Below are 230,686 nucleotides of genomic sequence, written 5' to 3' on the forward strand. Positions count from 1 at the left end.
ATGGATGCCACGGATTGGACGGAATTTCCCCAACCACCAATTTCTATAACAGCAGCGATCGGAACAGCAACGAGCGCCAGAAACATCAGAATGCCCTGGATAAAGTCCGTCCAGCTAACGGCCATGAATCCGCCGAGAAACGTATAGGTAATAATAACAGCGCCGCCGATCCAAAGGGCTGCCTGATAGGAAAGCCCGAAGGAACTGACAAACAGGGTGGCTCCCCCGACCAGTCCGGAGGATGTATAAAAGGTAAAGAAAATAAGTATAAATAATGCCGAAACAATACGCAGTGCTTTTGTTTTATCGTGGAAGCGGTTTTCAAGAAAGTCGGGTATCGTAATGGAATCGTTGGCGATAATTGTGTACCTGCGCAGTCTTCTCGCCTGAAACTGCCAGTTCAAATAAGCTCCGATGGTGAGGCCGATAGGCAGCCATATTTCGCTCATTCCGCCCAGGTACATGGCTCCGGGAAGCCCGAGCAGAAGCCAGCTGCTCATGTCAGAGGCGCCGGCACTGAGTGCAGCTACGGGGCCATTTAATTTTCGTCCGCCTAAAACGTAATCTGAGAGGTTATTGGTCAGCTTGTAAAATAAAAAACCAATGCCAAGCATTACAACAAGGTAAACGATAAAAGTTACAATTGTTGGTACGGAAATATCCATTTAAGTGGTCTCCTTTTTTGATCTAACATAACTGATCGCTGCTAAAACTACAGTAATCGGCATAGGTATTAAGATGAGCAGCCATGTGAATAGTGTTATTCCTTCCATTCAGTACACCTCCCCTTGAATGTACTTTTATATGTTGCAAGAATAGTGCCAATATTCTTAACTTCTGCAGAGCTTAACAAAACCGGCGGAGACGTCCATTATAATTGAATACTCTATTGGATAGAAGCGTTATTAGAAAAATTAAGAAGTTAAAGCTGCAAAATTTTGCACTCCTAAGTTTTGGGATTTTGCGTACGTACCCTTCGCACTTCATGATAAAATCAGATCAAGAATAAATTATAAAGAGGGTGGGTCCATGGTATATCAAGGCACGAATTCGTTATCCTATCCTGAGCTGAACGATATTTTTGATCATTTAATGGTAAAAATGGATCAGGGGATCCGTGTCATCGATGCAGATGAAAACCTGATTATTTATAACGACAAAATGCGCGAAATCGAATCTATGACGTATGAGGATTTTAATAATAAAGGCATGATGGACGTTTTTCTTTTCGAGCATGAACGGGACAGCAGACTGCTCCAGGCTATTAAGCAGGGAGTGGAAACGAGAGAAAAAAAGCAGCATTATACAAACAGCCGTGGAAAAAATATCACGACTATTAATGAAATCTTTCCAATTTATTCAGGCGGTCGGATTATCGCAGCTGCCGAAATCGCAAAGGATGTCACCCGCATGGAGAAGCTGGTCCGGGAAAACCAGAAAAAAACCGGCAGTGGGCTTTTTACATTTGACCAGATTATCGGGCATTCAGCTGAAATCACGGGTGTGGTGCAGAACGCGAAGCGGGCAACAAGAACGTCATCATCGGTATTAATTGTAGGAGAGACCGGCACAGGGAAGGAATTGTTTGCCCAGAGCATCCACAGTGAAAGTGAGCGGTCGGGACAGCCGTTTGTGTCACAAAACTGCGCCGCGCTTCCGGAAACGCTTATTGAAGGCATTTTGTTTGGTACCGTAAAGGGGGCATTTACAGGAGCATCTGAACGGGCCGGGCTGTTTGAAAAGGCAGAAGGCGGGACGCTGCTGCTCGATGAAATTAATTCGCTGCCGGTAGCACTGCAGGCAAAGCTTCTGCGCGTCCTGCAGGAGAAAAAAGTAACCCGTTTAGGATCGCATAAAGAGCAGTCCATCAATGTCCGTATTATTGCCACGATGAATAAAGAGCCGGCAGAGGCTATTCAAAACAATGAGCTGCGTGAGGATCTTTTTTACCGTATTGGTGTGGTTACGCTATATGTCCCTTCGCTCCGGGAAAGAAAAACAGATATCGAGCCGCTGGTGGAAACCTTTCTGGAAAAGTACAACCAGGTTTTTCAAATGGACGTAAATCGCGTTTCCCCGGCGGTGAAAACCAGGCTGGAGGCCTATCATTGGCCGGGAAATATCCGGGAGCTTGAACACGTTATCGAAGGAGCGATGAATTTAATGCTCGATGAGAAAGTGATCGAAGAAAGCCACCTGCCGGATCATTTTCGCAAACGCACCGATCTTCTGGAAACAGGAGAGATAGAAAGCAGGGATTCAGCTGGGGGAAGCAGCCACGAAGGAAATTTAAAGGCACGTCTGCTTGAAATGGAATTTGCTCTAATTAAAGAAGCGCTGAACCAAAGCGGCGGCAACGTAATGCAGGCAGCCAAAAAGCTTGGAATCAGCCGGCAGAGTCTGCAGTACCGGATGAGTAAATTTCATTTATAATTTTTTGCATAAAGCGCAAAATTTCTTGCAGTTCTGACGAACAGTCCCTTTCTTTTTACGGAATACCCTGCGCATGACAATACGGCCATGTTGGCACGTATTTTGCATCAGTGTAGGGCAGTACTGAAAAGATCAGGAGGGTGCACCTATGACAATTTCACGTTCGTTTTTTATATTTCTATCCCAAAACAAGACGCTGACAAGGGGTGCCAAAAAGTGGGGCATCCATCTCGGAGCTTCAAAAGTAGTGGCTGGAGAAGATATTGATGAAGCACTAACGACCATTCAGTCGATGAACGATCAGGGCCTGATGGCGACTATTGACCATCTTGGGGAATTTATAACGGAAAAATCAGAGGTGGAAGAAGCCAAGCAGAAAACCATCGAAATTATTGAGAGCGTCTGCGCGAAAAACGTACAGTCAGAGCTGACAGTGAAGCTGACGAAGCTCGGTCTTGATATAGATACGGACTACTGCATCGAAAATATGAAGGAAATCCTGCAGGCGGCCAAGGATAAACAAAATTTTGTAAACATCGACATGGAAGACTATTCCCGTTATGAAAAGACGCTGAGTGTACTGAAAACGCTCCGGAAGGAATATGATAATGTAGGCACTGTTCTGCAGGGGTATTTACGGCGGGGGCTCGATGATCTCGACAGTCTTGCAGGGGTGCCTCTCCGGATTGTAAAGGGAGCTTATCAGGAGAAGGAAGAGGTTGCCTTCACAGACAAGCATGAGATTGACGCTAATTATTTTCTGATGATTCAAAAACATCTGCAGCAGGAAGGCTTTACAGCCATCGGCACACATGATCACCGTATTATTAATGCGGTTAAGCTGTTCGTGAAAGATCAGGGCATAGCTTATGATTCATTTGAATTTCAGATGCTGTATGGCTTTCGGACAGAGCTGCAGCTGCAGCTTGTGCAGGAAGGCTACAATGTCAGAGTCTACGTGCCCTTTGGTAAAGAATGGTATGGTTATTTTATGAGAAGACTGGCAGAACGCCCACAGAACCTCGTATCCGTGGCTAAAGGGATAATTACGAAATAAAAGGTTCATGCAGCGCCGCTCCCGAAAAGGGGGGCGGCGCTTTGATTGCCAGGCAGAAGGCCCTGAAGCTACAGTTTAATCAGGGAGTGCTTTCTGCGTATAATGGATGTGACACGCAGCTGAAACCGGCAACAGAAAGGAAACCGACGATGCAGACAGTACAAAAACAACGAACGGCTGGCTTTTTGCTTGTGATAAGCGGAGCCTCCCTCTGGGGTGTTGGAGGAACAGGAGCACAGTATATTTTTGAAGCGCACTACCTGGCCGTGGAGTGGCTGGTGGCTGTCAGGCTGCTTCTATCCGGAATTCTCCTTTTAACCATTTCTTTAATGCTTGGAAATAAAGAAAAAGTGACCGGAATCTGGAAGCAGAAAAAGAGCGCAGGGGCAGTGGTTATATTCGGGTTATTTGGTATGCTGGGCGTTCAGTATACATATATGGCCTCCATTGAAAGCGGAAACGCGGCAGTGGCCACGCTGCTGCAATACCTGGCTCCTGTATTTATTCTTGTTTACCTGCTTGCGGCCCGGCATACCTATTGGAATAGACGGGACGGAGGTGCCGTATTAATGGGACTTGCCGGCACGTTTCTGCTGCTGACAAACGGGGAGCCGGCCGAATTATCCGTGTCGCCGGAGGCGGTGGTCTGGGGCGTGCTTTCCGGAGTGGCGCTTGCCTTCTATACTCTGTACGCAGGTCCTCTTTTAGCCGCGTGGGGGTCCATGAATGTCATTGGGTGGGCTATGACGGTTGGAGGAGCAGCTGTAAGCTTTTTGCATGCCCCGTGGGACACCGGATGGGAGAGCTGGACATGGAGCTTGGCTGGGAGCGTAATTTTTGTCGTTATTTTCGGCACTATGATTGCTTTTTGGTTTTACCTGGAAAGCCTGAAATATTTAAAGCCTCAGGAAACAAGCATCTTAGGGTGTCTGGAACCATTGGCGGCTATTTTGACTTCGGTATGGTGGCTGCACGTTCCGTTTGGACTTTTCCAGAGCGTGGGCGCCTGTTTGATACTTGGCATGGTCGTTTATTTGTCAATGCCGCAAAAGCAGCGGGCAAAGCCTGCCCCCGCGTAAGAAAAAAGGGAACCAAAAGGGAACCAAAAGGGAAATAAACACAGCCGAACGAGAAAATATACTAAAATAAGTGTAGAAAGTGAAATACAATTCGGAAGGATGAAGGGCTGCATATGTATCAAAACCTCAACGAATGCGTAGAAGATCTGGAAAAGAACGGTCATTTAATACGAATCAAGGAAGAGGTTGATCCCTACCTGGAAATGGCTTCGATTCATTTGAGGGTCTATGAACAGGAAGGGCCGGCCATTTTATTTGAAAACGTAAAAGGAAGCCCATTCCAGGCCGTTTCTAATTTATTTGGCACCGTCGAACGCAGCAGGTTCATTTTTCGGAAAAACTGGAAACAGGTGCAAAATGTTATTGCGATGAGAAATGATCCGGTGCAGGCACTGAAGCATCCGTTACGTAACATGACGAGCGGCCTGACGGCAGTAAAAGCTCTTCCAAAGAAAAAGAAGGGCGGCACGGAAAACTTCCGGGAAGTGAGCATCAGTGACCTGCCGATGATTCAGCACTGGCCCCGGGATGGCGGCGCGTTTCTCACCCTGCCGCAGGTGTATACAGAGGACCCGGAAAAATCGGGGCCGATGAACGCCAACCTCGGCATGTACCGGGTGCAGCTTAGCGGCAATGAATTTGTACAGAATGAAGAAGTGGGGCTGCATTATCAGATTCAACGGGGAATTGGTGTACATCAGGCAAAGGCCGTAGCTAAGGGAGAGCCTTTGAAGGTGAGTATTTTTCTCGGCGGACCTCCGGCGCACACTATTTCAGCAGTAATGCCGCTTCCGGAAGGGCTGAGTGAGATGATGTTTGCCGGTATGCTGTCCGGGCGTCGTTTTCAGTACAGCTATGAAGACGGCTACTGCATTAATCATGACGCCGATTTTGTTATTACGGGTGAAATTTATCCGGAGGACACGAAGCCGGAAGGACCATTTGGCGACCATTTGGGCTATTACAGCCTGACGCATGATTTCCCGGTCATGAAGGTTCATAAGGTGTATGCGAAGGACAAAGCTATTCTGCCGTTTACCGTAGTTGGCCGACCGCCGCAGGAGGATACCTCATTTGGAGCGGTGATCCACGAAATGACAGGGGAAGCAATCAAACAGGAAATTACCGGAGTCAAAGAAGTTCATGCTGTGGACGCTGCAGGGGTGCATCCGCTTCTGCTGGCCATAGGCAGCGAACGGTATACGCCGTTTCAAAGCGTGAAGCAGCCGGCGGAGCTGTTAACAATTGCTAATCGTATTCTCGGAACAGGACAGTTAAGCCTGGCCAAATATTTATTTATTACAGCGGAACAGGAAAGAGAACTCGATACGCATCAGGAGGAGGATTTTTTCACGTACATGCTTGAGCGGATTAATCTGCGCCGCGATCTTCATTTTCAGACCAAAACGACAATCGATACGCTTGATTACAGCGGAGAAGGACTGAATGAGGGCAGCAAGGTAGTTATCGCGGCTTATGGGGATGTGAAGCGGGATCTTTGCCAACGCGTGCCGGAAGGCTTCCCGGCTGACAGTCCGATGCATTCGCCCAAGCTTGTGATGCCGGGCGTAATAGCGGTGGAAGCAGCGGAGTTTACCAGCTACAGGCAGGCGGCTGAAGAAATATCCGCTTTCGCTGAACGTCTCGATGAACAGTGGGACGTCAAAGAAACCCCAATGATTATCATCTGTGATGACAGCAGCTTTGTCAGTGATACGATGCAGAATTTCCAGTGGGCCGTTTTTACACGCAGCAATCCTTCCCACGATATTCACGGGGTGAACAGCTTTTATGAAAACAAGCACTGGGGATGCGACAGTTTGATCATCGATGCCCGCATCAAGCCTCATCATGCACCGCCACTGCTTCCGGATGAAAATGTGGAGCACCGGGTGGATAGTCTTATGGAACGGGTTGGCTTAAGGGAAAAATAGTTGCTGAAAATGTTTAAAATGGAACAAAAGCGTGAACAGAAGGACACCTGTTTGAAAAAGCAGAGTCATTAATCCAGAAAGGACGAATACCTGTTATGGAAAAACGACAGCTTGGCAACAGTGACCTGAATGTCTCCCCTATTGGCTTAGGATGTATGGGAATGTCCGCTTTTTATGGAAAATTAAACGATGAAGAGTCGAAGAAAACGATACACACAGCGCTGGATCATGGGGTTAATTTTCTCGACACGGCTGATATGTACGGCCCGATGACTAATGAGCGACTGGTTGGTGAAGCAATTCAAAACCGTCGGGAGGAAGTAGTGCTTGCTACAAAATTCGGAAACGTGTACAGCAACAAAGGTGAATTAACAGGAGAAGTAAACGGCCGGCCGGAATATGTAAAGCAGGCCTGCGATGCGAGCCTGAAACGGCTTGGCGTGGATACTATTGACTTGTATTACCAGCACCGGGTGGACCCGGACGTGCCTATTGAAGAAACCGTAGGTGCAATGAAGGAGCTCGTAGATGCCGGAAAAGTTAGGTATCTGGGCTTGTCAGAGGCAGCTCCGGAAACGATTCGCAAAGCTCATGAAACGCATCCAATTACAGCTCTGCAGACAGAGTATTCGTTATGGAGCCGGGACGTGGAGGATGAAATTCTGCCGCTTTGCAAAAGTCTGGGAATTTCCTTTGTGGCTTACAGTCCGCTCGGGCGTGGATTTTTAACCGGACAGATCAAGCAGTTTGAGGATCTGGAGGAAGATGATTTCCGCCGCTTTTCTCCAAGGTTTCAGGGAGAAAATTTCAACAAAAATCTTGAACTCGTGGACAAAATAAAGGAATTAGCTGAAGAAAAAGAATGCACAGCCTCCCAGCTGGCTCTGGCCTGGTTGAGAGAGCAGGGTGCGGTACCGATCCCGGGGACGAAACGGCGTAAATACCTGGAAGAAAATATTAACAGTCTGAAGGTTACGCTTACGAACGCTGATATGAAAGCAATTGATGATATTGCCCCTAAAGGTGCTGCCGCAGGCATGCGGTATCCGGAAGAAGGAATGAAAACGGTGAACCGGTAATAAAAACAAACCGGGTCCTCCAGCTATCCCTGGAAGGCCCGGTTTTTCTGTCTCGGCAGAACGCTAACTATTTTTAAAGGAGATATGCTTTAGGCGGCTTTTTGAAATTATGTTATACAGCGGCACCCCAATACGTTCAGCGTACGGGAGATAGAGAAAAAGAGCTGGAAAAAAACTGAGCGGGATAGCAAGCAGCAGCCGGCGGAGGGCATAAAAACCATGCAGCACTACGCCCTGCTCCGTACACATATGCAGCTCGTGTGCAGCGTTTCTTGAGAATAGATACGGATAGTTTTCGAGATCAAGCCGGGCTTCCTGAATGGGAATCCAACAGCAGCAGTGATACAAATCTGAAAGCTGAAACATACGCACGGCTGCACGACAGGGCGGGCAGTGTTTGTCGAAAAATATGTAATGGATAAAGCATCTGTCCTTTAAAAGAATTTCGAATACCTTAATTTGTTAACGTTTAATACGTATATTGTAAGGGTATTTTTCCTGTGACGCCACAAAAACAGAAACGTCCGGGTGTGGCAGGGCGACAACTTCATATGCGGCGGAAATGAATGGATATAAAAGTCAGAGCATAAGCCAGAAAAAGGATGATCGTTCTTTTTCTGGCTTTTTATATTTTTTTAGGTGATAACCAGGGCTAAAAGGCGAAAAACAGAGCAGACAAGGGCTCTTTTGTGAAATCTTAAGCAGAGGGCCGGAACAAGTAATTTAGAAAAGAAAGGAAAGATGAAATTGGCACAAATTAATCGTATACTCGTAGGCGTAGAAGCTCTTGAAGGCGCGTCCCATGACGCCTTTTATAAAGCGAGGGACCTGGCAAAAGAAAACAATGCTACGTTAATCATAGCCTTTGTGATGGACAAAAATGGCTACGCTTCTCTGGAGCGTATGGATCCACATGGTTTTGGGAGATTGAAAAACCAGGCGGAATCACGCTTAAAGGCGTACAGGGAGATGGCAGAAGAGAATGGAGTTGAGGACGTAGAAACTGTTCTCGAGGTGGGAATCCCGAAAAAGGAAATGGAAAACCTTTGTGAGAAGTATAGTGTCGATATGATTGTCATCGGTGAGACAGGCTCATCTAAAGTGGACCGGCTGTTTCTTGGCAATACAGCTAAAGCTATTCAGAAGAAAGCAAAATGCGACGTAGAGGTCGTGTCAACGAAAGAAACAGTAAAATAATAAACGCTAACAGTCAAAGCAGCATATCTGCTTCAGAGCCTTCTGCCCGCTCACGCGGAGGAAGGCTTCATGTATGGGAATAACTCCATAGCGGATGATGCTGCCAGCAGATTAAAGCAATAGAAAAGGTGAACGAATTGAAATATTATTTACAGCAGCTGATGCCTAAAAAATTAAGGCAGATTAAAAGCATGTCCTCGAGACAACGGTGGTACGAACTCCGTTCGAGTCTTTGGGTATTGCCAGCCATTTATATTATCCTGGCCGTGCTTTTAGCATTTGGGGCATACTACGTCGAATTCGGGCTCGAGCCTGCATTTGCCATGGCACCCATTTTATCAACAGGTTATTCTTTAACCCAGACAATGTACAGTACACTGCTCTCAGGTGTACTCACGTTAAACGCTTTTACGTTTAACTCAATTCTCGTCGTTTTGACGAGCTTTTCCGGGCAGTTTACCCCCCGGGTCCTGTTTAATTTTATCTCAGACCGCAGAACCCAGCATTCCATCGGTGTCTTTAACCTGTGTTTCTTTTTCCTGCTGATCGGGTTTTTCTTTTTGAATTCCTCGATGGAGCAGTATACGGTATTTCCCGTACTCGGCGTACTAGCAACAGCCGTTTCAGTGATAAACTTTATTTTGTTTATCAATCATGCAACTAAATGGATGCAGGTGCCAAGTATTACGACGAACATGAAAGAGGAATCACAGCAGCGCATTCTCAACACGCTCCTTTATGATCTCGAAGCACACCGCGCCAAAGATAAAAGTGAGATGCGCGAGCCGGAAACAGAAGGAGAGCCTAATGTTGTCGCAAGTGAAAAGACCGGTTTTATTCAGGTAATTGATTTTGGCAAAATCGTGAAAGAAGCAGCCAAGGACGGTATTGTAGTAAGACTGGATCGCCGAATTGGGGATTTTGTGCTTGAAGGCATTCCTATTTTTTCTTATTGGAAGACAACTGAAGAACCGGATCTGCCGGTGAACGAAAAAAAGTACCGTAACTTTATGTATCTTGGGAAAAGTAAAACGGAAGTGCAGGACATCGAATTTGGGATCCGGAAATTAACCGAAATTGCGATCAAAGCGCTTGGAAACGACGAACCTATGACAGCCCAGGACGCCATCTATCAGTTAACTGACCTTGTGTTTTCCATTTCCAAGGTAACCCGCTTTACTTCGTATTTAACCGATGATAACGACACGCTCCGGCTGATTATGAAGAACGAAGAGTTTTCTTATTACGTTTATTCTGCATTTACCTACATTGCCTCCTATGCAGAGGAAAAGCCCGGCGTAACCTTGACGCTTCTTGAAGCATTGGTTATTTTGTCAAAAGCGCTGGAAACGAAGGATAAAAACTGCTGCTGGCATTATGGTAAAAGCATTGCCCGTAATTATGCCGGAAAGCTTCCGCAGGATTATGACCAGGTCACCTTTATGAACCATTTGGAGCAGCTTTCGGGCTCAGTGAACGATAAAGGGAAATTTTACGAAATGCTTGATGATTTTGTAGAAAAGAATTTATTGGAAAAGAAATTGGTAGATCGCAAAAAACAAAAACAGGGATAAAATGAAACCGATCCATCAGAAAAAATGAATGGGTCGGTTTTTTATGTACTATAAAAGTTCCAAAGAAACATAAAAAACCGGACCGCAAATGCGGCCCGGCGAGGGTTAAAGATTATCTAAAAGATTTTGTGCCTTCAGTAAGGGATTCTGATTTTGGCTCAATAGCGGAAGTGTCCTGGCGGTTGGCCAGAAATTCCGGCCGCGGCTCCTGGCCGCTGAACGGATCCACGAGCTTGTTTTCCACCGAGTTGAACACGAAGAAGACGTTGCTGCGCGGATACGGCGAGATGTTGCCGGCCGAGCCGTGCATCGTGTTGCAGTCAAAGAAGAGCACCGAGCCCGCCGGGCCGGTCGCGCGGTCAATCTGGCCGCCGGCCTGCTCCGTGAGCCATTCCATGCTTTCGTTGTCCGGTACGCCGGTCTCCTGCTTTTTCAGCGACTGCTTGAAGTTGTCCTCCGGCGTGATGCCCGGGCAGGACACGTACCATTTCTGCGAGCCGGGGATCAGCATGAGCGGGCCGTTGAACTCGTAGTTGTCCGTCAGGATGATCGAGCAGCTGAGCGCACGCATGTCCGGCATGCCGTCCTCCATGTGCCAGGTTTCAAAATCCGAATGCCAGTAGAACTCCTTACCTTTAAAGCCTGGCTTAAAGTTTATCCGGGACTGCATCATGTACACCTGGCTGCCGAGGATCTGCTCGGCGGCTTTGACAATGCGTTCGTTTTTGGCGAGCATTTCAAAGAACCCGCTGTCCTTGTGGATTTCAAACACGGAGCGGACTTCGTTGCTGTTCGGCTCCTTGATCACGTCGGGCGCGTCGCGCTGTTCGTTGCGCTCCATCGTTTCGCGTAGTTCCTTTTTCATCATCTCGACTTCCTCATCGGTAAACAGCTTCTGGAGCATGAGGTAGCCGTTCTCGTCGTAAAAGTCCAGCTCTTCTTTCTGCAGCGGCCCGTCAAAATCGGAGCCACCATGAACAACAGGGTCCTTCCGGTCCATGATTTCCTTATGGTCGCCTTGTCTGGATGGATACTTATCAATTGCCATTTTCGAGTCCTCCTAAAAATTTTTTAAAATAAAAGAATGAGTATGGGCTGTAGGAGCCCGCTTTACAGTGGGTGTAGAAAAAGGATTCTTTTTGTGCACCGGCTGCACGCCTGGTTGCATGTAGAACAAAAGGTGAAATAATGCACAGCGAAAACAAAAGAACAATAAGCCCAGGAGAGGAATGAATTGGCTTTTGCACGCAAAAAAGCCAGAAAAGAGACAGGTCTTTTCTGGCTTATGTTTTAGGCGCTATTGTCCAAACATTTCCACCATGCATATATTTTATTCTCCCACAAATAAGTGGGAATACTTAAATAGTTCCCGCTCATTAAAGGAATAAACATAAATTTTCAAAAAAAAGCAGCGGCAAATTTTGCCGGCTGCCCTTTAAGGTTTTTAACTTTTAAGAACGAACCACCATGACACTGCATGGAGCCGTTTTTGCAATATGCTCCGATACACTGCCCATAAATATTTTTTCTACGGCATTTAAGCCGGTCGCACCGGTAATTATTAAATCTACATGGTATTTCGGCACGAGCTCACGGATGATTTTCGTTTTGGGAGACCCATACACAAGTTCTACGGTTACATCTGTAATGCCCGCTTCCTCTGCCTGCTTTTTATACTTTGCCAACAGTTCATTGGCATCTTCCTGTACTTTTTCAATAATAGAAGGAGCGTAGCTGCTCATCGGCTGATAGGCATTTTTATTAATCACCCTAGCAATTACAAGCTGTGCTTCCTGGGCTTTAGCAATAGGCAGAGTGGTCTCAAAAGCATATTCAGCCTGTTCGGACCCGTCGACAGCGACTAATACCACGTTCATTGTGTGCATAGAACATCCTCCTAATATAGCGAATTAGCAGGGAGACCCTGCCTGAAACCTCATGCTGGAGAGAAGACAAAAAGCAAATGCCGCAAACTTCATGTGCCTCTGTGATGATCTATATTTCTACCTTCATTGTATCTCATATTTTTCAGATTTACGACGCCGATAAATGAATAATTAGTGAAATAGTCATGAAAAGATAAAATAAATCATTGAAAAATTCTTCAAATAAGTGAATTTGTGTATTATAGGCAAGATAATTCGGGTAAATCAAAACATAAGTCTTTGTACGTTAGTTCTTTAATCCTAATGCTATTTTAAAGAGTTTTTTGAAACTAACTGTTTTTAAAGGGTCTTATATGTTAAAGTTTCGTTAATTCGTTTCTGCAAGCAAAGAGAGGAGGAAGGCATCATGAGTGAAAAAGAGAAAAAATTTAAATTTCTCAACAGTATCTTTTTCATATCTTTTATCATCATTTTTGCATTTGCATTGTGGGGGGCAATAGCACCACAGGCCCTGCAGGCCCAGGCCGAATTTACATACGGCTTTATCGCTGATACATTCGGTTGGTTCTATTTACTGTTTGTGCTGTTTTTGATCTTATTTAACTTTTATATGGCCTTTAGTAAGTACGGGCGTGTCAGACTGGGCGGCGATGATGCCCGGCCGAAGTATCCTTTTTTCACCTGGATCGCCATGCTGTTCAGCTGTGGATTCGGGGTAAGTATCGTTTTCTGGGGTGTGGCAGAACCAATGACCCACTTTCAGACTCCTCCACCGTGGACAGACGTAGAGCCGGGAACACCTGAAGCGGCAAGGGAAGCCATGTGGAACACGTTTTTTAACAACGGTATTCACCAGTGGGCGTCCTTTACCTTCGTAGGACTTGCGATTTCCTACTTTTTATATCGTCAGGAAGAGCGGAGTCTTATCAGTGACACGATGAACGGTGTTATAGGGGACGGTTCCCGCCCGCTGCGCAAGGGCTTCCGTAACGGCGTGGATATTATCGCTGTTATTGCTACAGTGATGGGGGTTGCTACAACGCTTGGTCTGAGTGTACTGCAGATCAGCGGCGGACTTAACAGCGTGTTTAATATTCCTGCGAGTTCGACAACCCAGTTTACAATTGTCGCAGTTATGTTTGTAGCCTTTATGGCTTCAACGATCTCGGGTCTCGACCGCGGGATTAAATATTTAAGTAACGTGAACCTCGGTCTCGCACTATTTTTAATGATCGCAGTATTGTTTATCGGACCTACCGGTTTTATTCTTGAAACGATCACAATGGGTCTTGGCGATTACGTGCAAAACTTTTTCCAGGCAAGTCTGCGTATGGAAAACTATACAGATGGCACCTGGGTGCAGGATTGGCCGATTTACTACTGGGCCTGGACGATCGCCTGGTCCCCATTTGTGGGCATGTTCGTAGCGCGTATTTCCAAAGGACGTACGCTCCGGGAATTCGTTCTTGGTGTTATGGTTGCTCCGCCGTTTATTGGGATGATCTGGATTGGTATTTTCGGCGGCACCGCGATCAATCTTGATTTATTCCACGGTACAGATATAGCAGGGATAGTTGCGGAGGATACGACACGGGCCATGTTTGCCATGCTGGATAACATACCGCTTGGCACGCTGCTTTCGATACTGTCGATCTGCCTGCTGTTTACATTCCTGGTCACGTCAGCAGACTCTGCAACGTTTGTGCTTGGTATGATGACCTCCAATGGAGACACGAACCCATCAATGCTCTTGAAGGTAATCTGGGGCGCATTGATTGCAGGCTTGGCTACTGTACTGATTATCAGCGCCGGTCTCAACGGGCTGCAGACAGTCTCTCTTATCGGGGCCCTGCCATTCTCTATCGTCCTGTTCATCTCCGCGATTTCCTTACTGAAATCCGTTCGGAAGGATTACAGGGAAACGAGACTTCGGGAGGAAGAAGAGCGTCGGCAGCGGATACGGGAGGATATCGAAAACTCTTAATCAAAATGCAAAAGAAAGCACCCCCGCCAGCTGCGGAGGTGCTTTTTTCGTTTAGGATAAAATCTCCCGGATCTTTTGGTTAATGTCACCATGTACTATGCCGCCGTGATAACAAACAGCGGTAGTCATATCGAATTCGAGCAGCTTTTCAAGAGAATGGTGGGCTTGTTCCATATCAGGCGTGACTTCTGCACGGGGGCCGAAAAGTTCACCGTTTTCAGCAGTCAAAGCATCCCCGGCAATAAGCGTATGGCTGTTTTCGTGATACAGGCTGATATGGCCGGGAGCGTGACCGGGCGTATGCACTGCAGTCAGCCCTTCCACAGGTTCATTTCCTTCTTCCATGGTTTCATTAATAAGCGAGGGTTCAGTTTTATCGAGCATATAGCCAACCCTGTCGCGCTTTTCTTCTGGAAGAGTGTCAATTAGGTTTGCTTTGGCATTGCTGCTTAATTTAATCAATGGTTCTTCGCCATCTACATAAGGTTTGTCAGCAGAATGCACGAGAACACGTAAGTCGGGATAGTCGTGAAGAATTTCCGGGAGGCTCCCGATGTGATCAATGTCCTGGTGAGTTAAGATGATAGTATCAAGATGATCGGGGTTCAAATTTTCTTTTCGTATTAATTCGTAGATGTCTTCTTCGTAACCAGGCATGCCTGTGTCAAAGAGAATCAGGCGTCCCCCGTCATTCATGAGAGTTAAGTGTAATATCGTAGTGTCTGTTCCCCTTGGAACAGAGAGTTCAAGTACGTGCATGGTTTCTGTCAGCTTCATAGCGTCCGAAGCGCTTGGCTCCGGCTCACCTCCTTGTATTAATAATAAACCTAAAAGGAATATTCCTCATTTTCTTTTATCTATAACATGTGCATAATAGAAAAATGTGTGCATATAGAAAAGGACGGAAGTATGGTACCTTATCTATGGCCTTATTTTTAAAACACTGTAGAGAAAGGAGGAGTATCGATGGCTTCGAAGAAAAATAAGCATTCGCCGGAGAGCTATACACTCGGTTTGATAGCTGCTCCGGAGCTGCCAAAGGAAATTTGCGATGAAATGGCAGAAGAGCTGCCTGATTTGCTCAAAAACTATGTAGACGACCGCAGAAGCTGGAAAGTGGAAGTGATTCTTGACCCTTTTGCCGGGGTGATAGAAAAATCAGAACCGGTGATTGAGGAAGCACAGAAGCATAAACAAAAACATGCATGGGATTACGCCCTCTGTTTTACGGATCTTCCAATTGTAGACGGGAAAAAACTAGTGATAGCTGACGCCAGTTCAGATCGGGAAATCGGCCTTATTTCCCTTCCCTCCCTTGGGGCAATGCCAATGAAAAAGCGTGTCCGTGAGGCAATGATGCAGCTTGTAAATGAAATGCATCATGGAAGTTCCGAAGAAGAGCGGGAACGGCAGAATGAACGCATCGCAGAAAACCAGGAGCAGCTTGAAGATCATGAAGACGAACATTCCTACCAGGTCCGGGGAAGAGGATCAAGGGAGCTGATGGGAAGCCGTTTGTATGAGCGCTTTTCCCCTATTAAACGGACAGTGTATTCTAATGAAGAGGAAAGCCAGCATGTCCGCTTCTATGCTAATCTGAATATGCGGGGACGCACGAGACTGCTTTCCGGTATGGTGCTGGCAAATCGGCCCTGGACGATTTTTCCGGAATTTAAGCGTGTAATTGCTTTAGCTTTTGCTACCGGAGCCTATGGACTCATCTTTCCAAGCTTCTGGATGCTCAGCGACACCTATGGCTTCTGGCGCTTTCTTGCTGTTATGTTCACGGCCATGGTGGCTATGACTGTATGGTTTATCGTCGCTCATGGCTTATGGGAAAAAGAATCAAAAGCAGAATCCAAATTTTTGGTCCGCTCCTACAATAAAGCAACGACCGCTACAATCGGAATTGCCATTATTCATTATTATATTATTCTATTTGTAATGTTTTTAATTGTTTCCGTGCTGTTTATTCCAGCCTCGCAGCTGGCATTGAATTTACAGGGGGCCGTCACATTTGCGACGTACCTGAAAATCTCCTGGCTGGCCTGCACAGTCGCTACGCTTGGTGGAGCGCTTGGTGCAGGACTTGAAACTGAAGAAACAGTGCTCAAAGCAACCTACGGCTATCGTCAGCGCATTCGTAATGAACGGGCGAAATCGGAAAATCATCAGGAATCTTCCTCCTAAAGAAGATGGATCATAGCGTGTATGCGCCTATAGTGGAATTACAATGCCTGTTTCTGTGCCTATGAGTTTTCTTCACATGTTACAGCAAAAAACAGCTGAATACGCCGCCAGTGGAAATTATTATTTCTGAAAGCAAAGTGGTAGAATGGTGACAAACTTGTCATTTACCGCCATCATAGGAACAATAATCTTGCCTCACTGATAAAGGGTGATTACAATGTCCAGGCAATATTCTATTTACACTGTAATGGGAGCGATAGCTGTTTTTGCTGCTGTATTAGGCTTTTTAGTCTACAATGTGCACGAGCGAAGCCAGACAGCCGAGCAGGAAGCAGAAGAAAAGCAACTAGCTGCAGAAGAAGAGGCAGAAGAGGAAGCAGAAGCACCTGAGCAGGAATCAGAGGAAGAAAGAGTCGCCTCGAGTGAAGTGCCTGAGGTGGAAAATGAAGAACTGCTTGAACGGGCTGTTCATGCAGAAGCCAAAGATGAATCCTTTGAAGGCATGGTGGCCGTGGCAAGTGTCATTTTGAACCGCATTGAATCTGAAACCTTTCCAGACGATGTCGAAAGTGTTATATACGAAGAAAACCAATTCCAGGTAGTAGCTAACGGAAGTATAGAAGAATCTCCTTCCGATCGTGCAGAAGAAGCAACGGAAGAGGCTCTGAATGGATCGGAGCCGGTAGGGGATTCATTGTTTTTCTGGAGTGAAGAGGTGCCAAAAGACAATTGGCTCTGGGAAACGAAGACAGTTGATTATGAAATCGGCGGACACGTTTTCTCAGAAGGAGTTTAAGAAGGACCAGCGGTGACGAGCCGCTGGTCTTTTGTTTTATATTTGATTAAAATCATGCTTACAGAATAGTTGGGCAAGGAATATATTAGAAGGGCAGCATAATAGTGAAGGGGAGGATGAGATGAAATTTTCGATATGCAGCTGGATCTTTGGAGACCAGCCAATTGAACAGACAATGCGTGACGCAGCTTCCATGGGGTACGATGAAATTGAAATTCATGCAAAAGATTATAACTGGAAGGAATTAGCCGAACTGGCGGAAACCCTTGGACTCCGCATCCGTGGACTGTGCGCGGATGCAGGATGGCCGCGGAAGGAAACAGATTTATCGCAGATTGACCCTTCGATGCGAAAAACAGCTGTAAATTATTTTAAAGAACAGATCAGCCGTGCATACCGGGCCGGGGCAGAATATATGGTACTTTCTCCATGCGCACCGGGCAAAGCAGAGCCGGAAGGAAACGGCAAAGAAGAATGGAAAGCAGCAGTTTTATCACTTCAGGAAATAGCTCCCTACGCAGAAGAAAGAAACGTTGCTCTGGTAATTGAGCCATTAAATCGTTATGAAAGCTGTATAATTAATACCGGATGGCAGGCGCTTGTGCTAGTGGAAGAAGTTGGGCATCCATTTGTGACGACGATGCTCGATACATTTCATATGAACATTGAGGAAAGCAGCATGGAGGCCCCTTTTCATCATCTTGGCCCAGCACTCAGCCATATACACGCAGCAGATACTAACCGGCAGGGCCTGGGATACGGAAGACTGTCCTGGGAGACGATTGCTGAAGCTATTAAAGAAACAGGATACGACAAAACGATTACGGTAGAATGCCTGGCCCCTGCGTTGAATGTATTTCCTTCGGCAAGAGAACAGTTCAGAATAGATTATGTTAATGAGTATGCCGAAAAGTCGCTGGCCAAGCTGCAATATCTTTTCCGGTCATAAATAAACGGCGGGCTCTTTTTAGCATAAATAACAAATAAAAAGCTTAAAATGAGGTGAAGGTATGGACAAGTACCGTTTTCCCATCGGAACATTCGAGTGGCCAAAAACAATAAACGCTGAACAACGAAAGGAATGGACTGCGACATTATCGAATGCCCCGTCGCTTTACAGGGAAGAGGTAGAGCATTTAACAAAGCAGCAGCTCAATACTCCTTACCGGGAAGGCGGATGGAGTATCCGTCAGGTTGTGCACCACGTGCCCGACAGTCATTTGCATGGTTATATACGCTTTAAACAGGCATTAACGGAAGAAGACCCTGAAATTAAACCGTATGATCAGACGGTGTGGGCGGAACTGGCGGACAGCAGTGGGGAAATAGAAGCTTCTCTTAAGCTGCTTGAAAGCCTTCATCAGCGCTGGTCGTTATTACTAAATGGATTACAGGAAGACGACTGGCTCCGCACGTTTCGTCACCCTGAATCAGGCCGTTTCACCCTTGGGGAGGCCGCCAGTCTTTACGCCTGGCACAGCAGGCATCATTTATCTCATATCACGTTTCTGAAAGAGAGAATGGGGTGGAGCTAAAATAAGAAATTTAAAATAGTATAGAGTAATTATTAGTTGAAAATTCCTATCTCTTTTACATAAAAAGGTAGGAATTTTTATTTAACTTAAGTACCTAAAAATGATAACGCTTACCATTTTGAAAAGTTTTTTTACATAGAAAATAAAAAATAGTTTGAAATTTTATTGGACGAAAAGAAATTATATGCTACTGTACTAATTAAGGAACATTTAAAGACAATGTCCTAAAAGGAGTGTATAATGAAATGAGTCTCGAAAATGAAAAAAAATCTTTGTTCATGAAGTTTCTTGATGGAGTGGAGAGGGCAGGGAATAAACTTCCTCATCCATTCATGCTGTTTGTATATTTAGCAGCCGCTGTCATTTTAATTTCTTCGGTGGTCGGATGGGCCGGGGTTTCTTTTGAAGATCCCCAGAATGGGGAGACAGTAGCTGTACAGCCGTTAATTTCTGAAGAGGGTCTGGAGTATATACTATCTTCAATGCTCGATAACTTTACCGGGTTTGCTCCTTTAGGTCTTGTCCTCGTAATGATGCTTGGCATTGGACTGGCTCAAAAGGTCGGGCTGATGGAAACGTTTATGACATCCGTCATATTAAAGGCGCCGAAAAAATTAGTTACATACGCAGTTATTGGCACAGGTATCATTGGAAATCTGGCCTCAGACGCAGCATTTGTTATTATTCCTCCTCTGGCTGCTATGGTTTTTTACGCGTTGGGCCGTCATCCTTTGGCAGGTATTGCAGCTGGTTTCGCTGGTGTAGGGGCAGGCTTTACTGCAAATGTTATTATTACCGGCACTGATGCATTGCTTTCAGGTATTACCACTGAAGCAGCTCAAACCGTAAACGAAAATGTTACCGTCACGCCGGTTGACAACTGGTATTATATGATTGCTTCCGTGCCTATGCTAATGATTGTAGGGGCGTGGCTGACAGAGAAAGTAATAGAACCAAGGCTTGGAACATATGATGGAAGCTACAGTGATGGTACTGTTCTAGGAAATCAAATAGAAGAAATCACCCCTGAAAGATTCCGCGGGATGAGAAACGCAGGTATCGCCGGCGCGGTATATTTAGTTTTGATTGCTATTATGGTAGTACCCGCAAATGGTTTGCTGCGCGGAGAAAATGGAGCGATTGTCGATTCACCTTTTATTTCAAATATTGTTCCATTAATCTTGTTTTTCTTTATCATTGTAGCTATTGCTTATGGGGTGACTACGAAAGTAATTAATTCTACTTCGGATGTTCCGGAATTTATGGCTCAGTCCATGAAAGACATGGCAGGTTACATTACGTTAATTTTTGCCGCTGCTCAATTTATTGCTTATTTTGAGTGGACGAATCTCTCCTCTTACATGGCTGTTAGCGGTGCAGAATTTTTGACAGCAGCTGATTTCAGCGGCTTGCCGGTAGTAGTTGGATTTATTCTTCTTGCGGGTGTGCTAAATATGTTTATTTTCAGCGGCTCCGCTCAATGGGCTTTAATGGCTCCTATATTTATTCCATTATTCATGTATTTGGATTACAACCCGGCTTATATTCAACTGGCTTATCGCCTTGCAGATTCTACAACAAATGTTATTACACCGCTGAATCCCTACGTACCAATGATTTTAGCTTTTATGAAACAATACGATCACCGCGCTGGATTCGGTACCTTATTTTCTATTATGCTGCCGTACACTCTCGTATTTTTAACTCTTTGGATTATAATGTTCATCGTTTGGAACTTATTAGGCCTGCCTATAGGACCGGGAGTTTATATGGATTTGTAATTGTATAAAGGGAGAGAATGCAATGAACATCAAAAGATTAACAGAAGAAGAACTGAATAAAGCATTAGATACAGCTTTAAAATATAGACATTACTTTCACCAGTATCCTGAATTAAGCGGGGAAGAATACCATACCTCAGAAACAATACAAAATTTTCTGTATGGAGAAAAAATTGAATACAGAACTGGTTTTGCCGGGACAGGGATTCTTGCCATCATTAAAGGCGACCTCCCTGGAAAAACGATAGCTCTCCGCGCAGATATTGATGCTCTCCCTATTGAAGAGGAGCCTTCGCCACCATATCGGTCAAAAAAAGAGCATGTTATGCATGCATGCGGCCATGATGCACATACAGCTATACTGATGAGCACTGCAGCCCTGCTTCAAAAAAATAAAAAAGAAGTAGAAGGTACAATATTATGCGTATTCCAGCCTGCAGAAGAACAGGCCCCTACAGGAGGGGCAGCTAAAATGCTTGAAGACGGTTTATTTGAAGTTTATCAACCCGATGCTGTTTTAGCTCAGCATGTATGGCCGGATCTCCCGGTTGGGCAGTTCGGTGTGATGAGTGGTCCTATTATGGGGAACTCTGATCGGTTTGAAATCACAATAAAAGGAGCAGGAGGTCATGCAAGCATGCCGCATCAGACAAAGGATTCGATAGTAGCGGCAGGTCAGTTGATTGGTCAAATCCAATCTATTATCAGCAGGAATGTTAATCCATTGGATGCGGCAGTTGTTACTGTAGGCACGGTTTATGGGGGAGAACGTTATAATGTAATCGCAAGCGAAACCACTCTCGAAGGTACGGTGCGGACATTCAAAAATGAAGTGAAAGAAAAAGTTAAAGCTAAGCTTGGACAACTGCTGGCAGGTATAGAAGTATCTTTTGAAGTGACCTGCCATATAAAATATTTTGATGGCTACCCGGCTACAATAAACACCCCTGTATGGGCAGAGCATGCCAGAGAAACCGCCCGCCTTTTGTATGGTGAAGAGTCGTTGCCACAGGTAGAACCGAGCCTTGGCGGTGAAGACTTTGCCCGTTTCCTGGAGAAATATCCAGGTAATTATCACTGGCTTGGAACCGCTATTCCTGAACGAACGGTACAGAAACCATTGCATGATCCTTCCTTTGACATTGATGAGAGAGCTGTTGGTTATGGTATTGAATTTATGTACCATGAAGCGGTGGAGGGCTTAAAACTTCTGAAAGATAAGGAGTAGATAAACGTGTCTGCAAACAAAATCGATGACTATATCCAAAAGCTTCTCCCTAAACTCAAGGATTGGAGAAGGCACTTTCACAAATATCCAGAGGTAGGTTGGACAGAAATTTATACAACATATGTAATAACGCAAGAGTTGAAGAAACTCGGGGGGACAGTCGTTTATGGTAAAGAACTGATCAAACCGGAGGCCAGGCAGGGAGTGCCGGATGAAAGCACGTTGAAAAGAGCAAAAAAACGGGCTGAGGAGCTTCAAGTTACTGAAGAATTTATTAAACAGACAGAAGGCGGTCATACAGGGGCGTTGATTCAGTTTGAAGGAAAAAAAGACGGGCCGCATGTATGCTACAGGGTGGATATAGATGCACTTCCTATTAAAGAAACCTCTGAAGCTTCTCATTTTCCGAATAAGGAAAATTTTGCTTCAGCATTTCCGGGAGAAATGCATGCCTGTGCTCATGATGGTCATATTACTATTGGTCTCGGATTGGCCTCGTTTCTTTCTGAGTATCCTGAAGAATGGAATGGCACAGTTACGATTATATTTCAACCGGCGGAAGAAGGCAGCAGGGGTGCAAAAGCAGTCGTTGCAAAAGGGTGGCTCGACAATGTCGATTACTTTATGAGCGGCCATATTGGCATTACAGATATGGAGGCAGGTACTATAGCTGCGACCGCTGCTAAATTTTTGGCTACTACTAAATTCGATGTTACTTTCACAGGAACGTCCTCCCATGCTGGAGCAAAGCCGGAAGAAGGAGGAAACGCTTTGTTAGCAGCAGCTACGGCTGCTATTCATACTCAGGGCATTTCCAGAAGTTCTAAAGGAGATACGAGAATTAATATTGGAGAACTGAATGCGGGGTCTGGGCGCAATGTTGTGGCTGATTACGCGAAGCTTATTGGAGAAACACGCGGGAGTTCTACTCAGGTAAATCAATATATGATGAACGAAGCAGAACGCATGATTGAAGCGAGCGCATTGATGCACGGGGTAGAAAGCCAAATAGAGTACACAGGAGAAGGGATGGCCTCCGAGTGTGATTCTGAATGGCAGCAGTGGATAGCATCAGCTTTGGAAAAAAGCAGATTAGTAGAACGCGTAGAACCATCGAGAGAAGTGGGGGCCTCAGAGGACGCTACTGTAATGATTAACCATGTTCAAAAACAAGGGGGAAAAGCTACCTATATGCTTTTTGGCACAAAGCTTGCTGCTGGGCACCACCACCCTTCATTCGATTATGAAGAAGCAGTATTCGGTCCGGCCCTCGCAGCGTTTATTCATCCTCTTGTTAATTCAATATGGTGGGAGGAAGAAAATTGAAGCAATGGCTGGAAAAAAACTTATTGCGATTAAACGTTACTTCTACAATGAACCGGCCGGAAGGGTTCAACCGGCCCGGTTATTCAGATCAGGAAATGAAAGCAGTGCAGGAGTTTATTCATTTGGCAGATAGCCTGGGGATGCAAGTGCAAAGAGATGAAGCGGGAAATGTTCTGGCTGTGTGGAATCCTGAGCAGAGTGAAAAATCAAGTATAGCTTTTATTTCTCATCTGGATACAGTTACCGAGGGAGGCGGATATGACGGCGTTGCCGGAGTATTATGCGGGCTCGGTGTTGTTCAATATTTAAAGGAAAATAATTGGAGACCGTCTCGTCCTGTGACGGTAATATGTGCATCTTCTGAGGAATCCTCCCGTTTTGGCGTATCGACAATTGGAAGTAAGGCAATGGCAGGTTTGTTGACTCCTGTACTACAGAATGAATTAATAAATTTGAAGGATTCTGAGGGCATGACGCTGGAAGACGCGGTACACAGCCAGGGACTTGAGTGGAAAAATATGAACCTAGCTGAACAGCCAGAAGATGCTTTCCACCGAATAGTAGAACTTCATATTGAGCAGGGAACTAAAATTGAAAATGCCCAAAAAGACATTGGTATTGTAGGAGGTATAGCATGTCCGCTTCGTTTGTCTTTTATATTCACGGGAGAGGCTGGTCATACTGGCACAACACCTATGAACAAAAGAAAAGATGCGTTGGCTGCTTCTGCTCCTTTTATTCAGACGGTGGTGGATACCGCCAAGAAAATTGAGGCAGCAAGTAGAGAAGAGATTGTAGCTACGGCGAGCACTATTGAATGTGAACCGAACGAAATGAATGTTATACCTGGAAAAGTGACTATTGGTGTCGATATTCGAAGTGTAAATGATAAACGTAAACAGGAAGCCGGAGACATTCTCCGAAGAAGTGCTATTGAGTTAGCTGATAATCAAAATATCCATGTGGGTATTGAAACGTTGGTCGATAATGCTTCAGTACGTCTTTCTCCAGAAGTATCCGCTGAATTACAGGAAGCTGCCGTAAAAGCTGGGTACCAATATCACAGTATGGACAGCGGTGCAGGGCATGATATCATGAACATAGCTAAAAAATGGCAGGCGGGGCTGCTCTTTATTCCTTGCAGGGAGGGGAAAAGCCATGTGCCTGAAGAACATGCAAGTATTGAAGATCTTTATAAAGGTGTTCAGGTTTTAGCTAATTATGTGATGATGCAGACAGGAGAGTTGAAATCGTGAATATACGTATAGGTGTGGTCGGCCCGGAAGATTCTGTTCAATCTATGTTAAAAGAGTTGGAGCCGTATGAGGATTTTCAAGCTGTACCGCTCACCTACGAACAGACTAGTGAAATTAAAGAAATAGTGCCAGAAAATCAGCACAAAGTTGATTTCTGGTTTTTTTCCGGGCAGTCTCCCTATGATGTCGCAGTCTCCAATCAACTGGTGAGTGAAAAAGATGCAAGCTTTCCGCCTCTATACGGTGCAAGTTTATTGGGAAGACTGCTTGAAGCCCAGTATAAAGAAAATCAATTATTATTACACATTAGTTTAGATACTATTCAGGAAAATGAAATTAAAGAAATACGTGAAGAGTTTTTGGGGGAAGATATTGAAATATTCAACCTTTCTTACAAAGGGTATATTTCTCCGGATAAAATAGTTTCTTTTCATGAAGATTTGTATAACGAAGGGAAAATTGAGGCAGTATTCACGAGTATCCGGGAAGTGTACTTAGCTATGAAAGAAAAGAATATTCCCTGTTACCGGGTGCGCCCTACAAAACTGTCCATACAACTTACGCTTAAATATGTTAAAGAGCGTGCACAATCAATGCTTTATCGAAAATCCCAAATAGCTATAGTTGCGATCGAAGTGGCTAAAGATCAAAAAGCTCTGCAGGAAGAGTCTTATTCTTTTAAGCGCAAGCATAGAGAATTGGATCTTCACCGGTGGCTGCTTTACTACGCAGAAAAGGCCCGGGGCTCCTATGTGCAAATGGGAGACGGCCTCTATTTTATATACACCACCCGAGGAGAAATCGAACTCGAGAGTGAACAACTCTGGTTTCAATTTGTGGAAGATGCCCGGGTTAATACGGCTCTTGAAGTTCGGACCGTCATCGGATACGGGAGGACTACTCTTGAGTCCGAAGAGAACGCCCGGCGAGCTCTACAGGAAGCGAGAGAAGCAAAAACCAATTCTATTATTATTGTAGACGAAGACCTTCGTATTACAGAACACAAATCTGCAATTGGTTCTTTTACTTATGAGCAAAGAAATATGCACAGAGGGGAAGAAAAAGGCACAGAAAGCAGCTTGAGCCCTGCCTTTCTATCTAAACTCCATTCATTATCCCGGTATTATTCCCAGGATATTGTAACTGCTCAGGATATCGCCCGGTGGTTAAACAGTTCCCTGCGAAATGCACGCCGAATATTGTTGAAGCTTGAAGAAAATCAGATAGCGGTGCAAACAGGGGAAGAACAGTCAGGGCATCGGGGTAGGCCAAGAAGGGTGTACCGCTTGCAATTTCGTGAACAGCAGTAAACCAAGGCTGATTTAAAAGAGTAAAACCCTCCTTGCAGAGAGTCTCTTTGAAACTAAAAGAGCGTTTATGAAAATGCATTTAAAGGAAATAGAAGGATAGCCAATTATTAACTGAATAAACAAAGGCAGCAATCGCAGGATCAAGCCTTGCGGTAAGCCAGGAAAAGAGATACGTCTTTCCCTGGCTTTTTGTGTTTTATAAACTATTTTTAAAAAGGAGGGGGCATATGAAGCATGTTAAAGCATTAACAGGAAAAGCCTTAATGACAGCTGTTTTGTTGTTTTTGGTACTAAGCATCGCAAACGGTGTCTCAGTTTGGAGTGTGCTGATTCTCACTATTATCATCGTTGCCGTCAGCTATCCACTCGGTGACCTTGTACTGCTCCCACGGGTGAAAAGCCTGGTTGCAGCAGCGGTGGATGCCGGCCTGGTGTTTGTGATTGTTTTAATCGCAGGCGTCGTGCTTTCCTTTTCAGGCCCGGTACTGCTTGCAGCAGCGGCAGCCGCTGTGCTGATGGGGGCAGGAGAATATATGTTTCATTTTTACCTGGGCACGCACGTGCTTTTTTCAAGCAATCGTGTCAAAACGGATATGTAACTGAGGAGGCCTAGTCATGTCAGAAAAAAACGAAGCGATGCTTCGGAGGAATCAGGCGAATTACGCAGGAAGAAACGTGTTATCCGGCTTCCTTTTCGGCCTCGGCCTCATCGCTTTTATAGATGAGGTAGTATTTCACCAGCTGCTCAATTGGCATCATTTTTATGACCTGTCGACTACGACTGTCGGAATCGTTTCAGATGGTTTTTTTCATGCGTTCAGCTGGTTTGCTACAGTAGCGGCCCTGTTTATGGTTGCTGATCTCCGGCGCCGTCAAAGCTTTTGGCTGCGCCGGTGGATCGGCGGAATGTTGACCGGAGTTGGTTTTTTTCAGCTGTATGACGGAATCGTTCATCATAAGTGGATGGGGATCCACCAAATAAGATACGGGGTGGACATTCTGCCATATGATCTCGTCTGGAATATCAGTGCGTTTATACTGTTTATTGCTGGAATAGTCATATGGAGGCAGACTTCGCAGGTGAAAAAACAGAGAGCGGCGGTATAAGCTGATGACTACTTCACATTATATTGCAGAAGGAGTGCTTGCAGCCCCTTTTATCCTTATCTGTCTCCTGTATCTTGCTGCGGCTTTTCGTGATACCGGGTGGCCGGTATACCGCGTTGGGCTGTTTACTGTCGGTACAGCGGCGGCAGTCGTTTCGGTGCTTGGCCCGCTTCCCCGGATGGCTCATGATTCATTTGTCATTCATATGACCGGGCATTTGCTGCTTGGTATGCTGGCTCCGCTTTGTATGGTGCTTGCTGCTCCGATGACGCTTGCTCTTCGTGCTCTGCCTGTAGCGACAGCAAAACAAGTGGCTAAACTACTGCGGAGTCGTTTCATAGCCATAGTGTCCCATCCGGTGACGGCCGCAGTGTTAAACATTGGCGGCTTATGGCTTTTGTATACGACCGGATTGTACACTTTAATGCATGAGTCAGCGCTCGTTTATACCGCCGTTCATATTCATATTTTCTTAGCAGGATACGTGTTTACAGCTTCTATCATTTATATCGATCCGGCGCCGCACCGGTACTCTTTCCTTTTTCGGTCGGGAGTGCTTGTAACGGCACTTGCAGGGCACGGCATTTTGTCCAAATATTTGTACGCGTCTCCGCCGTCCGGGGTCGGTCAGGAGGCTGCCCGGACAGGCTCCATGCTGATGTATTACGGGGGCGATGCGGTGGATATTGCCATCATAGTGATTGTTTGCTGGCACTGGTATAAAGCGGCCCGTCCAAGACAGGAAAAAACGCCGGTGGCTGAATAACAATAAGGAGGAACTGCAATGACTAACGATAAGCGCGTCCCTTTGTATCCTAATTCTTTATGGCTTAAGGAAAGTAAACCGACACACATGCCCGCACACAGCGGAGAAGATACAACTGAAGTTACTATTACAGGGGCTGGGGCAGCGGGTATTACAGCAGCTTATTATTTAGCGAAGGCTGGAACAAAGGTGGTGCTGCTCGAAGCGGGCACGGTACTGGAAGGCACCACCGGAAATACAACGGCAAAAATATCCTCCCAGCATGGAATGATTTACGATGAGTTGATTCAGAATCACGGCCAGGAGAAAGCAAGCCAGTATTTTGAAGCGAACGAACAGGCGATCAGTGATATGCGCAAGCGGGTTGCTGAGCTCAGTATTGACTGTGAATGGGAAGAGCGGGACGCTTTTATTTACACGAAAAGCGAGCAGCAGAAAAAAGTGATGGAGCAGGAAGCAGAGGCGTACCGGTTATTAAATGTTAATGGCGGGGATGCTTTAAAGGAGCATGATCTTCCATACGCTGTCGAGCGGGCTCTTGTTATCCGTGACCAGGCTCAGTTTCAGCCGGTGCATTATTACCGGGCGCTTCTGGAAGAGGTGGTCCGCCTTGGCGGGCGTGTGTACGAAAATACACGTGCAGCGGATGTGAATAAATCCAAGGGTAAAGTAGTGGTAAACACAAATAATGACAGCACGATTACGAGTGACTATCTTTTGGTAACAACTCATTTCCCTTTTAATGACGGTATGGGAAAGTACTACAGCCGTCTGCATGTGGAGCGCTCCTACATTATTGGCGCTAAGGTTCGGACGATGCCGAAGCATATGTACATTAGTGTGGATTCCCCGTCACGGTCGCTTCGCACAGCAAAGGATGAAAATGGGGAAGACCTGCTTTTAATCGGAGGAGAAGGCCACACGTCAGGAAAAAATGAAATGAATACGTTCGAACGGTACGAAGCATTGCGAGCCTTCGGGGAAGAAAATTTTGGTCTGCAGACGGTGCCTTACCGCTGGTCGGCGCAGGATATGATTACGCTGGATAAAATGCCCTATGTGGGCCCGATGACTTCCGGCGAAGAACAGATTTTTACTGCCACCGGGTTTATGAAATGGGGCATCAGCAACAGTGAAGCGGCGGGGAAAATGCTCGCTGATTATGTACTCGGTAATGAAAATGTGTACAAGGAAGCCTTTGATCCGACGCGGTCCGAGCTGAAAAAGAAAAACATTCAATCCTTTGCGGCCGAAAACATGGACGTAGGAAAAGAAATGGTTAAAGGAAAATCCAACAGAGGCGATAAAGAAAAGAATCTGGAAAATGATGAAGGAGCTTTAATTAATACTGAAGACGGAAAGGCCGGGGCTTACCGGGACGAAACAGGAAGGCTTTATGTTGTCGACACCACCTGTACGCATATGGGCTGCGACCTGTCCTGGAACAATGCAGAACGGAGCTGGGATTGTCCGTGCCATGGTTCAAGATTTTCCTACGGTGGGGAGGTTATTGAAGGGCCGGCAGTAAAGCCGCTGAAGCGTAAAACAGATCTTGAATAACAAAGAAGGCCGGGAGCAAAAACCTCCGGGCCTTCTTTTCGTATCACAGCTTAAATTTAGCCACTTCTGCGTTCAGCTGGCGGGCAAGGTCGTTAAGATTTTCTGAATTAGCGGAAACCTCCTCCATGGAGCTGCTCGTCTGCTGGACAGAAGCGGCAGTCTGCTCGACGCCGGCAGCCGATTCCTCGGAGACGGAAGCTATTTCTTCGATGGAAGCATTGATTTCCTGGCTGCTCGAAGAGATGGCCGCCAGATTTTGAGTAACGGCTTGAAGGTTTCCTGCCATCTCCTGAATAGCGGTATTAATGGTATTAAAGGTTTCTCCGGTAGTTTGAATCTGGGTAGTGCCGGTTTCGACCTCCTTATAGCCTGCCTGCAGGGAGGCGGTGACGGAAGAAGATTCGTTCTGGATCCCTTCAACAATACTGGTGATATCAGTGATCGAAGCAGAAACCTGTTCGGCGAGCTTTCGCACTTCATCAGCAACCACAGCAAAGCCGCGTCCCTGTTCACCGGCCCGGGCGGCCTCAATGGCTGCATTTAAAGCGAGCAGATTGGTTTGATTGGCAATATCATTAATGACAGACACTAATTTTGAAATTTCCTGGGACTGTTTATCAAGTCCCTCGACCTTTACAGCAGCATTTTTTACGATGGCATCGATTTTTTCCATTTGATGGACTGAATTATCCATCAGCTCCCGGCCTTCGTTCGTAATGGACAAGATGTGGGTGGAGGCGCTGCGGACGTCTTCGCCCTTTGTATGAGCAACAGATACGTTTTCTGTAAAATCACTCATTAAAGAGGCAATGCTGCTCGCGCTTGTCGCCTGGGATTCCGCTCCGGAAGCAAGCTCCTCCATCGTAACAGCCACCTGCTGGGACCCTGCTTTCACCTCGTTGGCGGAGTGGGTCAGATGCTGACTCTGATCAGATACGTTTGTGGACATCGTTTTAATTTGTGTAAGCAGCCGGGCCATATTAACATTCATTTGATTGGCAGCTTGTACGAGCTTCCCGGTTTCGTCGCGTGCCGTAGTCTGCATCGGCTCCTGGCTTAAATCCCCTTCTGCGATGGACTGCATCCGCTGCATAACCGCTCTGATCGGGGCAGAAATTGTACGTGCCATAAAAAAGGCGATAGCCACACCGGCAATGATTACTAATATAGAAACAATAGTCCCGGTAGTCATTAGATTTCTTCCGCTTTCAAGCACATTTTCACCTGCTGCGGTAATTTCTCCTTCTCTTTCTGCTGCCGTATCTTCAAACCCGGACATAATTTCCCGTGCTAACGGTTTGGCTTCTGTATTTAAAATCTGTTTAGCTTCTTCTTCATTGCCAGCTTCATAGGCTGGAAAAACTTCTGTTGTAATAATCTGCTCCCATGCAACGCTCTGTTCTATTAATCCGCCTAATTCATCAGAACCAAAATCGGCCAGAGTTTTCTCTTCCAGCGCAGCGCTTTCCTCTGTATATTCCATGAAACTGCTTTTGAATTCCTCATCCCCGAATAAAACATATCCACGGGATAAAGCAACGCGCTGAGCCATATTAAAAGCAAGCTTTTCATCAGCGATCAACAACGGCAGCTGTTCCTCAACGATGTTTTCTGTTTCGGCATTTGCCTTACTGTTAGCATAAAAATTATAGACGCCGAGTGCTGTTACAAGCGCAATAACTGCTAAAAATCCGGTTAAAATCTTTGCGCGCAGACTTTTAAAATTAAACCATTCCTTCATACCATACACTCCTCTAAATAAAGTAGTAATACTTTCCCAAGGGGAAACGAATGCGCCTGTTGCTTTTTTATTTCTGCTTTTGGTGAGGGCCGGGGAATGGAAATAATAAGCAGATCAAAAAGAATTAACTCTACAGACATTTATCGATATAAAATAGGTTGAAAAGTATAGGTCATTGTTACTTTAAAATTGAAGAAATAGTGGTGGGGATTTTTTGCCGGAACAATGGCTTGCGGTGTTTATTCACTTAATGGGCGTAGATTTCTGCGTTTTTGACGTTTGGTTTTATACATTGCCTGATCGGCTTTATGCAGTACGGAAGTAAAGTCCTCCTGCTGGTTTAGGGATTCATATGTTCCAATGCTGACGGAAATCGTAAAAGTGTTTTCTCCATCTGTATAAGGAACTCTGAGCTGCTGGTCTATACGGCTTTGAGTCGTCTGCCTGCTTATTTCGCTTTTTGTTCCGGTTCGTTCCATGATCACAAACTCATCTCCGCCTAAACGATAAAGGTGCTGTTCCGGAGTGCAGGCGCTGCTAATCCTGTCAGCAGTAAATTGAAGCACACGGTCACCGGTGACGTGTCCGTAATTGTCGTTAATGATTTTGAATTGATCCACATCGATAAAATAGAAAAGGTAAGGACGGCCAGTCCCGGTGGTTTCCTGAAAAAACTGCTGCAGGGCAGCCCGGTTGGGCAGCTTCGTTAAATCGTCGCGGCCAACCATTTGTTTGGTTGTTTCGAGGTGGGCGATGGTACGGTTCAAATCGGCATTTAAACGGCCGATCATTCCGGTGCTTTGAAATGAAGCGCGGGCGCTGAGATCTCCGTTACGCACCGACGTTAATACAGCCTGGAAGTGAAGGATGCACCTGCGGACAAAGCTGAAGAAAAGAAAGTAATTCAGGAGGCCGAGCGCGATTCCGGCTGTAATCGAGGCCGTATAAAATACGCGCAAAAATGAAGCAGGTAGGGGGATAACTGCCGGCATGACCACAGCGAAACCGATTCCTATGAAAATACCAAGGAACATATATAAAGCAAACATCACAAACAAATAATTTATTTTCATAAGAAACACCCTTCCCGCGGAAAAGCTGACTGGTTCATAATAGTTTAAATTATGGAGCAGTATTTGTTATATATATCGTCACAATCCTAAAAAATCGTATACCTAAAGCGAAAATCACTCATATAGACATTTTTTCAGAGGGTCAGGCTTTTCATAAAATCTTTCGAAATTTTGTTTATGTTCTTCCCAAAAAAGGGAATTGGGTAAGAAGAATTTCCTAAACTGGTGAGGAGGTATCCCAATGGCTTCAACAAAGGAAATATTAGGTCAGGATGCGGATTACTTATTAAATCATGAAAGCAAAACGGTACCGAAAGAGAATCTCTATGTGCCAGGACCAGATTTTGTCGACCGGGTGTATAAATCGACGGACCGTTCTCCGGTAGTTCTGCGTAATCTGCAGAGCTTGTTTGATCACGGTCAGCTTGGCGGTACGGGCTATTTATCCATTTTGCCGGTGGACCAGGGCATTGAACACTCAGCAGGTGCTTCGTTTGCGCCGAACCCGATGTATTTCGATCCGGAAAATATCGTGAAGCTTGCAATGGAAAGTAACTGTAACGCGGTGGCTTCCACAGTGGGGGCACTCGGCTCAATCGCAAGAGATTATGCGCACAAAATCCCTTTCATTGCTAAAATTAACCACAATGAACTGTTAACGTACCCGGAAACGCACGACCAGATTATGTTCGGTTCTGTTGACCAGGCCTATAATATGGGCGCCGTAGCAGTTGGGGCTACGATTTATTTTGGTTCAGAACAGAGTGACCGGCAGATTCAGGAAGTAACGAAAGCCTTTGAACGGGCTCATCAGCTCGGCCTTGGCACGATTCTCTGGGCCTATCTGCGTAATCCGGGCTTTAAGAAAGACGGCACGGATTATCACACTGCCTCTGACTTAACGAGTCAGGCGATTCATCTATCAGCAAGTCTGCAGGCAGATATTGTGAAACAGAAAATGCCGACCAACAACGGTGGCTATACAGCTGTGGGCTACGGTAAAACGCATGATAAAGTATATTCAGAGCTTACAAGTGACCACCCAATTGACCTGACCCGTTATCAGGTAATGAACTCGTTTATGGGGCGGGCCGGCTTAATCAACTCCGGCGGCGGTTCTGCAGAATCGGATTTAGAGGATGCTGTAAAAACAGCGGTAATTAACAAGCGTGCCGGTGGCATGGGACTGATTATGGGGCGCAAGGCGTTCCAGCGTCCGATGAATGACGGTATAGAGATTATCCGCTCTGTTCAAAGCGTGTACGCGGACGAGTCGATTACTTTGGCATAGTAGGAAATAGAAAAAAGAGGGGGGGATTCCTCCCCTTTTTGTCTAATATATTCAGAAAATTTAAATAATGTCTGCTGTGTCTTTGGCTATGTTTTTAAACAGGAGGATTTTATATGCCGAAAAAACTGTTTGAAGTAGACCTGAACAAAACAATGGACCAACAGACAACGCCGGGGCATAATCGCTGGCATCCGGATATCCCTGCCGCTTTTTCCGTAGAGCCTGGGGAAACGTTCCGAATGGAATGCCTGGATTGGACCGACGGCCAGATCAGCAATAATGACGACCCTTCGGACATAAAGCATGTGAACCTGGACCGTGTGCATGTACTAAGCGGACCGGTACACGTGAACAAAGTGGAGGCGGGAGACCTGCTCGTTGTCGATATTTTGGATATCGGCACGTTTCACTCGCATGAATGGGGGTTTAACGGGATTTTCGCCAAAGAAAACGGCGGGAGCTTTTTAGTGGATCATTATCCGGAAGCGGCCAAGTCCATTTGGGATTTTGAAGGTATTTATGCGACTTCAAGACATGTACCGAACGTGAAGTTTGCAGGCATTATCCATCCGGGGCTGATAGGCGTCGCTCCCTCACAGGATATGCTGAATGAATGGAACCGCAGGGAGAAGGAGCTGGTGGATACGAATCCGGACCGGGTCCCACCGCTTGCAAATCTTCCGACGAAGGATTCGGTCGTGCTTGGAGAACTCAAAGGAGAAGAGTTCGATCGGGTGGCAGCTGAAGGAGCAAGAACGGTCCCACCCCGGGAGAACGGAGGCAACTGCGATATTAAAAACCTTTCGAAAGGATCAAGGGTATACTTTCCGGTGTTTGTAGATGGAGCGAAGCTTTCTGTAGGAGATCTTCATTTCTCGCAGGGGGACGGGGAAATTACGTTCTGCGGCGGGATTGAAATGCCCGGATGGATTGATCTGAAGGTGCACGTGATAAAAAACGGCATGGAAAAACATCGTATTAAACGTAACCCTGTCTTTAAGCCGGGACCGGTCATGCCACATTATAATGAATTTCTTGTTTTTGAAGGCGTGTCGGTGAATGAGTTTTCCGGCGCCCAGACCTATCTGGATGCCAACGTCGCGTACAGGAATGCGTGCCTGAACGCGATTGATTTTCTGAAAACACTCGGTTATACAGGGGAGCAGGCCTATATGCTCCTGGGTACTGCACCGGTGCAGGGCACTGTAGCAGGAGTAGTGGATATCCCGAATGCGTGCTGCACGCTCGCGCTGCCTAAAGATATATTTTACAAAAATATTTTGCCGGAGCTTGATTAGCATGGCTCAGTTTACTTTTAAATGCCGGACATGCGGCACGTTTGAATGCTGGATAGTAACAAAAGGAGCCCGTATCAATGAAGCGCCGTGCCCTTTATGCGGAGAACCAGCCGGGAGAGTCTTTCAGCCGGTGCACCTTTCAAAAATGAACGCGAAAGTAAAATCTAGAATTGAAAACGGCATGCAGCCGCAAACAGTAGAGCGAAAAGATCTGCCCGCACAACAAAGGCAACTGCCGCGGGCCCCCCGCCCGTGGCAGGCAGGACACTAAAGAAGGAGACCCGGTTTATTCGGGTCTCCTTTAACTATTTTTGATCCGTATCTTTGCCTTTTCCAACTACGCCAATAATCGCTATAGCGGACAGCATCACACCATACACAATAGATGAGGAAAGAAGAGGTCTTTTGGTGATGGTTAAAAATAGACGGTGGGACTTGTCAGCCTCGCTCCCGGGGTGTTCGTTCATGCATATCTCAGCCTCCTTCAGGGTATTTGAATAATTTTACCCGTGAAGGCTACGGTTCAATCGCAGCCGGATGAAAGTGGGGAAGAGCTGTTGAAAACGGAGCTTCTTAAACTTCCTTCTTCGTGTAATCGGTACCGTAATGAGAAAAGAACAATTGATTGTCCCTCTGGTACTTTGCCTGAAGTACCTGCTGCAGAGATTCGGGGAGAGAATATTTTTTGTGGTGAAGCATAAAGCTCGTCCGGCTCTGCAGCATTTTCCGGGAGATGGGGCGTCCTCTTTTTGTTGGCACAGGGGCTTCTGGGTTAAAGGGGGTTTTCAGGAAATAGTTCATCTTTCTGGCGGCCTTCACCTGCATCGTGCCATAGCTCCGGTTTACTTTTGTGTTGCTGTAGGAAGGAGCTTCTTTAATGCCCATATACTGGAGCAATGCTGTGATTTCCTCCATTTCATTTTCCCGGAACTGCTCGTACTGCATAAGATAATAGTTGTTTTTGCCAAACAGCTGCGTAATGCGCTCCATGTAGCTGAAATAATAGTACCCATTGAGTACTCCGAGCTGCTCCCACTCTTCAAACACGGCAGCGGCTTTCTTGTACCCGCCCTGGTGAACATACTGCACGTAAAGGGAAGTGAGAAGATCAAGCTGCCGCCGTACTCCAACAATAATATGCACGTCATAGCTTTCCTCGGGGAATATGCGGCGGAGATCCTTTAAAATAGCGTGGTTGTCCTTAACCTTTTTTTTCGTGGACATTGGATTTCCGGAGAGGCCTTCGTATGAAATAAGGAGTGGTTTTCCCGCCTCCATCATCGATTCAAAACCGCTGCGTAAATCAGTAATAGCTTTATCAGATAATTTTTTATGGCGTATTTTATACAGAGACGGCTGAATATGCCCCCGTGAAAGATATGTAATTTGATTTGTTAATTTCGGGTAAATACTTTTTTGCAGAAAAGTGGTGGCGGTTTTATGGTACCCCACATGGATATAAATAGTTTTGCGCATTGCCTGAGCCCCCTATGGAATGAATGCCTCCATCATATCGAAATCCACAGGAGCAATCAAAGTAAAAGCTGATTTTATGAATAACTCTTTTATTTTTGAATTAATGCTCGACCTATGTGAGTATCCACTTCCGTCATATTGAAAGCAACCTTTTATAATTGTTATTAAAAATAAATGACATAGACGACCCCGGCCAATACGATACGGTAGAAAGCAAACGGAATCAGACGGATTTTGTTGATAAGCTTCAGGAAAAAGGTGATCGATACAAGAGCGAACAAAAAGGCACTTACAAAGCCGACAGCAAAAAAGGGAAGCATGCCGGCAGTGAAATACTCCCATTTGCTTAAAAGGGAAACGGCGCTTGCTCCAAGCATAATCGGAACAGCCATAATGAACGTAAAGTCGGCCGCTGCCCGGTGGCTGAGGCCGAGCAGGACGCCGCCGGAAATAGTGGATCCGGAACGGGAGAATCCGGGCCACAGCGACAAGCATTGAATGAAGCCAATCAGAAAAGCCTTTTTATATGTAATAAGGTCCACGCTCTGGATAGCCTGCTTTGGCTGAAACAGATCAGCAGCAATCATCAGCAGGGCGCCGATAACCAGGCCAATCAGAACGGTTTGTGCAGAGAAAAGATGTTCGTCAATAAAGTCTTCTAACAAAAGACCGAGAATGCCAGCCGGCAGCAGACCGGTTATGATATGACTCAAACGGAGTTTACTGCCTGAGGCCTCTGTTTTTTTAGAGAACCCTAGCAGATCCCGGAAACGCTGGCGGAACACAACAATAACGGCAAGAATCGATCCGAGCTGAATAACGACTTTAAAAGTATTGGCCACCTCGGTGCCTAAAAATTCGTGAGAGCGGAGCCAAATATCATCGACAATAATCATATGACCAGTCGAAGACACAGGGGCAAACTCGGTGAGCCCCTCGACAATACCAAGCAGCAGCGCCACAAACAGTTCCCACATACTCATAATCTGATTTACCTTCCACTTTCTTTGCTTCTTTTTCTGCACTTTACAGAAGAAGTTTTCGATTTGTACAGCTATTATCAGATTATCATGTTTTCCGGGAAAAGCGAGTAAAAGTTTAGGTGCTTAAATTACTGATGTATCAGTATTATACAGACAAAAACCCGGAGAACAGCTCCCCGGGTTTAAGTATATTAGTCTTCCTCTTCTTCCTCTTCTTTCACGACGCGTACACGTTTGATCTGATTATTGTCCATGGTCAGTACTTCAAAATGAAGGTTCTCGTACTGGAGAGTTTCTCCTTCTTCAGGGATGTGGTCGAATTCCCGGTAGAGCAGTCCGGCAATGATATCCTCTTCTTCTTCGACCCGGGTATTAAAGATTTCGTTGAAGCGGCTGATGGCAAGCTTTCCATCGCAGATGATAACCTCGTCGGTCAGTTCTTCAATAAGCTGCTCGGAACGGGTATCATGCTCGTCTTCAATCTCCTGGCCTATCATTGCCTCGATGATATCCTCCTGGGTGACCATGCCCATCGTGCCGCCATATTCATCGAGTACGATGGCAAGGTGCTTCTGCTCATTCAGCATCCGTTTAAATACGTTATCGACAGAGTTGGTCTCCACTACATACAAAGGGTTGTTATCAATAAAATCATTAAGGGTTTTGTCGCTTTGTTCAGCCCATATAAGCAGCAGCTTGGCATGAAAAACGCCGACGATATGATCCATATTATCGTTGTACACCGGATACCGGGTATGATTGTGATTAATGGTAATGTCCCGCACTTCCTGAAAGCTGCTTTCGACCGGTATGCCGATAATCTCCATACGCGGGACCTTCAACACGTCACGTATATCCTTGCGGTAAAAATCAATTACCCGCTTAATCCGGTCCTGTTCCTGTTTTTCAAAGGTACCTTCTGAAGAGGCCACGTCGACCATCGTTTTAATCTCTTCGCGCGAATACGTCTGTGATGGTCCTTCGCCCCGGGTGATCAGCTTGATCACTCCGCGTGTGAAAGAATTCAGTAAAAACGTGAGCGGCTTAAAGATGAATACGAGCACTGCAATCACCGGGGCGACTATGTAAGCTACTTTATCCGCAAAGGTAGCAGCAATAGATTTAGGCAGAACCTCCGCGAAAATGATAAGCACAAACGTCAAAATAGCAGTAGCGATGCCGACAGAAAAATCGTAATTCAGGGCGAGTACGGTAACGAGGGTAGGAAGCATAATATTGGAGATGTTGTTTCCGATCAGGATGGCTGTGATTAACTCATCCGGTTTTCTCGTCAGCTTTAATAAATTTTTCGCCCGTTTATCGTTTTCTTCGGCACGGGACTGCATTCGTGCGCGGTTTGCTGCTGTTAAAGCTGTTTCGCTTCCGGATAAAAAGAAGGAAGCTAACAAAAATAAGATGATGACTGCTATCATAAGTACCCTCCACTGGCGTATTCTTTACATTTTATTTTCTGAGTGCGGTAAGTTACACGTTCAAACAACTATCCAACATTAAAAATAACATAAAAGCGCCAGGAAGAATTTAAATATGCAAAAGATTTTATTCCCAATTTGTGTTTGCAGGAAAAGATGAAATATGGAGAACGCTTTGAAGCACACCCGCAGCGCATTAAAATTCTACGTGGGTAAAAAGAAGAAAAAGAGAAAAAATAATAGATCAATGTTGATTTTTATTTTTGTAAGCTTTCATAATAGTAAATACAAATGAAAACCACTTTAACAAACAAAAAGAAACATTATGAAGAAGGGTGATCTAATTTTCCTTCTTTCATTAACAGCAAGAGTTCTTTGAAATAAAACTGTTGAGGAAAGGAGCATGAGTATGAAGCGTCTGGCATTGATTATGTATGTGTACCCGGAAAAAATAGAGGAATATATTGAAAAGCACGAACAGCTATGGCCGGAAATGAAAGAGGCTTTAAAGCAGCACGGAGCAGCCAATTATTCAATTTTTCTGGAGAGAGAAACAAGCAGGCTGTTTGCTTATCTTGAAATAGAAAATGAAGAGCGGTGGCAGCAGATGGCCTCCACTCCTATCAATCAAAAATGGTGGAAGGCCATGGCGCCATTAATGGAAACAAATGAAGATAACAGTCCTGTTACAACCCCGCTCGAAGAAGTATTTCATCTCGAATGAAAATCAGAAATACCTTCACTGAAAACAAATTCATAAGTGGAGCTTTTCTGTTCAAAATCCGTAAAAACGGGAATAGAAAACTATAAGGACAACGAGCGGCAGACATACAAAGGAATATAAGGGGGAATGCGGATGAAAGACCCTATATGTGATTGGCAGATAATAAAATCAATTGGTGAAGGGGACCCTTGTTCAGTCGTGTGATAATAATCAGCTGCGAAAAGGGGGGCGTGCTAATGAACCGCCGGTTGATTGACGACGAGTATGAACGTGAAATAGACCGCATGGTTAATGAAGGCGGCTATATTCCTGTGGAAATGGATTTTATAAAAAAACGGGCTAAAGTTAAAAAGAATAAAGATGGACTCCCTCAGGAGAATCAGGAAAAAGAAGCAGATGACTTTAAAGAAAAAGCCTGAATATAGTAATGAAATTTAACAGCTGCCGCCGGCAGCTGTTTTTTTCTTACAAAAATAAACAAATATTAGTGAAAAGAAACAGCTAAAAGGTGCTATACTTATTAATCTGTGTGTGACCTGCCACATTTGATTAAGCCTGTTGTATCAATGTACGAAATTGGTTTGTAGAATGTAAATCACAATATTGTACAGCAAATGTTCAAAAGACTGCGATGAAAACGTATACATTTAGATTGCAGCGGCTGATAGAATAAAAATTAACCAAAGGGGGGAAGGAGATGCCGCTAAGTGAACGGGATAATGAAATATTAAACGAACTAATCCGCAACCCGTCGGTCACTAGCATGGCGCTTGAAGAAAAGCATCAACTGACACGAAGGCAGCTCGGCTACAGCATTAATAAAGTAAACGACTGGCTTTTAAGCAAAAACCTTCCGGTTATTGAACGAACGCGCCAAGGGCATTTCATTATTGATCAGTCCGTTTACACAAATTTCGGCGTGGATGAAGAACTCATTGCAGCTGAAAAACCAATACTCACCGGAAAACAGCGTACTTATTATCTTATTATGATGCTAGTCGGCAGTGAAGAGCCGCTTTCATTAAATCATTTCACAAGTGAGCTGCAGCTGAGTAAAAACACCGTATTAAATGAGCTGAAGGAAGCGCAGCAGTATTTAGGTGACTACCAGCTTCTTATCAAATATTCCCGTAAAGAGGGGTATCTGGTGGACGGGAAAGAATTTCAGATCCGGAAACTGTTGATGAATGTAACGTATCAGCTGCTCGCTATGCAGGACGGTGCGACAAGAATCAAAATGATAGCCGGAATTGATGAGGAGGAGCTCGACGATTACCGCCAGCGGATTGAAAACATCGAAAACAAGCTCAGTCTGAAATTTACTGATGAAAAGCTTGAAACAATGCCTTATATATTAGCTTTAATTTTAAAAAGAATAAAAAAAGGCTACACGATGGACACATTTTCAATCCAGTATGAAGAGCTTTCAGATACGAAAGAATACCAGGCTACAGAGGAAATATTTAAAAAGAATGAACACATTCCGATGGAAGAGCGTTTGTTTATCACGCTGCATCTTTTGACAGCAAATGTATACAGCACTTCGTTTCCGATGGAAGACGATGTGATTCCGAATTTAGGGGCCGCCACAGATGATATGCTGCGCCAATTTGAGAAAAGCGCCTGTGTTTATTTACATGAACGCGACCAGCTGCTTGATAAGCTGCTTCAGCACATTAAGCCGGCTTATTACCGTATCAAATATCAGCTGTCGGAAACGTCATCTACCCAGGTGCCGCTCAGCAAGGAATTCAAAGCATTGCATCATCTGGTAAAACAATCCACTGCACCACTTGAGAAGTTAATCGGCAGCCGGATCCCAGACAGCGAAAGCAGCTTCATTACAATGCTGATCGGAGGCTGGATGAAACGGCAGGGCGAAAGCATTGAAAAGAAAGTTAAGGCCATTGTGGTCTGCCCTCAGGGTGTGTCTGTCTCAAGACTGATGCTTAATGAGCTGAGTGAGCTTTTTCCGGAATTTGTTTTTCTTGATTCTTTATCGGTACGGGAATTTCTGTACTATCCTCTGGAGTACGACATCGTATTCGCCCCGACGTTTCTCGAGACCGAAAAAAAACTGTTCGTAGTAAAAACGTTTTTAGGCCGGGAAGAACGCCAGCGTCTTCGCAAGCAGGTAATGCTTGAGCTTTACGGATATTTGCCGAACCATCTGGATATTGATGAAATCATTCAGATTATTGGGCGCCATGCTCATATCCATAATGAAAGTGCACTTATAGAAGATATCCAAAATTATATTAATCAGGATAATGAAAGCTCAGTGAATTACAGCATGGGTAAAGCTGAATACAATTTGGATGAATTAATCACTCCGGCTTCCATTACCCTGAGGGATAAAGTGAGCGATTGGGAAGAGGCGGTAAAGGCAGGAGCGAAGCCGTTACTCGAAAATAAAAGTATTACGGGCGACTATGTGAACAGTATGCTGCGCTATACCGAAGAAGATCCTTATATTGTCATAGGGCCGAATATTGCGATTCCCCACGCTTCACCGGAAGACGGAGTGAACGAAGTAGGAATGAGTTTGTTGAGACTGAAGGAAGGAGTTCTTTTCTCCGAAGAATACCGGATCAATCTGGTGATCGTCATTGCTGCAGTAGATAAACAAAAGCATATTCACGCGCTGATGCAGTTAATGAAGCTTGCGGGCTCACAAACAGCACGAGATCAAATAACAGCTGCAGATTCTGCTAAAGATATATACAAACTTATTCAGTCGTATTCCAAAGATTAACTGCGACAAATTTAATTCCACCAAGGAGGGGCCTGATGAGCGATTTGTATTTTGATACTCCTGTGATTCTTTTAGATATGGACGGGGGAGCCAAAGAAGAAGTATTGCGGACTATGGCACAAAATTTAGTGAACAACGGACTGGTAAAACAAAGCTTCGTAGAAGCGGTAATCCAAAGAGAAAATGAGTACGCTACCGGCCTGCCGACAGGCGACATTGCGGTTGCTATTCCTCACACAGATGTAGAGCATGTACAGCAAAAAGCAATCAGTGTGGGAATACTGAAGGAGCCCGTCGACTTTGTCATCATGGGTGACGACACAGAAACGGTTCCGGTCAAAATCGTATTTATGCTTGCCATGGACGAGGCACACTCCCAGCTGAAGCTTTTGCAGCAGCTTATGCAGGTGTTTCAGGACCAGAGTGTTTTAAACGAACTCATCAGTACATCTGATGAAAAACAGATCAAACATATAATGGAAGAGAAATTGGATGCGTTATCACTTGAAGGAGGTGAAAAATAATGGCAAAAAAACAAGTATTAGTAGCATGTGGAGCAGGCGTGGCAACTTCCACAGTTGTTAACGGTGCTATTGAAGATATGGCTAAGGAGCATAAATTATCGGTAGATCTTAAACAGATTAAAATAGCGGAAGTAGAAAGCTATGTTGATACTGCTGACTTACTGGTAACGACAGCTACCATCAAAAAGGAATACCCGTTTCCGGTAATCAATGCACGTTCATTCCTCACAGGAATTGGAATGGAAGATACCAAGCAGGAAATTCTGGATGAATTGAAAAAATAACAGCAGTCCCGGTTTCCTGTTTCATCAGGGAAGCCGGGCTCATTACTACAGGTATGAGGGGGAAGTGGCATGCAGGGATTTGTAGATCTTGTACAGGGGTTTTTGGCTCTGGGAGCAACAGTAATTTTACCAGTTGTTATCTTTTTGCTCGGTTTATTATTCGGGCAGAAGCCGGGGAAGGCATTCCGTTCCGGTTTAACAATTGGGGTAGCATTTGTAGGGATATTTCTTGTTGTTGACTTACTGGTTAATAACTTAGGGCCGGCAGCGCAGGGAATGGTTGATCGATTAGGAGTTAACCTGGATGTAATTGACGTCGGCTGGCCGGCGACATCATCTATTGCCTGGGCTTCTACGGCAGTAGCAGCATTTATTATTCCATTGGGACTGCTTGTAAACGTTGTCATGCTTTTGACAAAAACGACGAAAACAATGAACGTGGATATTTGGAACTTTTGGCACTATACCTTTATGGCTGCGGTAGTATACACCGTATCTGACAGTATTATTCAAGGACTTATTGCTGCAGTTATCTTTCAAATCGTGACCTTGAAAATTGCTGACTGGACCGCACCGATGGTGGAAGACTTTTACGAGCTTCCAGGGGTATCAATCGCAACAGGAAGTACCGTATCGTACGCCCCGGGTATTTTTCTCGTAAAAGGTCTGCAGAAAATCCCCGGCGTCAACCGGTGGAGCGCAGATCCTGACAGTATTCAAAGACGGTTTGGCGTGTTCGGCGAATCCATCTTTATCGGCTTGTTCCTCGGTGTAGCAATCGGTGCCCTGGCTGGCTACAGTGTAGGGGAAGTAATTGAAATCGGGATGGCTATGGCCGCCGTTATGGTACTGATGCCACGGATGGTTAAGATTTTGATGGAGGGCTTAATGCCTGTATCAGAGTCAGCCAGAAACTGGTTGAACAAACACTTCAGCAACAAGGAAATTTATATCGGCCTGGACGCAGCGGTTCTTTTGGGCCACCCATCCGTTATTGCAACTGCACTAATTCTTGTCCCAATCACAGTTGTGCTGGCAGTATTTCTGCCTGGTAACGCTCTGCTTCCTTTCGGGGACCTTGCGACAATTCCATTTGTTGTTGCGTTTATCGTCGGGGCAGCGAGAGGTAACATTATACACTCTGTGCTGGTAGGTACCGTGATGATCGCTCTTTCGCTTTATATGGCGACAGATATTGCGAACGTATTTACAACGATGGCTGAAAACGCTGATTTCGACATGCCTGAAGATTCCGCACGGATTTCAAGCATTGACCAGGGCGGAAACCTGATTAACTGGCTCATCTGGAGATTCTTCGAACTGTTTAATTAAACCTCTCTCAAGCAGAACATACATGAAAATTAACACACCGGGAGGATGAAAGCATGAAAGCATTGGTGAAAACCGATTTAGAGCATGGAAGCATCGAAGTACAGGAAAAGCAGGAGCCGACGCCCGGGAAAGACCAGGTAAAGATCAAAGTAAAGTATGCAGGTGTCTGCGGCACAGATATCCACGCCTATGAGGGTCATTACAAAGTTAGTGCGCCGGTGACGCTTGGACATGAATTTGCTGGTGAAGTCGTAGAAGTCGGAGAGGGAGTCAGCGACTTTAAGCCCGGAGACCGGGTCACCTCAGAAACGACGTTCTATATTTGCGGTGAGTGCCGGTACTGCCGGGCTGGCGACTACAACCTATGCAGCTGGCGCAAAGGGCTTGGCAATCAGTATGACGGAGCGTTTGCGAAGTACTTAATTGCCAGGAAAGCAAGCCTTCATCATCTTCCGGAAAACGTTGACTATCAGTCTGCTGCGATGACAGAGCCGCTTGCATGCACGCATCACGCGGTAGCTAAAACAGAAATCACGGACGGTGATATTGCAGTAGTTATCGGACCGGGACCAATCGGCCTGTTTACTGCTCAGGTGGCTCAGAGCCGGGGAGCTAAAGTTATTATAACTGGCCTGACAAATGATAAAGTGCGTCTGGAAAAGGCGAAGGAGCTTGGAATTGATTACGTTGTTAACTCACAGGAAGAGGATCTTCATGAATTCGTCAACAGCGTAACCGATGGGTACGGGGCAGATATCGTTTTCGAATGCTCGGGAGCTGTGCCGGCGGCCAAGCAGGCAATCGGGCTGTTACGGAAAAAAGGACAGTACGCCCAGGTAGGGATTTTTACGACACCGGATATTCAATTTGATTTTGACAAAGTGATTCAGAAAGAAATTCGTGTAGTCGGCAGCCGGAGCCAGAAGCCTGCAGACTGGGAGCCTTCGCTTGAACTGATGAACAGCGGACTTGTGAATGCAAGGGCAATGGTCACTCACGAATATGACATTACGGAGTGGGATAAAGCCTACCAAAAAATTAAAGACGGTGAAGCTATTAAAGTACTGCTTACCCCTGTGGATTAATATCAGCTGGAAGTAAACATTGACCATGGGGATTAAAAAGACAGGGAGCTATAAACAAGAAAGGCTCCCTGCCCGCTGTCAGCGGAAAAATATAGTGAAAAGGTAAGGAGGGACACCATGACAGAATTAATGCTTGATTTTATGCTGGGTCCAATGCGTGTAATCGGGGATTTCTATTTTGACCACCAGATGATTTTTAATCCACTGATTGTCGGAGCGGCGTTAATAAAAATATTGTTTGGAAAGAAAAAGGCAAAAAATGAACCAGCCAATTCAGAATCGTAATATCGTTACTTTGAAGGGAGAAAAACATGAAAAGTCTTAAACTATACGGACAGCAGGACCTCCGATTCGAAGAAGCTTCAAAGCCGGTAATTGAAAACGCTGATGATGTTATTATCAAGGTGAAAGCTGCAGGACTTTGCGGTTCCGACATTTCCCGCTACAAAAAGCTGGGCCCGTACGTGGAAGGCATGATTTTCGGTCATGAATTCGCAGGGGAGGTCGCAGAAACTGGACACGGAGTATCACATGTACAAAAAGGCGACCGCGTGGCTGGGTGCCCAACATTTCGGTGCGGGAAGTGTCTGAGCTGTCAAAAAGGAGAGCCGTCACGCTGTGAAAACCTGACTGTAATTGGCGCCCGCCACCCGGGGTCCTATGCAGAATACGTTAAGCTGCCGGCTGAAAATGTTCTGCCGCTGCCTGAACAGGTGGACTATAATACCGCTGCCCTTGTAGAACCCGCCGCTGTGGTAGCCCATGGGTTTTACCGCACAAGCATCCAGCCCGGGGCGGAAGTGGCCGTAATGGGATGCGGAAGTATCGGCCTTCTGGCTGTGCAGTGGGCAAAAATATTTGGTGCGAAAAAAGTGTATGCGATTGATATCGATGATGTAAAGCTGCAAACCGCGAGGGAAGTTGGCGCGGATGTATTGATCAATTCGAGTCAGCGTCCAGCCCATGAACAAATAGAGGAGCATACAGGCGGATACGGAGTGGATCTTGCAGTGGAATCTGCAGGAGCGCCTGCGACATCTGCCCAGGTGCTCGCTCTTCCAAAAAAGGGAGGAGAAGTTGTGTTTATGGGGATTCCGTACGCGGATATCACGATTGAACGTTTTTATTTTGAACGCATTGTTCGTAATGAACTGAGGATACTGGGCTCCTGGAACGCTGTATCGTCGCCGTTTCCCGGAAAAGAATGGACGTCCGCGCTGCACTATATGAGCACCGGCCAGATTAATGTTGAGCCGATGATCTCCCATACCCCTGGTCTTTCGGACGGACCGGAAACCTTCAATAATTTAATCGAAGGAAGAGGAAATTATGTGAAGGTCGTTTTTCACCCGGAAAAATAATTAATTAGATAAAAGCCAGGCTGGCCCCGGGAGAGGGAGCGCAGCCTGGCTTTTATCTTTTATTGTTCCTGTTCCGGGAGACGGGCCAGCAAAACGTCACAATCGGCCCGGTGTACAATACCTTCTGAAACGCTGCCAAGGAAAAACCGCTCTGTCGTATTCAGGCCGGAGGCGCCAACAATAATGAGGTCGGCTTTATACTTTTTAGCCAAATCCTCCGCGATAACGACCTTGGGAGCACCGTGGTGAAGCTCTGCTTCTACATGCTCCAAGCCGGCATTCAGCGCTTTTTCCCGGTATTCTTCAAGCATCTTTTCAGAATAGCTTTCCATTTCGATAAACAGCCCGGTGTCATGCTGTTCCATGGAGGTGAGAACGACTGAGTCGATAACGTGTGCGATCAGAACAGCTGCATTTTCTTCCATTGCCAGGGCGATTCCTTTGTCAAACGCATGAGTTGCTTCCTTAGAGCCGTCAATAGCAATAATGATTCTCTTATAATCGCTCCCGGCATCCTTGTTTCGGACGACGAGAACATCGCATCTGGCGTTGCGTACGATTCCGGTGGAAACACTTCCCATAATAAATCGTCCGACTGTTCCAGCCCCGGAGGCGCCGGTAATAATCAGGTCTGTCCCATACTCCGGAGCGAGCTCTTTGGTAATAATGGCTTTTGGCGCCCCGGTTTCCATTACTGTCTGGACATCCACCCCGGATCCTTCAGCCTCTGCTTTGTATAAGTTTAACAACACCTTGCCCTGTTCTCCCGCCGTTTCCATAATAGTTGGTATATACTGAACCAGGCGGTTTAGCGTTCTGTACTCTACAACATGGGCCACTGTCAGCTGGCTTTGATGCTTTCTGGCCAGTGAGAGACCGCGGCGGAATGCCTGCATGGATTCATCCGAACTGTCAACAGCTGTGAGAATATTCTGGTAATGTTTGATCATGGTAACGCCCCGCTTTCTTTACAAAAGTAGATTTTCGAGCACGAAATGATCGGAAACAAAAACGAAATATCTTTCTATCTATTTCTATTATGGAACATATAAGCAAAGAACTCCACTGTATAATTTGGCAAAAAAAGTACAATAGTAAAACTGAAGATAGTGCTATAATAGAGATAGAACTAAGACAGCCGGGCTTTCGGAAGCGAAATTATTTCCGGCAGCATCCGGTGTTGACGATGATGGATAGGGGGCAGGCAAAATGGAAAAAAGATACAATCGTATTTTAGTGGCAACAGATGGATCCGTGGAAGCTGAATTCGCATTGAAAAAAGGGATTGCGCTCGCCAAAGCGTATGATTGTTCATTAGGGATCTGCTACATTATCGACTACAACCATTACAGCCAGGCCCGGCTTCATACTACGGATTTATTACAGGCATCAAAGGAAAAAGGGGAAGAAATTATTGCTGCCTGCAAAGAAAAAGCCGAAAATGCAGGACTCACGGATATAACCGTGTTTTTGGAAAATGGCTCTCCGAGAACTACTATTCCGAAGGACATTGCAAAAAGGTTTAAAGCGGACTTGATTCTTTGCGGAGCTTCAGGTATAGGTACATTTGAAAGATTCATTGTTGGAAGCGTTTCCGCAGGTATTGTACGAAATGCAGAATGTGATGCCTGGGTGGTTAGGAATAAACGCGATATTGAAAAATACAACAGTATTCTGATCGCAGTAGATGACTCAGAAATGTCTGCCAACGCCTTTCGTGCCGGCCTGGCTATGGCAGAGGAGGAAGAAGCGAAGGCCGTGGTTACCCATGTTATTCATACACCGCTCGTTTCATCGGTAGAAAAAACAAGGGGCAATGTCATTGAAATATTTAAGAAAAACGGCAGGAATCTGCTTGAAATATATCGGGAGCTTGCGTTAAAAAGCAACGTTCCCCACGTTTCGTTTGCTTTGGAGTACGGTTCACCCAAAATGGTAATTCCAAAGGATGCTGCGGAAAAATATGAGGCAGACTTAATTGTCTCCGGGGCTTCCGGAGTCAGCAGTGCCGAACGGCTTCTTCTCGGAAGCGTCGGGGAAAGCATCGTCCGCAGAGCGGAATGCGACGTTCTCGTTGTCAGAAATGAACACATTTAAAATGCTTTCCAAAGTTTAGTTTATCAGTGAAGCTGGCCTATAACGGAGGAAACCCGGCTGGACGGCAGCCGGGGACTTATTCAATTGATTACATCAATCACAAAAGCCGGGTATCCATTATGGGTACCCGGCAAATGCTTTTCTATTCTCTTACGTTGTGAATCCATGCTTTGTCCTGATCCATCATTTTCTTCGCTGCTGCAATCGTAAGGAACTGTATAATAATTATTGGCAGCCCCATGAGGCCTGAAAGAACTTCAAGCGGAGGAAGGCCTCCAATTCTCATTAAGATTAAAGCAAGTGTGGTAATGATGGCAGCGACCACAATACGAAGGAATTTAGAAGGCTCATTTTTACTCATGTCTTCCGTGCTTGCATACGCTGAGATAGTATACGTCGTAGAATCAAGAGTCGTAGTTAAGAAAATCAATGCGACAACCATAAAGATGACAAGCGCAAGACCAGAGAGCGGCAGCGTAGTTAAAATTTGCGGTATAGCTGCTATACTGCCCTGATTTTCCACGATGTTAAGCACGTTGAGGTTGCCATTTAAAAACCTGTCTACACCGAGGCCGCCGAGAACTCCCGTAGCTACCCAGGAGATAATCGTTGGTGCAGCGAGATACGTCATGATCATTTCTTTAACGGTACGCCCCTGAGAGATCTTTGCGGCAAATACGCTGTGCAGCATTGCCCAGGTGGCGTTGTAAGCAAACCAGAATACGGTGTTACTCTTTATATAGCTGGCCTCTCCGGAGGAAAGAGCTTCAGTGTAAAAGGAAATGTTAATATAGTTAGTCATAAGAAATCCGAGGCTGCCGGTGAAATAATTCAAAATAAATATTCCCGGGCCTGCCAGCATAATAAACAGAGCAAATATCCCCGCCAGGTACATGTTAAACGTACTAAGGCGTTTGATCCCCTTTTCGATCCCGAGATAGGCGCTTAGAGAAAACATGAACACCCAGACGAGTGTTACGATCAGTGTAAGGCCAAAGCTTATTTCGATTCCAAGCAGCTCTGCGAGGTTGTTGGTAATGATCGGGGAACCGAGCCCGAGCGTTACGGCAGCACCTGCAAGAATGCTGATCAGGAAAATAACATCTAAAAATTTACCGCCAAGGCCATCGGTAAACCGATCACCAAACAGGACGCGGCATGCTTCAGAAATACGCATTAACGGACGTTTGCGCACATGAAGAATGTAGGCCATCGCTGGCGCCGCCATAACGAAAATAGCAAATGTTTGAAAGCTCCAGAGAAACATACTGTAGGAGTTCCCCCACATCAGTGCCTGTGTGGAACCGGCTTCGACGCCAGTTGGCGGGTCGCTTGCTACGGAGGTCCACTGCACCATTCCGGTACGCATAATAGTGGAGCCGAGCCCCATAGCAATTAAAATCGACGCGTATTCAAATAGTGAAAAACGCGGTTTTTCCAACGGATCCCCCAATACAACTTTTCCGTATTTGGAAAAAGAGAAATAAAGTCCGGCAGCAAGAAGTATTAAACCATACCAAAGGTAGCCCCATGTAAATACTTCCACAATGGTATCAAAAATTCCATTTAAAACCTCCATGCTTCGTGTCTCGTACAAAGCAAGCGGTATACAGATTGCAATAATGATTAAAAGTGCCGGTACAAAAATCCGATAATCAATCAGCTTTAATTTTGACTGCTGATTGTTATTCTGTTCACTCATTGATATCCCCCTTTTTATTTTGTCTTTTCATGATGGCTGTGAAAATTAAGAAATGCAGGAAGCAAATAAATCACAATAAATCCATATGAAAAATATCAATAATCCTCTCCTTCCTCAAAAAACAGTCAAGTAAACTAAAACATGAATTTTATTTACCCATTTAATTTTAAAAATGACGATTAAGAAAAAAGCAGCGCCAACATAGCCCTGCTGAAGTAATCATAGTATGTAATTTTTTATAAAGGCAAAATCGCCTGATTAGTTAATAAAGAAAAACTAATCCCGGAGGCTTGCTTCAAAGATTCTTATCAAGGGAACACAAATAAAAAGAATTAATATAAAAGGAGCGGATACCAATGGCGGCAATTAAACCTTTTCTTATGTTTCAGGGGAATGCAGAGGAAGCACTCAATTATTATGAGAGCCTGTTTGATGAAGCAAAAATTGTGAGTTTAAGCAGATACGGTCCGCATGAATCCGGCAAAGAAGGAAATGTTATGCAGGCCGTACTTTCGCTGCAGGGGCAGGAATTCATATGCATGGACAGTAACGTGAAGCACGATTTTACATTCACACCCTCTTTTTCGCTTTTTGTTAACTGCGAATCCGACCAGGAGATTGAGTACCTGTATAACCATCTCTCCGAAGGCGGCAAAAAGCTGATGGCTTTAAAAGATTATGGGTTCAGTAAACGCTTCGCCTGGATCCAGGATAAATTTAATATTTCATGGCAGCTGAACCTTCCTTCTGATTAACAGGGAGCTGTTCTGGTTGAAGGGTATACTTTGAAAGGGCCTGTCTGTTTTTCATTTATTGATTGTAGGTGAATACAGCAGCCCTTATAATTAAATTATCGGTACAGACAAGATTTTTGGCAATTTTTGAAAACGTATACATTTAATGTTTATTGTAATACCGTTTATGTCATCAGCAGAAAGCAGGAGATCCGGAAAATGAAAGAAAAAATTAGGAACGAATTGCGGGCGGTACTGGATGGGCTGCCGGAAATGAAATTTTCCACCCGGGAGGAAATCAGAAACAGCCGTGTATTAACAAAGCAGGCATTTGAGGGGGAAACTCCTATCAGCCGCAGCAAAGTAAGGGTTACGGATAAACATATCCCCGGTCATGAAAAGGGACAGAATATACGGGTTCGCATATATGAGCCGGTCATGCCGGTGAAAACAATCTCCCCAGGCTTATACTGGATTCATGGAGGCGGATATTTGAGCGGTACGCCGGAAATGAATGATGAGCTGTGCGAGAGGTTTGTGCTTGAAGCAGGGTGTGTGGTTATCTCTGTAGCCTACCGGCTCGCCCCGGAGCACCCTTATCCGGCGGGGGTGGAGGACTGCTATGCTGGCCTTAAGTGGGTGGCCGGGCACGCCGCGGAGCTCGGCATAGATGAAGAGCGTATCGGAGTAGCCGGGCATAGTGCCGGCGGTGGATTGACAGCGGCTGTATCCCTGATGGCAAGAGACAGGGGCGGCCCGGAAATAGCTTTTCAAATGCCTCTCTGTCCGATGCTGGACTATAGAAATACTACTGTTTCAAGCCGGGAAATTACGGACACGAGAGTATGGAATTACTACTCCAATGAGGCAGCATGGAAAGCCTATCTCGGTGATCAGACTGAAGATGTTCCTGCCTATGCTTCTCCAGTTCAAGCAGAGGATTTTTCCGGTCTCCCGCCCACTTACACTATGGTGGGCAGTGCGGACCCTTTTCGGGATGAAACGATAGAATATATTTCACGATTAAGCCAGGCCGGAGTGCAGGCAGAGTTCCATCTGTATCCGGGATGCTTCCACGGCTTTGAAGGTATTGCGCCGCAGGCAGAGGTCAGCCAGCGGGCAATCAGAGGATATGTAAATGCTTTAAAGAGAAGCCTGTAGCCGTTGTATTATAATTAACGACAGTACGCTCATAACGTTCGGAGGGTGATCGAAGAAAATAATCCCCCTCTAACAGCCCAAAGCCTTCTGACATGTTCAGGGGGCTTTGTTGTGTAAACAGGAGCAGGCACTTGCCTGCCTGCTAAATGCTGAAGCGTAAAATTAGTTCCTTAGTAGAAGGTTGAAAGCGTTCTGGAAAGGTAATGATATAACTAAGGCAAAAACTACAATCAAAAGGGAAAATCCGTCACGGTGAAAACGCACTCATCTATAAGGAGATGTTAATCGTGTTAGTTCTTCCTGGACGAATAGTGAATATCCGTATTCCAATAGAGGACCGGGCTTCGGGGGAGAAAAAAGACGGAAAATACACCTTCGGGTTTCGATTTCCACAATGGCAGGGTAAAGGACGGTATGCTAACGGCGTGAAGAAACGGGCACGCATGATTTTTTATGTAAAAGATGAAAATGACCAGTTGATATTTCAATATCCGATTACAGAAATCCAGCGGCAGGATCACTGCGTGATTTCCACAAGATATGAAAAGCGTATCCCCGAAGAATTTCAAAAAGAGATACGGCAGATTATTATCCATTTTGTCTGAATAAATACAATAATATATTCTCAAGCGAGAAAAGTGAAAAGAGGGATTACATTGGCTAAAAAAGAACAATCATCAGAAGAGCAGGCGAACGTCGTCATCACGAATGAGAACGGAGAAGATGAAGAAGTAGATCTTTATATGATGAGTGTCAAAGATATAAAGGCTCTTGCTGAAGAAAGCGGCCTCGAATTATCTTCCACGAAAAAACAGGATATGATTAACGAAATCATGAACGAAGTGGAAGGCGGAGACAGTGGAGAAGACCAGGGTTCGGAAGACGAAGAAAACCAGGGAAACGAAGAAACTCAGGAGCCTCAGGAAGAAAGCGATGAAGAGCTCCCTGAAGAAGAGGAACAGGAAGAGCCGAGCAGTGAAAATGATGAGGAGTCCTCCTCATCTGATGAAGAGGATCAGGATCAGGCAAACGTTGTAATTACGAATGAAGACGGTGAAGACGAAGAAATTGATTTATACATGCAGAGTATAGAAGATATTCAGGCTCTTGCTGAAGAGAGTGGTCTTGAGCTGTCCTCTACAGATAAAAAAGGAATGATTGACGAAATCATGGCCGAGGTTAACAGCGGCGAAAGCGAGGAGCAGCCCGAAGAAAATACAGACGAGGCTTCTGAAGGAGAAGAGCAGGAACCTGCAGGCAGTGAGGAAGATGTGGATGAAGATTCTTCAGAAGCGGACAGCAGTGAAGAAGAAACGTCAGGCGAAGGCGAGCAGGACAAACCTGCTGCAGAAGACGACAGCGCGGAAGAAAACGAAGACGCAGACTCTGCGCAGGAGCAGGACGGTTCCTCAGAGGATAGCGGAGAAAAAGCAGAAGAAACGTCAGGTGAAGACGAGCAGGAGGAGCCGGCTGCAGAAGACGACGTGGAAGAAAACGAAGACACAGACTCTGTGCAGGAGCAGGCCAGTTCCTCAGAAAATAACGCAAAAGAAGGTTCGTCATTTATTTCTGAAGAAGCAACCAACCAGCTTCTGGAAGATGTAAAACATTCGCTGATTGACGAATTGAAAGATGATTTGTATGAAGATGTGAAGCAGGAATTGGTGCAGCAGCTGCATGATGAGCTGATTGGTGATTCCAAAGGTGATCTGCTGAATGAAATTAAGTCTGAAGTCATGGAAAGTGTCAAAAAAGACTTGAACAGCGCACTGTCAAAAGATGAATCCGCATAAAAAGGCCCGCACACGGGTCTTTTTTTACGCTCGCCTCCGAGGCAGAGTCTGCTTTTATGTTTAACATACTGGATTAAAAGGAAAAACTTAATTTGTAGTTAAAACAGATGTTCATCAATCACACTAGACATCTTCGTTTAGCTTAAAACAACAAGGAGGCTTCACTGATGAGCAGATTTACGATTCCAAGAGACATCTATTTTGAAGATAACGCGCTTGAAGTACTGCGCACGTTTGAAGGAAAAAAAGCCACGCTCGTTATTGGCGGCGGCTCTGTGAAAAAGAATGGTAATTTAACCCGCATTCAGGAGCATCTTGCTGCAGCAGATATTGAAACTGAAGTTCTTGAAGGATACAATACAGAGCCAACCGCAAAAATGGTCAAAGAAGGAGCAGAGGAGATGCGTTCCTTTGCACCTGACTGGATTATAGGTATCGGAGGTGGCTCTGCGATGGACGCCGCTAAGGCGATGTGGCTCTTTTACGAGCATCCGGAACTTTCCTTTGAGGATGCGACGAAGCCTTTTGAACTGCCGCGTCTTCGTCAAAAGGCGAAATTTGCCGGTATTCCTACGACAAGCGGAAGCGGTTCTGAAGTTTCCAACCTTTCAGTAGTAGCAGACGAAAAAACAAACGTTAAATATCCGCTTGCAGACTTTGGCCTGACGCCGGACATTGCTATTATTGACCCGGTGATGGTAGAAGACCTGCCGAAGCATATTGCCGCATACACCGGTATGGACGCCTTTACCCATACTATCGAATCCTACGTAGCCAAGCCACGGACATTATATACTAATATTCTTGCTCTTGGCGGCGCCGAAGTGATTAAAGATAATTTGAAAGCATCGTATAATGGCGATCATGAAGCCGGAAAGCAGATGCACAGCATTCAGGCGATGGCAGGGATGGCTTTTGCGAATGCGGTGCTTGGCAATGTGCACAGCCTTGCTCATAAAAGTGGTCCTACATTCGATATTCCGCACGGTTATGCGAATGCGATTTATCTCCCGTATGTCATTGAGTTCAACCGTGCAGTGGTAGAGGACCGGTATGCAGAAATTGCACGTCGCCTGCATTTGAATGGAGAGACAGACGAGGAATTGACAGATTCGCTTGTAGAGTATATCTTTGAACTCAATAAAGATTTAGGATTGGCTGTTACGCTTGAAGAATTCGGTGTACCAGAAAAAGATTTTGAAGAGCATCTGGATACAATGGCTCAAAATGCACTAAGCGACCCATGTACCGGCACCAACCCGCGTGAAACATCCTTCGAACAGATGAAGAACTTGTTCAAGGCTTCGTATTACGGAAAAGAAGCTCTGGTAAAAGGCTGAGTATAAAAGGAAAAAGATAAACCGGAAACCCCGATTGCTTCGGGGTTTTTTCCTTTGGTACTGCTCCTTTGGCAGAGATCAGGAGAAGGAGAGATGTGTTATGCCGAAGGAACAAAAGCTCGGGGCCGCCGACCGGCAGTATAAAGAACCACCCGAGGTGGTACAGGCATTTGGGGAAAATGGACGTAACCACTTAAGCAAGGAATTCAGAGCGCAGTTTCTGCTGGCGATCCTGGCAGGGTCATTTATGACCTTCGGGGCGGTTTTTTCGATTCTTCTTGCAACGGGCGTAGAAGCGAAAGGGCTGTATTACCTGCTCTCAGGGCTTGGTTTTACTGCGGCTTATGTCATGGTGTTTTTATCCGGCGCTGTGTTATTTACGGAAATCAATATTCTGCTGCCGAGTTATTTATTTCGAAAGCCGAGTGTCTATTTTATGCCGATTGCAAGGTTCTGGCTTGCTACTTACATCGGCAATATCGTCGGTGCGTTATTCGTTGCAGCAGTCATTCAGCTTTCCGGATCCTTGACGCCGGAATTTTACGGAGAGCTGCAGGTGTATTTATCGGACAAAATGAAATTTAAAGAATCGGGCGGAATCGGTTGGTTCCAGGTTGTTTTATCCGGTATTCTGGCTAACTGGTTAATTGGCATGGCATCGTTTCTTACAACGGCTGCGAGAGATGTTACAGGAAAAGTAGTGGCAACTGCGCTTCCAGTTATTTTATTTGTGGCTGGTAATTTCCAGCACAGTGCTGCGAACATGGGCTATTTCAGCATGGGAGTATTTGCAGAGACTGAGCATGCCTGGTATGAATACCTGTTATTTAATTTGATTCCCGCAAGTATTGGGAATTTGATTGGCGGCGCCCTCCTTGTTTCTCTGCTGTTCTTATTTGCCTATCGGGAAGAGCTTCGCGATGGTGAAGGCATTGAATAGAAAAAACTGCTCCTGAAAAAGGGGCAGTTTTTTTATGGAATATTACTTTTCGTTAAAGGAAGTTTTTTGCGGGGAGTGGGAAGGCATCAGCCTGTCGAGAAGATACCCGGTGACTGCCCCGATAAGCGCAGGCACGACCCAGCCAAGTCCCTGCTCAAAAAACGGCGAGGTCTGAAGAATGCTTGTGATAGCCGGGACAGAGACACCTATGCTTGAGAATCCTTCGTAAAGCGCAAAGATCCCAGTAAATATAATCGAGAGCTGATACATTAGAGAGCCTTCACCAATAACAGGACCGAGTAGCGAAAGTATGATGAGCACAATAGCAAGCGGGTAAATAAATACGAGTAAAGGAACTGCGATGCTTAAAATTAAAGACAAGCCCAAATTAGTGACCAGCATCCCGATGACTGTAAAAAATACGACAAATGATTTATAGGGAAGGCGGGGCATTATGCTGTGAAAAAATTCAGAGCATGCCGTTATCAGTCCGACGCTGGTAGTCAAGCACGCAAGCAGAACAATCAAGCCAAAAAAGAAGCTGCCGGATGATCCAAAGAGAATGGCTGCAGCTGGTTCAAGGATGCCGGCCCCGTCAGTAATCCCTTCCTGCTGCGACATCCGGGCACCGATCCACCCGAGCGAAACATAGACTATAGAAAGACCAATACCAGCTACTACAGTAGCCGCAGCGGCGCCGGACATCAGTTCACGTTTAGAAGAAGCCCCGTGGGCACGCAGACTGTTAACAATAACCATTCCGAAGGCAAGGGCGCCGAGAGCATCCATTGTCAGATACCCTTCAAGAAATCCTCCAATAAAAGGAGAACTATTATAAGTAGACGCTGCCGGGGAAGGGTCTGTATCGAAAACAAAAAATGCCCGTATAAATAAAGCGGCTAAAGTAACGAATAGAATAGGCGTCAGCCATTGACCCAGGCGGTCGACTATTTTTTCGGGATTTAAACTCAGCCAAAGAGTAACTGCGAAAAAGATTAAGGAAAAAAGTAAAAGCGTCCACCAGGTTCCTATACCTGCTGCTGGCACAAAACCGATCTCATAGGCGACGTTAGCAGCCCTTGGAATACCATATAAAGCTCCGATGGATAAATAAATCAGCACAGCAAACAACAGGCCGAAGATGGGATGGACTCTGCTCCCCATACTGATAAGTCCGTGTCGTACCTGTACCACAGCCATAATGGCAAGAATGGGTAGAAGCACTCCTGTAAAGAGAAAACCAAGAATTGCAGAAGTGAAATGGTCCCCAGCAGAATAACCAAGAAATGGCGGAAAAATTAAATTACCCGCTCCAAAAAATAACGAAAAAAGCATAAAGCCGATAAAAAGAATACGAGACTTTTTCATACCAGCGCCTCCTGAACATAAGTAATATCGCCACACAACGCAAAAAACCCGTTTCCAATAAGGAAACGAGTCAAATTCTAAAAGAGTCCTAAAATAGCATACTGCACTGGATCATCTTGTGAGAAAATGACTATATAAGGAAAAGCATTATGTAAGGTTAATAATCATTCTATAATGTAACGCGGATCTGGCTGAAAGTAAACCGTCAGCATGCACCAGGACAGATAAAAAAGTATAGGCGGATAAACAGCTTACTGGAAAAAAAGATAAGGAAAAAATCATTTTTTTAATAATTTTAAGTGTATATCAAATATTATAGGGTATATATGCATAGGTCCAATATCACTTGGAGGTAAAAACTATGGGGAGAAATATGAACTGGGTTAAAAATCATCATTTTTGTTCCACAGTGGAAGAGCATAATGACATCATTATTTTGGAAGTGCCTTATACAGCAAGCAATGAACAGTGGGAAGAAATACAGGAAATTATTAATATTCTTCATGATCACGGGTATGTGGAGGGGCAGACAAAGCGTATTGATCAGCTGCAAATTGAGCTTGTGGGTTTTAAAATCCCTTGGAGCCAGCAAAGAATGAATTCGGGATAAAATAAAATAACAAAAATAACCATTTGATGAATAAAAGATTAAAGAAATTACGTTTACGTTACAAGTGTATGATAAAACACAAAAATCATATTTGGGTTGATATGATAGTGCTTAATTAATTATTTCGGAGAAAAGAGGTCTGCAATTTGCGCAACCCAATTGTATTAATGATGGTAATGGGGCTTTCCATGTTTTATGTTATTGTGCCGTTTATGAGTATTGAGCAAATGCCGACCGTGCTGACAGGCGTGCAGCAGATTATGAAGTCTATTACCTCCATAAGTTTTTTATAATATACTTGCCATACGGGTCTCTCTGCTTATCTGCAGGAGGCTTTTATTATTTTTACCAGAGAAAGAAGCAGTAAGTTGAGCTGAATGCCGAAAAACACGAGGAGAGGAAGGTCTGTGACTACATTTATTTTTGGACATAAAAGTCCGGATACCGATGCCATAGCTTCAGCTATTGCCTATGCGTATTTAAAAAAGAGGTTGGGAGAAGACATTGAGGCGGGAAGACTGGGGGAAATAAATAGCGAAACTGCTTATGCGCTGGACTATTTCAAAAAGAAAAAGCCGCAATTAATTCACGATCTTCAAAAAGACACGCCGGTAATACTGATGGATCACAACGAACGACAGCAAAGTATTGATGGCCTGGAGAATTTTCGTATTAAAGAAATAATCGACCACCATAAAATTGCGAATGTTGAAACGAAAGAGCCAATATACTTTCGGACAGAGCCAGTAGGATGTACAGCGACAATCGTGTACCAATTGTATAAAGAAAACGGTATTGAGGTACCGGAACAGGAAGCAGGGATGATGCTTTCAGCTATTATTTCCGATACCTTGTTATTTCAATCCCCGACTACTGTTGAAAAAGACAGAAAGGCTGCGAAAGAACTGGCAGCAGCTGCCGGGGTAGAGATAAAAACATATGGAATCAGCCTTTTAAAGGCAGGTACAGATTGGAGTGCAACGAAAGATGACGATCTGGTACGGACCGATATGAAAGATTTTGACATGAAGGGCTGGAAGGTGCGTATCGCACAAGTGAATACGGCAGGAGTGGCATCCGTATTAAACCGTCGTGAAGCGCTGTTCGCCAAAATGGAAGAGGCAGTGCAGAGAGAAGCAGTAGATCTTTATGTATTAATGATCACTGATGTATTACAGGCGGACTCCATCCTTCTTGCAGCCGGGGCAGGGAAAGCCAAAGCTGGAGAGGCATTCGGGAAAAAACTGCAGGACGGGGCTGTGGAGCTTCCAGGAGTGATATCCCGGAAAAAACAAGTGGTCCCGGCTCTGCAGCAGATCATATAGTTAAAGCTTCTATTCAAACGAAAAGCAGCCCCCTCCCGGGAGCTGCTTTTTAGGCAGACTGGCGCACGCTGAACGCAGTAATAGAAACCAGAATAATAACGATGCCCAGGGCCTGAATAATTGCCAGGCTGTCTCCAAGCAGAACCACTCCAAACAAAGAAGCGGTGACCGGCTCTGCCATGGCAACCATTGAAGCAGTAACCGGGGTAGTCAGTTTTATGCCGATGACATAAAGTACAAAGGAAATCCCTGCACCAACGAGGCCGAGCAGCAGAAACCACCCAATGTCACTGGAGGTCAAAACAGATACTGCTTCCTGTTGGTCGACAAACAGCAGAAGAATCAAACAAAAAACAAAAAAGGCGATCGTTAAAGAGGTTTCGGGTCTGCCTACTGCAGAGGCATATTTAAATCCGAAAATAAACAACGCGTACGAAAGGCCGGCACCGAGACCGGCAGCAGCGCCTGCAAGTGTAACGGAAGACCCTCCCGCATCATAAGCTCCTGTCAGGAGAAAGATTCCTACAAGCACTACTGCGATACATCCCCATTTGAAAAAAGTAGAGGATTCCTGCTTTAGAAAAAAAGAAATCAGAAATACAAATATAGGTGCGGTATACATTAGCGTAGCAGCAATGGCTACGCTCGAGGCTTCAATACTGAGGAAGTAAAAGGTGAAATTGCCGGCGACGCCCGCCCCGGCGAGAGCAGCCCATATAAATAAGCGGGCGGAGGGCGAGCCAGTCTTTTGAATCCGTAAAAGGAACCATATAAAAATACAGACAAAACCTACGGCTCCCCGGTAAAAGGAAATGACTAACGGGTCCCAGCCCTTATGTAAAAGTATATCTGCCAATCCACCTGAAATACCCCACAGTATCGCGGCCAGTACTACTAAAATCGTGCCTGAAAATTTCATGGTCAGCCTCCGCGGTAGTGTGAATATAAATGTTTACCCTGAAAGGACCCGTTTCAAACGGAGGCTTTAGGGCCGGTCGTGTTAAAGCATAGCTTCGATAAGAACGTAGCCAAAAAAAGATAATAAAAGCGAGCCGCAAACTGCTACGAGAAGCATCTTTAAACTAATCGTTTTAAAAGAGGCAGCCGGCATCTGCATGCCAAAGCCGGCCATAGCCATGCCCAGAAAACCATAGGAAGCTGAGACCATAAATGCAGCTGTGGACTCACTGAGCAGATTAAAGGTATTGGCCAGGCTCATTGCTAAAAAGCCGAAAATAAACCAGGGAACTGGAATCGCATGAGAATTCTGCTTTTCTTTTCGCCCCTGAAGCATGGCAATCACAAGTGCAACTGGGATGAGAAGAGCAACTCTTGTTAATTTAGTTACCAGAGCGTTGTCCTCCGAAACTGTACCCCCGGCTTCGGAGGCTGCTACTGCATGGGCCACTTCATGGAGAGTTCCTCCGGATAAAACGCCGTATTCATATGCATTCATCTCCAGATATGGAAATAGAAAGGTATAGGAAACGGAAAAAACAGTACCAACAACTGCTATAATCGCAATGCTTGCAGTCGTTGTTTTTTGTTCTGCTTTTACAATCGGGGCTATGGCTGCGATAGCTGAAGCTCCGCAGACAGCTGTACCACAGGCCGTTAACAGGCTGAGGGTTTTATCTATCTTTAAAGCTCTGGCAGCAAAGTAAATGAAGAGAAGCACAATTAATAATCCGGAAGCAGCAATAAAAAAAGCGTTAAATCCGGCTTCGTAAATATCTTCTAAATGCAGGCGCGCGCCAAGTAAAACAATGCCGAGCCGAAGCAGATGCCTGCTTGAAAAAGTGATTCCCGGCAGTGCCTGCTCGGGCACACCGGCGGTAAACCGCCAAAAGACACCCAAAAGAATCGCAGTAACTAACGCCCCCATCGCTGAGAATGGGGCGACCTCTGCGAGTGCGCTGCTTAGTACAGCAGCAATAAATGTAAAGACGAGTCCGTACCATAGTGGGGGAATGGAAGAAATAAATCGTTTCATCAGTCTTCAACTCCTAATCGTTACTACTATTGTACTCCTGGTCTTTTTATTATAAAAACAAATATATATAATAGAATTAATTAATATTTTTAATAAATAGGAGGGCCTATGCATATTGATGAATTAAAAACCTTTTTGACCGTAGTGGAGGAAAAAAATTTCACAAAAGCCTCGGAGGTGCTCTCCCTCTCCCAGCCCACGGTAAGCGTGCATATAAAAAACCTTGAAAAGGAATTTCTGGCCCCGCTGTTTCAGCGGACGACAAAGTCATTGATGCTTACCAAGGAAGGCGAGGTATTTTTGGATCATGCCCGCCAGTTGATGGGCACCTACGTTCATATGAAGGAATCCATATATATGATGCATGAGGAAGTGAGCGGCACCATTCATATCGGAGCCAGCTTTACGATTGGGGAATACGTGCTTCCCAAAGTAATGGCCAGAATGCAAAAGGAATATGAGGGAATTCATTTTGAGGTAACAATTGCCAATACAGAGGAGATTATTCATCTGGTCCGGACACTGAAGGTCGATATCGGCCTGGTGGAAGGGCAGAGCGGAGCTGCTGATATTACGCTGACTCCTTTTCAGACGGACCGTCTGGCAGTAGTGAAGAGTGCCTCTGCCTCCTATTCACCTGTGAGCCGTGAGGAGCTGCAGGATCAGAAATGGGTGGTGCGTGAAAAAGGATCAGGGACTCGTGAGTCGTTTGATTATGTCATGAATACAAATGGAATCCGCCTGCGTTCACTTCTGGTGATCAGCAGCACACAGGGGATTAAAGAAGCTGTTAAAAACGGCCTTGGATTATCTTTGTTATCAGAAGCGGCAATTGGAGAGGAACAAAAACACAACATGCTCGAGCTTTTATCCATCGAAGGCATCGATGCGAAAAGATTTTTTTCATATGTACTTCCAAAAAGAGCAGAACGGACAAAAAATATACAGTTTATGATCCGGTGCCTCACAGAGAATCGTTAACGTCCGGCTATCTTTTTTTAGAGTTTTCTGCAAAAACTAATTTGTTGTATACTAATACCGCAATCTTAAGGGAATCGCCAATGATGAGTTAATATTTACTGCTGTATAAAGCATTCTGTTCAACGACAGGAACAGAAGCTTACTATACTGAAATGAGGAATGGGTAAATGATTCAAATTGAACCATTTTTGCGCAATGACCAGTTTAATTTTATTAAAGAGCATGTATGGAAATTTGCTCACGCGCACGCTACCGTAAAAGATGCCGACGTAATCCGTGCATTAAAGCACAGTGTCTTTGATCAAATTATCAACAGCTTCCATACGATGAACGATGAGCAGGAAAAGCTGCTGGAAAAAATCCTGTATGTAGAGGACAGCACTCAGGCAGAGCAGATTCTCGGTGAACTGAAAATGTATGTTATTTCGTTCCCGGCTGTCACCGCAGATCGGATTAAAAAGCTGTTTCCAAAGGCAAAAAAGCTGACCATGCCGTCATTGGAGGAAGTGGACCTGAAAAATATATCTTATCTGGGCTGGAATGACATCCGCTCAGAACGAAAATATATTATTACTACAGACCAAAGGAGATTGACGGGCGTGTTTGGAACATTTCGGAATACACCCGGAAAAGGGATCTGTACGATCTGCAGCAAACAGGAGGAGACGGGACTTTTTATGGCAGTAGTAAAGGCAGGAAAAGAAACGTATACGAGCCGCGGCAACTATATCTGCCAGGACAGTGGCAGGTGCAACGAAAATATTACGGATCTCCGGCAGCTTGAAACCTTTATGTATCATCTGAAAAAGTAACCGCACTAAAAGCCGGGGGAAAGAAACGTGGCCCCGGCTTTTATATATTATTGAAGTGTATGCAGATGGATGGTTCCGTCTGTTTTATAATCGTCGATCTCCTTGCGGATGTGGTCTGCGAGACCGATTTGTTTCATTGTATCAAATATGGAGCATGCCTGACGCCAATCCTGAAGCGCAGATTCATCAAAACCCAGCACCAGCAGGTTTTGTCCTTTTTGGTAAAGCAGTTCTCCTAAAACGTAGCTGTTCTGCAGATCAATGCAGCGGTCGATGCCCTTTGAACACCAGTCGATGGATTGCTGGTAAGCCCCCTGATAGGTCAGCGCTTTGGTTAAGGTATACGTCAGCTTTAATTCAATGTATTTATTCTCCGGATGTACGAGGCTCTGATGGTCCTGCAGAGCTTTCCGGCATATCTCCGCGGCTTTCCTGTACTCATGTTCAAGGTTATAAATAATTGCCATGGCGTTTGTAATTTCACCTTTACGTTCCGTATATATTCCTTTGTGGTACGCATCGAGGGCCAAGGAAGCCAGTTCGAGCGCCCGCTCCGGTTCGTTGTCCAGTTCATAGGCGCAAATAGCTTTATGCCAGAGCATGTACTGCTCGTAATAGCCGATTTTGAAAATGGGATTGTCTTCCTCTCTGGATAGAAGTTCCCGCATCGAAACGTAATCATGCTCGAACCGGCACGTTTCAAGCATGCTGAATACAGAGCGTACGTAGTCACTCCGGTCTGTTAATGCTTCTTCAAAAAAGTAATACATGCTGGCCCCGAGCCGTTCGGCAATATAAAACATAGTGCTGGAATACGGAACGATAGTCCCCTTTTCAATTTTACTGATCTGGGCCTGGGTACAAATATCTTTAGCCAGTTCCTTCTGTGTGTAGCCCCGGTATTTTCGCAATTCCTGTATTTTATTTCCCACCCGTGAAAAATCCATCAATATAGTTCTCTCCCTATCTCTCAAATATTCCTATAATTATTTTACGGGAAGAAATCCGGAGAAAAAAGAGGAAAGTCTTAGGAAAATGATCGATTTTGGAGCCAGAAGCGGAAAACAATCTTTTTATAGTTCGAATATACTAAAACGAACATATAATAAAGAGGTGAAGGCATGAAAAAGGCGGGCTTATGGTATGCTGCATTCATTGTGATAATGATGGCAACAGCTGCACCGGTTCAGCAGACAGAACTGGCGGCAGGTGAAATGATAACAAGAGACATCCCACATCAATATTAATAAACAAGCCGCGGACATCATTGATGTCTGCGGCTTGTTTCTTTATACTCTCTGGCTTTCTCAACGTATTCGAGGCGGATACGCTCCATGTCTTCCTTGTCCTCTTCAGTGAGGTCACGAACGACTTTGGCAGGACGTCCAAAGGCAAGTACGCCGGCAGGGATCGTTTTGCCGGGCGGGACCAGGCTGCCGGCACCGATGAACGCCCCTTCTCCGATCTCTGCGCCGTCAAGCACTGTAGATCCCATACCGATAAGCGATTTTTTTCTTACAATAGCGGAATGAAGCATCACCTGATGACCGACAGTCACATCATCTTCAATAATCAGAGGACGCTTCGGGCTCTGGTGCAGCAGGCATTGATCCTGAACATTGACCCTGCTGCCAATGAGCGTAGGCGCTACGTCCCCACGAATAACGGTGTGAAACCAAATGCTCGATTCTTCGCCGATCGTAACGTCGCCTGTGATGACCGTGAAATCTGCTAAAAAAACGGTGGAAGCGATGGAGGGATACTGGTTATTGTAAGGATAAATCATAAAAAACCACACTTTCCGAAATTTATTCTGCATTTCTAATGCAAGTGTAGCAAAAATAATAGTAAAATAAAGAAAGAGATATTTCCCAGTGTGCTGGATCAATGGAAAAAGGGGGCGATGGTATTGGAAAAAAGGTTAGTAGACCGCCCGCGTGGAGTTGTTGTACTGGTTCATGGATCAGGAGAACACTACCGGAGATATGAATGGCTGATCCATGTATTGAAACGCCAGCATCTGCATGTGATTACCGGTGATCTCCCGGGACACGGGGAGAATGACGGTCGAAGAGGACATATAGACAGCTTCCGTGAATACACAGATACTGTATATGAATGGTACAGAGAAGCAGCTTCCTTTAAGCTGCCTATTTTTATGCTTGGGCACAGCATGGGGGGATTAATTGTTATACGGGCGGTGTCCGAGCGGTATATGCCGGTGAAGGGTATTATTCTATCTTCTCCGGCACTTGGGCTATACGAGTATCCTAACAGAATACGGGAGCTCTCCGGCAGGCTGGCTCACCGGCTTATGCCGGGCAAGGCGCTCCGGACCGGGATCCAGGTCCAGTATTTAACAAGAAATCCGGAAACAAGAGCGGAGTACCAGAAGGATGAATTGGTGAATGATACGGTAACAGTCCGCTGGTACCAGGAAATGATCCGGGCAATGCGGATCAGTCTGGCGCAGCCGGAAAGCTTCCCGGATACTCCGCTTCTGGTCATGCAGGCCGGAGAGGATTATATCGTTGATAAAGAGGCCACTGTTCGCTGGTTCAACCGGCTGCATACGTCTGAAAGAACGATTAAAATATGGAATAATCTTTATCATGAAATACTAAACGAGCCGGAGCAGGAACGTGTAGTAAGGTATATCATTCATTTTATGAACCAGCATTCCTAATATGAACCAGCCAACCAAGGAGGCCTTTTGAAATGTCAGCACCAACGTCTATACCAGCTATTATGTATTACGGGGTAAAGCAGACTCTGCCGGCTGCCCGCCAGTACTTAAGCGAATGGAAACAGAAAGCAGAGCAGATCCCGGATGATTTGTACCGCCAGGCAGCGCTTGAAGCAATCGATGAAAAAACGTTCCACTATGAAGGCGGATCGCTTTACGCATTGATTGCTCCCGAACATATCCGAAGCGAGCTGCTGCGTTTTATTGTTGCCTATCAAAATATCAGCGATTATTTGGACAGTATCTGTGATATGAGCCAGGAGGAGGGCGTGACCTTTTATCGTGATATTCATGAAGCGATGAAGCACGCCCTGGATCCCGCAGCCAGTCAGCAGGATTACCTTAAAAGAAAAAAAGGGGAAGGGGATGGCGGATTTTTAGCGGCTCTCGTGGAAACGTGTCAGTCTGCCCTGCAGAGCTTTCCGGGTTTTCCGGGTGCCCAGCCGTTTATGGAAGAGCTGTCCATGTATTACAGAGAGATGCAGATATACAAACACATTGATGTCAACGAGCGTGAAACCAAGCTGATTGAGCTTTACGAGCATTTTAAGGACCGGATTCCGCCGATGACCTGGTATGAATTTTGTGCTGCTTCCGGATCAACGCTTGGTATTTATGCGCTGGCCGGATACGCTGCCCGTTCTCCGCTTGCCGAGCTTCAGGCGAAATCGATTAAAGAAGCTCATTTTCCGTATGTACAGGGAATGCATATTCTGCTTGATTATTTTATTGATCAGGAAGAGGATGTGGAGCAGGGCTCGCTGAATTTCACCGAAAAATATGCGTCTGTCGGCCATATGATGTCACGTCTGGAATTTTTCAAATCCGAGGCTGATAAAAAAGTAGCTAAGCTGCCGGAAGCCGGTTTTCATAAACAATTAAACAAAGGTCTGCTCTCCATCTATTTGTCTGACGAAAAAGTACAGGCAAATGAAAAAATGAAGCAGCAGGCAAAGCATCTGCTTCGTTTTGGCGGCATTACATCGCTTATTTACTACTGGAATTCATGGATGTACCGAAAAAAAATATAAACAAAGAACCGCCTTTTCCAAAAAAAGAAAAGGCGGTTCTTTTTTACATATCAGCCATGTCAAGCGATGTCAGCTCCCCGGTCTCCGGGGAAATAACGAGCCCGTGTACGGGTGTCCCGGGCGGTAGGAGAGGATGGTTTCTCATGACCTGAACCGATTGATGCACGTTGTCCTCTACATCCGAAAAACCGCGCAGCCATTCGTGTACGGAGACGCCCTCAGCATGCATCACTGCCTCTGCATCGGATGAAACTCCGCGGTCATACGCTTTTTCAAGCACCTGGCCGGCCTGAAGGCCGGTCATGCCGCATCCGTAATGGCCGACAATCAGCACTTCTTCTGCTTTTAACTCGTATAAAGCAACCAGAATACTGCGGGTAATACTATCATATGGATCTGTAATCATTGCCCCGGCGTTACGGATCAGCTTTGCATCTCCATTCTGGATGCCCATTGCTTTAGGAAGCAGTTCAATGAGCCGGGTGTCCATGCATGTTAAAACGACAATGCGTTTATTTGGAAATTTATCGGTTTGAAAGGTTTCATACTCTTTGTTTTGAACAAACTGCTGATTGTGCTCCAAAATAGATTTCACCACTTCTGACATGATTCATCATCCCTTCGTAGATATATGTGAATAGGCTTGAACTAATTTAGATAAACCGGGAGTGTCTTCTCCTGTTTTTTCAAAGGTTAACACATAAGGAGGCGCCTTTTCCTGAAACTCCAGGCTGTAACGAAGCACCCGTACCTCCTGTTCCGAAAGTTCAGCAGCAAGGCTCTCAACAGCTGTACGTTCTGCATATCCTCCCGGGTGGCCATGGTAAATAACCACGATGACCGGAGCGCCGGGCGGAAACGTATGAAGATAGGAAAGAACCGCTGCAGTTGTAGAAGAAGCAGACGTCACAATTTGCTTATCGCTTCCCGGCAGATAGCCGAGGTTAAAAACAGCCGCCCGGACGTTGGTTCTTTCCGCTTCAGTGAGTACAGACACTGCATACTCATGACTGCAGTGGTGGAGCGTGATGTATTGCTCCAGGCTTTTCTTTTGTAATCGATCGTATGTAGCCTGAATGGCTTCCTGTTGAATGTCAAAGGCATGCACATGCCCGGAAGGAGACACCGCCTCTGCCAGAAAGACGGTATCCCCGCCATTTCCGCAGGTGGCATCAATCACGGTGTCGCCGGGGCGAACGTTCTGTGCAATCATCCAATGGACAAAAGCCACGGCTTTCGGCAGAGTCATAAAGCTGCCGGGGCAGGCTGATAATATTTTCCCTGCCAGCTGTGTCTGCGAACCTGTTCTTTATGAATTTCATTTAGTACTTCGAACTTGTTCACGCTCCACATCGGCCCGATAAGAAGTTCAGTCGGCCCGTCTCCGGTAATACGGTGGATGAGCATGTCCGGCGGCAGAATTTCGAGCTGGTCCACCACAAGACTGACATACTCATCACGTCCGAGGAATTCCACCATTCCTTTTTCATACTGCTTTACCATTGGTGTCTTTTTCAACAGGTGAAGCAGATGAATTTTAATACCTTGGACGTCAAGGTCAGCCACCGCCTGGGCCGTTTCCATCATCATTTGATGGTCCTCCTGTGGAAGGCCGTTAATAATATGGGAGCACACACGTATGTTATGCTTGCGGAGCTTGTCCACGCCTTCTTTATAGCACTCAAAGTCGTGGGCCCGGTTGATCGTTTCAGCAGTCGTCTCATGCACTGTCTGCAGCCCGAGCTCCACCCACAGGTAGGTGCGTTCATTCAACTCGGCCAGGTATTCGACTACATCGTCCGGCAGGCAGTCCGGGCGGGTGGCGATGGAAAGGCCGACGACGTTATCCTGAGCGAGTACTGCTTCGTACATTTCCCGCAGTTCTTCCACGGGTGCGTAAGTATTGCTGAAGGCCTGAAAATAACCAATGTATTTTCCATTTTTCCATTTTTTGTGCATGCGGTCTTTAATTTCATGGAACTGGGTAACCACATCGTCAGCCCGGTTGCCGGCAAAATCTCCGGAACCTGCTGCAGAGCAGAACGTGCAGCCGCCGTGGGCGACATTTCCGTCACGATTTGGGCAATCAAACCCGCCGTCAAGCGGCACTTTAAAGATTTTATGACCGAATGATTCCTTTAAGTGATGATTCCATGTATGATACCGCTTCTCTCCCCAGACAAGCGGTTCTTCGTTAGATAATTCTGAGCTCATGAAGAGCCTCTCCTTCCATCGTGCGTAAAATATTCCTTCTCATTTTAGCATGTTTTGTCTGTATTCCCAAAGCACAAAGGAAAAGAACCACGCAGAAAGGCTTGACAGCAGGGGGATAAATTCATAAAATATCAAGTATTGAATATCGGCGTACTTTGTTTATCGTTATGCACCCAGCAGACGCTTGACGAAAACGGGTGAGCGAAGCGTCAGAGTCGGAAACGCACTTGAGTGGCGTGTGCGCGTCCCGCCGTTTGTTTCGTGAAAGTTAAGCCTCTCGTCCCTGCTTTCCAGCTGGGAGAGAGGCTTTTTTTACAGATAAAATCAGCACAGATGCTCCAACTATTTAAAGGAGGAACGACAATCATGGCATATCCCCACCAACAGATAGAACCCAAATGGCAGTCATACTGGGAGAGAAATGAAATATTTGCCGTATCCAATGAAAATACCGGCGCCCCGAAATATTATGCACTGGATATGTTTCCGTACCCTTCCGGAGCCGGCCTGCACGTCGGCCATCCTGAAGGCTACACAGCAACAGACATCACCTCAAGAATGAAACGCATGCAGGGCTACGATGTACTGCATCCGATGGGATGGGATGCTTTTGGCCTTCCGGCGGAGCAGTTCGCGCTCGATACCGGAAAAAATCCGCGGGAGTTCACCCAGGCAAACATTGCCAATTTCAAACGCCAGATTAAAGAGCTGGGCTTCTCCTATGACTGGGCCAGAGAAATTAACACGACAGACCCTCATTACTACAAATGGACCCAGTGGATTTTTACGAAGCTGTACGAGCACGGTCTTGCTTATATTGATGAAGTGCCGGTCAACTGGTGCCCGGCGCTGGGCACGGTCCTTGCCAATGAAGAAGTGATTGACGGAAAAAGCGAGCGCGGAGGCCATCCGGTGGAACGCCGGCCGATGAAGCAGTGGATGCTCAAGATTACAGCCTATGCAGATCGTCTGCTTGAAGACCTGGACGGCCTGGACTGGCCGGACAGCATTAAAGAAATGCAGCGCAACTGGATTGGCCGCTCGGAAGGAGCGGAGCTGACCTTTCATGTCGAAGGGAAGGATCTTTCGTTTGACGTATTTACGACCCGTCCGGATACTTTGTTCGGAGCGACCTACTGCGTATTTGCCCCGGAGCATGACTATGTAGAGGAAATTACTACGCCGGAGCAGAAGGAAGCTGTCGAGAAGTACCAGCACGATGCAGCCATGAAAAGTGATCTTGAACGAACAGAGCTGCAGAAGGAAAAATCCGGCGTATTTACAGGCTCGTACGCCATCAATCCAGTGAATGGGGAAAAAATGCCGATCTGGATTGCTGATTACGTTCTCGCTACATACGGAAGCGGAGCGATTATGGCTGTACCGGCGCACGATGAGCGGGACTACGAATTTGCGAAAGCATTTGATCTTCCGATTGTGGAGGTTGTTGAGGGCGGAGACACATCCAAAGAAGCGTATACGGAGGACGGCCCGCATGTAAGATCAGAGTTTTTGAATGGTTTATATAAAGACGAAGCTATTGAAAAAATGCTCGAATGGCTTGAAGAAAAAGATATCGGCCGCAAAAAAACAACCTACCGTCTGCGTGACTGGCTCTTCAGCCGCCAGCGGTACTGGGGGGAGCCAATTCCAGTTATTCACTGGGAAGACGGCTCGATGACCACGCTTCCGAAAGAAGAGCTGCCGCTCGAGCTTCCGGAAATGGACGAGTTCCGCCCTTCAGGCACAGGTGAATCGCCGCTTGCTACCAATACGGAATGGCTTGAGGTCACTGATCCAAAAACGGGCATGAAGGGCCGCCGGGAAACAAACACTATGCCGCAGTGGGCCGGCAGCTGCTGGTACTTCCTGCGTTTTACTGACCCGGATAACAGCGAAGAGCTTGCATCCAAAGAAGCGCTCGAAAAATGGCTGCCGGTTGATTTATATATCGGCGGGGCAGAGCACGCAGTGCTTCACCTGCTGTATGCGCGGTTTTGGCATAAGTTTTTATATGACATTGGAGTAGTGCCTACAAAAGAGCCGTTCCAGCGGCTGTACAACCAGGGAATGATCCTCGGGGAAAATAATGAAAAAATGAGTAAATCCAAAGGGAACGTCGTAAATCCGGACGAAATTATCCGGACTCACGGTGCCGATACGCTGCGGTTGTATGAAATGTTCATGGGGCCGCTCGACGCTTCAATTGCATGGTCCAACAGCGGTCTCGACGGCGCCAGGCGTTTTCTTGACCGGGTATGGCGCTTGTTTGTGACTGACGAAGGCGCTGTCCGGGAGACCATCCGTGATGAGAAAGCACCGGAGTCGTTCGCACGAACGTATCATCAGACGGTGAAAAAGGTAACCGAAGAGTTCACGGAACTGCGGTTTAACACCGGTATCAGTCAGCTGATGGTTTTCGTCAATGAAGCCAACAAGCAGGAAACGCTTCCGAAGCAGGAATTAAAAGGATTTCTGCAGCTGTTGAGTGCTATTGCTCCGCATTTGGCAGAAGAGCTTTGGAGCCGTCTCGGTGAAGATCGTTCGATTTCAAGAAGCAGCTGGCCGGTCCACGATGAACAGATGCTCATTGAAGATGAAATTGAAATCATTATTCAGGTCAACGGTAAGCTCCGGGCAAAAGCAGTGGTGCCAAGAGATGCTGATGAAAAAGATCTCGAATCGACGGCAATGGAACAGGAAAAAATTGTGCAGGAGCTCGAAGGAAAGACAGTGCGAAAAGTCATTGCCATTCCAGGAAAACTTGTAAATATTGTAGCTAATTAAAAAAAGCTGGCCGCATAGCGGTCAGCTTTTTGAGTAGGAGGGGTATTCGGAGTTTGCAGCCGGCAGTTCAGAGGCCGCTTTTCCTGCGGTGTAGCCGGTGGAAAAGGCACAGGTGATATTAAAGCCGCCGGTGTAGCCGTGGATGTCTAAAATTTCCCCGCAGAAGAATAATCCGCTTTTCAGCCTGGATTCAAGCCGTTTTGGAAACACTTCTTTGATGGACACCCCGCCGCCGGTCACAAACGCTTCTTCAATGGAAAGCGTGCCATCTGCCGGGAAACGGAAGTCGGTAAACAAAAGAGCAAGGGTGCGCAGTTTTTTATTCGATGCCTCGCCGATGGTCATTGTGCTGGAAATGCCTGCCTCCTGCAGTAAAAACAGCAGCAGTCGTTCCATCGTAAGGCCCTTTAGGGCATTTTTAACTGTTTTTGCTTCGTGCGTTTTTTTCAGCGCGACGAGCCGCTGGAACATGGATTCATGGTTCTCCTCGGGGTAAAGGGAAAGGCCGAGCTCTATCTGTTCGTCTTTGTATTTTTTTAAAGCCTTCACCACATACTGGCTGCACCTCAGGCCGATCGGTCCGGAGACCCCGAAATGGGTAAAAATCATGTCGCCAGTGTGGGTTTTAATAGCTTTTCCGCCCGGCCGGTAAACAGTCAGGGCGACGCCGGAAAGCGAAATACCCTGAAGTGTGCGGTCCTGGATATAAGTGGCCGGGGAAGTAATAGGAACCTCTGTAGGGTAAAGCTCCGTAATGGTATGGCCGGCCGCCTCCGCCCAGGGATAGCCGTCCCCGGTCGAACCTGTTTTTGGTACGGATTTACCTCCGGAAGCAATAATAATTCGGTCAGCCTGAAGATAGGTGCCGTCTTCTAAATAAAGCCCCTCGACCTGGTTATTACCGTAATCGATGGAAGCAACTTTAGTGTTGATGCGTGTCCGGACCCCGAGCCGTTCCATTTCATCAAGCAGCGTGTTTACGACAGTAATGGCTTTATTGTTAATAGGGAACATTCGGCCCATGTCTTCTTCCTTCAGGTCTATACCAAGGTTTTCGAAAAAACGGATAATATTTTCATTATCAAAGATGGAAAATGGACTGTGCATAAATTTGCCGTTGCCGGGAATGTGTTCGATCAGTGCTTTTCTTTCCATGCGGTTAGTGACGTTGCAGCGGCCGCCTCCGGAAATGGCAAGCTTTCTTCCGAGCTTGGAGCCCTTATCTATTAATGTAACATCGGCGCCATGCTCTGCAGCAGCAACCGAGGCCATCAGCCCAGCAGGACCACCGCCGATAACAATGACATTCGTCATTTTATTTATTCTCTCCTTACAATTGCGAAGCATTGCTCCTGAAGATTAAAATGCTTCGTAATCGGTTATAATAGCTGTATTGTATCATAAGAGAAAATATATTTTTACACAAGGATAAAGGAGGCGGCTGTAATGCTGCGTAAGCTTGAGCTATCTACAAATGAACATGCAGAAATGATAGATGTTACCGAAAAGGTCCGTACGTATGTAAAGGAGGAGGGTCTTGATCACGGAGCGGTGGTCGTGTATTCCCCACATACGACGGCTGGAATTACTGTAAATGAGAACGCTGATCCAAATGTTCAGCATGATATGCTCATGCGTCTCGATGAAGTATATCCATGGGAGCACGAAAAGTACCGGCATGCCGAAGGAAACTCTGCTTCGCATTTAAAAGCAAGTACAATGGGGACACAGCAGACAATTATTGTGGAGCAGGGGGAGCTCGTGCTCGGTACATGGCAGGGCATCTATTTTTGTGAATTTGACGGACCGAGAAAGCGTACGTTTTATATTAAAGGATTAAGTGACGTATAATAAAAGGCACGCCCGTTTTTCCATAACGGGTGCTTTCTTTTGCCTTCAATATTAATTTTCAGGCAAAGGACGCCAGAATGGAAAATAGTATGGTAAAATTCGCATAGAGGGCACAAGACGATTACACGATGGAGCTGAACATAAGAATGTCTGATTCAAAATTTTTGCGGGGAACGCTTCTGTTAAGTATAGCGACGTTTATTTCAAAATTTTTAGGGATGATTTACATATTTCCTTTTGCAGCCATGGTCGGCCAGCAGGGAATCGCACTTTACCAATACGGTTATCAGCCGTACACATTAATGCTTAGCGTAGCCACACTTGGGATACCGATGGCTATGTCAAAGTTTGTATCCAAATATAACGCAATGGGAGATTTTGAAACAGGCCGAAGGTTGTTTAAGTCGGGTCTTTTTTTTATGACTCTTACCGGTATTGCGGCATTTCTTATTTTATTTTTTGGCGCTCCCCTTATCGTGAATCTAATATCATTTGATTCGAGTGAAGCTTTCACGTCAGATGATATTGTATTTACGATCCGAATGGTCAGCTTTGCATTAATGATAATTCCAACGATGGCAATCATGAGAGGTTTTTTCCAGGGGCATCAGTCAATGGGACCGACAGCGGTTTCCCAGGTTATTGAACAGATTGTACGGATTGTCTTTATTTTGGTGATGGCCTTGTTTATTCTATACGCCGTTGACGGAAATCTTGGAACAGCTATTGGCTTTGCCACCTTTGGAGCGTTTTTCGGCGGGCTGGCAAGCATGGCTGTGCTGATTTTTTACTGGAAAAAAAGACAGCGTTTTTTGCAGCAGGAGCAGGCAGAAAGCACCGTATCGAGTGAGCTGCCGTTAACAAGCATGTACAGTGAACTCATCCGGTACGCACTGCCGCTCTCCTTTGTCGGCCTGGCGATTCCGTTGTTTCAAATGGTGGACATGTTTACCTTCACCCGGGCACTGGAGCAGACCGAGGAATGGACATCCGGGCAGATTCAGACCGCCTACGGCGCGTTTGCAGGGTCTTCGCACAAGCTGATTCTTATACCGGTGGCAATAGCTACGGCAATGTCAATCACTCTTATCCCAACCATCACAAAATCCTTTACAGGCAATGACCAGGATCTGCTGCAGCGCCAGATTACACAGACCTACCAGGTGATTTTGTTTTTATCGGTACCTTCCGCTGTCGGGCTGTCGCTGCTTGCCAGACCAACATTTGGTGTGCTGTTTGGGACAGAGTCACTGGAAATAGGCAGCTACGTGCTTCAGCATTACGCGTATGCGGCGATCGTTTTTTCCCTTTTCTCAGTGAGTGCGGCGGTACTGCAGGGTATTAACCGCCAGAAGTATGCCATTGCCTCGCTGCTCCTCGGTTTACTGGTGAAAATTATCAGTGCTTACGTCCTTCTTTTGCTTCTTGGACCGGTCGGTGGAATTTACAGCACGATTATTGGATTCGCGTGTGGAGTAGTATTTAACGCCTGGGCAATTGCGAAGTTTACCGGTTTTCAATTCGGAGGAGTCTCGCGCCGTGCGGGCACAGTAGTTCTTTTATCTGCGGTGATGGGCATTGGTGTCTTAATTACAAGAAACGGCATGGAGCTCTTATTTACTGGAACCGGCTGGGTAGATCTATTTATGGTGGAAATTATCAGTGTCGGCGTCGGCGGCGTGCTGTTTATGGCTCTTGCCATGAAGAGCGGGCTAGCGGAAAAAGTGCTTGGAAAACGCTTTGCGGCGTAGAGAAAACTCCTGCTTTCTAATCTTTTGTTCAGGCAGGGTTGGTGATATAATTAATACACTTTATGGAAACGAGACAAACGCATCAAGCCGCCCAAAAACAGCGCGGCATTAGAGGTGAAACATGAAAACGTGGAGATATAAAGATTATGACTGGCTCTTGATCGGTGCGGTCGCGCTCTTAACATTATTTGGCATCATTATGGTGTACAGCGCAAGCTTCCCGCTCGGAATGAGGGCTTATGATGATGCAGCCTTTTTTCTTAAGCGGCAGATAATGTTTTTTATTATTGGAATAGGCGTGTTTGCTTTCATGATGCATGTGCCTTATGAAAAATGGAAAAAAACAACGCCGTTATTGATAGGATTGTCCATTTTTTTACTTATGCTCGTACTTATAATAGGCAATGAAGTAAACGGGGCGAAAAGCTGGATCGGCTTTGGTCCGGTAAACATTCAGCCCGCAGAATTTGTAAAATTGAGTTTGATTATTTATCTGGCCCAGGTTTATTCCCAGAAACAAAAGTATATTGACTCGTTTATGAAGGGGGTCATGCCCCCGTTGGTCGTTGTCGCCGTGCTGCTTGGATTTATTGTGATGCAGCCTGACGTCGGGACAGCGGCAGCTCTGATGATGACAACAATCGTAATTGTCTTTTTGTCAGGAGCAAAGTTCCGGCATATGTTTATGCTCGGAGGAGTGGCTGCGGCGTTGTTTGCATACATAGCGCTGACAGAGCCCTATCGTCTGGCCCGGCTTGTATCATTTATGGACCCGTTTGCCAGTGAAGAAGCGGTCGGAGGAGGAAGCTTCCAGCTGATTCAGGGCTATATTGCGATTGCTCACGGCGGGCTGTTTGGCGTGGGCCTCGGGGAGAGCGTGCAGAAAATGAATTACCTCCCTGAGGCGCACACAGACTTTATTATTCCCATTATCGCCGAAGAGCTTGGAATTTTTGGCATTCTGCTTGTTGTGGGTCTGCTGGGTGTTATCGCCTGGCGTGGCATAAAAATCGGGCTTAGTGCTAAAGGACAATTTGGCACCCTTCTTGCCTTTGGTATTGTTTTCCAGGTCCTCAGCCAGGCCGTCATTAATGCCGGGGCTGTAGCTGGCATGATGCCGATTACCGGCCTGCCATTTCCACTTCTGAGCTACGGGGGCTCTTCTTTATTAATAACGCTGGCGATGCTTGGGCTTTTGGCAAACATCTCCAGAAATAACAACCGGCTTGCCCGGGTACAGAATCAGGGGATCAATAAACCAACTTCCGCATAGTGTATGTAAAGAGACGTTGTTAACAGCAACGTCTCTTTTTCAGACTGGCAGATGGATATCTGCTTTGAACTGTTAAAACGATAATCATAGAAATGTATTGGAGGAACAAAAATGTTAGTAGTGGGAGCCGGGAGGCTGGCGAAGCTTGTAGCAGTGAAAAGTGAGCCCTCCTCCGTCTCTATGATGTACCGGGGCGGAGAAAAGTCGTGGATGACAGAAACAAAAAAGCAGATTTCACGGGTGGATGAGCTGGAGCTCCCCCGTTATCCCTATATATTCTTAGCGATGCCCCCGGCCGGGATTAAAGATTTTATTTACTGGCACGGGCCGTATCTGGCTGAAGGAACTGTTATATACATTCCGGCAACGTTGCTTTATATAGAGGATGTGGAGATGCCTGCCCATGTACGTAAGGCTGCAGCCAAATTTGCGGGCCATGCCGAAGGAGCCGCAGCCTGTGGGAAAGAAAATATCTTTGTTGTCAGCAGCGTGAGAAGCAGTGATCGTAAATATCTCCAAAGCTGGCTGGGAAGTGCCTTTACAGTCATAGAGGGTGACGAGCAGGAAGTAGAAACAGCAAATAAGGCAGCGGTGGAAGAAACGCTGCGGATGATAGTAAATCTCGAACAACGCCTACAGGAGCAGAACGTGTCAAAAACAGTCCAAAAGGCTGTTCTCCGTCAGATTCCGGCAGGGGTTATTGAAGCGCATATGAACGGCTCACACGGGGAATTTGCTGCGGCGATTCTCGAACAGATAAAAAGAGGTGATCAGCATGAGAACGGATAAATTACTGGCGGAATTAGGATATGGGACTCGCAAGGAAGTAAAAAAAATGCTGAAAAAGGGAGGCGTTTTTGTTGACGGGGAACCGGTGAACAACGGGGCAGTCCAGGTGGATCCTGAAGAGCAGCGGATCAGCGTATTCGGAGAGGACATTCACTATACGGAATTTGTTTATTTTCTGATGCATAAGCCATCAGGGGTCATCAGCGCCACAGAAGACAGTGTTCATGATACGGTGCTGGATATTTTAGAACAGGAGGATGCAATAAGAGAACCTTTTCCAGTGGGCCGGCTTGATATTGACACGGAAGGATTGCTTCTGTTGACTAACGACGGCAAGCTTAACCATTTTCTTACGTCACCGAAGCATGGGGTTGTAAAAATATACCGGGCGGTACTCGAACACCCTATAGAAGAAAAGAATATTGAACATTTCAAAAAAGGTGTAAAGCTTGATGACGGCTATGTTTGTAAGCCTGCAGTTCTGAGGAGAGTGCCTGATACACACCGGGAAGTATATGTGGAAGTAACTGAAGGAAAATTTCATCAGGTGAAACGGATGTTTGAGGCGGTAGGCAATGAAGTCGTTTATTTAAAAAGAGAATCATTCGGCCAACTGTCGCTCGACGAGGATTTACTGCCGGGGGAGTACCGGGAGTTAAATGAGGATGAAATTCAGCTGCTCCGGGATAGCGTCGGGGAAAAATCAGAAGGAGCAGGCAGCGATGAGCTGTAGACTGCTGAGTGCAGATCTGGGAACGACGTCTTTAAAAGTAATGATACTGAACGGCGGAGGTCAGGTGGAGGGCAGTGTATCAGAGCCTGTCCATACATATACCGACGGAGAGAATCACGAACAGAAGCCCACAGAATGGTGGCAGAGCTTTGGAAAAGCGTGCAGGACTCTGGAGAGCAGGGGAATCGGCCTGGACGTTGATGGAGTCGTATGCACTGGGCAGATGGAGGATTTTATCCCTTTGAAAAACGGAATAGCAGAAACGGCGGTTCTTTATTCTGATATCAGAGGAAGCAAAGGATTAACAAAAAGGCATTTGTCTTCGGATGCTGTAGCGGCCTTTACGGGAAACGACTGGAGAGCGACGACCCCTTTAATGAAATGGCTGGCGGACGAATTTCCAGAGCAGTGGGACCATGTACTCTTTGGTTCTAAAGATTATTTAATTTACCGTTTAACCGGCGCCTCAGTTTGTGATCCGGTAAATGGCACTGTGACAGGGATGATGAATATACATACAAGAGCCTGGGAAGAACAGCTTTGGCAGGGAAGCGGGATCACACGGAATCAGCTCCCCCGTCTTCTGGAGCCTGAAGAAGTAGCGGGCTATGTATTAAAGGAGGCTGCCAGTAAAACAGGAATACCTGCTGGAACACCTGTATACTGCGGCCTTGGAGACGGGGGCGCGGTGACTCTTGGTGCCAGTGTTCATGGGGATAACGACGAAGGATACGCGTACACAGGAACAACAGGGTGGACGGCAGTGCCCGCCGATACGCTGACCCTGTCAGAAGAAGGAAGTGTGTTTCATCTGGCTGCGCCTCAGCAAGGACGGTTTATTAAAATTATGCCCCTGATCAACATGGGAAATGTTCATCAATGGGCGGTGCATACATGGTGCGGAGGCGATTTCGAAGCTTTTGAAAAGCTGACGGCCGAACCGGATTCCATGCCCGGATCGCTCTTGTTTATCCCGTATTTAAATGGTGAAAGAAACCCGGTGATTGATGAGAAAGCCAGGGGCTCGTTCATCGGAATCGACGGCCAGGTGACGCACGGGCATATGGCGAGGGCGGTGCTTGAAGGTCTGGCTTTTTCTTTAAAGCAGACCTTTGTTCAGATTGGCACTACCTCCTCCACGCTCTTTCTTGTTGGCGGCGGCACAAAAAGCAGAGCCTTCAGGCAGACAGTGGCGGATGTGTTTCAGCGCAGTGTGCAGGTGAGTGCTGAGCAGGAGCTTCTGGCTTCATTCGGGGCAGCTGCATGCGGCTTCAGAGCTATTCATAAATGCTCCTGGAAGGACGCAGCACGGGCAATGCAGAGCGTGGGCGAAGAAGATATTATTGTCACTCCTGATGTATCAAAAAAAGAAGAATTAGAGCGAAAGGAACGTCTTTTCATCGGTGCAGCCGGAAGAATGCGGGGGCTTTTTGAGACGTGAAAAAGCGCCGGGATTTTAATTCCGGCGCGGCGCAAAGGTATAATCATTTCAGGAAGCTTTTACTTTTCGGGCAGTCGTCGTCCAGGCCCCTCTCGAAGGGCTGCTGACCAGTTCATTGTATTCGAGCACATTCAGGTCACGCTGAATCGTGCGCTGTGTAATTCCGAATTCGTCAACCAATTCCCCGGTGGTCACCGTTCCTCTCTTTTTAATATAGAGATAGATAGACTTAATACGGGTTATCATTCGGTCGGTGGACGTTCTCAAAAAACCACTCCTTAGCCAATGAATTTATGGCACTTGAAGACATGCCCGGGACTGCGCACGTAAGTAGGAATTATATTTGATGGCTTCGACTGTTTCTGCGTCAGCTGCTCTATAGGAATTCTTAAAAAATTCAGCAGCATGTAGGATGAGAGTATTCAAAATATTTTGTAAGCGTCCCTGTAATTTATAGTTTATACTATTTATTTATATATCGCAAAATTTTTATCGGAAAAACACCCGGTTCATCCGTGAATAAAAATAAAAACCGAATGAAATTTATGAAAAAATTAACATTGTACGTATTTATGCTAAAAAAAGAAGAACGATTGATGAGAATGCCTGCTTTATTTCACAGAAAAGCAAATGTAAAAATTATGTAAAAAAAGACGCCTATTTGTGTAAAGGCGCCTTGAGAAAAGATTTTTTATTCGTCAAACCGGAAAAGATCCGTGGATAAATACCGTTCGCCCGTATCACAGGCAATGGCAATGACAACCTGATCCGGAGACATCTGTTTGGCTGTTTCCATCGCAGCAAAGCAGGCAGCACCGGAAGACGGGCCGACTAAAATGCCTTCCTGACCGGCAAGGGCTCTTGTAGTTTTATAGGCATCTTCATCGGTAATTTTGTAAATATGGTCGTATATATCCTGATTCAAAATTGGTGGAATAAACCCGGGGCTTGTGCCGACCAGCTTATGGGGACCAGGTTTTCCGCCGGAAAGAACCGGGGAACCAAACGGTTCCACGACGTGAATTTGAATGTTGGGGTAGAGCTCTTTTAATTTTTCCCCGGTTCCTGTGACAGTGCCTCCAGTACCTGATGCGGCAACAAAGCCAGCCAGTGGTTTGCCGATTTCTTTCATCGCTTCTTCAATTTCAAGTGCCGTGCTTTCCCGGTGGGCATCCGAATTGGCTTCGTTTTCAAACTGCATAGGCATGAAGCTGTCGGCTATTGTCTCTACAAGCTCATGGGCCCGGGAGATAGCCCCAGGCATCTTTTTATCACCAGGCGTAAGTTCTACTTCTGCTCCGTATGCCTTCAGCAGGTTGATCCTTTCCTGGGACATTGTGTCTGGCATAACCAGTATTGCCCGGTAGCCCCGGGCAGCGGCGTTCATAGCAAGGCCGATGCCGGTGTTTCCTGAAGTCGGTTCTATAATAGTAGTATTTTCGTTGATTTTCCCTTCTGCTTCGGCCTGCTTCAGCATATTTTTTGCGGCCCGGTCCTTCACGCTGCCACTGGGATTTTGAAATTCAAGCTTCAAGTATACATCCGCTCCTCCGGCGTCCGGAAGGCGGTTTAGTTTAACCAAAGGCGTATCGCCGACTAGTTCTGACATATTATTTGCTACACGCATGACTGTTACACATCCTTTTTCTATGATTCATTCGTATATTCTAACATATTTACAGCGCTTATTCGTTTATAACAGCTTTGAGGCAGGGAAGGGAGAGAAATCAATGGATAATCATTATTTTCTTGGTCTGCCGGTTCCAAGGGAGGCGAGATCCGTCTGGGCGGATTGGATTTCACAGGTGAAAAACGAGCTTCCCTTTAAGCAGTGGGTACACCCGCAGGATTTTCATATTACGCTCCACTTTTTTGGCCAGCTTTCTCCGGAACAGGTGGAGGCTATCGAAAAAAAGATGAATGAAGTGAAATTAACGCACCAGCCAAAACTTCGTCTCGACGGTGTTGACTCCTTCGGTCCAAAAGGGCGGGAGAGCGTTCTGTATACAAGGGTGCATGCAGAAGAGGGCCTGTTTTCGTTATATGAAGAATGGAAAGCTCAATTGAATGAGATGGGAATGAAGACCGAGCAGCGCCCGTACCGCCCTCATATGACTCTGGCAAAAAAGCGGGTAAAGGAGCGCTCGCTTGCATGGCCTTTTGTGCCACTTCCAGAAGCAATATTTTTTCAGGCGGCTCACCTGCATCTTTATCGCATTCATCCAGGACGGAGTGTAAAATATGAAACGGTGCATTGGTCGGAATTGACTTAGTAAAAGAGGGGAAATATGCGTTTAATTAGAATTGTGATCCACATAGCAGTTTTGTATGTATTTTACTGGGTGGGCACCTGGATCCAGGATGTGCTGCAGCTTCCGGTCCCGGGAAGTATTATCGGCATGCTGCTTTTGCTTGCAGTTTTTGTTTTTACAGCGGCAACACCAAAATGGCTTCAGGATGGATCCGGGCTGCTTCTTGGAAATATGCCGCTGCTGTTTTTGCCGGTTACTGCCGGGCTGATAGTACACGGAGAACTATTTTCACTGCTTGGAGCCGGGCTGATAACCGCTGTGTTTATCAGTACGCTGCTTGTGATGGGAACGGGCTCATGGGTAACTCAGCATTTATTGAAAAGAGGAGAGAGGTATCGTGAGTGAATGGGCAATAGCAGCAGCGGCCATTGCTGGGACGATAGCAGTATACGCTGCTTCTAAAAGGGCGTACCGGCGGCTTCCCGTTCCGCTGATGCTTCCAATCGTTACCGGCACCATTGTTATCATATTATTTTTATTGGTTTCCGGCATTCCATACAGTGTCTACATGAACGGCGGCCAGTGGATAGAATCGCTGCTCGGACCGGCAGTGGTGGCACTGGCCTGTCCGCTTTATGAACAAAGACACCTGTTAAAACGGTATCTGCTTCCAATCCTCAGTGGAATTGGGACAGGGGCAGTTATAGGTGTTGTTTCCGGGCTGGTGTTTACAGCAGCTGCTGGTGCGTCTAAAGAATGGACAGCAGCGGTGCTGCCTAAATCGGTAACGACCCCGGTAGCAATGGACATCACAACGACGCTCGGTGGCGATGCACCTTTAGCGGCAATGTTTGTTATGGTAGCGGGTATTGGCGGGGTAGTTGTTCATGCCAGGGTGATGAATGTGGCTGGCGTGACTGATCCGGTCGCAAAGGGAATAGGTATGGGCAGTGCAGCTCATGCAATAGGAACGGCCAAGTCGCTTGAAAACAGTGAAACGGAAGGGGCTGTCAGCTCGGTAGCTATGACAGTCAGTGCTGTCATTGTTGCCTTTTTGGCTCCATTGGCAGGGAATTTATTCCTTTAACGTGAATAATGCGCAGACAATGACGATATTATAATAAAAGCGGAATTTCGCAGCTTTTTGCGCAGACACTGTGAAAATGCTGCGTTGGGGGAGAAGGGAGAGTTGAATGGCTCAATTAATAAAAGTGAAAGATTACGCTTCGCGTTATGAACATCATTTTCTTCATCAGAACGCGGAATTTTTATCTGCGAAGCAGGCCTACTGGCAGCGGATGAAAACAGATTGGATGATCGCAAACAAATCGGGCTCGAAGGCACCGGAGGATGAACCGCTGGAGAAAAACAGCCGGATGGGAAAAGCAGTGAACCGGTTAAAATGGTGGAAGCATGAAGAGGAAGAAGAGGTGGAAATAACCGAGAGTGATGCCTATTTATTTTTTAAAGGGAAAACGCTCGAAGAACTAAAGGATATTTTTTACGATAACTGGTTTTTAACCCAATTGGAATGGGCGTCCTCCACCGTTTCTGAAATTTCGATGATGGATCCGAAATTAAAATATGACTATCGTCTTCGCACCCTGCTCCGGGAGCTCCCCGATACGTATTTTGTTATGTATTATCCGGTATTTCACACAAAGCAGACAACAATGGAGGGCGCCATTACCATCGTCGGCCCTGTTGGAATAGACGTTATCCACATTTTAGAAGGCACGATGTACAGCGTATTCGAGCCAGCGGACAGCAGATTCTGGAAGGAATATGTGAACCAGAAGCAGCATACTTTTGTCAGCCCGGTGCTGGCATTAAAAAGAACAATGAATGTAGTAGAAGCTGTATTAAAAAAAGCGGGGACAACCTTCCCCGCTCAGGCGACGGTTGTTTCTCCCGCTTCGATCATTGATAACCGTGAAATTTTATATGCCCATACAGCAGACAAACGCGAATACAAAAGGTGGATGGAAAAACGCATCACCAATCCATCCCCGGTGAAAAACCGGCAGCTGTTTTCTGCTGAAGCGCTTATGGAGCAGACGGCGACGGTTTCTGTACTCCGCAGCGAAATCTACTCTCCGGACGGGTACGGCGAATAAAGGGTACTATAGAAAAACAATCGTTTTATTGTCATCGACAATAACACGGTCTTCTGCATGCCAGGTAACGGCCCTTGCCAGCGCAATTTTTTCAGCGTTACGCCCGGTAACTTTTAAATCATTGGCATTGTACTGGTGATTAACCCGAAGCACGTCCTGCTCAATAATCGGTCCTTCATCCAGGTCATTGGTCACGTAATGGGCTGTAGCACCGATTAGCTTCACCCCGCGCTCGAAAGCCTGCCTGTAAGGATTAGCTCCGATAAAGGCCGGGAGAAATGAGTGGTGAATATTAATGATTTTTGCGGGGTAGTGAGCAACAAAATCCGGCGACAATATTTGCATATACCGGGCCAGGACAAGAAAGTCAATCGGGTACTGCTCCAGTGTACGCAGTATTTTATTTTCTGCTTCCGGCTTGGCGTTTTTTTCTATCGGTATATGATAAAAAGGAATTTCATAGCTTTCCACTACATTTTTCAGCGTCGTATGGTTACTGATAACGCAGCTGATATGAATAGGCAGTTCCCCCGAACGCCATCTCCATAATAATTCTGTTAAACAATGATCTTCCTTTGAGATGAAAATCGCAACACTTTTTTTGCGGTCTTCGCGCTCTAACGACCATTCCATGCCGAAATGCTCAGCAATAGGAAGAAACTCTTCCTTTACCTGATAAAATTTGTCCGGGAACGAAGAGATGGAAAAGACAATTCTCATAAAAAAACGTCCGCCTTCCGGATCGTTTGTATGCTGTGCAGAATGAATAATATTGGCACCATGCTGGTGCAGAAAATCAGATATAGCGGCTACGATTCCCGGCTGGTCCGGGCATGTAATCAGCAGCCGGCCATTACCGGACGAGCGGTCTGGCATAGTAATGTCCTCCTTCAGATAAGCAGTTGCCCTGTAATAATGAACGGAATTACTATACCACTCTGAATGATGGAAAAAAAGGGGAAGCTACGAAGATGGCTGAAATGGAAGATACTCGGAAAAATAGGAGCTGAGAGCTCGGTCACAAGCATTTTGGTCGATTGACTTATAAATTCAATGTTTGCTATTATTAAGAACGATTCGCTGTAAAATTAAAAACGTAAACAGAAACACTTTTACCCGCACGAGAAGTAGAGGAGATCATTTCATAGAGGGTATTTTATACATACAATTAAATAAAACAAGACAAGCATGGGAATAAAATATTGTTAAAAAGGATCGGCTATGAAATATTCAGACCACTATGACAGATCGAAGGTGAAAGTATTGGAACTGCTGATGGGAGACGGATGGACGATTGAACCAGCCGGTGGCTCTTCAGGAGAAGCGTACCTCGCGCGTGCCGGGGAACAAGTGTTATTTCTGAAAAGAAATTCTTCTCCATTTCTTGCTGTGCTTTCGGCAGAAGGAATAGTGCCTAAGCTGCTTTGGACAAAGCGCCAGGCTAACGGTGACGTAATTACCGCTCAGCGCTGGGTTGACGGCCGTGAATTAACAGGCGGTGATATGGATAATACACGGGTGGCCCAGCTGTTATCAAAAATTCATTCGTCGAGCGAACTGCTGGACATGTTTATGAGAATAGGAAACCATGCCCGCACGCCGGAAGCAACAATCGCTGTATTAAAAGAGCAGCAGGAGCAGCTTCCCTATATTACGACTTCAATGGCAGGTGCTCTTGAAGAGCTTGCAGGGACCTCCGGTGAAGTCCAGCCTCCCCGTCTCGTTGTCTGTCACGGTGATATGAACCATAATAATTGGATGTTTGATGCCAACGGGGATTTGTACTTAGTGGACTGGGACAATGCCACAGTCAGCGACCCAGCTCTTGATTTGGCTCTGATTTTGTATGAATATATTCCAAGAGAAGAATGGGACGGCTGGCTGCAGGGATACGGTCTTTCCTTAACTTCCCACTTACTAAGGCGGATGCGCTGGCAGATTATCAGCCACCTGCTTGATCACGCCCAGCAGGCAATGCTTACGAACCGGATAAAAGAAGCAGAGTTTTATAAAAAACAGCTTGAAGCAGTGCTGGACCGGGACTCATTGCAAATATAAAAATCCGCTGGAACGTCACTGCGTTTTCAGCGGATTTTGTATGTTAAATATTTAGTTATTATATGAAGAAAGAGGGAAAAGTACGATGAGACTCCGTCATAAGCCTTGGGCTCACGAGTTTTTACAGGAACACCCGGAGCTGGTGGTCACAAAAGCGGAACAGGTGAATAAAAACTGGAAAAAAAGGTTTGGAAATGGCCAGCCTGTCCATTTGGAAGTAGGTACAGGCAAAGGTAAATACTTAAGTGATAATAGTATCAAGCATCCGGACATTAATTTTATCGGAATGGAAATGTATGAAAGTGTTCTTGCGACAGGGGTCCAGCGTGCTTTATTCAAGCAGCCGGAAAATCTTGCTTTCATACACGGGGATGTGCGCCATTTAATGGAATATTTTGAGCCTTCTTCCGTGGAAACTCTTTATATTAACTTTACCGACCCCTGGCCGAAAAAGCGCCATGAAAAGCGCCGGCTGACGCATCCTGATTTTCTGGAGCTATATAAACAGATTCTGGTGCCCGGGGGCACGGTGCAGATGAAAACTGACAATCAGGGGCTGTTTGAATATTCCCTTTCCTCTCTTTCCACCTTCGGTTTTGCTCTAAGAAAAGTGCGTCTTCACCTCCATGAAAGTGAAGAAGCAAAGGGAAATGTGATGACAGAATATGAAGAGAAATTTTATGCGAAGGGAGAGCCTATTTACTTTACAGAAGCGGTAAGGCCGTAATGCGGGTGATAGGCGCTTTCTTTTAGGAAAAGGAGGCACTGCTGTCATGAATCAGTTAACCATTGGTAATTATACAATTACATGGCTTGAAGGCGGAGTGACCAACATGGATGGGGGCGCTGTGTTCGGTGTGGTCCCAAAACCCCTCTGGTCCAAAAAATATCCGGTGAATGATAACAATCAGGTGCCGATGCCGACCGATCCGCTGCTTATTCAGGGCGAGGGCAGAAACATACTGGTTGATGCTGGCCTCGGAAATGGCCGGCTCAGCAAAAAGCAGCAGCGGAACTACGGCGTAACGGAAGAATCCAATGTTGAGCAGAGCTTGAGGGATATGAACCTTTACGCCTCGGATATTGATGCTGTATTGATGACGCACATGCACTTTGATCATGCTTCGGGGCTTGCCCGTGAGGAACAGGGACAGAGTGTTCCGGTGTTTCGAAATGCTGTCATTCATGTATCGGAAACGGAGTGGGAGGAAATGAAAAATCCAAACATCCGTTCAGGAAATACGTACTGGGAAAAGAACTGGAAGCCGGTAGCCCACCAGGTGGAGACGTTTGAGTCAGAGCTTCAGCTTACCGAAAATATACGGATGGTTCATACGGGCGGCCACAGCGCCGGAATGAGCATTATCCTGATTGAAGATGAAAGCAGCACGCTGATTCATATGGCTGATAATATGCCGACGCATGCCCATCAGAATGTTCTCTGGGTGACGGCTTATGATGACTACCCGATGGATTCGGTGTATATGAAAGAACACTACATGAACTGGGGCTGCCAGCGTCATGCATGGTTTACGTTCTACCACGATGAACTGTATCGTGCTTTGAAGTTTAACCCCTCGGGAGAAGTGGTTGAAGCAGTAACCCGGGAAAAGCTGAATAACAGCTGATAACATTTATATACCTTCGCGCACGTCTCTGAAAAAAGGGACGTGCTTTTTTGTGCTGAAATACAGGACAACACCAAAAGCATAAAATGTCATTTTCAATCAAAAAACAAAAATAATTGATTGTTTTTGAATAAAATTGATTGATTATGATTAAGTAAGCGTGTACAATGAAGTTAATCAAACAAACAGACGCAGAAAACGATCAAAGCTTTCGCATATGTCTGTTGCTTTTACGGCGGAGCCGGAGAGGGGAGAGAATAGAATGCTTCACACGGAGCGCAGGGAAACAATCATCGAGATTTTAAAAACTAAAGATACTGCCTCCATTCATGAACTGGTGGAATTAACCGGTGCTTCAGAAGCAACAGTTCGAAGAGACTTATCCAAACTGGAATCTGATGAGCAGATTAAACGGATACACGGAGGAGCTTCTCTCTCCAGGCGCCGCCGAAATGAGCCGACTATCGCAGAAAAGAGCAGCGTAAACCAGTGGGAAAAGAAAAAGATTGCAGAGGCTGCAGCATCCCTGCTTGAACCTGGCGAGTGCCTTTTTTTAGACGCCGGGACGACGACCCTGGAGATGATTCCTTATTTGGCGGACCGGGATCTTGTCGTAGTTACCAATGGTATTCCGCATGTGCCGCTTTTGCTTGAAAGAGGCATTGAAACGTACGTTATCGGAGGCAAAGGCAAGCAGGGAACAGGGGCACTGGTAGGAATTAAAGCTATAGAAGCACTGAAGGAATTTTGTTTTGACGCCTGCTTTCTAGGCATTAATGGCGTACATCCCGTTCACGGGTATACAACCCCGGATCCGGATGAAGCAGTGGTTAAACGGACAGCGCTCGACCTTGCGGAAAGGAGCTATGTGCTGGCAGATCATTCGAAGGTTGGTTCCATTACGTTTGCAAACATTGGTGAACTTGCTTTAGCGGAAGTGATTACGTCGGACAGACTGCGGGACGATGAACGGACAAACTTGAAGAAATACACAGATGTGAAGGTCGTGAGTACATGATATACACAGTAACGCTGAACCCGGCGATTGATTACGTGATAGAGCTGGAAGAGTTTATTCCGGGCAGTATCCACCGCTCGAAAAATGATTTGAAATATCCGGGGGGCAAAGGTATTAACGTTTCGAGAGTGCTGCAAAGACTCGGACAACAGTCTACTGCATTGGGTTTTGTAGGCGGCTTTACCGGCCGTTATATTGAAGAAAGCCTGGAAAACGAAAATATCCAAACAGATTTTGTGCAGGTTGAAGAGGACACAAGAATTAATGTTAAAATTCGCGGCGGTCAGGAATCAGAAATTAACGGGGCTTCCCCGGGCGTCTCGCGCGAAGATGTGGAAGCGCTGTATCAGAAGCTGGATGTGCTTACGCAGGAAGATGAATTAATACTCGCGGGCAGCGTGCCTTCTTCTCTTTCTCACAGCATTTATCTGGAGATGATGGAGCGGGTGAAAAATAAAGGAGTCCGGGTATATTTGGACACGAGCGGAGAAGCGCTCGGCGAGGCATTGAAAGGCCGTCCTTATTTCGTTAAGCCGAACCATCTTGAACTGGCAGAATTGTACGAAGTGGAAGTAAACAGCGTAGAAGACGCTGCGGTATATGGCCGAAAGCTTCTGGAGGATTTTGATATTGAACACGTGGTTATATCGATGGCAGGAGAAGGAGCGGTATATATTAATAAATCGCAAACCCTCCATGCTTCCGTACCAAAACAAAAAGCCGTGAATTCCGTTGGAGCAGGGGACTCCCTGGTTGCTGGATTTGCTGCCGGAATTACGGAACGTCTGGCTCCGGATCAGGTGCTGAACAAAGCAGTAGCTTCCGGAAGCGCTACCGCGTTTTCGGAAACATTCTGTACGAAAGAAGAAGTAGAAGAGCTAAGTCAGAAAATAACTATTCGTTCGCTGGAGAGCGAAGAAACCAATCAAGCTTAAAGGGGTGAGCAGAATGAAAATTACAGATCTATTAAAAAGAGATACCGTGCTGCTTTCGCTGTCTTCGACAGACAAAGCCGGAGTGATTGATGAACTGGTAAACAAGCTTGACACTGCCGGCCGCTTAAATGACCGACAGGCTTTTAAGGAAGCGATTGAAAAAAGAGAATCAGAGAGCTCAACCGGTATCGGCGAAGGCATCGCCATTCCTCACGCAAAGACAGGCGCTGTAGATACACCGGCCATTGCATTCGGCCGTTCGCAGGAAGGCGCAGATTATGAATCACTGGACGGCCAGCCGGCACATCTGTTTTTCATGATTGCAGCGACAGAAGGAGCGAACGAAGCACATTTAACTACATTGTCCCGTTTATCTACGCTGCTGATGGATGAAAACTTCCGCCAGGATCTCTTGAATGCAGAATCCGAAGACGAGATCATGGCGGCTGTGGACGCAAAAGAACGAGACAAGCTTGGAAGCGATGAGGAAGAAGAGACAGAAGCTTCTTCAGCCCAGGCTGCCGGAGACAGCAGCACACCAAGAATTCTTGCAGTGACCGGCTGCCCGACGGGTATCGCACACACGTATATGGCAGCAGATGCGCTTAAGGATAAGGCAAAGGAGCTTGGTGTTTCCATTAAAGTGGAAACGAACGGCTCCGGTGGGGTTAAAAACCGCCTAACCTCTGAGGAAATTGCAAACGCGGAAGCAATTATCGTAGCCTCTGATACAAAAATTGAAATGGAACGCTTTGACGGCAAACCGCTTTTATCCACGAAGGTAACGGATGGAATCCGTAAACCGGAGCAGCTGATCAATCAGGCTGTGAACGGTGAATTTTCGAGATACCGGGGCTCTGGAAGAAGCTCTTCGTCGGATGACGAACCGGCTTCCACCGGCGGTGGAGGCGGAGCAAAAGCCGTTGGTAATGCTATTTACCGCCACCTGATGAACGGGGTTTCGAACATGCTGCCATTTGTTATCGGCGGCGGAATTCTTATCGCACTTTCTTTCTTCTGGGGGATTAACTCAGCAGATCCGGAAAATGAGCAGTTTAATGGATTTGCCCAGGCCCTGAATGCGATTGGCGGCCAATATGCGTTTGGATTATTTGTAGCAGTGCTTGCCGGCTTTATCGGTATGAGCATCGCAGACCGGCCTGGTTTTATGCCGGCAATGGTTGGCGGCTTCATGTCAACTCAGGGCATTCCGGGGGCTGAGAACGCCACAGCCGGTTTCCTTGGCGGTATTATTGCCGGTTTCCTCGGCGGGTATGTTGCTCTTGGTGTGAAGAAGGCTATGTCTGGACTTCCACAGGTACTTGATGGAATTAAAACGATTCTATTTTATCCAGTAATAAACATTTTGATCACCGGTCTTCTGATGTATTATGTGTTTATTACACCAGTTGCTTTCCTGAATACAGCTCTTCAGGACTGGATCACAGGCCTTGGTACAAGCAACCTGGTACTGCTTGGAATCCTGCTTGGCGGCATGATGGCAATCGATATGGGCGGACCGTTCAATAAAGCGGCCTTCACTGTCGGTGTAGCCTTAATCGGACAGGGTATTTATGCCCCGCACGCAGCTGTAATGGCTGGTGGAATGGTGCCTCCGCTTGGTATTGCGCTTGCGGTCACGTTCTTTAAGAACCGTTTTCCGAAAGAGCAGCGTTCGGCTGGGTATACAAACTATGCACTCGGGTCATTTTTCATTACAGAGGGTGCTATTCCATTTGCGGCATCGGATCCTCTCCGGGTGATTCCTTCCATCGTTACTGGCTCTGCAGTAGCAGGCGGTCTGGCCATGTTCTTTAACGTGGAACTGCTTGCCCCGCACGGAGGATTTCTCGTATTCTTCCTGAATGCTGTCCAGGGCGGAGGGGTTTTCCTATACTTCCTCGCGATTCTTATTGGATCACTCGTGACCATGGTTATGCTGGCGATTTTGAAGAAACCGCTGGAGCAGTCGAAAAACGAAGTACAGGATTACAAGGACTCCAAAGAGAAAAAAGAAGCATCGTAATTAATACAAAAGAGAGGCTGCTACCTACGCAGCCTCTCTTTTTGTTTCGATGGAAATAAAAAGCGGTTCTATGTCTAATGTTGGGGTGACCCCCTCCATTATCCGGCGAGCGACCATTTATATTGATGATGCAATAACACTTTGGCCCGCAGGCGGTCGTACCGCTGGAACCCGAAGGCGTTCCGTTTGATCACCTTGGTCTGGTTGTTCAGTCCTTCCACGGTGCCATTGTGATAATCGAACGTAAAACTGTTCAGGATTTCGGTCTGCCAGCGCCGGACGGTGGCGGCAGCCTGGGCCATGTCCGGGCACCCGCTCGCTTCCACCTGCCGGTAGAAGGCGTACAGATCATCCCGGATCGCGCCGGCCTGGCCGGTTGTCATCCGGCGCTTGCTCCGCTCAAACCAGGCCCGAAAGGCTTCTTTGAGTTCATATGCCGTCCGGAGCTCTTCCGACTCGGCCAGGTAATAGTCCCGGATCTTCACCTGTTGGGCGGTGAGGTCTTCGGCTTTTTTGGTAAACACGTGCTTCAGCCGTTTGCACCGCTTGCGGTGGTAGGACGACAGGGTGTGCTGCACGCGGCGCCGGACCCGTTCGAGAGCCCAGTACACGTGCCGGTGCACGTGAAACCGGTCCGCCACGATGATCGGACGGTTCAGGGCCCGCCGGGCCGCCTGGTGAAAGGGCGCACTCATATCCATCACGACCACCTCCACCTGGCCGCCTTTCTGCTGCAGGTACTGCTTCAGTGTCTCTTTCTTCCGGTCCGGCAAAATGTCGACCGGACGTCCGGTAGCCCCGTCCGCCACCAACAGCTGATACTTGCCGGCGCTCGTGTCGCCTTTGTACTCGTCGACGGCAATCACCCGTGGCAGCTGCTCCACGTGCGGGAGCGTCCGGGAAGCCAACTCGTCAAACCGGCGCAGCGCCGTCGTGACTGACGTGGAAAACTGGCGGGCTGTATCGGTGAAATTCTTGCCGGTGACCAGCCGGAGGCCGAGGGCCTGATTCCATTCCCGGCTGTGCCGCTGATACCGATCGACCAGTGGATTAGCTTCAGCAAATCGCTTCCCGCAGGGGCAGGCGTACCGCCGCCGACGATAATGAAGCACGGTTGGCCGTTCAAACCAGGCCGTATGCTGCACCCGCTGCCACCGGTAATCGTGGACCCGCCGGGTCCACGTGCCACAGGCTGGGCACCGGGACCGTTTCCGGGGCACCGCCACCTGAAGGTGCACCATTCCTTCCCGTTCGTCGGTGTGGAGGACCCTTACCCCTTGGAGGCCGGGGATCGTTATGTTACTATACATATGCACGCAACTCCTATCCTGCTTGGTTTTCGTCGACGCAAGTATAACGGATATCGGAGTCTGCGTGTTTTTTTGTGTCTGTACCCCAACAAATATTATAGAGCCTAAAAAGCCCCGGCCCTTTTTGAAGGGCCCGGGGCTATGTTGAATTAAGAGCTCAATTCTAAAATAGTACCAGTTTCAGCATCAACAATAAAGTCTAATTGACGGGTCTCTCCCTGATTGGTGCTTGAAAGGCCGCCGCGGTAAACTTTGTACTCCAGATCGTCTTTTTTATACGTTTCCGGCGTCATATGGATCCAGGAGCCGTTGACTGGAAGGTGATCCTGTACGTTTTCCTTTACTGTCTTCAGCGCCTTTTCCGGGGAAATTTCATCTTTCTTAGTGAACTGCTTAACCAAAATCCCCAAAGCAACACCAAGACCTACTCCAATAAGAATATTCTTTGTATTCATTATTATGTCCCTGCCTTTCCATTTCTTATTTACTCAGTATACCGCAAATAATGCGTATATCCAAATACATACCCGTTTTCAATAGTGGTAAAAACGTGACTCGTCCGATAAAATGAAAATTAGGCAGAGCCTGATAATTGAAAGGGGTATTTTATGAAGCAGCAAACACTCGATATGTTTAAGTATCTAACAGAGACACCGGCGGTGCCGGGATTTGAACATCAGATCCGTACATATATGAAAAAAGAGCTTGAACCGGTAAGTGATGAGATCGTGCAGGACCGGCTCGGTAGTTTGTTTGGAGTGAAGCGCAGTGGGCAGGAAGGGCCGAAGGTTATGGTAGCCGGCCATATGGATGAAGTTGGTTTTATGGTCAAATCCATTGATGAAAACGGAATGATCCGGTTCCAAACGCTTGGCGGCTGGTGGAGCCAGGTTCTGCTTGCGCAGCGTGTCCAGGTTTATACAGAGGAAGGAAGTGTGCCGGGGGTGATTGGATCCACACCACCGCACCTGCTTGAACCGGCGCAGCGTGAAAAGCCTATGCCGTTAAATCAAATGTTTATCGATATTGGAGCCGACAGTCGTGAGCATGCAGAGCAACTCGGCGTCCGTCCGGGAATGCCGGTGTCTCCGGTGTGCCCATTCACCCCGATGGCGGATGAGAAAAAAATTATGGCGAAGGCCTGGGATAATCGGTACGGAGTCGGGCTCGCACTCGAACTGATGAAGGAAGTTTATGATGAAAACCTTCCGAACACGCTCTATGCAGGTGCTACAGTGCAGGAGGAAGTAGGACTTCGCGGAGGACAGACAGCTGCCCAAATGATTCAGCCGGATATTTTTTATGCGTTGGACGCAAGTCCGGCGAACGATTCCACAGGAGGTAAGGATGCCTTCGGCCAGCTGGGCAAGGGAGCACTGCTGCGCATATTTGATCAGACGATGATTACTCACCGCGGTATGAGGGACTTTGTTCTCGATACAGCAGAAAGTAACAGCATTCCTTACCAGTACTTTATTTCCCAGGGAGGCACGGATGCCGGGCGGGTGCATATGGCCAATGAAGGTATTCCGTCTGCCGTTATCGGTGTCTGCTCCCGCTATATTCACACCTCTGCTTCACTGCTGCACGTGGATGATTACGCTGCAGCAAAAGAGCTGCTGACGAAGCTCGTGCGGACTACAGACCAGCAGGCCCTTGATATGATTCATAAAGGAGTCTGAAGTTGAAAAGGGCTATGGTGGGATCAGAAAATGCTGTAAAGGTGGCGGCTGTCCGCCAGGTGTTGAGCCCGGACTTTTCTGTGGCGGGCGTTTCCGCTGTTTCAGGAGTAAGTGACCAGCCATTTTCTGATCAGGAAACAAGAGAAGGTGCTGTGAACCGGGCAAGGTATGCACAAAAAAACGCTGATCTGGGCATAGGACTTGAAGGCGGCGTGCGGCCCGAAGGAAAGGATGTATATTTGTGCAGCTGGGGGGCACTTACGGATGGAAGTGGTGTATGGACAGCAGGCGGGGCCCGTATACTGCTTCCGGAACGTATTGCTGCTATGCTTCATGATGGAGTGGAATTGAAAACGGCAGTGGACTACTATACGCAGCTGGAAAATGTTCATCAAAATGACGGAGCTATCGGTATTTTAACGGCCGGGCAGGTAGACCGGACTGCCCTATTTCATCACATCGTCTCTCTGCTTTACGGACAGTGGATATATCAAACTGGGCGCCGGCTTTAGACGGCGCCTTTTCATTAAATTAAAATATGGTTACAATGGGAAAAAAGAAAAGGAGAGAGTGGATGCGTTCATTTTTTTTGAAAAAGGGTGTAAACTTAAGTGTAAAGACATATGGAATTACAGCGTTGAGTTATATGGCGCTTGGTTTGTTTGCGTCGTTAATTATCGGTTTAATCATTCAGACAATAGGCCAACAGCTCGGTCTTGCTTTTTTTGACAACATGGGTACGCTTGCGATTTCATTAATGGGGCCGGCGATTGGTGTAGCAGTGGCATATGGACTGCAGGCGCCGCCGCTGGTTGTTTTTTCTGCCGTAGCTACGGGGGCTGCCGGCGCGGAGCTCGGGGGCCCGGCAGGTGCTTTCATCGCAGCTCTCGTTTCAGTGGAGCTGGGTAAGCTGATATCTAAAGAGACACGTCTTGATATTATTGTAACGCCGCTTGTGACGATTATTGCCGGCTATGGAATAGCACAGCTTCTCGGCCCGGGCATTCAGGCATTTATGACAGGTTTTGGAGATTTAATTGTATGGGCCACAGAACGGCAGCCGCTTATTATGGGCATTTTAGTTGCCGGACTTATGGGGCTTGCCCTGACAGCTCCGATCTCAAGTGCCGCTATTGCCATCATCCTTGATCTGAACGGTATTGCCGCCGGGGCAGCGACTGTTGGATGTGCAGCACAGATGGTTGGTTTTGCAGCCAGCAGCTTTCGGGAAAATAAATTTTCGGGCCTGGCCGCTCTGGGTATTGGTACATCTATGCTTCAGGTTCCAAACGTTGTGAGGCGGCCGCTCATTCTGATTCCTCCGACGGTTGCCGGTATGGCCGTTGCCCCTTTTTCCACAATGGTCTTTATGATGGAAAATAATGCGGCAGGCGCCGGTATGGGAACGAGCGGCCTGGTTGGCCAGATTATGACCTTCCAGACGATGGGTTTTTCCTTTGAGGTACTTGGTGCAGTACTGCTTCTTCATGTCGTTGCTCCCGCATTGATCAGTCTCGGTTTGTCAGAGTGGATGCGCAAACGAAATTGGATTAGAATGGGGGATATGAAGATACGGGAGGAGTAACCTTTTCTGTATGGATTAATTTAAGGGAGGCAAAACAATGGAAAATTTAACTACACAGGAATCCTTCAATAAAGCTATTGATAACGGGAATACAGTGATTATGTTCTCAGCCGGATGGTGCCCGGACTGCACGTATATTGATCCGGCGATGCCGGAAATCGAACAGCAGTATGATCAGTTTAGCTTCTACAAAGCGGACCGTGACGAGCTTATGGATGTATGCATTGATTACGGAGTGATGGGCATACCTAGTTTTCTTGCTTTTCATAACGGAGAAGAGGTGCACCGTTTCGTAAGTAAGCAGCGGAAGACGCCGGAAGAAGTCCAGCATTTCCTGAATGAATCACTGGAAAAAGTCAACGCCGGTTCATAAAGATGAAAAAGACTGTCCCTAAAAATGGGACAGTCTTTTTTTGCCAGTAAGCACGAGTGTGGGAGTACACCTCTGCTCATGTTACGATAGAATTAAGAATGTTCAAGAGGAGCGATAAGAATGGAAGTACGAAAGCTACAGCGCATACTGCGGGAACGACTGAAAGACGACAATTCCCGTACGTTTAAATATGATGATGAACAAAGCTCACTGAGGGTCGAGCACAAGCAGCTGAAAACCGGAGTTGATCTGGATTTAAGCAAATGGGCAGCAAAATATGAACGTGAAGGAGAAAAGGCTGTGGAAGAGGTCGTGCATTATATAGATACCTCGTTTCGAGCCATGGAACGTGATGTTTCACTTTCCGGACAGGAGCAATATATTTATCCGGTAATACGTTCGACTTCTTTTCCAACCGAAACGAAGGACGGGAAGGAGCTCGTATGGGACGACCATACAGCGGAAACAAGAATTTTTTACGCCCTTGATATGGGAGAAGCATATTCCTTGATTGAACAGGAGACGCTCGAAGCCGAAAAGGTAGAAACGGAAAGCATCCGCCGGGCTGCCCGCAATAATGTGAAAAAGCTGGAAGTGCCGATGAAAAAGGATACGGTGGCCGGAAACACGTTTTATTTTATTAATACCAATGACGGCTATGACGCAAGCCGCATATTAAACGAAGCTTTACTGCAGAGTATAGCTGAAGATGTGCAGGGTGATATGGCAGTAGCAGTGCCTCATAACGACGTCTTTATTATTGCAGATATCACAAACGATAACGGATACGATGTGCTTGGACAGATGGCTTTCCGCTTTTTTAACGACGGCCGGGTGCCGATTACGGCTCTTCCGTTTATGTATGAAAACGGAGAATTCGAACCGATCTTTATTTTGGCTAGAAAACGCCCTAAAACCTGATTCGCGGGAGCGTTCAAGCTGTGATACAATAAAAGTTAAGTTAGCGAAAAGGAGCCTCAACGAATGAATATTTTTTATAATCCAAAAGGAATTGGGGATGTACTTCTCATCTCTTTAAAACCAATAAACTCAAAACAGCGTGAAACGGTAAGACATGGAGATGTGGCCGTGCTTACGCATTCTACAACCAAAGAAACAGCAGGCTACCATATTTTTAATGCCTCCTCCTACGGAGAAATTACAGGAACGGGCAGAATAGCAGCGGACTCAGGTCATATCCAGCTCGTTAATAACGCCCTGAAAGAAAACAATATAGACAGTTCGCTTGAAGTACCGACCCAGTCCGAATTTGTGGTGGGTTATGTAACGGAGAAAAAACAGCATCCGGATGCAGATAAATTGAGTGTCTGTCAGGTGGACACAGGAGCAGATACGCTTCAAATTGTCTGCGGGGCACCGAACGTGGATAAAGGACAAAAGGTAGCTGTAGCAGTACCAGGGGCAGTTATGCCCTCAGGGATGAAAATTAAAAAATCGAAGCTCCGTGGTGTGACTTCTACCGGCATGATCTGCTCTGTATCTGAGCTTGCCCTGCCGGAAAAGCAGACAGAAAAAGGTATCCTCGTTCTCGGTGATGCGTATGAGACAGGAGAGGACTTTTATAAGCAGTATCACGAACGCCCGGTTTCGGCCTCCGTGTAGTAAGTGAATGAAAAACCGCTAGTCGTGCTAGGGGTTTTTCTTGTGCAGGTACAAAAAGTAAACTTAAAAAGGTCCGGTAAGAAAAGGAGGGGTTGAAAATGCCGTCATCCTTTCAACAATGGATGAAAAGAATGCAGCATTTTCTTTTTAACGATGAAGAACAGCCAGAAGACAACAACCGTGAAAGTCGTGTAAAGCGCTCCGGAGAGGATCCGCCTCCATACATAGCGAGAATGACGTATCAGGAATCTGAGCCGGTGAAGATGTTTAATGTTTATCCCAAAAGCTATGAGGAAGCACAAAAACAAAAGGGCAGCGCGCGGGCTCCTGAGCGGCCGAGCGCAGCAAAGCTTTCGGGCACTCCTGCCGAACCGCACACCTCCTCCAGTTACAGCCATGGCGAAGCAGAACAGGAACGCAGTGGGAAAAGCTCTAAACGATCTGTTTCCAGAGAGGAAAAAAAGGCTGAACCAGAGAATTCCGGCTATTTCCGGGGGAAAAACTTTGAAGCAGGCAGTATCCCTTCCCCTATCTTTGGGTATCAGCAGGCCGAGCTGCATCCGGGTAATTTAAGAGATCCGGAGGCGGAAGAAAGAAAGGAAACATCCGTGCAGGAACAGATTCGGGAGGATATCGCTTTCCTGAATTCAATCCGTACGGGAGCGAGAAGACCTTCATCCGTAACGAAGCAGGTTGAGGAGAAAGAGGCCAGTCGAAAACGCCGGGCTCCTTCTATTCTGCAGGAAGACACCGACCGCTTTATGGAAATCAGCAGGGCGCAAAGAAGCGGGAAATGGGACACTGCAGAGAAAGACCAGCAAGCAGAGAACAGTACGCCGGAGGATGAACCTGAGTCAGAAGAAAAAAAGGATCCTGAACTGTTTCCTTCAGGTACTGCGTTTGAAATAGAACCGGAGGAAGCAGCTGATAAAGAGCCCGTCGAAGCAGAGGTTCCGGAAAAAGATCAGGAGTCTCAGGCGGTCTCTATTCCATGGGAAGAAGAAAAAACTCCAGATGCCATTGTAGAGGATGTGCAGGAAATAAGGCCGGCAGCAGTAGAAAATAGTCCGGGGCCAGCTCCGGAAAAAAACGAACTGCCCGCGGGCAGAAGCGAAACGAAAACAGAAGAACCAACAGCTGCTTCACCTTCGTCAGTGAAAGAAAGGCCGGCAGCAGCACCGGTGAAAAAACAAACCGGCAGCAAGCGGGCCTCTACGTCCACCCCGTTTAATGTCATGATGTATCCTAAGGACAAGCGTTCAGCCGGACAGCAGTCAAAGCAAAAGGGATACCGGCTTCCATCGCTTCAGCTGCTCAATATTCCTCCTAAAAAAGAGGACGAAGACCAGAGCGAACTTGAAGAACAGAGAGAACAGCTTGAAACCACACTGAAAAACTTCCATGTGGATGCAAAGGTTTCCCAGATTACAAAAGGGCCATCGGTTACAAGGTTTGAAGTTCAGCCTGCGCCGGGAGTAAAAGTAACAAAAGTGACTAATCTGACAGATGACATTAAAATGGCGCTCGCTGCGAAGGATTTAAGAATGGAAGCGCCTATCCCGGGAAAGAATGCTATTGGCATTGAAGTGCCCAATCCGACGTCCGCGCCGGTATTTTTACGGGAAATCCTCCGCCGGGACGTATTTAAAAATCATCAATCGCCGCTCTCAGTAGCCATGGGTCTCGACATTGGCGGCAATCCGGTCATCGCCGATCTGCAAAACATGCCGCACGGATTGATCGCAGGCGCTACCGGTTCAGGAAAGAGTGTGTGTATCAACTCTATTCTGCTGAGCCTGCTGTATAAATCTTCCCCGGAAGAATGTAAGTGGATGCTGATCGATCCTAAAATGGTGGAGCTTGCTTCGTACCGTGATGTTCCTCACCTTATTACACCGGTGATCAATGACGCCAAGGAAGCCACGGGAGCGTTGAAATGGGCGGTCCAGGAAATGGAAGACCGCTACGAACGCCTGGCCCGGGAGGGCGTGCGCGATATGAAAAAATACAATGAGCGCATGGAAAAACAGGGGCGGCCGGCTGATAAAATGCCTTACCTTGTCATTGTAATTGATGAATTGGCAGACCTGATGATGGTGTCGCCGCAGGATGTGGAGGATGCGATCTGCCGTATTGCCCAGAAAGCAAGGGCCTGCGGTATGCATCTGCTTGTGGCAACGCAGCGTCCATCAGTGGATGTCATCACAGGCCTTATTAAAGCAAACATTCCAACCAGAATAGCATTTTCTGTGTCCTCACAGGTCGACTCACGGACTATTCTGGACGGGGGAGGTGCTGAGCGTTTAATTGGCAAGGGTGACATGCTTTTCTATCCGAATGGGGCCTCCAAGCCAACACGTGTGCAGGGCACATTTGTGACAGATGAAGAAATAGACGCCGTGACAGATTATGTAAAAGAACAGAAAAAACCCGTTTATCAGTTCCAAAAAGAGGAGCTCCAAAAGCATCTGGAAAAAGAAGAACACCAGGATCCCCTCTATGATAACGCGTGTGAATTCGTCATTGATCAGAAGCAGGCTTCCGCCTCCCAGCTGCAGCGCCGGTTTTCTTTAGGATATAATCGCGCGGCCAAGCTGATTGATACGATGGAAAACCGTGGGATTGTATCAGAGGCGAGAGGAAGCAAGCCGCGTAATGTATTAGTCACCCGGCAGGAATGGGAAGAATCAGTATAGGCTTGCTTTCGTGTGGAAGGTTATATATGATAAATAGAATAAAAAGAAGCAGCCCGTGGAAAATCACGGGCTCTTATTCTGATACATAGGTTAAGGAGCAGCTGTTATGAAAGAAATTGAACTCAAACTGCAAGGAAAACAAAAACGATTAACAAACGAAACATTTAAATTTGATGAACGGGTAAAGGAAGGCTGGTTTTCCGCAGTATACTTCTTGAAGACCAAAAAAATTGCGGAGAAATATAAGCCGGAAGAACGTGTGCTGATGCAGTTTTTTCAAAAGGATCACGCCGTTTTGTGCGGAGCGGATGAAGCGGTGGCTTTAGTTAAAACCTTCTCTTCCAACCCGGAAGAACTTGTCATTTATGCCCTTGAAGACGGCAACAAAATTGAACCGTATGAAACAGTGATGACAGTGGAAGGAAAATACCAGGATTTCGGCTTTCTCGAAGGCCTGATCGACGGTATACTTGCGAGGCGTACGTCTGTGGCTACGAATGTGTTTAACGTTGTGAATGCAGCAAAAACCTCAGGAAGAAAAAAGCCTGTAATTTTTATGGGTGATCGGGATGATCACTTCACGCAGCAGGCAGGAGACGGTTACAGCGCTTTTATTGGCGGTTCCAAGGCCCAGGCAACTCATGCGATGAGCGAATGGTGGGGCAAAAAGGGAATGGGCACAATGCCACACGCCCTTCTCCAGCTTTTCGAGGGGGATATTATCCAGGCAACCCGCGCCTACAAAGAAACATTCCCTGAAGATGAACTCGTAGCACTGGTGGATTATAATAATGATGTTATTACCGATTCCCTGAAAGTGGCGAGAGAGTTCGGCAGCGAGCTTCAGACAGTGCGTCTCGATACATCGGGCAGTATGGTGGATCAATATTTCTGCCGGCATCCGGAAGTGCTTGGCTCCTTCAATCCCACCGGTGCCAACCCCGAATTGATTTTTGCCTTACGAAGAGTGTTGGACCAAGAAGGTTTTCAGCATGTTAAAATAATGGTAAGTGGTGGTTTCAACGCTGCCCGCATTGAGGAATATGAAGCTAAAGACGTTCCTGTTGATATTTATGGTATTGGCAGCAGCCTGTTAAAAATCCATATCGGTTTTACAGGTGATAATGTGTTGTTAAATGGACAACATGAAGCTAAAGCTGGGCGGAAATACCGTCCGAATAATCGAATGGAGCTCGTTGAATATTAATTTCCCTGGAAAGGAGTTCTTGGCCGTGCGTTCGGATATACAAAGGTATCGACAGCGCCGGCAGGCAGAAGCGGACCGGCGCCTCGAAGGCCTGCTCGCAGCATTTAAAGCCTGGAAAGATGAAAATACGAATCTGCGCGAAAAGGTGCGTGCCAAGCATCTTTTTGCGGAACAGACAGGACTTGCGGTGGAGCAGGTGGAAAAGAAACCGTGGGATATGCTGTTTGAGGAATGGTTTTCGTATGACTATGTAACTATTATCGGAACGCATTTATTTGATATGTTTTTAAAGCAGACGCTGTCTGCAAGAACCCGAATGGACCTCCAGCTCGGCGGTCTGCTTTTAACGGCCTCCTGGCTGCCAGTGGAATTGAATGAAAAAAACTACTGGGTTAGAGCAGTTGGGAAGCAGGAATTTTCAAACCGGCTGCAGCAGGACGCTGCTTTGGAGCCGGCGGCATCTGCTACCTGGCTTGTCCGGACAGCACGTGTAGGTTTTGAGGACACCCGCCTGGGACAGGCAGTACCGCTCCGTCCCGCTGGCGAAGGTTTTCAGGCACTGATGCTTGAGGCGGAAAAAGCTTACCAGAAGGAAGAGTACATTCGATGGCATAAAGAAAAAGGGGCTTCCTGGCTGCAGTTTGCGCTCCCGTCTGTTAGTTTTTAATCGTAAACGAAGACGGGAGTCAGCCTTTTCTGCCCAATTCAGGTCGTTCCATTGGAGGAACTAGAGGTTTTTGCTATAATAGGATAAGTATGTTTACATATGATACACACCATGAAAAACGATCTCTTTCACCTGTGCGTTTCGGCGGCAAGGTTTTTTGAAAGAACGGAGGAAGACAATATGTCTAATTATCATTTTATTGGAATTAAAGGATCCGGCATGAGTGCTCTTGCTCAGATTCTGCACGATATGAACCACACTGTACAGGGCTCGGATGTTGAAAAAACATTTTTTACCCAGCAGCCTCTTGAAAAGAAAAATATCTCTATTCTTCCTTTTCAGGCTGATAATATCCAGGAAGGGCAGACAGTAGTGGCTTCAGCAGCTTATGGTGATACCCACGAAGAAGTGAAAAAGGCAAAGCAGTCAGGGCTGGAGGTTCATTCATACCCTCAGTTTTTAGGAGAATTTCTTCAGAATTTTACGTCGATAGCAGTGGCAGGCTCTCACGGCAAAACGACGACCACCGGTCTGTTAGCCCATGTGCTCGAGGCGTACAAGCCAACCTCATACTTAATTGGTGATGGCACAGGAAAGGGTATGGAAAACAGCCGCTTTTTTACGTTTGAGGCCTGTGAATACCGCCGTCATTTTTTGAATTATGTTCCTGATTACGCCATCATGACAAATATCGATTTTGATCATCCAGACTATTTTTCTGATGTAGACGATGTCGTGCAGGCGTTTAATGAAATGGCTCAAAAAGTAAAAAAAGGTATCGTAGCCTGTGGGGATGACGAACATCTTCAAAAGCTGCACGCCTCCGTACCAATTGTTTACTATGGCATTGAAGGAAAACATGATTTTAACGCAGAAAACATATCAGTAGACGAAAACGGCACCAGCTTCGATGTTCAAATACGCGGAGACCGTTTTGGCCGTTTTACGATTCCAGGCTATGGCAATCATCATATTTTAAACGCGCTCGCCGTTATTGCTATCTGTCACTATGAAGAGGTACCGGCTTCTATCATCCGTGAACAGCTGGCCTCTTTTAGCGGAGTAAAACGCCGGTTTACAGAAAAAATTTCCGGTTCGCAGGTATTGATTGATGATTATGCCCATCATCCTACGGAGATCCGGGCTACCATTGAGTCAGCGAAACAAAAGTATCCGAGCCGGCCGGTAGCAGCTGTTTTTCAGCCGCATACGTTTTCAAGAACAAAGGCGTTTCTTGATGATTTTGCAGACAGCCTGCAGATGGCCGATTATGTTTACCTTTGCGATATTTTCGGATCAGCCAGGGAACAGGATGGAAGCCTGAGTATCGATGATTTAAAACAACGTATTCCTGGAGCAAAAATAATCCAGGAAGATGGTGTCCAGGTGCTTGAAACGCACAATGATGCTGTACTTTTATTTATGGGAGCCGGAGACATTCAAAAGTTTCAGAGAGCCTATGAAGCTCACCTTGAATCCTCCAAACAATAAAATTAAAAGAACGGGAAGCGAAAGCTTTCCGTTCTTTTGATGTTAATATCAAAGAAGATTTGAACAGTCATCAAATTGATTGTTTTTTCATCCAGAATGCATACTTTTTATGGGAAAAGGGAACAGAGGAACAGAAAGGTCCTCTATGAAGAATGGAGTTTCAAACCAAACAAATAGTGGTAAAATGGCGACAGGAGGTGTATGGTAATATGGCTATTTTAGGGTACATAAGCGCGCTAATCGCAGCGATCGCTTTTGCCGTTCTAATTATTTTCCTCGTGAAAACGCTGAAAACAGCGACTACGATGATGGAGCGCGTAGGTAATACCATGGAACAAGTAGAGCAGCAGGTACAGGGCATTACCAGAGAATCAGAGGCTATGCTTAATCGTTCTAATACTATTATGGAAGATGTGCAGACCAAAACAGAGAGTATTAATGGTTTTGTAGGATCGCTGCAAAATGTTGGGGAATCGGTGGATAACGTTAACCACTCATTCCGTCGTGTAGCAGATTCCGTTTCCAATTATTCTTCAAAACAATCAGAGCAGGTCACCCAGGTAATTCAGTGGGGGAATGCCTTTATTGATTTGTATGCCCGCTGGAAAAAACGGACAAAATAAAAGGGGACGATAAAGAATGGCTTCGTACAACACAAAAGACTTTATTATTGGCACGATTATAGGAAGTATTGTAGGAGCGTCTACAGCACTGCTCCTCACTCCAAAGTCCGGACAGGAATGGCGCCAGGATCTTTCTGAAGGCACCCAGTCAGTAAAGCAGAAATCAAGCGGTCTAACCTCTGAAGCTTACGAAAAAGGCAGTGAATGGGCAAATCGCGCTAAAGATAAGTCCAGCGAATTGGCTAAAAATGTTTCTGCACAGTCTTCTCATTTATATGAGCGGGTGAAAGGAAGCCCGGGCGAAGACGAAGAAAAGTCTGCGGAAGAGCTGGCAAAAGAACTTAATGAACGTATTGATGAAAGTGAAGAAGAAGCAGCAGAAGATGTAAAAAAAGAAGTACGCGATCTGCATAAAGATTCGACGGAAAACAACAGCAATAATACGTAAAATTTAAGGCCGCTGTGTCAGACGCAGCGGTTTTTAATATGTTTTTCCGGTGGAATATAGATGGAAAGCTTATTTTAAAGGCAAAAATACTTTAACACTTAAAAGCGTTTAAGAAATAAAGAAAAAAGGGCTGACAGAACAGAATTCTTCGTTTATAATGGGGCGTAATCGAAAAGATAAGTAATTGACTGAAGGAGTGGAGAGCATGAGTAACGAACAGTTAGATGCCTTGAGAGAACAATTGGATGACGTGAACGTACAGCTGCTGGAACTGATCAATGAACGTGGGCGGCTTGTCCGGGAAATCGGGGACGTAAAAAGCAAGTCCGGACAGAAACGATTCGACCCGGTACGTGAGCGTCATATGCTTGACCATATCGCAGAACATAATGAAGGGCCTTTCTACACTTCTACGGTTCAGCATATTTTCAAACAAATCTTCCAGGCCGGTCTTGAGCTTCAGGAAGACGATAATCGAAAAGAATTGCTCGTCTCCCGGAAGAAAAAGCCTGAAGATACAATTGTTGACCTGAAAGGTGAAAAAATTGGAGACGGTTCTCAGCGTCTTGTTGCAGGACCTTGTTCCGTTGAAAGCTACGAACAGGTGTATGAAGTGGCTAAATTCATGAAAAGCCAGGGCATTCGCCTTCTGCGTGGCGGTGCATTCAAGCCGAGAACTTCCCCGTATGATTTCCAGGGACTTGGCAAAGAGGGCCTCGAAATTCTTCGCCGTGTAGCTGATGAGCTGGACATGGTTGTAATCAGCGAAATTGTAAGCCCGCAGGATGTAGAAATGTCACTGGACTACCTCGACGTTATTCAGGTCGGTGCAAGAAACTCGCAAAACTTCGAACTATTAAAAGAAGTAGGTGGCGTAGACAAGCCTGTATTAATGAAACGCGGCATGTCCTCGACGATCGATGAATTGATTAAGGGTGCCGAATACATCCTGGCTAAAGGCAATGAAAATATTATTCTCTGTGAACGCGGCATCCGTACGTACGAAAAAGCAACGAGAAACACTCTCGATATTTCTGCAGTGCCAATTCTGAAAAAAGAAACACACCTTCCGGTAATGGTGGATGTGACACACTCTACGGGCAGAAGAGATCTGCTTGAGCCAACAGCGCGTGCAGCATTTGCTATTGGTGCAGATGCAGTTATGGCTGAAGTACACCCTGATCCTGCTGTCGCTCTTTCTGATTCCGCCCAGCAAATGGATCTTGCTCAATTTGAATCCTTCCTGGATTCTTTACGGGCTTCCGGATTATACAAATCATAATGCAGCACAGGAAAGCACAGGGCGTCGTCCTGTGCTTTTTCTATGGTGAGCCTTAATAATTAATTTAAATTAATTGACAGCGTTTTCTTGAAAATAAGTATGAAAACATAGTAAAATGAAAACAATTGAAAACAAGTCAAATCAAGAATGAAGACGTTTTGGATTTAATATGGTATGATTGGAAAATCTGTGATTGTGAAGAAAAGAACAAACATGTATAAATTATGCGGAATAGAAAGTTATGAAAAGTTTTCATAAATGAATTGCAGAGGCGATAACCATTATTATATGATAGCATCATCTGTTGAGAAGTGGATGAAAGGGACTTGAAGGAGGATTACTAGTGAATACAACAATTTATGATGTAGCAAGAGAGGCCGGCGTTTCAATGGCGACCGTCTCGCGTGTGGTGAATGGCAATCCCAACGTGAAGCCGGCCACAAGAAAAAAAGTGCTGGACGCTATTGAAGGGCTCGGTTATCGTCCGAACGCCGTAGCTCGCGGTCTTGCAAGTAAAAAAACAACGACCGTTGGTGTGATTATTCCCGATATATCGAGTATTTTCTTTGCTGAGCTGGCCCGGGGGATCGAAGATATCGCGATGATGTATAAATACAATATCATCCTGAGTAACTCCGACCAGAATAAGGACCGGGAAATTAATTTAATTAACACTCTGCTTGAAAAACAGGTGGACGGCATTGTATTTATGGGCGGTGAAATTACCGAGGAGCACGTAGAACAATTTAAGCACTCCCCGGTCCCAATTGTACTGGCTGCGACAGTTGATGAAAATAAGGAAGTTCCTTCAGTGAATATTGATTATGCAGATGCTGCTTTTGACGCAGTGGAAGAACTAATCGAGGGTGGCCACCAAAGAATTGGTATGGTTTCGGGCTCTCTTGAAGACCCGGTAAACGGGTATAAAAAATTCAGCGGCTATAAAGAGGCCCTGAATAAAAACAATATTACTTTTGAAGAAGAACTGGTAACAGTAGGAGATTATTCATATGATTCCGGGCTGAGGGCTGCTCAGTCCCTGATGAAGCTCGAAAATCCTCCAACTGCGATTTTTGCTTCCACAGACGAAATGGCTCTCGGTGTTATTCACGGTCTGCAGGATGACGGTTTCGTCGTACCGGATCAGGTGAACGTCATCGGCTTTGACAATACACGCCTTGCGACGATGGTAAGGCCGACATTAACGACTGTAGTACAGCCAATGTATGATATTGGGGCAGTTTCCATGCGCCTCCTGACGAAGTTTATGAACAAAGAGGAAGTAGATGAAAGTACTGTAGTTCTTCCGCACCGCCTGGAATACAGACAATCAACGACTATCCCGGAAAAGTAAGGGAAGCAGCTTTTAGCTGCTTCCCTTACTTATTATTCTCATGGCCGTTTTTCATTTCTAATATGAAAAAGGGCTTTTTCTAATGAACGGATATTTTTTTCTTCAATTTCCGGCCGTCTTGGAATCGGAGCATACATGTGCTCCGGGTCCTGCCATTTGGTGGGAAGCTCGATAGGCGCACTTGCTCCCCAACGGCTCCGCCATTCTTCTGGACAGTTTTGTTCGTATAATTGAGTCTGCTCACTCATTTCAAGCCATACGGCCGCCCAGGCTCTTGGTACGACTCTCCACATGTCATAGCCACCGCCGCCGACAGCAATCCATCTGCCTTCGCAGTATTCATGGGCTACTTGGTGAGCGATAGCAGGAATGGCTTTGTACGATTCAATGCTTAAAGAGAGGTGCGTGAGTGGATCGAAATAGTGGGCGTCTGCCCCGTTAAGTGTAAAAATGACGTCGGGTTTGAAAAACTCGGCTGCTTCCCGCAATGCTGTTTCATAGCAATGCAGAAAAGAGTCGTCCTCTGTAAAGGCGTCAACTGGTATATTGATGGAAGTGCCGTAGCCTTGGCCGGCACCTTTCTCACCAACGCTGCCGGTTCCAGGAAACAGGTATCTTCCTGTTTCATGAATCGACAGTGTGCAAACATCCGGTTCCTCATAAAAAGAAAACTGGACGCCATCCCCGTGATGGGCATCAGTATCAACATATAAAACGCGTGCTCCGAAGTGTTTACGTGCGTATTCAATAGCGATGGCACTGTCGTTATATACACAAAAACCGGAAGCCTTTCCCTGGAAGCCATGGTGCAGGCCTCCGCCAAGATGAAAAGCATGGGATGCTTTTCCTGAGAGTACTGTTTCAACAGCCTGAAGAGTGCCGCCGACAAGCGTGGCAGAAGCTTCGTGCATATGGTCAAAAATAGGCGTGTCTTCGGTGCCGAGCCCGTAGTTATTTGCAACGCCGATACTCAGTTCACCTTTTCCGGCTGCTTTGACGGCCTCCACATAATGCTGGTCGTGTACAAGCATTATTTCTTCATCTGTTGCCATCCGTGATGGGATAAGCTGACTATCACTTATTGCCCCCATTTCAAGCAGCAGGTCAAAGGTGATTTGCTGACGGAGTGGACTGAAAGGGTGATCGTCATTAAATTTGTACTGCGGCATATCCGGGGAATAAACGAGAGCGTGATTCATTGTCATGACCCCGGCTCCGGCATTTTTGGCCATTGTACTGTGTATCCCTTTTCTTCAATGGCTGCAATCAGCCTGCGGGGGTCCATTGTCTGCACCCGGAAGCTGAGCACCTGCTTGTCCATTTCCTTGTGTGGAAAAAGCAGGACACTGATAACGTTTGTGCCTTTTTCTTTAAAAATCAATGATAACTCTGCCAGCTGCCCGGATAAATTAGGGACAACAACATCTATCTGGGAGGATGGCTGATTGGCCCCTGTCATTTTTACCAACGTATGCAGAACGTTGGTTTCAGTTAATATACCGACCAGTTTATCATCTGAGGAAACGACAGGGAGCGCACTGATATCGTTCTCGTATAACACTACTGCAGCATCAGCCATTAGATCATATGACATAATTGTGACGACAGGAGTAGTCATAATTGTAGAAACGGGCTGGTCCAATTCTTTTTTATCATCCCCGGACTGAAAAATGGAAGGACTGGCATCACGGATATCCCGGTCAGCTACAATACCGATGACATAACGGCTTTCGTCGATTACAGGTATATGCCGGATGCGGTGTTTTTCCAAAAGCTCTAAAGCCGTGCGTATGAGCGTGGTTCGTTCAATTGTTATGACGTCTTTAACCATAATTTCTTCCACGAACAAGCAAACATTCCTCCTCTGTGCAGGCGGTTAAAACATAAATTTATTAGTAAAACGTACATTATCAAATTGTTGAATATCGTTATCTGGTACACGGGAGCCGATCCTTACCATTAAACAATTGGCGGGGTGAGAGCAAATTTCAGGATCATCCGTAGCCATCCATTCGAGCCCGCCGGCATTCATCATTTTTTCCATGAGTTTTCTATATTCCCAAACGGTTAAGCCGCTTGATTTAAGATCCCAGTGCCAGTAGTATTCTGTGGTGATAATAATATAGTCTTCCATGGCGTCATCGAGCACAGAAAACTCTAACAGGCGTTTGCCAATTTTAGCTCCCCTGTACTCTTTGGCTATTTCGATGGCCCCAAGCTCCAAAAGACTGTCCAGACGGGCTTCTGACCAGCGTTCCAAAGGGTCCGGATAGACAAATGTGACATATCCGACGATTGTTTTACCATCAGCTACAATATTAATTCGCCCTTCAGGAAGATCAGCAATGCCAATCAATGCTTTTTTTTGTTCTTCATGGGAACGAAACGCTGTAAGGCCTGGATGAAAGTCATAATCGTGAAGTGTTTTACCGGAAACAGGGCCTTCCATGAGCAAGGTGTGGTTGTTCCATGCGATTTCCCTGGAATAATAGGTCTTTTTGTGAATCATGTACACCATCCTTCATCCACCTATGGTACTGCTTACAATATTATCATATCAGAAAATTACTTCAGATTGGTGGAAGAAATGAGAATATTAAGAAATGAAAGAATTGAACAATATATGAACTTATATTATAATGAATCTGTGCAAATTAAGATCGACAGAAGGGAATGTTTCAGATGAAAGTGCAAACGCTTCCACCAATTGACGGAAATTACAACCTACAAGACTACGAAGAAGCAAAACAAAATTTTGACTGGTCGGAAATTGAAAAACAATTCTCTTGGCACGAAACAGGAAAGGTAAACATGGCATATGAAGCGATTGACCGCCATGCGGAGAATCCTGATAAGCAAAACCAGGTAGCACTGCATTATTTAGATGGAAGCCGCAAAGAGGAGTATACATTTGCGGATATGAAAAAATACACGAACAAAGCAGCAAATGTAATGAAGGAAGCAGGTATTGAGAAAGGGGACCGCGTCTTCATTTTTATGTCCCGCTCTCCGGAGCTTTACTTTGCTCTTCTCGGCGCGATTAAAGTGGGCGCTATTGTTGGTCCATTATTTGAAGCATTTATGGAAGGGGCTGTCCGGGACCGTCTTGAAGACAGTGAAGCAAAAGCGCTCGTAACAACTCCTCAGTTAGTAGAACGGGTGCCGTTTGATGACCTTCCAAATCTGGAAACGGTATTCATTCACGGAGGCGTGGATGACGAAAAAGGCGGATTCTTGGATTTTGATGCAAGGCTGCAGCAGGCAGGCAGCGATTTTGAACCGGAGTGGGTGGACCGTGAAGACGGACTGATCCTGCACTATACTTCAGGTTCCACTGGAAAGCCAAAGGGCGTTTATCATGTACACAACGCCATGATTCAGCACTATCAGACAGCAAAATGGGTACTGGATTTGAAGGACGGAGATGTATACTGGTGTACAGCTGACCCCGGCTGGGTAACTGGCACATCCTACGGCATATTCGGCCCATGGCTTGCCGGCGTGACAAACGTAGTGCGTGGCGGACGGTTCAGTGCACAGGACTGGTATGATACTTTGGACCGGTACAATGTATCCGTATGGTACAGTGCACCGACGGCTTTCCGTATGCTTATGAGCGCTGGAGACGAGCTTGTGAAAGAATATGATCTTTCTTCGCTGCGACACATTTTGAGTGTCGGGGAGCCGCTGAATCCGGAAGTTGTACGCTGGGGTGAAAAAGCATTTAACCTCCGCATTCATGACACATGGTGGATGACAGAGACAGGTGCAATGATGATATGCAACTATCCGGCAATGACCATTAAAGCCGGTTCTATGGGCAAACCAATTCCAGGAGTTTACGGAGCAATTGTCGATGATCAGGGAAATGAGCTTCCGCCTAATAGAATGGGTAACCTGGCTATCAAGCCAACCTGGCCGGCAATGATGAGGGCTATTTGGAACAGAAAAGAGAAGTTTGACAGCTACTTTGAATTGAATGGCTGGTATGTATCCGGGGACTCTGCCTATATGGATGAAGATGGCTACTTCTGGTTCCAGGGGCGCGTAGATGATGTTATTATGACGGCTGGTGAAAGAGTGGGTCCATTTGAAGTAGAAAGCAAATTGGTTGAACACCCGGCAGTAGGTGAGGCAGGGGTTATCGGCAAGCCCGACCCGGTACGTGGGGAAATCATCAAAGCATTTGTAGCCCTGCGGGAAGGATATGAAGCTTCAGACGAGCTGAAAGAAGAGATTCAAAACTTCGTGAAAAAAGAGCTTGCTGGTCACGTCGCGCCAAAAGAAATTGAATTCCGTAAATCACTTCCGAAAACAAGAAGTGGTAAGATTATGCGCCGCGTCCTGAAAGCCTGGGAGCTTGATCTGCCTACTGGTGATCTTTCTACTATGGAAGACTAGATTGTAAAATGTAAGAAAGCCTCCGTACTTATTATTATGTACGGAGGCTTCTTTATTTCTGATGGCCCTTCAGGTATGATATACAGAAAGAATAGAAGGGGAGGCGAGACGATCTTGGTTGCTTTAATTATCGGTATTATTATTTTATTGGAAAGTTTCTTTTTAATATTTAAAGGAAGTAAAGAGAAGCGCCGTTTCCTGCGGACGGCAGGAATGGTTTCGGTGCCTGTTGCAATATTGCTGGTCTGGATTGGACTGGCCCAGATGGCTTAATTCTTAATTTCGATACATAATGTTGTTATTCCTTACTCTTCTTGTTCGGAAGAGCTTCCTTCATCTAGTTCATTTTCAGCATCACTTGAAGCCTCTGGCGTGGAATTCTCGCCAGTGGCTTCTTCATTTGTGGACGAGCCGTCAGAATCTTCGGGGGCCTCCGTGGCGTTATCGTCAGCAGGGGCAGAAGAGGAGTCCTCAGTGGATTCCTCCTCGTCAGTGGATGCGCCGGAATCCCCGGTGTCCTCAGTGCCGCTGTCCCCGGAAGGAGCAGAAGAGGAATCCTCAGTGGATTCCTCCTCATCAGTGGATGCGCCGGAGTCCCCGGTGTCCTCAGTGCCGCTGTCCCCGGAAGGAGCAGAAGAGGAATCCTCAGCGGATTCCTCTTCGTCAGTGGATGCGCCGGAGTCCCCGGTGTCCTCAGTGCCGCTGTCCCCGGAAGGAGCAGAAGAGGAGTCCTCAGCGGATTCCTCCTCATCAGTGGATGCGCCGGAGTCCCCGGTGTCCTCAGTGCCGCTGTCCCCGGAAGGAGCAGAAGAGGAGTCCTCAGTGGATTCCTCTTCGTCAGTGGATGCGCCGGGATCCTCGGAGTCCTCAGTGCCGCTGTCCCCGGAAGGAGCAGAAGAGGAGTCCTCAGCGGATTCCTCTTCGTCAGTGGATGCGCCGGAATCCCCGGAGTCCTCAGTGCCGCTGTCCCCGGAAGGAGCAGAAGAGGAGTCCTCAGCGGATTCCTCTTCGTCAGTGGATGCGCCGGAATCCCCGGAGTCCTCAGTGCCACTGTCCCCGGAAGGAGCAGAAGAGGAGTCCTCAGCGGATTCCTCTTCGTCAGTGGATGCGCCGGAATCCCCGGAGTCCTCAGTGCCACTGTCCCCGGAAGGAGTAGAAGAGGAGTCCTCAGTGGATTGCTCCTCGTCAGTGGATGCGCCGGAGTCCTCGGTGTCCTCAGTGCCACTGTCCCCGGAAGGAGTAGAAGAGTCTTCATTGCTGCTGTCTTCAGTGGATTCTTCTTCGTTTGTTGAACCTCCGTCATTTTCTGCTTCATCCGTAGTATTCGATTCATCTGTGTTTTCATCGGAGCTGTCATTGTTTTCATCGCCTGATGACTCCGAGGAGTTATCTTCAGGTTCTTCCGCACTGTCGTCGGAAGAATCTGAAGTAGAGGAATTATCCCCGCCTTCGGTTTCGTTGTTTTCATCCGTACTGTTTTCTTCATTATCATTACTGGAGTCGTCACTGCTGCCCGAGTCCCCAGAATTTTGATTTTCATTATCGTTGTTTGAAGACTCATTACTGTCTGTATTTTCTTCGGCATCATCGTTGTTCGAATTACTATTGTTGTTTCCTGAGTCTCCGCTGCCGGAGTCTTCGTTGTTTCCAGAATTGTTATCGCCGGAATCGCTATTCTCATCCGAACTGCCGATGTCAACTCCGCTGGAATCATTGGATGCCCTGCCGTGAGTATCTACAGCACGGACAGTATACTCACCGTTTCCATCAGTATCAAATTCTGTGGTCTCCCGATCGATGACATTGTCGACTTCGTCGCCGTCATTAAAGATACGATAGCCGATCACATCGTTATCATCGGAGGCTGACCAGGTGAGAGTGCCATCATCATTGGATACTCCGGTGACCCGGGAAGGATCTCTGTTATTTTCAGGAGCATCTTCATCTGGAACAAGATTGTCCCAATCGTCCGGCAGATATTCCTGAATTTCTTCTTCATCGCCGTCCAATAGGTATTCGTCATTTAAAGAAATACCATCCTGCATAAATTCAGAAGGAGTATCATTGTATCCAGGATAACGGTCTCCGTCGATAGTTACATACTCAATTTCTTCGATACTGTCATCCTCTTCAGTAGGAGCGAATTTCTCATTGAGAATATCTTCATTTACCAGATCCGCTTCTTCGCATAAATCAGTAGGCTGTTTACCAGAGAGTCCACATATTTCTTCTGTAGAAATCCCCTCCGGCTCAGAGAAGGTGTCCCCAGCCCCGATTAAATTATCTTCAGTGTTAGAAGCGGCATTCATGATATCTGCCCAGATCTGCTGAGTTCTCTGCGAATAAGAGAGGCCCTGTGCATCTTCAATGCCAATCTGTTCATTATACCCAAGCCATAGACCGAAGGTTACGTTGGGATTATAGCCAACGAACCAGGAGTCGATCTGGTTATTTGTTGTACCTGTCTTTCCGGCCCAGTCGCCGTCAATATTCAGGCGATCGGGAAGAGAACTTGCAGTACCGTCTGATCCTAATACATCACGAAGAATATCTGTAATGAGAAAACTCGTTTGTTCAGAAAAAGGGTTGGTGGATTCCTCTTCATGCTCGAACACCGTTTCGTCTGTACTGTCGGTAATAGAAGCTACCATGTAAGGTTCATGATGTTCTCCTCCGGCAGGAAAAGTTGTAAACGCACTTGTGTTTTGTTCTACACTTACGCCCCGGCTGAGTCCGCCGATAGCAGTGGAAGTAGAAATGCCGTTTTCGACTACATTGCCCATACCCAGATCAGTAAGAGCTTCTTCTCTTGTGGATTCGTCAAGCATATCAAATACCCGCACTGCCGGTATGTTACGTGATTCGGCTAAAGCACTTCTGGCATCGATAAAGCCTTCATACTCTCCGTCAAAGTTGTTGAGCTCGTCATCTTCTCCTCCGTATTCGGTAGGAATATCAAGCAGCGTCTGTCCGGGATGCAGAAGGCCTTCTTCAATCGCCGGACCGTAATCAAGCAGTGGTTTCATGGTTGAGCCATTCTGCCTGCGCGTCTGGGTGGCATAGTTTAACGAACTTGTTTCAAAATCGCGGCCGCCGACGAAGCTTAAAATAGCACCGCTGTTGTTTTCAATCATCATGCCGCCAACCTGCTCTGCTTCGCCTTCTTTTTCCGGTCCGAAGTAGTCGTTGCCATCTACTGCTTCCTGCATAGCGTCATAGGTGTCTTTATGAACCGTCAGTTCAATATCATACCCGCCTTCAGCAACTTCGCGGCTTGCTTCCTGATTATATTGCTGAATAGTTTCCTGCCGTTCTTCGTCTGATAAATTTTCCAGCTGCACATCGTCCTCGGCGAGCATTTCCTCACGCATAATCCGTGTAGCCCGGCGCTGAGTTTCATTAATCAGGTAAGGATACTCCTGAGCTACTTCTTCTTTCGGTTCAGCAAGATTGCTTCGGATATCATAATTCATTGCTTCATCGTATTCTTCCTGAGAAATGGAGCCGACCTCGAGCATATTACGTAAAACTTCATTTTTACGGTTCAAACCTGCAGAAAGGTCCTCTTTCACATCACCATTACTCTCAAATGGAGTGTACGTATAAGGATTTTGAGGAAGTCCGGCAATATAGGCGGACTGGGCCACATTTAGTTCTGAAGCATCAATGCCGAAGATACCCTGGGCTGCTGCCTGGGCTCCTGCGATATTTTCTCCGTTGGCATTCCGGCCAAACGGGACAATGTTCATATAGGCTTGAAACAGTTCATCTTTAGTAAAATAAGTCTCCATTCTCAACGCCAAAGCAACTTCTTTGGCTTTTCTCTCGAAGGATACTTCTCTGGTCAGCAGCTGGTTTTTAACAATCTGCTGGGTTAATGTCGAACCGCCCGTTTGAGTAGAGGAGTTCGTTAACTCCTGGTATGTAGCACGCATTAATGATTGAGGATTGATCCCGCTGTGCTCATAAAAAGCCCTGTCCTCTGTGGACAAAAAGGCATCCTGAAGATTGGGGGAAACATTATCGAGTTCTACACGCTGCCTTTCCAATTCTGAAGGAAGCTCCCCTAATTCTTCTCCGCTGGCAAAATGGACGGTGCTGTTTTCGGCGTAGCTATATATTGATTCCTGCATTTCTTCTTCCGTGTAAGCTTCCTGTCCCTTAACCAAGGAGGCGAAAAAGCCTGCACCGATTGACCCGATAAATATAACAGCTAAAATAAAAACGATAAAAAGGGTGAGAAATGAAAGACCAACAATGCGCGGGGTGTTTCTTGAGCTCGTTTGGTCGTGGCGCCCCATAATTATTACGATCTCCCTTCTGTAGGTGGCTTTGTCTATGAATTCATACATTGACAGTGTTGAAAGTATTGTGCTAAAAATAAAAAGAGCGCAAACTTGAAAACAAACTATAACATACAGCTATGAAGGATGAAAGTAACTATAGGACCTACAGTCACAGAGAGTCGGCGTCTGCTGAAAGTCGAACTGCAGCCTTTGGCGAATTACACATCCAGAGCTTCTTTCAGACCTTTGATTAAAAAGTCCTGAAACGGTGTAATGCATCGTTATCAACATGAAGCCGGGAAGCTCATGCTTCCAACAAGGGTGGTACCGCGGTCATCATCGTCCCTTTTCGTTTTTCGAAGCGAAGAGGGACTTTTTTATGTACCTGTATCTATATATCCAAGTTTAGAGTGTTTTTAAACCAGAAAGGGGAAAGTTATGGGCATTTGGGAGGAATTAGAGGAAAGAGGACTTGTGAATCAGGTGACAGAAAGAGAGGGACTTAAGGATCATTTAAATAACGGTCAGCTCCGTTTTTACTGTGGATTTGACCCTACAGGAGACAGCCTCCATATTGGTCACCTGCTGACTATTATTTTAATGCGCCGGATGCAGCTGCACGGCCATCAGCCAATTGCTCTTGTAGGCGGGGGTACTGGAATGATTGGGGACCCGAGTGGGAGAAACGCGGAACGCTCTCTGAACGAACCAGACATTGTGGAAGGTTTTTCACAAAAAATTCGTACTCAGCTCGAAAAATACCTGGATTTTGACGGGGCGTATGGTGCAGAAATTGTAAACAACCATGACTGGCTTGGAAGCATGACCCTCATCAGCTTCCTGAGAGACTTTGGAAAGCATTTCAGCGTCAATTATATGCTCGCCAAAGAATCAGTGGAATCCCGGATTCAGGAAGGCATTTCTTTTACTGAATTCAGCTATCAGATAATGCAGTCAATCGATTTTTACTACCTGTACAAAAATCATCAGTGTACGCTTCAAATCGGTGGCAGCGACCAATGGGGCAATATTACCGCTGGTTTAGAGCTGATTCGCCGTCTGGAATATGAAGATGAGGAAAAATCTCCTGCTTACGGCATGACAATCCCATTAGTGACTAAAGCCGACGGCACGAAATTTGGAAAAACAGCCGGGTACGCAATATGGCTCGATCCTGAAAAAACATCTCCATACGAAATGTACCAATTTCTGCTTAATACAGACGATCGTGATGTATTAAAGTTCATACGCTACTTTACGTTTATTGATCAGGAAGAAATGAAAGAGCTTGAAGAAAAGATGCAGGCAGAGCCTGAAAAAAGGGAACCTCACCGGAGGCTCGCCCAGGAAATCACCTCATTTGTTCACGGCCGGGCAGCGCTGAATCAAGCTGAAAACATTACGAAGGCTCTGTTTGGCGGAGGCGAGCTCACAGCACTGACAGCAGATGAAATAGCGCAGGGCTTTAAGGATGTACCATCGTACACGATGGAAACAGAGGAACAAAACCTGGTGGAGCTCTTGGTTCAAGCGGGCATAGCAGGTTCAAAACGACAGGCCAGGGAAGATGTGCAGAATGGGGCCGTATATATTAATGGAGAGAGAGAACAGAGTACAGACAAAACGGTAGGGAAAAATGATTTAATTGACGATCAATTTATCATTATGCGCAGAGGTAAAAAGAAATATTTTCTGATTCTAAAAAACAATGGGTAAAAGCCGGCCGAAAAAAGCTGGGGAAATATAAAAAATGGTTCTATGTCTAATGTTGGGGTGACCCCCTCCATTATCCGGCGAGCGACCATTTATATTGATGATGCAATAACACTTTGGCCCGCAGGCGGTCGTACCGCTGGAACCCGAAGGCGTTCCGTTTGATCACCTTGGTCTGGTTGTTCAGTCCTTCCACGGTGCCATTGTGATAATCGAACGTAAAACTGTTCAGGATTTCGGTCTGCCAGCGCCGGACGGTGGCGGCAGCCTGGGCCATGTCCGGGCACCCGCTCGCTTCCACCTGCCGGTAGAAGGCGTACAGATCATCCCGGATCGCGCCGGCCTGGCCGGTTGTCATCCGGCGCTTGCTCCGCTCAAACCAGGCCCGAAAGGCTTCTTTGAGTTCATATGCCGTCCGGAGCTCTTCCGACTCGGCCAGGTAATAGTCCCGGATCTTCACCTGTTGGGCGGTGAGGTCTTCGGCTTTTTTGGTAAACACGTGCTTCAGCCGTTTGCACCGCTTGCGGTGGTAGGACGACAGGGTGTGCTGCACGCGGCGCCGGACCCGTTCGAGAGCCCAGTACACGTGCCGGTGCACGTGAAACCGGTCCGCCACGATGATCGGACGGTTCAGGGCCCGCCGGGCCGCCTGGTGAAAGGGCGCACTCATATCCATCACGACCACCTCCACCTGGCCGCCTTTCTGCTGCAGGTACTGCTTCAGTGTCTCTTTCTTCCGGTCCGGCAAAATGTCGACCGGACGTCCGGTAGCCCCGTCCGCCACCAACAGCTGATACTTGCCGGCGCTCGTGTCGCCTTTGTACTCGTCGACAGCAATCACCCGTGGCAGCTGCTCCACGTGCGGGAGCGTCCGGGAAGCCAACTCGTCAAACCGGCGCAGCGCCGTCGTGACTGACGTGGAAAACTGGCGGGCTGTATCGGTGAAATTCTTGCCGGTGACCAGCCGGAGGCCGAGGGCCTGATTCCATTCCCGGCTGTGCCGCTGATACCGATCGACCAGTGGATTAGCTTCAGCAAATCGCTTCCCGCAGGGGCAGGCGTACCGCCGCCGACGATAATGAAGCACGGTTGGCCGTTCAAACCAGGCCGTATGCTGCACCCGCTGCCACCGGTAATCGTGGACCCGCCGGGTCCACGTGCCACAGGCTGGGCACCGGGACCGTTTCCGGGGCACCGCCACCTGAAGGTGCACCATTCCTTCCCGTTCGTCGGTGTGGAGGACCCTTACCCCTTGGAGGCCGGGGATCGTTATGTTACTATACATATGCACGCAACTCCTATCCTGCTTGGTTTTCGTCGACGCAAGTATAACGGATATCGGAGTCTGCGTGTTTTTTTGTGTCTGTACCCCAACAAATATTATAGAGCCTAAAAAATCCCGTGCAGATATTGATCTGCACGGGATTTTTACTATTAACGGGAGTAGTACTCAACGATCAGTGCTTCGGAAATTTCCGCAGGAAGCTCAGAGCGTTCAGGGTAACGACTGTAGGTGCCCTGAAGGTTGTCAGCATCAAATGTGAGATATTCCGGAACGAAAGAATTAGCTTCAAGTGCGTCCTGGATAGCGCTCATGTTGCGGGACTTTTCACGAACACTGATGGTTTTTCCTGGCTCTACGCGGTAAGACGGGATATCTACACGATTTCCGTCTACAGTGATGTGGCCATGGTTAACCAGCTGGCGTGCGCCGCGGCGTGTGCGGGAAAGGCCGAGACGATAAACAAGGTTATCGAGACGGGATTCAAGCAGAATCAGGAAGTTTTCGCCGTGTACACCAGGCAGTTTGCCAGCGATGTTAAATGTGCGCAGGAATTGGCGCTCATTTAAGTTGTACATGAAACGAAGCTTCTGTTTTTCCTGCAGTTGAACACCGTATTCGGATAATTTTCTGCGCTGCGTTGGACCATGCTCTCCCGGCGGATAAGGACGTTTTTCGAGTTCTTTTCCTGTACCACTGAGAGAGATGCCGAAGCGGCGGGACTTTTTCCAGGTTGGACCTGTATAGCGTGCCATAATGGCATCCTCCTCTATTAAAACAAATTTTGGTATAAAAACACTGTTGGCGAATCTCCCGTCATGCTCATTTTGCCCTCGTATGTCTTCGCCCCGACAGCTAGGGGTTACGCAACACACCTTGCTGACCGCAAGGAGCAAAATGGAAAGCACATGCAAGGCTTGCCCAGGCTGTCTTTTACACAACCGTCATTATAACTTCTGGCTGATGGCAAGTCAATATGTTTTAACCTGAAAGAAGTGAACGTAAGTAAAAAAACTCTGTAGCGAATAAAAAAGCCGGGAAGCTTAAATTAAGCTTTCCCGACGGGGAGGTGAACTCTGGAAGGCTAACTTTTAATTGAAAACAGCCCGTGTTCAATTTCGTCAGCAAACTGACGCAGAAAAGACTCTTCCTGCTCCGAAAAACGGTTCAGTACAGGACTGTCAATGTCGAGCACGCCGTATACTTCCCCTTCAGGAGTGAACAACGGCACAACTATTTCTGACTGGCTGGCGGCGTCACATGCGATATGACCCGGAAAGGCGTGCACATCTTCCACGCGGACTGTCTGTTTTTTCTGGTGAGCGGTGCCGCAGACTCCTTTGCCCGGAGTGATGCGATTGCAGGCAGGCAGTCCCTGGAATGGTCCGAGAACGAGTTCATTTTCTGTTTCCTTCCAAATATAGAAGCCGACCCAGTTTACATTGGATAAAAATTGATTGAGCAGGGCGGAAGCGTTAGCTAAATTGGCGGTTTGATCATTCTCATCTGAAAATAATGCTTTCGCCTGCTGACATAGTGTTTGGTAGCTTTTCTCTAAAGATGAATCATAAGAAACCGGTTGAAAAGACATGAATATCCCTCTTTCATTGTCGTAGTTGCTTTCCTGTAAGAGCTGAAATGTCATTACTGCCTGCCAGCAGTCCCGAAGAAGCGTGGGCATCGGAACCGTATACAAGTGGTATACCCATCTGTACTGCCGATTGTATTACCGATGGATGCGGGTACGGCTCAAGGCATTTTTCTTTTGTTGTCCCGGCACCGTTTGCATCAAGCTCTAGCCCTCTGGATTGAACCTCCATCAAAATAGCTTGAATAGCATTTTGATCAAGAAAATCGTATTCATAATTTCTGTGAAACTTCCGAATAAGCGTCATATGCCCGATCCTTTTTGGGGCGTATGTTCCAAGTGGCGCCCGAGTAGAGCGGAGAACGGTGCGATAGTACAATTCCGATGCTTTTTGCGGGCTCCCACTCAGACGGACAAAGCGGTCAAAGTGCTCCGGGGAAAAATCAATACATATATATTCACTGTTTATTTTAATGAAGTGGGAGGAAAGAATGCAATCTTCAAGCTCAGGACCATATGTGTTCATAAATTGCTCTGTATTTTTCTCAAAGCCTTCAATAAAATCCACTTCAAGGCCTTTTATAATCGAAATATCATTATTGTATTCTGACTGAAGGTCATTTAACTCGCGAAGATACCGGTCGAGCTGTGCAAGCGGCATGGCACTGTCTTTATCCGGGACTGGGTCCGTAAAACCTTCAGGCAGAGGAGCGTGCTCGGTAAAAGTGATCGTTTTTATTCCGTTTTTAATGCAGGATTCAATGTAGTTATGAAACGAATCACTGCTTCCGTGCGGGCAGAAGGGAGAGTGAATATGGCCGTCACGATTAATTGTCATAGGTATAAACACCTCTTTTAATGGGAAATATTATGTAAATATAGCTGGGTTAATTAAGGAAATAGGGAAAATGGATTTTCTAGAAATTTTCTTTATCGTCATATAACAATCACTGCGTTTACATGTTATCATAAGTTAAAGCAAACATAGTTGAAAAAATATTTTGAGTACGTTCGTGCACATAAAGTATCAGATAAGTATAAGTAACCCATAACGTGTAAATTATTGAAAAAACAAAGATGCACAGCGGGGAAAACTGGAGTGAAAAATTTGGTGACAACAATTGTAATTATAGTTCTGGTTATCATTATCGCCGCGTTTGTCATATACGGAGCATGGGGACGCAGACGCATTTACCGGGAGGTAGACCGCCTGGAGGATGCGAGGGCGAATTTGGCGGACCAGCCTGTGGCCGAAGAAATTGCGCGGGTCAAGGGCATGACAATGTCGGGAGAAACAGAAGAAAAGTTTGAATCATGGCGCAAGGACTGGGATGAAATTGTGGGAAAGCATCTGCCGGATATTGAAAAGGCTCTTTATGATGCGGAAGAAAAAGCAGACAAGTACAAGTTCAGTCAGGCTTCAGAAATCACTGCTGCTGTAGACACGCAGCTCACCAGTATTGAAGAGGAAATCAATAATATCTTTCTGGAAATAGAAGAGCTCGTACATAATGAATCTGATAACCGCCGCGGTATTGAAGAGTCGGAACAGAAATATGAAGAAATAAAACGTTTTGTTTCCCAGAACTGGCACACGCTTGGCAGGACAGCCCCGCTGTTTGATCAGCATATGCGAGATCTCCAGGTTTCTTTTGAAGCTTTTTACGAAGCGGTGGAGCAGGGGAACCAATTTGAAGCTAAACAGCTCAGGCAGAAACTCGATGAAGATTTAGAACGTGAAGAAGCATCGCTTTATGCTGTCCCTGATATGCTTGCAAAGGTACGCCGGCGCCTGCCGGAAGAATGGAAAGCCCTGCGCGCCGGGCTGTATGAAATGGAAGAGCAGGGTTACCCTATGGACGCTTTTGCATTTGAACAACGACTGAATGAAAACGAAGCAGAAGCTGAGCAACTGCAGACGCGGATTGAGAGCCTGGATCTTGACGGGGTTGCGGAACGTCTTGCCGAGATGGATGCCTACAATGAAGAAGTGTACCGCATTCTTGAAGAAGAAGTGGAAGCCCGTGCCGAGGTCGAACGTCTGCTGCCGGAGGCGAATAAAGGCAGAGAGCAATTATCTACGCGGATGCAGACACTGTTAGTGGAAAAAGAATTTATCGAAGCCAACTACCGGATTCCATCGGAAACAGAGCATCTGATTGCCTCATCGAAACGACAGGTTGATGGAATTAGAAAGAGCGTATTACAATTGCAGGAGCAAAAAGAAAACAAAGAACACTCATTTACTCATATTGAGATGGAACTAAAGCAAATTCTTGAAAAGCAGGAAGAAGTTGAATCGGGCATTCTGGAGGCAGAGAATCAGCTCGGCGTACTCCGAAAAGATGAAACACAGGCAATGGAAACGCTCGAGGAGCTGAAGCGCCAGAACCGCATCGAAGAAATGAGAATGCAGCGCACAAGACTGCCTAAGCTTCCGCCAATACTTTTAAATGAAAAAGAATCAGCAGATGATAAAATTGCCCATGCTGCTGCGGCTCTTTCTGAGACTCCGCTTGAAATGTCGCAGGTTCGTGAAACGGTAGCTCAGGCAGAAGAAAGTGTCCGCACTGTCTCTACAATGCTTCGACGTATGGAAGAGCAGGCGTTGATGACTGAGCGTATCATCCAGCGTGGAAATTTATACCGCAGCAAGGAAGCTGAGCTTGACCAGAGTCTGCAGGAAGCAGAAAGTGCTTTCCGCAAAGGTCAGTATGAGCACGCGCTGCAGGTTGCTTCAGCGGCTGTTCGGAAAATGGATGACCGATTTGTAACAGAAGTGCTGCAGGAATCTGACATGCAGCTGACAGAAGCATAATCGACAAGCAAATAGTTGAGAAGCCTGAACTCAGGCTTCTTTTTTATGATATTAGCGAATGCTGGGAGGAATTTGAAATGTATTTTGATAACAGCGCCACCACCCAGCCATACCAGGAAGTGCTGAGTGCTTACCGGAAAGCGTCCGAAAGCTATTTTGCCAATCCTTCTTCTTTTCACCATAAGGGCGGCGAAGCTGAACGCCTGCTTGAATCTGCGAGAAGCCAGATCGCCCGGGAATTAAACGTGAAACCGGAGCACTGCTTTTTTACAAGCGGTGGTACAGAAGGAAACAATATGGTATTAAAAGGAGCCGCAGAGGCGCGGAAAAATTTTGGCCATCATATTATAACGACGGCTGTTGAACACCCTTCAGTGATGGAAACCTGTGTCCATTTAGAGCAAAAAGGGTATCGAATAACATACCTTCCGGTTGGCAGTGACGGCCGTATAAATACAAAAGATTTGCATAAAGCGTTAGAGCGGGATACTATCCTTGTTACAATTGGTCACACAAACAGTGAACTCGGTGCAGTACAGCCGATCGAGGCTATTGGAGAAATACTTTCTTCTTACCCTGATATTTATTTTCATACGGATTACGTGCAGGGGGCTGCCAAAATTCCATTAAATATTGAGAAAGCTGGTCTCGATTTTGTTACGGTCTCAGCACATAAATTTCATGGATTAAAGGGGACAGGAGTGTTATATAAGCACCCAAGAACAATGCTTGAGCCATTAGTCCACGGAGGCGGTCAGGAAAGCGGTGTACGTTCGGGGACGGAAAATACAGCAGGGGCTGCAGCTATGGCCAAAGCACTCCGCCTGGCAAAAGAGCGCTATGCTGCAAACAGCAGCAGAATTGAAGAAATTAAAAAACAGACAGCTGTGCGCCTGCAGGAAAGCGGCGGAGTGATCAACTCTCCTTTTTCCGGAGGGTCTCCCTTCATATTGAATGTCTCCTTCCCAGGTATAAAACCAGAAGTGCTTGTTGAAGCGCTCGCGGAAAGAGGAGCTTCCATTTCCACCAAAACAGCATGTGCTTCGAAAAACTCGGAGCCATCGGCCGTCATTCTGGCTGCTACGGGAGAGCGGAAGCTTGCGGAAAGCGCCGTACGGATAAGTTTCTCTTCGGATACCAGAAAAGAGGAAGCCGTTCATTTATGCAGCATGTGTGAAGAAGTGCTGCCGCAGTTAAAAAAGGTTATGGAGGAACAGCAATGAGAGAAGAATATTTATTAATTCGCTTCGGCGAACTTGCTTTAAAAGGAAAGAACCGAAAAGAATTTGAGCGGCAGTTAAGAGAAAATATTGATCATGCAGTGAAAGATTTCCCCCACTGTGAAGTGCGGCGGACCTACGGACGAATTGCGATCAATCTGCTGGGGGAACCTGCTGAAGAGGTTATTGAGGCAGTGAAGCCGGTGTTTGGAATATCTTCCATCAGCTATGCGAGAAAAGCAGACTTATCAGAAGAAGAGATACAGCAGACGGCCTATCAAATGTTTTCGGAATATAAGGATAGAAAAGCAACGTTTAAGGTGGAAGCAAGAAGGTCCAATAAAGACTTTCCTGTTCATTCCACGAAGCTTGCTCCAAGCGTTGGCAGTTATATTCTCCACCATACCGAAGGCGTCACAGTAGACGTGAAAAATCCGGAAGTGACCGTGGAAATTGATGTCCGAGAGCAGGGGGCCTATGTAAGCTGCGGACGTATTAACGGAGCAGGGGGTCTGCCGACAGGCACAGGCGGCAAAGTAGTCAGTATGCTTTCCGGGGGCATAGACAGTCCGGCTGCTGCATATTTAGCCATGAAGCGTGGAGTAACGATCGAGGCAGTACACTTTCACAGTCCGCCGTACACAAACGAACGGGCAAAGCAAAAAGTGGAGGATATCGCCCGGGTCCTCAGCCGGTTTGGAGGGAGTATCAATCTTCACGTGGTGCCATTTACCCGGATTCAGGAAGCTATCCGAAGCCAGGTGCCGGACGACCATACGATGACGATTACAAGAAGAGCGATGCTTGAGATCGTAACAAAAATAGCGGAGAAGGAAGACGCCAAGGCAGTAGTGAACGGTGAAAGCCTCGGGCAGGTGGCTTCCCAGACGCTTGAAAGTATGAATGTCATCAATGAAGTAACGAGTGTACCGGTGCTTCGGCCGCTGATTGCTATGGACAAAGAAGAAATTATCAGCATTGCTAAGCGTATAGGCACCTATGATATTTCTGTGCGTCCGTATGAAGACTGCTGTACCGTGTTTCAGCCGGACAGTCCCGCGACCAAACCGAAAATTGGTTTAGTTTACAAATATGAAAAACGCTTGAATAAAGAGGAACTGTTTGAAGAAGCGGTAGCTGAAACGAAGGTGATTTCTATATCTGGCGCAAAGAGTGAAAAGGAAGAGTTTGAAGACCTTCTCTGAAAAGCTTTTTTCATTCATGAATATGGTATAAAATGGAATTTAAAAAGAGTTGAAACAAAACGGGAAGTTGCCCGTAAAAAGGAGAGGCGGTTAATGCTGTGAAAACACTTTGGTATAACGGAAACATTTATACGATGAAAAAAGAAGGGGAACAGGTGGAGGCAGTCCTGACCGCGTACGGGACAATCGTAAAAGCAGGCATGCTCAGAGAAATAGAAAAAGAATTGCAAAATGCTGCTGTCCGCCGGATAAATTTAAACGGTAACGCAATGTATCCGGGTTTTACAGACAGTCATTTACATATGATCGGGCTGGGGGAAACGATGATCCAGCTGGATCTGTCAGAGTGCACCTCGGCAGAAGAAATGGCTGCGCTGATTAAGGAGAAAACAAAAGAAATTCCTGCCGGAGAATGGGTCATAGGGGAAGGATGGAATGAGAACAATTTCCCTGACCGGAAAATTTTCCACCGGGAGGAGCTTGATGATTTAGTGCCCGCTCATCCATTGCTTTTGACCCGGATATGCCGCCACGCGGCACTGGTTAACACACGCGCCCTTGATGCTGCAGGTATTGATAAAGATACTCCGGATCCGGAGGGAGGCATCATTGTTAAATCAAGACACGGAGAGCCAACAGGTTATTTGCTCGACCAGGCCGCCGATTTAGTGAAAAATGAAATCCCAGAGGTGTCTGAGGAATATTTACATGAAGCACTTGGAAAAGCTGTGCGCTACATGCATCAGTGTGGACTGACCGGTGGGCATACAGAAGATCTTAATTACTACGGCGGGTTTAAGCGGACATTGGACACGTTCAGGGATATTTTGGCGGCCACTTCATTTCGGGCCCACCTTCTTGTGCATCATGAAGTGTTTCCGGATTTTATACAGCACGGCCATACCTATGGGCTTCTTGAGGAAGGCCTGGAGCTTGGCGCCATGAAAATATTTGCGGATGGAGCGCTCGGCGGACGTACCGCCCTTCTCAGCCGTCCCTACAATGATGCTCCTGAAACCGCAGGCGTTGCTATTCATTCGAGAGAAGAGCTAAAACAGCTCGTGGCAGAAGCGAGGAAAGAAAAAATGCCAGTGGCTGTTCACGCTATAGGTGATTTAGCTCTGGAATATGTAATAGATGCTTTAGAAGCCTGGCCGGTGCCGGAAGGAGTGCGGGACCGGATTATTCACGTCCAAATCGCCAGGGAAGATTTGGTGGAACGGCTGAAGGCTCTGCCGGTGGCACTCGATCTGCAGCCGCGGTTTGTGCTTTCGGACTTTCCGTGGGTCGAAGAACGTCTTGGCAAAGAACGCCTTCGTTATTCCTTCGCCTGGAAAACACTCCTTGATCAGGAGATAATCTGCGCGGGAAGCTCAGACGCTCCGATCGAATCTGTAGACCCGAGAACCGGAATTTACGCGGCTGTCGCGCGGAAAAACCCGGGAGAGCCGCACAACGGTTATATGCCGGAAGAAAAGCTGACTCCCTTTGAAGCCGTGGAGCTGTATACCGGCGGCAGTGCCAGGGCGATCAGCCGGGAGCACGATCTTGGCAGGATCGCTCCTGGTTACAAGGCAGACTTTACGATACTCCGGAAGGATCTTTTCCGAATTGAGCCGGAAGAGATTTTAACAGCCGAAGTGGAAGCGACTGTTGTAGGGGATACGGTCGTGTTTCTGCCGGAGGAGAGCAGAATCGATATTAATAATGAAACGGAGGAACAATCATGAATGCAAAAAGGTGGTTTGCTTTATTAGCGGCAGCGGTGCTTCTCATCGTTTCCCTTGGCGCCCAGACAGCTTTTTCCCTGTGGAATACAGTCTCGAACCAGGCGCAAAATCAGCAGAATCAGGAAGATATAGTAAAAGAGGGCTCTTCAGACAGCCGAATTGCTATGCTTGATGTCGAGGGGACCATTCAATCCTCGGGCGGATCCGGAGCTTTTTCCGGTGAAGGCTACAACCATGATGAATTTCTGAATAATCTGGAGGAAGCCGGATCAAGTGCAGATGTGGATGGTATTATTATTAATGTAAACAGCCCGGGCGGCGGTGTCGTTGAAAGCGATGAAATCCACGACGCTGTAGTCGAGGTACAGGAGGAAGAAAATAAGCCTGTGTATGTTTCAATGGGGAATACGGCTGCCTCCGGGGGCTACTATCTCGCAGCCCCGGCGGATAAAATTGTAGCTCATTCAGCGACTATTACCGGTTCGATAGGTGTAATTATGTCCTCCCTGAACTACTCCGAGCTGGCTGAAAACCTTGGTATTGAAGGTGTGAATATAACGAGCGGAGAGTTTAAAGATATGGGGTCACCCACAGAGGAAGTAACTGAGGAAGACCGGGAAATTATGCAGGGCATCGTCGACGACATGTATGAAGATTTTCTGCAGGTCGTCATTGACGGAAGAGGATTTAGTGAAGAAAAGGCACGGGATTTGGCTGATGGCCGTATTTATACGGGTGAGCAGGCGGAAGAAAATGGATTGATCGATGAGCTTGGGACTTCAGAGGACACTATCGCAATGATGGAGGAAGATCTTGAACTCGGAGACGCTACTGTAGAACGCTACACTTCGGATGGATTCAGCTGGCAGTCGCTGCTGCAAAATTCCGTTCAGGGAATGTTCATTTCTGATGAGAAGCTGCTTGGACTCCAGGAGCTGTTGAAATCAGTCGGAAGCGACAGTCCGCGGCCAATGTATTTGTATGAAGGATAGGAGGGATGAAGATGACTACAGACGGCCGCTATCCGGAGGATGCACAGGGAACTGAACGAACAGCGCCGGAAGAAAGCAATAAGAATGCCGATTCTCTGTCCGGGGCAGCAGATAAGCAGAGGTCCGCCGCAAAAAATGAAACGAAGGAAGAGCTGTTTGCAGGATTTTGGATGCGCTTTTGGGCATACCTTACTGATTTGATTATACTTTTTTCCTTGAATGGGCTCCTTTTATCTCCATTCTATTTTACGGGAGAAGGAGAAATCTGGGGATTCATCACATTGTATGCTGTATTTAACGCAGTGATCACCTACGGATATTTTGTGCTGATGACAAAACTTTATGGGCAGACGCTCGGTAAAATGATTTTCGGCTTGAGGGTTGTCCGGGTGAACCGGGAAAAACTAAAATGGTCTGATATCATTTTTAGGGAAATCGTTCTCCGGTTTGCCTACCGCAGCCTAGTTATTACCAATCTGGCTTATATTGTAGTAGCCTTCACACCACAAAAGGCTGGTATTCATGATATGATTGCCGATACGAGGGTCATTCATACAAGAAAATGATGCCCGTGAACAAAAAGTGAAGGAGGAGTAAAATGACAGCAGTAACGTTTAAAGAAAAACCGGTGACACTTGTGGGAGACAAAGTAGAAGTCGGAGAATACGCTCCCGATTTCACTGTACTCGCTAACGATATGACTCCGGTATCACTAAGTGATGCCGCAGGCAAAGTAAGGTTAATCAGCGTAGTACCATCTATTGATACAGGGGTCTGCTCGCAGCAGACACGGAAGTTCAACGAAGAAGCTGCTTCGCTTGAAAATGTGGAAGTATGGACTATCAGCTGTGATCTTCCTTATGCCCAGCGGCGTTGGTGTGCAGCAGAAGGAATCGAAAACGTCCGTGTACTGTCCGACCATAAAGACCTGGACTTTGGCGAACAGTTTGGCCTTGTAATGGATGAAATGAGACTGCTTGCCCGTTCGGTGATCGTAGTGGATAGCGAAGGCAAGGTTTCCTATAAGGAAGTTGTTTCAGAAGGAACGAATCATCCTGATTATTCATCGGTGTTTCAACACCTTCGGAGTATACGCAAGTAATTATAAACCTTGTAAATAAAAGGTTTATAACAAAGCAATGTTGTATGCTAGAGCTAACCCTAACAGTCGATTAATATGCGAAATAGGCATCTTGTTAATGATCAACAAGATGCCTATTTTTTCTTACCTAATAATAAGGTAATGCAAAATTCTAATAAAAAACGTTAAAAGTGTTAAAATTAAGCATAAACATGTAATTAATTAGCTAGTTGTGTTTCCTCTCTAATATTGATTTAACAAAAGGAGTGAATATTATAAAGAATATAGAGGAAGAGTCATAATTATAAATGGAGCTAAGATGATAGCTATTAGCAATTTGGAAAAAACTGAATCTTTACAAGCGGGAGATGAAGTAATAATACGTGCTAAACCAAAAGATAAATTTCAATCACTCATAGATGAAGCTTTTAAAGAATACGATGAGACATTTAGGAATTTAGTTGATAGATAATTAAATTAACCCATATTTTGAGCAAATTATTATATGGAATATTCTGTGATTTTAATAAGTTGCTTTTTTAAAACGTTAAGCATATTTTATTATTTATTTCTAAAAGGAATGGTAGGCAATGTGGGAGTTTCTAAATAATATAGTAAACGCTTCTCTGCTCGTAGGAATTCTTGCATACGTTGGAAAACAAGCTTTTGAACATTCATTGAATGAAGAATTACAAAAATCTGAACAAAAACATACTCAACGTTTAACAGAACAACAAATAGAAGCAAGAGAACTAGAGCAAAAGCGTGAGCATAATTTCAATAAGAAATTAGCTAAAGACAAATATGAATTTGAAACTCAACAAAAAATTGATGCATATGTTAAAACTGAACTTCTTCCGGAAATTTCTTCACTCGCAATCGATGCGGAAGGTTTTATAGATAATGACATAATGGGGGAGGAAGATGAGGAAACCTTTCGACAAAAAAAGGTACAGAAGCATTATGAATTTCATAATAAACTTGTATATTCGAGGGTTTATTTAGAACATGAAAAGTATGAAAGAGTTCTTAATCTTGCGTTTAAATTGGCTTTTATGTTGAGTAAATATATCCGTAATAGAAATAGAATGCTTTTCTTGTCGCCTAATGAATTAAAAAATATAACTGAAGAACAATTAAGTAATGACATTGAAAAATCTAAAAATGAAAATTTTAAAAAACTAGATGAATTGATTCAAGAAATTACTAGCGCAATGTACTATAACGATGACGAAGAAAATGAAAGTGAAGAAGAGAAAGGTGAAACAAACGAAAATACTAAATTTGAACAAGAAGAATTGAAATATAAAAACGATGAAATTGTCGCTCCAACAGTTAAAATTTTAAGAAAAAGAAGAGAAAACCAATGAAAATAATGAGGTGCTAGCTTATTGATGGATAATGAAAAATTGTCATTTTATAAGGTGACAGAGATAATAGACGAAGAAACGTTAGAACTTATAGAAGATACGAAAGAAGTGTTCGAAAAACATATTCCTTATTATAAATATATAATTTTAATTTCAAATTTTTTAGGAAGAAAAAGAATGGAAAAGACTTTATTGGGAGCGGGAGATTTTCTCAGTAATGGAAAGGGTTATACTGAAAAGGAAAAAACAAAATTAAAAAATCATTTAGAAAAAAGAGAATTGTTAAGAGAAGTTACTTCACTTTTTTTAGATAAAGCTCAACAAGTTTATTCTGAAAAAGTAGCTCGTATTTTGGGAGTTTACCTTGGAATGGTGGTAGCAGAGAATTTGGAAAGTGAACATCAAACTGCAATATTTCTACAAGCATTATCTTCATTAAATGACTATGACATAGAATATTTTATAAAGGCTTACGATTTTATGATGCATCCTGAAACGAAAAGAGCTGTTTCTGCAGCAGAAATTATCTTTAGAAAAATTGAAGACCCTGACTATCCTTTTCCAAATAAAGATATTTCATCTATTCATAGTTGTGAAGCTTCTTTAAATAAATTGCATTCAGTACAATTATTAAAAACAGAAATTTTAATGAGAGATGATGTGGTATCTTTCAAAACAAATGCATACTCTAAGAGCTTTTATAAGCTATTAAAAAAATACGAGGAGTTGACGTGAATTAATTTTTTCTAATTGTTACATCTGTCAGCTTTTAGAAAGGTGATTAAGCAAATCAATAAATATAGAAAAAATTTACCAACTAAAAAGATAAAATCTGTAGCTGTATATTTACGGAAAAGCTGTCAAGACAGTACACATGACTTTAAACAACATTATCTTGTTTTAATCGAAGAAATAGAAACTAACTTTGAAGAAGGACGTGCTAATTTAATAGAAACTAAGCCTCTTCTTTTAGAAGTTGAAAAAAGAAAATTAGATAAAGAAAAAGAAATTTTAAAATTAGAAAATGAACTTAAGTTAATACGAAAAGAAAATCTTTTTAGTAAAATTCAAACATGCGAAAATTATTTTCATTTGATAGATAAAGAAACAGAGAATAAAAAAATCAATAAAATTTATAAAACTTTTATTAAAGAGATTGTTTTCACAAAAAATAAAAACGAAATTGATATAAAAATTAATTTCTTTAACGATTAGTTAGTCCTTTTAAAGCTTCATCGTAGTCGTTAATTAACTGATTATAAATTATATCGTACTCACTTTCTTTCGAGTTATAATAGGATCTATAAACTTTCATTTTATTACCAGTAGCTGATTTTGATTTTAAACCCGAAAACATCTTTTAATTTCTTTAATGCAAATTTTCGCATAATTCGTTCCTTTCTCATTATTGTCATATTGTTTTGACAAAAAAATTCGTTGCAAAAATAAAAGTTGACCTTACCATTAAAAAGGAGCGATTTAGTTGTATATTCAAAAGTTAAAGATCGAAAATTATAGAAATTTAGATGGTTTAGAAATTAAATTTCACGAAGAAATTACATTCATAGTAGGAGAAAACAACTTAGGGAAATCTAATGTACTTTCATTAATCAATACTATTTTTAATTATCCTTCATTTAAATTTGAAGATTTTTCGAATAAAGAAAAAGAAATAAATATTTATCTGTCATTAATGTTAAATGACGAAGAAAAAGGTATGTTCGATGATTTTTTTGATCCTGAAAATAACAATAGATTGAATTTAATTGTTTCACAAGAATCTCCGGACGAAAATATTGAATTTAAGCATGAAGAATCTGAGACAAGATTATCAAATAATGTTTTGAAAAAAGTTTTACATATTAATTATAACTCTTCTGTTAGAAGTCCTACTAATGAATTGAATTTTGAAAAAGGTAGAGGTACAGGGAAATTTCTAAAATTCATAATAAAAAAATATAAAGAAGATATTAATGCTGATGAATTAGATTATGTAAATCAAGAAAAATTGAATGACCTTACGAAGTATACTAACGACATAATAAAGAAATTAAATAGCTTTAATGGTTTTGATATTAAGGCAAGTATACATAATGAAGCTGAAGATTTGTTATCAAGAATCTTGGTACTAACGGATTCAGAAGAACTTGATGTGCAGTCAAGTGGTCATGGAGTACAATATTCTTTAATCATAGGGTTGGCTATACTTGAGCGATTAAGTAGTTTAAATTCAAAAAAATTGAATGAAATGCTATATAAGAATGTTATTGATGATAACGCATTGTCTACAATATTTACGTTGGATGAGCCAGAAATACATCTGCATCCATATATGCAACGTTCATTGATTAAAAATGTATTCAATATTGTTCATAATAGGGATTCTAATTTCAAAAGCTTACTTAAAAGTCTTTTTAATATTGAAGAGCTTAATGGACAAGTAATAGTTGTTACTCATTCGCCTAATATTTTGTTAAATAATTATAATCAAATAATTAGATTTCACAGAAAGAATGATAAGCTTCAAGTTTTTAATGGTGCAGATTTGAATTTAAGTGAAAAAAATGAGAAGCATTTAATGATGAATATGCAATATATAAAAGAAATATTCTTTGCAAAATATGTGGTTATAGTAGAAGGTGACAGCGAATATGGAGCTATGGAAATTTTTGCAGATCGTTTAGGTATCGATTTAGATAGCCAAGGAATAAGTATACTCAAAGCTGACGGCGCAGAATCAATAACGCCTTTGATTGTATTACTAAAACATTTTGGTATAAACAGTGTGGGTGTGATGGATAAAGATAAGTATGGTGATGGCAAAAAGTATAGCGAATTTAAAAATTTGTTTTCCACTAAAACTAAAGATTTCGAAGAAGAGATATTCAGCATTTGCGAAGAAAAAGATAATTTAGAAATTATCTTTGATATAGTTAAAAACAATGATGATAAGGGTTTAAGGTATTCAGTCCAGAAAAGCAAATTAGTGAAAACCGCTAAGTCGTACGGTATTGATATAAGTAATATTGAAATTAAAGACTATCGATTTAATGAAATAGGTAATAACAGGGTATTACTGAAGTTAATGTTTTTCGCATGGGGTGATTCCAACAAATCAGTAGTTTTAGGAAAAGGAATTGCTGATAATTTGAACTCAGAATTAATTCCAACCGTTTACAAGGAAGCATTAGAATCAGCAAAAGGAGGGTTTTCTTGGGAATAATAGACACAAAAAATACAATTAATGAGATGCATTCCGGCGATAAAGAACAATTAGAAGCCATATATTCCGTTTCCAATCGCTTATTAATAGAGGCGCCGGCTGGGTATGGGAAAACAAGAACAATAATAAGTAAAGTTGCTTATGCACTAACAAAAAAAGAAAATGAGAATCACAAAAAATTTTTAATTCTATCTTTTAGCGTGAACTCTGCGTCTAAAATAAGAGAAGATGTGAAAGAACAAATTCCAAAATTATTAACCAAAGAAAAAAAAAAATTAATTATATCGAATTATCATGGTATATGTCGGAGTATATTGAAAAAATACGGATACTTGCTTAATAATAATTTTAATTCTATTCAAGATATGATAAGCATAGAAGAAAACCAAACAGAATTAACAGAATTAGTTGAAAATGCGAATAATGGTGTTAAATTAACAAATTATGAAAAAGAATTATTAATTAGCTTTAATGAATGTTTGAAAAAATCCTCAAACATAAATGGAAAATTTATAAAAAAGAACTATAAGGAATATATAGAAATTGTCTTAAATAAGCTAATTCCTAATTTCTACATACCTTATAATTCCTTTTTAATACTAACCATTTATCTTTTTAGGGAATATAAAGAGATAAAAAAGTTCTATAAAAATTATTTCCAAATGATTATTGTTGATGAATTTCAAGACACTAATTTTTTAAGTTTCTTTTTTTTAAGTCAACTAGTTAGTAATGACAATCAGTTGATGCTTGTAGGCGATCCCTTACAAAGAATTTATGGTTTTATAGGAGCTATGCCAAATTTAATGCAAATATGCAAAAGAAAATATGATATGAAGGAGATAACTCTTCTAAATAATTATAGATTTCAAAGCAATTCACAAATGTCTCAATTAGAAAAAATTATTAGACATAATGCAGAAGAATTTTTGCAGCCAGATGAAGTTAGAGAAACTAGCATTCCTTTATTATTAGCTAGAGATCAAAATTCAGAAGTAGATGAAATAATAAATAAAATAATAAGCTTAAAAGAGCATGAAAGTGAAACACGGCTTGTAGTATTAGCTCGGCAAAAGTTCAATAATAGAAATCTTGATATACTAATTGAAGAATTGAAAAATAGAGAAGTACCTTTCTTTTACGCATTGTATTCTGAACAAGACGATGAATACATTAATTTTCATAAAGAATGCAAAAATTTATTAACTTTTTTTCTCAGTGATAGTCCTAGTATTACTAAGAGATTTACTGATAATTTTTTATCTGAAATAAAAAAACTTTATTCGCTGAACGAAAGCAATACTATAAATTCACTTATTGTACTTTTAGGAATTTTTCTAAAAAGATTAAAGAGTGACTACAGGCATATGAATAATGAGCAAAAAATCGAATTACTAATCGAAACTTTTTCAAATTATACATTAAAAAACCATTTGGAATATGTAGAGGAGAAATTAGTTATCTCTACTATACATGCATCTAAAGGGTTAGAATGGGATTATGTTTTCCTTCCAGATATGGAGCAGTTTGTTTTTCCCTCTGCTCAAGGATTTTGTGCAGAGTGCGCCATACATTCTAAGCTAAACATTACGAGTGGTTTGAATTGTGTTCCTGATGTAGAAAGATTCAATGAAGACCATAAGAAAGTATATTTAGAAGAATTGAGTGTATTTTATGTAGCGGTTACTAGAGCAAAAAAGAAAGTGTTTTTTAGTGCTAGTCGAAAAAGAATAAATGGTGAAGGCAAAATCAAATTTGCAAAGTTGAGTTGCTTTCTAAACTTAAGCGGTATTTCCCATGAAAGTTTTTGAATAGGGTTTATAAACTTTTGATAATCTAACACACCGTAAATCCAATCCGGATTACGAAGCGGCAATAAACGCAGCCAACAACACAAACTAATGAAGAAAATGGCGCCTGCAAGGGCGTCATTTATTCTGTTTTCATTACTTCTCTTTAAAGACCACATCTGCTATACTGGCGTATTGTAAAGTGAGAGCGGAGAAGCATTTACGCTGCAGAAGGAGGGCTTGTCATGGATGAAACGACACCGGTGGAACAATTATTTGAATTGGTGGATGACCTTACAAAAACGATACAGCAGGAACTGAGTATAACGTATTTAGAAGCGATAGCCGAAGCTGGAGAGGATATCTTTCAGGGCACAGTAGTGCAGCGTATATCTGCCGAGGAAAAAGATCGTCTGGAGCAGAGTCTGGAAGAAAAGATGCCTGAAGCGATGGAGCAGGAGGATATTCGTAAAGCGTTTCAGCTCGCTTTGATTAAAGGAATGAAGCAGTCCGTACAGCAGCATCATGCTATTACACCGGACGCTGTTGCTATTTTCATGGGTTATTTAGTAGACAAGCTGATGAACGGACGTAAAGAATTTGTGGTCGCGGACCCGGCTGTAGGTACAGGCAATCTGCTGTCAGCCGTATTAAACCAGCTGTCGGAAAAAAATATTGAGGCCTACGGTTCCGAAGTTGATGAAACGTTAATTAAAATTGCCTATACGCTCGCGAACCTGCAGGAGCATGCTGTTCAGCTGTTTCATCAGGACAGTATCGAACAATTCGGTGCGCCTGCTCCGGATGTGGTCATGAGTGATCTTCCGGTCGGCTACTATCCGAAAAATCAAATAGCCGAACTGTATCAGCTGGGCGGCACAGACGGAAAATCCTACGTGCATCACCTGCTTGTGGAGGGCATGATGAACCGGTTGAAGCCGGGTGGTTTTATGGTGCTTCTTATTCCAAACAACCTGTTTGAAGATGAAAAAGCAGCGGAGCTTCAGGCTTATGTAAAAAGACATGCGCATACGCTCGGTCTTCTTCAGCTGCCGGAAACGATGTTTCAGGCCAAAGAAGCCTCAAAAAGTATATGGATGCTTCAAAAGAAAAGTCCTGATGTAAAACAGCCGGGGCAGGCACTGTTGGCAGAGCTGCCATCATTCAGCCGTCAGGAAGCTCTGCAGGATATGATGAAGCGGATCAATGACTGGTTTGTACAAGAAGGGTTTATCGATAAATAAAGAGAGTAATTATTAGGAGTGGAGAAAGAATGTCTACCATTATTGCTATTAATGCGGGGAGCTCCTCGCTGAAATTTCAACTGCTGCAGATGCCTGAAGAGACCATTATCACTAAAGGGGTCGTGGAACGGATCGGCCTGGAATCCCCTTTTATTACCGTGGAGGTGCAGGGGGGAAAGAAAACCGAATATCCTTCCCTGCAAAATCATGAGGAGGCTGTAAAAGCCCTGTTGGACTCGTTAACAAAATACAATGTTATCACCGATGTTAATGACATTGAAGGGGTGGGCCACCGGGTAGTTCACGGAGGCGAAGCATTTTCGGATTCTGTATTAATTACAGAGCAGGTACTCAGCGAGCTGGAAAACGTAAGCGAGCTTGCCCCGCTTCACAACCCGGCTAACATTGTCGGGATTAAAGCGTTTCGTGATATTCTCCCGGATGTACCATCTGTAGCTGTATTTGACACAGCGTTTCATCAGTCGATCCCGAAAGAAAAATATTTATATGGTGTTCCTTATGAATACTACGAAAAGTATGGTGTTCGTAAATATGGCTTTCACGGAACCTCCCATAAATATGTCAGTCAGCGGATGACAGAGTTAATGGATCGTCCTGAAAATGACCTGAAAATCATTTCGTGTCATATTGGCAACGGTGCCAGCATTACGGCGGTGGACCAGGGAGCTTCTGTCGATACGTCGATGGGCTTCACTCCGCTTGCCGGCGTAATGATGGGCACCCGCTCCGGCAACATTGACCCGGCCCTGATTCCATATTTAATGGAAAAAACCGGCCAGACAGCTGCGGAAGTTATTGATACACTGAATAAAAAAAGCGGGCTGCTTGGTGTAAGCGGAGCGTCCAGTGATTTCCGCGATGTTGTTCAACAGGCGGAGCAGGGCGTTGAAAGAGCTCAGACAGCGCTCGATATATATTTAACCCGGATGCATAAATATATTGGCACCTATGCAGCCAGTATGAACGGTGTCGATGCGGTTATATTCACCGCCGGTGTAGGCGAAAACAGTGCGCTGGTGCGTGAAAAAGTAATGGAGGGCCTTGAATTTATGGGCATTCAAATTGATAAAGAGAAAAACAGCCAGGCTTCGGGAGAGGCGTTTATTCAGACAGATGACTCCCGGGTGGCCGTTGCAGTGGTTCCTACCGACGAAGAAGTAATGATTGCACGGGACACAGTCCGGCTTGGCCAGATTCAATAAGTAAGGCTCAACTCCTGTTTCGGTGAAGCAGGAGTTTTTTACAAAATATATGATATTTCTGCATATATTCTCTGGATAATGGGAAAGAAGGAGTAACAGTACTTTGAAGGGAGACAGATTTATGCAAACAGCTGAAATGCGCTGCAAACTTCCTGTCTCAGCATTAGCGGAGCGCTGCGATCCGCGCATGTTTTCCTTTCACACAACGAAAGAATTAACAGATAGAACTCAGGGAATGATTGGACAAGAGCGTGCAGTGAAAGCTATGGAGATGGGTTTGGATATTCAGGATGAAAATTATCATATGTTTTTAACCGGAGCAAGCGGGCTTGGGAAAACGACCTATGCCCGGAGAAAAGCAAAGGAAGCAGCAGAAAAACGACAGGTGCCGGCTGACTGGATTTATACATATTCTTTTGAAGATCCCAGGCGGCCGAGAGTGATGAGCATCCCCGCCGGAATGGCTGAGCCTTTTGCTAAAGATATTAAAGAATTGATTGAGGATCTGCAGGAAGAGATTGCGTCGACACTTCGCAGTAAGTCCTTTGAACGGAAAAAAGTAGCTATGGCGGAAAAGCATGAAAAAGCGATTAACGAGCATTGGGAAAAGCTTGAAGAGGAGGCCACGTCGAAGGGGTTTGCTCTTGAAAAAACAGAAGAAGACATCGTGGCGGTGCCGCTTAAAGATGACGGCGAACCCCACAGTGACGAAAGCTACAACGAACTTTCAAAAAGCCGGCAGGATTATATTATGGAAGAATCTCAGACGATCACCAGACAGGTGAACGACTTTTTGAGACAGCAGCAGGTGGCAAAGCGTATTTTAAGACGCCAACTCAGGGAAGCCGACGAACAGATGGTTCAGGCATCCATCCAGGGTTTTATTTCGACTTTAAAAGATGAATATATCAACGAAGGCTTACATACATTCTTGTCGGACATGGAAAAGGACGTTATTCAGCATTGGCAGGAATTCCTGCCAGCAAAAGAAACACAGGAGGAGCGCCCGGCTGTATCGGGCTTTTCGTTTCGCCGGTATGAAATTAATATTTTGGTAAATAACGGCGGTAATTCGGGGGCTCCTGTCGTTTATGAGTCTCACCCGACATATGTCAACCTGTTCGGGAAGGTTGAAATTGGCCGTAACGGAGGCTCCCCTACGGATTTTTCCCACATCAGAGGAGGGGCTCTGCACCGGGCAAATGGAGGGTTTTTAATCCTTCATGCCGCAGAGCTGATGTCTCATCCATTTGCATGGAAAGCATTAAAAAGAGCCATGCGACTGGGTTATATCCGGCTTGAGACTCCTTATGAGGATTCTGATATATTTGCCAGCACCTATCTCGAGCCGGAGCCTGTGCCTTTTCAGGCGAAGGTGCTTCTTGTCGGAACGAATGCTTTATACCAGAAGCTCCAGAAGGAAGATGAAACCTTCCGTAAGCTTTTCAAAGTGAAGGTGGATTTTACTACCACAATGGAGCGGACAAAAGAAAATATATGGCAGTATGCAACTTTTCTGGCCTGTTTTTGCGATAATAAACGACTCCGTCCTCTGACATCAGAAGCAGTCGCAAGGCTTATTGATTACAGCACCAGAGAAGCAGGCCACCAGCGCAAGCTTTCCGTTAAATTTCACGAAGTAACATCTTTATTAATTGAAGCGGATTATTGGGCGGCGCAGGAACAATCAGCCATCGTTGAACAAGATCACGTGCACGCTGCCTTAAAAGAAACAAATTACCGCTCAGCTCAGCCGGAAGCAGCCATTCATGAAGCAATTGAAGATGGAACAATCAATATCGCAACGAGCGGAGAAAAAATTGGCCAGATCAATGCACTGGTGGTAGCCCATACAGGGGATTATTCATTCGGTTATCCGACCCGGGTCACGGCGCGTACATATGCCGGGAGCGGCGGGATCGTTAATATCGACAGGGAATCCCAGCTTACCGGAGCCTTTCATACGAAGGGCCTTCATACACTGACGAGCTATCTGCAGGCAGAATTTGCAAGTGACCGGCCCCTGCCGCTCGCGGCAAGCATCACCTTTGAACAATCCTATCATTTAGTGGATGGTGACAGTGCTTCAAGCACGGAGCTTTATGCTCTCCTGTCTTCTTTGGCAGAAGTGCCGCTCCGCCAGGATATTGCCGTGACCGGAGCTGTCAATCAGTTTGGTGATGTGCAGGCAATTGGAGAAGTAAACGAAAAAATTGAAGGCTTTTATTATGTATGCAAAAAGCAGGGACTCACAAAAACCCAGGGCGTAATTATACCGACGCAGAACGCGAAGCATTTAATGCTTCGAAATGAAATCAGGCGGGCCGTGGAGGCCGGTGAATTTCACATTTGGGCGGTGAACACTGTGAAAGAAGGCATGGAAATACTTATGAGTGAACATGCCGGTGAGGTAGGAGAAAATGGATTCTACGCTTCCAATACTGTTTACGGTAACGTGCAGCAGCGCTTAATGGAGATGGCAGAAAAGCATCAGGAATAAATAAGTAGAGAGGCCCGTACAGGCGTCTCTGCTTATTTGTATGTTCATCCCGCTGTTTAGCAGGAGCATTTCAAAAGTGTTTTATAATTCATGCATGCACATACACCAGATTGCATGATAAAGGGCAGATAACGCATAAAATATCAAAAAAATAAATTTTTATACTAAAAAATTGTATTTTCCGGTTGCAAATTCTTTGCGGGCTTGTTAAAGTAATGAAAGAAGTTGAATACAGTAATCATAAACAAAGGCGCTGGTCCTTTTAATTTTTTCAAAATGATGTATAAAAATAATTAATCAAGCATGAATATTCAATTATAATCTGGAGGGAAATAAGAATGGCAGACAAAAAAGTAGTTCTCGCTTATTCAGGCGGTTTAGACACCTCGGTAGCAATTAAGTGGTTGAGCAGTCAGGGGTACGAAGTGGTAGCAGTAGGTCTTGACGTGGGTGAAGGAAAGGATTTGGAATTTGTAAAAAATAAAGCACTGGAAGTAGGAGCGGTACAGTCATATACGGTAGATGCCAAAAAAGAATTCGCCGAGGAATTCGTGCTTCCGGCCCTGCAGGCACATACGCTGTATGAACAAAAATATCCGCTCGTATCCGCATTGTCGCGGCCGTTGATTTCAAAGAAGCTTGTGGAAATCGCAGAGCAGACAAATGCCGATGCCGTAGCACACGGCTGTACAGGTAAAGGAAACGACCAAGTAAGATTTGAAGTCAGCATACAGGCTCTCAATCCTGATCTCGAAGTACTCGCACCTGTCCGGGAGTGGGGATGGTCGAGAGATGAAGAAATCGCCTATGCGAAGGAAAATGACGTTCCTGTTCCAGTGAATCTCGATAATCCATATTCTGTGGACCAGAATCTCTGGGGAAGAAGCAATGAGTGCGGCGTTCTTGAAGACCCATGGGCCACACCACCGGAAGGTGCTTACGATTTGACGAACCCGCTCGAAAAAACACCGGACGAAGCAGATATCGTCGAAATTGAATTCAAGCAGGGCAAGCCGGTATCACTTAACGGCCAGGCCTATGAACTGCAGGATTTGATTTTGGAATTAAACGACGTTGCCGGTAAGCACGGCGTAGGCAGAATTGATCACGTGGAAAATAGAATGGTGGGAATTAAATCAAGAGAAATTTATGAGTGCCCGGCAGCTATGACGCTGATTCAGGCGCATAAAGAGCTTGAAGACCTGACGCTCTCCAAAGAAGTAGCGCACTTTAAGCCGGTTATTGAGAAAAAATTGAGTGAAGTAATCTATGAAGGACTGTGGTTCTCCCAAGTGCGGCCGGCGCTTGAAGCGTTTTTGAAAGAAACGCAGACCAACGTGACAGGCATTGTACGGGTGAAATTATTTAAAGGCCATGCTATCATTGAAGGAAGAAAATCAGACTACTCCTTGTACAATGAAAACCTGGCTACCTACTCGACACACGACGAATTTGATCATAATGCAGCTGTCGGATTTATTCAGCTGTGGGGTCTGCCAACCAAAGTACAAAGTGCAGTTAACAAGAAAGGTGTTAATGTATGACCAAACTGTGGGGCGGGCGCTTTACAAAACAAGCGGAAGAATGGGTGGATGCCTTCGGGGCATCCATTCCTTTTGACCAAAAACTGGTGGAAGAAGACATCCAGGGAAGTATTGCGCACGTACATATGCTGAAAAATCAGGAAATCATCACCGAAGAAGAAGCTTCTGACATTCATCGCGGCCTGAAAGCAGTGCTTGCCAAAGCAAAAAACGGAGAATTGGAATACTCGGTCCAAAATGAAGATATTCATTTGAACATCGAGAAATTTTTAATTGATGAAATAGGCCCGGTCGGGGGCAAGCTCCATACAGGGCGGAGCCGGAACGACCAGGTGGCCACAGATGTTCATCTGTATGTGCGAAATCATACACATACCGTTATGAACTCCATCCGGGCCCTGCAGCAGGCGCTGCTTCTGCAGGCAGAGGAGCACGTGGAAACCATTATTCCCGGCTATACTCATTTGCAGCGGGCACAGCCTATATCCTTTGGTCATCACATGATGGCTTATTTCTGGATGCTTGAGCGCGACTACGGGCGCTTTGAGGACAGCTTAAAACGCACGAACATTTCTCCTCTTGGGGCAGGGGCCCTCGCCGGTACAACATTCCCTATCGACCGCCGGCAGACTGCAGAAGAGCTCGGCTTTGACGATATTTACCAAAACAGCCTGGACGCAGTAAGCGACAGAGATTTTGCTCTGGAATTTATGAGCGCGGCCTCCACGGTCATGATGCATTTATCGAGATTGGCCGAAGAAATGATCTTCTGGTCAAGCCAGGAATTCCAGTTTATTGAGCTCGATGATTCCTTTGCGACAGGAAGCAGCATTATGCCGCAGAAGAAAAACCCGGATATGGCAGAGCTTATTCGCGGGAAAACCGGGAGGGTATACGGAAACCTAATGGGACTGTATACGCTTTTGAAGGGACTTCCGCTTGCGTATAACAAAGATATGCAGGAGGATAAAGAAGGACTGTTTGATACTGTGCGGACACTTGAAGGGTCTCTGGATATTTTTGCAGGAATGGTGGAAACGATGGAAGTTCGTACGGAGAAAATGGCGGAAACTACGAGCAAAGACTTTTCCAATGCGACAGAACTGGCGGATTATCTAGCCGTTAAAGGAGTGCCGTTCCGGGAGGCTCATGAGATTGTCGGCAAGCTGGTGCTTGACTGCATTCAGAACAACAAGTATCTTGTGGACCTTTCCATCCAGGAATTTAAAGAGGCAAATGAAGCATTTGAAGAAGACATCTATGAGGTCTTAAAGCCTGAAACAGTTGTCAGCCGCAGAAATAGTGAAGGCGGCACCGGCTTCAAGCAGGTTCGTGCTGCCATCGAGCAGGGAAAAAAGGTAATAAACCAAGCGTAATAAGCATTGCTTCTGCCCCGCCCGGAGTAACCCTCCGGCCGGGGCTTTTTTGATGCAGAAGGGCCCTGCGCCTGGTTAAACAATAGAAAATCCCCGAATCCTTATGGATGCGGGGAACTGTTCCAGTTTTTATTTACGTACAATCAGAACATCACATTTTGCATGGCGGGCAATGGCTTCAGAAACGCTTCCGATAAACACACGTTCAACAGCATTCAAGCCGGTAGCACCGGTGATGATTAAATCTGCTTCATAGTTTTTGGCAAGCTCACGCGGGATCTTTGTTTTTGGAGAACCGAACTCCAACGAGGAGACGACGTCAGGGACCCCTGCATTTTTTGCTTCTGCCGTGTAGTTCTCGAGCAGTTCGTTGCCATATTCTTCTGCTCGTGCAATAATAGTACGGTCATACCGTTCCATTGTAGCGAATGTTCTTGTATCAATAACATGAGAGATGATTAATTTTGCCTGCTGCTCCTGTGCTATCTCAACAGATTTTTTGAAAGCTGTTCTGGATTCGTCTGAGCCGTCGACGGCAACAATAATAACTTCGTATCTACTCAATGCCATCCTCCCCTTTTGTCGTAGGATTTCTCTTTCCTATAGATAATTTTCCCTATTTTTTTAATTTAAAACGATGGAGTGTAGGTAAAAGGATGTGCCGGAAAAAGAAGTAGAAAATGTTCAAAAAATTTTCATTATTATATGACTAATGGATGATATAAAGGCGGGTGAATAACGATGAGGCATGCGTTAATTACAGCAGGCACCAAAGGCCTTGGCCGAAAAGTTTCTGAAGCTTTAAAAGAAAAAGGATATACATTAACGATTACTTACCGAAAAAAAGACGAAGCATACTATAGGATGAAAAAGCAGTGGGAAGAGGAAAGCAGCCGTGTTCAGTTTGTTCAGGGGGATATGGTGTCAAAGCAGGACGTTGAGCGGATGGTGGAGGAAGCTTACACAGCTTTTGGCCGTCTGGATGTTGTCGTGAATAACGCCGGCCCTTACATATTCGAGAAAAAACAGCTGGCAGATTACTCTGATGAAGAATGGCACCGGATGATCGACGGCAATTTAAGCGCTGCCTTCCACCTGGCTCGAAAGGCAATACCGATTATGCGCCGGCAGCAGTTTGGCCGTTTCGTCACATATGGATTCCAAAATGCCCCAACAGCACCGGGATGGCTTTATCGTTCAGCCTACGCTGCCGCAAAAAGCGGTCTGGTCTCGCTGACGAAATCAATATCGATTGAAGAAGCGCCTCATGGTATTACTGCAAATATGGTATGCCCGGGCGTAGTGACCGGAGATTTTAAGGAAGCGGATATTCATGAAGGCAGAGAGGTAACCGACCATTCCATCCCGGTGGGAAGACCGGCCACAGGCGGGGATATTGCGAGAACTATTTTGTTTTTAACGGATGACGATGCAGATATGATCACTGGTTCTGTGATTGAAGTGACCGGTGGAGTGGATGTGCTTCATAAGCACAGGTAAAAGGAAGGCAGTTTAAGTTTGGCCAGTAAAAGGTATAGTTCCCCGGAAACAGTTTTTGATTGCGGAGGAGGATATACATGAAAGTATCTTATCATGGTCACTCAGTAGTAAAGATTGAAACGAACGGCAAAACGATTTTGATTGATCCATTTATTACGGATAATCCGTTAACTGATTTAAACGCGGAAGAAGTAAAAGCAGACGCCATCCTGCTGACTCACGGACACTTTGATCACGTTGGTGACACAGTGGATATTGCTAAACGCAACAATGCGCTTGTTGTAGCACCGTTTGAGCTGGCACAGTATCTTGGCTGGCAGGGTGTAGAAACGCACCCGATGCATATTGGTGGCGGGTACACGTTTGATTTCGGTCACGTGCAGCTGACGCAGGCATTTCACGGATCCGGCTATTTCCTCGAAGAAGAACAAAAGATTATATACACCGGCATGCCAAGCGGCATCATTTTTGAATCAGAAGGCAAAAAAGTGTATCACATGGGTGATACCGGCTTGTTCTCAGATATCAAGCTTATTGCTGAAAGAAATAAGATCGATCTTTTATTCGTTCCGATCGGTGATAACTTCACGATGGGGCCAAAGGATGCCAAAACGGCAGCGGAATGGGTAAACGCGGATTATACAGTCCCAATCCATTACAACACTATGCCGCCCATTAAGCAGGACCCGCAGCAGTTTGTGGACTCGCTTTCACCGCTCAAAGGAAAAGCGCTGGAAGCAGGCGGATCCATCGAACTGTAACACTTTTAAAAAACCGCTCAGTCTTTAAAACAGACTGAGCGGTTTTTTTTAATGCAATTGCCGGCAGGCAGTTGAAGGGAGGGTTCTTGAACCGTATAATGTAATAGTACAGATAATAAAACAGAAGTAATACAGTTAGAAATTTACGCAGACAGAGCGTTCCCGGTAAATGCGTGAATAAAAAGGAAGGTACTGTGCCTATGGCGACCAAACATGAACAAATATTAAACTACATACTTGCCCTGGATGTAGGAGAAAAAATCTCAGTCCGAGGAATTGCAAAAAATTTAGAGGTAAGTGAAGGTACAGCGTACCGGGCGATCAAGGAAGCGGAAAACCAGGGAATTGTCAGTACAATCGAACGAGTGGGCACGATACGTATTGAAAAAAAGCAAAAAGAAAATTTTGAACGCTTAACGTATGCTGAAGTCGTCAATATTATCGATGGCCAGGTACTCGGGGGCAGAAACGGCCTGCACAAAACCCTGAACCGCTTCGTGATCGGGGCGATGAAACTCGAAGCGATGATGCGCTATGTGGAACCCGGAAATCTTCTTATTGTCGGCAACCGCTACCAGGTGCATAAGCTTGCACTTGAAGCGGGAGCTGCTGTTTTAATCACCGGCGGATTTGACACGAATGAACATGTCATTTCATTGGCGGACGAACTGGGACTTCCGGTCATTACAACGACATACGACACGTTTACGGTAGCCTCAATGATTAACCGGGCGATCTATGACCAGCTGATTAAAAAGGAAATTGTAGTAGTAAACGACATTTTAATTCCACTTCAGGACACCTATTTTATGACAGTGGATAACACTGTGGAAAAATGGCATGAAATGAACCAGAAAACCGGCCACAGCAGATATCCGGTGATCAGTGAGGACATGAAAATCCAGGGAATGGTGGCAGCAAAGGATGTTCTGGGTGCTTCAGTGCAGACGCCGATTGAAAAGGTGATGACAAAATCTCCGATTACGGTGAGTGAACGAACGTCTGTAGCTTCGGTAGCCCACACGATGGTGTGGGAAGGAATAGAGCTGCTCCCGGTGATGGATGATGCGAAAAAGCTGCTTGGTGTCATCAGCCGGCAGGATGTATTAAAAGCGCTGCAGATGGTGCAGCGCCAGCCTCACGTCGGGGAAACCATCGAAGATACAGTGACAAGCCGATTCCGGGAGGCTTCTCCAGGATCAGGCTTTATGTTTGAGTGCGATATTACTCCGCAGATGACTAATGCGCTGGGGACGGTAGCGAACGGGGTCATCATGTCGCTTGTCACAGAAACAGGCCGGCGTCTTTTAAGAGAATACAAAAAAGGTGACATGGTTGTAGAAAACGTAACGCTTTACTTTATCCGCCCAGTACAGATTGAAAGTAAAATTGAGTTGAACGGAAAAATCCTGGAAGTGGGAAGAAAACACGGAAAAGTGGATGTGGAACTGTACTACGAAGGTGCAATCGTCGGTAAGGCGATGATGATGGTACAGCTGCTCGACCGCTGATCAATGGAGGAAAAATAATGCAGATGTTTCAGGCAATCATACAAACGATAGAGCAATACAGTAAAATCATGATTTTCCGGCATGAACGCCCGGACCCGGACGCTCTCGGCTCCCAGGCGGGACTGGCGGCATGGATTAGAAAGCAGTTTCCCTGCAAAGAGGTGGGCACTACAGGTGAAAATGAGCCTTCTCTTTCGTTTTTAACAACCATGGATGAACAGCCGTTTGAAGTGGATGCCGAAACACTGGTTATCGTGTGCGACACTGCCAATATGGCAAGAATTGACGGCGGGGGATGGGACCAGGGAGCGGCGATCATAAAAATCGACCACCATCCGAACGAAGATCCATACGGCGAGCCGATGTGGGTGGATACGAAAAAAAGCTCCACCTGCGAAATGATTACCGAGCTGGTGCTGTATGCCCAGCAGTCTTACGGATGGGCGATCCCGAATGAAACCGCCCGTCTCTGCTATGCTGGTCTTATTGGGGACACCGGGCGTTTCCAGTTCAGTAATACCACGCCGAATACGATGCGTATGGCAGCTGAACTGCTTGCGTTTGATTTTGATCCAGGAGCCATCTATGCCGAAATGTATAAAAATCCTGAGAGTCTGGTGCGTCTGCGCGGGGAAGTGCTTAAAAACTTCACGCTGACCGAAGACGGAGCAGCCTACATGTACTTAACGCAGGACATGCTTAATAAGTACAATGTAACTATCAACGAATCTTCAGCGGTAATTAACTCCTTTGCTGATACAGAAGGTGTCATTGCGTGGGTGTTTTTTGTAGAAGAAGAGCAGGGGACATACCGTGTGCGCTTTCGTTCACGCGGGCCGGTAATCAATCAGCTGGCTGTTAAATACCACGGGGGCGGACATACAATGGCCGCTGGAGCGAAAGCAGAGAACATGAAAGAAGCGGAGGACATCATCCAGGAGCTTGAGACTATCTGCCGAAGCTGGAAGCAGCGGTAAAGAGCTTCGTAATAGGCCAGGCTGAAGGGAGGGAAAGGCGCATGTCACTGCACGCATACTCGGAATACAGCATTTTGCAAAGCACGATCCGGCTCGAAAATCTTGTGCGCAAAGCAAAGGAATACAACTGGCCGGCTGCAGCGGTTACTGATCGGGATACGATGCACGGCGCAGTTGCTTTTTACCGCCTCTGCCGGCAGTATCAGGTGAAAGGTCTCCCGGGGATTGAATTGTGGGTCCAGGGAGACATGAATGAGGACGAAGAATTTCCGGTGGTGGCGCTCCCGCAGAACAATCAGGGATACGCGCAGCTCATGCGGTGGGCCGGGGATAAACAACAGGACAAGCAGGTAACATGGGAACAACTGGCAGGCTCTGCCGGTTGTCTTTTTATCCTCCCGCTTGAAAACAGTGAGCCGGGCACCTTTAAGAACAGCCAGGACGCGTTACATGCATTTTTTGAAAAGTGGAGCAGGCGGTTCAAGCCTGACGCACTATGGCTTGAAGCACCAAAGGCTGGAGAGGAAATAGAATGGAGAAGGACTGCAGAGCAGTTCGGACTATCGATGGCAGCATCTCCATTAATCAATATGCAAACAACCGAAGAGGAGCGGGCCTATAAGCTGCTGCATGCAGTAAAGAAAGGCAGCGTCTGGAAGGATACGGTAATAGAGCAGAGGCCTTTCTCACTCGAAATGTGGCAGCAGGCAGCATTTGATTTGTATGAAGCTGAGCATATTGAAAACTGGAAACGGGCAGCTGATAAATGCGACGTAGACATTTCACTCGGGGAAACGCATCTGCCTGTATTTCCAGCTCCGCATGAGCAGTCTGCGGGCCTGTATTTAAAAAAGCTCGCGGAAAAAGGGATGCAAAAGCGTTATAATGCTTTCTCAGAACAAATGAGAGAGCGATTGGAGCATGAACTGAACGTTATTACCGAAGCCGGCTTTGCTGATTATTTTTTAATTGTGCAGGATTTTGTGGCGTTTGCTAAAAAACAGGGCATGTATGTAGGGCCGGGCAGAGGATCGGCAGCTGGATCGCTTGTTTCCTATCTTATCGGTATTACAGATGTGGATCCCCTGCAGTACGGCCTTCTTTTTGAGCGTTTTTTAAATCCGGAACGTACGGCGCTTCCGGACATAGATATTGACTTCCCGGATCACCGAAGGGAAGAAGTGCTGCACTATTTACGGAATAAATACGGGGAAAACCATGTGGCTCAGATTGTTACATTCAATACATTCGGGGCACGGGCGGCAATAAGGGATGCGGGAAGGGTACTCGAAATTCCCCATGGACTCATTAACCGTACGGCCGGTATGTTTTCAGGCTCTGATTCCATTGCCGGAAAAACTGCCGGTGACAAACAGCTGCAGCAGTGGCAGCAGAATGAACCAAAAGTTGATTCCCTTCTCCGGGCAGCTTCTTTTTTGGAGGGGCTGCCGCGCCAGACATCTATTCACGCCGCCGGTATCGTGCTAAGCAGCGAACGGCTGGAATCCTATACTCCCTTAATGGAGAGAAACGGCTCGCTGCTGTTAACACAGTATCCAATGGAAGATCTTGAAGCTCTCGGACTTGTGAAAATCGACCTGCTGGGGCTTCGGAATTTAACACTGCTCGAATATATGACTGAGGCGGTTCAAAAAGTAGAGAAGGATTTTCAGTTAAGGTACATTCCGATGGATGATGAAAAAACGTATCAGCTGCTGAGCGAGGGGAAAACGAACGGGATATTTCAGCTTGAGTCGGCAGGGATGAAATCTGCTCTGCAGCAGATCCGGCCCGACCGTTTTGAAGATATTGCCGCGGTGAGTGCCCTTTACCGTCCGGGCCCGATGGCTCAGATTCCGCTGTATGCAGAGCGCAAGCACGGAATAAAAGAAATGCCCGAACTTCCTGAACATATTGAAGACATCGCGGGATCTACGTACGGCATTATCGTATACCAGGAGCAGATTATGCAGATTGCGGTGAAAGTGGCAGGATATTCGATGGGAGAAGCAGATTCCTTCCGGAGGGCTATCAGCAAAAAAGATTCTGGTGAAATGAAAAAAGAAGAAAAACGGTTTCTTGAAAAAGCCGCAGCTTCGGGCGTGCCGAAAACGGAAGCAGAAACAATATTCAGCTGGATCGGGCAATTTGCCAATTATGGCTTTAATAAAAGCCACGCAGTAGCCTACAGCGTTATTTCCTATCAGCTGGCCTATATTAAAGCCCACTATCCGGCCGTTTTTTTCTCCTCCTTAATGACCACTCACGTACGAAGCGAAGAAAAGTTTCTGGAGTACCAGCGGGAAGCGAAGGAGCTTGGCATTAGACTGCTTCCGCCTTCCATAAATCAAAGCGGCTATGGGTTTCGTATCGAGGAAGGAAATCTCCGTTTTGGCTTGAATATCATTAAACAGGCAGGCAAAAATAATATCCAGATGATTTTAAAAGAAAGACACAGCGGAGGGCGGTTTGAATACTGGCTTGATTTTCTTCACCGCGTGGACACAAGAGCTATTGGCCGGCAGGGATTTGTGTACCTTATTCAGGCTGGCGTGTTTGATGAATTTGGCGTCGAGCGGTCAACGCTGCTCGCTTCGCTTGATCGTTCCCTGCGGATGATCGAAGGAGAGCAGGAATTCCAGGAGTTTGGTACAGAGCTGGCACCGAGAATGCGCTGGATTGAAGCTGAACCCCTTACCCGGGAAGAAAAGCTTGAGATGGAAAAAGAAGCCTCCGGATATTACTTGAGCGGCCACCCGCTGGATGCCTACAATGAACTTTTTGCTTCCTTCCGGTTATGGGACCTTGGACGTTCTCTTCCAACGGATAATCAACTGCGCTGGGCCGGCGGGTTCGTGAGGACGGTGAAAACCGTGAGAACAAAAAATGGACAGTCCATGTGCTTTCTGACGATGGATGATGGCTCCGGGGAGCTTGAAGTGGTCGTATTTCCGAATGTCTACCGGAGTGTGAAACCACTGCTTACAGAAAAATCGATTCTTCTGGTCCAGGGGCGCACCGATAAACAGGCCCGCAGCAGCAAGATGATTGCAGAAGCGTGTCTATCTCTGCAGGAGCTTGAAAAGCAGTCAGAGAGTACGCTGTTTGTTAAACTGCCGGGAGAAGGCGGAGAGCAGGCGCTGAGCCGGATTAAGCGGGTGCTTCGGCAGTCACCCGGGGCTATGCCTGTCATCGTCTATGACGAACAGCAAAAGCGTACCATTCAGCTCGAACCCAGTCTGAAAACGAATGCCGGAAATGCATGCATACGCGAACTTGAAAAGGTTGTATCAAAAGAATCTATTATTATAAAACCAAAGAAAGATGCCGCTGACTGATTATTCTGTTATAATAGGTAACGTTTATAATTAAAATGAATGAAACACTTGATGTGCTTCTAAAAGCACAGGGTTATGATTAAAATATAAAACATGCTGAAGGAGAGTGGCACTATGCCGACAACCCGCGAAGAAGCACTACATATTCATAAACAGAATCAGGGAAAACTGGAAACGGTCTCGAAAGTACCGGTGAGGAATGGAAGAGATTTAAGTCTGGCATATTCTCCAGGAGTGGCCGAGCCGTGCAAAGAAATTTTTGATGATAAGCAAAAGGTATTTGAGTATACAATGAAAGGTAATATGGTAGCGGTCGTCTCCGATGGCTCTGCCGTGCTTGGACTGGGCAATATCGGCCCGGAAGCATCCCTTCCGGTTATGGAAGGGAAAGCGGTTCTCTTTAAATCATTCGCGGGTGTAGATGCTTTTCCGATCTGCCTTGAAACAAATGATGTGGATAAAATCGTCGAGACGGTAAAATTAATGCAGCCGACGTTTGGCGGCGTGAATCTGGAAGATATTGCCGCTCCTAACTGCTTTGCCATTGAAGAACGACTGAAAAAAGAAACAAATATTCCTGTTTTTCATGATGATCAGCACGGAACGGCAATTGTTACCGTAGCCGGATTAATCAATGCCCTGAAGCTCAATAAAAAGCATATGTCTGAAATCCGCGTAGTTATTAACGGGGCAGGCTCAGCCGGAATTGCTATTATTAAGCTTCTGCGCCGCTTTGGGGTGAAGGATGTCATTTTATGCGACTCCAAGGGAGCTATTTACGAAGGGCGTCCGGAAGGCATGAACGATATGAAAGCAGAAGTCGCAAAGGTAACGAACAATGAAAATGTTTCTGGAGGCTTAAAGGAAGTAGTACAGAATACGGATGTATTTATTGGTGTTTCTGTGGCAGGAGTATTGTCGAAGGAAATGGTAGAGTCCATGAATGATGACCCTATTATTTTTGCAATGGCCAACCCGGATCCTGAAATCACTCCGGACGATGCCAAGGAAGCCGGGGCGAAGGTAATTGGCACGGGCCGTTCCGATTTTCCAAACCAGGTAAACAACGTGCTCGCGTTTCCGGGCATTTTTCGGGGAGCGCTCGATGTAAACGCCACTCACATTAATGAGGACATGAAAAAAGCAGCTGTATATGCTATTGCAGAGCTGATCACAGAAGATGAGCTGAACGAAGACTATGTTATTCCAAATCCATTTGATCCGAGAGTTGCCCCGGAAGTGGCTGCAGCAGTAGCGAAAACAGCGATGGAAACAGGTGTGGCGCGAAAAAATGCTGACCCGGAAAAAATCAAAGAAAAAACAAGAGCTCTTTCTGATATCGAAGAATAGTAAAGACCTATATTTCTAACCATTGAAGATGTCTGGCTTTTCCTATATATTAGAACTTGTATGTGATAAACTATGTGGAAGACTAATACCAGGAGCGATCGCTGATAAAACGGTCGCTCCTGATGTACGTCTGCAAATAAGACAACAGCGCTGCGTTATGTACACCCGCTGAACGGTGAATTACATTCCGGGACGCTGCAGTCTGCTTGCGTTTTTATTATTTGCGGAGCAGCCAAGCATTAAATATGAAGAAGGTGTCTTTATGATGATCAAAGATTTATTCAGCAAAAGGCGGAAATACGCTTCAATGCCGGCTGAACGGGAACAGCCGAAAACAATGAATGAGGGCGTTATGACAAAATGCCCCAAATGCAAAACAATTGTATATACAAAAGAGTTAATGAAACATGCCAATGTCTGCATGCACTGTGGTCATCATATGCCGATGACTCCTTCCGAACGGATTGATTTGATCCTCGATACGGACTCTTTCCGTGAATTGAACCCCCATATGGTCTCGGCAGATCCTCTGGAGTTTCCGGAATACAAAGAAAAACTCGAAAAAGATCAGAAAAAGACTGGTCATAAAGAAGCGGTCGTCACAGGTGAAGGGATGATCGGAGGCACCCCGGTGGTTCTTGGTGTTATGGACCCGGCGTTTCGGATGGGAAGTATGGGCTCAGTAGTCGGGGAAAAAATCACCCGCGCAATCGAACGGGCACTTGATCTCCATGCGCCCTTCATTCTGTTTTCTGCTTCAGGCGGAGCCCGGATGCAGGAGGGAATTTTAAGCCTCATGCAAATGGCCAAAACGAGTGCAGCGCTGAAAAAAATGGATGAAGCAGGGCTTTTGTTTGTATCAGTTATGACTCACCCTACTACCGGCGGCGTTTCTGCAAGCTTTGCCTCTCTCGGGGATTACAATTTTGCCGAACCGGAAGCACTGATCGGCTTTGCCGGACGAAGAATAATTGAACAGACGATACGCCAGGAGCTTCCCGAAGACTTTCAGACAGCGGAATTTTTGCTTAAACACGGCCAGCTCGACAAGGTACTGCATAGGAAGGACATGAAAAATGTTTTGTCCGCGATCGTGCAGATGCATACGTGAAGGGAGTAAGTGACAATGGAAAATCATCTTCCTTTTGAAAAACCAATCATGGAGCTCCGAAACAAAATCGATGAGTTAAAAAGCTTCACAGATGAAAAGGACATTGATTTAAGCGGAGAAATAGAAAAACTGGAACAGCGGCTCGAGCAGCTCGAAGCAGAAGTTTATAATAATTTAAAGCCGTGGCAGCGCGTCCAGATCGCGAGGCACCCGGAGCGTCCAACTACGCTGGATTATATTGACAGTTTGTTTGAGCAGTTCATCGAGCTGCACGGTGACCGGCTGTTTGGCGATGACGAAGCAATTGTCGGAGGAATTGCCTTTTTTGAAGGAAGCCCGGTAACTGTTATCGGACATCAGCGCGGACGGGACACAAAGGAAAATGTACGCCGGAATTTCGGCATGCCGCATCCGGAAGGGTACCGCAAGGCACTTCGTCTTATGAAGCAGGCGGAAAAGTTCAACCGTCCGGTCATCTGCTTTGTTGATACGAAGGGTGCTTATCCCGGAAAAGCAGCGGAAGAGCGCGGCCAGAGTGAAGCTATCGCCCGTAACCTGATGGAAATGGCCGGACTGAAAGTGCCGGTGATTAGTGTTGTTATCGGAGAAGGCGGCAGCGGAGGCGGCCTTGCGCTTGGAGTAGCGAATCATGTACATATGTTCGAAAATTCATGGTATTCGACGATTTCTCCAGAGGGGGCTTCCTCTATCCTCTGGAAGGATGCTTCGTATGCAAGGGAAGCTGCCGAGGCTATGCGAATCACAGCCGGAGATCTGAAGGAATTCGGAGTGATTGATGAGATTGTGAGAGAACCCCGGGGAGGGGCCCATCATGATCCGAAAGAACAGATGGCTATTCTGAGAAAGACGCTTCAGCAGTCTTTGAAGGATCTGCTTGTATTAACGCCGAATGAATTAATAGAATCAAGATATGAAAAATTTAAGCAGATGGGCACGTTTGAAGAAAGTGATTTTTAGGAAAGCGCCGGATGGCGCTTTTTTTATGAAATTGAGCAGAGTCCTGCTTGGCATGTGATATTGGAAAAGACGTGCTGGAAGCTGTCATAGAGGCTTCGTATGGTGTGGATTTTTGTTTAAAGCGGCTTTTAAAAACACAATTACTTTTGTGTCATCGGGCCCATAACGGGTATAATGATAAACAGGAATGCAAAGGGAAGGGGTTATGGAATGAAACGGATTGGAGTATTAACAAGTGGAGGAGATTCTCCGGGAATGAATGCGGCCATACGTGCTGTCGTTCGGAAGGCGATTTATCACGATCTTGAAGTTTATGGGATTCAGTACGGTTACGCCGGGCTGATCGAAGGCGATATTGAAAAAATGGAGCTTGGCGACGTGGGCGATATTATCCACCGAGGCGGAACGAAGCTGTATACTGCCCGCTGCGAAGAATTCCGTACACCCGAAGGACGCCAAAAGGCAGTGGATCAGCTGAACGCAAGAGGTATTGAAGCATTGGTCGTTATAGGAGGCGACGGCTCTTTCCGCGGCGCTGAAAAATTGACAGAGCTGGGCTATCCGACAATTGGTGTGCCGGGTACAATTGACAATGACATCCCAGGGACGGATTACACAATCGGCTTTGATACAGCACTGAACACAGTCATCGACGCTATTGATAAAATCCGTGATACCGCGACTTCACATGAGCGTACATACGTGATTGAAGTAATGGGAAGGAATGCCGGTGATCTTGCTCTCTGGTCCGGGCTCGCCGACGGCGCAGAAACGATTCTTATTCCGGAGGAAGAGTATGACATGGACCAGGTAGTAAGCCGTCTCCGCCGCGGTCATGCGAGAGGTAAAAAACACAGTATCATTATTATTGCTGAGGGCGTGGGAAGCGGAACAGAATTCGGCCAAAAAATTCAGGAGACAACGAACCTTGAAACAAGGGTGACTGTGCTTGGCCATATTCAGCGCGGAGGCTCACCGACCGGCTTTGACCGTGTGCTCGCAAGCCGTCTCGGAGCAAGAGCCGTGGAGCTTCTTCTAAACGGCAAAGAAGGACGGATGGTCGGCATTGAAAAAAATGAAATTGTTGATAAATCCATTCCCGAAGTGCTTAAGCAAAAGCATCAGGTAGACTCCGGCATGTATAAATTGTCTCAGGAACTGTCAATTTAATTCCGGGTTCAAGGCAGTGTCACGAATGAAAAGTTTCTGTGGTACAATAAACTAGGATTTTAGAGAGAGAATAGGAGGAAGATCATGCGAAAAACAAAAATTGTATGTACGATAGGACCGGCAAGCGAAGCGCCGGAAACGCTGGAAAAATTAATTGAAAATGGCATGAACGTAGCGAGACTCAACTTTTCCCACGGGGACTTTGATGAACATCAGGCCCGGATTGACAGCATACGCGAAGTTTCTGCCCGCCTGAAAAAAAATGTCGCTATTCTGCTGGATACAAAGGGGCCGGAAGTACGGACTCATACGATGGAAGGCGGCGCCATTCAGCTTGAAAAAGGGCAGTCACTTATCATCAGTACAGAAGAAGTTGTAGGGACGACGGAAAAAATCTCTGTCACCCACGGCGGCCTGACGGATGATATGGAAGTCGGCAAAAAAATCCTTCTTGATGACGGGCTGATTGAGCTTGAAGTAACCGGTATCGAGGAGAAGGAAGTTCATACGAAAGTGCTCAATAGCGGCGAACTGAAAAACAAAAAGGGCGTTAACCTTCCGAACGTGAAGGTCAATCTGCCGGGTATAACAGAAAAAGATGCAGATGACATTGAATTTGGAATCAGAAACAACGTCGATTTTATTGCTGCTTCATTTGTACGCCGGGCCTCCGATGTTTTGGAAATCCGCGAGCTTCTGGAAAAGCACGGAGCAGAAGACACATTCATCGTGCCGAAAATTGAAAACCAGGAAGGCATCGACAATGTCGAGGAAATTCTTGAAGTGTCCGACGGACTGATGGTGGCGCGCGGAGATATGGGCGTTGAAATCCCGCCAGAAGAAGTGCCGCTCGTGCAAAAGCGCCTGATTAAACGCTGCAATTTCCTGGCCAAGCCGGTCATTACAGCTACGCAGATGCTCGATTCCATGCAGCACAATCCACGTCCAACCCGTGCTGAAGCAAGTGACGTGGCGAATGCCATTTTTGATGGTACAGATGCCATCATGCTTTCCGGGGAAACAGCAGCCGGGGATTATCCGGTGGAATCCGTGGAAACAATGAGCAACATCGCGCTGAGAGCAGAGTCATCCCTGCAGTACCGCAATACGCTTGATGAAAAAACAAAAGAAAGCAAGCCTTCAATTACCAACTCCATTGGGCAGTCCGTTGCCTATACGGCCCATTCATTGAATGCTTCGGCGATTTTGACTGCCACTGAAAGCGGGTATACTGCACGCATTGTTTCAAAATACCGTCCTGAGTCACCGATCATTGCGGTTACAAGTAATGAACGTGTCTATCGTCGTCTCGCTTTGATCTGGGGCGTTGAGGGACTGCTTGGAACAAAATCCAGCACTACCGATGAAATGCTTGATGTCACCGTAAGCAAAGCTCTGTCAGAAGAGCTCGTCAGCCGCGGGGATCTTGTGGTTATCTCTGCCGGAGTCCCTGTAGGTGAAACAGGAACGACTAACCTGATGAAGGTCCATGTGATCGGTGAAACGGTTGCCAAAGGACAGGGCATTGGCCGTTATACCGCAGCAGGAAGAGTAGTCGTTGCCGGCAGCGCAGAAGAAGCAAATGCCAAAATGACCGAGGGGGCAGTGCTTGTCACCCAGGCGACGGATAAAGATATGATGCCGGCTGTGGAAAAAGCGCTGGCTGTGGTCACAGAAGAAGGCGGCTTAACCTCCCATGCGGCTGTTGTAGGACTGAACCTGGGTATCCCTGTAGTAGTAGGTGTGGAAGAAGCCAGGAGCTTGTTTGAAGACGGAGAGGAAATCACAGTCGACGCTTCAAGAGGTGACATTTACCGCGGGCATGCAAGTGTACTGTAAGGAATTTATAACCTGCAGTACTGAAACGGTTCAGAGATCTGGATAAAATTTTAAATGAAAGGGGGCGGGCAGATGGCTAAATGGTTTTTATTACTGCTGATTATTGTACCGGCCGCAGAAGTAGGTGTATTAATATTATCCGGCAACACGATTGGCATATGGCCGACAATTGCACTCATTATTGCAACAGGCCTGCTTGGGGCCTGGCTGGCGAAGCGGGAAGGCCTGCAGGTGTTCCGTACGCTTCAGCTGCAGACACAGCGGGGAGAAATGCCTGGAGATATTGTGCTCGATGGTGTATGTATTCTCGTCGGTGGTACGCTGCTGCTCACCCCGGGCTTTATCACAGACGCTCTCGGTTTCAGCCTGTTAATCCCGTGGTCGAGAAAAGGAATGAAAGCAGTATTGAAGAAATGGTTTAAAAAAATGGTGGATAACGGGAATATAAGAGTGATGGGGCGCAGGTGGTAACCCTGCCACCCCCTCTGCCCGATTGAAACTTCTGAAAACTTTCCGGGCGCACATGACATGAAATTGTCAAATGTGGTAGGATTATTAGGAGCGTTTAATTTGGAAGGATGACCATGCATTGTTATCGCAAGCCTCAGTTTTTTTACTTATACTGCTTGCGGTGGGGATTTTCGCAAAAAACCAGTCATTAATCATAGCTGTCGCTGCTTTAATCGTTATTAAATGGACAGGGCTGGGCGATAAAATATTTCCGTTTATGCAGGCAAAAGGCATTGAAATTGCTGTTACTATTTTGACATTTGCGGTTCTGGTCCCTATTGCTACCGGGGATATTGGCTTTCGCCAGCTGGGCGAAGCAGTGCGTTCTTATTATGCATGGATTGCGCTTGCCTCAGGTATACTGGTAGCACTTATTGCCAAGGGCGGTGTGGAGCTGCTTCAAACAGATCCGCATATTACTACCGCGCTTGTGCTTGGAACCATTTTAGCAGTAGCTCTGTTTAACGGCATAGCCGTCGGGCCTCTTATTGGGGCCGGCATCGCTTATATTGCGATGAGAGCCGTAGAGTGGTTTTCCTCTCTCGGCGGATAGTCGGCTGGATAACAGCCGGAGGTATCTCCGGCTGCTTAAACAGGGAACAAGTCATTATTGTGTAAACAATTGAATGCGCTATACCTCCAAAAAGTGGCATTACAATGGGTTTTTATGTCAAAAACAGACTAACCGTTCTGTTTTCGAAGCGTATATTTTATTAAAAGGAAATTGTAAGCATTTTCTTCAATATGTACGCTATACTTTTTGAATTAAAGGAGAGATTGTGTAATGAGTTCAACTCGTGGTTTAGAAGGCGTTGTAGCTACTACTTCCAGTGTCAGCTCCATTGTTGATGATGTGTTAAAGTACCAGGGATATCATATTGATGACCTGACAGAACATGCATCGTTTGAAGAAGTTATTTATCTGCTTTGGTACGGGGAACTTCCAACTAAAGAAGAATATAACAACTTCCGTCAGTCGCTCATGGATAATATGAGCGTACCGGACGAGGTCTTTGATTATATGAAAAACTATCCTGTCGATAAAGTACGGCCTATGGCGGCTCTTCGGACTGCAATTTCCCAGTTGAGCCTATACGACAGTGAAGCTGATGACATGAGCGAAGAAGCAAACCAGCATAAAGCTGTGCGTCTGCAGGCACAAATTTTATCTCTCGTCACAGGTTTTGCAAGAATTCGAAAAGGAAAAGATCCGATCAAGCCTGATCCTGCACTAAGCTTTTCTGCAAACTTTTTGTACATGCTAAACGGAGAAGAGCCGGATGAAACGTCCATCAAAGCATTCAATAAAGCAATGATCCTGCACGCCGATCATGAGCTTAATGCCTCTACGTTTACTGCACGTGTCTGTGTAGCCACTCTTTCAGATATGTACTCCGGAGTAACAGCTGCCATCGGAGCACTAAAAGGGCCTCTGCACGGCGGTGCCAACGAGCGCGTGATGCAAATGCTTATGGATATCGGCACCCCGGAAAATGTAGACAGTCATGTGCAGAAGCTTCTTGACGATAAAGAAAAGATTATGGGATTCGGCCACCGGGTATATAAAACCGGAGATCCGCGTGCCAAGCACCTGCGCGAAATGTCCCGCCAGCTGACAGAGGTGACCGGGGAATCAAAATGGTATGACATGTCAATGAAAGTCGAAGAAAAAATTGAAAACGAAAAAGGGCTCCTGCCGAACGTTGACTTCTTCTCAGCGTCTGTATACCACAGTCTCGGCATCGACCACGATTTGTTTACACCAATTTTTGCCGTCAGCCGCACATCCGGATGGATCGCCCATATTCTTGAACAATATGAAAACAATCGTTTAATCCGTCCGCGTGCAGAATACGTCGGTCCGGAAAATAAAACGTACGTTTCTCTTGAAGAACGGTAGGCTGGAATGTAAATAGCGGAAAGCGGTCCCTCGTTTTCCGGTCCCTGCTTAGCCAGCGTCCCGGGCATGATTTTATGCCCGGGTAAAAAAAGAAAGCTTGACCACATTAAAGGAGGATTTATTCATGTCTAATGGAGAAAAAATTCAAACTAATAATGGTAACTTAACGGTGCCAAACGAACCAATTATTCCTTATATCGAAGGGGACGGCATCGGCCCGGACATCTGGGCTGCAGCAGAGAAAGTACTGGATGCAGCTGTAGAAAAAGCTTATAACGGTGAAAAGAAAATTCACTGGAAGGAAATTCTTGTAGGTCAGAAAGCTTATGACAAAACAGGCGAGTGGCTCCCGGAAGAATCCCTGGATGCTATCCGTGAATACTTAATCGCTATTAAAGGCCCGCTCACGACTCCTATCGGCGGAGGCATTCGTTCCCTGAACGTAGCATTGCGCCAGAAGCTTGATCTGTTTACGTGCCTGCGCCCGGTACAGCACTTTACAGGCGTACCTTCCCCGGTAAAGCGTCCGGAGGATGTTAACATGGTGATTTTCCGTGAGAACACTGAGGATATTTATGCCGGTATTGAATTCCAGGAAGGCACAGATGAAGTGAAAAAAGTAATCGACTTCCTGCAAAATGAAATGGGCTCCGAAAACATCCGTTTCCCTGAAACATCCGGAATCGGCGTGAAGCCTGTTTCCAGAGAGGGAACTGAGCGTCTCGTACGTGCATCTATTCAATACGCACTCGATGAAGGCCGTGAAAGTGTAACTCTCGTGCACAAGGGCAATATTATGAAGTTCACTGAAGGCTCCTTCAAAAACTGGGGTTACGACCTTGCAGAACGCGAATTTGGTGATAAAGTCTTCACATGGCGCGAATACGATGAAATCGTAGAAAAAGAAGGCAAGGAAGCAGGAAACGCTGCTCAGGATAAAGCGGTAAGCGAAGGCAAAATCATCGTAAAAGATGCTATTGCTGACATCTTCCTGCAGCAGATCCTGACTCGTCCGAAGGAATTCGATGTGGTTGCCACTATGAACTTGAACGGAGACTATGTATCCGACGCACTGGCTGCCCAGGTTGGAGGCATTGGTATCGCGCCGGGTGCCAATATCAACTACGAGACCGGACACGCCATCTTTGAAGCGACTCACGGCACTGCACCAAAATATGCCGGTCTGGACAAAGTGAATCCTTCTTCTGTCATTCTTTCCGGAGAACTGCTGCTTCGTCACCTTGGATGGAATGAAGCTGCTGAGCTTGTGCTTCAATCCATGGACAAAACCATCGGAAGCAAAGTCGTTACCTATGACTTCGCCCGTCTGATGGATGGAGCAAAAGAAGTGAAGTGCTCTGAGTTCGGTGACGCTCTAATCAGCAATATGTAATCCAATCAATTGATAGGAGATGAGCATGCATGGCTATTACGCGCAGAAAAGTATCAGTTATAGGAGGCGGCTTTACAGGTGCTACTACGGCTCTTATGGTTGCCCAGAAGGAGCTCGGGGATGTAGTCCTTGTGGACGTCCCGGACAATGAAGGGCCAACAAAAGGGAAAGCACTCGATATGCTCGAGTCGACTCCGGTAAACGGATCGGATGTTAATGTGACCGGCACCTCGGATTACGCCGATACAGCCGGATCGGACATTGTCGTAATTACAGCAGGTATTGCAAGAAAGCCGGGAATGAGCCGGGACGATCTTATTAATACAAACGCAAAAATCATGAAATCTGTCACGAAAGAAATTGTGAAACATTCTCCGGAATGCATTATTGTCGTGCTCACGAATCCGGCAGATGCAATGACATATGCGGTGTATAAAGAATCCGGCTTCCCTAAAAACCGTGTTATCGGACAGTCCGGGGTGCTCGATACGGCACGTTTCCGCACATTTGTCGCCCAGGAAACCGGCATTTCCGTGGAAGATATCCAGGGATTCGTTCTTGGAGGCCACGGAGATGACATGGTACCGCTGATCCGTTATTCGAACGCTGGCGGAGTGCCGCTGACTAAGCTCATATCCCAGGAACGTATTGACGCCATTATTGAACGCACACGCAAGGGCGGAGGAGAAATTGTGCAGCTTCTTGGTAATGGAAGTGCCTACTATGCACCAGCCGCCGCTCTTACGGAAATGGTCGAAGCGATTCTTAAGGATAAAAAGCGCGTGCTCCCATCTATTGCTTATCTTGAAGGCGAATATGGATATAATGATCTTTACCTCGGAGTACCGACCATTCTTGGCGGTAACGGGCTGGAAAAAATTATCGAGCTCGAGCTGACAGATGAAGAACAAAATCAATTGAATACTTCTGCTGATTCTGTTCGTGATGTCATGAAGGCCTTACCGAACGATTAAAGAAATACTGTGGGCTGCCTGTATGTTACAGGCAGCTTTTTTTATACTGGCAGGAGAGAAGCGATAAACATTGAGCTGCCCTGCCCGCTTATAGTATGATGAACGTGACAGATGCAGCAGCTCGGGAAAATAATCAGGGCCAAGGGGGGCGCTGAGAGGCGGAGGGTTCATATGGCAACACGGTTATTGGTAGTAGACGATGAAGAATCCATTGTAACGCTGTTAAAATATAATCTCGAGCAGTCGGGATACACGGTGGATACAGCTTATGACGGTGTGGAAGCACTCCGGAAGGCACAGGAGGTAACGTACGATTTAATTGTGCTTGATCTGATGATTCCAGAGATCGACGGTCTCGAAGTGTGCCGGAAAATCCGGACAGAAAAGATTCAGGTTCCAATTTTGATGCTGACTGCGAAAGACGAAGAATTTGATAAAGTGCTCGGTCTTGAACTTGGGGCCGATGATTATATGACAAAGCCGTTCAGCCCGCGCGAGCTGGTTGCCCGTGTTAAGGCAATTATGCGCAGAGTGGATTATTCCGGGCAGGAAACGGAAATGGAAAAAATAGAAAGAAAAAGCATTGGTCACTTAACAGTGTATCCGGAAAATTATGAAGCATACGTGAAAGAAGAAGCGCTTGAGCTGACCCCGAAGGAATTTGAACTGCTCGTGTACTTAATTAATCACAAGGGGCGGGTGCTTACGCGTGATCAGCTGTTGAATGCAGTATGGAATTACGAATTTGTTGGAGATACGAGAATAGTTGATGTACATATCAGTCATCTGCGTGAAAAAATTGAACCGAATACGAAAAAGCCGGTATATATCAAAACGGTACGTGGGCTGGGCTATAAATTTGAGGAGCCCGCACCTGCATGAAGCGGTTCCGCACCCGCCTGATAGTAGCTCTAATGGCGATTATATTAATCGTTTTGACCGTCGTGGGGCTTGTTATCGGGCAGATTGTCCGTTCTCTTTACCTGGACGAGCTCGAGAACAGTCTGGAAAGGGAAGCCAACCTTTCTGCCTCGATTGCTGAAGAACGAGATGAAGAAAGCTGGGAAGCGCTGGCACAGAACATCAGCAGCCAGCTGAATGTCCGCGTGACGATTTTGAATGAAACCGGCGAAGTGATTGGAGAAACGGAAGCTGAATCAGAGGAACTGGACAACCATTTTGGACGTCCGGAAATAGAAGATGCCCGTGAAAGCGGAGAAGGAAGTAACATCCGCTACAGTAATACGCTGGAAGCGGAGCTTCTGTATTACGCAGTACCGTTTTCCTATGACAGTAACACGTATTATATGAGACTTGCGATTCCAGTGGAACGAATCAATGCGACCAACTGGCTGATCTGGGGAACATTAATTGGCAGCTTTGCTGTCGCGCTTTTGATCATTTTATACATTACAACAAAAGTGACAAATCAATTAACCAAACCGATCACTCAGGCTACAAAAACAGCCAATGAACTGGCTAAAGGAAATTTCAGTGCCCGGGCTTATGGGAGTTCGCAGGACGAACTCGGTCAGCTGACCCGTTCGATTAACGTGCTTGCATTTAATCTTGAAAGTGTGACAAAGGAAAACCAGGAACAGCAGGAGCGGCTTGAAACGCTGATCAATACGATGGAGAGCGGCCTGGTGTTTATAAACAGCCGCGGCGAAATTACTTTGATGAATGCCTACTGCTCCCGCGTTTTTAAAGAAGATACAAGTCAGTGGCTCGATTTGCTGTACTATGAAGCGATGGATGAGAAAGAAATCATTAAGCTTATCCAGAAGATATTCTTAACGGAGAGCCGGTCAAGCGCCACTGTTCAGATGCTCCACGAACTTGAAGTTCGTTTTTTCCACGTTTACGGTGCTCCAGTACTCGGGGAAAACGATGAGCTGCGCGGTATTGTGCTTGTCCTGCATGACATTACGGAGCTGAAAAAGCTCGAGGAAGTGCGGAAAGATTTTGTTGCGAATGTGTCGCACGAATTAAAAACGCCGGTTACTTCATTAAAAGGCTTTACTGAAACGCTCCTGGACGGGGCGATGCATGATGAAGCGCTGAGCAGGCAGTTTCTGGACATTATTTGGAAAGAAAGCGACCGGCTGCAGGATTTAATCAGTGATCTGCTGGAGCTTTCAAGAATTGAACAGGACTATTTTGAATTGAACCGGGCACGGTTTGATGTGAGCAGAACGACAGCAGAAGCTGTTCGCCTGCTTGAGACTAAAGCGATTGATAAGCATTTGCTGCTTACTTCGCGTGTAGACACAGAGATTTATATGGACGGGGACGAAGCCCGGTTAAAACAGATTATTATCAACCTGGTCAATAACGCCATTATTTACACAAAAGAAGGCGGGGAAGTGCAGGTCCGGCTGTTTAAGGAAGCAGAAGAAGTAGTGCTTGAAGTGGAAGACAACGGCATCGGCATCAGCCCTGAGCAGCTGCCGCGTATTTTTGAGCGGTTCTATCGCGTTGATAAAGCGAGAAGCCGTGGCTCGGGCGGAACGGGGCTCGGACTGGCTATTGTTAAGCATCTGACAGATGCCCTTGGCGGCCGTATCGAAGTGAACAGCACGAGAGGTGAAGGAACGGTATTCACACTGCGTTTTCCTGGGGAAACGGAGCATGAAGAGGAAGAATTTACAAATTCTTAATCTCCGGTAAACGACTTGTTTACATTTATGCTATAACATAGTGTTCGAACGGGTTTTCATCCGCTGTTTGTTTTTACAGCGGGCTGCATCCCTTTTGGAACGAAAGCACCCCTTGGCTTTCGTTCTTTTTTTATGCTTTTTTTCAGGTAGACATTCTGACGCTGTCCCCGGTGTATGATAAAATATAACGATGAACGTGAAGGCCCGCCAGATGATGTACATAAGAAGCCGGTTCGGCTTTTTGTAATAAGGAGGACAATGATTTGAGTAAACTAGTGTTATTGGATGGAAACAGTATTGCTTACCGGGCGTTTTTTGCCCTGCCTCTTTTAAATAACGATAAAGGCGTTTACACCAACGCCATTTACGGTTTTACAACCATGCTTTTAAAAATTCTGGAGGACGAGGAGCCAAGCCACGTGCTCGTGGCCTTTGATGCCGGAAAAACAACCTTTCGCCACGATACTTACAGCGAATATAAATCCGGACGGGAAAAAACTCCCTCTGAGTTATCCGAACAGCTGCCGGTCATTCGTGAAGTGCTGGACGTTTTTAAAGTTCCTTACATCGAAAAAGAAAATTATGAAGCTGATGATATTATCGGTACGCTCTCAAAGCAGGCCGAGGATGAAAACTGGGATGTACGCATCTATACCGGTGACCGGGACCTGCTGCAGCTGGTCAGTCCTCATGTGCATGTTTCCTTTATTAAAAAAGGAATAACGAATACCGAGCTGTACGACCCGGATGCCATTCAGGAACGATATGGTCTTACTCCTATTCAGATAACCGATATGAAGGGGCTTATGGGAGACAGCTCGGATAATATTCCAGGCGTGCCCGGGATCGGGGAAAAGACTGCATTGAAGCTGCTGCAGGAGTATGGATCTGTTGATAAAGTACTGGAGTCCATTGATAAAATTTCCGGAAAAAAAATGAAGGAACGGCTCGAAGAAAACAAGGAACAGGCGAGAATGAGTAAAGAACTCGCTATCATTTACCGCGACACGCCGCTTGATTTGGAGCTTCGGCAGTTAAAGCATGAGGAGTATGACGTAAAAGAGGTAACAGATCTTTTCCGGGAGCTGGAGTTTCAAACGCTGTTGAACAAGTTTGATGACGTAGATGAAGCGCAGCAGACCTTCGATGAACTGGCATACAAGCATGTGAAAGATGTGCAGGAGAATATGCTCGTTTCTCCGTCTGCCCTGGTGGTGGAAGTGCCGGAGGAAAATTATCACCACGGAAGTATCTGGGGCATAGCGGTTATTAACGAAACCGGCCGTTATTTTATCTCCACAGAAGATGCACTGCAGAGTGAAGCGTTTCAGGCCTGGGCTAAGGATGAATCCAAAGAAAAATATACGTTTGATACAAAGCGTGCTGTCGTTGCTCTCGGCTGGAAAGGTCTAGAACTACGGGGCATCACCCACGATACGCTGATCGCTTCCTATTTAATCGATCCGTCCGTATCCTCGCATCACGTTTCTGATATAGCGAAACGGCGGAATCTGCAGGTTGTGGATACTGACGAAGCTGTTTACGGCAAAGGCGCCAAACGCACGAAGCCGGAGGAAGATGCACTGGCAGAGCATCTGATCCGCAAGGGTGAAGCCGTCTACCGGCTGCAGGGAAAAATTGAAGAGGACTTAAAGCAGAACGAGCAGCTCGAACTGTTTAAAGAGCTGGAAATGCCGCTGTCGCTAGTCCTGGGACAAATGGAAACCCAGGGTATTTGCGTGGATCGTTCGCAGCTTGAGACGATCGGTGATGAACTAGACGGCCGTCTCACAGAGCTTGAAAAAGAAATATACAAACAGGCCGGGCGTGAGTTTAATATTAATTCGCCGAAGCAGCTTGGGCCGATTCTATTTGAGGAGCTCGGCCTGCCTGCCGTTAAGAAAACGAAGACCGGCTATTCCACGTCAGCGGATGTGCTCGAAAAGCTCAGGGACCAGCATGAAATTATTCCGAGTCTGCTGTTGTACCGCCAGATTTCAAAGCTGCGCTCCACGTATATTGAAGGCCTATTAAAAGTTATCCATCCCACTACAGGTAAAATTCATACGATGTTTAACCAGGCGATTACGCAGACGGGGCGACTGAGTTCGACGGAGCCGAATCTGCAGAACATTCCAATCCGACTTGAGGAAGGCCGGCGCATTCGGAAAGCGTTCATTCCTTCTGAATCCGGGTGGTCCATTTTATCGGCAGACTATTCGCAGATTGAACTTCGGGTACTCGCTCATATCGCAGACGATGAGGGGCTCAAGGAAGCTTTCCAGAACAACATGGACATTCATACAAAAACTGCGATGGACGTGTTTGGCGTCGGGCACGACGAAGTGACGTCCAACATGCGCAGAAGTGCTAAAGCCGTAAACTTCGGGATTGTTTACGGAATCTCGGACTACGGGCTTTCACAGAGTCTTGGCATCACGCGGAACGAAGCGAAAGAATTTATTGAAAGCTATTTAAAAAGCTACCCCAATGTGCAGAATTATATGAATGAAATTAAAGATGAAGCCAGGCGCGACGGATTTGTGACCACACTTCTGCACCGCCGCAGGTATCTGCCTGACATGAACAGCCGCAACTTTAACCAGCGCAGCTTTGCAGAAAGAACCGCCATGAACACCCCTATTCAGGGTACTGCAGCTGATATTATTAAAAAAGCGATGGTGGATGTAAGCAAAGCCCTTGAAGAAAAAAGTCTGAGCAGCCGGCTGCTCCTGCAGGTACACGACGAATTAATTTTCGAAGTGCCGGAAAACGAAGTTGAAACCATGCAGGAGCTTGTTCCGGAGCTGATGGAGAAGACAATCGAACTGTCGGTGCCTTTAAAAGCAGATGTGTCCCAGGGCCCGACATGGTATGATGCGAAATAAGGAGAGAGAACGATGCCTGAATTACCGGAAGTTGAAACGGTCCGACGGAATTTAGAACAGTCGGCCGTTGGAAAAACGGTGGAGAACGTGAAAGTATACTGGCCTAACATTATTAAGCGTCCCGATGACCATGAAGCCTTTTCCATGATGCTGGGAGGAAAAACGATCGAGCGTGTGCACCGTAAAGGGAAATTTTTAGTGATTTATCTTGAAGACCTGGCTGTTGTTTCTCACTTGCGTATGGAAGGGCGTTACGAATGGAGTGATGGCGGGGAACCGGATAAACACACGCATGTGCGCTTTCATTTCACCGACGGTACGGAGCTTCGCTATCGTGACGTGCGGAAATTCGGTACGATGCACGTGTTCAGCCGCGGCGAGGAATGGAACGAAAAGCCGCTGAACCAGCTTGGGGCGGAGCCTTATCGTGACGCTTCGTTTACCGCTGATTATCTGCACGCCCGGTTTCAAAAAACGTCACGCAGTATTAAAGCGGTGCTGCTCGACCAGTCAATTATTGCAGGGCTCGGAAACATTTATGTGGATGAAGCGCTGTTTCGGGCGGGTGTTTTGCCGGACGCTCCAGCCGCAGGACTCGGAAAGCCTGTGGTGGAAATCCTTCAAAAGCAGATAACAGAAGTGATTGAAGAAGCAGTAAAACAGGGAGGAAGCACGGTGCGTTCCTATGTGAATGGAGACGGGCAGACTGGTGCTTTCCAATTAAACCTGTTTGTATATGGAAGAAAAGGAGAGCCGTGCAAGGTATGCAGCCATGAAATAGAGAGGGCTGTAGTGGCGGGCCGTGGTACGCACTACTGTCCAGTCTGCCAGACGAAGGAGGGGACAAAATGGTTATCGGTCTTACAGGCGGAATAGCAAGCGGCAAGTCACTGGTCGCAGATACCCTGCGGGAGCAGGGACTGCCCGTGATTGATGCGGATGTAATTTCACGGGAGGTGGTGGAGCCGGGAGAGCCTGCCCTGGAGCAGATCATTGAGCATTTCGGTCCGGAAATCCTTCAGTTTGATGGCGCACTCGACAGAAAGAAGTTAGGCTCCGTCATTTTTAATGATGCTGAAAAACGTCAGGTGCTTAACCAGATTATTCATCCGGCTGTCAGGCAGCGTATGATGACCAAACGGGACGATCTTGTACGTGAAGGAAATGAGCATGTTGTTCTTGATATTCCCCTTTTGCTTGAAAATAATTTAAACTTTCTAGTTGACCGCGTTATCGTTGTTTATGTAAATGAAGCGACCCAAAAGCAGCGGCTCGTGGAGCGTGACGGTCGGGGAGAAGAGGATGCGGCTGCGAGAATCAGGTCGCAGATGCCCCTGGAAGAAAAAAAGGACCTGGCGGATGCAGTAATAGATAATTCGGGCACAGAAAAGGAAACAAAAATCCAGGTGGACGAGCTGCTTCACCAGTGGAAAATAAAATAGAAACTTGTGAATAACCACTTTTGGTAAAAGAAAGTGGTTATTTTTTTAAAATTACTTGCAAGAATACGCTGTCAATGTGTTATACTATTTTTAGATTTTACTTATAAAAGTATAACATATTTCCAGAGGAGGATATTAAATGAAAACAAGCATAGCGATCAACGGTTTCGGACGAATTGGGCGTATGGTTTTTCGAAAGGCAATGATGGACCCAGAAGTTGAAGTGAAAGCCATCAATGCCATGTATCCTCCTGAAACACTGGCTCATCTGGTGAAATATGATAGTGTACATGGTCCGTTTCCGCTTGAGGTAAAATCTGAAGGAGACGAAATGGTGGTGGACGGCAGACGGATCCGGCTGCTCCAAAACCGAAATCCACTTGAACTCCCGTGGGAAGAGCTTGGCGTAGATATTGTGGTTGAAGCGACGGGCAAATTCAACCGCGGGCCGGATGCTGAAATGCATATAGAAGCCGGGGCGAAAAAGGTAGTATTGACTGCTCCGGGAAAAGAAGTCGATACCACCATCGTGATGGGCGTAAACGAAGAAGACTACGATCCGGAAAACCACCACATAATCTCGAATGCTTCCTGCACAACAAACTGCCTTGCGCCGGTCGTCAAGGTGCTCGAGGATAAAATCGGTATTGAAAGCGGTTTAATAACGACCGTGCACGCATACACTAATGACCAAAATAACATGGATAATCCCCATAAAGACCTGCGACGGGCAAGAGCCTGCGGACAGTCGATCATCCCGACGTCCACCGGAGCAGCTAAGGCGCTCTCCGAGGTGATCCCATCCATGGAAGGGAAAATGAACGGCATGGCGCTCCGGGTGCCGACACCAAACGTATCGCTTGTGGATATGGTAATTGATATGAAGCGCCCGGTAACGGAAGAAGAAATCAACCAAACATTAAAGGCGGCGTCAGAGCAGGAGCTCAAAGGGATCATTTCCTACTGCGAGGATCCGCTCGTTTCAACGGATTTTAACGGAAATGAACATTCCTCGATTATCGATGCGCTCTCGACCATGGTGATCAACGACCGCCAGGTTAAGGTGCTTGCCTGGTACGATAACGAGTGGGGCTACTCCTGCCGGGTGGTGGATCTGGTAAAAATGGTCAGTGAGCCAGCTGTCGGGTACTCCTCCGTTGCTTCGTTTTAAAAATCGTTAATGTGGGAAAGCGTCCCTTGAGCGGGGCGCTTTTTATTTATCCCCGGTATGAACATCAAATATAGAAGGTATAGAGCTTATACAGGTAAGAAATCCGTAAATTCAGGGTTTAAGACGCTGCGTGAGAAAACTGGTTGCAAATTGCAAATAAACATCGTATACTGAATTTCGTGCCTTTGCGTCTTTGAATTTAACGGCAGAAATGCACAGTTTCCAGGCGTATACAGGTATACCAACGGTTACTGCAAGGGTTAGTGCCAAATTGGACTAACTTTCCCCCAGAGTAGCCTTTAAAACGTGACGGGCCGATAAAAACACAGCGACCTAATGATGTAATAAAAAGAAACAAAGGGGGAAACGTACCATGGAAACAATGGGACGCCATGTCATTTCCGAGCTTTGGGGTTGTGACGAAGAAACTTTAAACAATGTAAATGCAATCGAACGTATCTTTGTAAACGCCGCTTTAAAAGCAGGCGCTGAGATAAGAGAAGTGATTTTTCATAAATTTGCTCCGCAGGGTGTAAGCGGAGTCGTCATTATTTCAGAATCTCATTTAACGATTCACAGTTTTCCGGAACACGGCTATGCCAGCATCGATGTTTATACGTGCGGGGACCATATTGACCCGAACACGGCGGCTAAATATATTGCCGGTTCACTCGGTGCCGAAGCGGAAGAAACGATAGAAATTCCCCGCGGAACAGGCCCTATCCGTGTAGAGCGTCCGGAAGCAAACGCCCTATAATGCGCATACGAACACCGTTCAAGCAGCTGCCTGTGCTTGAACGGTTTTTTATTTCCGGCAGCGGAATAGATTCAAAGAAATACACAAATTGTCATCCTCCCGCAAGGAACGAATGTGATATGATAGAACCAATAAAAATAGAGACCGCCCATCAAATTGGAGATGATAATAATGAAATGCCCTGTATGCTACTCCAATGGCACACGTGTATTGGACTCGAGGCCGAGCAATGAAGGCCGTTCCATCCGGCGCCGGCGTCAGTGTGATACGTGCCACCACCGCTTTACCACTTTTGAAATTGTGGAAGAACTCCCGCTTGTCGTAGTGAAAAAAAATGGGAACCGGGAGGAATTCAGCCGGGAAAAAATGCTGAGAGGCTTGATCAGGGCCTGTGAAAAGCGGCCGATTCCAATGGAAACGCTCGAGGGCATTGTCTCGAGGGTGGAAAATAAACTTCGGGAAGAGGGACGGACAGAAGTGAAAAGTGAAGAAGCCGGAGAGCTTGTCATGGAAGAGCTCGCGGATATTGATGAAATCGCCTACGTCCGTTTTGCTTCTGTTTACCGGCAGTTTCGTGATATAAATGTATTCATCAACGAATTAAAAGAGCTGATTGATAAAGAAAACAAAGAGGATTCATCAAAATCATAAAAAGGAGGGCGGCGCTTTGAGTCTGCATTGGATGGAAGTCAAACCGGTGGACGGGTACTACGTTCGCACAAGTAAAGAATTCAGCGAGAGCACGGATAAAACGATGTCTATGCTCTACCAGCCGTTAGTCGGAAGCAAAGCGATCGCTCTCTACCAGACTCTGCAGAATAAATTGGAAAAGGACTGCTATGAAAGCTCCGAAGCCACCCATCATGAGCTGATGGCTTTTTTGCAGATGCCTTTAAATGAAATTTACGCTGCCCGCCGCCTGCTTGAGGGCATCGGGCTTCTAAGGGTTTACGAATTAGAAACCCAGTCCCAGGATAAAACATTTGTATACGATATCCAGCCGCCCATGTCGCCGCGGGCTTTTTTTCAGGATGATGTTTTAAGCGTATTTTTATATAACCGGCTTGGAAAGAGTAAATATATTCAGCTTCGCCAGCGCTTTGGCATTTCAGCTGTGCCCGAAGCAGCTGAAGAAATTACGGCTTCGTTCAATGAAGTATTTGCTTCTCTGCATGCGTCGGAGATGGCCTCCGAACCGCCTCCGGCAGATGAAGACACAGAGTTTATCGGCGGCAGTGAACCATCGCGTCTGCAGCTTGAAGAGGACGGGTTCGATATGGAGCTGCTGAAAGCTTCGCTCCCATCCTTTCTCGACGCTGCCCGGCTGTTAACGCCATCGCTGCAGCAGACCGTCCGCCGGCTTGCTTTTGTGTATCAGCTTTCGCCAATTGATATGGGAAAAGTAATTCAGGAGTCCTTATCAGCGGACGACGAAGTGAATATAGAAGATCTGCGTAAAAAAGCAAAAAACCATTACCGCATGGAGCACGGAGCAGCTCCGCCTGCACTCGGAAACCGTACAGAACGGGAGGAACCAGCGCCGGCAAAGGACCGCCCTGTGTCCGAACAGGAGCAGATGAAGCAGTTTTATGAACAGACCTCCCCGGTGACGTTTCTTCGTTCGGTTGCTGGAGGAGCGACTGTGCCGGAGTCCGATATTCATCTCGTGGAGGAGCTTTTATTCAGCTACCGTTTATCACCGGGCGTGGTGAACGTGCTGACGGATTATGTGATGCAGAAAAATAATATGAAATTAAGCAAGGCGCTTGTATATAAAATCGCCGGTCAGTGGACAAGGAAAAAAGTACATACCGTAGAGGATGCCATGAAGCTTGCGAAGGAAGAACACAAGCAGGCCCAGGAACGCACGGCGCCTAAAAACAATTATGCAAATAAACGGCAGCAGGGCTATGTCCGAAACGACAGGCTGCCTAAATGGATGGAAAAGGAAGAGCAGGTGAAGAATTCACCGGCTGAAGCTGAAAAAACCACCCAGGATGAGCAGCTGTCGAAGGAAAGAGAGCGCTTTGAAGAAATGCTGAAGGAACGACGGGAAAGAGCAAACCGTTAAAAGAAAGGGGGCCGCTGGATGGATTCGATCGGATCCTCGTTGAACAGATGGATGGATAAGGATTGGAAGGAGCGGATGGCAAGGCTGGAAAAAGAAGTATTTGCCTATCCGGGAGTTATCGATTTCAAGCGCCGCCATCCGCATATACCGGCAGAAGAATACGAAAAAAACAAAGCAGCTTTATTTGAATATAAGCGGGAGCGCAGCAACTGCGATGCCTGTCCGGGACTTGAAAACTGCCCAAACCTGATGCAGGGGTACCAGCCCGAATTGATGGAAGACAAAGGAAAAGTGACGGTTGCCTATCACCGTTGTTCATTAAAGGTACACGATGATGAAAAGAAAAAAAGACAGGCACTTATTAAAAGCTATTATATTCCAAAGGAGATACTGCACGCCTCCTTTGATCAGGTGGATATGGACCATGAATCAAGAGCGAAGGCCGGAACTGCGGCACTTCACTTTGCATCGGCCACCGTGCCCGGGGAGGACGGACAAGGACTTTACCTGTACGGAAAGTTCGGAGTTGGTAAAACGTATATTGCGGGAGCTATTATGAATGAACTGGCGGAGCGAAACATCGGCTCGATGATTGTACATGTGCCGGACTTTTTCCGGGAAATCAAAGAATCGTTATCGGATAATACGGTGCGGGAAAAGGTCGACAGTGTTAAAGGTGTACCGGTACTCATACTCGATGACCTTGGAGCCGAATCAATGAGCGCCTGGACAAGGGACGATATTTTGGGCGTTATTCTGCAGTACCGGATGATGGAAAAGCTTCCTACTGTCTATACGTCCAACTATGATTACAGTGAACTTGAAGAGCATTTGACCTATTCCCAGAAAGGCGGTAACGAGCGTTTGAAAGCAAAGCGTATCATGGAGCGCATCCGCCCGTTCACAGAGGAAGTATTTATGGACGGACAGAACCGTCGGGGATAATTGGAAATACAGAGGCCATTCTAAGTGTATAATACAAATAAATATGCTACCATGATAATAGCGCCCAGCATGCAGAAAATGGGTTGGATTCGCGATATTTTCATGCGAGCGCCATAAAGGAATTTTCTGGAGGGTATACAATGAGCATTGATGGAATACTGGAACGGGCATTAAACGGAGAACGACTGACAATGGACGACGCTGTGCGCTTATATGAAAGTGATGAAATAGAGAAAATGGGAGCTGCCGCGGATGAAATAAAAAAACGCTGGCACCCGGAGCCTGTTGCCACCTTTAACATAGGACGTAATGTCAATTACACAAACGTCTGCGATACTTTCTGCCGTTTCTGTGCATTTTACCGCCGGCCGGGATCGGAAGAGGGCTACCTTCTTTCGGACGACCAGATTCTGCAGAAAATTAAAGAGCTTCAGGATGTTGGAGGAGACGAGATTCTAATGCAGGGTGGGACCAACCCGAATCTCCCATTTGAATACTATACAAACCTGCTTAAAAAAATTAAAAGCCATTTCCCAGACGTGACGATGCACTCGTTTACGCCGGCAGAAGTGTACAAAATGATGGAGGTTTCCGGTCTGTCATTAAAAGAGGTATTAACGGCTCTTCACGAAGCTGGTCTGGATTCGCTTCCAGGCGGAGGTGCCGAGATTCTCACAGAGAAGACGAGAAAACGGATCAGCCGCTTGAAATGCACGGCCGATCAGTGGATCGACTGCATGAAAATGGCTAAAGAGGTTGGTATGCACGGCACGGCAACGATGGTTATCGGCTTTGGCGAATCAAACGAAGAGCGGGCAGAACACCTGTGGCGCATTCGTGAGGCCCAGGACGAATCCAACTGCTTTTTGGCCTTCATATCCTGGACCTTCCAGCAGGATTACACAAGCATGAAAGGCGAGCGTATTACACCGGAAGGCTACCTCCGGAATGTAGCCATTTCACGCTTATTCCTGGACAACATCCCGAACTTCCAGTCCTCCTGGGTAACAGCAGGACCAGAGACAGGCAAACGCTCTCTTTCCTACGGCTGTAATGACTTTGGCAGCACCATGATGGAAGAGAATGTTGTTTCTTCAGCGGGTACCACACACAAAGTGAACATCAACCGGATTCTTCGTTTGATACGGGAAGCAGGCTACACGCCGGCGCAGCGGAATACGAAGTACCATACACTCCGTGTGTTTGAAGGAGAAGAAAACAGCGAAAAAGACTTTGTAATGCAAAACTAACTACAGGTTGCATGATAAGAAGCTTTTCGCTATGCTGAAATAGCGAAAAGGAAAATGCAAGGATGAGGACATGAAAATAAAACAGGCGTCCCAGAGAAGAGAACCAGGGCTGGAAGTTCTCTACGAACCGTTTTATTTTTACCCCCTCGGAGCTCCGGCAGGGAACAGCAGTATCTGCCGGCGGGCCCCCGGCCGTTACCCGGATAGAGTCGTCTCTGCGCTTGGGACGGAAACTAGGGTGGAACCGCGGCTGAGCCCGCCCCTTTCGAGGGGCGGGCTTTTTTATGTGTTTTTTGGTTTATTACAGTTATAAAAGGAGGACAAAACCACAATGGCAGAACAAACAATCACGCTCATATTTCCAGATGGGAACGAAAAATCATATGACATCGGCACAACGACAGAAGAAGTAGCCGGAGGTATCAGCTCAGGCCTGAAAAAGAGCGCACTGGCAGGAAAAATCAACGGAAGAATGGTGGATCTCCGCACTCCGCTAAGGGAGAATGGCCAGATTGAAATCATTACGTACCAGTCTCCGGAAGGCCTTGAAGTGCTCCGGCACAGCACCGCGCACGCAATGGCCCAGGCGGTGAAGCGCCTGTTTGATGACGTGCAGCTTGGTGTCGGCCCGGTGATTGAAAACGGGTTTTATTATGACATTGATACGTCGCACCAACTGACGCCGGAAGACCTTCCTAAAATCGAAAAAGAGATGAATAAAATCATTGATGAGAATCTGGAAATTATTCGCGAGGAAGTGTCCAGGGAAGAAGCAGTCCGCTTTTTTAAAGAGCTTGGCGACGAGCTGAAGCTGGAATTAATTGAAGATATCCCTGAAGGAGAACAGATCGCGCTTTACCGGCAGGGAGAATTTGTCGATTTATGCCGCGGCGTTCATGTACCGCAGACATCCAAACTGAAAAAGTTTAAGCTGATGAACATCTCCGGGGCTTACTGGCGCGGAGACAGCAATAACAAAATGCTGCAGCGTATTTACGGCACCGCCTTTGAAAAGCAGTCCCAGCTTGATGATCATTTGAAAATGCTCGAAGAAGCCAAAGAACGCGATCACCGTAAAATCGGCAGAGAGCTCGACATATTTACGACAAGTCAGACAGTCGGACAGGGGCTTCCGCTCTGGCTTCCAAACGGTGCCACAATCCGTCGGATTATTGAGCGCTACATTGTAGATAAAGAAGTACGCCTCGGCTATGATCACGTGTATACGCCAGTGCTTGGTTCCTCCGAGCTGTATAAAACGTCGGGCCACTGGGACCACTATCAGGATGATATGTTTCCACCGATTGAAATGGACAATGAAACCCTCGTGCTTAGGCCGATGAACTGTCCGCACCATATGATGGTCTATAAAAATAAAAAGCACAGCTATCGCGATCTACCGGTCCGCATCGCAGAACTCGGAACGATGCACCGTTATGAAAAATCCGGGTCGCTTGCCGGCCTGCAGCGCGTGCGGGCGATGACATTAAACGATGGTCACATTTTTGCCCGCCCGGATCAGCTGAAGGATGAATTCATCCGTGCAGTGCGGCTTGTCCGTGAAGTCTACCATGATTTTGGCATTAAGGATTACACCTTCCGGCTTTCGTACCGGGATCCGGAGGATAAAGAAAAATACGTGGATGACGACCAGATGTGGGAAAATTCCGAGCGTATTCTGAAGGAAGCGATGGATGCGATTGACGCTGAATATGTGGAAGCAGAAGGGGAAGCAGCATTTTACGGCCCGAAGCTCGATGTCCAGGTAAAAACAGCGATGGGCAAGGAAGAGACGCTCTCCACCGTCCAGATCGACACCCACCTTCCTGAACGTTTTGATCTCACGTATGTTGGAAGTGACGGAGGCGAGCATCGTCCGGTAGTAGTCCATCGGGGTATTGTGTCCACGATGGAGCGCTTTATCGCCTTTCTGCTTGAAGAATACAAAGGCGCTCTGCCGACGTGGCTTTCTCCTGTTCAGGTGAAAATTATACCGGTTTCGCCTGACGTTCATCTCGACTACGCGAAAGAAGTGGAAATGGCGCTGCAGGCATCAGATGTCCGGGTGGAAGTGGATACGAGGGATGAAAAGCTCGGCTACAAAATCCGGGAAGCCCAGACGCAGAAAATCCCTTATATGCTTGTGCTTGGCGACAAAGAGCAGGAAGCAAATGCCGTAAATGTACGCAGATACGGTCAGCAGGATTCACAATCACAGCCGCTGAATGATTTTGTGGAAAATGTAACAGCGGCTATTAATGAATATCGTTAAAGTGGTTGACGTCCTAATAGGCACGTGCTAAGATATCCTAGTGTGAAAATAATTAATCCCTAAAGAAGAAGCGCCCGCTTCTCACCTGACCGACAAACGTTGGCTGGTTATTATCAATATATTGAATGTGTAGATCATATATTCTATATACGTGTGGGCGCTTCTCTGTTTCAGAGGGTGTCTGCACGTTTTTTCGTTGTGCCAATGGTATGTATTTGCGTGGAAGCCCCGCGCACTAAATTTCTGGAGGTGGCTTATTATTCGTAAGGACCAAAAGGTAAACGAGGGCATCCGTGCCCGTGAAGTTCGACTCATCGACGCTAACGGAGAGCAGCTTGGAGTAAAATCAAGAAACGAAGCTTTAGAGCTGGCCGGGAAAGAAAACCTTGACCTTGTTCTTGTTGCTCCAAACGCGAAACCGCCTGTCTGCCGTATTATGGATTACGGTAAATATCGTTTTGAACAACAGAAAAAAGATAAAGAAGCCCGGAAAAAGCAAAAAACGATCAACGTGAAAGAAGTTCGTTTGAGCCCGAGCATTGAAGAACACGACTTTAATACAAAGCTGCGTAACGCACGCAAGTTTTTGTCCAAAGGCGATAAAGTGAAAGCAGCTATCCGCTTCCGTGGTCGTATGATCACACACTCTGATATCGGTAAGGAAGTACTTGACCGGTTTGCCAAAGAATGTGAAGACGTGAGTACGATCGAAACGAAGCCGAAAATGGATGGCCGCAGCATGTTCCTCATGCTCGCTCCAAAAGCGGAGCAGGAACGGGAACAAAAAGAAGAATCCAGCAAAGAAGAATAGACAGCGGTTTTTTCCGTTATATTAAAAAAGGAGGATGTCACTTATGCCAAAAATGAAATCTCACCGCGGAGCAGCAAAACGTTTTCGCAAAACAGGAAGCGGCCGTGTAAAACGCGCACGCGCATTCACGAGCCATATGTTTTCGCATAAATCCCAAAAGCAAAAGCGTAACCTTCGTAAGCCGGAGCTTGTTTCCAAGTCCGACTACAAGCGTATCAAGACACTACTGCCGAAAACGAAAAAATAAGCACGGTCAAATAATTGAGATAATCTAAGGAGGGGTTGACGATGCCAAGAGTAAAAGGCGGATATGTGGCACGTCGCAGACGTAAACGAGTATTAAAACTCGCGAAAGGGTATAGAGGTTCTAAGCACAGACTGTTTAAAACAGCACAGGAACAGGTAATGAAGTCCCTGCAGTATGCTTACCGGGACCGTCGCCAGCGCAAGCGCGAATTCCGTAAGCTGTGGATTGCACGCATTAACGCAGCAGCGCGGTTGAACGGCTTATCCTACAGCCGCATGATGCATGGCCTGAAGCAGGGCGGTATCCAAATGAACCGTAAAATGCTCGCAGATCTTGCAGTAAATGATGAAAAAGCATTTGCAGAGCTTGCTGAAAAAGCGAAATCAAACTTATAATTAAACAAAAAGCGGAACGCCTCATTACGGGCGCTCCGCTTTTTAATGTTTTTCCGGCTGTGTTGCTTCAAGCTTTTGCATGAACTCTTTCACCGGACTGTTCCACTCGATGGCAGCTTCCGGGTAAAGTGAAAGAATTTCCCGTTCGAGAAAGGTGAAATCCTCGCGCTGAAAGCCACGCAAATGCTCGCTTTCAATCACCCAGAGCGAAATAGTAACCACTTCAAATGCTTTTTCGGTTGTACCTACGTATTTTTCGCCTTCAAACATGACGCCTTTGTGGGTAGCCAGTAGATTTTTCCGTACATTTTGCTGGTCATCAAGCAGATAGAATTGTTTTTTATGGTGGGCTGCTTCCAGTTTTCTTCTTGAATTATTCCAGTATCTCCAAAACGAGTATATGATAATAACAAGCGCGATCAACAGCAGCACCCGCAAAAGAATACCCAATCTTTACACCCTCCTCTGCATCTATCGGATTAAGCGCACATAAGCCTTGTCATTTCTAATATATACGAACAGTATATTAAAAAGTTTCACAGGTTCCCGGGTATGATAGATTATGTTTGAGCCCTGCGGCAAAGTTCTTTATACTGAATATGGAAGAACCCGCACCACAACGCTTGTACTGATGAAAATATTAATGCGGCTCATTAATAATATTTTCCCTTTGCATGTGTGTGTAAAACAACCGTACATAAAGGAGGCAGCATGAAATGGCAGAATTAGATTCAACATTGCAGATGCTAAAGGACCTCACGGACGCAAACGGCGTTCCGGGGAACGAACAGGAACCAAGAAAAGTGATGACCCAGTATATTTCTCCTTACGCCGATGAAATGAGCACTGATCGGCTGGGGAGTCTGATTGCTAAAAAAACCGGCCAGGCCGGGGGCCCGAAATTAATGATTACCGGGCATTTGGACGAAATTGGTTTTATGATATCGGGAATCGATGAGAATGGCTTTTTGAAATTCCAGACCCTCGGGGGATGGTGGAGCCAGGTGATGCTCGCCCAGCGGGTGAAGGTAATGACGAGAAAAGGAAACATTACCGGCGTCATCGGCTCGAAGCCGCCACATATTCTGCCGGCGGAGCAGCGTAAGAAGGCGATGGAAATTAAAGATATGTTCATCGATATCGGTGCTTCAAGTAAGGAAGAAGCAGAGTCATTCGGCGTGCGTCCTGGGGACTCAGTCGTGCCGGTATGTGATTTTGAAGTGATGAACAATGAAAAATTACTGATGGCGAAAGCCTGGGACAACCGTATTGGCTGTGCTATCGCGATTGAGGTACTGAAGCGACTCGAAAACGAATCCCATCCGAATGAAATTTACGGTGTCGGGGCTGTGCAGGAGGAAGTCGGACTGCGCGGAGCGAAAACAGCAACCAACCTGATTCAGCCGGATATCGGATTTGCGGTCGATGTAGGCATTGCCGGGGATACGCCGGGTGTCACAAGTAATGACGCCAGAGCGAAAATCGGTAAAGGACCACAGCTTCTTATGATGGATGCCTCCGTTATCGCACACAAAGGGCTGCGTGATTTCGTTGTCGGTGTGGCTGAAGAAAAGGAAATTCCTTTTCAGTTTGACATGATGGCAAACGGCGGCACAGATGCAGGATCTATTCACCTGTCCGGTGAAGGAGTACCGGCTATGGCCATTACGATTCCGACCCGCTATATTCATACGCATGCAGCTATTCTTCACAGGGATGACTTTGAGCATGCCGTGCAGTTAATCGTAGAAATTGCAAAGCGTTTAGACCGCGACACAGTAGAGTCATTAACGTACGAAGGATAAAAACGCAGCCTTTCTGTCCACAATGGATGGAAGGGCTGTTTATTTTCTTTCTGTGCCGGGCCAAAATGTGCTACGATGAGAGAAAATACTGAGGGAGACAGTGAAGTGAAGCGGATAGAATCGACAAAAAACCCGAAAGTAAAAGAGATAAAGAAACTTCATAAACGTAAGGAACGGGAAAGAGCAGGGCTTTTTTTAATTGAGGGAGACCATGCGCTGACAGAAGCTGTGCGTTCGCAGGCCTGGATTGAAGAAATTTTTATCGAAGAGCATAAAGAATGGCCGCAGGTTTTTAATGAAATACCAACACCGGCGACAGAAGTCACAGAAAGCGTGATGAAAGAAATCAGTTCGACGGAAACACCGAAAAATATCGTAGCCGTATGCAGAATTCCTGAATTTTCTAATGTGAGAAGCGGTGGATATTCTTTTTTTGTGCTTGTCGACAGCATACAGGACCCGGGTAACCTGGGAACGATTATCCGGACGGTGGATGCGCTTGGAAAGGGCGTGGTCGTTCTCGGCACAGGCACAGTGGATGCATACAACGAAAAGGTTGTAAGGGCGACGCAGGGCTCGTTGTTTCATGTACCGGTTCTGCAGGAGGATCTGGGCGAGTGGCTGGAATGGCTGCAGGAAACGGACATTCCGTGCTTTGGGACCTCACTGGAAGAAGGAACGTCGTATTCGGCGCTTGAGCCGCAGCCTTACTTCGCGTTGATTATTGGCAATGAAGGAGCCGGTGTACAAAAGAAATGGCTCGAGCGGACCGACCAAAACCTGTACATTCCGATTCCGGGACAGGCAGAATCACTAAATGCGGCTGTCTCTGCCGGTATCCTCCTGTATCATTTGAAGCAGACAGATTGGTGATGGTTGCAATCGGGCCGGGCTTTTTCTATAATAATGCATGTTGAAACATATAAACACAAATGCGCAGATGAAGAGTAGTAGCATTGCTTCCTGCTGGACAGGGAAAAGGTATCGCTGACTGAAAATACCTTACAGTAAGGATTTGTGAATTCGCTTCGGAGCAGCCGCTGGAGTATTCCCTGTGGAAGAAAAGCGTGCCGGAACCTGTCGTTACAGGAAAGTGAGCTGTGCACTGCAGCTAACAAGGGTGGTACCGCGAGCCTTCGTCCCTTTCAGGGAGAGGGCTCTTTTTATTTGGCATAAAAATGGAGGGAATCAGGATATGATAGAACGCTTGGAGGAGCTGCAGCAGGAAGCGCTGCAGCAGATTGAAGAAGCTGGCGATACAAAAGAATTGGAGCAGGTGAGAGTAAAATACTTAGGGAAGAAAGGCCCGATTACGGAAGTGCTCCGGGGGATGGGGCAGCTGTCCAAGGAGGAGCGCCCCGTTGTTGGCCAAAAAGGAAACGAAGTACGTGAAGCCATTCAGGAGCGTCTGGAGAAAAAGACGAAAATGCTTGCCGATGAAGCATTAAAGGAAAAGCTTAATAAAGAGACGCTGGATGTAACACTTCCGGGACGTAAAGTTCAGCGCGGGGCGAAGCACCCGCTGACGAGCGTGGTGGAGGAGATTGAAGATATCTTTATCGGCATGGGATTCGAAGTGACTGAAGGACCGGAGGTCGAAACCGATTATTATAACTTTGAGGCGATGAATCTGCCAAAGGACCATCCGGCCCGGGATATGCAGGATTCTTTTTATGTCAGCAGTGATCTGCTGCTGCGTACGCAGACGTCGCCGGTGCAGGCCCGCTCGATGGAACGCCACCACGGCGAAGGACCGGTAAAAATTATCTGCCCGGGCAAGGTCTACCGCCGGGATGACGATGATGCTACTCACTCCCATCAGTTTATGCAAATCGAAGGGCTGATGGTTGATGAAAATATCCGGATGAGTGATTTAAAAGGGGTACTCGAAACATTTGTGAAAAAATACTTCGGAGAGGAAAGAGAAATCCGCCTCCGCCCGAGCTACTTTCCGTTTACCGAGCCGTCTGCAGAGCTTGATGTTTCGTGCGGCATCTGCGCCGGGGAAGGCTGCCGCATCTGCAAGCATACCGGGTGGATTGAAGTACTCGGGTGCGGAATGGTGCATCCACGCGTGCTGGAAATGAGCGGCTTTGATCCGGATGTCTACAGCGGCTTTGCCTTTGGAATGGGAGTGGAGCGCTTCTCCCTCCTGAAATACGGCATTGACGATATCCGGCATTTTTACACGAACGATATGCGCTTTTTAAAACAATTCACTCGAGTATAGAAGGAGAATGCAGACATGTTGATCTCATATAAGTGGCTGAAAGATTATGTAGATATTGAAGATATTACTCCCGAAGAAATCGCTGACCGTCTGACTACGGGAGGCGTGGAGGTAGACGCCCTGTACCGGCGTGCCGAGCCGATTGAGGGTTGTGTCGTCGGATACGTTACCGGAGCCGAAAAGCATCCGGATGCGGATAATTTAAACATCTGCCAGGTGGATCAGGGAGCAGAAACTGTGCAGATTATCTGCGGAGCTGACAACGTGGCAGCCGGACAGAAGGTCGTAGTGGCAAAGCCGGGCACCGTGCTGCCCGGGGGCATGGAAATTAAAGCAACGGAAATACGCGGCGAGGAATCCAACGGTATGATTTGCTCTCTCCAGGAGCTCGGTGTGGAAGCTAAACTGGTTCCTAAACACGTGGCTGAAGGTATTTTCGTCTTTGATGAGGAGCCGGAAACGGGATCGGATGCGGTAAAAGCTCTTGGCTGGGACGACACGGTAATGGATCTCGACATTACGCCAAACCGTGCCGACTGTCTCAACATCCTCGGCGTCGCCTATGAAGTAGCGGCCCAGCTGGACCGGACCGTTCAGCTCCCCGTAACTTCGGTACAGGAAAGCGAAAAGCCTGCCTCGGCAGCGGTCAATGTGAAAATCGAAAACGGGGAGGATACTCCTTATTACGGAGCAAGAGTCGCTGAAAATATTCAGGTGAAGCCGTCTCCGTATTGGATGCAGAACCGTTTGATGGCTGCAGGCATCCGGCCAATCAGCAACGTCGTAGACATTACCAACTATGTGCTGCTTGAATACGGGCAGCCGCTGCATGCGTTTGATTTTGACGCCTTCGGCTCTGACCAGGTGCTTGTGCGAAGAGCGTTTGAAGACGAAGAAATACAGACGCTCGACGGCAATAAGCACCACCTTTCGACAGAGCATCTGGTTGTAACCAACGGCACAAAGCCGACAGCTCTCGCAGGAGTGATGGGCGGAGAGCACTCGGAGGTCAACGATCAGACAACAAATATTCTGCTTGAAGCAGCTCTGTTTCATCCGTCCCTGATCCGCCAGGCGTCCAAGGATACGCGGATACGAAGCGACGCAAGCGTCCGGTACGAGCGGGGGCTCGACACAGAAAGAGTGGAGCAGGCAGCGGACCGGGCGGCCCACTTGTTCGCCAAATATGCGGGTGCCTCTGTGCTTCAGGGCATCGAGCAGGAGGACCACCGGGAGCCAGGCGGCAGATGGGTGCGGGTAAGCGACCGCCGTATCAACCAGCTGCTTGGAATGGAGCTCAGCGGTTCAGAGATGGTGCGTATTCTCGAACGTCTCGGCTTTCAGACTGCTGACAAGGAAACGAGCAGTATCGAAGTGTACATTCCAAGCCGCCGTCCGGATATTCATATTGAAGAGGATGTGGCAGAAGAAATCGCGCGGATGCATGGCTATCAGGATATTCCGAGTACGCTGCCTAAAGGGGCTACGACCGCCGGAAGCCTGACCGCCGAGCAGAAAAGAAAGCGGACAGTACGCCGCTTTTTAGAAAGTGCCGGGCTGAGTGAAGCTGTCACCTATTCCCTGACGACCGTCAGCTCAGCGTCACGTTTCACGCTTTACCCGGAAAAGTATACGATGGAAGTATCCATGCCGATGAGCGAGGACCGCAGAGTACTGCGACAGAGCCTGATTCCGCAGCTTCTTGAAGGAGTCAGCTATAACCGCAACCGTCAGACGAAGGATATCGCCCTGTTTGAAATGGGCTCGGTGTTTCTTTCCGAAGAAGCGAATGCTGCTGTGCAGCCGGAAGAACGCATTATGCTTGCTGCAGTAGTAAGCGGCAGATGGGAAAGCCATCTGTGGCAGGGGGAAACGAAAAATGCAGACTTTTATGTGATGAAAGGAATTGCTGAAGGCATTCTTGAGGAGCTGCACGTAGAAAGCCGTGCTTCGTTTGCTTTGGCAGAGCGCAGTGATATGCACCCTGGCCGTACCGCAGATATACTGCTCGACGGAGAGACAGTGGGATATGTCGGCCAGATTCATCCAACGACGGCGGGTGACTGGGATATAGCTGAAACGTATGCCCTGCAGGTTGATTTAACCTCCCTGCTTCAGGCGGTGGAAACGCCGGTTCGTTACCACACACTGCCGCGGTTCCCTTCCACTACCCGTGATATCGCGATCGTAGTGGACGAAAATGTGCCTGCAGCTGAAGTGAAAGAGGTTATTGAGTCCGCGGGTGGAAGCACGCTGTACAGCACCTCCCTGTTTGACGTTTATCAGGGCGAGAATCTGACGCCCGGCAAAAAATCCCTGGCGTTCACCCTGGTGTATCTGGATCCGGAAAGAACATTAACGGATGAAGAGGTCAGCTCCGCACACGACCAGGTGCTTCGCATGCTTGAAGAAAAAACTGGGGCAGAGCTCAGGCAGTAAAACAGCTGCCGGGCATCTTCCGGTTTAATAAAGGGCCTGTACAGGGAAAGATATTCAGAGCCTTTTTATTCTGTTACTATTAAGGTAAAGGCACATTCAAGAACAGGGGGCGGAAGACGTGGCTGATGATCAAAGTAAAAAACGCACTACGGTTACAATATACGGCCAGCAGTACACGATTGTCGGTGATGAACAACCCTCGCATATTAATCAGGTCGCCAATTATTTAGATAAAAGAATGAAAGAGTATAAAGCATACAATCCTTATTTGGATACGACCCGCCTGGCGGTATTGACAGCTTTAAACGTAGTGGATGATTATATCAAACTCAAAGAAGAAGTAAACAAGGACAGAGATTCTGAAGGATAATGGCTATGGAAATAGTAATAAACGTTCTGCTTGTTGTGATTTTAATCGGAAGCTTTTTTACAGGGCTTCAAAGAGGCTTTGTTCATCAATTGCTTCGCCTGGTCAGTCTGGTGGCAGCGTTTATTGTTGCGTTTTTATTCTATGAAGAAGTGGCACAGTTTTTAGAACAATGGATCCCCTACCCATTCGGCCAGCAGACAGAAGGGACCTTTCTTGCTGCTTTTGATACCCGCAGCTTGTTTTATTATTCGATTGCCTTTCTTCTTTTATTTATCGCCGCCCGCATCATCGCCGGCTTTTTAACCGGAGCAGCAGGCGGCATCGCCAGGCTGCCGGTGCTTAGAACGATCAATTACTGGCTTGGCGGTGTGCTTGGGGTGCTGGAGGCGTACGTGATTTTATTCGTTGTGCTGGCTGCAGCTATGCTGATGCCGTTTCCGGCTCTTGAGCCGGTAGTAAACAATTCGGCAGTCGCCAGTTTTATATTACATGAAACCCCATGGCTTTCCGGCTGGTACGAGCAAATCATGCCGGCAGACCCCGGGAGCATGGACGGCCCAATAGAGAATGAAGGCTGACTTCCCTGCGTTTCACAGGGGAGTCTGTTTTTATGTCTTCACTCCGGCGGCGTGGGCTTAGACAGAATTATTAACTCCCGTTATACTCAAAAAAGAATGCCTAACATGATTAAAGCTGACATGTGGAGGAGAGTAGCATGAATAAAAAAGATCTTATTGGCCATTTGGAAACAATCGCTGTATATATGGAAATTAAGGGTGAGAACCCATTTAAAATTTCTGCCTACCGTAAAGCGGCTCAGGCGCTTGAATATGATGAGCGTTCATTGAGTGAAATTGATGATGCAGGCAGCTTAAAGGGCATCGGAAAAGGAACAGCGGCTTTGATAAAGGAATGGCGGGACAATAACGGGGAAACAGAACTGATGCAGACGCTGACAGAAGAAGTGCCGGAGGGATTGATCCCGCTGCTGAAGCTTCCCGGACTCGGCGGAAAAAAAGTGTCGAAGCTCTATCAGGAGCTGGACATAACGGACCGGGACTCGCTTGAACAGGCCTGTTTAACCCATGAGGTACAAAATCTCGAAGGCTTTGGGGCTAAAACCGAGCAGAAAATACTCGAAGCACTCGCGGAAGAAGGCAAGCGTCCGGAACGGCTGCCAATTGCCTATATGCTGGAAATGGCCGAAAAGCTGGAAGCGTCCCTGGAAGCTGTGAAAGGGGTGCGTCGGTATGCACGGGCGGGCAGCCTGCGCCGGGTGGAAGAGTCGGTGAAGGACCTGGATTATATTATGAGTGTGGAAGATGCCGAAAATGTCCGTAAGCAGCTGGTGGAAATGCCCGAAGTAACGAAGGTTATTAACGATGGTACTAGCAAGGTCAGCGTTGAAATTAAAGGGGAATATAACGTTCAAGTAGATATTCGCCTAGTGGAGGAAGAAGATTTTGCGAGCACCCTGCACCATTTCACCGGCTCGAAAGACCATAATGTACAAATGCGCCAGCTGGCAAAGGAACGAAATGAAAAATTAAGTGAATACGGCATTGAAGACCAGCATGGACACAAAACAACGTTTCAGAATGAAGCCGAATTTTACGACCACTTTAACCTGCACTTTATTCCTCCCGAAGCACGCCTGGGCAGAGATGAAACGGATAAATTCCGTCAGTCGTATCCATATATCGAAAAGAAACACATCCGCGGCGACCTTCACATGCACACGACGTGGAGCGATGGCTCTCTTTCCATCCGCGAGATGGTGGAGGAAGTGAAGAAGCACGGCTATGAATGGCTGGCTCTTACGGATCATTCCAAATACCTCCGCATTGCCCATGGACTGGATGAAGAAAGAATCCGCAGGCAGATAGAAGAGATACAAAAAATCAGAGAAGAAGAAAAAGATATTAAACTATTTGCCGGTATTGAAATGGATATCCGGCCGGACGGAATGCTTGATATTGAGGATGAAGTTCTTGAAGAGCTCGATGTCGTCATTGCTTCCATCCATTCCTCCTTCTCCCAGACGGAAAAAGAAATTATGAACCGGATGGAGCAGGCTCTGGAGCATCCGGAAGTGAACGTTATCGCCCATCCAACGGGAAGACTTTTAGGACGTCGGGGCGGATACAAAGTAGATGTAGACCGGCTGATGAAGCGGGCGGGCGAAACGAACACGGCTCTGGAGCTGAATGCCAATCCCAATCGCCTTGATCTTTCGGCCGACTGGCTGAGAAAAGCTGCTGAGCATAATGTCTGTATTGCAATCAACACGGACGCCCATAATCCCGGCATGCTTAATCACATGGATGTGGGCATATCCATTGCCAAAAAAGCACTTCTGCAGCCGGAACAGGTCATAAACACGATGACAGCGGAGCAGCTGAAAGAATGGCTGAAGCGTAAGAAACAATAGAACAATCAAAGAGGTGAGCATTGTTGAATGATAGAACACTCCGTGTGCTGGAATACGAAAAAATGAAAGAGCAGCTGCAGGCTCATGCCGGCTCCACTCTTGCCAAAGAACGGATTGAACAGCTGCAGCCATACCGGGAGCTCGCAGAAGCGAAGGAAGCACAAAACTTTACCGCAGAAGCGGCTAAAGTCATTCGGCTTCGGGGCCAGGCGCCACTCGGCGGCATCCGTCAGATCCATGCCCACGTGCGCCGCGCACAAATCGGCGGCATGCTGAACGCCGGCGAGCTTACAGAGGTTTCGGACACATTATACGCGGGCCGCCGGATACGGTCATTTATTCTGGACATGACAGAGGAAACGGTCGATCTTCCGCTGCTTGAGGGGCTGGTACGGCAGATAGTTGCGCTTCCGGAGATTGAAAAGCAAATCCGTGATTGTATAGATGAAAACGGGGCGGTTCTCGACAGCGCAAGCTCCGCCCTGCGCGGACTCCGGCAGCAGATGAGAAGCCTCGAATCGTCGGTGCGTTCAAAGCTTGAACAGTATACCAGGTCGCCGGACCAGCAAAAACGCCTGTCCGATTCCATCGTAACGATACGTAATGACCGGTATGTGCTGCCAGTGAAGCAGGAATACCGTTCGTCCTTTGGCGGCATTGTCCACGACCAGTCTTCAACAGGGGCTACTCTGTTCATTGAGCCGCAGGCGGTGGTTTCGATGAACAACGAACTGAGGGAGGCAAGGCTGAAAGAACAGCGGGAAATTGAGCGTATTCTACAGGAGCTGTCTTCGTACATTGCTGAAGACGGGGAAGAGATTCTGGTAAATATGAATACGCTGACCGAGCTTGATTTCACGTTTGCCAAGGCCTACTATGCAAGAGACCAGAAAGCGGTGCAGCCCGAGCTGAATAATGAAGGGAGATTCCGGTTCATGGAGGCGCGGCATCCGCTCATTGACCCGGAAGAAATGGTGCCGCTTGACCTGGAGCTTGGAGAAGAATTTGGTACGCTTGTCATTACCGGGCCCAACACTGGCGGTAAAACCGTGACTCTTAAAACAGCCGGTCTGCTGACGCTCATGGCCCAGTCAGGGCTGTTTGTTCTCGCAGAAGAAGAAGCAGAGGCCGCTGTGTTTTCGAAGGTGTTTGCCGATATCGGGGATGAACAGTCGATTGAGCAGAGCTTAAGTACGTTTTCTTCCCACATGACGAATATTGTAGATATTGTCAAGCAGGTGGACAATGAGTCATTCGTGCTTTTCGATGAAATTGGTGCCGGGACTGACCCGGAAGAGGGCTCAGCTCTTGCGGTCAGTATTCTGGACTATGTTCAGGACGCCGGGGGCAGGTTAATCGCGACGACCCACTACAGTGAACTAAAGGGATATGCGTATAACCGCGAAGGCGTCATGAATGCAAGCGTCGAGTTTGATGTGGAAACATTGAGGCCAACCTACCGGCTGCTCGTAGGCGTGCCGGGCCGAAGCAACGCGTTTGCTATTTCAAGACAGATTGGCCTGCCGGATTCTATTATCTCCAATGCGGAAAAAGAAATGAGCACAGATACAAAGCAGGTCGAAACGATGATTGCTTCTCTGGATGAACAAAGAAAAGAAACAGAATCGGCATGGCAGGAGGCAGATGAACTGCGGCAGGAAGCATCCAGACTCTGGCAGGAATTGAACACTGCCTGGAATGAAGTGCTGCAAAAACGGGATCAGATTATTGCAAACGCGGAAGGGAAAGCAAAAAGCGAAGTCGATAAGGCTAAAGCCCAGGCCGAAGAAATTATTGCCGAACTAAAGGAGATGCAGAAGGAAGGCGCGGAAATTAAAGAACACCGCCTGATCGAAGCCCGCAGACAGATGGAACAGGCAGCGCCAGCGATGACTAAAAAGCAGAAACAGGTGAAACAAAAAGCCCAGAAGGAACGTACCTTTGAAGTGGGAGATGAAGTGAAGGTGCTTCGCTTCGGGCAGCGGGGACACATTGTTGAAAAGGTAAATGACAAGGAATTTCAGGTGCAGCTCGGTATCATGAAAATGACAGCGAAGCCTGAAGAAATGGAAAAGCTTAAATCAGAGCCCGCCAAAGAACCGAAGCGTCAGACAGCTACGACTTCTACAGCGGCACCGGCGAAGCCTGAACTGGACCTGCGCGGTGAAAGGTACGAAGATGCCGTACAGCGTCTTGAAAAATACCTCGATGAAGTGGTGCTCGCCGGTTACCGGGAAGTCCATATCATCCATGGAAAAGGCACCGGGGCTCTTCGCAAGGGTGTGAAAGAATATTTAAAAAATCATCCCAGCGTAAAATCCACCAGGGATGGCGGAATGAATGAAGGCGGCATCGGTAACACGGTGGCAGAACTTAAGTAAGCGGAGGGGTGCACGTGGATGTGTGGATGAATAATGCTTTTATAAATACAGCCGGCAACTTCAGCGTTGCTGTACTCTCCCTGGTAATTTTTCTATGGATATTTGAAATTATTACTCCTTACCGCAACTGGGAGGAAATCAAGAAAGGAAATATCGCTGTCGCTCTGGCGACCGGGGGGAAACTGTTTGGGGTTTCCAACATTCTTCATTATTCCATCATGCATAACGACGGCATTCTGTTTATGCTTTTATGGGGTTTTTATGGCTTTGTATTATTGATTTTAAGCTATTTAATTTTTGAATTTCTTACTCCTATGTTTAAGGTGGATGAAGAAATCAGCAGGGATAACCGTGCAGTGGGAATCATTTCTTTTATTATCTCGGTGGGTGTTTCTTTTGTGATAGGTGCCGGAATTATCAATTAAATAGAAAAAAATGTAATATGAATTCCACAAATAGTTAATTAATTAGGACTATGTATGTGTATTATAGTTGACATCCCTTTACAGATTATGTACATTTATAACTAACTAAAATACTGTGCCAGTATTACCCAAACGAAATGAAGCGCCTTACTCTGTTACGAGAGTGAGGCGCTTTTAAAGGCATTATTCAGGCGGGGTGAAACAGAAACCGGCATAATAGTTGGTTTTGTTTGAAAGGGTGGCAGATACGTATGGGGAAAAATCAAAACAGGAAGCATGCACAGATTATCGAGGCGGGGATTAAGGTAATTGCTGAACATGGTTATCATCAGGCGAAGGTGTCGGATATTGCCAAAGAGGCAAAGGTAGCAGACGGAACGATTTATTTGTATTTTAATAATAAAGAGCATATATTAATCTCCATTTTTGAGGAAAAAATGCAGGAGTTCATGCAGAAGCTGGAAATAATAATGCAAAAGGATATTTCTGTGAAAAAGCAGCTGTTTGAAATGGTCCAGCTGCAGCTTGAATTTATGGAAGGCCGGCCAGAGCTTGCTACACTTGCCCACTTTGAGCTTTTGCAGACGAAGGGCGAGATTCATGACAATATGCAGCGCATACTGGCTCCGTTTTTTCAGGCGGTGATCAATATTGTGAACAGGGGAAAAGACGAACAGGTCTTTCCCTCATCACTTTCTACAGAAATCGGCAGAATCTGCTTTGTCGGCATACTCAATGAAGCGATCACCACGTGGGTGATGGAAAATGGAAGCTATTCATTGGCAGCACAGGGACCGGTGCTTGCAGAAATAGTTTATCAGGCGCTGCAGACGGAAATATAAATCAGGCGGGGCCTTTGAAAAAGTTTAAGCTAAACGTTAGCCAGTAAGGCGCGGGAATGCTATAATAACGAAGAATAAATGCAAAGATAGAGATATAAAGGAGGAACCATTCATGGCTATTGTCAATGTATCGGACCAAAACTTTGCAGGTGAAACGTCCGACGGAGTAGTGCTTGCGGACTTTTGGGCACCATGGTGCGGACCTTGTAAAATGATCGCTCCAGTACTCGAAGAAATCGATACAGAAATGGGCGAACAGATTAAAATTGCTAAATTAGATGTTGATGAAAATCAGGAAACAGCCGGAAAATACGGTGTAATGAGTATTCCAACACTAATGATCTTTAAAGACGGCGAAGTTGTCGAGCAGGTAGTCGGCTTTCAGCCTAAAGAACAACTGGTGGAGCTTTTGAACAAACATTTGTAAAAACACGAAACTGCTGGTCCCTGGGCCGGCAGTTTTTTGTTTCTTCTTCATAAAAAAAGGAAGGAAACACCATAGATATTACACGCCAAGAGGGGTTGGGCACATGACTCAATTAAAAGAAAAGCTGGCGATTCTTCCGGATCAGCCTGGCTGCTATTTAATGAAAAACAAACACGGCACCGTTATATATGTAGGCAAGGCAAAGGTGTTGAAAAATCGGGTGAGATCCTATTTCACGGGGTCGCACGACGGAAAAACCCAGCGGCTCGTAATGGAAATTACCGATTTTGAATATATTATGACCTCTTCCAATCTGGAAGCATTAATCCTTGAAATGAATTTGATTAAAAAGTATGAGCCAAAATATAACGTGCTTCTTAAAGATGACAAGTCCTACCCGTATATTAAAATTACTAACGAAGAGCATCCCCGTCTGATTATTACGAGAAAGATAAAAAAGGACGGCGGTAAATACTTTGGCCCGTATCCGAACGCTGGTGCAGCAAACGAAACAAAAAAGCTGCTCGATCAATTGTATCCGCTGCGTAAATGCCGCACGATGCCCGACCGGGTTTGTTTATACTACCATATTGGCCAGTGTCTGGCCCCCTGCGAATTTACGGTGACGAGAGACCAGTACGACGACATGATTCAGCAGATTGCACGGTTTTTAAACAACGGGCACCACGAAATACGGGCGGAGCTTCAGACCAAAATGGAAACAGCTTCGGAACAGCTTGAATTTGAACGAGCCAAAGAGCTGAGGGATCAAATACAGCATATTGATTCCGTCATGGAAAAGCAGAAAATGTCTGTGAAGGATCAGGCGAACCGCGATGTGTTTGCGTACAGCTATGACAAAGGCTGGATGTGCGTGCAGGTATTTTTTGTAAGACAAGGAAAATTGATTGAAAGGGACGTTTCTCTTTTTCCAATGTATCAGGAGCCTGAGGAGGACTTTTTTACCTTCCTGGGCCAGTTCTATATGCAGGAACAGCACATGAAGCCGTCAGAAATATTTATTCCGGACTCGGTGGATGCCTCCATGGCGGAACAGTTTGTAAACGTGCGGGTTCAGCAGCCAAAGCGCGGCCAGAAAAGAGAACTGCTTGATTTGGCGGAGAAAAACGCCCGGCAGGCGCTCAGCGATCGCTTTGCATTGATTGAACGGGATGAAGAACGGACGGTAAAAGCGGTGGAGCAGCTTGGTGAAGCGATGGGTATTGATACACCATACCGCATGGAGGCTTTTGACAACTCGAATATCCAGGGGACGGACCCTGTTGCGGCAATGGTTACATTTGTAGATGGCAAGCCGTGGAAAAAAGGGTATAGAAAATATAAGGTCAGAGACGTACAGGGGCCGGACGACTATGCGTCTATGCGGGAGGTTGTGCGAAGAAGATATATCCGCCTGTTAAAGGACGAAGCGGCGCTGCCGGATCTGATTCTTATTGATGGCGGAAAGGGCCAGTTAAGTGCGGCCGTCAGCGTTATTGAGGATGAGCTTGGTTTAAATATTCCGGTAGCGGGACTTGCTAAAGACGATAAGCACCGCACCTCGGAGCTCCTTATGGGAGAAGAGGCCGTCAGAGTACCTCTCGAACGGCACAGCTCTGCTTTTTACCTTCTGCAGCGTGTTCAGGATGAGGTGCACCGTTTTGCAATTACTTTTCACCGTCAGACACGCGGAAAAACAATGTTTTCTTCTCTCCTGGACGATATTAACGGGATTGGACAGAAGCGCAAGCAGATGCTTCTAAAGCATTTTGGATCTGTGAAAAAAATGAAGGAGGCCTCCTTTGAGGATTTTAAACAGCTTTCTCTCCCGGATGATGTTATTACGGAGCTGATGAAAAAGCTGGAGGAGGATTCCACACTTTCGAAATAATAAACGTTCGCTGATGCATATCAGCGAACGTTTTGCTATATGGTGTGATGTGGGTTACTCCCATTTAATATGCATAGTCGTGGATTTTTTCTTTTCTTCTATGTAGGTTTCCGCGTACGTATCCTTCATCTGTGACCACTGCTCTGCCAGAAAGCCGCCTTCTAAAGCTTTTGTGAACGAATTTTCCCTTTCATAAACGGACAGCTCAGCAATGACGTCTTTTTTTCTTTCTTTTTTCCAGAGGAGCTCTCCCCAGCCGGCATCATGGAAAAAATCAGCCACCTCACCAGGAGAGCTGCATGGATAGCGGCGGGCAAGCTGTTTTCCGACCCAGTATAATATCGCATGCTCGTCAGAGCCTAAAATATCAGGAAGAACATTTTTCCTCAGTAATTCATACCCGAAGGCAGCTGGTTTATTTGTTTCTTCTTCCATTTCCATCACCACTTTCTACATCTGATATTATACATGCTGGAGTTGGAAATCTCTATAGATTCCCAAAATCATACATGATATACTAATGCACGATTATGACGGAGGGACCGATATGAAAAATATTTTTGCAGAAAAAATGACACCATTTCGCATGATCATCGGTGCCTACGTTTTTTCAATGCTGTTGTTCAGTTTACTGCTCTGGCTGCCAATTTCACATCAGCCGGGGCATGAATTAACATATATCGAAGCTTTGTTTACCTCAGTATCCGCCGTCAGCGTAACAGGACTGACAGTGATTCAGGTGTCTGACACTCTGAGCTCTGTCGGGATTGCGTTTTTAGCACTGGCGATGCAGGTGGGCGGCATTGGAATTATGTCTCTGGGCACGTTTGTGTGGATGGTTTTTGGAAGAAAAATTAATTTATCCCAGCGGTTACTGATTATGGTGGACCAGAATCAGTATAAGTTTTCGGGAATGGTCAAGCTGATGAGAAACATCCTGCTGCTTGCTTTAGGTATTGAAGCCATGGGGATGCTGATACTTGGTACATACTTTCTTCGTTATTTTGATTCGACGTGGGAAGCTTATTATCAGGGCGGCTTTGCCGCGCTTAGTGCTTTTACCAATGCCGGCTTTGACGTCACAGGGCAATCGCTCATCCCTTTTGCTGAAGACTACTATGTCCTGTTTGTCGTCATCACTCTGATCTTTGCCGGGGCGATTGGCTTTCCGGTTCTGATGGAGGTCCGGGAATATCTGACAAACCGTGAGCGGTTTAATTTCAGCCTGTTTACGAAAGTGACGACTACGACGTACTTTCTCGTATTTGTGCTCGGGGCGGTCAGCATATGGGCACTAGAATTCGGCTTTTATTATGATGGTATGGCCTGGCATCAGCAGTTTTTCTTTTCGATGTTTAACTCAGCGACCACAAGAAGTGCCGGGTTGTCGGTAATGGATGTTTCGGCGTTTTCTATGCCGACGCTTCTTCTGATGTCGGGATTGATGGTTATCGGGGCGAGTCCATCGAGTGTCGGGGGAGGTATCCGGACGACCACCCTTGCTGTAATGTTTTTGACGATTCGGAGCTTTGCGCTTGGACGCTCGGATGTCAAAGTATTTAACCGCCAGATTGACCCGGAGGATAAACAGCGGACGTTTATTGTCATTTCCTTTTTTATTGTAGGTTTATTGGCTGCGATTACTCTAATCAGCGCCTTCGAACGCGGCAATGCAGAAGTGGAATTGATTGATATTATTTTTGAAACAAGCTCGGCCTTCGGAACCTGTGGGCTTTCGACCGGGCTGACAGATGATTTTTCCACCCCGAGTCACGTGCTGCTCATGTGCCTGATGTTCATCGGACGGGTGGGAATCCTGGTGTTTTTATTCTCAGTGAAAAAGAAAGAAACAAAATCGCATTATAGATATCCAACGGAACGCATAATTATTGGATAGCCGGAGAGGGAATTCTCCGGCTTTCTTTATTGCATGGGAAGTGAATCGTATAAAAGATGAATAATATACATTTAAGATGCTGTATACGTTTTCTTGACGGGTAATTTTAGGGGGAGTACAATTAACGTAACGTTTCGTACAATTCCCTGAATATTTCTTTTCGATTTTGTGACTAATTGGTTGTATCGTGCATGCATATGCATTTTGCAAAAGGGAAAAGAGGCAGGAGACACAGCCGGCACACGAGTACATAGAAAACAGGAGACTGTAATTCTGTTTATTGTGCGGGCAGTGGAAAGTTCAGCAAGGGGGTAATGGAGCCGGAAAAGAAAGCAAGGCAGAAAAACAGGATGGAGAGAATTTTTATGCTAATGGAGGAGGATGAATATGGCTTTAAATAAGGAATTTGCCGCCCGGAGGCTGCACTCGCTTCTTGGTATTATTCCAATTGGACTATTTTTAATGCAGCACTTCGTAGTAAACCATTTCGCGACCAGGAGTGCTGAAGCTTTCAACGGAGCGGCTCACTTTATGGAAAATTTACCGTTTCGTATCTTTTTAGAGATGTTTCTCATTTATATTCCTATACTGTTTCACGGGATTTACGGACTTTTTATTGTATTTCAGGGCAAGGCGAATGCGAAGCGCTTTGGCTACTTTCGTAACTGGATGTACATTTTCCAGCGTATCACCGGGGTATTTCTGCTGGTGTTTATTACCTGGCACGTCTGGGATACATGGGTGCAGGCCCAGTTCTTCGGTGCTGAAGTAAACTATCAGATGATGGCTGATATCGTAGCGAATCCTTGGATGCTCGCATTTTACATCGTAGGTATCCTGTCTGCCACATTCCACTTTTCAAACGGTTTATGGTCATTTTTGGTTACATGGGGTATTACGGTTACGCCAAAAGCCCAATTGGCTGCAACATATTTCACTTTGTTCGTTTTCGTAGCGATGTCTGTGATTGGCCTTCGTGCTATTTTCGCATTCGTATAAGATCGGTTTTTTAATAAACTAAAGGAGTGAAACATCCGCATGAGTAATGGAAAAGTTATTGTCGTAGGCGGAGGACTGGCAGGACTGATGGCAACAATCAAGGCCGCTGAAGCAGGTTCTCAGGTGGACTTGTTTTCAATTGTACCGGTAAAACGTTCTCACTCTGTCTGTGCTCAGGGCGGCATGAACGGGGCCGTCAATACAAAAGGTGAAGGTGACTCTCCGTGGGAGCACTTTGATGATACTGTATACGGGGGCGACTTCCTGGCAAACCAGCCTCCGGTAAAAGCTATGACAGAAGCGGCTCCGGGGATCATTCACCTGATGGACCGCATGGGCGTTATGTTCAACCGGACTCCGGAAGGACTGCTCGACTTCCGCCGTTTTGGCGGCACCCAGTTCCACCGTACGGCTTACGCCGGAGCAACGACTGGCCAGCAGCTGCTGTACGCGCTGGACGAGCAGGTTCGCCGTTATGAAGTAGAAGGGCTTGTCAATAAATACGAGGGATGGGAATTTCTTTCGGCTATTCTGGATGAGGAGCAGGCCTGTAAAGGCATTGCCGCTCAAAACCTGCGCTCGATGGAAATTGAAACGTTCCGGGCTGATGCAATCATTATGGCTACGGGCGGCCCTGGCATCATTTTCGGTAAATCCACGAACTCCATGATCAACACCGGCTTTGCCGCCTCATCGCTTTACCTGCAGGGCGTCAATTATGCCAACGGTGAATTTATCCAGATTCACCCGACTGCAATCCCCGGCGATGATAAGCTCCGGCTGATGAGTGAATCTGCGCGTGGGGAAGGCGGACGCATCTGGACATACAAAGACGGCAAACCATGGTACTTCCTTGAGGAAAAATACCCGGCGTACGGTAACCTCGTTCCGCGGGACATTGCCACGCGTGAAATCTTTGATGTCTGTGTTAACCAGAAGCTGGGTATTAATGGGGAAAACATGGTCTATCTGGATCTTTCCCATAAAGATCCGCATGAACTCGATGTAAAGCTTGGCGGGATTATGGAAATCTATGAAAAGTTCATGGGTGATGATCCGCGGAAGGTGCCAATGAAAATCTTCCCAGCTGTCCACTATTCGATGGGCGGCATGTGGGTTGACTATAACCAAATGACAAACATTCCGGGTATTTTCGCTGCCGGGGAGTGTGACTATACTCAGCACGGCGGTAACCGACTCGGAGCAAACTCCCTGCTTTCCTCTATATACGGCGGGATGGTTGCCGGGCCGAACGCGGTGGAGTATGCCAACAGTCTGGAAAAATCAGCGGAAGATCTTTCTTCTTCGCTTTTTGAAACAAAGAAACAGGAAGAGCAGCAGGAGTTCGACAGGATTATGAACATGAACGGCACCGAAAATGCCTACGCGCTTCATAACGAACTCGGGGAATGGATGACAAACAATATGACTGTGGTCCGGGAAAATGATAAACTGCTCGAAACAGATGATAAACTCCAGGAGCTTCTTGAGCGTTGGGAGAACATTAACATGCACGACAGCTCCAAATGGAATAACCATGCTGCAATGTTTACCCGCCAGCTTAAAGGAATGATCCACCTGGCCCGCGTGATGACGCTCGGAGCTTATCACCGTAATGAAAGCCGCGGTGCCCACTATAAACCGGAGTTTCCGGAACGTAATGATGAAGACTTCCTGAAAACCACGAAGGCTAAATACAATCCGCAAACCAATCATCCGGAATTTGAGTACGAAGAGGTTGACACGTCGCTGATTAAGCCGAGAAAACGGGATTATTCCCAAGGAAAAGCATCTTCAGAGAAGGGAGCAAGTAACTAATGAGTGATGCACAAGCGCAAGAAACGCGTAACGCAGAAGAAACCGACACAAAAAAAGTGAAGTTTATTATCACCCGTCAGGATGACCCGGAGAGTCCTTCCTATGATCAGGAGTTTGAAGTTCCCTACAGAGAAAACATGAACGTTATCTCCGCCCTGATGGAGATCCGCAGAAATCCGGTCGACAGCCAGGGCAACCAGGCGAATCCGGTTGTCTGGGATATGAACTGTCTCGAGGAAGTATGCGGCGCCTGTTCGATGATTGTTAACGGTACAGCCCGCCAGTCCTGTACGGCCCTGATTGATCAGCTTGAACAGCCGATCCGTCTGGAGCCGATGAAAACATTCCCGGTAATGAGAGACCTTCAGGTGGACAGAAGCCGGATGTTTGATTCCCTGAAAAAGGTTAAAGCATGGATTCCGATCGACGGTACGTACGATCTTGGTCCAGGGCCGAGAATGGCAGAAAATAAGCGCCAGTGGTCGTATGAGCTTTCCAAGTGCATGACGTGCGGCGTGTGCCTCGAGGCCTGCCCGAACGTAAACGATGACTCTTCATTTATCGGTCCTGCAGCTATTTCCCAGGTTCGCCTGTTCAACTCCCATCCAACAGGGGAAATGAACAAATCCGAGCGTCTGGAAGCCTTGATGGGTGAAGGCGGGATCAGTGGATGCAGTAATGCCCAAAACTGTGTGGAAGTATGTCCGAAGGGGATCCCTTTAACAACCTCCATTGCTGCCATGAACCGTGAAACAAATATCCAGTCGTTTAAAAACTTTTTTGGCGGCGGAAATTAATTGATAAAAGGGCAGCCTCCGGGCTGTCTTTTTATTTCATGTTTTATGTGAATTATAGGTTCGCCGTACCCGGCAAAAAGGCTAGGAAAGCCTGATGGGGTCCTGCAGGAGAAACCGCTGCGTCTATTCTTGTTTCCCGTAAATCAGAGTGGTACAATATAAAAGTATTTTACATACTGAAACCGCTTATAATAGCAGTGCACTACGCTCCAGGGTTATAGGAGCAGTTCGCAGTTGCGACTTTATTAAGGGTGAAGTACAATATAAAAAGCCTGCTTTCTAGAAAAGCGCACATGTTGAGCGCTTTTTAGTGAAAGCGATCTATATTGAAAAGGGGTATAAATCATGCAGGAAAAAACATTTACTATTACAAACGAAACAGGAATCCACGCGCGTCCGGCGACGCAGCTCGTAAACAAAGCCGGCCAGTTTTCTTCAGATATTTCTTTAGAATACAACGGCAAATCCGTAAACCTGAAATCGATCATGGGCGTTATGTCTCTCGGCGTTGGAAAAGGATCCGAAGTAACGGTTAAAATTGAAGGTAATGACGAAGAAGATGCCATGGAAGCAGTGGATCAAGTGATTAAAGAAGGGCTTGGGGAATAATGAGTGCCAGCCTGACCGGAATTGCTGCCTCAAAAGGAATAGCAATTGCAAAAGCTTTCCTTTTGGAACAACCGGAATTGGATGTAAGTAAAAAACCGGTGGATAACGCCCAGGACGAAATCACAAGATTTAAAGAAGCAGTCCAGGAGTCCAAGCAGGAGCTTCAGGTTATTAAAGAAAAAACACTTCAGGACATGGGAGAAGACCAGGCTGAGATTTTTTCTGCACATATGCTCGTACTGGAAGACCCTGAGATTATGGACGGTGTCTCCAGTAAAATTACGGAGGAGAGTGCCAATGCAGAATATGCTCTCAGTGAAGTAGCGAACATGTATGTAGATATGTTTGAGAACATGGATAATGAATACATGAAAGAACGTGCTGCGGACATCCGGGACGTATCCAAGCGTGTACTCATGCATTTGTTTGGACTCGAAAATACCAGTCTGGCAACGATTGATCAGGAAGTTATCGTTATTGCTGATGATCTGACCCCTTCTGATACTGCTCAACTCAATGAATATGTGAAGGGCTTTGCTACAGACATCGGCGGTCGTACTTCCCATTCTGCGATTATGGCCAGATCGATGGAAATTCCAGCTGTAGTGGGAACGAAAGAAGCAACAGACACGATTAATCAGGACGATCTTTTAATTGTTGACGGCCTTGAGGGCCGGGTGGTCATCAACCCAAGTGATGATGAAGTGCAGGAGTATAAAGAGAAGCTGGAGCAGTTTAACCGCCAGAAAGAAGAATGGGCAAAGCTGGTCAATGAACCAACAAAAACAGAAGATGGTCATACGGTGGAATTAGCGGCTAACATTGGCACCCCGAATGACCTCGACGGTGTTTTATCCAACGGTGCTGAAGGCATCGGTTTGTACCGGACAGAGTTTTTGTATATGGGCAGAAACGAGCTTCCTTCCGAAGAAGAGCAGTTTGAAGCTTATAAAGAAGTGCTTGAGCGTATGGAAGGAAAGCCAGTCGTTATACGTACGCTTGATATCGGCGGTGACAAGGAGCTTCCTTATCTGGACCTGCCAAAGGAAATGAACCCGTTTCTCGGCTTTCGTGCGATCCGGCTCTGCCTCGAAGAGAAGGATATGTTCCGCACGCAGCTCCGTGCCCTGCTGAGGGCCAGCTCTTTTGGGAAATTAAAAATTATGTTCCCGATGGTGGCAACAGTAGAAGAAGTGCGTGAAGCAAAATCGATGCTTGCAGAAGCTAAGAAAGAACTGCAGGATGAAAACATCGAGGTTTCCGGGGATATTGAAGTGGGGATTATGGTAGAGATCCCTTCCACAGCAGCAGCAGCAGAGATTTTTGCTAAAGAAGTGGATTTCTTCAGTATTGGGACAAACGACTTGATCCAATACACTCTGGCTGCAGACCGGATGAGCGAAAAAGTAGCTCATTTGTATCAGCCTTATCACCCGGCGATTCTTCGTTTAGTTAAAAATGTGATCGATGCCGCTCATAAAGAAGGCAAATGGGCAGGCATGTGCGGCGAAATGGCCGGCGAGCCTGTAGCGGTCCCTCTTCTTCTGGGACTCGGATTGGATGAATTCAGCATGAGTGCCACCTCGGTACTTCCAGCAAGAACCCAGCTCCGCTCGTTGAAAAAAACGGACGCAGAGGGTCTTGTAGAGGAAGCAATGAAATGTTCTACAGCAGATGAAATTGCTGAACTTGTTGAAAACAGAGGCTTTGTCATTCAATAAACTGAAAGCAGGAAAACAAAAAGCCTGGAACCGTTGGTAGGTTCCAGGCTTTTTTGTGGGTGATGAAACGTATATTTTCTTGTATACTGAAAAAGTTAATGTTCTTCAGCTGAAAAAGCTTTGAACGGAATTTATAAAATTGTCAGCAGCTCCGGAACTGCACAGAAGATATCAGATAGTCTGTTTGGTTCCAACCCGGATAACAAGTTCTGAAAATGGAGAGAAGCAAACATGAAACAACCTATTGGCGTTATCGATTCAGGTCTTGGAGGCCTTACTGTGGCCCGCGAAATTTTAAGGCAGCTGCCGAAAGAAGAAATGATATACATAGGGGATACTGCAAGGTGTCCATACGGGCCCCGTCCGATTGAGGAAGTAAGGGAGTTTACCTGGCAGATGATTGCAAGGCTGCAGTCTGAAAATATCAAAATGCTTGTGATTGCGTGCAACACAGCAACAGCTGTAGTGCTTGAAGAAGTAAAGCAAATTTTGGATATTCCAGTCGTAGGGGTGATTACACCCGGGGCTATATCAGCGTTGAAGGTCACCAAAACAGATCAGGTGGCCGTGATTGGAACCAGCGGCACTGTAAAAAGCGGTGCCTATGAGCGGGCGTTAAAATCTATTAATGAAGATGTGGAAGTTACGTCACTTGCCTGTGTACCGTTCGTTCCGCTCGTGGAGCAGGGACAGTGCGGGGGCAGAGCTGTTCTTGATATTGTAAAGCAGACGCTGCGGCCGCTAAAGTACGCTTCGTATGATACGCTGATTTTAGGGTGTACTCATTATCCGCTGCTCGAAGGTGTGATTCAGGAGGCAGTGGGTCCGGACATTCAGTTAATCTCCTCTGGTGATGAAACAGCCAGGGAAGTAAGCACACTGCTTAATTATCATGAAACGTTAAATACGGGAGAAATCCCTCCGTTTCACAGGTTTTACACTACCGGGCCCGAAAAAGAATTTCGGAGCATAGCAAACCAATGGATGGATCAGCAGATAGAACATGTAGTATCTATTCGACTTGATAGTGACGACCGGTTTGCCGGGAGTGAAAAGAAAGGAAGATTACATGAATCGATTGGACGGAAGGGAATGGAATGAGCTTCGTTCTATTCAAATTGAAACAGATTATTTAAAGCATCCGGAGGGTTCGGTACTGATATCCTTTGGTGACACAAAAGTAATTTGTACAGCGAGTATTGAAGAGCGTGTCCCACCTTTTATGCGTGGGGAAAAGAGGGGTTGGATCGCAGCCGAATACTCGATGCTCCCAAGAGCAACAGAAACCCGTAATATCCGGGAAGCGGCCCGGGGCAAGCTTACCGGAAGAACGATGGAAATCCAGCGCTTAATCGGACGGGCTCTTCGGGCGGTAGTGGATCTGAAGCTCCTGGGAGAGCGGACTATCTGGATTGACTGCGACGTGATTCAGGCAGACGGGGGAACGCGTACAGCTTCAGTAACAGGGGCTTTTATTGCTCTTGCTATGGCTGTGCAGTCCTACCATGAGAAGGGAAAATTTAAAGGCTTCCCTATTACGGATTACTTAGCAGCTGTTTCCGTAGGCCTTAACGCTGACCAGGAAACCATCCTCGACCTTGCCTATGCAGAAGATTCTCAGGCAAATGTGGATATGAATGTAGTAATGACGGGAAAAGGCGAGTATGTAGAAGTACAGGGCACAGGCGAAGAAGCTTCGTACACAAGAGAACAGCTCAATAACATGCTCGACTCCGCAGAGGCGGGAATGCATGAAATCATTCAGCTTCAAAAGCAGGTTATCGGGCCCGCGGCAGCTTCTATTCAGGAGAACTTTGCAGATGATGGAAGCGGAAGGGAGTTATAATGAATACTGTAGTAATAGCTACAAAGAATCCAGGAAAAGTAAAAGAGTTTGAACACATGTTTGGCAGCGGGTATAAAGTGGAATCGTTACTGGAGAAAAATATTGATGATATTCCAGAAACCGGCGCCACCTTTGAAGAAAATGCGATTATTAAAGCAGAGGCTGTAAGAGATCATCTCAACTGCACGGTGGTTGCAGACGATTCCGGTCTGGAGATTGACGCCTTAGACGGGCGTCCGGGTGTTTACTCCGCACGTTATGCGGGAGAAGAAAAAGATGATGAAGCGAATATAGAGAAAGTGTTACATGAAATGAAGCAGGTGCCCCGCGGCGGGCGCAGTGCCCGTTTTGTGTGTGTACTGGCTGTGGCATTTCCGGATGGCAGCGTTCATACATTTACGGGAACATGTGAAGGGGAAATAGCAGAAGCGAAAGCTGGAGATAACGGATTCGGCTACGATCCCGTCTTTTATCTGCCAGATTACGGAAAAACGATGGCGGAGCTGACCGTAGAAGAAAAGCACCGCATCAGCCATCGGGGCAAGGCGCTTGAAAGATTGCGCGTCCAGGGACAAAATCTTCTGCAGGACGACTGAAAATAATTTTTGCGAATCATAGAGAGTTGGAGGCAGAATGAATGGACATTTTAGTAGTAAGCGACAATCATGGAAGTGAAGAAGTATTAAAGCAGGTGCTCGACCGTCATCAGGGCGGGGTGAGTGCTGTACTGCATTGCGGAGATTCGGAAGCCTCACCGGAAAATAATCTCCTGAACGATGTGCATATCGTTCAGGGAAATGTGGACAGTCCGGGAAACTTTCCTGATGAATTAACAGTAAATGTAGGCCATATAAAAACGTATCTTACTCACGGACATTTATATCAGGTGAAAACGTCTTATGCTTCACTCTTTTCCAAGGCTGAAGAGATTAATGCAGACCTGGTTTGTTCCGGGCATACTCACGTAGCGGGAGCGTTTGAAGAGGACGGAACGATTTTTGTGAATCCAGGAAGCCTGCTGCTGCCGCAGGAGCGTCCTGAGCAGACCTATGCTATCGTAAATGTCTCTAACCAGGGCCAGTCGATCAACGTCCATTTTTATGAAAGAGAGTCAGGCAGCGAGCTTCTTGAACTTTCGCAAAGCTTTCCGTTTCCAGAGGGAGAATAAAATCCCTCTGGAAACCTTTATTGACTTTTAGGAGAAAATATTTTAACATAATAAATGTCGCAAAAATACAGATGTCCCAGTAGCTCAGCTGGATAGAGCAACAGCCTTCTAAGCTGTAGGCCGCAGGTTCGAGTCCTGCCTGGGACACCATTTCCTAATTAATAATATGCCAAGAGACAGAAGAGGACTTCCTCTCCTGTCTCTTTTTATTTATTTCACCCAGGCTGGAAGGGAAGGCGGAGCGAACCCAGAAAATGCTTCAGGGAGGCCTTTGCTCCTGCTTTAAAAGAAATAGTGTCAGGTTATATTGCAAGATCGTGGACAATAAATCTTATATCTGATGCAGAAGTACAAATTATCTAAAAAGTTTCTGCAAAATGGTTGACCATAAACTGTATTCGGCGTAATATATACGTCAAACGTTAAAAATGTATTCAGAGAAAGAACATTTGCCTTTTGAGGGTGTACACGTTACCGTGTTCATTAACAGGGCAGACGATAGATTGAAGGGACGCAGAGGTGATATCAGTGGCGGAACAATGGATATTTATGGACGGAGAGTTCGTCAAAAAGGAAGATGCCAAAATCTCCGTATATGATCATGGTTTTTTATACGGTGACGGTGTTTTTGAAGGCATTCGCGTATATAACGGAAATATTTACAAACTGGATGAACACCTCTTGCGTTTATATCACTCTGCAAAATCGATTATGCTTGATATCCCTCAATCGAAGGAAGATATGACGGAAATTATCAGGCAGACACTGCAGAAAAATAAACTCGAAGATGCTTATATCCGGCTTGTTGTTTCAAGGGGTGTAGGGAATCTTGGCCTGGATCCGGCATCGTGTGCAAACCCTTCTATTATAGTTATAGCAGAGGAGCTGGCAATCTATCCAAAGGAATTTTACGAGCATGGCCTCGAAATTGTGACAGTTGCTACCCGGCGGAACCGGCCGGATGTATTAAGCCCAAAAGTGAAATCATTAAATTATTTGAATAATATACTGGTGAAGATGGAAGCAAGCCTTGCAGGGGTCAGCGAAGCGTTAATGCTTAACGATCAGGGCTATGTGGCCGAAGGCTCCGCAGACAATATCTTTATTATTAGAAACGGTGTGCTGATGACACCGCCGGGTTACATTGGGGCTTTAGAGGGCATCACCCGGCAGGCGATTCTGGAAATGGCTGAGGATATGGGGTATGACGTGCGCGAAGAAGCGTTTACGAGACATGATGTCTATACTGCAGAAGAAGTGTTTCTGACCGGAACAGCTGCAGAAGTCATTGCTGTGGTAAAGGTAGATGGAAGAGTGATCGGCGATGGCCAGCCGGGAGAAGAGACAAACCGGCTTTTGCGCGCTTTCAGACAAAAGGTTGTGGAAGACGGAGTAAAAGTTTATTCAGACAATTCACGCATAGAGATTGGCTAATTGCCTGATTACATGTACAATATAATTAAATAGTATTGATAAATCGACGACAGGGACCAGTAAATAACAGATTTTCCTTCACAGAGAGCTGCCGCAGCTGAAAGAGCAGCAGGAAATCGTATTGAACTCCCCCTTGAGAGCCTCCCTGAACCCAAGTAAGGAAGGCCGGATGCCTACACGGCCTCCGTTATGGCAAACCGAACCGCAAAAACGGTTCTTAAGGCAATAAGTGCGAGCTTATTGTAAAAAAGGGTGGTACCGTGAAAAGCAGACGTCTTTTCGCCCCTTTAGAGCAGCAGCAGCTGTCTATTGGAGGTGAAAGGGCGTTTTTTATTATCCGGAGAAGTCCTTTTTAAAGGTGGCGGCATGGCATTGACGCAGGCATGGAGAAAAAAGTGATTTGAGTATAAAAGGAGGAGCGAGTATGAACACAAGAGTGAGAGAAGTAAAAGGGCGTGAATTGAAAGACGAAAACCAGGAAATGAGTGGCTCAAGCATGCTGATCCAGGCTTTGGCCCGGGAAAATGTAGATACCATTTTCGGCTATCCCGGCGGAGCTATTCTTCCAACGTATGATGAAATCTACCGTACCGGTATCCGCCATATCCTCTCCCGGCATGAGCAGGGCGCTATTCATGCAGCAGAGGGGTACGCAAGAGTTTCAGGGAAGCCCGGTGTGTGTGTAGTAACATCAGGCCCTGGAGCTACAAATGTGGTAACCGGCATTGCCGACGCCATGATTGACTCTCTTCCTCTTGTGGTTGTGACTGGCCAGGTAGCAACATCGGTAATCGGTACGGATGCTTTCCAGGAAGCGGATATTCTGGGTATCACGATGCCGATCACAAAGCACAATTTTCAGGCGCGGTCGGTGGAAGACCTTCCGCGAATCATCCGGGAAGCATTCCATATTGCCACTACCGGACGTCCGGGACCGGTCGTAATTGACCTTCCTAAAGACGTATCCATTGCCTCCGGAATGTTTCATTACGATGATGAGCCGAACCTTCCCGGATATCAGCCGACATATACGCCAAACAAGCTTCAGATCCGCAAGCTTGCTGAAGCGGTAACGAAAGCGAAGCGCCCGGTTATTCTGTCAGGAGCAGGCATTCTGCATGCCGGCGCTTCTCCGGAACTGCTTGAATTTGTCGAACAGCAGCAGATCCCGGTTGCCTCTACACTTCTTGGGCTTGGCGGGTTTCCCGGCACTCATGAACTGGCACTCGGCATGGCGGGTATGCATGGGACGTACGCAGCCAATATGGCCCTCCATGAAGCCGACCTGCTTATCAATATAGGCGCCCGCTTCGACGACCGTGTCACCGGTAATTTGGAACACTTTGCCCCGCAGGCAACAGTTGCCCATATTGACGTTGATCCGGCAGAAATAGGTAAAATCATTGAAACGCATATTCCGGTTGTGGGAGACGCCAAAGAAGCATTGCGCCTGTTAAACGAAGTGAATCCGAAGCCGGGCGAAAGCGTGCGCTGGAGAATGAAAGTGGACGAATGGCAGCAGGAGTTTCCGCTCTGGTACAAGGAAGGCTCTGAGTATATTAAACCGCAGAAGCTTACAGAGCTTGTTTACGAAAAAACCAACGGTGAAGCAATTATCACGACAGATGTCGGTCAGCACCAAATGTGGGCTGCCCAGTACTACAAATTCGATCATCCGAACGCCTGGGTGACAAGCGGCGGTCTCGGAACGATGGGCTTTGGTTTTCCGGCTGCTATCGGTGCCCAGTTTGCCGAACCGGATCGTCAGGTAGTGGCTATTCTTGGAGATGCCGGCTTCCAGATGACAATGCAGGAGCTTTCCATTCTGCAGGAGCTGAATCTTCCGGTAAAGGTGCTTCTGGTCAACAACGCATCGCTCGGTATGGTCCGCCAGTGGCAGCAGCTTTTCTATGAAGAGCGGTATTCCAACTCCCTGTTTCCAATCCAGCCGGATTTCGTGAAGATGGCGGAAGCGTATGATATTAAAGGATATAAAATTACCGACGAAAATGAAGTGGCAGGAGTGCTTGAAGAAGCATTCAACTACAACGGCCCGGTGCTTATTGACTGCAGAGTACACGAAGAAGAAAACGTGTATCCGATGATCGCTCCCGGACAGGGGCACCATCAAATGGAAGGAGTGAAACCATGAGGCGGACCATTACAGCGACAGTAAACAACACAACAGGAGTGATGAACCGCATTACCGGTCTCTTTGCCCGCCGTCATTTCAATATCGAAAGCATCACAGTCGGAATGACGGAAAACCCGGAAGTGTCTAGAATGACATTTGTGGTCAATGTGAGCGACCAGCGGGGGCTCGACCAGGTCATCAAGCAGCTGAATAAGCAGGTGGATGTATTAAAAGTCCGTGATATTACCGATGAAGCGATTGTAGCCAGAGAGCTTGCGATGATTAAAGTCATGACAGGCTCCGGCCAGCGTGGAGAAATATCGGATTTAATTGCACCGTTCCGGGCTACAGTTATCGATGTGGGCAGAGAGAGTGTCACGATTCAAGTGACCGGAGACACACCAAAGGTGGAAGCACTCATCGATCTGTTAAGGCCTTACGGCATTAAAGAAATGGCCCGCACGGGTGTAACAGCCTTTCAACGGGCAACGAAAAAAAGCAGTGATCAAACCAGGTATTCCATTATTAATTAATGAGTATTCATAAAAGGAGAGGTTCCAGCAATGGCAAAGGTATTTTATAACAACGATGTAAATGAGGCAGCACTACAGGAGAAAACAGTAGCAATCGTAGGGTATGGCTCACAGGGCCACGCCCACGCACAAAACCTGAGGGAAAGCGGCGTTCACGTTATCATTGGGCTCCGTAAAGGAAAGTCTTGGGACAAGGCCTCGGAGGATGGATTTGAAGTATATTCTGTAAAAGAAGCGTCGGCGAAAGCAGACGTTATCATGATCCTGCTTCCGGATGAGTATCAGCCGGCGATTTACACAGAAGAAATCAAGCCGGAGCTTAAAGCTGGAAAAGCGATTGCATTTGCGCATGGCTTTAATATTCATTTCAGCCAGATTGTGCCGCCGGAAGACGTGGACGTATTCATGGTAGCACCGAAAGGGCCGGGACATATTGTGCGTCGGACATTTGAACAGGGCGCCGGAGTACCTGCTCTGTATGCTGTGTATCAGGATGCAAGTGGAAACGCCACAAACTCTGCGCTTGCTTATGCAAAACAAATCGGTGCGGGACGTGCCGGAATTCTGGAAACATCGTTCCAGGAAGAGACCGAAACGGACCTTTTCGGAGAGCAGGCTGTTCTTTGCGGCGGAACGTCCGCACTTGTTAAAGCCGGATTTGAAACGCTTGTTGAAGCCGGGTATCAGCCGGAGATTGCATATTTTGAGTGCCTGCACGAACTGAAACTGATCGTCGATCTGATGTATGAAGGCGGCCTTGAAGGCATGCGCTATTCCATTTCAGACACGGCTCAGTGGGGAGATTTTCAGGCTGGACCGCGCATCGTAACGGAAGATACCAAACAGGCGATGAAAGGTATTCTGACCGATATTCAAACCGGCCGTTTTGCTAAAGGATGGATTGCAGAAAACCAGGCGAACCGTCCAGAGTTCAACGCTACCAATGCCCGTGAGAGAAATCACCTCGTTGAGCAGGTGGGCCGCGAACTCCGCGAAATGATGCCGTTTGTTAACCCAAATTCCAAGGGAGTGTAATGCTGTGAAAAACATTAACGTTTTCGATACGACGCTTCGAGATGGAGAGCAGACGCCGGGCGTCAACCTGAACTTTGAAGAAAAGCTTCAAATTGCGAAACAGCTCGAACGTCTGGGTGTTGATATTATTGAAGCGGGGTTTCCAGCCGCTTCTAAAGGCGATCTTCGTTCTGTGAAGGAAATTGCGGATACTGTCAAAAACAGTTCAGTAACCGGGCTGTCCCGCGCCCTGACTTCTGATATCGATGCCTGCTGGGAAGCGTTAAAGGGAGGGGCAGAGCCAAGAATCCACGTATTTTTGGCCACGTCCCCGATCCATCGTGAGCATAAGCTCCACATGACTCAGGAACAGGTGATTGAGACAGCAGTTAAAGCGGTACGCTATGCAAAAGAGCGTTTTTCCAAGGTCCAGTTTTCAGCAGAGGACGCCTGCCGGACAGAGCTTCCATTTCTGGCGGAAGTGGTCGAAGCAGTCATTGACGCCGGAGCAGATGTAGTAAACCTGCCGGACACGGTCGGATTTATCATGCCGGAGGAGATCCGCAGCATGTTCCGCTATATTAAAAACGAAGTGCCAAACGCAGATAAAGCTGTACTGTCGGCTCACTGTCATGACGATCTCGGCATGGCGACTGCCAATTCTCTGGCCGCTGTCGAAGGTGGCGCGGAGCAGGTGGAATGTACAATTAACGCTGTCGGGGAACGTGCCGGTAATGCTTCTTTGGAAGAAATTGCTGTAGCTCTTCATATCCGGAATGATTTTTACGGTAAATCCACTAACATTACGCTGAACGAAATTAAACGGACAAGCAGTCTTGTCAGTTCACTCATGGGTATGCAGGTGCCAAACAATAAAGCCGTGGTCGGCGACAACGCATTTGCCCATGAATCCGGTATTCATCAGGATGGCGTACTGAAAGAAACATCCACGTATGAAATTATTACGCCGGAGCTCGTCGGTGTAGAAGCGAACCGGATGGTACTTGGTAAGCTTTCCGGACGTCATGCCTTTAAAGAAAAGATTATTTCTCTCGGCTATAACGCGACCGAAGAAGAGATCAATAAAGTGTTCAAATCCTTTAAAGAACTCGCAGATAAGAAAAAAGAAATTACAAATGAAGATATTTTTGCATTAATGGCCGATGAAAAAGCCGGTGATGCAATGAAGTATTATTCTCTTGAAACACTGCAGGTGACGTACGGGACGTCAAATATTCCGACGGCTACGGTTACAGTGCTGGACCAGGCAGGAGAGCGTATTGAAAACGCGGGTACTGGTTCTGGAAGCGTGGAGGCCCTTTACAACACGCTTGAAAAAATTGTAGGGGAAGGCTTCACGCTCCAGGATTACCGTATCCAGTCCACTACCGGCGGCCGTGATGCGCTGGCAGAAGTATTCGTGCGGCTGGCATTTGAGGAAACGGAATCCAGTGGACGCGGAACGGATAACGACGTACTTGAAGCTTCCGCAAAAGCTTATATTAACGCCGTGAACCGTGTGTTAAACCAGCGTCGTGCAGAAAACCAGCCTAAAGTAGCAAATATATCCACGCCATAAAATAATTACTGAAGCAGCGGACAAGGGAGAGATCGAAATGGAAAAAAAGATTGCGATCCTGCCCGGTGACGGTATCGGACGGGAAGTAGTAGAGGCAGCAGTACAGGTGCTCAAGCAGATTGAAACATCGTTTAACCATTCATTTACATTTGAATATGCAGATATTGGCGGAGGAGCAGTGGATGATTACGGTGATCCGCTCCCTGCTCATACGCTCGATATTTGTAAAAAAAGCGACGCCATTCTGCTTGGTGCAGTCGGAGGCCCGGCGTGGGACCACCTTCCGGGAGAAAAGCGCCCGGAAAAAGGACTGCTGCGCATTCGCAAAGAGTTAGGACTGTTTGCCAATCTGCGCCCGGTCCGCAGTTTCAAAAGCTTGCTGCACAGTTCACCCCTGCGTGAAGAAGTGATTGACGGAGTCGATGTAATGATTGTCCGGGAATTAACCGGAGGGCTTTATTTCGGGGAGCCAAGAGAACGACGGATAATCGACGGCGAAGAAGCAGCGGTGGACACCTTGGTTTATAAAAAATCAGAAATCCGGAGAATTGTTCAGCAGGCCTTTGAAATTGCCCGTTTACGCACGCGAAAAGTAATATCAGTCGATAAAGCGAATGTTCTTGAATCCAGCCGCCTGTGGCGGGAAACAGCTGAAGAAGCAGCCAAAGACTACCCGGATGTGGAGCTTGAGCATATGCTCGTGGATAACGCGGCCATGCAGATTATGTATGATCCGAAAAAGCTCGACGTCATCGTTACGGAAAATATGTTCGGGGATATTTTAAGCGATGAAGCATCGATGCTGACAGGATCGCTCGGTATGCTGCCATCTGCAAGTATGGGCAGTGAAAAGCCTGCTTTGTATGAGCCGGTCCACGGATCGGCCCCTGACATCGCCGGACAGGGGACAGCGAATCCTCTGGCCACGATCGCTTCGAGTGCAATGATGCTGAAATATTCCTTTGAGCTCCAGCGGGAATCAGATGCAGTGGAGGAAGCGATTGAGCAGGTCCTCTTAGAGGGACTGCTTCCGGCAGACTTAAGCAGGGATAAAACATCTGCGGCCTCAACAGAAGAAGTTACAAAAGCCGTATGCAGTCACATTGCACGACTGGCAGGAAAATATTAAAAGGAGGAAGTTCCATGAAGCCGAGAACAATCATTGATAAGATTTGGAATGAACACGCTGTTCGTGCCGAAACAGGCAAACCGAATTTAATGTATGTTGATCTTCATATGGTCCACGAAGTCACGTCCCCGCAGGCATTTGAAGGCCTTCGGCTGAGCGGGCGTCCAGTGAGGCGCCCGGACCTGACCTTTGCGACAATGGACCATAACGTACCAACGCTGAACCGGGAGTCTATTACCGATGCCATATCGAAAAAACAGATTGATACGCTGTTTGACAACTGCAAGGAATTTGGAGTGGAGCTTGCTGACATTCACAGTCCGAACAATGGTATTGTCCACATTATCGGCCCGGAGCTCGGGCTGACCCAGCCGGGGAAAACGATCGTGTGCGGCGACAGCCATACGTCCACCCACGGAGCTTTTGGTGCCCTTGCCTTTGGTATCGGTACAAGTGAAGTGGAACACGTTCTTGCCACCCAGACGCTTTGGCAGTCTCCTCCAAAAACGATGGAGGTGCATGTGGATGGAAGACTGGGCACCGGAGTTACAGCCAAGGACATTATTTTGTCGATCATCGCTAAATTCGGCGTTGATTTTGGCAGCGGCTATGTACTGGAATATACCGGTGAGGCAATTCGCGGTCTGACGATGGAAGAGCGGATGACAATTTGTAACATGTCTATCGAAGCCGGAGCACGTGCCGGCCTGATCAGTCCGGATCAGGTGACGTTCGATTACTTGAAAGACCGCCGGTTTGTACCGGAGGGTGCAGAATTTGATGAAAAAGTCGAACAGTGGCGTCAGCTTGCTACAGATGATGGGGCCGAATATGACGAACACGTAGTGATCCCCGCAGACGAAATCGAACCGATGGTAACGTGGGGAACCAACCCGTCCCAGGGTGTAGGTATTCACGGTACAGTTCCTTATCCGGAAGACGGGAAAAGTGCTACGGAGAAAAAAGTGATCAAAACATCGCTTGATTACATGGCTCTGGAGCCGGGCACGAAAATCACAGATATTCATGTGCAGCATGTGTTTCTTGGCTCCTGTACCAACGCGCGTATCGGGGACCTTCGTGAAGCTGCTAAAATTATCCGCGGCAACAAAGTAGCGGAAGGGATCCGCGCGATGGTCGTGCCGGGCTCCCAGCAGGTAAAAATGCAGGCAGAGGAAGAAGGACTCGACCAGGTATTTAAGGAAGCTGGATTTGAGTGGAGGGACTCCGGGTGCAGCATGTGCCTCGGCATGAATCCTGATTTTGTACCTGAGGGAGAGCGCTGTGCCTCCACGTCCAACAGAAACTTTGAAGGCCGGCAGGGAAAAGGTGCAAGAACGCACCTGGTCAGTCCGGCTATGGCAGCAGGGGCTGCTATTTACGGACACTTTGTAGATGTACGAAAATTGGATCAGACAGTTTCTTCATAAGGAGGTGGCAGCATGGAAGCACTCACAGTGCACGAAGGAAATACGGCAGTACTTGAACGGGCAAACGTGGACACAGACCAAATTATCCCGAAACAGTTTTTAAAACGCGTTGAACGTACCGGGTTCGGCCAGTTTTTATTTTTTGACTGGCGCTTCAAGTCGAATGGGGAAGAAGATCCTTCCTTTGAGCTGAATTATCCATCAGCAGCCAATGCTTCAATTTTGATTGCCGACCATAATTTTGGTTCAGGCTCTTCAAGGGAACACGCCCCATGGGCATTGCAGGACTACGGGTTTCGCGTTATTATTGCTCCCAGTTATTCGGATATTTTTTACAATAACTGCGTCAAAAACGGGATACTGCCGGTACGGCTGCCCGAAGATCAGGTTTATGAACTGATGAAGAATGGGAATGTTAAAGAATACCACTTGACAGTAGATTTACAAAATCAGCAAATCTCTGATAAAGATGCGGATTTCGAGGCAACATTTGAGATAGATCCCTATTGGAAGGAAATGCTGTTAAACGGATGGGATGAAATTAGTATTACGCTTCAATATGAAAAAGATATCGAAGCGTATGAAAAACGGGTCAAAGTTTAACGGGGAAGGCGGCCCAAAGCGGCCGTCTTCATTTTTACATTAAGCTGTACTGAACGCAGTTATTCATACATACATATACTATTTGATCTGCCCATACAAAAAATTTACGATCTACTGGCATAGCGGATTTTTACAGAAGGAGGCACCAGATGGATAAAAGGCCGAATCAGAAGGTTGTTTCTTTCCCTGGAGCAGCCGGAAAATTGGTGAAGCAGGGGCTCGAACAGCTGAAGGCTGGTGAAAAGGAGCAGGCCGTAGACGTGTTTCGCCAGGCGCTGATGCATGAGAGCCGAAATCCTGACGCTTCCTATGGTCTTCTTTTAGCTTACGCGGAAGCAGGATATCTGCAGGAAGCGGCCGGATGGGCAGAAGAACTGCTTAAAGACAATACCAGTGACTTTCTCGAGATTCTCCATGTATACGTACCGGTATTAGCTCAGCTGGGCAGGTATGACCAGGTAATTGAAACGCTGGATGAAGTGCAGAACACAAAGGAAGTGCCTGGTCATTTGAGAGAGCAGTTTCAGGAATTGTATGCTCTTGCTGATGGCATGACGCATATGCAAGTGGAAACGGAAGAATACAATACAATGCCTGAAGAACGCTCTTCGCTGCCGGTGGAATGGGAAATGGTGCTTCAAATGGGAACTGAGGACCAGAAGCTGCATGTGTTAAATGTGCTTCGAAAAGAAGGACCGGAAAAATGGATGCCTGCAATAAGGGAGCTGCTGGCCCGGCAGGAAACATCGCCACTAATGAAAAGCTTCCTTCTTCTGCTTCTGAAGGACTGGCAGATCGAAGACGCTGTCTGGGTGCAGAAGCTGGGCAGGAAAGGGGAGTTCGCCCCGTCCACGCTTCCGGCTTTGGAAGAGAGCAGCTCGTATACAGAGTCCTCGTTTCTGCTCGACCGTTCGCTCGGGGATAAAGATCCAGTGCTGCTTCAGCATGCGAAAGAGCTGCTGCAGCAGCTGCTGTTGTATTACTATCCTTTTCCTCCTTCGGTACAGATTGAAGTGCTGGCAGCTGTGCTGCACTTTGAGACGTTCCGGCAGTTTGAGCCGCTCCCGGACGAACAGGATATCAGGGAGTGTTACGGAGTAGCTGAAGCAGGCTTTAGATCGATGCAGGAGGAATACGAAAGAATCCAGGGGTTCATTCAGGAAATCTGAAAAGCCCCTATTTGAAAGTAATGTTTAATCCCTTGTGGGAGTAAGTTTAGCGGAAAATGAATCATTCATTGAAATGGTTTAGTGTTATGTTATAATAGGGTAGTTGTTTACACGGTAGAACCTAGTTATTTGGAGGGAATTTGAATGAATGCCAGTTGGGAAAAGAAAGAAGGAAACCAGGGAGTCTTAACCGTAGACGTAGAATCGGAACGGTTTGACAAAGCTCTGGATCAAGCATTTAATAAAGTGAAAAATGATGTATCTATTCCAGGATTTCGTAAAGGAAAAGTGCCACGGAAGCTTTTCGAAAGCCGTTTTGGAGTAGAGTCTTTATACCAGGATGCCCTGGATATCCTGCTTCCGGATGTTTATGCCGAAGCAGTGGACGAAGCGGGTATTGAACCAGTGGACCGTCCGGAAATCGATGTAGAAGAAGTGGAAAAAGGCAAAGACCTGAAATTCACTGCTACAGTCACCGTGAAGCCGGAAGTAGAGCTCGGCGAGATCAAAGGACTCGAAGTAGAGGAGTTTGACACTTCTGTATCAGAAGAAGAAGTAAACCAGGAGCTTGAAAATCTTCAGGGCAAATACGCAGATCTTGCCGTAGTGGAAGAGGGCGAAGTCCAGGACGGAGATACCGCTGTACTCGATTTCGAAGGTTTCGTAGATGGAGAAGCTTTTGAAGGCGGCAGTGCGGAAAATCACTCGCTTGAGATCGGCTCCAATTCCTTTATTCCAGGATTTGAAGAGCAGGTTGTAGGCATGCAGCCGGGTACAGAAAAAGATATTACGGTTACTTTCCCGGAAGAGTACCATGCTGAAAACCTTGCCGGCGAAGAAGCTGTCTTTCATGTCAAGCTTCACGAAATCAAGCGTAAAGAGCTTCCAGAGCTCGACGATGAGTTCGCGAAGGACGTAGAAGAGCACGAAGCAGAAACACTCGACGAGCTTAAAGCGGCAGTTCGCCATCAGCTTGAACACGACCGTGAGCATGAAAAAGAACATCACGAGCGGGACACTGTAGTTGAAGAGGCAGCGGAGAAAGCTTCTGCAGAAATTCCGCAGGCGATGATCAACACAGAATCCGACCGTATGCTTCAGGAATTCAGCCAGCGCCTTCAGTCCCAGGGTATGACTCTGGAAATGTACCAGCAGGTTACCGGTACGGACGAAGAAGGCATGAAAGAGCAGTTCCAGCCGGAAGCTGAAAAACGTGTCCGCATGAATCTGACTCTTGAAGCCGTAGCTGAGCAGGAAAACCTTGAAGCAAGTGAAGAAGACGTGGAAAATGAACTTCAAAAAATGGCTGACATGTACCAGCGCGATAAAGAAGAAATCCGCAGCCTTATCGAAATGCAGGGCGGCGTGGATATGCTGAAGCAGGATCTTCGTCTGCAGCGCGCTATCGACTATCTTGTTGAGCACAGCAAAACTGTACCGAAAAAAGAAAAACCAGAAGATGAAGAAGCAGAAAACGAATAAGGCTTAAATGCTTAAAAAATCCTGAGGGTGAAGTATGCCTTCAGGATTTTTCCGCCTGAAACGGGCAAAAATCAGCATACCCCGGCTGCCCATACTAAAGGGTATTGTTTCGATTTCCATAGGAAAGTATGATACAATTCAACTCAAGCGCAATAATTGTGTTATTTAAAAACTTCCTATATAGTAAACGAAGAATTAATATTTGTGTTTAGGCAGAGCAGAGAATATGCCGCTTTGAGAAAAGTCATCGAAGGGCTTAATCAGACGGATTGATTGTATACATTACGCTGCTTTAAATGTTTCATATTTAGGTGAGGGGTGAACCAGTTGATTAAATTCAATGAAGAAAAAGGACAATTGAAATGTTCCTTCTGTGGAAAAACTCAGGATCAGGTTCGTAAGCTGGTCGCCGGGCCCGGCGTATACATTTGTGATGAATGTATCGAACTGTGCACGGAGATCGTGGAGGAAGAATTAGGTTCGGAAGAAGAAGTGGAATTCGAAGAAATTCCGAAGCCATACGAAATCAATGAAACACTAGATGATTATGTTATCGGCCAGGAGAGAGCGAAAAAATCGCTTTCTGTAGCTGTCTATAACCACTATAAGCGTGTGAATTCCACAAAGAAAACCGACGACGTGGAACTGGCTAAAAGTAATATAGCGCTCTTAGGTCCGACCGGTAGCGGGAAAACACTATTAGCCCAGACGCTGGCCCGTATTTTGAACGTGCCGTTTGCGATCGCAGATGCAACTTCTTTGACGGAAGCAGGCTACGTGGGTGAAGACGTGGAAAACATTTTGCTGAAGCTTATCCAGGCAGCTGATTATGATACAGAGAAAGCAGAAAAGGGTATTATTTACATCGATGAAATTGATAAAGTAGCCCGTAAATCAGAAAACCCTTCCATCACCCGTGACGTATCCGGGGAAGGGGTTCAGCAGGCGCTTCTGAAAATTCTGGAAGGCACAACCGCCAGTGTTCCTCCGCAGGGAGGCAGAAAGCATCCTCATCAGGAATTTATCCAGATTGATACGAGCAATGTGCTGTTCATCTGCGGCGGTGCATTTGATGGCATCGAACAAATTGTAAAAGAACGCCTTGGCCGTAAAATCATCGGCTTTGGGGCAGAGTCTGAAAACGCTGAAATGGGCCACGATGAATACATGAGCCGGATTCTTCCGGAAGACCTGCTGCGCTATGGCCTGATTCCTGAATTTATCGGCCGGATCCCTGTCATTTCCAGCCTGTCGCAGTTAGACGAGGAAGCGTTGATTGAGATCCTGACCCAGCCGAAAAACGCGCTTGTCAAGCAGTATCAAAAGCTGCTCGAAATGGATGAAGTGGAGCTCGAATTCACCGAAGACGCGCTGCGTGCGATTTCGCGTAAAGCAATTGAACGCAAGACCGGAGCACGTGGACTTCGTTCCATCATCGAGGGCATCATGCTTGATGTCATGTATGATCTGCCTTCCAAAGAAGAAATTGTTTCCTGCACTATTACAGCAGAAAGCGTAGATAGTGACGGATCACCTCTTCTGAAAACAAAAGATGGCAAAGAAGTAACGTTAAAACAGTACAAACCAAAAGAAAGTGCATAAACGGTTTTTCGCCTGAATGAAAAGGGACCTTATACAGAAACCCCCGCATCCGTATGGTGCGGGGGTTCTGATTATTTATACATAGCATTTATAGACAACTTCCTGTCAATGAGTAATGTTTCATAGACAGTAATTTTATAAATAGGATAAAATAAATAGTATACCTTTAGTACGTAACAACCGCATCACTGCATAACAGCAAACGAATATAATTTGACAATAGAGGTGTTAGCGAATGCCAAATACAACGACGATTTCCATACCGATGCTGCCGCTTCGCGGACTGCTTGTGTTTCCGTCGATGGTGCTTCATTTGGATGTGGGAAGAGATAAATCCGTAGAGGCCCTGGAACAGGCAAATGCTAAGGACAGCCGGATTCTGCTCGTCACGCAGAAAGATTTATCAGTAGATAATCCGGGCGAAGCTGATGTGTACCATGTTGGTACAGTGGCAAAAATTAAGCAGATGCTGAAGCTTCCGAACGGCACCATCCGTGTATTGGTGGAAGGTCTGGAGCGCGCAGAAATAAAAGAATTTATCGATAAGGATGCTTTTTTCGAGGTGGAAATGGAAGTGCTGCCTACGGAAGAGCACGCGGATTCGGCTGAGGAACAGGCACTAATGAGAAAAGCACTCGAGGCTTTTGAACAATACGCCACTGCCTCCAAGCGAATTTCCAGTGAAACAATCCAGTCGGTACAGGACATTGCAGGGGCGGACCGGCTCGCCGATATGATCAGCTCTCACCTGCCGTTAAAAGTGGCAGAGAAGCAGGAGCTGCTCGAACAGTTCACCGCTTCAGAGCGTCTGCGTAAAATTATCGATATTTTGCAGAAGGAACAGGAAGTATTAGGTCTTGAAAACCAGATTGGACAGCGCGTAAAAAAATCAATGGAAAAAACGCAGCGGGAATACTATCTGCGTGAACAAATGAGGGCGATCCAAAAGGAGCTCGGAGAAGCTGACGGAAAAGAAAGCGAAGTAGATGAACTCAGGGAAAAAATTCAGCAGGCAAAAATGCCGGAACAGGTCCAGGAAAAAGCCGAGCGGGAGCTCAGGCGCTACGAAAAAATGCCAGGGGCTTCTGCAGAGACTTCCGTTATCAGGACATATATCGAATGGCTGGTGGATATACCGTGGTACGAGGAAACAGAAGATCAGCTTGACATTAAGCGTGCCCAGCGCGTACTTGATGAAGATCATTACGGCCTTGAAAAAGTTAAAGACCGGGTGCTTGAACACTTAGCCGTGCAGCAGCTGACAGAATCAGTGAAGGGGCCGATTTTGTGCCTGACCGGACCGCCGGGTGTGGGGAAAACGTCCTTAGCTCGTTCCATTGCCCGCTCTCTCGACCGTAACTTCACGAGAATGAGCCTTGGGGGCATCCGGGATGAAGCGGAAATCCGCGGCCACCGAAAAACCTATGTCGGTGCTATGCCCGGCCGTATTATTCAGGGAATGAAAAAGGCAGGGACCGTCAATCCGGTATTTCTGCTTGATGAAATCGACAAAATGGCCAGTGATTTCCGCGGGGACCCTTCTTCAGCCATGCTTGAAGTGCTTGACCCGGAACAGAATAATACGTTTGAAGATCATTATGTGGAAGAGCCTTACGATCTTTCCAAAACGATGTTTATTACTACGGCGAACAATATGAACACCATCCCTGAGCCGCTGCTCGACCGGATGGAGGTTATTCGCATTGCCGGATACACGGAAATTGAAAAAGAAGGTATTGCCAAAAACCACCTTGTGGAAAAGCAGATTAAGGAAAACGGCTTAACCAAAGGAAGCATCCAGTTCCGGCAGGGAGCCCTTTTGAAGCTGATCCGTGAGTATACGAGAGAAGCAGGAGTCCGTGGCCTTGAGAGAGAAATTGCAGCAGTGTGCCGGAAAGCAGCAAAGCTGATCGTCATGGGTGAAAACAAAAAAGTAGTAGTCACGCCGGCGAAAATCGAAGAACTGCTTGGACGTCCGCGGTACCGTTACGGACGTGCGGAGGAGGAAGACCAGGTGGGCGCAGCTACCGGCCTTGCCTATACAGCTGCCGGGGGGACAACTTTATCTATTGAAGTATCTCTCGCAAAAGGAAACGGCCAGCTGCAGTTAACCGGGAAGCTCGGTGACGTCATGAAGGAATCCGCGCAGGCGGCATTCAGCTATATTCGCTCAAAAGCGGATGAGTGGGGCGTTGACCCTGATTTTCAGGAAAAATGGGATATTCATATTCACGTTCCGGAAGGGGCCACTCCGAAGGACGGGCCTTCAGCAGGCATCACAATTGCAACAGCCCTGGTGTCTGCACTGTCCGGGCGGAAGGTGAAAAAGGAAGTAGGAATGACCGGTGAAATTACGCTGCGGGGCAGAGTCCTCCCAATCGGCGGACTCAAGGAAAAATCAATGAGCGCCCACCGGGCCGGACTGACGACGATCCTGATACCAGCCGATAATGAAAAGGATCTGGAAGATATACCGGAGAGCATCAAAAAAGATATTACGTTTATCACGGTGAAGCATCTTGATGAAGTGTTAAAAGAAGCATTGGAGGAGAAAAATGAAAGTTCATAAATCGGAGCTTGTGATAAGCGCGGTCAGCCCTAAGCAGTATCCTGAGGGAGGACTTCCGGAAATAGCTCTGGCCGGAAGATCCAACGTCGGGAAATCTTCGTTCATTAATTCCCTGTTAGCAAGAAAAAACCTGGCCCGTACCTCTTCAAAGCCCGGCAAAACACGTACACTCAACTTTTATAATATCGAAGACCGTTTTTTGTTTGTAGACGTTCCCGGCTACGGCTATGCGAAGGTATCGAAAAGCGAACGGGCAGCCTGGGGCGAAATGATGGAGGAGTATCTTAAAAGCAGAGACGTACTGAAAGCCGCTTTTATGATTATTGATTTTCGCCACGAACCGACCAAAGATGATATTGCGATGTACGATTATTTGAAATTTCATGAGCTGCCGGTAGTTATTATTGCAACAAAAGCTGATAAAATTACGAAAAATAAACGCCCCCGTCATTTAAAACGTGTTAAAGAAACACTTAAGCTGAAGCCGGAGGACCAGACGGTTGTGTTTTCCGCAGAAACGGCACAGGGTAAAGATGAAGCCTGGCGGGCTATTGAGCAGTTTATTTGAAAATAATATGTGGAAGTTATACATTGGAACGGTGAGTAAAAGAAAGATATAGTATAAAAACTGTCAGCCCTTGTTCACAAATTGACGTCAAAAGATAAATAGTTGTGTGATACAATGGGTTGTGTGAAGAGTGGAACGTATAAAAAAAGCTGAACATTTGGTGGTTGCATTAAACATGGTATTGATGACGCAGGGGGTGAAGATACGAACATGCATATTATTGTCGCTGGATTAGACTATAAAACAACTCCAGTTGAAACGAGGGAACGATTGGCCTTTCAGGATGATACACTTCCTCAGGCACTGCAGGAGCTTCGTGACATGAAAAGTATCCTGGAATGCGTCATCGTATCTACTTGTAACCGGACAGAGGTGTATGCAGTCGTTGACCAGCTGCATACAGGAAGGCACTTTGTGAAAAAATTTCTGGGCCGCTGGTTCGAAATGCCACAGGAAGATTTTGGCCCATTTTTAAATATACGCGAAAATGATGCAGCAGTGCAGCATTTGTTTCAGGTCGCAAGCGGTCTTGATTCCATGGTTATTGGTGAAACACAAATACTGGGTCAGGTGAAACATGCCCTTGCTACAGCCCACGAAAATGAAACGACCGGCACGATATTTAATGAACTGTTTAAACGTGCAGTCACGTATGCCAAACGGGCCCATCACGAAACAGAAATTAATGATAATCCTGTATCAGTCAGCTATGCTGCTGTGGAACTTGGTAAAAAAGTAGTCGGTTCGTTTAAAAACAAGCGGGTGCTTGTTTTGGGTGCGGGAAAAATGAGCGAATTGACAGCTAAACATCTGCACTCCGGCGGTGCTGCTGAAGTGACGGTATTTAACCGGACGTATGAAAAAGCAGAACAGATTGCTGCGCAGTTTAACGGAAAAGCTAAACCAATGGAGGAGCTGACTGACGCGCTTGCACAGGCGGATGTTTTAATTTCCTCCACCGGCTCGGATTCCTATGTGCTGAATAAAGAGCAGGTGGCTTCTGCCAGCAAAAAGCGAAAAGGTAAACCGCTGTTTATGGTTGATATTGCGGTTCCAAGAGATTTGGATCCGGCCTTGGATCAGCTCGATAATGTTTTTTTGTATGACATTGATGACCTGCAGGACATTGTGAATTCCAACATGGAAGAACGCAAAAAAGCTGCAGCACTGATGGAGAGAATGATCCATGCTGAAGTGTCAGATTTTAAGGACTGGGTGCATACCCTCGGAGTGGTACCGGTAATTTCCGCTCTCCGGACAAAAGCTCTGGCTATCCAGGCAGATACGATGGACAGCGTGGAACGGAAGCTTCCGGAGCTTACCGAGCGGGAAAAGAAAGTGCTGCGTAAGCACACGAAAAGCATCATCAATCAAATGATCAAAGATCCGATAACGAAGGCTAAAGAAATGGCTGATAACAATGATGCAGAAGAAATGCTGCAGCTGTTTACCGAAATCTTTGCTCTTGAAGAGGAAGTAGAAGAAGCCAGGGCAGCAGAGGAGCGCCAGATACGCAAGGAAGAAGCGGAGGAGGAATGGAATGCCTCCAGAGAATCGCGTGGGTTCCGCCTTCCATATGCTTACGCGACAGATGTCGCTGTTCGTTCCTAAGAGAGGGGCGTCAGGATGGTTGCAGCCGAAGGAATTATTTATATTGTAACGATTGTACTATACGGCCTGAGCGTCCTTTGCTACTTCGTTGATTTTTCTCAAACCAACCGGAAGGTGAACCGACTCGCCTTCTGGTTGCTTTCTATTGTCTGGGCTTCGCAGACGGCCTTTTTAGTACTTAGAATATTTATGTATGATCGCGCCCCGGTAATCACGCCTTTTGAAGGCATGTATTTCTATGCGTGGTCTCTTGTAACCATTTCACTTATTGTGAACTGGTTTTTTCGAATGGATGTACTGGTTTTCTTTTTAAATGTGATCGGGTTTCTGCTGATGACGTTCAGCTCTTTTTCGTTTAACGGCGATATTCCAAACGAGCTTGAAACGCTTCTTTTGTCTGAGACACTCGTAGTGCATATTATTTTTATTCTGCTCTCCTATGCTTCGTTTACACTGGCATTTGTATTTTCTGCGATGTATGTGCTGCAGCATCAGCTTTTAAAAAGAAAGCAATGGGGGAAACGGTTAATCAGAATGGAGAACCTGCCAAAAATGGAGAAGCTGGCAGGCACGACCACCGTGATCGGAGTCCCTCTTTTATTTGCGGGACTGGTGTTTGGTTTTCTCTGGGCAGGCAAATGGTATGACTCCCTTCCATGGCAGGATGCAAAAGTCATCGGTTCGATCATTCTCCTTGGCTTTTACAGTACGTATATATATTTACTGGCTGTTCATCACTGGCGCGGCTACCGTATGGCGCTTTTAAACGTTGCCTGCTTTGTCGTTTTACTCATTAATTATTTTATTTCCAGTGATTTGAGCCAGTTTCATATATGGTACTTATAACAAATATGGATGCTTAGAAAGGAATGGCTAGATGTATGCGCACAATTACCCTGGGCACTAGAAAAAGTAATCTGGCATTAAAACAAACAGAATGGGTGCAGCAGGAGCTTGAAAAACTGGACCTGCCCTATCGTTTTGAAGTGAAAAAAATCTCTACAAAGGGCGACCGTGTTCTGGACCGGACGTTATCTAAAGTTGGCGGAAAGGGCCTGTTTGTAAAGGAAATTGAGCAGGCGCTTACAGATGGTGAAATTGATATAGCTGTACACAGCATGAAGGATCTTCCGGGAGAAATGGCGGAAGGCTTTGAGGTCGGCGCTGTCACAAACCGGGTGGACCCAAGAGACGCTTATATTGCAAACAATCATGTAAAGTTTCATAATCTGCCGCTTGGGGCAGTAGTTGGCACGAGCAGTCTGCGGCGCACGTCCCAGATTAAAGCAGAGCGGCCGGATTTAAACGTTCAGTGGATCCGGGGTAATATCGAAACCCGGCTTCGGAAGCTGCGGGAGGAAAGCTTTGACGCCATTATCTTAGCGGCTGCCGGGCTGGAACGGATGGGCTGGAGCGATGAGATTGTCACGGAATTTCTTGAACCCAGCATGTGTGTCCCGGCTGTAGGTCAGGGCGCACTCGGTATTGAGTGCCGCAGCGGGGATGAAGATATATTAAAGATCATTCAACGTCTTCATGATGAGCCGGTTGCGGAATGTGTAGCTGCAGAGCGGGCCTTCCTGAAAGCTGTTGAGGGAGGATGTGCGGTGCCAATCGGCGGGTATGCGACTCTAAACAAAAAGGGTAATGTGCAATTAACCGCGATGATTGGTTCTACGGATGGACGCAAAATACTAAAAGAAAAGCTTACGGGCGATAATCCGGAAGAAATGGGCAGACAGGCTGCTGATGCCCTGCTTGGCCGGGGCGGCAAAGAAATTCTGGAACAGGCCCGGGAAGAGATGGGTGAAGAGTAGTGACAGCAACAGTACTGGTGACAAGAGGAGCCGGCCAGAACGCAAGTCTGGTGCAGGGTCTTCAGTCTGCAGGCTGTTGTGTCAAAGCGGTGCCGGTTATTACCACCGTACCGGTACGGAGCAGGGAAAAGGCAATGGCAGAGCGGTGGCGGAGCGGTAATATAGACTGGATGCTGGTAACAAGCGTGAATACCGTCTATTACCTGGCAGAATGGCAAAAGCGGCACGGTCTTGGTATTCCCGCCAACTTAAAAACAGCTGCTGTCGGGCCGAAAACCAAGCAGGCACTGGAACAGGAAGGCTTTCAGGTAGAGCTGATGCCGGAAAAATATAAAGCCGTTTCGTTAGCTGAAGCAGCCGGGCAGGTAATTGGCCGCCGGGAAAACGTGCTTCTTCCTCAAAGCGCCAAGGCGGCGGACACCCTGTACCGGTCGCTTGCAGCCCAGGGCTTAAGCTTATGGGTATGGCATTTATATACAACGGTGCCGGAAGAAAAAAATGAGCCCTTTCTGCAGACGATTTTAAAGAACCGGGGAGTTGACGTACTGACGGCCGCAAGTCCTTCCTCTGTAGAGGCCCTGTACCGGCTTGCAGGGGCTTACCAGCAGGTGCTTTTGGCTGTTCCCGTAGTGGCAATCGGCCCCTCGACTGGACAAACTGCCCGCGAAACTGGATTCAAGTATGTTTACGAAGCAGATATTCATTCCGTAGAAGGAATGATAGAAAAAACCAAGGAAATTATTTAGGAGGCTTCACATTGGCTGATTTACATTTCCGCCGGCACCGCAGATTGCGGACGACGCCTGGTATACGAGCAATGGTAAGAGAAAACGAACTACGGCCCAATGACTTGATTTATCCTATCTTTGTCGTCGAAGGGGAAAACGTGCGTAAAGAAGTACCGTCCATGCCGGGGGTCTATCATGTTTCCCTGGATCATTTGGATGCAGAAATGGATGAATTGGAAGTCCTCGGTATTCCGAGCGTCATCGTGTTTGGCGTGCCTCATGAGGAGGAAAAAGACGCTGAAGGAACGCCGGCTTTTCTGAAGGACGGAATCGTCCAGCGGGCGATCCGGCAGATTAAAGAAAATCACCCGGCGTTAACGGTGATTGCAGATACCTGTCTGTGCCAGTATACAGACCACGGGCACTGCGGGGTTATTCATAACGGCTACGTGGATAACGATGAGTCGCTGAGAAATCTAACAGAAACCGCAGTTTCCCAGGCGGAAGCCGGGGCAGACATTATTGCGCCGTCGAACATGATGGACGGCTTTACAGCGGCTATCCGGGAAGGGCTCGATAAAGCAGGACACGTGACGGTGCCGCTGATGTCCTATACGGTTAAATATGCCAGTGCCTTTTACGGCCCGTTCCGTGACGCAGCTCACAGCACTCCTTCGTTTGGGGACCGGAAAACCTACCAGATGGATCCACCGAACCGGCTTGAAGCGTTAAAAGAAGCGGAAACTGATGTCGAAGAAGGTGCCGATTTTCTTATTGTGAAGCCGGCCCTTGCTTATCTCGATATCGTAAGAGAAGTGAAGGAGCGCACCGGTTACCCAGTGGTAGCATATAACGTTTCCGGGGAATATGCGATGATTAAAGCTGCCGCCCAGAACGGATGGGTAAATGAAAAGGATATTGTCATGGAGAAGCTCACCAGTATGAAGCGTGCCGGAGCGGACCTGATTGTGACGTATTTCGCCAAAGATGCTGTTCGTTATATGCAGGAGGATAATAAATAATAATAGCAAGCTCTGGAAGGTATTCAGTCCAGGGCTTGTTTTCGATATACTAAGGACGGGAATAGCAAAAAAGATAACTTTTAAGTATCCAGGAGGTATGACATGAAATCGTATCATAATTCAATACATGCACATGAACGCGCAAAAAAAGTAATGCCGGGAGGAGTCAGCAGCCCCGTACGGACCTATGAATCGGTCGGCCATCCGGCTGTTTATATGGATGAAGGCAAAGGCTCCCGTATTAAGGATATTGACGGCAATGAATACATTGATTATGTGATGTCCTGGGGGCCGCTTCTTCTCGGACACGCAAACGAGCATGTGGTCGACAGCTTAAAAATTGTGGCTGAAAAAGGCACGAGCTTCGGTGCTTCGCACGTAACAGAAGCGGGTCTGGCAGAGCTTGTCGTGGACCGGGTGCCCTCCATTGAAGTCGTCCGGATGGTGAACTCCGGCACGGAAGCGACAATGAGTGCGCTGCGTCTCGCCCGCGGGTTTACCGGCCGGGACAAAATTGTAAAAATGGAGGGATGCTATCACGGCCACGGAGATTCTCTTCTCATTCGTGCCGGCTCCGGCGTCGCCACGCTTGGCCTGCCGGACAGCCCGGGCGTTCCTGGTTCGATTGCGCAGAATACGCTTACCGTTCCGTACAATGATCTCGACAGCCTGCAGAAGGCGTTTGATGAATACGGAGATGAAATCGCCGGTGTTATCCTCGAGCCTGTCACCGGGAATATGGGTGTGGTCACACCGGGTGAAGGATTTTTGGAAGGCGTTCGCGACATTACGAATCAGCACGGCAGTCTGCTGATTTTTGATGAAGTTATGAGCGGCTTCCGGGTGGACTATAACAGCGCCCAGGGACACTACGGGGTGACTCCGGATCTCACGTGTCTTGGAAAGGTGATCGGTGGCGGGCTTCCGGTGGGAGCCTACGGCGGCCGTGCCGATATCATGCAGCAGATTGCCCCGGACGGACCTATTTATCAGGCAGGTACCCTTTCCGGCAATCCATTGGCGATGACAGCCGGACTTGAAACACTCAGACAAGTGGACGAAAGCAGCTATGAA

209 protein-coding genes, 1 tRNA gene and 2 other annotated features (2 of these 212 cut by a window edge) are annotated in these 230,686 nt (G+C 46.5%); of the genes, 172 read left to right on the forward strand and 38 right to left on the reverse strand.

What is annotated here, in order from left to right:
* Positions 1 to 665: the 5' end (the start) of a sodium/proline symporter PutP gene (putP, locus tag SIC45_RS02710; RefSeq protein WP_413645496.1), read on the reverse strand. 817 nt of this gene lie to the left of the window's left edge; only the first 665 of its 1,482 coding nucleotides appear in the window; its start codon is at positions 663 to 665; its stop codon lies off the left edge, out of view.
* A gap of 364 nt (positions 666 to 1,029) precedes the next feature.
* On the opposite strand from putP, the gene SIC45_RS02715 reads away from it, so the two are divergent.
* The 5 genes from SIC45_RS02715 to SIC45_RS02735 all read left to right on the forward strand — a co-directional run bounded on the left by SIC45_RS02715 (position 1,030) and on the right by SIC45_RS02735 (position 7,582).
* A complete protein-coding gene (locus SIC45_RS02715; protein ID WP_319630974.1) occupies positions 1,030 to 2,433 on the forward strand; it encodes a sigma-54 interaction domain-containing protein in 1,404 nt (467 codons plus the stop codon).
* 148 nt (positions 2,434 to 2,581) lie between these two features.
* Entirely contained in the window at positions 2,582 to 3,490 is a 909-nt protein-coding gene (locus tag SIC45_RS02720) for a proline dehydrogenase family protein (protein ID WP_319630975.1), read from the forward strand.
* A gap of 41 nt (positions 3,491 to 3,531) precedes the next feature.
* On the forward strand, positions 3,532 to 4,569 hold the full coding sequence (locus SIC45_RS02725) for a DMT family transporter (protein ID WP_319630976.1): 1,038 nt from the start codon (positions 3,532 to 3,534) through the stop codon (positions 4,567 to 4,569).
* A gap of 113 nt (positions 4,570 to 4,682) precedes the next feature.
* Positions 4,683 to 6,503: a UbiD family decarboxylase gene (locus SIC45_RS02730; RefSeq protein WP_319630977.1), complete on the forward strand. Its 1,821-nt coding sequence runs from the start codon at positions 4,683 to 4,685 to the stop codon at positions 6,501 to 6,503.
* Between the two features lie 95 nt (positions 6,504 to 6,598).
* Complete coding sequence (locus SIC45_RS02735) at positions 6,599 to 7,582, forward strand: aldo/keto reductase (protein WP_298785285.1); 984 nt, start codon at positions 6,599 to 6,601, stop codon at positions 7,580 to 7,582.
* Positions 7,583 to 7,645: 63 nt separating this feature from the next.
* Here the strand turns inward: SIC45_RS02735 and SIC45_RS02740 are convergent, their stop codons facing one another.
* The gene (locus SIC45_RS02740; RefSeq protein WP_319632919.1) at positions 7,646 to 8,041 is read right to left on the reverse strand and encodes a DCC1-like thiol-disulfide oxidoreductase family protein; all 396 of its coding nucleotides are present in this window, start codon (positions 8,039 to 8,041) and stop codon (positions 7,646 to 7,648) included.
* Positions 8,042 to 8,329: 288 nt separating this feature from the next.
* Here SIC45_RS02740 and SIC45_RS02745 point away from each other — a divergent pair, with 288 nt between their 5' ends.
* Together SIC45_RS02745 and SIC45_RS02750 are read left to right on the forward strand one after the other, a co-directional pair.
* Positions 8,330 to 8,779: a universal stress protein gene (locus SIC45_RS02745; protein WP_319630978.1), complete on the forward strand. Its 450-nt coding sequence runs from the start codon at positions 8,330 to 8,332 to the stop codon at positions 8,777 to 8,779.
* 191 nt (positions 8,780 to 8,970) lie between these two features.
* Entirely contained in the window at positions 8,971 to 10,353 is a 1,383-nt protein-coding gene (locus SIC45_RS02750) for a DUF2254 domain-containing protein (RefSeq protein ID WP_319630979.1), read from the forward strand.
* 112 nt (positions 10,354 to 10,465) lie between these two features.
* Here SIC45_RS02750 and thpD read toward each other — a convergent pair whose 3' ends face one another.
* Together thpD and SIC45_RS02760 are read right to left on the reverse strand one after the other, a co-directional pair.
* A complete protein-coding gene (gene thpD, locus SIC45_RS02755) occupies positions 10,466 to 11,401 on the reverse strand; it encodes an ectoine hydroxylase (protein WP_319630980.1) in 936 nt (311 codons plus the stop codon).
* 403 nt (positions 11,402 to 11,804) lie between these two features.
* Positions 11,805 to 12,239 (reverse strand): universal stress protein, encoded by a 435-nt coding sequence (locus SIC45_RS02760; RefSeq protein WP_319630981.1) that lies wholly within the window; start codon positions 12,237 to 12,239, stop codon positions 11,805 to 11,807.
* A gap of 406 nt (positions 12,240 to 12,645) precedes the next feature.
* On the opposite strand from SIC45_RS02760, the gene SIC45_RS02765 reads away from it, so the two are divergent.
* The gene (locus tag SIC45_RS02765; RefSeq protein WP_319630982.1) at positions 12,646 to 14,223 is read left to right on the forward strand and encodes a BCCT family transporter; all 1,578 of its coding nucleotides are present in this window, start codon (positions 12,646 to 12,648) and stop codon (positions 14,221 to 14,223) included.
* A gap of 51 nt (positions 14,224 to 14,274) precedes the next feature.
* On the opposite strand, the gene SIC45_RS02770 is transcribed toward SIC45_RS02765, so the two are convergent.
* Complete coding sequence (locus SIC45_RS02770) at positions 14,275 to 15,000, reverse strand: MBL fold metallo-hydrolase (protein WP_319630983.1); 726 nt, start codon at positions 14,998 to 15,000, stop codon at positions 14,275 to 14,277.
* A 189-nt stretch (positions 15,001 to 15,189) separates the two neighbouring features.
* Between SIC45_RS02770 and SIC45_RS02775 the strand changes: the two genes are divergently transcribed.
* The 13 genes from SIC45_RS02775 to SIC45_RS02835 all read left to right on the forward strand — a co-directional run bounded on the left by SIC45_RS02775 (position 15,190) and on the right by SIC45_RS02835 (position 29,078).
* Positions 15,190 to 16,413, forward strand: a complete 1,224-nt coding sequence (locus SIC45_RS02775) for a hypothetical protein (protein WP_319630984.1) — start codon at positions 15,190 to 15,192, stop codon at positions 16,411 to 16,413.
* A 217-nt stretch (positions 16,414 to 16,630) separates the two neighbouring features.
* Complete coding sequence (locus tag SIC45_RS02780; protein WP_319630985.1) at positions 16,631 to 17,209, forward strand: cell wall hydrolase; 579 nt, start codon at positions 16,631 to 16,633, stop codon at positions 17,207 to 17,209.
* A 121-nt stretch (positions 17,210 to 17,330) separates the two neighbouring features.
* Complete coding sequence (locus tag SIC45_RS02785) at positions 17,331 to 18,158, forward strand: sugar phosphate isomerase/epimerase family protein (RefSeq protein ID WP_319630986.1); 828 nt, start codon at positions 17,331 to 17,333, stop codon at positions 18,156 to 18,158.
* 61 nt (positions 18,159 to 18,219) lie between these two features.
* Positions 18,220 to 18,744: a YfiT family bacillithiol transferase gene (locus SIC45_RS02790; protein WP_319630987.1), complete on the forward strand. Its 525-nt coding sequence runs from the start codon at positions 18,220 to 18,222 to the stop codon at positions 18,742 to 18,744.
* Between the two features lie 245 nt (positions 18,745 to 18,989).
* Entirely contained in the window at positions 18,990 to 20,525 is a 1,536-nt protein-coding gene (locus SIC45_RS02795; protein WP_319630988.1) for an AbgT family transporter, read from the forward strand.
* A 22-nt stretch (positions 20,526 to 20,547) separates the two neighbouring features.
* Positions 20,548 to 21,753, forward strand: a complete 1,206-nt coding sequence (locus tag SIC45_RS02800) for a M20 family metallopeptidase (RefSeq protein WP_319630989.1) — start codon at positions 20,548 to 20,550, stop codon at positions 21,751 to 21,753.
* A 6-nt stretch (positions 21,754 to 21,759) separates the two neighbouring features.
* The gene (locus SIC45_RS02805) at positions 21,760 to 23,079 is read left to right on the forward strand and encodes an amidohydrolase (RefSeq protein WP_319630990.1); all 1,320 of its coding nucleotides are present in this window, start codon (positions 21,760 to 21,762) and stop codon (positions 23,077 to 23,079) included.
* Entirely contained in the window at positions 23,076 to 24,335 is a 1,260-nt protein-coding gene (locus tag SIC45_RS02810; protein WP_319630991.1) for a M20 family metallo-hydrolase, read from the forward strand. Before SIC45_RS02805 ends, SIC45_RS02810 begins: the two co-directional genes overlap by 4 nt.
* Positions 24,332 to 25,645, forward strand: coding sequence for a hypothetical protein (locus SIC45_RS02815; protein WP_319630992.1), 1,314 nt, complete (start codon positions 24,332 to 24,334; stop codon positions 25,643 to 25,645). The genes SIC45_RS02810 and SIC45_RS02815 overlap by 4 nt, the downstream gene beginning before the upstream one ends.
* 227 nt (positions 25,646 to 25,872) lie before the next feature.
* A complete protein-coding gene (locus tag SIC45_RS02820; protein WP_319630993.1) occupies positions 25,873 to 26,244 on the forward strand; it encodes a DUF2512 family protein in 372 nt (123 codons plus the stop codon).
* A gap of 16 nt (positions 26,245 to 26,260) precedes the next feature.
* Positions 26,261 to 26,752 (forward strand): DUF2243 domain-containing protein, encoded by a 492-nt coding sequence (locus SIC45_RS02825; protein ID WP_319630994.1) that lies wholly within the window; start codon positions 26,261 to 26,263, stop codon positions 26,750 to 26,752.
* Between the two features lie 4 nt (positions 26,753 to 26,756).
* Complete coding sequence (locus SIC45_RS02830; RefSeq protein ID WP_319630995.1) at positions 26,757 to 27,518, forward strand: cytochrome c oxidase assembly protein; 762 nt, start codon at positions 26,757 to 26,759, stop codon at positions 27,516 to 27,518.
* A gap of 18 nt (positions 27,519 to 27,536) precedes the next feature.
* Positions 27,537 to 29,078, forward strand: coding sequence for an FAD-dependent oxidoreductase (locus SIC45_RS02835; protein ID WP_319630996.1), 1,542 nt, complete (start codon positions 27,537 to 27,539; stop codon positions 29,076 to 29,078).
* Between the two features lie 43 nt (positions 29,079 to 29,121).
* On the opposite strand, the gene SIC45_RS02840 is transcribed toward SIC45_RS02835, so the two are convergent.
* Together SIC45_RS02840 and SIC45_RS02845 are read right to left on the reverse strand one after the other, a co-directional pair.
* Positions 29,122 to 30,819 carry a methyl-accepting chemotaxis protein gene (locus SIC45_RS02840; protein ID WP_319630997.1) on the reverse strand — a complete coding sequence of 566 codons (1,698 nt, stop codon included), beginning with the start codon at positions 30,817 to 30,819 and terminating at the stop codon, positions 29,122 to 29,124.
* A 239-nt stretch (positions 30,820 to 31,058) separates the two neighbouring features.
* Entirely contained in the window at positions 31,059 to 31,892 is an 834-nt protein-coding gene (locus SIC45_RS02845; protein WP_319630998.1) for a GGDEF domain-containing protein, read from the reverse strand.
* Between the two features lie 241 nt (positions 31,893 to 32,133).
* Here SIC45_RS02845 and SIC45_RS02850 point away from each other — a divergent pair, with 241 nt between their 5' ends.
* From SIC45_RS02850 to SIC45_RS02860, 3 genes are all read left to right on the forward strand, one after another.
* On the forward strand, positions 32,134 to 33,183 hold the full coding sequence (locus SIC45_RS02850) for a class I fructose-bisphosphate aldolase (protein ID WP_298785305.1): 1,050 nt from the start codon (positions 32,134 to 32,136) through the stop codon (positions 33,181 to 33,183).
* Between the two features lie 113 nt (positions 33,184 to 33,296).
* Positions 33,297 to 34,481 (forward strand): formamidase, encoded by a 1,185-nt coding sequence (gene fmdA, locus SIC45_RS02855; protein WP_319630999.1) that lies wholly within the window; start codon positions 33,297 to 33,299, stop codon positions 34,479 to 34,481.
* A 1-nt stretch (position 34,482) separates the two neighbouring features.
* Positions 34,483 to 34,752: a zinc ribbon domain-containing protein gene (locus SIC45_RS02860; RefSeq protein WP_319631000.1), complete on the forward strand. Its 270-nt coding sequence runs from the start codon at positions 34,483 to 34,485 to the stop codon at positions 34,750 to 34,752.
* 34 nt (positions 34,753 to 34,786) lie between these two features.
* Here SIC45_RS02860 and SIC45_RS02865 read toward each other — a convergent pair whose 3' ends face one another.
* The 4 genes from SIC45_RS02865 to SIC45_RS02880 all read right to left on the reverse strand — a co-directional run bounded on the left by SIC45_RS02865 (position 34,787) and on the right by SIC45_RS02880 (position 38,373).
* Positions 34,787 to 34,948, reverse strand: a complete 162-nt coding sequence (locus tag SIC45_RS02865) for a hypothetical protein (RefSeq protein ID WP_319631001.1) — start codon at positions 34,946 to 34,948, stop codon at positions 34,787 to 34,789.
* Positions 34,949 to 35,054: 106 nt separating this feature from the next.
* Entirely contained in the window at positions 35,055 to 35,957 is a 903-nt protein-coding gene (locus SIC45_RS02870) for a sulfotransferase domain-containing protein (RefSeq protein ID WP_319631002.1), read from the reverse strand.
* Between the two features lie 164 nt (positions 35,958 to 36,121).
* Complete coding sequence (locus tag SIC45_RS02875; RefSeq protein ID WP_319631003.1) at positions 36,122 to 36,940, reverse strand: undecaprenyl-diphosphate phosphatase; 819 nt, start codon at positions 36,938 to 36,940, stop codon at positions 36,122 to 36,124.
* Between the two features lie 191 nt (positions 36,941 to 37,131).
* Positions 37,132 to 38,373, reverse strand: coding sequence for a hemolysin family protein (locus tag SIC45_RS02880; RefSeq protein ID WP_319631004.1), 1,242 nt, complete (start codon positions 38,371 to 38,373; stop codon positions 37,132 to 37,134).
* Between the two features lie 409 nt (positions 38,374 to 38,782).
* Between SIC45_RS02880 and rhaM the strand changes: the two genes are divergently transcribed.
* From rhaM to SIC45_RS02925, 9 genes are all read left to right on the forward strand, one after another.
* Positions 38,783 to 39,097 (forward strand): L-rhamnose mutarotase, encoded by a 315-nt coding sequence (rhaM, locus tag SIC45_RS02885; protein ID WP_319631005.1) that lies wholly within the window; start codon positions 38,783 to 38,785, stop codon positions 39,095 to 39,097.
* A gap of 236 nt (positions 39,098 to 39,333) precedes the next feature.
* Complete coding sequence (locus tag SIC45_RS02890) at positions 39,334 to 39,516, forward strand: hypothetical protein (RefSeq protein ID WP_298785314.1); 183 nt, start codon at positions 39,334 to 39,336, stop codon at positions 39,514 to 39,516.
* Positions 39,517 to 39,794: 278 nt separating this feature from the next.
* On the forward strand, positions 39,795 to 41,852 hold the full coding sequence (locus SIC45_RS02895; RefSeq protein WP_319631006.1) for a BglG family transcription antiterminator: 2,058 nt from the start codon (positions 39,795 to 39,797) through the stop codon (positions 41,850 to 41,852).
* A gap of 35 nt (positions 41,853 to 41,887) precedes the next feature.
* Positions 41,888 to 42,376 carry a PTS sugar transporter subunit IIA gene (locus SIC45_RS02900; protein WP_298785316.1) on the forward strand — a complete coding sequence of 163 codons (489 nt, stop codon included), beginning with the start codon at positions 41,888 to 41,890 and terminating at the stop codon, positions 42,374 to 42,376.
* Positions 42,376 to 42,660, forward strand: coding sequence for a PTS sugar transporter subunit IIB (locus SIC45_RS02905; RefSeq protein ID WP_022794068.1), 285 nt, complete (start codon positions 42,376 to 42,378; stop codon positions 42,658 to 42,660). The genes SIC45_RS02900 and SIC45_RS02905 overlap by 1 nt, the downstream gene beginning before the upstream one ends.
* A 69-nt stretch (positions 42,661 to 42,729) precedes the next feature.
* On the forward strand, positions 42,730 to 43,992 hold the full coding sequence (locus SIC45_RS02910) for a galactitol-specific PTS transporter subunit IIC (protein ID WP_319631007.1): 1,263 nt from the start codon (positions 42,730 to 42,732) through the stop codon (positions 43,990 to 43,992).
* A 53-nt stretch (positions 43,993 to 44,045) separates the two neighbouring features.
* Positions 44,046 to 45,077, forward strand: coding sequence for a zinc-binding dehydrogenase (locus tag SIC45_RS02915; RefSeq protein ID WP_298785318.1), 1,032 nt, complete (start codon positions 44,046 to 44,048; stop codon positions 45,075 to 45,077).
* 117 nt (positions 45,078 to 45,194) lie between these two features.
* Entirely contained in the window at positions 45,195 to 45,362 is a 168-nt protein-coding gene (locus tag SIC45_RS02920; RefSeq protein WP_319631008.1) for a hypothetical protein, read from the forward strand.
* A 26-nt stretch (positions 45,363 to 45,388) separates the two neighbouring features.
* A complete protein-coding gene (locus SIC45_RS02925; protein WP_319631009.1) occupies positions 45,389 to 46,438 on the forward strand; it encodes a galactitol-1-phosphate 5-dehydrogenase in 1,050 nt (349 codons plus the stop codon).
* Between the two features lie 59 nt (positions 46,439 to 46,497).
* On the opposite strand, the gene SIC45_RS02930 is transcribed toward SIC45_RS02925, so the two are convergent.
* A complete protein-coding gene (locus SIC45_RS02930; RefSeq protein WP_319631010.1) occupies positions 46,498 to 47,388 on the reverse strand; it encodes a universal stress protein in 891 nt (296 codons plus the stop codon).
* Positions 47,389 to 47,647: 259 nt separating this feature from the next.
* Here SIC45_RS02930 and SIC45_RS02935 point away from each other — a divergent pair, with 259 nt between their 5' ends.
* The gene (locus tag SIC45_RS02935; protein WP_319631011.1) at positions 47,648 to 48,535 is read left to right on the forward strand and encodes a universal stress protein; all 888 of its coding nucleotides are present in this window, start codon (positions 47,648 to 47,650) and stop codon (positions 48,533 to 48,535) included.
* Positions 48,536 to 48,677: 142 nt separating this feature from the next.
* Here SIC45_RS02935 and SIC45_RS02940 read toward each other — a convergent pair whose 3' ends face one another.
* Complete coding sequence (locus SIC45_RS02940; protein WP_319631012.1) at positions 48,678 to 50,237, reverse strand: BCCT family transporter; 1,560 nt, start codon at positions 50,235 to 50,237, stop codon at positions 48,678 to 48,680.
* A gap of 356 nt (positions 50,238 to 50,593) precedes the next feature.
* Between SIC45_RS02940 and SIC45_RS02945 the strand changes: the two genes are divergently transcribed.
* The 6 genes from SIC45_RS02945 to SIC45_RS02970 all read left to right on the forward strand — a co-directional run bounded on the left by SIC45_RS02945 (position 50,594) and on the right by SIC45_RS02970 (position 56,205).
* A complete protein-coding gene (locus SIC45_RS02945) occupies positions 50,594 to 50,992 on the forward strand; it encodes a VOC family protein (protein WP_319631013.1) in 399 nt (132 codons plus the stop codon).
* Between the two features lie 198 nt (positions 50,993 to 51,190).
* The gene (locus SIC45_RS02950) at positions 51,191 to 52,132 is read left to right on the forward strand and encodes an alpha/beta hydrolase (protein ID WP_319631014.1); all 942 of its coding nucleotides are present in this window, start codon (positions 51,191 to 51,193) and stop codon (positions 52,130 to 52,132) included.
* A 287-nt stretch (positions 52,133 to 52,419) separates the two neighbouring features.
* Positions 52,420 to 52,737: a hypothetical protein gene (locus SIC45_RS02955; RefSeq protein WP_319631015.1), complete on the forward strand. Its 318-nt coding sequence runs from the start codon at positions 52,420 to 52,422 to the stop codon at positions 52,735 to 52,737.
* Positions 52,738 to 52,788: 51 nt separating this feature from the next.
* A complete protein-coding gene (locus SIC45_RS02960; RefSeq protein ID WP_319631016.1) occupies positions 52,789 to 53,925 on the forward strand; it encodes a hypothetical protein in 1,137 nt (378 codons plus the stop codon).
* Between the two features lie 167 nt (positions 53,926 to 54,092).
* Positions 54,093 to 55,265, forward strand: coding sequence for an iron-containing alcohol dehydrogenase (locus tag SIC45_RS02965; RefSeq protein WP_319631017.1), 1,173 nt, complete (start codon positions 54,093 to 54,095; stop codon positions 55,263 to 55,265).
* Positions 55,266 to 55,365: 100 nt separating this feature from the next.
* Positions 55,366 to 56,205, forward strand: coding sequence for a formate/nitrite transporter family protein (locus tag SIC45_RS02970; RefSeq protein WP_319631018.1), 840 nt, complete (start codon positions 55,366 to 55,368; stop codon positions 56,203 to 56,205).
* A 42-nt stretch (positions 56,206 to 56,247) separates the two neighbouring features.
* Here SIC45_RS02970 and brnQ read toward each other — a convergent pair whose 3' ends face one another.
* Positions 56,248 to 57,573 carry a branched-chain amino acid transport system II carrier protein gene (brnQ, locus tag SIC45_RS02975; RefSeq protein WP_319631019.1) on the reverse strand — a complete coding sequence of 442 codons (1,326 nt, stop codon included), beginning with the start codon at positions 57,571 to 57,573 and terminating at the stop codon, positions 56,248 to 56,250.
* Between the two features lie 361 nt (positions 57,574 to 57,934).
* Here brnQ and SIC45_RS02980 point away from each other — a divergent pair, with 361 nt between their 5' ends.
* The 3 genes from SIC45_RS02980 (at position 57,935) to SIC45_RS02990 (ending at position 59,508) form a co-directional block, all read left to right on the forward strand.
* The gene (locus tag SIC45_RS02980) at positions 57,935 to 58,183 is read left to right on the forward strand and encodes a hypothetical protein (protein WP_319631020.1); all 249 of its coding nucleotides are present in this window, start codon (positions 57,935 to 57,937) and stop codon (positions 58,181 to 58,183) included.
* Positions 58,184 to 58,329: 146 nt separating this feature from the next.
* Positions 58,330 to 58,476, forward strand: coding sequence for a hypothetical protein (locus SIC45_RS02985; RefSeq protein ID WP_319631021.1), 147 nt, complete (start codon positions 58,330 to 58,332; stop codon positions 58,474 to 58,476).
* A 114-nt stretch (positions 58,477 to 58,590) separates the two neighbouring features.
* Entirely contained in the window at positions 58,591 to 59,508 is a 918-nt protein-coding gene (locus SIC45_RS02990) for a manganese-dependent inorganic pyrophosphatase (protein ID WP_319631022.1), read from the forward strand.
* Between the two features lie 49 nt (positions 59,509 to 59,557).
* On the opposite strand, the gene SIC45_RS02995 is transcribed toward SIC45_RS02990, so the two are convergent.
* The gene (locus SIC45_RS02995) at positions 59,558 to 60,427 is read right to left on the reverse strand and encodes a DMT family transporter (RefSeq protein WP_319631023.1); all 870 of its coding nucleotides are present in this window, start codon (positions 60,425 to 60,427) and stop codon (positions 59,558 to 59,560) included.
* 81 nt (positions 60,428 to 60,508) lie between these two features.
* Complete coding sequence (locus tag SIC45_RS03000) at positions 60,509 to 61,501, reverse strand: YeiH family protein (RefSeq protein ID WP_319631024.1); 993 nt, start codon at positions 61,499 to 61,501, stop codon at positions 60,509 to 60,511.
* A gap of 108 nt (positions 61,502 to 61,609) precedes the next feature.
* On the opposite strand from SIC45_RS03000, the gene SIC45_RS03005 reads away from it, so the two are divergent.
* Positions 61,610 to 62,482, forward strand: coding sequence for a LysR family transcriptional regulator (locus SIC45_RS03005; protein ID WP_319631025.1), 873 nt, complete (start codon positions 61,610 to 61,612; stop codon positions 62,480 to 62,482).
* 167 nt (positions 62,483 to 62,649) lie between these two features.
* Positions 62,650 to 63,294, forward strand: coding sequence for a FusB/FusC family EF-G-binding protein (locus SIC45_RS03010; protein WP_319631026.1), 645 nt, complete (start codon positions 62,650 to 62,652; stop codon positions 63,292 to 63,294).
* A gap of 47 nt (positions 63,295 to 63,341) precedes the next feature.
* On the opposite strand, the gene SIC45_RS03015 is transcribed toward SIC45_RS03010, so the two are convergent.
* Positions 63,342 to 64,241 (reverse strand): helix-turn-helix domain-containing protein, encoded by a 900-nt coding sequence (locus SIC45_RS03015; protein ID WP_319632920.1) that lies wholly within the window; start codon positions 64,239 to 64,241, stop codon positions 63,342 to 63,344.
* A 174-nt stretch (positions 64,242 to 64,415) separates the two neighbouring features.
* Between SIC45_RS03015 and SIC45_RS03020 the strand changes: the two genes are divergently transcribed.
* Positions 64,416 to 64,541 carry a hypothetical protein gene (locus SIC45_RS03020; protein ID WP_319631027.1) on the forward strand — a complete coding sequence of 42 codons (126 nt, stop codon included), beginning with the start codon at positions 64,416 to 64,418 and terminating at the stop codon, positions 64,539 to 64,541.
* A 17-nt stretch (positions 64,542 to 64,558) separates the two neighbouring features.
* On the opposite strand, the gene SIC45_RS03025 is transcribed toward SIC45_RS03020, so the two are convergent.
* Positions 64,559 to 65,080 (reverse strand): gamma carbonic anhydrase family protein, encoded by a 522-nt coding sequence (locus SIC45_RS03025; RefSeq protein WP_319631028.1) that lies wholly within the window; start codon positions 65,078 to 65,080, stop codon positions 64,559 to 64,561.
* Positions 65,081 to 65,203: 123 nt separating this feature from the next.
* Between SIC45_RS03025 and SIC45_RS03030 the strand changes: the two genes are divergently transcribed.
* Together SIC45_RS03030 and SIC45_RS03035 are read left to right on the forward strand one after the other, a co-directional pair.
* A complete protein-coding gene (locus tag SIC45_RS03030) occupies positions 65,204 to 65,980 on the forward strand; it encodes an alpha/beta hydrolase (RefSeq protein ID WP_319631029.1) in 777 nt (258 codons plus the stop codon).
* A gap of 32 nt (positions 65,981 to 66,012) precedes the next feature.
* On the forward strand, positions 66,013 to 67,071 hold the full coding sequence (locus SIC45_RS03035) for a tetraprenyl-beta-curcumene synthase family protein (RefSeq protein WP_319631030.1): 1,059 nt from the start codon (positions 66,013 to 66,015) through the stop codon (positions 67,069 to 67,071).
* Between the two features lie 43 nt (positions 67,072 to 67,114).
* On the opposite strand, the gene SIC45_RS03040 is transcribed toward SIC45_RS03035, so the two are convergent.
* Genes SIC45_RS03040 through SIC45_RS03050 form a run of 3 tightly spaced genes read right to left on the reverse strand, consistent with a single transcriptional unit; the run spans position 67,115 to position 69,285 of the window.
* Positions 67,115 to 67,678 (reverse strand): carbonic anhydrase, encoded by a 564-nt coding sequence (locus SIC45_RS03040; protein ID WP_319631031.1) that lies wholly within the window; start codon positions 67,676 to 67,678, stop codon positions 67,115 to 67,117.
* Positions 67,679 to 67,684: 6 nt separating this feature from the next.
* Complete coding sequence (locus SIC45_RS03045) at positions 67,685 to 68,320, reverse strand: class I SAM-dependent methyltransferase (RefSeq protein WP_319631032.1); 636 nt, start codon at positions 68,318 to 68,320, stop codon at positions 67,685 to 67,687.
* Positions 68,317 to 69,285, reverse strand: a complete 969-nt coding sequence (locus tag SIC45_RS03050; protein ID WP_319631033.1) for a TIGR01212 family radical SAM protein — start codon at positions 69,283 to 69,285, stop codon at positions 68,317 to 68,319. The genes SIC45_RS03045 and SIC45_RS03050 overlap by 4 nt, the downstream gene beginning before the upstream one ends.
* A 366-nt stretch (positions 69,286 to 69,651) precedes the next feature.
* Here SIC45_RS03050 and leuS point away from each other — a divergent pair, with 366 nt between their 5' ends.
* Complete coding sequence (gene leuS / locus SIC45_RS03055) at positions 69,652 to 72,072, forward strand: leucine--tRNA ligase (protein WP_319631034.1); 2,421 nt, start codon at positions 69,652 to 69,654, stop codon at positions 72,070 to 72,072.
* 21 nt (positions 72,073 to 72,093) lie between these two features.
* On the opposite strand, the gene SIC45_RS03060 is transcribed toward leuS, so the two are convergent.
* Complete coding sequence (locus SIC45_RS03060; protein ID WP_319631035.1) at positions 72,094 to 73,386, reverse strand: NAD(P)/FAD-dependent oxidoreductase; 1,293 nt, start codon at positions 73,384 to 73,386, stop codon at positions 72,094 to 72,096.
* Positions 73,387 to 73,518: 132 nt separating this feature from the next.
* Between SIC45_RS03060 and SIC45_RS03065 the strand changes: the two genes are divergently transcribed.
* The 6 genes from SIC45_RS03065 (at position 73,519) to SIC45_RS03090 (ending at position 79,910) form a co-directional block, all read left to right on the forward strand.
* The gene (locus SIC45_RS03065) at positions 73,519 to 73,923 is read left to right on the forward strand and encodes a secondary thiamine-phosphate synthase enzyme YjbQ (protein ID WP_298785343.1); all 405 of its coding nucleotides are present in this window, start codon (positions 73,519 to 73,521) and stop codon (positions 73,921 to 73,923) included.
* A gap of 146 nt (positions 73,924 to 74,069) precedes the next feature.
* The gene (locus tag SIC45_RS03070; protein ID WP_319631036.1) at positions 74,070 to 75,674 is read left to right on the forward strand and encodes a polysaccharide biosynthesis protein; all 1,605 of its coding nucleotides are present in this window, start codon (positions 74,070 to 74,072) and stop codon (positions 75,672 to 75,674) included.
* A gap of 121 nt (positions 75,675 to 75,795) precedes the next feature.
* Positions 75,796 to 76,947, forward strand: a complete 1,152-nt coding sequence (ftsW, locus tag SIC45_RS03075; protein ID WP_319631037.1) for a putative lipid II flippase FtsW — start codon at positions 75,796 to 75,798, stop codon at positions 76,945 to 76,947.
* A gap of 111 nt (positions 76,948 to 77,058) precedes the next feature.
* Positions 77,059 to 77,736: a hypothetical protein gene (locus SIC45_RS03080; protein WP_319631038.1), complete on the forward strand. Its 678-nt coding sequence runs from the start codon at positions 77,059 to 77,061 to the stop codon at positions 77,734 to 77,736.
* A complete protein-coding gene (locus SIC45_RS03085) occupies positions 77,723 to 78,469 on the forward strand; it encodes a pseudouridine synthase (protein WP_319631039.1) in 747 nt (248 codons plus the stop codon). The genes SIC45_RS03080 and SIC45_RS03085 overlap by 14 nt, the downstream gene beginning before the upstream one ends.
* Positions 78,459 to 79,910: a xylulokinase gene (locus SIC45_RS03090; protein ID WP_319631040.1), complete on the forward strand. Its 1,452-nt coding sequence runs from the start codon at positions 78,459 to 78,461 to the stop codon at positions 79,908 to 79,910. The genes SIC45_RS03085 and SIC45_RS03090 overlap by 11 nt, the downstream gene beginning before the upstream one ends.
* Before the next feature lie 48 nt (positions 79,911 to 79,958).
* Here SIC45_RS03090 and SIC45_RS03095 read toward each other — a convergent pair whose 3' ends face one another.
* Together SIC45_RS03095 and cysK are read right to left on the reverse strand one after the other, a co-directional pair.
* Complete coding sequence (locus SIC45_RS03095) at positions 79,959 to 80,177, reverse strand: DeoR family transcriptional regulator (RefSeq protein ID WP_091616630.1); 219 nt, start codon at positions 80,175 to 80,177, stop codon at positions 79,959 to 79,961.
* A gap of 424 nt (positions 80,178 to 80,601) precedes the next feature.
* Positions 80,602 to 81,537 (reverse strand): cysteine synthase A, encoded by a 936-nt coding sequence (cysK, locus tag SIC45_RS03100; RefSeq protein ID WP_319631041.1) that lies wholly within the window; start codon positions 81,535 to 81,537, stop codon positions 80,602 to 80,604.
* A gap of 103 nt (positions 81,538 to 81,640) precedes the next feature.
* Here cysK and thpR point away from each other — a divergent pair, with 103 nt between their 5' ends.
* From thpR to SIC45_RS03120, 4 genes are all read left to right on the forward strand, one after another.
* Positions 81,641 to 82,183, forward strand: a complete 543-nt coding sequence (gene thpR, locus SIC45_RS03105; RefSeq protein ID WP_319631042.1) for an RNA 2',3'-cyclic phosphodiesterase — start codon at positions 81,641 to 81,643, stop codon at positions 82,181 to 82,183.
* Between the two features lie 15 nt (positions 82,184 to 82,198).
* Entirely contained in the window at positions 82,199 to 82,567 is a 369-nt protein-coding gene (locus SIC45_RS03110) for a CidA/LrgA family protein (protein WP_319631043.1), read from the forward strand.
* Positions 82,560 to 83,249, forward strand: coding sequence for an LrgB family protein (locus tag SIC45_RS03115; protein WP_319631044.1), 690 nt, complete (start codon positions 82,560 to 82,562; stop codon positions 83,247 to 83,249). Before SIC45_RS03110 ends, SIC45_RS03115 begins: the two co-directional genes overlap by 8 nt.
* Before the next feature lie 106 nt (positions 83,250 to 83,355).
* A complete protein-coding gene (locus SIC45_RS03120; RefSeq protein WP_319631045.1) occupies positions 83,356 to 84,279 on the forward strand; it encodes a hypothetical protein in 924 nt (307 codons plus the stop codon).
* A gap of 6 nt (positions 84,280 to 84,285) precedes the next feature.
* Here SIC45_RS03120 and purU read toward each other — a convergent pair whose 3' ends face one another.
* Complete coding sequence (purU, locus tag SIC45_RS03125; protein WP_298785354.1) at positions 84,286 to 85,155, reverse strand: formyltetrahydrofolate deformylase; 870 nt, start codon at positions 85,153 to 85,155, stop codon at positions 84,286 to 84,288.
* Positions 85,156 to 85,500: 345 nt separating this feature from the next.
* Between purU and SIC45_RS03130 the strand changes: the two genes are divergently transcribed.
* The 6 genes from SIC45_RS03130 (at position 85,501) to SIC45_RS03155 (ending at position 91,944) form a co-directional block, all read left to right on the forward strand.
* Entirely contained in the window at positions 85,501 to 86,337 is an 837-nt protein-coding gene (locus tag SIC45_RS03130; protein ID WP_298785355.1) for a phosphotransferase family protein, read from the forward strand.
* Positions 86,338 to 86,422: 85 nt separating this feature from the next.
* Positions 86,423 to 87,064 carry a tRNA (guanosine(46)-N7)-methyltransferase TrmB gene (gene trmB / locus SIC45_RS03135; RefSeq protein WP_319631046.1) on the forward strand — a complete coding sequence of 214 codons (642 nt, stop codon included), beginning with the start codon at positions 86,423 to 86,425 and terminating at the stop codon, positions 87,062 to 87,064.
* 46 nt (positions 87,065 to 87,110) lie between these two features.
* A complete protein-coding gene (locus SIC45_RS03140; RefSeq protein WP_319631047.1) occupies positions 87,111 to 87,965 on the forward strand; it encodes a YtnP family quorum-quenching lactonase in 855 nt (284 codons plus the stop codon).
* A gap of 262 nt (positions 87,966 to 88,227) precedes the next feature.
* Positions 88,228 to 88,983 (forward strand): DeoR/GlpR family DNA-binding transcription regulator, encoded by a 756-nt coding sequence (locus SIC45_RS03145; RefSeq protein ID WP_319631048.1) that lies wholly within the window; start codon positions 88,228 to 88,230, stop codon positions 88,981 to 88,983.
* Positions 88,980 to 89,918 (forward strand): 1-phosphofructokinase, encoded by a 939-nt coding sequence (pfkB, locus tag SIC45_RS03150; RefSeq protein WP_319631049.1) that lies wholly within the window; start codon positions 88,980 to 88,982, stop codon positions 89,916 to 89,918. Before SIC45_RS03145 ends, pfkB begins: the two co-directional genes overlap by 4 nt.
* A gap of 13 nt (positions 89,919 to 89,931) precedes the next feature.
* Positions 89,932 to 91,944, forward strand: coding sequence for a fructose-specific PTS transporter subunit EIIC (locus SIC45_RS03155; protein ID WP_319631050.1), 2,013 nt, complete (start codon positions 89,932 to 89,934; stop codon positions 91,942 to 91,944).
* A gap of 98 nt (positions 91,945 to 92,042) precedes the next feature.
* Here SIC45_RS03155 and SIC45_RS03160 read toward each other — a convergent pair whose 3' ends face one another.
* Entirely contained in the window at positions 92,043 to 93,260 is a 1,218-nt protein-coding gene (locus SIC45_RS03160; RefSeq protein ID WP_319630690.1) for an ISL3 family transposase, read from the reverse strand.
* Between the two features lie 143 nt (positions 93,261 to 93,403).
* Positions 93,404 to 93,709, reverse strand: a complete 306-nt coding sequence (locus SIC45_RS03165) for a PepSY domain-containing protein (protein WP_079475724.1) — start codon at positions 93,707 to 93,709, stop codon at positions 93,404 to 93,406.
* A gap of 153 nt (positions 93,710 to 93,862) precedes the next feature.
* Between SIC45_RS03165 and SIC45_RS03170 the strand changes: the two genes are divergently transcribed.
* From SIC45_RS03170 to ccpA, 14 genes are all read left to right on the forward strand, one after another.
* Positions 93,863 to 94,936, forward strand: coding sequence for a M42 family metallopeptidase (locus SIC45_RS03170; RefSeq protein ID WP_298785362.1), 1,074 nt, complete (start codon positions 93,863 to 93,865; stop codon positions 94,934 to 94,936).
* Positions 94,937 to 94,938: 2 nt separating this feature from the next.
* On the forward strand, positions 94,939 to 95,448 hold the full coding sequence (locus SIC45_RS03175; protein ID WP_319631051.1) for a DUF84 family protein: 510 nt from the start codon (positions 94,939 to 94,941) through the stop codon (positions 95,446 to 95,448).
* A 62-nt stretch (positions 95,449 to 95,510) separates the two neighbouring features.
* The gene (locus tag SIC45_RS03180; protein WP_319631052.1) at positions 95,511 to 96,521 is read left to right on the forward strand and encodes a PTS sugar transporter subunit IIC; all 1,011 of its coding nucleotides are present in this window, start codon (positions 95,511 to 95,513) and stop codon (positions 96,519 to 96,521) included.
* A gap of 37 nt (positions 96,522 to 96,558) precedes the next feature.
* A complete protein-coding gene (locus tag SIC45_RS03185; protein WP_298785365.1) occupies positions 96,559 to 96,894 on the forward strand; it encodes a thioredoxin family protein in 336 nt (111 codons plus the stop codon).
* 120 nt (positions 96,895 to 97,014) lie between these two features.
* Positions 97,015 to 97,815: a DUF1444 family protein gene (locus SIC45_RS03190; protein WP_298785366.1), complete on the forward strand. Its 801-nt coding sequence runs from the start codon at positions 97,015 to 97,017 to the stop codon at positions 97,813 to 97,815.
* A gap of 63 nt (positions 97,816 to 97,878) precedes the next feature.
* Positions 97,879 to 98,517 (forward strand): YtpR family tRNA-binding protein, encoded by a 639-nt coding sequence (ytpR, locus tag SIC45_RS03195; RefSeq protein ID WP_319631053.1) that lies wholly within the window; start codon positions 97,879 to 97,881, stop codon positions 98,515 to 98,517.
* Between the two features lie 98 nt (positions 98,518 to 98,615).
* Positions 98,616 to 101,213: a DNA translocase FtsK gene (locus SIC45_RS03200; RefSeq protein ID WP_319631054.1), complete on the forward strand. Its 2,598-nt coding sequence runs from the start codon at positions 98,616 to 98,618 to the stop codon at positions 101,211 to 101,213.
* Positions 101,214 to 101,319: 106 nt separating this feature from the next.
* The gene (locus tag SIC45_RS03205) at positions 101,320 to 102,420 is read left to right on the forward strand and encodes a nicotinate phosphoribosyltransferase (RefSeq protein WP_319631055.1); all 1,101 of its coding nucleotides are present in this window, start codon (positions 101,320 to 101,322) and stop codon (positions 102,418 to 102,420) included.
* A 25-nt stretch (positions 102,421 to 102,445) separates the two neighbouring features.
* Positions 102,446 to 103,087 (forward strand): hypothetical protein, encoded by a 642-nt coding sequence (locus tag SIC45_RS03210; RefSeq protein ID WP_319631056.1) that lies wholly within the window; start codon positions 102,446 to 102,448, stop codon positions 103,085 to 103,087.
* Between the two features lie 180 nt (positions 103,088 to 103,267).
* Positions 103,268 to 104,578 (forward strand): UDP-N-acetylmuramate--L-alanine ligase, encoded by a 1,311-nt coding sequence (gene murC / locus SIC45_RS03215; protein WP_298785371.1) that lies wholly within the window; start codon positions 103,268 to 103,270, stop codon positions 104,576 to 104,578.
* Positions 104,579 to 104,787: 209 nt separating this feature from the next.
* The gene (locus SIC45_RS03220) at positions 104,788 to 105,201 is read left to right on the forward strand and encodes a DUF948 domain-containing protein (protein WP_022795220.1); all 414 of its coding nucleotides are present in this window, start codon (positions 104,788 to 104,790) and stop codon (positions 105,199 to 105,201) included.
* A gap of 16 nt (positions 105,202 to 105,217) precedes the next feature.
* On the forward strand, positions 105,218 to 105,649 hold the full coding sequence (locus SIC45_RS03225) for a YtxH domain-containing protein (RefSeq protein ID WP_298785372.1): 432 nt from the start codon (positions 105,218 to 105,220) through the stop codon (positions 105,647 to 105,649).
* Positions 105,650 to 105,854: 205 nt separating this feature from the next.
* Positions 105,855 to 106,931: a bifunctional 3-deoxy-7-phosphoheptulonate synthase/chorismate mutase gene (locus tag SIC45_RS03230; protein WP_298785373.1), complete on the forward strand. Its 1,077-nt coding sequence runs from the start codon at positions 105,855 to 105,857 to the stop codon at positions 106,929 to 106,931.
* Positions 106,932 to 107,274: 343 nt separating this feature from the next.
* A complete protein-coding gene (gene ccpA, locus SIC45_RS03235) occupies positions 107,275 to 108,285 on the forward strand; it encodes a catabolite control protein A (protein ID WP_022795223.1) in 1,011 nt (336 codons plus the stop codon).
* 38 nt (positions 108,286 to 108,323) lie between these two features.
* On the opposite strand, the gene SIC45_RS03240 is transcribed toward ccpA, so the two are convergent.
* The 3 genes from SIC45_RS03240 to SIC45_RS03250 are packed head-to-tail and all read right to left on the reverse strand — an operon-like array spanning position 108,324 to position 110,794.
* Complete coding sequence (locus SIC45_RS03240; protein WP_319632921.1) at positions 108,324 to 109,490, reverse strand: acetoin utilization protein AcuC; 1,167 nt, start codon at positions 109,488 to 109,490, stop codon at positions 108,324 to 108,326.
* Positions 109,487 to 110,128, reverse strand: coding sequence for an acetoin utilization AcuB family protein (locus SIC45_RS03245; RefSeq protein ID WP_319632922.1), 642 nt, complete (start codon positions 110,126 to 110,128; stop codon positions 109,487 to 109,489). The genes SIC45_RS03240 and SIC45_RS03245 overlap by 4 nt, the downstream gene beginning before the upstream one ends.
* A 33-nt stretch (positions 110,129 to 110,161) precedes the next feature.
* On the reverse strand, positions 110,162 to 110,794 hold the full coding sequence (locus SIC45_RS03250) for a GNAT family N-acetyltransferase (RefSeq protein WP_298785375.1): 633 nt from the start codon (positions 110,792 to 110,794) through the stop codon (positions 110,162 to 110,164).
* 173 nt (positions 110,795 to 110,967) lie between these two features.
* Here SIC45_RS03250 and acsA point away from each other — a divergent pair, with 173 nt between their 5' ends.
* Both acsA and SIC45_RS03260 read left to right on the forward strand, forming a co-directional pair.
* Complete coding sequence (gene acsA, locus SIC45_RS03255; protein ID WP_319631057.1) at positions 110,968 to 112,686, forward strand: acetate--CoA ligase; 1,719 nt, start codon at positions 110,968 to 110,970, stop codon at positions 112,684 to 112,686.
* Positions 112,687 to 112,800: 114 nt separating this feature from the next.
* Positions 112,801 to 112,959, forward strand: coding sequence for a hypothetical protein (locus SIC45_RS03260; protein WP_319631058.1), 159 nt, complete (start codon positions 112,801 to 112,803; stop codon positions 112,957 to 112,959).
* Positions 112,960 to 112,991: 32 nt separating this feature from the next.
* On the opposite strand, the gene SIC45_RS03265 is transcribed toward SIC45_RS03260, so the two are convergent.
* The gene (locus SIC45_RS03265; RefSeq protein ID WP_319631059.1) at positions 112,992 to 116,987 is read right to left on the reverse strand and encodes a transglycosylase domain-containing protein; all 3,996 of its coding nucleotides are present in this window, start codon (positions 116,985 to 116,987) and stop codon (positions 112,992 to 112,994) included.
* A gap of 423 nt (positions 116,988 to 117,410) precedes the next feature.
* Between SIC45_RS03265 and tyrS the strand changes: the two genes are divergently transcribed.
* Positions 117,411 to 118,688: a tyrosine--tRNA ligase gene (gene tyrS / locus SIC45_RS03270; RefSeq protein WP_319631060.1), complete on the forward strand. Its 1,278-nt coding sequence runs from the start codon at positions 117,411 to 117,413 to the stop codon at positions 118,686 to 118,688.
* A gap of 70 nt (positions 118,689 to 118,758) precedes the next feature.
* On the opposite strand, the gene SIC45_RS03275 is transcribed toward tyrS, so the two are convergent.
* The 4 genes from SIC45_RS03275 to hisJ form a co-directional block, all read right to left on the reverse strand.
* Positions 118,759 to 119,976 carry an ISL3 family transposase gene (locus SIC45_RS03275; protein WP_319630690.1) on the reverse strand — a complete coding sequence of 406 codons (1,218 nt, stop codon included), beginning with the start codon at positions 119,974 to 119,976 and terminating at the stop codon, positions 118,759 to 118,761.
* Positions 119,977 to 120,119: 143 nt separating this feature from the next.
* Positions 120,120 to 120,722, reverse strand: a complete 603-nt coding sequence (rpsD, locus tag SIC45_RS03280) for a 30S ribosomal protein S4 (RefSeq protein ID WP_022793076.1) — start codon at positions 120,720 to 120,722, stop codon at positions 120,120 to 120,122.
* A 329-nt stretch (positions 120,723 to 121,051) separates the two neighbouring features.
* Positions 121,052 to 121,558, reverse strand: a complete 507-nt coding sequence (locus SIC45_RS03285) for a GAF domain-containing protein (protein WP_319631061.1) — start codon at positions 121,556 to 121,558, stop codon at positions 121,052 to 121,054.
* A gap of 13 nt (positions 121,559 to 121,571) precedes the next feature.
* Positions 121,572 to 122,393 (reverse strand): histidinol-phosphatase HisJ, encoded by an 822-nt coding sequence (gene hisJ, locus SIC45_RS03290; protein WP_319631062.1) that lies wholly within the window; start codon positions 122,391 to 122,393, stop codon positions 121,572 to 121,574.
* 273 nt (positions 122,394 to 122,666) lie between these two features.
* Here hisJ and SIC45_RS03295 point away from each other — a divergent pair, with 273 nt between their 5' ends.
* The 18 genes from SIC45_RS03295 (at position 122,667) to argH (ending at position 144,871) form a co-directional block, all read left to right on the forward strand.
* Positions 122,667 to 124,373, forward strand: coding sequence for a septation ring formation regulator EzrA (locus SIC45_RS03295; RefSeq protein ID WP_298784470.1), 1,707 nt, complete (start codon positions 122,667 to 122,669; stop codon positions 124,371 to 124,373).
* A gap of 77 nt (positions 124,374 to 124,450) precedes the next feature.
* Positions 124,451 to 125,596 carry a cysteine desulfurase family protein gene (locus SIC45_RS03300; protein ID WP_319631063.1) on the forward strand — a complete coding sequence of 382 codons (1,146 nt, stop codon included), beginning with the start codon at positions 124,451 to 124,453 and terminating at the stop codon, positions 125,594 to 125,596.
* Positions 125,593 to 126,798, forward strand: coding sequence for a tRNA uracil 4-sulfurtransferase ThiI (thiI, locus tag SIC45_RS03305; protein WP_298783426.1), 1,206 nt, complete (start codon positions 125,593 to 125,595; stop codon positions 126,796 to 126,798). The genes SIC45_RS03300 and thiI overlap by 4 nt, the downstream gene beginning before the upstream one ends.
* Positions 126,799 to 126,896: 98 nt before the next feature.
* Positions 126,897 to 128,528 carry an amidohydrolase gene (locus SIC45_RS03310; RefSeq protein ID WP_319631064.1) on the forward strand — a complete coding sequence of 544 codons (1,632 nt, stop codon included), beginning with the start codon at positions 126,897 to 126,899 and terminating at the stop codon, positions 128,526 to 128,528.
* Positions 128,525 to 129,520, forward strand: a complete 996-nt coding sequence (gene sppA, locus SIC45_RS03315) for a signal peptide peptidase SppA (protein ID WP_319631065.1) — start codon at positions 128,525 to 128,527, stop codon at positions 129,518 to 129,520. Before SIC45_RS03310 ends, sppA begins: the two co-directional genes overlap by 4 nt.
* 11 nt (positions 129,521 to 129,531) lie before the next feature.
* Positions 129,532 to 130,086, forward strand: a complete 555-nt coding sequence (locus tag SIC45_RS03320; protein ID WP_319631066.1) for an RDD family protein — start codon at positions 129,532 to 129,534, stop codon at positions 130,084 to 130,086.
* A gap of 32 nt (positions 130,087 to 130,118) precedes the next feature.
* Positions 130,119 to 130,622, forward strand: a complete 504-nt coding sequence (tpx, locus tag SIC45_RS03325) for a thiol peroxidase (RefSeq protein ID WP_319631067.1) — start codon at positions 130,119 to 130,121, stop codon at positions 130,620 to 130,622.
* Between the two features lie 298 nt (positions 130,623 to 130,920).
* On the forward strand, positions 130,921 to 131,073 hold the full coding sequence (locus SIC45_RS03330) for a hypothetical protein (protein WP_319631068.1): 153 nt from the start codon (positions 130,921 to 130,923) through the stop codon (positions 131,071 to 131,073).
* Positions 131,074 to 131,191: 118 nt separating this feature from the next.
* On the forward strand, positions 131,192 to 131,971 hold the full coding sequence (locus SIC45_RS03335) for a hypothetical protein (protein ID WP_319631069.1): 780 nt from the start codon (positions 131,192 to 131,194) through the stop codon (positions 131,969 to 131,971).
* A 24-nt stretch (positions 131,972 to 131,995) separates the two neighbouring features.
* Positions 131,996 to 132,706 carry a hypothetical protein gene (locus SIC45_RS03340; RefSeq protein ID WP_319631070.1) on the forward strand — a complete coding sequence of 237 codons (711 nt, stop codon included), beginning with the start codon at positions 131,996 to 131,998 and terminating at the stop codon, positions 132,704 to 132,706.
* Between the two features lie 42 nt (positions 132,707 to 132,748).
* A complete protein-coding gene (locus SIC45_RS03345; protein WP_319631071.1) occupies positions 132,749 to 133,186 on the forward strand; it encodes a hypothetical protein in 438 nt (145 codons plus the stop codon).
* Positions 133,187 to 133,454: 268 nt separating this feature from the next.
* A complete protein-coding gene (locus SIC45_RS03350; RefSeq protein ID WP_319631072.1) occupies positions 133,455 to 135,194 on the forward strand; it encodes an ATP-dependent nuclease in 1,740 nt (579 codons plus the stop codon).
* Entirely contained in the window at positions 135,185 to 137,005 is a 1,821-nt protein-coding gene (locus tag SIC45_RS03355) for an ATP-dependent helicase (RefSeq protein ID WP_319631073.1), read from the forward strand. Before SIC45_RS03350 ends, SIC45_RS03355 begins: the two co-directional genes overlap by 10 nt.
* Before the next feature lie 224 nt (positions 137,006 to 137,229).
* Complete coding sequence (locus SIC45_RS03360) at positions 137,230 to 138,228, forward strand: class I SAM-dependent methyltransferase (RefSeq protein ID WP_319631074.1); 999 nt, start codon at positions 137,230 to 137,232, stop codon at positions 138,226 to 138,228.
* A gap of 29 nt (positions 138,229 to 138,257) precedes the next feature.
* Positions 138,258 to 139,451, forward strand: a complete 1,194-nt coding sequence (locus SIC45_RS03365; RefSeq protein WP_319631075.1) for an acetate kinase — start codon at positions 138,258 to 138,260, stop codon at positions 139,449 to 139,451.
* Positions 139,452 to 139,572: 121 nt separating this feature from the next.
* The gene (locus SIC45_RS03370; protein WP_319631076.1) at positions 139,573 to 141,951 is read left to right on the forward strand and encodes an ATP-binding protein; all 2,379 of its coding nucleotides are present in this window, start codon (positions 139,573 to 139,575) and stop codon (positions 141,949 to 141,951) included.
* A gap of 338 nt (positions 141,952 to 142,289) precedes the next feature.
* A complete protein-coding gene (locus SIC45_RS03375; RefSeq protein WP_298783442.1) occupies positions 142,290 to 143,495 on the forward strand; it encodes an argininosuccinate synthase in 1,206 nt (401 codons plus the stop codon).
* Entirely contained in the window at positions 143,492 to 144,871 is a 1,380-nt protein-coding gene (argH, locus tag SIC45_RS03380) for an argininosuccinate lyase (protein WP_319631077.1), read from the forward strand. The genes SIC45_RS03375 and argH overlap by 4 nt, the downstream gene beginning before the upstream one ends.
* Before the next feature lie 129 nt (positions 144,872 to 145,000).
* Here the strand turns inward: argH and SIC45_RS03385 are convergent, their stop codons facing one another.
* Positions 145,001 to 145,441: a universal stress protein gene (locus SIC45_RS03385; protein ID WP_091614868.1), complete on the reverse strand. Its 441-nt coding sequence runs from the start codon at positions 145,439 to 145,441 to the stop codon at positions 145,001 to 145,003.
* Between the two features lie 171 nt (positions 145,442 to 145,612).
* Between SIC45_RS03385 and SIC45_RS03390 the strand changes: the two genes are divergently transcribed.
* The 30 genes from SIC45_RS03390 to rplT all read left to right on the forward strand — a co-directional run bounded on the left by SIC45_RS03390 (position 145,613) and on the right by rplT (position 181,092).
* On the forward strand, positions 145,613 to 146,371 hold the full coding sequence (locus tag SIC45_RS03390) for an SDR family oxidoreductase (RefSeq protein ID WP_298783450.1): 759 nt from the start codon (positions 145,613 to 145,615) through the stop codon (positions 146,369 to 146,371).
* A gap of 77 nt (positions 146,372 to 146,448) precedes the next feature.
* Positions 146,449 to 147,132: a metal-dependent hydrolase gene (locus tag SIC45_RS03395; RefSeq protein WP_298783451.1), complete on the forward strand. Its 684-nt coding sequence runs from the start codon at positions 146,449 to 146,451 to the stop codon at positions 147,130 to 147,132.
* Positions 147,133 to 147,332: 200 nt separating this feature from the next.
* Positions 147,333 to 148,643: a CBS domain-containing protein gene (locus SIC45_RS03400; RefSeq protein ID WP_298783453.1), complete on the forward strand. Its 1,311-nt coding sequence runs from the start codon at positions 147,333 to 147,335 to the stop codon at positions 148,641 to 148,643.
* Positions 148,644 to 148,660: 17 nt separating this feature from the next.
* Positions 148,661 to 149,620, forward strand: coding sequence for a bifunctional oligoribonuclease/PAP phosphatase NrnA (locus SIC45_RS03405; RefSeq protein WP_319631078.1), 960 nt, complete (start codon positions 148,661 to 148,663; stop codon positions 149,618 to 149,620).
* Positions 149,621 to 149,661: 41 nt separating this feature from the next.
* Complete coding sequence (locus SIC45_RS03410) at positions 149,662 to 152,958, forward strand: DNA polymerase III subunit alpha (protein ID WP_319631079.1); 3,297 nt, start codon at positions 149,662 to 149,664, stop codon at positions 152,956 to 152,958.
* A gap of 114 nt (positions 152,959 to 153,072) precedes the next feature.
* Positions 153,073 to 154,308, forward strand: a complete 1,236-nt coding sequence (locus tag SIC45_RS03415) for an NADP-dependent malic enzyme (protein WP_319631080.1) — start codon at positions 153,073 to 153,075, stop codon at positions 154,306 to 154,308.
* 265 nt (positions 154,309 to 154,573) lie between these two features.
* On the forward strand, positions 154,574 to 155,419 hold the full coding sequence (accD, locus tag SIC45_RS03420) for an acetyl-CoA carboxylase, carboxyltransferase subunit beta (RefSeq protein ID WP_319632923.1): 846 nt from the start codon (positions 154,574 to 154,576) through the stop codon (positions 155,417 to 155,419).
* A 15-nt stretch (positions 155,420 to 155,434) separates the two neighbouring features.
* Positions 155,435 to 156,397: an acetyl-CoA carboxylase carboxyltransferase subunit alpha gene (locus tag SIC45_RS03425; RefSeq protein ID WP_091614852.1), complete on the forward strand. Its 963-nt coding sequence runs from the start codon at positions 155,435 to 155,437 to the stop codon at positions 156,395 to 156,397.
* A 210-nt stretch (positions 156,398 to 156,607) separates the two neighbouring features.
* Positions 156,608 to 157,567: a 6-phosphofructokinase gene (gene pfkA / locus SIC45_RS03430; RefSeq protein WP_298783463.1), complete on the forward strand. Its 960-nt coding sequence runs from the start codon at positions 156,608 to 156,610 to the stop codon at positions 157,565 to 157,567.
* A gap of 84 nt (positions 157,568 to 157,651) precedes the next feature.
* Positions 157,652 to 159,406 carry a pyruvate kinase gene (gene pyk, locus SIC45_RS03435; RefSeq protein ID WP_319631081.1) on the forward strand — a complete coding sequence of 585 codons (1,755 nt, stop codon included), beginning with the start codon at positions 157,652 to 157,654 and terminating at the stop codon, positions 159,404 to 159,406.
* 72 nt (positions 159,407 to 159,478) lie between these two features.
* On the forward strand, positions 159,479 to 159,877 hold the full coding sequence (locus SIC45_RS03440; RefSeq protein WP_298783467.1) for an FxsA family protein: 399 nt from the start codon (positions 159,479 to 159,481) through the stop codon (positions 159,875 to 159,877).
* A gap of 118 nt (positions 159,878 to 159,995) precedes the next feature.
* Positions 159,996 to 160,469, forward strand: coding sequence for a DUF441 domain-containing protein (locus SIC45_RS03445; protein WP_022793103.1), 474 nt, complete (start codon positions 159,996 to 159,998; stop codon positions 160,467 to 160,469).
* A gap of 231 nt (positions 160,470 to 160,700) precedes the next feature.
* Positions 160,701 to 161,816, forward strand: a complete 1,116-nt coding sequence (gene citZ / locus SIC45_RS03450) for a citrate synthase (RefSeq protein ID WP_298783469.1) — start codon at positions 160,701 to 160,703, stop codon at positions 161,814 to 161,816.
* Positions 161,817 to 161,940: 124 nt separating this feature from the next.
* Complete coding sequence (gene icd / locus SIC45_RS03455; RefSeq protein WP_022793105.1) at positions 161,941 to 163,209, forward strand: NADP-dependent isocitrate dehydrogenase; 1,269 nt, start codon at positions 161,941 to 161,943, stop codon at positions 163,207 to 163,209.
* Between the two features lie 29 nt (positions 163,210 to 163,238).
* A complete protein-coding gene (gene mdh / locus SIC45_RS03460; protein WP_091614836.1) occupies positions 163,239 to 164,183 on the forward strand; it encodes a malate dehydrogenase in 945 nt (314 codons plus the stop codon).
* A gap of 171 nt (positions 164,184 to 164,354) precedes the next feature.
* Positions 164,355 to 165,065 carry a response regulator transcription factor gene (locus SIC45_RS03465; RefSeq protein ID WP_298783472.1) on the forward strand — a complete coding sequence of 237 codons (711 nt, stop codon included), beginning with the start codon at positions 164,355 to 164,357 and terminating at the stop codon, positions 165,063 to 165,065.
* Complete coding sequence (pnpS, locus tag SIC45_RS03470; protein ID WP_319631082.1) at positions 165,062 to 166,843, forward strand: two-component system histidine kinase PnpS; 1,782 nt, start codon at positions 165,062 to 165,064, stop codon at positions 166,841 to 166,843. Before SIC45_RS03465 ends, pnpS begins: the two co-directional genes overlap by 4 nt.
* Positions 166,844 to 167,106: 263 nt before the next feature.
* The gene (gene polA, locus SIC45_RS03475) at positions 167,107 to 169,731 is read left to right on the forward strand and encodes a DNA polymerase I (protein WP_319631083.1); all 2,625 of its coding nucleotides are present in this window, start codon (positions 167,107 to 167,109) and stop codon (positions 169,729 to 169,731) included.
* Between the two features lie 12 nt (positions 169,732 to 169,743).
* Positions 169,744 to 170,607: a DNA-formamidopyrimidine glycosylase gene (mutM, locus tag SIC45_RS03480; protein ID WP_319631084.1), complete on the forward strand. Its 864-nt coding sequence runs from the start codon at positions 169,744 to 169,746 to the stop codon at positions 170,605 to 170,607.
* Positions 170,580 to 171,173, forward strand: coding sequence for a dephospho-CoA kinase (gene coaE, locus SIC45_RS03485; RefSeq protein WP_319631085.1), 594 nt, complete (start codon positions 170,580 to 170,582; stop codon positions 171,171 to 171,173). The genes mutM and coaE overlap by 28 nt, the downstream gene beginning before the upstream one ends.
* A 139-nt stretch (positions 171,174 to 171,312) precedes the next feature.
* Positions 171,313 to 172,344 (forward strand): glyceraldehyde-3-phosphate dehydrogenase, encoded by a 1,032-nt coding sequence (locus tag SIC45_RS03490; protein WP_319631086.1) that lies wholly within the window; start codon positions 171,313 to 171,315, stop codon positions 172,342 to 172,344.
* Between the two features lie 373 nt (positions 172,345 to 172,717).
* Complete coding sequence (gene speD / locus SIC45_RS03495) at positions 172,718 to 173,101, forward strand: adenosylmethionine decarboxylase (protein WP_022793113.1); 384 nt, start codon at positions 172,718 to 172,720, stop codon at positions 173,099 to 173,101.
* A gap of 171 nt (positions 173,102 to 173,272) precedes the next feature.
* The gene (gene nrdR, locus SIC45_RS03500) at positions 173,273 to 173,752 is read left to right on the forward strand and encodes a transcriptional regulator NrdR (RefSeq protein ID WP_022793114.1); all 480 of its coding nucleotides are present in this window, start codon (positions 173,273 to 173,275) and stop codon (positions 173,750 to 173,752) included.
* 16 nt (positions 173,753 to 173,768) lie between these two features.
* Positions 173,769 to 175,172, forward strand: a complete 1,404-nt coding sequence (locus SIC45_RS03505; protein ID WP_319631087.1) for a replication initiation and membrane attachment family protein — start codon at positions 173,769 to 173,771, stop codon at positions 175,170 to 175,172.
* Between the two features lie 18 nt (positions 175,173 to 175,190).
* Complete coding sequence (dnaI, locus tag SIC45_RS03510; protein ID WP_298783493.1) at positions 175,191 to 176,117, forward strand: primosomal protein DnaI; 927 nt, start codon at positions 175,191 to 175,193, stop codon at positions 176,115 to 176,117.
* Positions 176,118 to 176,257: 140 nt separating this feature from the next.
* Entirely contained in the window at positions 176,258 to 177,367 is a 1,110-nt protein-coding gene (mqnC, locus tag SIC45_RS03515) for a cyclic dehypoxanthinyl futalosine synthase (protein WP_091614809.1), read from the forward strand.
* Between the two features lie 331 nt (positions 177,368 to 177,698).
* A complete protein-coding gene (gene thrS, locus SIC45_RS03520; protein ID WP_319631088.1) occupies positions 177,699 to 179,639 on the forward strand; it encodes a threonine--tRNA ligase in 1,941 nt (646 codons plus the stop codon).
* Positions 179,640 to 179,695: 56 nt separating this feature from the next.
* Positions 179,696 to 179,840, forward strand: a sequence feature (ribosomal protein L20 leader region).
* Complete coding sequence (gene infC / locus SIC45_RS03525) at positions 179,836 to 180,450, forward strand: translation initiation factor IF-3 (RefSeq protein WP_245558588.1); 615 nt, start codon at positions 179,836 to 179,838, stop codon at positions 180,448 to 180,450. Its footprint overlaps the feature before it by 5 nt.
* A gap of 43 nt (positions 180,451 to 180,493) precedes the next feature.
* Positions 180,494 to 180,697 carry a 50S ribosomal protein L35 gene (gene rpmI, locus SIC45_RS03530; RefSeq protein ID WP_022793119.1) on the forward strand — a complete coding sequence of 68 codons (204 nt, stop codon included), beginning with the start codon at positions 180,494 to 180,496 and terminating at the stop codon, positions 180,695 to 180,697.
* 41 nt (positions 180,698 to 180,738) lie between these two features.
* The gene (gene rplT, locus SIC45_RS03535) at positions 180,739 to 181,092 is read left to right on the forward strand and encodes a 50S ribosomal protein L20 (RefSeq protein ID WP_298783507.1); all 354 of its coding nucleotides are present in this window, start codon (positions 180,739 to 180,741) and stop codon (positions 181,090 to 181,092) included.
* A gap of 42 nt (positions 181,093 to 181,134) precedes the next feature.
* On the opposite strand, the gene SIC45_RS03540 is transcribed toward rplT, so the two are convergent.
* Positions 181,135 to 181,542 carry a sigma-w pathway protein ysdB gene (locus tag SIC45_RS03540; protein WP_298783509.1) on the reverse strand — a complete coding sequence of 136 codons (408 nt, stop codon included), beginning with the start codon at positions 181,540 to 181,542 and terminating at the stop codon, positions 181,135 to 181,137.
* Positions 181,543 to 181,808: 266 nt separating this feature from the next.
* Between SIC45_RS03540 and SIC45_RS03545 the strand changes: the two genes are divergently transcribed.
* The 12 genes from SIC45_RS03545 (at position 181,809) to uvrC (ending at position 196,333) form a co-directional block, all read left to right on the forward strand.
* The gene (locus SIC45_RS03545) at positions 181,809 to 182,897 is read left to right on the forward strand and encodes a M42 family metallopeptidase (RefSeq protein WP_319631089.1); all 1,089 of its coding nucleotides are present in this window, start codon (positions 181,809 to 181,811) and stop codon (positions 182,895 to 182,897) included.
* A gap of 105 nt (positions 182,898 to 183,002) precedes the next feature.
* Complete coding sequence (locus SIC45_RS03550; RefSeq protein ID WP_319631090.1) at positions 183,003 to 183,770, forward strand: RNA methyltransferase; 768 nt, start codon at positions 183,003 to 183,005, stop codon at positions 183,768 to 183,770.
* Positions 183,771 to 184,092: 322 nt separating this feature from the next.
* Positions 184,093 to 185,127, forward strand: a complete 1,035-nt coding sequence (gene pheS, locus SIC45_RS03555; RefSeq protein ID WP_319631091.1) for a phenylalanine--tRNA ligase subunit alpha — start codon at positions 184,093 to 184,095, stop codon at positions 185,125 to 185,127.
* Positions 185,128 to 185,142: 15 nt separating this feature from the next.
* Entirely contained in the window at positions 185,143 to 187,566 is a 2,424-nt protein-coding gene (gene pheT, locus SIC45_RS03560; RefSeq protein ID WP_319631092.1) for a phenylalanine--tRNA ligase subunit beta, read from the forward strand.
* Positions 187,567 to 187,684: 118 nt separating this feature from the next.
* Positions 187,685 to 187,936 (forward strand): cell division protein ZapA, encoded by a 252-nt coding sequence (gene zapA, locus SIC45_RS03565; protein WP_298783518.1) that lies wholly within the window; start codon positions 187,685 to 187,687, stop codon positions 187,934 to 187,936.
* A gap of 5 nt (positions 187,937 to 187,941) precedes the next feature.
* Entirely contained in the window at positions 187,942 to 188,514 is a 573-nt protein-coding gene (locus SIC45_RS03570) for a CvpA family protein (protein ID WP_319631093.1), read from the forward strand.
* Between the two features lie 137 nt (positions 188,515 to 188,651).
* Positions 188,652 to 190,367, forward strand: a complete 1,716-nt coding sequence (gene polX, locus SIC45_RS03575) for a DNA polymerase/3'-5' exonuclease PolX (RefSeq protein ID WP_319631094.1) — start codon at positions 188,652 to 188,654, stop codon at positions 190,365 to 190,367.
* Between the two features lie 23 nt (positions 190,368 to 190,390).
* On the forward strand, positions 190,391 to 192,748 hold the full coding sequence (locus tag SIC45_RS03580; RefSeq protein WP_319631095.1) for an endonuclease MutS2: 2,358 nt from the start codon (positions 190,391 to 190,393) through the stop codon (positions 192,746 to 192,748).
* 26 nt (positions 192,749 to 192,774) lie between these two features.
* The gene (locus tag SIC45_RS03585; RefSeq protein ID WP_298784475.1) at positions 192,775 to 193,173 is read left to right on the forward strand and encodes a DUF350 domain-containing protein; all 399 of its coding nucleotides are present in this window, start codon (positions 192,775 to 192,777) and stop codon (positions 193,171 to 193,173) included.
* A 251-nt stretch (positions 193,174 to 193,424) separates the two neighbouring features.
* A complete protein-coding gene (locus SIC45_RS03590; protein ID WP_319631096.1) occupies positions 193,425 to 194,015 on the forward strand; it encodes a TetR/AcrR family transcriptional regulator in 591 nt (196 codons plus the stop codon).
* Between the two features lie 112 nt (positions 194,016 to 194,127).
* Positions 194,128 to 194,442: a thioredoxin gene (trxA, locus tag SIC45_RS03595; RefSeq protein WP_022793132.1), complete on the forward strand. Its 315-nt coding sequence runs from the start codon at positions 194,128 to 194,130 to the stop codon at positions 194,440 to 194,442.
* A 103-nt stretch (positions 194,443 to 194,545) separates the two neighbouring features.
* Entirely contained in the window at positions 194,546 to 196,333 is a 1,788-nt protein-coding gene (uvrC, locus tag SIC45_RS03600; RefSeq protein WP_319631097.1) for an excinuclease ABC subunit UvrC, read from the forward strand.
* A gap of 54 nt (positions 196,334 to 196,387) precedes the next feature.
* On the opposite strand, the gene SIC45_RS03605 is transcribed toward uvrC, so the two are convergent.
* A complete protein-coding gene (locus SIC45_RS03605; RefSeq protein WP_319631098.1) occupies positions 196,388 to 196,768 on the reverse strand; it encodes a DUF2507 domain-containing protein in 381 nt (126 codons plus the stop codon).
* A gap of 112 nt (positions 196,769 to 196,880) precedes the next feature.
* Between SIC45_RS03605 and SIC45_RS03610 the strand changes: the two genes are divergently transcribed.
* The 30 genes from SIC45_RS03610 to hemL all read left to right on the forward strand — a co-directional run.
* Positions 196,881 to 198,230 (forward strand): TrkH family potassium uptake protein, encoded by a 1,350-nt coding sequence (locus SIC45_RS03610; protein ID WP_319631099.1) that lies wholly within the window; start codon positions 196,881 to 196,883, stop codon positions 198,228 to 198,230.
* A gap of 387 nt (positions 198,231 to 198,617) precedes the next feature.
* Entirely contained in the window at positions 198,618 to 199,229 is a 612-nt protein-coding gene (locus SIC45_RS03615) for a succinate dehydrogenase cytochrome b558 subunit (RefSeq protein WP_298783532.1), read from the forward strand.
* Positions 199,230 to 199,268: 39 nt separating this feature from the next.
* Positions 199,269 to 201,047, forward strand: a complete 1,779-nt coding sequence (sdhA, locus tag SIC45_RS03620) for a succinate dehydrogenase flavoprotein subunit (protein WP_298783534.1) — start codon at positions 199,269 to 199,271, stop codon at positions 201,045 to 201,047.
* Positions 201,047 to 201,844 (forward strand): succinate dehydrogenase iron-sulfur subunit, encoded by a 798-nt coding sequence (sdhB, locus tag SIC45_RS03625; RefSeq protein WP_298783536.1) that lies wholly within the window; start codon positions 201,047 to 201,049, stop codon positions 201,842 to 201,844. The genes sdhA and sdhB overlap by 1 nt, the downstream gene beginning before the upstream one ends.
* Before the next feature lie 345 nt (positions 201,845 to 202,189).
* The gene (locus SIC45_RS03630) at positions 202,190 to 202,453 is read left to right on the forward strand and encodes a phosphocarrier protein HPr (RefSeq protein WP_298783538.1); all 264 of its coding nucleotides are present in this window, start codon (positions 202,190 to 202,192) and stop codon (positions 202,451 to 202,453) included.
* Positions 202,453 to 204,174, forward strand: a complete 1,722-nt coding sequence (gene ptsP / locus SIC45_RS03635) for a phosphoenolpyruvate--protein phosphotransferase (protein ID WP_298783540.1) — start codon at positions 202,453 to 202,455, stop codon at positions 204,172 to 204,174. Before SIC45_RS03630 ends, ptsP begins: the two co-directional genes overlap by 1 nt.
* Positions 204,175 to 204,405: 231 nt before the next feature.
* Positions 204,406 to 205,275 carry a glutamate racemase gene (gene racE, locus SIC45_RS03640; RefSeq protein WP_298783542.1) on the forward strand — a complete coding sequence of 290 codons (870 nt, stop codon included), beginning with the start codon at positions 204,406 to 204,408 and terminating at the stop codon, positions 205,273 to 205,275.
* Positions 205,244 to 206,020, forward strand: coding sequence for a ribonuclease PH (gene rph / locus SIC45_RS03645; protein ID WP_319631100.1), 777 nt, complete (start codon positions 205,244 to 205,246; stop codon positions 206,018 to 206,020). Before racE ends, rph begins: the two co-directional genes overlap by 32 nt.
* A complete protein-coding gene (locus SIC45_RS03650; protein ID WP_319631101.1) occupies positions 206,020 to 206,616 on the forward strand; it encodes an XTP/dITP diphosphatase in 597 nt (198 codons plus the stop codon). Before rph ends, SIC45_RS03650 begins: the two co-directional genes overlap by 1 nt.
* 41 nt (positions 206,617 to 206,657) lie before the next feature.
* Positions 206,658 to 207,188 (forward strand): metallophosphoesterase, encoded by a 531-nt coding sequence (locus SIC45_RS03655; protein WP_319631102.1) that lies wholly within the window; start codon positions 206,658 to 206,660, stop codon positions 207,186 to 207,188.
* Positions 207,189 to 207,261: 73 nt separating this feature from the next.
* Positions 207,262 to 207,338 (forward strand) — tRNA-Arg (locus SIC45_RS03660).
* Between the two features lie 378 nt (positions 207,339 to 207,716).
* Positions 207,717 to 208,622 carry a branched-chain-amino-acid transaminase gene (gene ilvE, locus SIC45_RS03665; protein ID WP_298783551.1) on the forward strand — a complete coding sequence of 302 codons (906 nt, stop codon included), beginning with the start codon at positions 207,717 to 207,719 and terminating at the stop codon, positions 208,620 to 208,622.
* Between the two features lie 37 nt (positions 208,623 to 208,659).
* Positions 208,660 to 208,912, forward strand: a binding site (T-box leader).
* 134 nt (positions 208,913 to 209,046) lie between these two features.
* Positions 209,047 to 210,774: an acetolactate synthase large subunit gene (ilvB, locus tag SIC45_RS03670; RefSeq protein ID WP_298783553.1), complete on the forward strand. Its 1,728-nt coding sequence runs from the start codon at positions 209,047 to 209,049 to the stop codon at positions 210,772 to 210,774.
* Positions 210,771 to 211,289, forward strand: coding sequence for an acetolactate synthase small subunit (gene ilvN, locus SIC45_RS03675; protein ID WP_298783555.1), 519 nt, complete (start codon positions 210,771 to 210,773; stop codon positions 211,287 to 211,289). Before ilvB ends, ilvN begins: the two co-directional genes overlap by 4 nt.
* A gap of 30 nt (positions 211,290 to 211,319) precedes the next feature.
* The gene (gene ilvC, locus SIC45_RS03680; RefSeq protein ID WP_319631103.1) at positions 211,320 to 212,324 is read left to right on the forward strand and encodes a ketol-acid reductoisomerase; all 1,005 of its coding nucleotides are present in this window, start codon (positions 211,320 to 211,322) and stop codon (positions 212,322 to 212,324) included.
* Between the two features lie 4 nt (positions 212,325 to 212,328).
* A complete protein-coding gene (locus tag SIC45_RS03685) occupies positions 212,329 to 213,882 on the forward strand; it encodes a 2-isopropylmalate synthase (protein ID WP_298783559.1) in 1,554 nt (517 codons plus the stop codon).
* Positions 213,883 to 213,919: 37 nt separating this feature from the next.
* Positions 213,920 to 215,011, forward strand: coding sequence for a 3-isopropylmalate dehydrogenase (gene leuB / locus SIC45_RS03690; RefSeq protein WP_319631104.1), 1,092 nt, complete (start codon positions 213,920 to 213,922; stop codon positions 215,009 to 215,011).
* Positions 215,012 to 215,025: 14 nt separating this feature from the next.
* Positions 215,026 to 216,441, forward strand: coding sequence for a 3-isopropylmalate dehydratase large subunit (gene leuC / locus SIC45_RS03695; RefSeq protein WP_319631105.1), 1,416 nt, complete (start codon positions 215,026 to 215,028; stop codon positions 216,439 to 216,441).
* A gap of 12 nt (positions 216,442 to 216,453) precedes the next feature.
* Entirely contained in the window at positions 216,454 to 217,044 is a 591-nt protein-coding gene (leuD, locus tag SIC45_RS03700; RefSeq protein WP_319631106.1) for a 3-isopropylmalate dehydratase small subunit, read from the forward strand.
* A 149-nt stretch (positions 217,045 to 217,193) separates the two neighbouring features.
* The gene (locus tag SIC45_RS03705) at positions 217,194 to 218,213 is read left to right on the forward strand and encodes a tetratricopeptide repeat protein (protein ID WP_319631107.1); all 1,020 of its coding nucleotides are present in this window, start codon (positions 217,194 to 217,196) and stop codon (positions 218,211 to 218,213) included.
* 144 nt (positions 218,214 to 218,357) lie between these two features.
* A complete protein-coding gene (gene tig / locus SIC45_RS03710; RefSeq protein ID WP_319631108.1) occupies positions 218,358 to 219,695 on the forward strand; it encodes a trigger factor in 1,338 nt (445 codons plus the stop codon).
* Between the two features lie 327 nt (positions 219,696 to 220,022).
* Positions 220,023 to 221,297, forward strand: coding sequence for an ATP-dependent protease ATP-binding subunit ClpX (gene clpX / locus SIC45_RS03715; protein WP_022793156.1), 1,275 nt, complete (start codon positions 220,023 to 220,025; stop codon positions 221,295 to 221,297).
* A 235-nt stretch (positions 221,298 to 221,532) separates the two neighbouring features.
* Entirely contained in the window at positions 221,533 to 223,866 is a 2,334-nt protein-coding gene (lon, locus tag SIC45_RS03720; protein WP_298783574.1) for an endopeptidase La, read from the forward strand.
* Positions 223,853 to 224,434, forward strand: a complete 582-nt coding sequence (gene yihA / locus SIC45_RS03725; RefSeq protein WP_091614714.1) for a ribosome biogenesis GTP-binding protein YihA/YsxC — start codon at positions 223,853 to 223,855, stop codon at positions 224,432 to 224,434. Before lon ends, yihA begins: the two co-directional genes overlap by 14 nt.
* A gap of 210 nt (positions 224,435 to 224,644) precedes the next feature.
* Positions 224,645 to 226,045, forward strand: coding sequence for a glutamyl-tRNA reductase (hemA, locus tag SIC45_RS03730; RefSeq protein WP_319631109.1), 1,401 nt, complete (start codon positions 224,645 to 224,647; stop codon positions 226,043 to 226,045).
* Between the two features lie 15 nt (positions 226,046 to 226,060).
* Positions 226,061 to 226,891: a cytochrome c biogenesis protein gene (locus SIC45_RS03735; RefSeq protein ID WP_319631110.1), complete on the forward strand. Its 831-nt coding sequence runs from the start codon at positions 226,061 to 226,063 to the stop codon at positions 226,889 to 226,891.
* Positions 226,892 to 226,926: 35 nt separating this feature from the next.
* Positions 226,927 to 227,862, forward strand: coding sequence for a hydroxymethylbilane synthase (gene hemC / locus SIC45_RS03740; protein WP_319631111.1), 936 nt, complete (start codon positions 226,927 to 226,929; stop codon positions 227,860 to 227,862).
* Positions 227,862 to 228,608: a uroporphyrinogen-III synthase gene (locus tag SIC45_RS03745; protein ID WP_319631112.1), complete on the forward strand. Its 747-nt coding sequence runs from the start codon at positions 227,862 to 227,864 to the stop codon at positions 228,606 to 228,608. The genes hemC and SIC45_RS03745 overlap by 1 nt, the downstream gene beginning before the upstream one ends.
* 11 nt (positions 228,609 to 228,619) lie before the next feature.
* Positions 228,620 to 229,612 (forward strand): porphobilinogen synthase, encoded by a 993-nt coding sequence (gene hemB / locus SIC45_RS03750; RefSeq protein ID WP_319631113.1) that lies wholly within the window; start codon positions 228,620 to 228,622, stop codon positions 229,610 to 229,612.
* 102 nt (positions 229,613 to 229,714) lie between these two features.
* On the forward strand, positions 229,715 to 230,686 hold the 5' portion of the coding sequence (gene hemL / locus SIC45_RS03755; protein ID WP_319631114.1) for a glutamate-1-semialdehyde 2,1-aminomutase. It continues 342 nt past the right edge of the window; 972 of the gene's 1,314 nt are visible here — the first part of the coding sequence; its start codon is at positions 229,715 to 229,717; its stop codon lies off the right edge, out of view.

It is taken from the genome of Marinococcus sp. PL1-022, from assembly GCF_033845285.1.
In the GTDB taxonomy this organism is placed as follows: Bacteria; Bacillota; Bacilli; order Bacillales; family Marinococcaceae; genus Marinococcus.

What these genes read in the sequence shown, in the direction of transcription:
- SIC45_RS02715 (WP_319630974.1), top strand. Translation starts at nt 1,030, where the DNA reads ATGGTATATCAAGGCACGAATTCGTTATCCTATCCTGAGCTGAACGAT.
- SIC45_RS02720 (WP_319630975.1), top strand. Translation starts at nt 2,582, where the DNA reads ATGACAATTTCACGTTCGTTTTTTATATTTCTATCCCAAAACAAGACG.
- SIC45_RS02730 (WP_319630977.1), top strand. Translation starts at nt 4,683, where the DNA reads ATGTATCAAAACCTCAACGAATGCGTAGAAGATCTGGAAAAGAACGGT.
- SIC45_RS02735 (WP_298785285.1), top strand. Translation starts at nt 6,599, where the DNA reads ATGGAAAAACGACAGCTTGGCAACAGTGACCTGAATGTCTCCCCTATT.
- SIC45_RS02750 (WP_319630979.1), top strand. Translation starts at nt 8,971, where the DNA reads ATGTCCTCGAGACAACGGTGGTACGAACTCCGTTCGAGTCTTTGGGTA.
- thpD (WP_319630980.1), bottom strand. Translation starts at nt 11,401, where the DNA reads ATGGCAATTGATAAGTATCCATCCAGACAAGGCGACCATAAGGAAATC.
- SIC45_RS02760 (WP_319630981.1), bottom strand. Translation starts at nt 12,239, where the DNA reads ATGCACACAATGAACGTGGTATTAGTCGCTGTCGACGGGTCCGAACAG.
- SIC45_RS02765 (WP_319630982.1), top strand. Translation starts at nt 12,646, where the DNA reads ATGAGTGAAAAAGAGAAAAAATTTAAATTTCTCAACAGTATCTTTTTC.
- SIC45_RS02770 (WP_319630983.1), bottom strand. Translation starts at nt 15,000, where the DNA reads ATGAAGCTGACAGAAACCATGCACGTACTTGAACTCTCTGTTCCAAGG.
- SIC45_RS02775 (WP_319630984.1), top strand. Translation starts at nt 15,190, where the DNA reads ATGGCTTCGAAGAAAAATAAGCATTCGCCGGAGAGCTATACACTCGGT.
- SIC45_RS02780 (WP_319630985.1), top strand. Translation starts at nt 16,631, where the DNA reads ATGTCCAGGCAATATTCTATTTACACTGTAATGGGAGCGATAGCTGTT.
- SIC45_RS02785 (WP_319630986.1), top strand. Translation starts at nt 17,331, where the DNA reads ATGAAATTTTCGATATGCAGCTGGATCTTTGGAGACCAGCCAATTGAA.
- SIC45_RS02790 (WP_319630987.1), top strand. Translation starts at nt 18,220, where the DNA reads ATGGACAAGTACCGTTTTCCCATCGGAACATTCGAGTGGCCAAAAACA.
- SIC45_RS02795 (WP_319630988.1), top strand. Translation starts at nt 18,990, where the DNA reads ATGAGTCTCGAAAATGAAAAAAAATCTTTGTTCATGAAGTTTCTTGAT.
- SIC45_RS02800 (WP_319630989.1), top strand. Translation starts at nt 20,548, where the DNA reads ATGAACATCAAAAGATTAACAGAAGAAGAACTGAATAAAGCATTAGAT.
- SIC45_RS02820 (WP_319630993.1), top strand. Translation starts at nt 25,873, where the DNA reads ATGAAGCATGTTAAAGCATTAACAGGAAAAGCCTTAATGACAGCTGTT.
- SIC45_RS02825 (WP_319630994.1), top strand. Translation starts at nt 26,261, where the DNA reads ATGTCAGAAAAAAACGAAGCGATGCTTCGGAGGAATCAGGCGAATTAC.
- SIC45_RS02830 (WP_319630995.1), top strand. Translation starts at nt 26,757, where the DNA reads ATGACTACTTCACATTATATTGCAGAAGGAGTGCTTGCAGCCCCTTTT.
- SIC45_RS02835 (WP_319630996.1), top strand. Translation starts at nt 27,537, where the DNA reads ATGACTAACGATAAGCGCGTCCCTTTGTATCCTAATTCTTTATGGCTT.
- SIC45_RS02840 (WP_319630997.1), bottom strand. Translation starts at nt 30,819, where the DNA reads ATGAAGGAATGGTTTAATTTTAAAAGTCTGCGCGCAAAGATTTTAACC.
- SIC45_RS02845 (WP_319630998.1), bottom strand. Translation starts at nt 31,892, where the DNA reads ATGAAAATAAATTATTTGTTTGTGATGTTTGCTTTATATATGTTCCTT.
- SIC45_RS02850 (WP_298785305.1), top strand. Translation starts at nt 32,134, where the DNA reads ATGGCTTCAACAAAGGAAATATTAGGTCAGGATGCGGATTACTTATTA.
- fmdA (WP_319630999.1), top strand. Translation starts at nt 33,297, where the DNA reads ATGCCGAAAAAACTGTTTGAAGTAGACCTGAACAAAACAATGGACCAA.
- SIC45_RS02860 (WP_319631000.1), top strand. Translation starts at nt 34,483, where the DNA reads ATGGCTCAGTTTACTTTTAAATGCCGGACATGCGGCACGTTTGAATGC.
- SIC45_RS02865 (WP_319631001.1), bottom strand. Translation starts at nt 34,948, where the DNA reads ATGAACGAACACCCCGGGAGCGAGGCTGACAAGTCCCACCGTCTATTT.
- SIC45_RS02870 (WP_319631002.1), bottom strand. Translation starts at nt 35,957, where the DNA reads ATGCGCAAAACTATTTATATCCATGTGGGGTACCATAAAACCGCCACC.
- SIC45_RS02875 (WP_319631003.1), bottom strand. Translation starts at nt 36,940, where the DNA reads ATGAGTATGTGGGAACTGTTTGTGGCGCTGCTGCTTGGTATTGTCGAG.
- SIC45_RS02880 (WP_319631004.1), bottom strand. Translation starts at nt 38,373, where the DNA reads ATGATAGCAGTCATCATCTTATTTTTGTTAGCTTCCTTCTTTTTATCC.
- rhaM (WP_319631005.1), top strand. Translation starts at nt 38,783, where the DNA reads ATGAAGCGTCTGGCATTGATTATGTATGTGTACCCGGAAAAAATAGAG.
- SIC45_RS02890 (WP_298785314.1), top strand. Translation starts at nt 39,334, where the DNA reads ATGAACCGCCGGTTGATTGACGACGAGTATGAACGTGAAATAGACCGC.
- SIC45_RS02895 (WP_319631006.1), top strand. Translation starts at nt 39,795, where the DNA reads ATGCCGCTAAGTGAACGGGATAATGAAATATTAAACGAACTAATCCGC.
- SIC45_RS02900 (WP_298785316.1), top strand. Translation starts at nt 41,888, where the DNA reads ATGAGCGATTTGTATTTTGATACTCCTGTGATTCTTTTAGATATGGAC.
- SIC45_RS02905 (WP_022794068.1), top strand. Translation starts at nt 42,376, where the DNA reads ATGGCAAAAAAACAAGTATTAGTAGCATGTGGAGCAGGCGTGGCAACT.
- SIC45_RS02910 (WP_319631007.1), top strand. Translation starts at nt 42,730, where the DNA reads ATGCAGGGATTTGTAGATCTTGTACAGGGGTTTTTGGCTCTGGGAGCA.
- SIC45_RS02915 (WP_298785318.1), top strand. Translation starts at nt 44,046, where the DNA reads ATGAAAGCATTGGTGAAAACCGATTTAGAGCATGGAAGCATCGAAGTA.
- SIC45_RS02920 (WP_319631008.1), top strand. Translation starts at nt 45,195, where the DNA reads ATGACAGAATTAATGCTTGATTTTATGCTGGGTCCAATGCGTGTAATC.
- SIC45_RS02925 (WP_319631009.1), top strand. Translation starts at nt 45,389, where the DNA reads ATGAAAAGTCTTAAACTATACGGACAGCAGGACCTCCGATTCGAAGAA.
- SIC45_RS02930 (WP_319631010.1), bottom strand. Translation starts at nt 47,388, where the DNA reads ATGATCAAACATTACCAGAATATTCTCACAGCTGTTGACAGTTCGGAT.
- SIC45_RS02935 (WP_319631011.1), top strand. Translation starts at nt 47,648, where the DNA reads ATGGAAAAAAGATACAATCGTATTTTAGTGGCAACAGATGGATCCGTG.
- SIC45_RS02940 (WP_319631012.1), bottom strand. Translation starts at nt 50,237, where the DNA reads ATGAGTGAACAGAATAACAATCAGCAGTCAAAATTAAAGCTGATTGAT.
- SIC45_RS02945 (WP_319631013.1), top strand. Translation starts at nt 50,594, where the DNA reads ATGGCGGCAATTAAACCTTTTCTTATGTTTCAGGGGAATGCAGAGGAA.
- SIC45_RS02950 (WP_319631014.1), top strand. Translation starts at nt 51,191, where the DNA reads ATGAAAGAAAAAATTAGGAACGAATTGCGGGCGGTACTGGATGGGCTG.
- SIC45_RS02965 (WP_319631017.1), top strand. Translation starts at nt 54,093, where the DNA reads ATGAGCAGATTTACGATTCCAAGAGACATCTATTTTGAAGATAACGCG.
- SIC45_RS02970 (WP_319631018.1), top strand. Translation starts at nt 55,366, where the DNA reads ATGCCGAAGGAACAAAAGCTCGGGGCCGCCGACCGGCAGTATAAAGAA.
- brnQ (WP_319631019.1), bottom strand. Translation starts at nt 57,573, where the DNA reads ATGAAAAAGTCTCGTATTCTTTTTATCGGCTTTATGCTTTTTTCGTTA.
- SIC45_RS02980 (WP_319631020.1), top strand. Translation starts at nt 57,935, where the DNA reads ATGGGGAGAAATATGAACTGGGTTAAAAATCATCATTTTTGTTCCACA.
- SIC45_RS02995 (WP_319631023.1), bottom strand. Translation starts at nt 60,427, where the DNA reads ATGAAATTTTCAGGCACGATTTTAGTAGTACTGGCCGCGATACTGTGG.
- SIC45_RS03000 (WP_319631024.1), bottom strand. Translation starts at nt 61,501, where the DNA reads ATGAAACGATTTATTTCTTCCATTCCCCCACTATGGTACGGACTCGTC.
- SIC45_RS03005 (WP_319631025.1), top strand. Translation starts at nt 61,610, where the DNA reads ATGCATATTGATGAATTAAAAACCTTTTTGACCGTAGTGGAGGAAAAA.
- SIC45_RS03010 (WP_319631026.1), top strand. Translation starts at nt 62,650, where the DNA reads ATGATTCAAATTGAACCATTTTTGCGCAATGACCAGTTTAATTTTATT.
- SIC45_RS03015 (WP_319632920.1), bottom strand. Translation starts at nt 64,241, where the DNA reads ATGGATTTTTCACGGGTGGGAAATAAAATACAGGAATTGCGAAAATAC.
- SIC45_RS03020 (WP_319631027.1), top strand. Translation starts at nt 64,416, where the DNA reads ATGAAAAAGGCGGGCTTATGGTATGCTGCATTCATTGTGATAATGATG.
- SIC45_RS03025 (WP_319631028.1), bottom strand. Translation starts at nt 65,080, where the DNA reads ATGATTTATCCTTACAATAACCAGTATCCCTCCATCGCTTCCACCGTT.
- SIC45_RS03035 (WP_319631030.1), top strand. Translation starts at nt 66,013, where the DNA reads ATGTCAGCACCAACGTCTATACCAGCTATTATGTATTACGGGGTAAAG.
- SIC45_RS03040 (WP_319631031.1), bottom strand. Translation starts at nt 67,678, where the DNA reads ATGTCAGAAGTGGTGAAATCTATTTTGGAGCACAATCAGCAGTTTGTT.
- SIC45_RS03045 (WP_319631032.1), bottom strand. Translation starts at nt 68,320, where the DNA reads ATGACTCTGCCGAAAGCCGTGGCTTTTGTCCATTGGATGATTGCACAG.
- SIC45_RS03050 (WP_319631033.1), bottom strand. Translation starts at nt 69,285, where the DNA reads ATGAGCTCAGAATTATCTAACGAAGAACCGCTTGTCTGGGGAGAGAAG.
- leuS (WP_319631034.1), top strand. Translation starts at nt 69,652, where the DNA reads ATGGCATATCCCCACCAACAGATAGAACCCAAATGGCAGTCATACTGG.
- SIC45_RS03060 (WP_319631035.1), bottom strand. Translation starts at nt 73,386, where the DNA reads ATGACGAATGTCATTGTTATCGGCGGTGGTCCTGCTGGGCTGATGGCC.
- SIC45_RS03065 (WP_298785343.1), top strand. Translation starts at nt 73,519, where the DNA reads ATGCTGCGTAAGCTTGAGCTATCTACAAATGAACATGCAGAAATGATA.
- SIC45_RS03070 (WP_319631036.1), top strand. Translation starts at nt 74,070, where the DNA reads ATGTCTGATTCAAAATTTTTGCGGGGAACGCTTCTGTTAAGTATAGCG.
- ftsW (WP_319631037.1), top strand. Translation starts at nt 75,796, where the DNA reads ATGAAAACGTGGAGATATAAAGATTATGACTGGCTCTTGATCGGTGCG.
- SIC45_RS03080 (WP_319631038.1), top strand. Translation starts at nt 77,059, where the DNA reads ATGTTAGTAGTGGGAGCCGGGAGGCTGGCGAAGCTTGTAGCAGTGAAA.
- SIC45_RS03085 (WP_319631039.1), top strand. Translation starts at nt 77,723, where the DNA reads ATGAGAACGGATAAATTACTGGCGGAATTAGGATATGGGACTCGCAAG.
- SIC45_RS03090 (WP_319631040.1), top strand. Translation starts at nt 78,459, where the DNA reads ATGAGCTGTAGACTGCTGAGTGCAGATCTGGGAACGACGTCTTTAAAA.
- cysK (WP_319631041.1), bottom strand. Translation starts at nt 81,537, where the DNA reads ATGCGTGTAGCAAATAATATGTCAGAACTAGTCGGCGATACGCCTTTG.
- thpR (WP_319631042.1), top strand. Translation starts at nt 81,641, where the DNA reads ATGGATAATCATTATTTTCTTGGTCTGCCGGTTCCAAGGGAGGCGAGA.
- SIC45_RS03110 (WP_319631043.1), top strand. Translation starts at nt 82,199, where the DNA reads ATGCGTTTAATTAGAATTGTGATCCACATAGCAGTTTTGTATGTATTT.
- SIC45_RS03120 (WP_319631045.1), top strand. Translation starts at nt 83,356, where the DNA reads ATGGCTCAATTAATAAAAGTGAAAGATTACGCTTCGCGTTATGAACAT.
- purU (WP_298785354.1), bottom strand. Translation starts at nt 85,155, where the DNA reads ATGCCAGACCGCTCGTCCGGTAATGGCCGGCTGCTGATTACATGCCCG.
- SIC45_RS03130 (WP_298785355.1), top strand. Translation starts at nt 85,501, where the DNA reads ATGAAATATTCAGACCACTATGACAGATCGAAGGTGAAAGTATTGGAA.
- trmB (WP_319631046.1), top strand. Translation starts at nt 86,423, where the DNA reads ATGAGACTCCGTCATAAGCCTTGGGCTCACGAGTTTTTACAGGAACAC.
- SIC45_RS03140 (WP_319631047.1), top strand. Translation starts at nt 87,111, where the DNA reads ATGAATCAGTTAACCATTGGTAATTATACAATTACATGGCTTGAAGGC.
- SIC45_RS03145 (WP_319631048.1), top strand. Translation starts at nt 88,228, where the DNA reads ATGCTTCACACGGAGCGCAGGGAAACAATCATCGAGATTTTAAAAACT.
- pfkB (WP_319631049.1), top strand. Translation starts at nt 88,980, where the DNA reads ATGATATACACAGTAACGCTGAACCCGGCGATTGATTACGTGATAGAG.
- SIC45_RS03155 (WP_319631050.1), top strand. Translation starts at nt 89,932, where the DNA reads ATGAAAATTACAGATCTATTAAAAAGAGATACCGTGCTGCTTTCGCTG.
- SIC45_RS03165 (WP_079475724.1), bottom strand. Translation starts at nt 93,709, where the DNA reads ATGAATACAAAGAATATTCTTATTGGAGTAGGTCTTGGTGTTGCTTTG.
- SIC45_RS03170 (WP_298785362.1), top strand. Translation starts at nt 93,863, where the DNA reads ATGAAGCAGCAAACACTCGATATGTTTAAGTATCTAACAGAGACACCG.
- SIC45_RS03180 (WP_319631052.1), top strand. Translation starts at nt 95,511, where the DNA reads ATGCGTTCATTTTTTTTGAAAAAGGGTGTAAACTTAAGTGTAAAGACA.
- SIC45_RS03185 (WP_298785365.1), top strand. Translation starts at nt 96,559, where the DNA reads ATGGAAAATTTAACTACACAGGAATCCTTCAATAAAGCTATTGATAAC.
- SIC45_RS03190 (WP_298785366.1), top strand. Translation starts at nt 97,015, where the DNA reads ATGGAAGTACGAAAGCTACAGCGCATACTGCGGGAACGACTGAAAGAC.
- ytpR (WP_319631053.1), top strand. Translation starts at nt 97,879, where the DNA reads ATGAATATTTTTTATAATCCAAAAGGAATTGGGGATGTACTTCTCATC.
- SIC45_RS03200 (WP_319631054.1), top strand. Translation starts at nt 98,616, where the DNA reads ATGCCGTCATCCTTTCAACAATGGATGAAAAGAATGCAGCATTTTCTT.
- SIC45_RS03205 (WP_319631055.1), top strand. Translation starts at nt 101,320, where the DNA reads ATGAAAGAAATTGAACTCAAACTGCAAGGAAAACAAAAACGATTAACA.
- murC (WP_298785371.1), top strand. Translation starts at nt 103,268, where the DNA reads ATGTCTAATTATCATTTTATTGGAATTAAAGGATCCGGCATGAGTGCT.
- SIC45_RS03220 (WP_022795220.1), top strand. Translation starts at nt 104,788, where the DNA reads ATGGCTATTTTAGGGTACATAAGCGCGCTAATCGCAGCGATCGCTTTT.
- SIC45_RS03225 (WP_298785372.1), top strand. Translation starts at nt 105,218, where the DNA reads ATGGCTTCGTACAACACAAAAGACTTTATTATTGGCACGATTATAGGA.
- SIC45_RS03230 (WP_298785373.1), top strand. Translation starts at nt 105,855, where the DNA reads ATGAGTAACGAACAGTTAGATGCCTTGAGAGAACAATTGGATGACGTG.
- SIC45_RS03240 (WP_319632921.1), bottom strand. Translation starts at nt 109,490, where the DNA reads ATGACAATGAATCACGCTCTCGTTTATTCCCCGGATATGCCGCAGTAC.
- SIC45_RS03250 (WP_298785375.1), bottom strand. Translation starts at nt 110,794, where the DNA reads ATGATTCACAAAAAGACCTATTATTCCAGGGAAATCGCATGGAACAAC.
- acsA (WP_319631057.1), top strand. Translation starts at nt 110,968, where the DNA reads ATGAAAGTGCAAACGCTTCCACCAATTGACGGAAATTACAACCTACAA.
- SIC45_RS03265 (WP_319631059.1), bottom strand. Translation starts at nt 116,987, where the DNA reads ATGGGGCGCCACGACCAAACGAGCTCAAGAAACACCCCGCGCATTGTT.
- tyrS (WP_319631060.1), top strand. Translation starts at nt 117,411, where the DNA reads ATGGGCATTTGGGAGGAATTAGAGGAAAGAGGACTTGTGAATCAGGTG.
- rpsD (WP_022793076.1), bottom strand. Translation starts at nt 120,722, where the DNA reads ATGGCACGCTATACAGGTCCAACCTGGAAAAAGTCCCGCCGCTTCGGC.
- SIC45_RS03285 (WP_319631061.1), bottom strand. Translation starts at nt 121,558, where the DNA reads ATGTCTTTTCAACCGGTTTCTTATGATTCATCTTTAGAGAAAAGCTAC.
- hisJ (WP_319631062.1), bottom strand. Translation starts at nt 122,393, where the DNA reads ATGACAATTAATCGTGACGGCCATATTCACTCTCCCTTCTGCCCGCAC.
- SIC45_RS03300 (WP_319631063.1), top strand. Translation starts at nt 124,451, where the DNA reads ATGTATTTTGATAACAGCGCCACCACCCAGCCATACCAGGAAGTGCTG.
- thiI (WP_298783426.1), top strand. Translation starts at nt 125,593, where the DNA reads ATGAGAGAAGAATATTTATTAATTCGCTTCGGCGAACTTGCTTTAAAA.
- sppA (WP_319631065.1), top strand. Translation starts at nt 128,525, where the DNA reads ATGAATGCAAAAAGGTGGTTTGCTTTATTAGCGGCAGCGGTGCTTCTC.
- SIC45_RS03320 (WP_319631066.1), top strand. Translation starts at nt 129,532, where the DNA reads ATGACTACAGACGGCCGCTATCCGGAGGATGCACAGGGAACTGAACGA.
- tpx (WP_319631067.1), top strand. Translation starts at nt 130,119, where the DNA reads ATGACAGCAGTAACGTTTAAAGAAAAACCGGTGACACTTGTGGGAGAC.
- SIC45_RS03330 (WP_319631068.1), top strand. Translation starts at nt 130,921, where the DNA reads ATGATAGCTATTAGCAATTTGGAAAAAACTGAATCTTTACAAGCGGGA.
- SIC45_RS03335 (WP_319631069.1), top strand. Translation starts at nt 131,192, where the DNA reads ATGTGGGAGTTTCTAAATAATATAGTAAACGCTTCTCTGCTCGTAGGA.
- SIC45_RS03340 (WP_319631070.1), top strand. Translation starts at nt 131,996, where the DNA reads ATGGATAATGAAAAATTGTCATTTTATAAGGTGACAGAGATAATAGAC.
- SIC45_RS03360 (WP_319631074.1), top strand. Translation starts at nt 137,230, where the DNA reads ATGGATGAAACGACACCGGTGGAACAATTATTTGAATTGGTGGATGAC.
- SIC45_RS03365 (WP_319631075.1), top strand. Translation starts at nt 138,258, where the DNA reads ATGTCTACCATTATTGCTATTAATGCGGGGAGCTCCTCGCTGAAATTT.
- SIC45_RS03370 (WP_319631076.1), top strand. Translation starts at nt 139,573, where the DNA reads ATGCAAACAGCTGAAATGCGCTGCAAACTTCCTGTCTCAGCATTAGCG.
- SIC45_RS03375 (WP_298783442.1), top strand. Translation starts at nt 142,290, where the DNA reads ATGGCAGACAAAAAAGTAGTTCTCGCTTATTCAGGCGGTTTAGACACC.
- argH (WP_319631077.1), top strand. Translation starts at nt 143,492, where the DNA reads ATGACCAAACTGTGGGGCGGGCGCTTTACAAAACAAGCGGAAGAATGG.
- SIC45_RS03385 (WP_091614868.1), bottom strand. Translation starts at nt 145,441, where the DNA reads ATGGCATTGAGTAGATACGAAGTTATTATTGTTGCCGTCGACGGCTCA.
- SIC45_RS03390 (WP_298783450.1), top strand. Translation starts at nt 145,613, where the DNA reads ATGAGGCATGCGTTAATTACAGCAGGCACCAAAGGCCTTGGCCGAAAA.
- SIC45_RS03395 (WP_298783451.1), top strand. Translation starts at nt 146,449, where the DNA reads ATGAAAGTATCTTATCATGGTCACTCAGTAGTAAAGATTGAAACGAAC.
- SIC45_RS03400 (WP_298783453.1), top strand. Translation starts at nt 147,333, where the DNA reads ATGGCGACCAAACATGAACAAATATTAAACTACATACTTGCCCTGGAT.
- SIC45_RS03405 (WP_319631078.1), top strand. Translation starts at nt 148,661, where the DNA reads ATGCAGATGTTTCAGGCAATCATACAAACGATAGAGCAATACAGTAAA.
- SIC45_RS03410 (WP_319631079.1), top strand. Translation starts at nt 149,662, where the DNA reads ATGTCACTGCACGCATACTCGGAATACAGCATTTTGCAAAGCACGATC.
- SIC45_RS03415 (WP_319631080.1), top strand. Translation starts at nt 153,073, where the DNA reads ATGCCGACAACCCGCGAAGAAGCACTACATATTCATAAACAGAATCAG.
- accD (WP_319632923.1), top strand. Translation starts at nt 154,574, where the DNA reads ATGATCAAAGATTTATTCAGCAAAAGGCGGAAATACGCTTCAATGCCG.
- SIC45_RS03425 (WP_091614852.1), top strand. Translation starts at nt 155,435, where the DNA reads ATGGAAAATCATCTTCCTTTTGAAAAACCAATCATGGAGCTCCGAAAC.
- pfkA (WP_298783463.1), top strand. Translation starts at nt 156,608, where the DNA reads ATGAAACGGATTGGAGTATTAACAAGTGGAGGAGATTCTCCGGGAATG.
- pyk (WP_319631081.1), top strand. Translation starts at nt 157,652, where the DNA reads ATGCGAAAAACAAAAATTGTATGTACGATAGGACCGGCAAGCGAAGCG.
- SIC45_RS03440 (WP_298783467.1), top strand. Translation starts at nt 159,479, where the DNA reads ATGGCTAAATGGTTTTTATTACTGCTGATTATTGTACCGGCCGCAGAA.
- citZ (WP_298783469.1), top strand. Translation starts at nt 160,701, where the DNA reads ATGAGTTCAACTCGTGGTTTAGAAGGCGTTGTAGCTACTACTTCCAGT.
- icd (WP_022793105.1), top strand. Translation starts at nt 161,941, where the DNA reads ATGTCTAATGGAGAAAAAATTCAAACTAATAATGGTAACTTAACGGTG.
- mdh (WP_091614836.1), top strand. Translation starts at nt 163,239, where the DNA reads ATGGCTATTACGCGCAGAAAAGTATCAGTTATAGGAGGCGGCTTTACA.
- SIC45_RS03465 (WP_298783472.1), top strand. Translation starts at nt 164,355, where the DNA reads ATGGCAACACGGTTATTGGTAGTAGACGATGAAGAATCCATTGTAACG.
- pnpS (WP_319631082.1), top strand. Translation starts at nt 165,062, where the DNA reads ATGAAGCGGTTCCGCACCCGCCTGATAGTAGCTCTAATGGCGATTATA.
- mutM (WP_319631084.1), top strand. Translation starts at nt 169,744, where the DNA reads ATGCCTGAATTACCGGAAGTTGAAACGGTCCGACGGAATTTAGAACAG.
- coaE (WP_319631085.1), top strand. Translation starts at nt 170,580, where the DNA reads ATGGTTATCGGTCTTACAGGCGGAATAGCAAGCGGCAAGTCACTGGTC.
- SIC45_RS03490 (WP_319631086.1), top strand. Translation starts at nt 171,313, where the DNA reads ATGAAAACAAGCATAGCGATCAACGGTTTCGGACGAATTGGGCGTATG.
- speD (WP_022793113.1), top strand. Translation starts at nt 172,718, where the DNA reads ATGGAAACAATGGGACGCCATGTCATTTCCGAGCTTTGGGGTTGTGAC.
- nrdR (WP_022793114.1), top strand. Translation starts at nt 173,273, where the DNA reads ATGAAATGCCCTGTATGCTACTCCAATGGCACACGTGTATTGGACTCG.
- dnaI (WP_298783493.1), top strand. Translation starts at nt 175,191, where the DNA reads ATGGATTCGATCGGATCCTCGTTGAACAGATGGATGGATAAGGATTGG.
- mqnC (WP_091614809.1), top strand. Translation starts at nt 176,258, where the DNA reads ATGAGCATTGATGGAATACTGGAACGGGCATTAAACGGAGAACGACTG.
- thrS (WP_319631088.1), top strand. Translation starts at nt 177,699, where the DNA reads ATGGCAGAACAAACAATCACGCTCATATTTCCAGATGGGAACGAAAAA.
- rpmI (WP_022793119.1), top strand. Translation starts at nt 180,494, where the DNA reads ATGCCAAAAATGAAATCTCACCGCGGAGCAGCAAAACGTTTTCGCAAA.
- rplT (WP_298783507.1), top strand. Translation starts at nt 180,739, where the DNA reads ATGCCAAGAGTAAAAGGCGGATATGTGGCACGTCGCAGACGTAAACGA.
- SIC45_RS03545 (WP_319631089.1), top strand. Translation starts at nt 181,809, where the DNA reads ATGGCAGAATTAGATTCAACATTGCAGATGCTAAAGGACCTCACGGAC.
- pheS (WP_319631091.1), top strand. Translation starts at nt 184,093, where the DNA reads ATGATAGAACGCTTGGAGGAGCTGCAGCAGGAAGCGCTGCAGCAGATT.
- pheT (WP_319631092.1), top strand. Translation starts at nt 185,143, where the DNA reads ATGTTGATCTCATATAAGTGGCTGAAAGATTATGTAGATATTGAAGAT.
- SIC45_RS03570 (WP_319631093.1), top strand. Translation starts at nt 187,942, where the DNA reads ATGGAAATAGTAATAAACGTTCTGCTTGTTGTGATTTTAATCGGAAGC.
- polX (WP_319631094.1), top strand. Translation starts at nt 188,652, where the DNA reads ATGAATAAAAAAGATCTTATTGGCCATTTGGAAACAATCGCTGTATAT.
- SIC45_RS03585 (WP_298784475.1), top strand. Translation starts at nt 192,775, where the DNA reads ATGAATAATGCTTTTATAAATACAGCCGGCAACTTCAGCGTTGCTGTA.
- SIC45_RS03590 (WP_319631096.1), top strand. Translation starts at nt 193,425, where the DNA reads ATGGGGAAAAATCAAAACAGGAAGCATGCACAGATTATCGAGGCGGGG.
- trxA (WP_022793132.1), top strand. Translation starts at nt 194,128, where the DNA reads ATGGCTATTGTCAATGTATCGGACCAAAACTTTGCAGGTGAAACGTCC.
- uvrC (WP_319631097.1), top strand. Translation starts at nt 194,546, where the DNA reads ATGACTCAATTAAAAGAAAAGCTGGCGATTCTTCCGGATCAGCCTGGC.
- SIC45_RS03605 (WP_319631098.1), bottom strand. Translation starts at nt 196,768, where the DNA reads ATGGAAGAAGAAACAAATAAACCAGCTGCCTTCGGGTATGAATTACTG.
- SIC45_RS03610 (WP_319631099.1), top strand. Translation starts at nt 196,881, where the DNA reads ATGAAAAATATTTTTGCAGAAAAAATGACACCATTTCGCATGATCATC.
- SIC45_RS03615 (WP_298783532.1), top strand. Translation starts at nt 198,618, where the DNA reads ATGGCTTTAAATAAGGAATTTGCCGCCCGGAGGCTGCACTCGCTTCTT.
- sdhA (WP_298783534.1), top strand. Translation starts at nt 199,269, where the DNA reads ATGAGTAATGGAAAAGTTATTGTCGTAGGCGGAGGACTGGCAGGACTG.
- sdhB (WP_298783536.1), top strand. Translation starts at nt 201,047, where the DNA reads ATGAGTGATGCACAAGCGCAAGAAACGCGTAACGCAGAAGAAACCGAC.
- SIC45_RS03630 (WP_298783538.1), top strand. Translation starts at nt 202,190, where the DNA reads ATGCAGGAAAAAACATTTACTATTACAAACGAAACAGGAATCCACGCG.
- ptsP (WP_298783540.1), top strand. Translation starts at nt 202,453, where the DNA reads ATGAGTGCCAGCCTGACCGGAATTGCTGCCTCAAAAGGAATAGCAATT.
- racE (WP_298783542.1), top strand. Translation starts at nt 204,406, where the DNA reads ATGAAACAACCTATTGGCGTTATCGATTCAGGTCTTGGAGGCCTTACT.
- rph (WP_319631100.1), top strand. Translation starts at nt 205,244, where the DNA reads ATGAATCGATTGGACGGAAGGGAATGGAATGAGCTTCGTTCTATTCAA.
- SIC45_RS03650 (WP_319631101.1), top strand. Translation starts at nt 206,020, where the DNA reads ATGAATACTGTAGTAATAGCTACAAAGAATCCAGGAAAAGTAAAAGAG.
- SIC45_RS03655 (WP_319631102.1), top strand. Translation starts at nt 206,658, where the DNA reads ATGGACATTTTAGTAGTAAGCGACAATCATGGAAGTGAAGAAGTATTA.
- ilvB (WP_298783553.1), top strand. Translation starts at nt 209,047, where the DNA reads ATGAACACAAGAGTGAGAGAAGTAAAAGGGCGTGAATTGAAAGACGAA.
- ilvN (WP_298783555.1), top strand. Translation starts at nt 210,771, where the DNA reads ATGAGGCGGACCATTACAGCGACAGTAAACAACACAACAGGAGTGATG.
- ilvC (WP_319631103.1), top strand. Translation starts at nt 211,320, where the DNA reads ATGGCAAAGGTATTTTATAACAACGATGTAAATGAGGCAGCACTACAG.
- leuB (WP_319631104.1), top strand. Translation starts at nt 213,920, where the DNA reads ATGGAAAAAAAGATTGCGATCCTGCCCGGTGACGGTATCGGACGGGAA.
- leuC (WP_319631105.1), top strand. Translation starts at nt 215,026, where the DNA reads ATGAAGCCGAGAACAATCATTGATAAGATTTGGAATGAACACGCTGTT.
- leuD (WP_319631106.1), top strand. Translation starts at nt 216,454, where the DNA reads ATGGAAGCACTCACAGTGCACGAAGGAAATACGGCAGTACTTGAACGG.
- SIC45_RS03705 (WP_319631107.1), top strand. Translation starts at nt 217,194, where the DNA reads ATGGATAAAAGGCCGAATCAGAAGGTTGTTTCTTTCCCTGGAGCAGCC.
- tig (WP_319631108.1), top strand. Translation starts at nt 218,358, where the DNA reads ATGAATGCCAGTTGGGAAAAGAAAGAAGGAAACCAGGGAGTCTTAACC.
- lon (WP_298783574.1), top strand. Translation starts at nt 221,533, where the DNA reads ATGCCAAATACAACGACGATTTCCATACCGATGCTGCCGCTTCGCGGA.
- yihA (WP_091614714.1), top strand. Translation starts at nt 223,853, where the DNA reads ATGAAAGTTCATAAATCGGAGCTTGTGATAAGCGCGGTCAGCCCTAAG.
- hemA (WP_319631109.1), top strand. Translation starts at nt 224,645, where the DNA reads ATGCATATTATTGTCGCTGGATTAGACTATAAAACAACTCCAGTTGAA.
- SIC45_RS03735 (WP_319631110.1), top strand. Translation starts at nt 226,061, where the DNA reads ATGGTTGCAGCCGAAGGAATTATTTATATTGTAACGATTGTACTATAC.
- hemC (WP_319631111.1), top strand. Translation starts at nt 226,927, where the DNA reads ATGCGCACAATTACCCTGGGCACTAGAAAAAGTAATCTGGCATTAAAA.